Below are 230,686 nucleotides of genomic sequence, written 5' to 3' on the forward strand. Positions count from 1 at the left end.
TGACCGATTCAACTGTGGGTGGCTATAGCGACCCGAACCTCACGCCGCCCTTGGGGGAAGCCATTCCGCTGGGCTTGCAGCATGTGCTGGCGATGTTTGCCTCTAACGTGACGCCGTCAATTATTGTGGCTGGTGCCGCAGGTCTCGCGTTTGGCGGGGCGGAGCAGGTGTACCTGATCCAGATGGCGATGCTTTTTGCCGGAATTGCGACGCTGTTTCAAACAGTCGGTTTCGGTCCGATTGGTGCGCGATTGCCGATTATGCAAGGCACAAGCTTTGCGTTTGTGGGCGTGCTGGCAGGGGTCGCAGCGACCCAAGGATTGAGCGTGGCCCTATCGGCCTGCATCATCGCCGGTATCATCCACTTCGCGTTGGGATCGGTCATTGGTAGCCTGCGCTGGCTGTTCCCGCCGCTGATTACCGGATTGGTCATTCTGGCCATCGGTTTGTACCTGATCCCTGTTGCGATCAAATACGCAGCGGGCGGCGCGGCAAGCTTCCAGATGGAAGCAGAAAGCTTTGGATCACTGATGCACTGGACCGTTGCGCTGTCGGTGGTGATCGTCGCGCTGATCCTCAAGTTTTTCACCAAAGGCACGCTGAGCAATGCGGCAATCCTGATCGGTTTGATCGTCGGTTATCTTGTGGCGCTGGCCTTTGGAATGGTCAACTTTGCACCCGTTGCGAAAGCAAGCTGGATCACCGGCATCGCACCGCTGCCGTATGGCTTCGAGTTCTCGCTGGGCGCTGTGATCGCCGTAACGCTGGTGTCGATTGTTTCCGCAATCGAAACAGTTGGGGACACCTCTGCCACGACCAAAGCAGGTGCCGGACGCGAGGCGACCGACCGTGAAATTGCGGGTGCGACCTATGCGGACGGGCTGGGAACGGCAGTTGCGGGTGTCTTTGGCGGGTTGCCAAACACATCGTTCAGCCAAAATGTTGGCATTGTCGGGATGACCGGCATTATGTCGCGTCACGTCGTAACCATCGGGGCGATCATTCTGATTATCTGTGGCCTGATGCCCAAGATCGGGGCCGTGATCGCTTCCATGCCTCTGCCCGTTTTGGGCGGTGGTGTGATCGTGATGTTCGGAATGGTTGCGGCCGCAGGGCTGAATATGCTGTCCGAGGTCAACATGAACCGCCGCAACATGGTAATCATCGCGGTTTCGCTGGCCGCAGGTCTGGGTCTGAACCTTGTGCCAACTGCCGTGCAGTATCTTCCGGGTGTAATCAAGACGCTGGCCACCTCTGCAGTGGCACCGACTGCGCTGGTCGCGATCTTCCTCAACCTTGTGTTGCCCGAAGAAGTCTGACCTAAGCTGAAACATATCGCGCGGGCAGGGGTCTGCGCGGTACATTTCCCGATATCTAATCTTCCGCCAAAGAAAGCAGACCCATGTACGACCTTGCCGCCATGTCCTCCTGGATCGAATTTGCCGTGCGCTGGGTCCATGTGATTGTTGGCATCGCCTGGATCGGGTCGTCCTTTTATTTCATTGCGCTTGATCTGGGGCTGCACCGCGACCGCAATTTGAAAAGTGGTGCGGATGGCGAAGAATGGCAGGTGCATGGCGGCGGGTTTTACCATGTTCAAAAGTATCTCGTCGCCCCCGCGCAAATGCCAGATGATCTGGTCTGGTTTAAATGGGAAAGTTATTCCACCTGGTTGTCCGGCTTTGCCCTGCTGATCCTCGTTTACTACTTCGGTGCCGAATTCTATCTGGTCGATCCGGCTGTCGCAGATATCGGCATTCCGTTTGCCATACTGATCTCAATGGCGTCGTTGGGGTTTGGATGGGTCGCCTATGATCTGATTTGCAAAAGCCGCTTTGGCGATGACAATACGCGCTTGATGATCGGCCTCTATGTGATCCTTGTCGCCATGGCGTATTTCTACACATCGGTGTTTTCGGGACGGGCGGCGCTGCTGCACCTCGGCGCGTTCACAGCCACGATCATGTCCGGCAATGTGTTCTTTACGATCATGCCCAACCAACGCGTCGTCGTGGCGGACCTGCAAGCAGGGCGCACGCCGGATGCCAAGTACGGCAAGATCGCCAAACAGCGCAGCACACATAACAATTATCTGACGCTGCCGGTGATCTTTCTGATGCTGTCGAACCACTATCCGCTGGCCTTCGCGTCAGAGGCAAACTGGATCATCGCATCGCTGGTGTTTTTGATGGGCGTCACGATCCGGCATTACTTTAATACGATCCACGCCCGCAAAGGCGACCCGATCTGGACGTGGTTGGCCACGGCGCTGCTGTTCATCGTCATTATGTGGCTGTCCACCGCGCCCATGTTCCGCGCGGAAGAGCCGGTCGAGGCGCAGGGGCCGGCGGTGCGATTTGCGCAGGCTGAAGGGTTCGACAAAGTGCAGAACATCGTGACGGGTCGTTGTTCAATGTGCCATGCAGCAGAGCCTGCATGGGAGGGCCTGCATTGGCCACCCAAAGGGGTGCGTCTGGAGACGGAGCACCAGATTGCGATGGCGGCAAAGCAGATTTACTTACAGGCAGGTTTGACCCACGCCATGCCCCCCGCGAACCTGAGCTATATGCAGCAAAACGAACGGGCGCAGATCGTGGCGTGGTACAAGGCCGCGACGCAGGACTGACGCACCCCGTCATGTGGAAATCTTGTTCCCCTATTGTCCCGAATCGGGTTCAGTCTGACGCCGCCCCATGCTAGCTGTAGCGGCATGGCACATCTCAACCCCAACATAAGCGATCTGCAGCCTGTCATCCGGCAGCTGGACGATGCTGCAATCAACCGGATTGCTGCGGGAGAGGTGGTGGAACGACCCGCTTCGGCAGTCAAGGAACTGGTTGAAAATGCAGTAGATGCCGGAGCCAAACGGATCACTGTGGAATATGCGGATGGCGGCAAGACGCTGATCCGTGTCACAGATGACGGTTGTGGTATCGCGCCTGACGATTTGCCACTGGCGCTGTCGCGCCATGCCACGTCCAAAATTGACGGGTCGGACCTTCTGAATATCCATACCTTCGGATTTCGTGGTGAAGCTTTGCCGTCATTGGGGGCGGTGGGTCGGCTGACCATCACAAGCCGTGCGGCCGGACATGAAGGTGCGGCCATTGTCGTGAACGGCGGAGAGTTCGGAGCGGTGAAACCTGCCGCCCTTAACAGTGGCACGGTGGTGACGCTGCGCGATCTGTTTTTTGCCACGCCTGCCCGCCTGAAATTTCTGCGGACCGACCGCGCCGAGGCGCAGGCCATCGGCGATGTGGTCAAACGGCTTGCCATGGCCGATCCCTTTGTCAGTTTCACATTGCGTGATGTGTCGGGCGACGGTGATGGCCGCGATGTGTTTCGTGTCAGCGCAGAGCAGGGTGAGCTGTTCGATGCACTTCACGGTCGTCTGCGCGCGGTGCTGGGGCGTGAGTTTGCCGACAACAGTCTTGCCATTGATGCCGAACGCGAGGGTCTGCACCTGACGGGTTTCGCAGCCCTTCCGACCTATTCACGAGGCTCCTCTGTGGCGCAGTACCTTTTCGTCAACGGGCGGCCTGTGCGTGACAAGCTGTTGGTTGGTGCCCTGCGCGGTGCATACTTTGACTTTCTCAGCCGCGACCGCCATCCGGCGGCGGCGCTGTTTCTGGACTGCGATCCGACGCTGGTAGATGTGAACGTGCATCCCGCAAAGTCAGAAGTGCGGTTTCGTGATCCGGGCCTTGCACGTGGTTTGATTGTATCGGGCTTACGCCATGCGCTGGCCAATGCGGGACACCGCGCCTCGACGACGGTGGCAAACGCGACTTTGGGCGCGATGACGCCGGAACCGTCGGGCGCGCGGGTTTACCAGATGGACCGCCCTTCGATGGGTGCACGCACTGCCGCCTATGAGGCGCAGGCCCCCGGCTTTGCCGAAACCGCAGGTGTCTGGGGGCGGGTCGAGACGCCCACCGAAGAAGTCATGCACCGCGACGATGAGGATTTTCCGCTTGGCACTGCCCGCGGTCAGGTTCACGAAAACTATATCATTGCACAGACGGCCACTGGCATGGTGATCGTCGATCAACACGCAGCGCATGAACGGCTTGTCTATGAAAAGCTCAAGCGCCAGATGGGCGAGAACGGAGTAGCCGCACAGGCGCTGCTGATCCCCGAGATTGTAGAGCTGTCTGCAGGAGACTGTGGGCGATTGCTTGAGATGGTAGATGAGATGTCACGCTTCGGACTTGGCATCGAAGCCTTTGGGGGCAGCGCGATTGCGGTGCGCGAAACCCCTGCGATACTGGGCGAGGTGAATGCCCGCGCTCTGCTGCTGGATATCCTTGATGAGCTGGCCGATCAGAACGACAGCAACCTTTTGCAGGCAAAGATTGAAGCGATCCTGAGCCGGATTGCCTGTCACGGCTCTATCCGGTCAGGCCGCCGGATGCGGGGAGAGGAAATGAATGCACTGCTGCGCGAGATGGAAGCGACGCCTCATTCGGGCCAGTGTAATCACGGACGACCTACTTACGTTGAACTTAAACTGGCCGATATCGAGCGGCTTTTCGGGCGAACATGATCGAAATTGCAGGCCAGACTTACCAGTGGGATGACCCGCTGATCATTGCCGCCCTGATTGCGGTGGCCGTGTTGCTGCTGATTATTCTTCTGTTGATCCTGGCGGTACGTGCGGCGGGACGGTCAGCGCGGATGGCGGCACCTTTGGGACAGCAGATGCAGGCGCTGGGCGGTTTTGTGCAGCAATTGGGGGCCAGTCAGGAACGCTTGCAGGGCAGTTTGCAGGTCGTATCGGATACGCAAGCCACAGCACAAACCCAGATGATCCAGACGATGGAAGCGCGTCTGTCATCCGTTCAACAACAGATGCAGGACCGGCTGGCGGACAATGCCGCAAAATCCGCACGTGCATTGGCTGACATGCAGGAGCGCATGAACGCCACGCTGCATGGTTCTTCCAAGCAAACGACAACCAGCCTGACGCAATTGCAGGAACGTCTGGCTGTGATCGACAAGGCGCAGGACAATATCACGAAACTGAGCGGTGACGTATTAAGCCTGCAGGACATCCTGAGCAACAAGCAGAGGCGCGGGATGTTCGGTGAAATCCAGCTGAACGATATTGTCTCAAAGGCGCTGCCGCCGGACAGTTTTGAGTTGCAGCATACGCTGTCCAACGGCAAACGTGCCGATTGTCTGGTGCATCTGCCCAATCCCCCCGGCCCCATCGTGATCGATGCCAAATTCCCGTTCGAGGCGTTTGAGGCTTTGGCGGCAGCACAGACCAAAGACGATCAGCAGCGTGCCTTGCGCGCTTTTGGTGCGGCGGTTCGGGTGCATATCAAAGCGATTTCCGAGAAATATATCATCGACGGTGAAACCGCAGATGGCGCGTTGATGTTTCTGCCATCAGAAGCGGTCTATGCCGAATTGCACGCGCGATTGCCGGAAGTGGTCCGTGCCGGATTTGAGGCGCGGGTCTGGATTGTGTCGCCCACCACCTGCATGGCAACACTGAACACCATGCGCGCGATCCTGAAAGACGCCCGGATGCGCGAACAGGCCGGTGCCATCCGCAAGGAATTGGGCATGCTGCACGGTGATGTGGAGCGCTTGGTCACCCGTGTCGGCAATCTGGACCGTCATTTCGGGCAGGCCCGCAAGGACGTTGACGAAATCATGATCAGTTCAGAGAAGACCGCCAAACGGGCAGGACGTCTTCACAACTTTGACTTCGAAGAGTTGGGGGATGATGCAAAGCTCAGCCCTGTGGTGCCGCTTGCACCGCGCGACGGCTCAAGCTGACGTGGTCGCCTTTCTGGCATTTTAAAACGGCCTCGTGTGACAAACCGCACAATCGTAAAATTTCTGGCAACTCATTAAGCCCTACTCTCGTGTTTGTTTCGTACTACTTGCACAAAGACGGAAGAATTGATGGGAAGTTCAGCACTTATGGCATTTGACGCGCCGGCACACGCCGCACCGCTCCGACCTTTGCGACGTAACATTGCCGTGATCGGCGCAGGCATCTCTGGCATGGGGGCCGCCCATCGATTGGCCGATGATCATCGTGTCACCCTGTTTGAAGCAGGTCCGCGTCTGGGTGGTCATGCCCGGACTGTTGTGGCGGGTAAGAACGGGGACCAGCCGGTCGATACTGGCTTTATCGTGTTCAACTACGCCAACTATCCCCATCTGGCAGATCTGTTCGAAGAGTTGGACGTGCCAGTGGTCAAATCCAACATGAGCTTTGGTGCCTCCATTGACGGCGGGCGGCTGGAATATGCGTTGACAAGCGTTGATGCGATATTTGCGCAAAAGAGAAACGCAGCGAACCCGAAGTTCCTGCGCATGATACGTGATATTCTCAAGTTCAACAAAAACGCACTGCGCGTGGCGCAGGACAAGAGCCTGACCATCGGCCAGTTTCTGGACGTACTGGGCATGGGGCAGTATTTCCGCGACTATTACCTGCTGCCGCTATCTGGTGCGATTTGGTCAACGCCGACGCAGAAGATCATGGATTTTCCTGCCCATGCGATGATCAGCTTTTTCGAAAACCATGCATTGCTGGATTATTCCGGCCAGCACCAGTGGTACACGGTAAAGGGCGGATCGATTTCTTATGTGTCACGGCTTGAAGCTGCGATGCGACGCAAGGACGTCGATATCCGGTTGAGTGCTGTTGTGATGGGCGTGCGACGCACTCCACTTGGCGCTGAGATCAAGACCGTAGGGGGCGATTGGGAAGCCTTTGACGAAGTGATCTTTGCCACACATTCCGACGACAGCCTTGCGATGCTCACCGATGCAGACGCGGCCGAGCAAAAGGCGCTGGGCGCGGTGAAGTACCAGCCCAACGATATTATCCTGCATAGTGACACCAACATCATGCCGAAGCGCCGCAAAACATGGGCCTCGTGGATTTACTCAGAGGATCACGATGCGAAGTCCGAGCGGATCGATCTGACCTACTGGATGAATTCGCTACAGCCCATTCCGATGGATGATCTGCATTTTGTGACGCTGAATACCAAGCGCACGATCCGGGAGGAATTGATTTATGACCAAGTCACACTGCGCCATCCGGTCTATGATCTGGACGCTCTGGCCGCACAGCAGGAGGTGGCCGCGTTCAATGGCACGCGCGGGACATGGTTCTGCGGTGCATGGATGCGTCACGGGTTTCACGAAGACGGCTTGGCAAGTGCGATGACCGTGGTCGATGCGATCAACCGCGCTGCTGCACTGCCCATCGCGGCAGAGTGATGCGCCGCGTCGATCATGTCGCGGGGCAAACCTTTCACGGGCGTAAGGGTGCCGTGGAAAATTCGTTCCGGTATTCGATCGACTATGTGCTGTGTGATGCCGAGGCACCGCTGGCCACGCCACGCCTTTTCGGGCGCAACAAACCGGCGTTGATGTCCCTGCACGATACCGACCATGGCGGGCCACCCAAAAAGGGCAACGGTGCGGTTTGGGCGCGAGAGGTGCTGGCCGGACATGACATCAGCGGTGTTGCCCGGATCGACCTGTTGGCCCAGCCGCGTGTTTTGGGACACGTGTTCAATCCCGTCAGTTTTTGGTTGTGCCGTGATGCGTCTGACGGGCTGATTGCCGTCATTGCGGAGGTGTCGAATACTTTCGGGGACAGGCATTGCTATTTATGTGCGCACCCCGACCTGCGTTCGATCACCGCTCAGGACAGGTTGCACGCTACCAAGATTTTTCATGTCTCACCCTTTCAACGTGTTGAAGGGGGCTACACCTTTCGCTTTGATATCAACGCGCAGCACGTGGGCATCTGGATCGACTATATGGCGGGCGAAGACGGTGTGCTGGCGACCCTGACGGGTAAATGCAAACCACTAAGCAATTGGGGTATCCTGAAGGCGATGGTGCGCAGACCGTTCGGGGCACGGCGTGTCCTTTTCCTGATCCATTGGCAGGCGGTCAAGCTGTGGTGGAAGGGCGCACCCTTTCGCAGCCGTCCCGAACCACCGGCGGAAGAAGTCACCCGCTAATGTCTGTGTCGGCCCCTCGCTTGCATGCCTATGCACTTTTTGCGGCATTGCTGTCAGCTGCAGGCCTGCCGATCTATATCCACGCACCGAAATTCTACGTCGATGAATACGCTGTATCACTGGGTGCACTGGGCGCAGTCCTGTTTGGATTGCGTCTGCTGGACGTGGTGCAGGACCCACTGCTTGGTCGCCTGTCCGAAAGGTTGCGGCACCATCGAGGACTGGCTGTGGCTCTTGGGGCCGGTGTGATGGCGCTGGCGATGATCGGGCTTTTCGCCGTTACGCCGCCTGTTGCGCCGCTTATCTGGTTCGGGATGATGCTGACGTTGGTGTTCTCCGGCTTCAGCTTTCTGACGATCTGCTTTTACGCGCAAGGGGTGGCCAAGGCCGATAGCCTGCCCGGACAGGGTCACTTGATGCTTGCCCGCTGGCGGGAAACCGGCGCACTGCTGGGTGTATGCGTGGCATCCGTCGCACCTGTTGTTCTGGGGCTGGCCATGGGTGCGCCTTTTGCCGGTTTTGCATTGGGATTTGCTGTATTGGCTATCGCGGCGGTCTGGTCGATGTGGCCAGAATGGCGCGATACAGGTTTGCCGCCTTCTGCCGGATTCGGTGTTGTGCTGTCGGATCCGTTGGCCCGGAAATTATTGTTGATTGCTTTGATCAACGCGGCACCGGTTGCTGTCAGTTCAACCCTGTTCCTGTTCTACGTTGAGATCGCTCTTGATGCGCCGGGATGGGAAGGGCCGCTGTTGCTGTTGTTCTTTTTGTCTGCTGCGGGGGCTGCTCCTTTTTGGGGCATGCTGGCAGAGAAGTTCGGCGGCAGACCTGTTCTGTTGTCCGCGATGGTGCTGGGTATTCTTGCCTTTGGAGGTGCATTGTTTTTAGGGTCCGGTGATGCAGTTCTTTTTGCGGTGGTCTGTGTCGCATCGGGGGCGGTTCTGGGTGCCGACCTTACGCTCTTGCCTGCGATGTTCGCCAAGCGTATGGCTGATATATCGCCTTCCGCCGCCGAAGGTTTTGGCCTGTGGTCATTTGTTTCGAAATTCACATTGGCTTTGGCGGCTGTTGCCCTACTTCCGGTACTGGAGAGCGCGGGATTGAAGACCGCCGGTGAGCAAAACCCAGCCGGAGCGGTTCAACTGCTGATCATCCTGTACGCGGGTGTGCCCTGCGCACTGAAGCTCATCGCGATTGCACTGTTGAGTACCACCAGAGGACTGGAGGACGCATAATGGACGAATTACTTTATACCGCGCTTGGCTTTTTGCTGGCGTTTGCGGCGATCTACGTCAGACGGCGGATGTGGTCGTTTCACGGTCAGACCGCGGAAGACTATGAAGATGGGTTTCCCGCTTTCGACCTGGAGGAGCATCTGAACGGCAAGATGGTTTGTGACGGCGTGATCTTTGGCCCGCTTGGGCGTGTAACCAGTACGTTTAACGCCGAATTCGATATCAAGTGGGATGGGCCGGATGGCGTGATGGACGAGGTTTTTCACTACAACGACGGCTCAACGCAGAACCGTCAGTGGGTTATCAAACGCGGTGATGACGGTGCGTTTACCACGACTGCCGATGACGTGCCGGGTGGCGGCGCAGGGGTCATGAGCGGATCAGCCGTAAGAATGACTTACCGGATCAGAGTGCCCGAAAGCGCGGGCAGTCACGTGCTCGACACGGTGGACTGGATGTATCTGACCGCTGACGGGACAATCGTAAATCGAAGCCAATTCCGCAAATTCGGCGTCAAGGTTGCCGAACTGGTCGCGACAATCAAACCGAAGGGGACATCATGAGAGACTGGCAATCCAAGCGATACTGGCTGGTAGGGGCGAGCGACGGGCTGGGAGCAGCGCTGGCGCACAAGCTGAGCCGTTCTGGTGCCGAGGTAATCGTATCCGCCAGATCAGAGGATAAGCTGGCCAAGTTAGTGCAAGATTTGCCGGGCAAGGCAAGTTTCCAGACTGTTGATGTGTCCGACAATGACAGCGTCATTGCGGCGGCCAAGGCCGTGGGTGAGGTCGATGGTGTTGTGTTTCTGGCGGGTGTCTATTGGCCGTTTGGCGCAAAAGAATGGGATGCGGATCAGGCCAACGCGATGGCCGATATCAATTTCACCGGTCTGATGCGTGTGATGGGGCAGGTTGTGCCGGAAATGGTGAAGCGTGACGCGGGTCACATCGTGATCACCTCAAGCCTGACGGGGTTCCGCGGTCTGCCGGGGTCGATCGGATACACCGCTTCCAAGGCCGCGACAATGTCGCTGGCGGAATGCATGTATGCAGACCTGCGCAAAACCGGCGTTGACGTTCAGGTCATTAACCCGGGCTTTATCAAGACACAGCTGACCGAAAAGAACGATTTCCGCATGCCGTTCCTGATGGAGGTCGAAGAAGCCGCGACCGAAGCATTCGAGCATATGAACACGGACAAATTTAAGAAAAGCTTTCCATGGCTTTTCTCTTTGGTGTTTCGCGGCAGTCAGTTCTTGCCTGATTGGCTTTATTTCCGCATCTTCAGTTAAGCTGGGCCATATGCGCGTCAAAGGTCTGCTTGGCGCGCGCCCACACACCTGTCCGGTCTGCGTCTAAATCCTGAAGTGTAGGTAGCAGTTGGGTTGCGTAATCCTCCGAGCTTTCGAGCGGTAGCATGGAGGGAAGGTTGTCGATGGCCATTACATCCAGAGGCGGATCGTTGTGAACCCGCAAGGCCGGTTCCGCCCATGTGGTTGCCCTGTCATAGACGGGTACCGGATTGAAATCGCTGTCAGGATCGCAAGCAATATCTCCGATCACACTCAGGGTGCGCGTGGCAGTGAGCGCCGATTTCGGCACAAAGACAGGTGTTTGTGGTCCGGCGAGGATGCAGTTGAGAAAGATGTGGTGCTGGAGGATCGCGGGGAACGGGCCGCCGCTGGCAGTCTCGGCCATATCCCAGCCTGTTGTCGGTACATCCAGCGCCTTGCACAGATCAGCCGCTCCTGTGCCCACACGACCCAAAGCACCGATGATCAAGGCCGTGGGTCGCTCTGTGCCGCAACTCTCCACTTCGGCTGTAAGTGCCGCACGCATTTCATCAGCGTTTGCATATGGGGTTACTTCAGCAGCCAAGCCGCCCTTTTGCTGCGCCGCCCAGCATTTGAGCGCCACTGCAGCACCGGCAAAGCCAGCCCAATAGCCAAAAGCCGCAACGCGCCGTCCGGCATCGTTGGTGAGATACTCCAGATCCAGCAGTGTACCGCCGCCCGCACGAAATCTGCGCAATAGAACCTCACCCGAAGCCTGCCCTTTGAAAGCATGGCCAAACATGATGTGGCGGTGCGCCAGGGGGCTGCCGTCCTCAGGCAATTCCTTGAGGCCGAAAACGATGGCATCGCGCGGTGCGTCGGGCCATGAACCTGCAGGCGCTAATGCGCAGCCGGTCTTTGCATAGGCTTGCGTAGGGATCACTCTGCTATCCGATTGCTCTACGGTAACGTCAAATCCGGCTTCGAGTAGCGATGCGACCCCCTGCGGCGTGATGCCTACGCGGGTTTCATTATCGCGTTGCTCTGCACGCACCCAAAGATGCGTCATAGCAGGCCTTTGGCGCGCACGGCCTTCACGCTGTCGCGCTTTTCCATCCGTTCAAGGAAGGCTTCGATCTTGGGATAGTCGCTCACTGTGACACCATCACCCGCCAGCCAGTTACAGACAATGAACAGGTAAGGGTCGGCAATCGTCAGGGTATCACCAGCCACATAGTCACCGCGCAGGCATTCAGCCTCAACATAGGTGGCGCATTCTGCCATGGTTTGAGGTACCTTTGCGGTCATGTCATCAAAGCTTGATTGCTGATCCGCCCAACGCGTGCCGCGCATCTTGTGGGCGTGCGCCACGTGCATGGTTGATGCGAGATAATACATCACCCCCCGCATGTATGCCGCGGTTTCAGGGTCGGCAGGGACCAGTGACTTATCCGGAGCGCATGCAGCAATATAGTCGAGCAAAGCACCGGTTTCTGTCAGGACGTTCCCGTTTTTGGTGACAAGTGCAGGTACACGGCCCTTGGGGTTCAGGCTCAGATACGGTGACTTGGTCTGCTCAGCGGCGGCAAAATCCACCTTCACCGCTTCATAAGCAAGCGCGGCCTCTTCTAAGGCGATGGCAACAGCGATTGAAATTGTACCCTTGGCGTAATGAAGTTTTATCATGTGTCGTTGCTTTCTTAGATGTGGGTTTGCGCGACGCGTCGCTCGGGTGTTTCCAGATGCGGCACCGCGTTGAACAAAACGGGCGACCAGTGACCGCCGATGGGAAAGAGACGGTGCATTGAGGTGTGCATGATCGCCAGCGCCATACGTGCCATGGCGGGAATTTCCAAATGCATTGCCTGGGCCATGGCCATGGAAATCAATCCACCGGAGGTGACCACAAGTGCCGGACCGCTGCCGTCGGCGATCTCGTGCAGGGCGTCATCAACTCGGGTGTGAAACTGTTCCCAGGTTTCGGGCGCACCTTCAAGCTTCCCGTCTTTCCAGTACTGGAAAACAGTCGGCAGATGCTGCGTGAACTGGCCCTGTTCTGTTGGAAAGCCAACGGCATGCTGTTCTTCCATCAGCTGCGCCATGGTAAAATATTCCAGCTCGTTCAGGCGTGCATCGCGCACAGGTTCAAGCTCTGTCGCCATGCCGTCTGCTGTTTCTGCGTGGCGGCGCAACGTGCCGGTATAAAGGCGTGTATGATGCGTCTGCGAATGGCGCAGATAGTCGCCCAGCCACGCGGCCTGTTCATGACCCAGTCCGCTCAGCTTGTCATAGCTCAGTTCGTCCTTGGCGGTTGAATTCGCCTGACCGTGGCGGATGAGAGTAATGTGAGACATGGGCGCTCCTGTTGCTTGGGTCTTTGATAGGTGACGTCGCAGCGCGTGGAAAGAAGGACGCAGGGTATTTTTGAACCGGTCAAGCAACGGGGTGCGTCTATCGGAAACAGACTTGGCGCAAAACTGGGGAAGGGTGTCGGGAATGGGACTCCTTTGAAAGCGGCAAAATCGCTATCACTAGGGACGACGGATGAGGGAGACAGATCATGGCGGACAAAATCAAATTCACGCTGGACGGGGAAACCGTTGAAGCAGACGCCGGACTGACCATCTGGGAAGTGGCCAATGGTCGTGGACTGGTGATCCCGCATCTTTGTCACAAACCGGCCCCTGGTTACCGTCCCGATGGCAACTGCCGCGCCTGCATGGTCGAGATCGAGGGCGAGCGCACGCTGGCGGCCTCCTGTATCCGCGAGCCGTCAGACGGGATGGTGGTGACCACCAACAACGCGCGGGCCGAGAATGCGCGCAAGATGGTCATCGAATTGTTGATGGCAGATCATCCTGAGAAAGACGCGGCGCACGATAAATCCAGCCACATGTGGGATATGGCCGCGATGAACGGGGTCGAGGAAAGCCGCTTTCCCAAGCTGGAAGATGGCCACATTCCGCTGCTTGATGACAGCCATGTGGCGATGTCTGTGAACCTTGATGCTTGTATCCAGTGCGGGCTGTGTGTGCGTGCCTGCCGCGAGGTTCAGGTGAACGATGTAATCGGCATGTCAGGGCGTGGTCACGACAGCTGGCCCACGTTTGATATGGCCGACCCGATGGGCGACAGTACCTGTGTGGCTTGCGGCGAGTGTGTGCAGGCCTGTCCGACGGGTGCGTTGATGCCGTCAACGGTAGTGGACGAAAACCAGATCGGTGACAGCGCGGATTTTGATGAAGAAGTCGAAAGCATCTGTCCGTTCTGCGGTGTGGGCTGCCAGATTTCGCTCAAGGTCAAAGACAACAAGGTTAAATATGTCGAAGGCATAAATGGTCCCGCGAACGAGGGGCGGTTGTGCGTCAAAGGCCGTTTCGGATTTGACTACATCCACCACGATCACCGCCTGACAAAGCCGTTGATCCGGCGCGAGGATGCTCCGGCTAAGGGATTGAACGTTGATCCGGCCAACTGGCAGGAATTCTTTCGCGAAGCGTCGTGGGACGAAGCGCTGGATTTCGCGGCGGACGGTATGAAGGGGCGCGGTACCGAAGTCGCGGGCTTCGGGTCGGCCAAATGCACCAACGAAGAGGCATATCTGTTCCAGAAAATGATCCGTCAGGGGTTCGGCCATAACAACGTCGATCACTGCACGCGGTTGTGTCACGCGTCATCTGTGGCGGCGTTGATGGAGAACGTGGGCTCCGGTGCGGTAACGGCGACATTTAACCAGATCGAGAACGCGGATGTGGCGATTGCGATTGGCTGCAATCCGATTGAAAACCATCCGGTTGCGGCGACCTATTTCAAGCAATTCACCAAACGCGGCGGGAAACTGATTGTGATGGACCCGCGCGGTCAGGCGCTCAAGCGGTTCTCGTCACACATGCTGCAATTCCGGCCCGGGACGGATGTATCGATGCTGAATGCGATCATGCATGTGATCGTCGAGGAAGGCCTGTACGACCAGCAATATATCGAAGCCTACACCGAGAACTGGGAAGCCGAGAAAGAACATCTGAAGGATTTCACGCCCGAGGCGATGGCCAGGGTTTGCGGCATCGATGCCGAAACGCTGCGTGATGTGGCCCGAACATTTGCCGGTGCGAATGCCGCGATGATTTTCTGGGGCATGGGCGTAAGCCAGCACATCCACGGCACGGATAATTCACGTTGCCTGATCTCGCTCGCGCTGATGACAGGTCAGGTGGGCCGCCCCGGTGCGGGTCTGCATCCGTTGCGGGGGCAGAACAACGTGCAGGGTGCGTCGGATGCGGGGCTGATCCCGATGTTCTTACCGGATTATCAGTCGGTGATGAACGATGGTGTGCGTTCGGCCTTTACCGATGTGTGGCAGTCGGACGATTTCTCGTCCGAGAAGGGCCTGACGGTCACCGAGATTATGGATGCCGTGCACGAGGGCAAAATCAAGTCCATGTACGTGCTGGGCGAAAATCCGGCAATGTCGGACCCCGATGTCGAGCACGCGCGGGATGCGCTGGCCAGGCTCGACCATCTGGTGGTGCAGGATATCTTTATCACCGAGACGGCAAACTATGCCGATGTGATTCTGCCTGCCAGCGCCTTTGCGGAGAAGTCCGGCACAGTGACAAACACGAACCGTCAGGTGCAGATGGGCCGCCCCGCTGTGCCGCCCCCCGGAGAGGCAAAAGAAGATTGGTGGATCGAGGTGGAGCTTGCAAAGCGGTTGGGGCTTGGCTGGGATTATGCTTCCCCGGCGGATGTCTTTGCGGAAATGAAGCTGAACATGCGTTCGCTTGATAATATCACGTGGGACCGGCTGGAAACCGAGAACGCAGTCACCTATCCGTCCTTGTCGCCGGAAGACCCCGGTCAGGCGATTGTTTTTGCCGACGGGTTCCCGCGCCCAGATGGCCGTGCGCGGTTCACCCCTGCATCCATTATCGCGCCCGACGATGTGCCGGATAAGGATTATCCGATGATCCTGACAACAGGTCGGCAGCTGGAACATTGGCACACCGGATCGATGACACGGCGCGCCACGGTGCTGGACGGTTTGGAGCCGGAGGCAAACTGTTCCTTGCATCCCTCGACCCTGCGCAAACTGGGTGTGGCACCGGGAGAGCATGTACGCCTGACCACCAAGCGTGGATCAATCGAGATTATGGCCCGCGAAGACCGTGCTGTTTCGCCAGACATGGTATTCCTGCCATTTGCTTACGTGGAAGCGGCGGCGAACATCCTGACCAATCCGGCCGTTGATCCCTATGGCAAGATCCCCGAATTCAAGTTTTCGGCCGTGAAAGTTGAGGCCGCAGGTGTGTCTGTCGCGGCAGAGTAATCTCATTGTGTGCCCATTGCACATGTGATCTTATTTCGGGAGTGAGCGGGCCCACCCGCTAAAACTCTCCCAGAGGTTATGGGCCAAGTTAAGAAGGGGTGTGGCGTGAAGGTTGATCCCGAACGGTTCTTGTCTGACTTGCATCAACTGCGATCCTATGGCGCATCGGGTGTGGGCAAAGGCGTGGTGCGTCCGGCGTATTCCGAAGCTGATCTTGAAGCACGCGGCTGGTTGGCAGAGCGGTTTGAGCAGGCAGGGTTGCGCGTCGAAGTAGATGCGATGGGTAACCTTTTTGGGCTGGCCGAGGGACCGTCGCTGTTGATGGGTTCCCATTCCGACAGCCAGCCCGAAGGCGGATGGCTGGACGGGGCGCTGGGCGTCATCGCTGCACTTGAGGTCGCGCGCGCGGCGAAAGAAGCAGGCGGTCCTGCCATTTCTGTCGTGTCGTTCCAGGATGAGGAGGGGCGGTTCGGTGTGACAACCGGATCAGCAGTCTGGTCAGGTCAACTGAGCCTGAGTGAAGCTGACGGCTTTGCGGATCATGCTGGCGTGACATTAAAGAACGCGCGTCTGGCAATGGTCGACATGGTAACAGGGGATGTCGACGCGGCACAGTTCACCGGATTTATCGAATTGCACATCGAACAGGGTCCGACACTCGACACCAGTGGCGAGCAGATCGGTGTGGTGACGGATATTGTCGGCATTCGCGATATGAAGATCACCTTCGAGGGGCAGCAGAATCACGCCGGCACAACGCCCATGCACCTGCGCCGTGATGCGTTTCAAGCAGTCTCGACCTTCAACGCGTTGATTAACGATCGTTTTCGCAATGTGGTCACGCCCAGTACGGTCTGGACCATCGGGCATGTCAGCCTCCATCCGAATGCGTCTTCGATTGTTCCGGGCAAGGCCGTGTTTTCAATGCAGTGGCGTGATGGGGATGGCGAACGTTTAAAACGTATGGAGACCGTGATCCGTGACGCCGCGCAAGAGGTGGCGGATGATCTGGGGATGACGCTGTCCTTTGGTCCGATGCTTGGCCTTGAACCCGTCGAGATGGATGCGCGACTGCGTGCTGCGCTGGAACAGGGTGCCGAAACGGTAGCGCAGGGGCGCTGGCGTACGATGCCGTCAGGTGCCTTGCACGATGCCACCAACGTCTCGCGCCTGATGCCGGTTGCGATGCTGTTTGTGCCTTCCATCAATGGTATCAGCCATGCATTCGAAGAAGATACGAGCGAGACTGATCTGGTTGCAGGGCTGGAAGTTCTGGCCTGTGCTGTGCAGGCGCTAGGTCAGGCGACCGGTCGCTGAAACACGATTGATGTGGGGCGGTCAAAACCGGGATGGGCTGTGCGTGCCACTTCGGCAAAGCCCATCGCGTAAAAAGCAGCGTGATTGTCAGTGAGCTCTATACGCGATTCCAGCTCCAGCAGCGGAAGGCCGAGGGCCTTCGCACGCTCCGCGCCGTGTTCGACAAGACGTCGGGATAACCCCTTGCCACGCATATCGGCAGCAACAGCGATCTTGCCCAGATAGAGGGCCTGCGGTTTCGGCGTGAAAAACGCGCAGGCAGCAAGCGGCGGTCCAAGAGACCAGACCTCGGCCTTTGCGGCTTGGGAACTGACAGCGGCGGGCGTCAGATGGATCATGGAGGACGGAGGATCAATCACGTTTTCCATATAAGCAAAGGACTGGCGGATCAGCGCAAGGATATCCGCAAGGGCAGGATCGTCGGGCCCAAGCTGCCGTAATATCAGGTCCATGTCACATCGCCCAAAAAGATGTAGCCCGCACCATAGATGGTTTTGATCAGCTGGGGGTTCTTGGGGTCTTCGCGCAGTTTTGTCCGCAGGCGGGATATGCGCACATCCATGGCGCGATCAAAGGATTCCGACGCGGCACCGCCAAGGGATTCCTGCATCTGCGCGCGGCTGATAAGGCGCTTCGGGCTTTCGAGAAAAAGCCGCAGGACTTCACTTTCGGCATGGGAAAACGGCACTTCGGTCCCTTCTGCATCCATCAGGATGTAGCGGTCGAAATGGGCAGTCCATCCGGCGAAAGTGGCCGTGTTGCCATCACCAGTGGCAGGCTTTGGTTTGCGCAGTCGCGCGCGAATGCGTGCGACGACCTCTGCGGGATCGAACGGTTTGATGATGTAGTCATCCGCGCCAAGCTCAAGACCCGTTACGCGATCCTGCACCTGTGCACGGCCAGAGATGATGATGACCACCGCGCCCTGTTCCAGCGCCAGACGATGTACCAATGTCAGCCCGTCTGTATCCGGCAGGCTGAGATCAACAAGGCAGACGTCTGGTGTGCGCGTGGCTAGTGCGGCCTCAAATGCGCGGGCGCGGCCGAAACTCAGTGTCTCAAATCCCGCTTCTTCCAATGCATCGGCCAGAAGCGTTCGGATTTCGGGTTCATCGTCAAGTATCGTGACCAAGGGGCGTGTCATTCGGCGGCTTCCTGTGCTGGCGTGATCAGCGCGATAAGGTCGTCAGGCTGCACCGGTTTGCGCAAGGTTGGTGCGAGTTGCTGTGCGCTTGCGAACAGCGCGTGATCTTGCGGCAAGGAGGTCATGAGAACCACAGGTTTCTGACCCGCTATGCGACGGGCAAGATCGATGCCGGTGGTTTCCCCCAGAAGCTGGATGTCAGACAGCACCAGTGCGATATCCGGCAGGTCGGCCATCAGGGCTGTTGCCTCGTCCGCGCTGGCAGCCTCAATAACGGAGTGGCCCAGCGCCATCAGAATATCACGCACGCCTGCACGGATCTGGTCGTCATCCTCGACCAGCAGCACAAGACCGGAGGTGTCGGGCAGAGCAGCGCGATAGGGCAGGCGCAGGACAACACTGGCGCCGCCATCTTCACCGTTGCGCAGGCGCAGGTCGCCGCCTGCGGATTTCGTGAGATCATACACCATCGACAGCCCCAAGCCGCTGCCTTCGCTGCCCTTGGTGGTAAAGAACGGATCGATGCCATGATCCAGTGCAGAGACTGAAAAGCCCGGTCCGTTGTCTGTCACCTGCCATTCGATCCATGTCTCATGGACCATCCGCTGGATCAGCTCGATTTCTCCGTTTGCACCGCAGGCGTCGCGGGCATTCAGGATCAAATTCAACAGGCTGTCGATCAGGCTGCCGTTGTCGAGCAGGACAGGACCTTCGGGCATCTGGTTTGTAATCGTCAACGTGATCCCTGCGGGCAACGTCGGTCGGGCAAGCGTTGTGAGGTCGGAAAGAAGTTGAGCGGGATCAACAGCAGTCGGGCGAAGTGTGCGCGGCCCCGTGACATCGGCGATCGAGCTGAGCAGCGCGCCGCCCCGACGTGCAGCGGCGAGCGTCCCTTCGATTAGGGTTTGTGCGTCAGCGGAGAGCTCTGATTGACGTGCAAGCCGCGATTGCATCCCCAAAATGATGGTCAGCAGATTTGAAAAGTCGTGGGCCAAGCCGGAAATCATCTGTGCGGCCAGTTCGCGTTTGCGGGTCTGTTGCAGGGCGACGCGGGTCTGGGTTTCTTCGGTGATGTCGGTCGACAGAATATAGACACCCCCGTGCCCGTCAGGGGTGAAGGCCGCGCGAATGCGACGAGCAGAGGTATCATCGGTGAATTCGGTCACTGCAGGTGTGCCCTGATAGGCGCGGCTTAGTGATGGTTCGATCCGGCGATAGGCAAATTCGCCCAATGCATCGCCGATAAAAGTTCCCAATATACTGCTGCGGCGTCCGGGCAGGATATCGGGCAGGCGTTGGTTGGAGAATGTATAGCGTCGCTCTGCATCGACATGCGCGATATGGGCCGGTAGCATTTCAGTGGTCAAACGCGTGCGGGCCTCGCTGATGGTGAGCTGTCGTTTGGTTTCTTCCAGCGTAGTAATCATCGCGGCGAGCTCGCGGTTGGTGGCCGCAAGCCTTTCGGCATGTGAGAGCACTTGGTCGGATAGGGCGTCAGAACGGGCGCGCAGCAGTTCCTCCTGGGTCTTGGTGGCGGTGATATCCGTGTAAACAGTGACCCATCCACCTTGCGGCAGCGGCGATCCTTCGACGCTGATGGTGCGTCCATTGGCGCGGGTCCGCTCCATATAGTGGGGCTCGAACGCGCGTGCCTGTAGGGTGCGTTCACTTGTAAAGGCGTCAACATCGTCGACGGGGCCATATTCGCCGCGTGCTGCAAGGTGCAGGATTGTTTCTTCGAATGTAGCACCGGGGGTGACCAGATTATCGGGCAGATTAAACATTTGCTGGAAGGGGGCGTTCGAGACAACAAGCCTCAGATCGGAATCGTAAATTGTCAGAGCCTGCGCAATCAGGTTGAGACCTGCGCTTGTCATCGCCTTGGCTTGTTCGTCGGTGATTTGCATAGTTCCTCCCGCCGTCTACCGCTAGCATCTGTTGCCTCGCGGGGCAAAGGCCGCAAACTGGTCTCGGGCCGCTGTTACAATTCGTAAGGATTGAGAAAAGTTCAGGAAAAAGTTGACGTTCAGGGTGAAGACAGCATCCTAATGGGATGTGAGAATCGCGATCTACGCGATCGACCCTGTCGCAAAATGACAGGTAAGGGAGGAATGACTTTGGCCACGCCACAGACGCGCGCCGACGGACCGCAATCCGTCCCGGCGCTTTTGCATCGTAATGCAACAAAGTTCGCGAACGCACCCGCGTACCGCGAGAAAGAATACGGCATCTGGCAAAGCTGGACATGGAGCCAGACACGCGACGAGGTTGAGGCGTTGGCGCTGGGCCTGATGGAAATGGACATCAATGAAGGTGACTTTGTTGCCATCATCGGTCGCAACCGTCCGTATCTCTATTGGGCCATGATGGCCGCTGAGATGTGCGGTGCGGTGCCTGTGCCGCTGTACCAAGACGCAAACGCCGAAGAGATGGCCTATGTCATGAACCACTGTGGCGCGCGTTTCGCCATTGTGGGCGATCAGGAACAGGTCGATAAAATCCTTGAGGTGCAGGAGCAACTGCCGGAATTCCAGCAGATGATCTATCTCGATCCGCGTGGTCTGCGTAAATACGACCACGGCGCGATGAAGCAGTATGCGAACGTACAGGAGCTCGGACGTCAACTGCGTGAGAAACACCTTCCCGAACTCGAAGCACGTCAGGCCAAGCTGGATTATGACAGCACGGGTGTGATGCTTTATACGTCCGGCACGACGGGCAAGCCCAAAGGGGTTGTGCTGTCGAACCGCAATATCATCGAGACGGCCAAATCGTCTTCTGAATTTGATGATCTGCGCCAGACCGATGATATCCTAGCGTATCTGCCGATGGCTTGGGTTGGCGATTTTATCTTTTCCGTGGGGCAGGCGCTTTGGACGGGTTTCTGCACCAACTGTCCTGAATCCGCTGATACAATGCACGTCGATCTGCGTGAAATCGGGCCGACCTATTATTTCGCTCCGCCGCGCGTGTTCGAGACGCAGCTCACGAATGTGATGATCCGGATGGAAGACGCCAGCCGGTTCAAGAAACGGCTTTTCGATACGTTCATGGCGCATGCGCGCAAAGTGGGGCCGGATATTCTGGATGGCAAAGAAGTCAGCCAGTGGGACCGGTTCAAGTACAAGCTTGGCGAGGCTTTTGTGTATGGTCCGCTGAAAAACACCCTTGGCTTTAGCCGCGTGCGCGTGGGCTATACAGCGGGTGAGGCAATCGGGCCGGAGATTTTTGATTTCTATCGCTCGCTCGGTATCAACCTAAAGCAGCTTTACGGCCAAACCGAAGCGACTGTTTTCATCACCGCGCAACCCGATGGCGAGGTGCGTAGCGATACAGTTGGCGTGACCTGTCCCGGTGTGGAATTGAAAATCGCTGAGAACGGCGAGGTGTTCTACCGCTCACCGGGTGTTTTTGTGGAGTACTACAAGAATCCCGAAAGCACAGCCGATACCAAGGATGCCGAAGGCTGGGTCGCGACGGGCGATGCGGGGTTCATCGAAGAAGGTTCGGGCCATCTACGCATCATCGACCGAGCAAAGGACGTGGGCCAGATGGCCAACGGATCGCTTTTTGCGCCGAAGTACGTTGAAAACAAACTGAAGTTTTTCCCCAACATTCTGGAGGCTGTGGTCTTTGGCAACGGGCGCGAAGAATGTACGGCGTTTATCAACATCGATCTGACTGCCGTGGGGAACTGGGCCGAACGGAACAACATCGGCTATGCGTCCTATCAGGAATTGGCACGGCATCCGCAGGTGATGGACACGATCCAGAGCCATGTGGAAGAAGTGAACGCCAGCGTCGCGCAGGACGAGATGTTGTCGGGCTGCCAGATCCACCGGTTTGTTGTTTTGCACAAGGAACTGGATGCAGATGACGGCGAGCTGACACGGACACGCAAAGTACGCCGCCGGATCATCGAAGAGAAATACGACGACATCATTACCGCGCTTTATGACGGGACCAAATCGGTCAGCACCGAGACCGAAGTCACCTATGAAGACGGACGCAAGGGCAGCATCAAGGCCACGCTTGAAGTGCGCGATGCTAAGGTGATGCCTGTGGCAGCGCGGATGGCGGCGGAATGATGGTGCGCCGCGTGTCTGCGACGACATCCCGACCAGATCCGCGGAGTGCCACGCGCCAGCGCAACTGGTACGGACATTGTGAAGTCGGTCTTGAGTATATTGGCCAAGTGAAGCTGGGGGTCGCATGAAAGATACTGTGGACAGTTACGTTACCGCAGATGGGCGCACCATCGGTCCGGTGGTGATGGAGATGAAGAACATCACCCTTCGGTTTGGTGGTGTTGAGGCGATCAAGGATATCTCTTTCGATATCCGCGAAGGCGAAATCCGCGCGATCATCGGGCCGAACGGTGCCGGTAAATCCTCGATGTTGAATGTGATATCGGGGTTCTACGTCCCTCAGGAGGGCGAGGTCTGGTACAAGGGCGCGCGCCGTCCGGCGATGAAGCCGTTTCAGGTGGCACAGCAGGGCATTGCACGGACGTTTCAGAACATCGCTTTGTTCGAAGGGATGAGCGTTCTGGACAACGTGATGACGGGCCGTTTGACACACATGAAAACGGGGTTGTTTGCGCAGTCACTTTGGAAAGGTGCCGCCGAGCGGGAAGAGGTTGAAAACCGAGAAGTCGCTGAAAAGATTATCGATTTCCTCGAGATTCAGGCAATTCGCAAGACGCCTGTCGCTCGCCTGCCATATGGTTTGAAAAAGCGGGTGGAGCTGGCCCGCGCCTTGGCAGCGGAACCTTCGATCCTGCTTTTGGATGAGCCGATGGCGGGGATGAACGTCGAGGAAAAAGAGGACATGAGCCGCTTTATTTTGGATGTGAATGACGAATTTGGCACCACGATTGCGCTGATCGAACATGACATGGGCGTGGTCATGGACCTCAGCGACCGTGTTGTCGTGATGGATTACGGCAAGAAAATCGGCGACGGCACGCCAGACGATGTGCGCAATAATCAGGACGTCATCGACGCCTATCTGGGGGTCGCTCATGACTAAGTTTTATCAAGCGTCACATGCCTACCAAAACGCGCCGGGCTCACACCGGCCTTGCACCGCCGCTGCGCAAAACGGGGAAAGGGTTCAGCAATGAATGAACAACTGGCTTTTACCATTGAGGTTTTTGCGAACGGGCTGATGGCGGGGGTGCTTTATGCGCTGGTCGCTTTGGGGTTTGTCTTGATCTACAAGGCGTCCGGCATCTTTAACTATGCGCAGGGGGTCATGGCGCTGTTCGCGGCGATGACGCTGGTCGGCATCCAGAACGGGCAGGTGCCATTTGCCCACTTGATTAACGCAATATTCGGGACGGAAGTGCATCACTTTGGTTGGCACGTGCATTCGTTTATCGCGATCCTGTTTACTGTCGTCGTGATGATCGGCCTTGCGTGGGCTGTGCAGAAGTTTGTTTTCAAGCATCTGGTCGGCCAGGAACCGATTATCCTTTTCATGGCGACTATCGGTTTGGCCTATTTCCTTGAAGGAGTGGCGGACCTGATGTGGGGGTCGGAGTTGAAGGCGCTGAACGTTTGTGCCGCCGATGGCGTTTGCTTGCCGCAGGGAATGAACGTCTGGCTGGAAGGTACGACCTACGAGGCACTGGGATACGGTTTCTTTATCGACAACCTTGATATTGTGGCGTCCATCGTGGCTGCGATCCTTGTGATCGGGTTGGTGATGTTTGCGCAATACACCAAGCAGGGCCGCGCGATGCGCGCCGTGGCGGATGACCATCAGGCGGCTTTGTCGGTTGGGGTTTCGCTGAATTTCATCTGGGTGCTGGTGTGGTCGCTGGCTGGCTTCGTGGCATTGGTTGCGGGGATCATGTGGGGCGCAAAATCAGGCGTGCAGTTCTCGCTGTCGCTGATTGCGCTCAAGGCGTTGCCGGTGCTGATGCTGGGTGGATTTACGTCCATTCCGGGCGCGATCGTGGGTGGTTTGATCATCGGTGTGGGCGAGAAGCTGTTCGAGTTTCTGATCGGTGCGCCATTCCTTGGCGGTGCGACGGAAAATTGGTTTGCTTATATGTTGGCGCTTTTGTTTCTGGTGTTCCGTCCGCAGGGCTTGTTCGGGGAGAAGATCATTGAGCGTGTTTGATTTGATCCGGCGCGTGCGTGGTGCCCACTCTACCATAAAAACTGTCGGCTGGGTGAAACCCGCCACATTGGAGGTCTAGATGTTTTACCGTGAAGCAGGCGATTTCAGCACGACTTACGCCGAAGACCAACAGACCTTTCCGATCAAATTCGATCGCTATCGTTATTACGTGGTTTTGTTCATCGCCATCGTTGTGGTGCCCTTTGTCATCAACGATTACTGGGCCAACAGCCTTCTGCTGCCCTTCCTGATCTACGCAATTGCGGCGATCGGGTTAAATATTCTGGTGGGTTATTGCGGACAGGTATCTTTGGGAACGGGCGGCTTTATGGCTGTGGGTGCATATGCCTGTTACAAGTTCATGACCGGTATTGATATCTGGTGGGGCGGCGAACTGCTGTTCCGGTTGCCCGAGTTCAACATCTTTTTCAGCGTAATCATGGGCGGAGTCATGACTGCGATTGTCGGCGTGTTGTTTGGCTTGCCGTCCTTGCGGATCAAGGGGTTCTATCTGGCCGTGGCAACGCTGGCCGCGCAGTTCTTCCTTGTGTGGCTCTTTAACCGTGTGGCGTGGTTTTATAACTACTCTGCCTCGGGTCAGATCAACGCGCCCGAGCGGGATATTCTCGGGGTGCTGATCACGGGACCAAGCACAGAGCCATGGGCGACCTATCTGTTCTGTCTGTTCTTTACGATCGTTTGTGCGGTGATTGCGCGGAACATGACGCGCGGCGCGTCCGGTCGGAAATGGATGGCAATCCGCGACATGGATATTGCGGCCGAGATCATCGGCGTGAACCCGCTGCGCGCCAAGCTGACGGCCTTTGCGGTGTCGTCCTTTTTCGTGGGCATTTCCGGCGCGCTGTTTTTCTCTGTCTATCTAGGCGCTGTTGAGGTCGGTGAGGCCTTTGGTATCCAGAAATCGTTCCTTGTGCTCTTTATGATTATCATCGGCGGGCTGGGCAGCATCTTTGGCTCCTTTGCTGGCGCGGCGTTTCTTGTGCTGCTGCCTGTGGCGCTCAAGGTTGTAGGCGTCGACTGGCTTGGCTGGCCTACGGATATCGTGGCGCACCTGAACCTTGTGATCGTTGGCGGGCTGATCGTGATCTTCCTGATCGCAGAACCGCACGGAATTGCGCAGCTTTGGCGGGTTGCCAAGGAGAAACTAAGGCTATGGCCCTTCCCGCACTAGCGGGGGCCAATAGAAGAAGGCGGGGCAAACCCGTGAGACCAAATCGGATAAAATCCAAGGGAGGAAACACCGATGAAATATAAACTAGGTACAGCCGCAGTTGCGGCAATGATGGCCGCAAGCCCCGTAATGGCGGATCTTGTGTTCCCGTCGCTCAGCTACCGGACGGGTCCTTATGCGGCGGGTGGTATCCCGTTTGCGGATGGCTATGCGGATTATTTCACCATGCTGAACGCCCGTGACGGCGGCATTGGCGGTGTGATGACCAAGGTTATCGAATGCGAGACAGGCTATAACACCGAGAAGGGTGTTGAGTGTTACGAGTCCACCAAGGGCGAAGGCAGCCTTGTCTATCAACCGCTGTCCACAGGCATCACGTACCAGTTGATCCCCAAAACCACGGCCGATGGCATCCCGATGCACACAATGGGCTATGGCCGGACGTCTGCGGCGAATGGTGATGTGTTCAGCCACACGTTCAACTATCCTGCAAACTACTGGAACGGTGCTTCCGGTGCGATCAACTATTTGCTGGCCGAAAACGGCGGTGATCTGAACGGCAAGAAAATCGCGCTGGTCTATCACAACTCTGCCTACGGCAAGGAGCCTATTCGCACGCTGACAGAGCTGAGCGAAAAGCACGGTTTCGAATTCAAGGAAGTGCCAGTTGACCACCCCGGTCAGGAGCAGAAATCACAGTGGCTGCAAATCCGTCGCGACAAGCCTGACTATGTAATTATGTACGGCTGGGGCGTGATGAACCAGGTTGCGGTACAGGAAGCGGCGAACATCCGGTTCCCGATGGAAAACTTCATCGGTATCTGGTGGTCCGGTTCTGAAAACGATGTTCTTGCAGCGGGTGACGCAGCGAACGGGTACAAGGCGCTGACGTTCCACGGTGTTGGTTCCGACTTCCCTGTTTTTGACGACATCAAAACGCATGTTGTGGACGCAGGCAATGCCGCCGGTGCGGGCGATCAGATCGGAACGGTTTTGTATAACCGTGGTCTCTATGCTGCGATGCTGGCAGCGGAAGCGGTTAAGACAGCACAGGAAATCCACGGTGTCGCAGACATCACACCAGCGCAGATGCGCGACGGGATGGAAGCGCTGTCGATCACGGAAGAGAAGATGGCGGCACTTGGCCTGCCAAACTTCGGTCCGAGCTTTGACGTGTCTTGTTCCAACCACGGTGGCGAAGGTTTCGTTGGTATGACCCAGTGGGATGCATCCGCGAAAACATGGTCGCTTGTCTCTGACTTCGCACCTTCCGACATGGATGTGATCGGCCCGCTGATCGAAGAAGATTCAGGCGCTTACGCTGCTGAGAACAACATCGAAGGCAACTGCTAAGCCGGTTTGCTCTACTTCGGGCGTGGCATCAGCCGCGCCCGGAGATCAAGATATTTTGAAAAGGGTGAAGCCCATGCTGGACGACGCAACACAGGCCCAGACGCAGGTTGAGAACGTGCTGGAGGTCAACAATATCGAGGTGATCTATAATCACGTGATCCTTGTGTTGAAGGGCGTGAGCCTGAACGTTCCCAAGGGCGGGATCACCGCGTTGCTGGGCGGTAACGGCGCGGGCAAAACCACGACGCTGAAGGCTATTTCGGGCCTGCTGGCGTCTGAACGGGGCGAAGTGACCAAAGGGACAATCAAGTACCGTGGCGCTGACATTGCCCAAGCCGATCCGGCGGAGACAGTAAAGAAGGGTGTCGTACAGGTGATGGAAGGCCGTCACTGTTTCGAGCACCTGACGGTTGAAGAAAACCTGATGACCGGTGCTTATACCCGCACTGACGGTTCCGGTGCCATCGCTGCTGATCTTGAGATGGTTTACAATTATTTCCCGCGCCTTCGTGAGCGGCGCAAAAGTCAGGCGGGATACACCTCTGGCGGCGAACAACAGATGTGCGCAGTCGGACGCGCCCTGATGTCCAAGCCCGAAACGATCCTCTTGGATGAGCCGAGCATGGGGCTGGCCCCGCAGTTGGTCGAACAGATTTTCAGCATCGTGAAGACAATCAACGAAAAAGAAGGCGTGACCTTTTTGCTCGCGGAACAGAACACCAACGTGGCCCTGCGGTTTGCGCATTACGGATACATTCTGGAATCGGGTCGCGTTGTGATGGACGGTCCGGCGGCGGATCTGCGCGAAAACCAGGACGTCAAAGAATTCTATCTCGGCATGTCGGACGAAGGGCGCAAATCGTTTCGGGATGTGCGGTCCTATCGCCGGCGCAAGCGCTGGCTGTCCTGAAAAGGGCGGTGGGGTAAGCCCCATCTTACGGATTGTTTTGACCTGAAAAGAGACTTGCCATGCGCGATACCCATTTTGATGATCTGGAAACCCGCAGCGCGGATGCCCGCGAGGCTGCACAACTGGCAGCATTGCGCGATCAATTGAGCCGCGTGGGCGGTGAAGTGAAGCTGGATACGCTGGCCGATCTGGCGAAACTGCCAGTGATGCGCAAATCCGATCTGACCGATCTGCAAAAGGAACAGCCACCGTTTGGCGGGATCGCTGTGCAGAATATCACCCATGTTTTCCAGTCTCCCGGCCCGATCTATGAACCCGGTGGCTCCAGCCATGACTGGTTTCGCATGGGGCGTTTCTTGCATGCAGCGGGGCTGGGTGCAGACGATATCGTGCAGAACTGTTTCGGCTATCACCTGACACCAGCAGGTCATATGTTTGAAAGCGGTGCGCGCGCGGTTGGGGCAAAGGTTTTGCCTGCCGGTGTGGGCCAGACTGAATTACAGGTGACTGCTGCGCGCGATGTGGGCACAACGGCTTATGCTGGCACGCCTGACTATCTGAAGGTCATTCTCGAAAAAGCGGACGAGATGGGCGTGACGCTCGGCATCACCAAAGCCGCTGTCGGCGGCGGTGCGCTGTTCCCGTCCTTGCGCCAATACTATATTGATCGCGGTATTTCGTGCCTGCAATGCTATGCTACGGCGGACGTGGGCAATATCGCCTATGAAAGTGCCGCGATGGAGGGGATGATCCTTGATGAAGGTGTCATCGTCGAAATCGTCACCCCCGGTACAGGTGATCCTGTCGCAGAGGGTGAGGTTGGCGAAGTTGTGGTGACTACGCTGAACCCCGACTACCCGCTGATCCGTTTTGCAACAGGCGATCTATCCGCTATCATGCAGGGTACGTCACCTTGCGGGCGCACCAACCGCCGCATCAAGGGCTGGATGGGGCGCGCCGATCAAACGACCAAGATCAAGGGTATGTTTGTCCGTCCAGAACAAGTCGCCGCTCTTGTTGCGCACCATAACGAAGTCAGTAAGGCCCGTGTTGTCGCCAGCCGTGCAGGTGAACAGGATGTCATGACCGTACACATCGAAAGCGCGGGCGGTGATGCTGATCATTATGCCCAATCGGTTGCGGAGCTGCTAAAGCTCAAGGGTAAGGTGGTAGTTGTTGAGCCCGGTAGCCTTCCCAAAGACGGCTTGGTGATCGAAGACCAACGCACCTACGACTGAGGACTGCTGCATCTTTTTGCGGCAGGGGCATTGGATCGCACCGCGATAACGTGAATTTGCACGATACACGATTGCGGGCGAACGCCTGCATTCTGTAAGGGCTTGCGAAGAGCTGAAAAGCCTGACAGCGACCGTTTCGGCAGAACGGCCATCCGCTGTTCGCAATTCGCATTGTTTCGAAAGGATCCCATGACATTGCTCTCGATTGATATGGTGGCACTGACACGCGAGTTCATCACGCTTTTGGTTGTGATAGATCCTGTGGGCACCATCCCTGTTTATCTTTTTGCGGTGGCAAGCGTTCCGGCGCATTTGCATAAACGCTTTGCCTTGCGGGCTGTCGCCATTGCGACGCTCGTGCTCTTGGCGTTTCTTATCGGCGGGCAGGTCATTCTTGAAACGCTCGGGTTGCGGCTTGGCTCTTTCCAGATCGCGGGCGGGGTCATTTTGTTCTTGTTTGCGCTGTCAATGATCTTTGGGGAGTCGAAACCTCAGACAGAAATCGCGGAAGCCGAGCGCGACCACCTATCAAGCGCTGTCTTTCCGTTGGCGATGCCGTCTATTGCCTCACCGGGGGCGATGCTCGCGATTGTGATCCTGACCGAGAACAGCTCCAACACGCTGGCAGAACAGGCGACGACGGCGGCGCTGCTGGTTCTTGTCCTCGCCCTAACGCTCGCCCTGCTTCTGGTTGCCAACTTTGTGCACCGGTTGATCGGCGATACGGGTGCTTCTGTTATTTCGCGTGTGATGGGGATCATCCTTGCCACGATTGCTGTCGATGCGATTCTCGGCGGTTTTGATACGCTCAATATTCTCGATGTGGCACCGGCAGAAAACCCAAGCCCGCTGAGCGATGTGACCGAATAATCCCTTAGCCAACATGCGCGTGACGTTGCGCCGCAGCGTGCGGATTGCTCTCTGGTAATTCTGACTGATTTGGTCGAAATAGAAGTATGACCACACGGACAGCACCCATAGCACATCGACGGCGCGGCCTGAGCGGGCTGCGGGGGCTGTCAGGCATTGCAATCTTTGCCGCAGCCATTTGTGCCTTGCCGATGATTGCCGTGGTGATCGCTGCCTTGGGAGGCGGGACAGAAACAATCCGCCATTTGATAGATACTGTTCTTGGGGACTACATTCGCGCGACGCTTGCGCTGGTGGCGCTGGTCTCAGTCGGTGCATTTGCAATCGGGGTCGGGGCAGCGTGGTTGGTGACGATGACGCGTTTTCCCGGAGTGCGCTGGTTTGAGATCGCGCTGGTTTTGCCGTTGGCATTTCCGGCGTACGTGCTGGCTTATGCCTATACCTCGCTGCTGGATCATCCTGGCATCGTGCAGACAACGCTGCGCAATATGACCGGTTGGGGGCCGCGCGACTACTGGTTCCCAGAGATCAGATCACTTGGCGGGGCGGCATTGATGCTGACGCTTGTGCTCTATCCGTATGTCTATCTTCTGGCCCGTGCGGCATTCCTCCAGCAAAGTGGTACGACTTTTCTTGCGGCACGCGCCCTGGGTAAAAGCGCGTGGCGTGCATTTTTTCAGGTGAGCCTGCCCTTGGCACGGCCAGCGATTGCTGCGGGCGTTCTGCTAGCGGTGATGGAGACGATTGCCGATTTCGGGACGGTCGCCTACTTCGGGGTGCAGACCTTTGCCAGCGGCATCTATACTGCGTGGTTCTCTATGGTTGACCGCGTTGCGGCTGCGCAGTTGGCCTTGTGTCTGCTAAGTTTTGCCCTGCTGTTGGCAATGCTAGAGAGGCTACAGCGAGGCGAGGCAAAGTACCACGATCCTGCACGGCAGGCGCAGGCAATGCCCCCTATGGAATTGAGCGGATGGCAGGCGGCCTCAGCCGTGGTGGCTTGCGCTATACCAGTGGTCTTTGGAGCCATTTTGCCGATCGTCGCGCTGTTTACTATGGGGATGGGGTCAGAACAGAACCTGCTCAGCCCGCGGTATCTGGGGTTCATCCGCAATTCGCTGACACTGGCGGGATGTGCCGCTTTGGTGACTGTCGCAGCTGCGGTGGCTATCGGTTTTTTCCAGCGTTTGCGGCCCGGCCGGTTGTCATGGAGTGCGGGCTATGTGGCGCGGTTGGGGTATGCGGTGCCGGGTGGCGTGATCGCTGTGGGCCTGATGGTGCCATTTGCGGCCTTTGATAATGCTTTGGATGCATGGATGCGCGAGACATTCGATATCTCGACCGGCCTTCTGATGACCGGGTCAATCTGGCTCTTGGTGATCGCTTATATGGTGCGGTTTCTTGCGGCGGCTTTGGGTGCCTATGAAGGCGGGCAAGCGATGGTGCATGACAACATGGATGCAGCGGCGCGGTCACTGGGGCAGACACCTATCGGGACACTTCGGCGCGTGCATCTGCCTATTCTGGCACCCAGCTTGCTGACCGCATTGTTGATCGTATTCGTCGATGTAATGAAGGAATTGCCTGCGACACTGATCATGCGGCCGTTCAATTTCGATACGCTCGCGGTGCAGGCGCACAGACTTGCCAGTGACGAGCGACTGGAAGGGGCAGCGGTGCCGTCCTTGGTGATTGTAGCGATGGGATTGTTGCCCGTTATTCTGATTTGCCGTCAGGTCGGGCGCGGAAAGTAGCGCGTCAATTCAGGCGTGCGTTTATTGCTTTTTGCCAATCCGCACGGGACAAACACCAGCTTTGCCAGATGCCCTGCTTGCCGCCTAATGTGAGCGGGCCCTCTTCGGTCAGGGTTGCACCCAGCTTGGCTGTCGCGCGCTGTGACCGGATGTTCGTGGGATCTATATGCAGCCAAACGCGGTCTACGTGCTCGAAAGCATGGGCCAGCATCAGCGCTTTCATTTGGTGATTGGTGTCACCGCCCCAATAGGGACGGGTCAGAAAAGTATACCCGATAGAGATACTGTCCGGCGCATTTGGCGCTGTGTAATAGCGCGAACACCCGATCATGCCGCCCGTCCCCTTGTGGGTCACGGAAAGGGTGGATTTGCTGGCCAGCAAGGTATCGAAATAGGGATCAAAGACAGTGCGGATGTGACGGTCTTTCGCGGGATGGCCGGCCCAGATTGCAGGGTCGGAAGCAGCCGAAAAAAGCGGTTCGCGATCCGCTTCCGTCAGGGCGCGCAGGGACAGGGTCGGCCCGTGAAGAGTTGGTTGCGGGTTAAATGCGGAAAGCATGGCGACAGCTCGAAACGATAAAGGCACGCCTGCAGTGAGGCGTGCCCTATCTTTGCGGGGCGGACGCTGCTGCGTCCAGAGATGTATTGTACCCCTACATTAAAGGCCGTTAGCCTTTTTCGGCTTCAATTTTGTCTTGTGTCTTGGTTTCGAAATCCGACGCATCGTGGCGTTCGTGCAATTGCATCGACAGATCATCACCAAAGGCGCGGTTGACCATGCGGCCGCGTGTAACGGCGGGGCGCGCATCAATCGCTTTGGCCCAACGCATCACATTTTTATAGGATGTCACGTCAAGGAATTCGGCCGCGTCATAAAGGCGGCCCAGAACCAGCTGGCCATACCACGCCCAGATCGCCATATCCGCGATGGAATAATCACCGGCGAAGTAGTCGTTGTCGGCCAGATGACGGTCCAGCACGTCAAGCTGGCGTTTGGTTTCCATGGTGAAACGGTTGATGGCGTATTCGTCTTTATGCGGCGCGTAGGCATAGAAGTGGCCAAAGCCGCCACCAAGGTAAGGGGCACTGCCCATTTGCCAGAACAGCCAGCTCATCATTTCGGTGCGCTGTGCCGGATCGGTCGGGATGAAGGCGCCGAACTTCTCCGCCAGATGCAGCATGATGGAGGCAGATTCGAAGATGCGCTGCGGTTTGTCGCCGGAATGATCCATCATCGCAGGGATTTTGGAGTTGGGGTTCGCGCCAACAAAGCCGGAGGTGAACTGATCGCCTTCCATGATGTTGATGATCCATGCGTCATACTCCGCGCCCGTGTGACCGGCGGCCAGCAGCTCTTCGAGCAGGACCGTGACTTTGACGCCATTGGGTGTGGCCAGCGAATAAAGCTGTAGCGGGTGTTTGCCCACGGGCAGCTCTTTTTCCGAGGTCGGGCCGGCGACGGGGCGGTTGATGGAAGCAAAGCGGCCACCGGATTCGGCGTCATGTGTCCAGACTTTGGGGGGAGTGTATTCGGTCATCGTGGCCTCGCTTGAATTATGGTTTCGCGGGCAACTTGCCTTGTTCGGGTGTGAAGGGCCAGAGGGTTTGGGTGGAAGGGGTTCAAGAGTTTGTGTTGGGGAGGTTGGGTTGGTAATCAACTAATGTCAGCTTCGAGCCCAAGTTGAAAGATTTGTGCCTCGCAGCGACAGTCGGCTTTCAGGAGACGGTCAGAAACCTTCAACAAGGCCTTAGTTTCGGAACAGGGTATGTGGCGGCGTCGATCACGGTCCTTTCCGCCTGTTCCCAAAGAGAAGGTTCTTGGAGCGCTTTTTCGAGCCGCTTCTACAGCCCCGATCTTGTTGACGCAGGGCCCGCGATATTTCTATATAAGATATCTGCATTTTAGGGTGGGTATCTTGGGTATCGACGAACTAATAAACCAACTGGTCGAATTACGGGGTCGTGATGCCTTGATGGTTTTGACGGAATTGGAAGAGGCTCTGGCGCTTTCTGGTGAAATCACACCTGAAATCTCTGTGATTGCCGCGTATATTGCAGGCGTTGAGGACGCTTTGACCGGGACCGGAGGCCGACCCGAATATGATCTTCGGATGCGCGATTTTGTTGCCCAAGCCAAGGGAAGCATGTCCGAAACAGGTCGCTCTATAGGAGATGCCGCCATGGATGATTTCATGACGCAAGCAAGAGACGGCGGCTAAACTTCGACGCGGTCCGTGCATCGGCTGTTCAAAAATGATCTTTTGTTGTGCGGTTCACAAGACCGGACATCAATGCACGGACGCCGAAGGCCTGAAAAGTCCCGCATAGCGGCCGTTCCACTCCTGTGTAACCACAGCAAAAAGGCCACCCCGCGAGGGCAGCCTTTTCAAACATTACGTATCAGGCGGTAAGGTTCAGCCCGAAAGGAACGCGGGATCAACCCTGACGGGCTTTGAACCGGCGCTGCGTTTTATTGATCACGTAAACGCGGCCCTTGCGACGCACAACGCGGCAATCACGGTGCCGGTTCTTGAGCGAGCGGAGCGAATTGCGAACTTTCATGTTCTTATCCTTCCATCTGTGGCCCCGCCTTATCATCAGACAAGGACCAGCGCCGGGTTACGGGCGACCTTGGAACCCCAAGGCCAGTGAATTTCATGGTGGGCGATACTGGGATCGAACCAGTGACCCCTTCGATGTCAACGAAGTGCTCTACCGCTGAGCTAATCACCCACTTTTTCAACGCGTTTGCCGTGCCCCAAACAAAAATGGGGCGCGAAAACTCGCGCCGTTGGGGTGCTATAAAAGGAGTCGTGAGAGGGATCAAGGGGCTTTTGGCATTCCCCTGAAGTGCGCTATATATGCCCCAAGGGGGATATGTATGCCCGAGTCAGCCTACGACGTCGTAAATCCGGCGCAAAACCGGTCTTGTGTGGTATTTGCCTCGCCTCATTCGGGGCGGGATTATCCGTGGACATTTTTGCGCACCTCGGTGTTGGACGAACATACGATCCGGTCGTCGGAAGATGCTTTTGTCGACCAGTTGTTCGAATGCGCACCGCATTTCGGGGCGTCTTTCATCAAAGCGGGTGCCCCGAGGGCCTTTGTCGATCTGAACCGCGCCGTAGACGAGCTTGATCCCGCATTGATCGAAGGGGTGCGTCGGCGGGGGCATAATCCGCGCATTGCTTCTGGTCTTGGTGTGATTCCACGCGTGGTGGCGAACGGACGTGCGATCTATCGTGGCAAATTAAGCAGCGAAGAAGCGCAACGCCGTATTGATGATTACTGGAAACCGTACCACCGCAAGCTTCAATCCTTGCTGGATGCAGCGCATCAGCGCCATGGACAGGCCGTGTTGATCGATTGCCACTCGATGCCGCATGAGGCGATGGATGGTGTGGCCCGGTCAGGTATGAAGCGACCCGATATCGTTTTGGGCGACCGGTTTGGTGCTGCCGCCAGCGGTGATGTGGTGGACCGTGTCGAGGCAGCCTTTGCCAGCGCGGGGTTTGTCGTAACACGGAACACGCCCTTCGCCGGAGCCTACATCACGCAAGCATATGGTCGCCCCGCTAGATCGCAGCATGCCGTGCAGGTCGAAATCGACCGGTCGCTTTATATGAACGAGACCTTGATCCGGCCGAATGGCGATTTTGAGCAGGTGCAGGCAGCGCTGCGTCAGGTCGTGGCCGAGGTCGCCTTGATCGGGCAGGGGCGGATCCCGCTGGCGGCAGAATAGTCAGCCAAGCGGTCTAAGGTTCAACATGCCTATCCCGATACACAGTACAGCGACGCCGGTCGCAACGGTGCGGACTTGATTCCATAATTGCCATTTTGGTGAATAGTCATCCCAGATGGCCTGCGCGGCATCTATGTCTTCGGGCACTGCGACCAGCGCGAGCGCTTCGTTCATGGGTACATTGACCGCCATCGTCAGGGCGACACCCAGTAAGGCAACAAGCAGCGTCGCGGCTGTGAACCAGTATGCGCTTGGGTGTTGATCGTCTTTGAACAGAACCATTGTTGTAACCAATAGCGCGATGGAAGTGCCAAAGAACGCAGGCGCAAATACCGCATTTCGCACCGAAGCGTTCATGGCCTGCATTGCCTCAATCGCAACTCGGGGGTCGGCAGCATCAAGGCCCCACATGGTGGAGCAGACCCAAGCATAGAAAAATCCGAATAGGGCGGCGGCCAGCAGAAGGCTGAGCAGCGCCAGGGGCTTAATAAAGCGAATCATATCTATCTCCAGTAGCCGTACATACTTGTACGTCTTTACATATCCGTACTCTTGTGTACGGATGCCTGTCAAGTGGTAAGGATATGCCCATGCGGAATGAAAAACGCGAAGCGCGGATGCGGGAGATAGAGGCCGAGGCCTATGCTCTGTTCGCGGCTGCGGGTTATGATGGCACCTCGATGCTGGCTGTGGCCAAGCGGGCAAAGGCGTCGAACGAAACTTTATATCGTTGGTATGGCGACAAAACCGGTCTGTTCGAAAGCATGGTGCGCGCCAATGCGGAGAAAGTGCAGCAAGCGCTGAGGCATGCAGCGGAGGGTGAGGGTGCTCCTCTGGATGTTCTGGAGCGAGTCGCACCGGTTCTGCTCGAAATGTTGTTGAGCGATCGTGCGATTGCGTTAAACAAGGCAGCGGCTTCTGATGTCTCCGGCACTTTGGGCAAAGCGTTGGCGAAAGGTGGGCGGGAAACCGTTTTGCCTTTGATCGAGGAGCTGATGCGCTCGGCGATTGAGAGCGGGTCGCTGGCAAAGCCGTCACATGGCACTGCCGGGGCGTTGTTCATGAGCCTGCTAGTCGGTGACCGGCAGATCAGGCGGGTCATTGGTGCGCTGTCTGAACCTTCGCGTGATGAAATCGAAACGCAAGCGAGAGTGGCGATTGCCCAATTCCGGCTTTTGTGCGCTAGCGCAACGCCCGCCCTTTAACGATAGCTTTCGCGCCATAGCGTGTGCGGATGGCATCCGTGGCGCGTTCCGCCTTGCTGCGTTGGCCCGCATGCGGATCCAGTAGATCACCCGCAAGATCCGCTTCTGCGGCAGCGCTTAGATCTGAAATGCCGCACCCGATCAATCTGAATGGACCGGTGTCGTCGAGCTGGTCAAAGAGTGCGCGGGCGGTACGGTATATGCGGTCGGCCAGCTGTGTCGGATCACTGAGTGACACGCGGCGGGTCAGTGTTCTAAAATCGCTGCGCTTGATCTTGAGGGTGACAATCCGGCCAGCAAGCTCTTTTGCTTTGGCACGGTCGGCCACCTGCTCGGACAGCCGCCATATGTGCCCGTCCAGAATGTCTACATCGGAAGTATCATCGCTGAACGTTGTCTCCTTGGATATCGACTTTACCGGCTCATGGGCGGAGATGCGTCGGCGGTCCTGCCCGCGCGCCAGATGCCACAACCGCTCTCCCATTCCGCCAAACCGGACGATCAAGTCCTCTTTCTCCCAGCGCAGCAGATCAGAGAACGTGCGAATACCTGCTTTTTCCAGCGCGCCTTGGGTAACGGCCCCGACGCCCCAGATCAGCTTGACCGGTTTGTCTCGCAAGAAATCCTGCGTGCCCGCCTTTCCGATCACCGAAAACCCGTGCGGTTTGTCCAGATCGGAGGCTACCTTTGCCAGAAATTTGTTGTGGCTCAGCCCGATTGAACCGGTCAGCCCGAGTTCGTTCTTCATGCGCCGCACCAGGCGCGCCAACATCACCGCGGGCGGCGCACCATGCAGGCGGGCGGTGCCTGTCATGTCCAGGAATGCCTCATCCAGCGACAGCGGCTCAATCGCGGGTGTGAGTTCCTCCATCATGGCGCGTATGGCGCGGGACGCTTCGACATAGGCGTCCATACGTGGTTTGATGATGACGGCTTCGGGACAGAGCTTGAGTGCTTGGAACATCGGCATAGCGGACCGCACGCCGCGAATGCGAGCGACATAGCAGGCGGTCGACACCACGCCCCGCCGTCCACCACCAATAATGACCGGCTTGCCGTTTAACGCAGGATTGTCGCGTTTTTCGACGGAGGCATAGAAAGCGTCACAATCCATATGTGCGATTGAAAGATCAAAAAGCTCCGGATGCGCCAATACACGCGGACTGCCACAAGCGGGACAGCGACGGTGCTGCGGGATTTCGCTTAGACAGTCACGGCAGAGGGCGGCCATTGGATCACCGGTTTGAGCAGGATTGCCCTTAATCTAAGGGCTTCAAGGCGATTTGCCCATGGGTAAGCTGCGTCAAGATCGGGTAATTGGGGGAGGTTCTCAAAGAAGCCCCCCGCTGCTTTAAGCGGGGGGAAAGGTGACGAACTTCAGGAAGATTGAGTTCGTCGGGGAGTATCACCTAAGGTAAAGCTAGCATCGGAATGTCATAACACATAGTCAGGATTTCCCGACCGAACGGTCAATTTCGGGTTTGTGGCGTTTCGGATACAGTCTGTGGTTGAAAAGTCAGCATTTCATTTCTGCTAGGATGGACTGCGCGGCGGCTTTTGGGTCATCCGCCTGCCAGATCGGACGGCCAACAACGATGTGATCAACGCCGTCGCGTACGGCCTGTTCCGGCGTCGCCACGCGTTTCTGATCGCCAAGAGCGGCGCCCGCAGGCCGGACGCCCGGCGTCACAATCAATTTACCGACAGCTTCTGGCAATCCGCGAATAGCGGCTGCTTCTTGTGGAGATGCGATGACACCATCGGCACCGGCCTCAAACGCGCGGGCAGCGCGGGTCAGCACCAGATCCTTGATGTCACCGGGTTGGATCAGGGAGGCATCTAGGTCAGCACGATCTAGCGACGTAAGGATGGTCACGCCAAGAATTTTCATGTTGCTGCCCGCGGCCCCCTGCTTCGCTGCATTCACCACGTGCGGGTCGCCGTGAACTGTCAGAAAATCCAGATCAAATTGCGCAAGCCCACGCACGGCCGCTTCGACAGTCGCGCCGATGTCAAAAAGCTTCATGTCGAGGAAAATGCGCTTGCCGTGCTCTTGCTTAAGCTCGTTGGCGAGGGCGAGCCCACCGCCGGTCAACATACCCAATCCGATTTTATAGAAAGAAACCGCATCACCCAGTTTGCCCGCGAGGTCGAGACCTGCAACAGCATTTGGGACATCAAGGGCAACGATCAGGCGGTCATCTGACATTTGGGGGCTCCGGTCTGGCACTGGTTCAGGGTGCAGTGCCGCACGGAAGCCTTAAGGTCAAGATAATCAGGCGGCCAAGCTGCCGTTCCCAGAGTGCGGTGCAGTCTTTGCATATTTACGGAACGCACGAAGATCGCTCCGTGCCTCATGTCGCGATTTTGCCTGCTGCGTCAAACGGTGCGCGGCAATCGAAATCGGCACGTTGATGTTTCCATCGAACATGCAGGGATATCTGAAAATGCCATCGTCCGTCTGCAAGCTCACAAGCGCTTCGAACATGCCGCTCCCGGCGTTATAGCGCACATCCAGCGCTGCCACTGTCTTTATCTGCATCGTTCCACCTCCGGTGCCTGACCCTTTTGCGGGTTCTGACCTTAGGATGCAGAATAAAGTACCCCGCGGTTAGGGGAAAAACCGCAGGGTCAAGGCATATTTAGGCAACGCTGTTAAGCCGCTTTTTTGTCTGCAAATTGAAATGCTTCTTCAAGCCAGCGGACAGGGTCAAACTTGCGGTGGGGTTTTGATGTCCGCATGCCCTTCTGGTCAAGTCTGGAAAACAATCCGCCACGGTGCTGGTGGCGACGGACTGCCTGCTTGCTCAGCCCTTTCGCCGCATCCTCAAAGCTAAGCGTCATTGGTGCCGAAAAATCGCAGGCATAGGTACGAACCGTCGCGTTGTCATGAATGGTGACTGCGGCCTCAAAGCTCTGGCTCGCAGCATTGTACCGCACGTCTTTAATTTGAATGGGGCAAGTATACATGTCGAAATCCTCAATAATGGTCTTTGACACTCTTTATGTGGGTGCTCATTTCATAAATTTAACGCTTGAAGGTGCGATTTGGTTTCGAAGAAGCCCCACATTCTGTGGATAACTTACGATATTTGATATTTATCAATGTGTTGAGTTTGTATTCTGCTTTGGTGGATTTCGTGGGAAGACAGTTTTTGCCCCGCAATTCTCTTGAATGCAGCAATGTCGTTCCCAAATATCATCTGAGGCCCAAAAAGACTGCGTGCCGCCAAGCGGGCGCAAAATATTCAGGGCGCTTATAGAAAAGGAGAATGCCATGGACTTGAGCAAGTTCACGGAAAGATCGCGCGGTTTCATACAGGCCGCGCAGACCATCGCAACACGCGACAGTCACCAACGCCTGACGCCAGAGCATATCTTGCAGGCCCTGCTGGATGATGATCAGGGTCTTGCATCCAATCTTATCAATGCATCGGGTGGCGACGCCAAGCGCGTTCGCGACGCATTGACACTTTCCATGTCGAAGATGCCGAAGGTGACCGGCGATGCGGCACAGGTGTATTTGGACAATGCCACGACCAAGGTATTGGCCGAGGCGGAAGCCGTAGCTAAGAAAGCAGGCGACAGTTTTGTACCCGTCGAGCGTATCCTGATGGCGCTGTGCATGATTAAGTCCGGTGCAAAAGAGGCGCTTGAGGCGGGTAAGGTAACGGCTCAAGGTCTGAACGCTGCCATTAATGATGTACGCAAGGGCCGAACCGCCGACACAGCGAGTGCCGAAGACGGCTATGAAGCGCTGAAGAAATACAGCACCGATCTTACCGCGCGGGCCGAGGAAGGCCGTATCGACCCGATTATCGGACGGGACGAGGAAATTCGTCGTGCGATGCAGGTGTTGAGTCGCCGTACCAAGAACAATCCGGTTCTGATCGGTGAACCCGGCGTGGGTAAAACCGCGATCGCCGAAGGCCTCGCCTTGCGGATCGTGAATGGTGACGTGCCGGAATCCTTGCGCAACAAAAAGTTGCTGTCGCTGGACATGGGCGCGTTGATCGCCGGTGCAAAATATCGCGGCGAATTCGAGGAGCGTCTGAAGGCGGTTCTGACCGAGGTAACCGAAGCGGCGGGCGAGATCATTCTGTTCATCGATGAGATGCACACGCTGGTCGGTGCCGGTAAAGCGGATGGTGCGATGGATGCGTCCAACCTGCTGAAACCTGCGCTGGCGCGCGGCGAGCTGCACTGCATTGGCGCAACCACGCTGGATGAGTATCGCAAGCACGTTGAAAAGGACGCGGCTTTGGCGCGGCGGTTCCAGCCTGTGATTGTGCAGGAACCTACGGTCGAAGACACCGTGTCTATCTTGCGCGGCATTAAGGAAAAGTACGAGCTTCACCACGGTGTGCGCATCTCGGATAGTGCCCTGGTCGCAGCTGCCACGTTGAGCCATCGCTATATTACCGACCGCTTTCTGCCGGACAAGGCCATCGACCTGATGGACGAGGCGGCGAGCCGTTTGCGCATGGAAGTGGACAGCAAGCCGGAAGAACTGGATGCGTTGGACCGTTCAATCCTGCAATTGCAGATCGAGGAAGAGGCCCTGAAGGCAGAGGATGATCAAGCGTCGAAAGACCGCCTTGAGACTTTGCAGAAGGACCTTGCCAATTTGCAGGAGCGTTCAGCCGAGATGACTGCCGCATGGCAGGCCGAGCGTGACAAGCTGGCCGGTGCACGTGACATCAAGGAAAAGCTGGACCGCGCGCGGGCTGATCTGGATATCGCCAAACGTGAAGGTAACCTCGCAAAAGCGGGTGAGCTTTCTTACGGCGTGATCCCCCAGTTGGAGAAAGATCTTGAGGCTGCGGAATCCAATGAGGATAGTGTGATGGTCGAAGAGGCCGTGCGCCCTGACCAGATCGCGAGCGTCGTTGAACGCTGGACCGGTATCCCGGCAGGCAAGATGCTGGAAGGTGAGCGCGACAAGCTTCTGCGCATGGAAGACCAGTTGCACGCCAGAGTTATCGGACAGGATTCTGCTGTTAAGGCGGTTGCCAATGCGGTGCGCCGTGCGCGTGCGGGTCTGAATGACGAGAACCGTCCGCTTGGGTCGTTCCTGTTCCTTGGGCCAACCGGCGTGGGTAAAACCGAGCTGACCAAGGCCGTGGCCGAGTTCCTGTTTGACGATGACAATGCGATGGTGCGTATCGACATGTCTGAGTTCATGGAGAAACACGCGGTTGCGCGTCTGATCGGTGCCCCTCCCGGCTATGTCGGTTATGATGAGGGTGGTGTGCTGACCGAAGCTGTACGGCGTCGTCCGTATCAGGTTGTGCTGTTCGACGAGGTCGAAAAAGCGCATCCGGATGTGTTCAACGTGCTGTTGCAGGTGCTGGACGATGGTGTGCTGACCGATGGTCAGGGCCGCACGGTCGATTTCAAGCAGACGCTGATCATTCTGACGTCGAACCTTGGTGCGCAAGCGCTGAGCCAACTGCCCGATGGCGGTGACATGGCACAGGCAAAGCGCGACGTAATGGATGCGGTGCGGGCGCACTTCCGGCCTGAGTTCCTGAACCGTCTGGACGAGACGATCATCTTTGATCGTCTGGCACGCGAAGACATGGCAGGCATCGTGGACATTCAGCTTGCGCGTTTGCTCAAGCGATTGGCGGGGCGCAAGATCGATCTGTCGCTGGATGATGCAGCCAAGAAGTGGCTGGCGGATGACGGCTATGACCCGGTGTTTGGTGCGCGTCCGCTCAAGCGGGTGATCCAGCGGTCGTTGCAGGACCCATTAGCAGAAATGCTTTTGTCGGGCGATGTGCGTGACGGCGATCTTATCAAGGTCACAGCAGGTGCCGATGGCCTGATCATCGGCGACCGTATCGCGGCCAGCAACCGGCCCAAGCCGGATGATGCGACCGTGCATTAAGGCGCACACTATATACTACACGAAAAAAGGCCGGGGATTTCCCCGGCCTTTTGTTTTTCTGTGAAAGGTTTGAGTAGGCTGAATTAGCCCTTCAACATGACCTTGCCCGCGCGGCCCGGTGTCAGCGCCGCTTTCATTGCGTCTGTCACTTGGTCCAGTGGGTAGGTGCCGCCGTCTTCCAGCGTCAATTCACCCGTTGCGGCCAATGTCACCAGTTCGGTGATCAGGCGCTTACGCTCGTCCGGGTCCATATCGCCACTGACGCGCGAGCCCCAGAAGCCTTTGACGGTGATGTGCTTCATGATCAGCGCACCTGAGGAGAGTGGCATGGGCGCACCTGTCGCCGTGCCGAACACAACCAGTTCGCCGTCCAGTCCTAGCAGATCAACCAAATCGCTGCTGAGATCCCCGCCAACGGAGTCGATGGCGGATACCGCACCGGCCTTGCCAGTCAGGGCGCGTGCCTTATCCATCCAGCCGTCCTCAGACGTGGACAGCACGTTGTCGATTCCCATGTCTTCGAGTTCTTTCACCGCTTCGGGGCGGCGCACGAGGTTCACCAGGTTGATACCGCGCGATTTCGCCAGCACGGTCATGATCTTACCAACGGCACCATTGGCCGCAGACTGTACGATCCAATCGCCCTTTTTCGCCTTGAGTGTTTCAAGCAGGGAAATTGCGCTGAACGGCATCGCGATCAGCTGCGCGCCGACCGTGTCGCTGATCACATCGGGCAGGGGCAGGACACCGGTGGCAGGCGCGGTGAAGTATTCAGCCCAGCTTCCGTGGATGCCCGCGATGGTGATGCGCTTGCCGATCATTGCCTCGTCGACACCTTCGCCGACGGCTTCGATCGTGCCGAGCGCTTCTGTCCCGCCGATCGCGCCGGGCAGTTCGGGCGTGTAGCCATAGTTGCCGCGCACGGTCCAAAGGTCGTGATTGTGGATGGGGGACAGCGTCATCTTGACCAGCACTTCGCCCGCTGCGGGGGCAGGTTTGGCCACGTCGGCGGATTTGAGAACGTCAGCAGGTTCCCCGAATGTATCGTGAATTGCAGCTTTCATTGTATTTTCCTTAGGTGTTGTGAGGAGCCAGACGTTGGACGGTTTCGACCAACGCTTGTTCCAAGGGTATTTGTGTGCGGGAAAGTTTCGCGAGAATGGCCGCACCGAGCCATTTCGCATAGAGCATCCGTGCTGTTGCATCGGCATCGTCAAAGGTGCGGACCGAACCATCAGTCGCACCTTCACGCAGCAGATCAGCGATCCGGCTGACCAGTCTGGTCACGCCATCATCCAAGATCACGCGCATATCTTCTGATAGATCCGCTACCTCCGCCCCAAGTTTTACCACCAAACACTGGGTAGCAATCCCTTCGGTCCCGGTATTGGCCAGCCAGGCGGACCAAAACGTAGTGAGTTTTGTGCCCGCCGTGCCTGTGCCCGCAACCAATGCATCAAAACGTGTCAGGTATTCGGCTACATAGTCTTGCAGCAGCGCTTGCCCGAACGAGTCTTTCGACGGGAAGTAATAGTAGAACGACCCCTTGGGGATGTTGCACTCACTCAGCAGTCGGGCAATGCCGACGCCGCCAAAGCCATGCTTGATGACAAGGGCGCGTCCGGTGTCCAGAATATGCTGACGCTTCAGATCGGATTTGGTTTGTTCGCTCATAAACGTGAATTAGATCATAATAGACCGGTCGTCTAGTAGCGCTCACCCATTTGTGACCGGTGGCACACACGGCCCTTAAAGGTATGCCAGCGCACATTCCGGTGTGTTTTGTGTAATGTAGTGCCTTTTAATTTGGTGACGGGACAACCGCGACCTACCTAAATCCCAATAGATATGAGGAGACCGTAGTCATGGCCTATCGCTGGAAGAACACGTTGACGCATAAAGATGTCACGCCGCATGCTGCATTCTTGAACCGTCGGCAGCTTATGGCGGGATTGGCCGCAGGTGTAGGTCTTGCCGGTGTGGCGACAGGTGCGCTGGCACAAGATACGCTGGAGCCCAACGCCTACGAGGATATTACACAATATAACAACTACTATGAGTTCGGGACGGGTAAGGGCGATCCTGCCAAAAACGCGCACTCCCTGACCACGAGCCCTTGGACAGTCAAGATTGACGGTCTGGTCGACAAGCCCGGTGATTACGCCATGGCCGACATTATGGATGCGATGACGATCGAGGAACGTATCTACCGCTTTCGTTGTGTAGAGGCCTGGTCGATGGTGATCCCTTGGAACGGGTTCGAGCTGGCGGACCTGCTGGCGATGGCCGGCGTACAGTACGAAGCAAAATATGTAGCGTTTGAAACCGCCCTGCGTCCTGACGAGATGCCCGGAGTCCGGTTCCCCGCGCTGGACTGGCCTTATGTCGAAGGTCTGCGTCTGGACGAAGCGCTGCATCCGCTGACGATCATGGCGACGGGTATATATGGTAAGGACATCCCGAACCAGAACGGTGCACCGATGCGGTTGGTTGTGCCGTGGAAATACGGGTTCAAATCCATCAAGTCGATTGTGCGCATTACCCTCACGGACAAAGAGCCGCCGACCAGCTGGAACAAAGCGAATGCCCGGGAATACGGCTTCTATAGTAATGTGAACCCCGAGGTTAGCCATCCGCGCTGGTCGCAGGCCTCTGAGCGGATGGTAGGGGGCGGCCTTTTCGCCAAGCGTCAGCCGACACTGATGTTCAATGGATACGAAGAAGAAGTGGCAGGGCTGTATGAAGGCATGGACCTGAAGGCGAACTTCTGAGGTTATCTGTGCGACGATACGATACAGCACGGATGGGGAGCGGACGATGATCGACCGGATAAACGCGGCTGCCCGCCGTGTTCCTACATGGGTTGTCTATCTTATCCTGCTTCTGCCCGCGCCCTACACATTCTATCTGGCGCTCTCGGGCGGACTTGGCCCTGATCCGGTTAAACCGCTCGAACATAAGTATGGCGAAATAGCCCTTCAGCTTCTGATCGCCGGTTTGTGCGTCAGTCCTCTCCGGCAGTACACACATATCAACCTTATCAAATTCCGCCGCACTCTTGGCGTTCTGGCGTTCACCTATGTGGCGCTGCACCTTTTGGTTTGGGCGCTATTGGATGTGCAGACAATAGGACGCGTTATCGAGGACATTATAAAGCGTCCTTACATTACTATAGGGATGGCAGGGTTCGTTCTTCTTCTTCCGCTTGCGCTCACTTCTAACAACTGGTCGGTACGCAGGCTGGGACCACGTTGGCGTAAGCTGCACAAACTCACTTATATAGCCGTAGTGCTAGGCGGCGTGCATTTCATCTGGTTGGTGAAGGGCATTCAGCTTGAACCCCTCATCTATATGGCTGTGATTCTAGCTTTGCTGGCGCTGCGGTATAAAAGACTGCTTCGCTAGCACCCATTTCCCGATGGCCCGACCATAACCGAGTCGGATTTTGGCGATTCACGCTCGAAATGTTGGCGCAAACACACTGAGTCTCATCCAAACTTGGGGATAGCTCTGTGGATAACACAACATGTGCTTTGCCGATGCATTTGCGTGACCCATGGTAAGAGCAATAAAGCTGCGCTGCTGAGCCTGCTTGTGAAATAATCCGGGCATAAACCGTTGTTTTTATATTAAAAATGAAGCTGTCATAAAAAATTCGCATTTCTTGAAAAAAGGGGTTGCGGGTCTCAGCCACTAACCGTAGAACCCCCCTTACCGGACGAGCAGAGACGCTCCAACGGGACGCCGGACGGACCAGACGGAAGCGGAAACGCAGACAGAAAGTCGGGACGGTAAGAAGAGAAATTCAGAGGTAGTGAGGCGGGGCGCGCCGAATGTTTAGGGCGCATCCAGTTTCTTTTGTCTCTACGTTGTTTGAAAATTTGATATCTGAAGAGATATGTGGGCGGTTTGGTTCATTCGATGGATCAACGTCTGTATATCGCGCTAATAGGCTTCGGCCGATGATTTAGTGTCAGCTTCACTGTTTGAGTGGCTTTCGGTTACTTTGGTAACTTTAAGTACATCAAACAGAAAGACGCCATATGATTTCAGTAAGGTCATATGGTCGATGTGCAGAGGTTCGACGTCAAGGATATGATGGTAACATCATTTCAACTTGAGAGTTTGATCCTGGCTCAGAACGAACGCTGGCGGCAGGCCTAACACATGCAAGTCGAGCGCACCCTTCGGGGCGAGCGGCGGACGGGTTAGTAACGCGTGGGAACGTACCCTTGTCTACGGAATAGCCATTGGAAACGATGAGTAATACCGTATACGCCCTTCGGGGGAAAGATTTATCGGACAAGGATCGGCCCGCGTTAGATTAGATAGTTGGTGGGGTAATGGCCTACCAAGTCTACGATCTATAGCTGGTTTTAGAGGATGATCAGCAACACTGGGACTGAGACACGGCCCAGACTCCTACGGGAGGCAGCAGTGGGGAATCTTAGACAATGGGCGCAAGCCTGATCTAGCCATGCCGCGTGTGTGATGAAGGCCTTAGGGTCGTAAAGCACTTTCGCCAGAGATGATAATGACAGTATCTGGTAAAGAAACCCCGGCTAACTCCGTGCCAGCAGCCGCGGTAATACGGAGGGGGTTAGCGTTGTTCGGAATTACTGGGCGTAAAGCGTACGTAGGCGGATCAGAAAGTAGGGGGTGAAATCCCGAGGCTCAACCTCGGAACTGCCTCCTAAACTCCTGGTCTTGAGTTCGAGAGAGGTGAGTGGAATTCCAAGTGTAGAGGTGAAATTCGTAGATATTTGGAGGAACACCAGTGGCGAAGGCGGCTCACTGGCTCGATACTGACGCTGAGGTACGAAAGTGTGGGGAGCAAACAGGATTAGATACCCTGGTAGTCCACACCGTAAACGATGAATGCCAGTCGTCGGGCAGTATACTGTTCGGTGACACACCTAACGGATTAAGCATTCCGCCTGGGGAGTACGGTCGCAAGATTAAAACTCAAAGGAATTGACGGGGGCCCGCACAAGCGGTGGAGCATGTGGTTTAATTCGAAGCAACGCGCAGAACCTTACCAACCCTTGACATCCTGTGCCACTACCAGAGATGGTACGTTCCCTTCGGGGACGCAGTGACAGGTGCTGCATGGCTGTCGTCAGCTCGTGTCGTGAGATGTTCGGTTAAGTCCGGCAACGAGCGCAACCCACATCTTTAGTTGCCATCAGTTCGGCTGGGCACTCTAAAGAAACTGCCCGTGATAAGCGGGAGGAAGGTGTGGATGACGTCAAGTCCTCATGGCCCTTACGGGTTGGGCTACACACGTGCTACAATGGCAGTGACAATGGGTTAATCCCCAAAAGCTGTCTCAGTTCGGATTGGGGTCTGCAACTCGACCCCATGAAGTCGGAATCGCTAGTAATCGTGTAACAGCATGACACGGTGAATACGTTCCCGGGCCTTGTACACACCGCCCGTCACACCATGGGAGTTGGTTCTACCCGACGACGCTGCGCTAACCTTCGGGGGGCAGGCGGCCACGGTAGGATCAGCGACTGGGGTGAAGTCGTAACAAGGTAGCCGTAGGGGAACCTGCGGCTGGATCACCTCCTTTCTAAGGATGTTCCTAGCAGCATGAACTTGTTCATACTCGTGGAACACTTAGCAGGTCAGTAAACAAAACTGACCATATTTAGGGACATCTTCGGATGTCACCTACGGACCGAGCCGTCCTCATATCTCTTCAGCAAGCGTCTCACGCAGTGAGGCGCGTCGCCCTGGCAGTGTCTTTGCGTAGCAAAGATCACGAGAAGGGTTGCAATGGTTACGACCCCGTGGCGCACCTTGCGCATTGCTTCGCAATACGCTGTATGCGCGACGTCGATTTTGCTTAGCAAAATCAACTGGGTCGGTAGCTCAGGTGGTTAGAGCGCACGCCTGATAAGCGTGAGGTCGGAGGTTCAAGTCCTCCTCGACCCACCAAGACATTTTGCCGGAGGCAAAAGTCGTTGGCCAGGCAGTGTCTTCGCGAAGCGGAGATCACGAGATGGCCTCTGGCGCAACTCGCGCATTGCTTCGCAATACGCTGTTTGCGCGACGTCGATTTTGCTTTGCAAAATCAACTGGGGCCTTAGCTCAGCTGGGAGAGCGCCTGATTTGCATTCAGGAGGTCAGGAGTTCGATCCTCCTAGGCTCCACCAAGATTTTCCTTCGGAAAGGCATCGGTGGCAATTGCTACAAAGTAGCGATGAGAACCATTACTTAGTAGAACACATCTTCAAGCATTCGCTGAATGTTTGAACGTCTGTTCTACAGACGAATTGACATCGTAAAGAGAGATACAGTTACTTTGAGAGTAATCTTAAAGTAACAAACAACACTGTTTGATCGCACCGAGTAGGGTGATTGATCTCAGTTGCTGCTTCTTTTGAAGCCGGTGCTTATCGGACTGTTTCCTCGGTCTTTTAGGCATATCGCGACTGAAACGAACGTGTTGTCCAAGTCAAGTACACTAACCAGAGAGATGACGGTGTTTGCCCGCACGGCTGACACCTATCTGCATCTCTCGTTGTCCACTCGAATGAGTGGGCGGGAAAAAGTATGCTTTTGACCAGAATAAGGGCCCCCAGTTTCTTACCAGCTTCTGAGGGTCGCGCATGCCTTCTGTCTTATGCAGCAACGTTGGTTGCGGGTGTAAATAGCCCTCAAGTAGCGAAGCGGTAGGGCGTTAAGGAAGTCTTGCTTTTTCTGGATCAAATCAAGCGCGAAAAGGGCGTTTGGTGAATGCCTTGGCAGTAAGAGGCGATGAAAGACGTGATACTCTGCGATAAGCCATGGGGAGCTGAGAATAAGCTTTGATCCATGGATTTCTGAATGGGGCAACCCACCTGATACTTTGTTATTATTGCTCAGCAATGAGCAGCTAATAATGAGGTAAACCAGGTATTTCTAGACTGAATATATAGGTTTAGAAAAGCAAACCCGGGGAACTGAAACATCTAAGTACCCGGAGGAAAGGAAATCAATTGATACTCCCCTAGTAGCGGCGAGCGAACGGGGACCAGCCGAGCCATGAGTGTGGTTAGAATGCGTTGGAATGCGCAACCAGAGTGGGTGATAGTCCCGTATAAGAAGCATGATTGGACGTATTAAGTAGGGCGGAACACGTGAAATTCTGTCTGAAGATCGGAGGACCACCTTCGAAGGCTAAGTACTCCTTACTGACCGATAGTGAACCAGTACCGTGAGGGAAAGGTGAAAAGCACCCCGACGAGGGGAGTGAAACAGTACCTGAAACCGAACGCCTACAATCAGTTGGAGGGGCTTTACGCCCTGACAGCGTACCTTTTGTATAATGGGTCATCGACTTGGTCTCACGAGCAAGCTTAAGCCGTTAGGTGTAGGCGTAGCGAAAGCGAGTCTTAATAGGGCGTTGAGTTCGTGGGATCAGACCCGAAACCGAGTGATCTAGGCATGGCCAGGTTGAAGGTAAGGTAACACTTACTGGAGGACCGAACCCACATCTGTTGAAAAAGATCGGGATGAGCTGTGCCTAGGGGTGAAAGGCCAATCAAACTCGGAGATAGCTGGTTCTCTGCGAAATCTATTTAGGTAGAGCGTCATCCGAATACCCTCGGGGGTAGAGCACTGGATGGGTAATGGGGCCCCACAGGCTTACTGATCCTAACCAAACTCCGAATACCGAGGAGTACTAGATGGCAGACACACGGCGAATGCTAACGTCCGTCGTGAAGAGGGAAACAACCCTGACCTCCAGCTAAGGCCCCTAATTCATGGCTAAGTGGGAAAGCAGGTGAGACGACCAAAACAACCAGGAGGTTGGCTTAGAAGCAGCCATCCTTTAAAGATAGCGTAACAGCTCACTGGTCTAAATAAGTTGTCTTGCGGCGAAGATGTAACGGGGCTCAAGCCATGAGCCGAAGCTGAGGATGCATTTATTGCATGGTAGCAGAGCGTAGTGTGACATAGTTCCATGTGTCCTTATCTTCCCTCGGGAAGAATTGGACACAAGGAGCTTTCTGTGAAGCCGGCGCGTAAGCGATCCGGTGGAGAGATCACTAGTGAGAATGATGACATGAGTAGCGACAAAGAGTGTGAGAAACACTCTCGCCGAAAGTCCAAGGGTTCCTGCTTAAAGCTAATCTGAGCAGGGTAAGCCGACCCCTAAGGCGAGGCCGAAAGGCGTAGTCGATGGGAACCAGGTTAATATTCCTGGGCCAGATGGAAGTGACGGATCTCGAGGGTAGTTCATCCTTATCGGATTGAATGGGCTGCTTAGAGGTTCCTGGAAATAGCTCCATCGCTAGATCGTACCCTAAACCGACACAGGTGGACTGGTAGAGAATACCAAGGCGCTTGAGAGAACTATGTTGAAGGAACTCGGCAAAATACCTCCGTAAGTTCGCGAGAAGGAGGCCCGGTTCCTAGGCAACTAGGGGCTGGGGGCACAAACCAGGGGGTGGCGACTGTTTATTAAAAACACAGGGCTCTGCGAAGTCGCAAGACGACGTATAGGGTCTGACGCCTGCCCGGTGCCTGAAGGTTAAAAGGAGGGGTGAGAGCTCTGAATTGAAGCCCAGGTAAACGGCGGCCGTAACTATAACGGTCCTAAGGTAGCGAAATTCCTTGTCGGGTAAGTTCCGACCTGCACGAATGGCGTAACGACTTCCCCGCTGTCTCCAACATAGACTCAGCGAAATTGAATTACCTGTCAAGATGCAGGTTTCCCGCGGTTAGACGGAAAGACCCCGTGCACCTTTACTACAGCTTCACACTGGCATTAGGCCGAACATGTGCAGGATAGGTGGTGGGCTTTGAAACCGGAACGCCAGTTTCGGTGGAGCCTCCCTTGAGATACCACCCTTGTTCTGCTTGATGTCTAACCGCGGTCCGTTATCCGGATCCGGGACCCTGTGTGGCGGGTAGTTTGACTGGGGCGGTCGCCTCCTAAATCGTAACGGAGGCGCGCGAAGGTTGGCTCAGAGCGGTCGGAAATCGCTCGTTGAGTGCAATGGCAGAAGCCAGCCTGACTGCGAGACTGACAAGTCGAGCAGAGTCGAAAGACGGCCATAGTGATCCGGTGGTCCCAAGTGGGAGGGCCATCGCTCAACGGATAAAAGGTACGCCGGGGATAACAGGCTGATACTGCCCAAGAGTCCATATCGACGGCAGTGTTTGGCACCTCGATGTCGGCTCATCTCATCCTGGGGCTGGAGCAGGTCCCAAGGGTACGGCTGTTCGCCGTTTAAAGAGGTACGTGAGCTGGGTTTAGAACGTCGTGAGACAGTTCGGTCCCTATCTTCCGTGGGTGTAGGATACTTGAGAGGAGTTGCCCCTAGTACGAGAGGACCGGGGTGAACGATCCACTGGTGGACCAGTTGTTATGCCAATAGCAGTGCTGGGTAGCTATGATCGGACAGGATAACCGCTGAAGGCATCTAAGCGGGAAGCCCCCCTCAAAACAAGGTATCCCTGAGAGCCGAGGTAGACCACCTCGTCGATAGGCCAGAGATGTAAGCGTAGTAATACGTTCAGTTGACTGGTACTAATTGCTCGATAGGCTTGATTTGATCCAGTAGAAGCAAGATTCTACAGACTTATCAAAAAGCATACACAGTACATTAGATGTACATGACTTGGACATTCAGAGAATTTATTCGGTTTGGTGATCATAGCGAGAGCAAAACACCTGGTCCCATCCCGAACCCAGCCGTTAAGTGCCTTAGCGCCGATGGTACTGCGTCTTAAGACGTGGGAGAGTAGGTCATCGCCAAACCTAATAAGTCCTCTGAATACGTATCTCTCTTCGATGTTCAATAGGCCTCCAGTACTACATACCTGAAGGCAAAAAAGACGCAGGACAGAGCAACCCGCGCCTTAAAAACAAACCTCGTCAGGCTCATAACCTGAAATCTCGAGGTCGCTCAGCGCTTTGGCGCGGGATGGAGCAGCCCGGTAGCTCGTCAGGCTCATAACCTGAAGGTCGTAGGTTCAAATCCTACTCCCGCAACCAATTACAAAATCATTAAATGACGAAACACGATCGGTTTGCATATCCGCACGCGACATCGCGTCAAATGGTGTAAGCCAAATCCCATTTGGAGCTGGCCATCGGAGTGGTTAGCCGCTGCAGAGACGTCAAAGCGCGTTGCCGCAGCGGCATACTTCATACGATTGCGAAGGGGTCGTCGATGACGCCAGCCAGTTCGATCAGAAACTCGCCAGTATCCGCATTGAGCGCATCTGTGTGGAGGCGGTCGATCTCTGCAATCGCTGACGTTACACTTGCCGAGCTGCCATCGAACATTTCCATAACAGCGACGGTGTCGTCATACTCTGACAATCCCTTGATGGCGGAGAAATAGACACCAAGATCTGTCTTCGCCTCCAGATAGGCTGCATCCGCAGCACCGCCTGTTACAGCCTTGGCACCATTCAACACAGCCAGAATAAAGGTGGCGGGCGTGATTTCGCTGTTGGGATCGTTTAGTTCATTGATCCAGTAAGGACCCGATGGTTCCCGTCCCAACACATTGGAGAACACTGCGGTCACAAAGGCTGTAGTGTCGATGATATTCCCGTCCTCGTTCAGGAACGACGCATAGGTCCGTTGCGTTTCCGGTTGCACGAAAAAGCTCTCGGCTATTTCCGGAAGCGTCATACCATCCTCAAGTCGCGTGGCCCAATACATCAAGCCCTTGGACGCGGGTGCGCGATCGAAGTAGGCGATATAGAGCTCGGCAATTGCGGCAAAATCTGCGGCTGACAGGTCCGTTGCACCAGAGCGGATACCGATGTCAAAAGCGCTGTCCGCAAATTGCAGGTTCTCGATCCCTACGAGCGCATCCGTTCCATCCTGACCAGCGCGCCGATCAGTGATGGTGGTGCCTGCTTTGCTGAAAGTGAGCGTGTAGTTGCTTTGATTTCCGGTAAAGACCGCGCTGTCGTTGCCCAAGCCACCGCTAAGCGCATCGTCACCAAAACCACCGTTTAGCATGTCATCGCCAAGGCCGCCGAAGAGTTGGTCCGCATCCGAACCGCCAGACAGGCTGTCATTTCCCTCAAGACCAAATAGCAAATCCGCGCCCTCGGCCCCGTCAAAGATGTTGTTCGCCTTTGAGAGATAGAACCAATCCCCGTGCTCTGAACCGTTCACATCCCCGTCCATGCTCACGATGAAGCTTGGGTCGGAATTGCGCGAGCCAAGGATGAAGTTGTTAAACTCGTCGCTCACGCCCGGAAGGATCGAAGTAATGGCTGTAAACAGTTCATTAAATTGCGCTGTTGCGGTCGCTTCGATCTGTGCTGGGTCCGTGCCATCTTGTGACCTGATCTGATTGCCGATGTCCTGCAGCGTACTGAAGGCTTGTGTTGCCGCGGCCTGTGACGCGGCCTGCGCGCTGCCGAAAGTAGCGGATGTGGCTCCCTGATCCAGCAACTGGCCAACGATGCTATCGCTCGATCCGATGAAGGACATGATCGAGTAACTGACCGCCTCGCCCAATTGAGTATAAAATTCGGCGAGGGTGCTACCGCCGTAAGCGTTCTGTCCGGTGGATGTCTGTGCAAACCATGACCCCGTTCCAAGATCGATGGAGAAGGTAGGCGAATTGAAAATGCCGTCCTGATCATTCCAAAGCAGATCGGCGAGTTCTGTCTGTGCCTCTGTAAAGGTGCGCTCCACCTCGGCGGAGGAATTCCCCGTTGGGTCAAGTCCGTCGAATACATCACGCAGGATTGTATCGTCAGAGAAAGATGCAACAGCGGCGCGGGCTTGCTCGATCGGGTCGCGCACGATTGCGAAGTCGCCGTTGGCGAAGTTCTCGATCAGGGCGCGACTTTCCGCGTCGAGCCCTTCCAGCACTTGCGGGTTATTAAGAAAGCCTGCGAACAGATTGCTGTCGAGCGTGGCGAGGGCACTTTCTGCGCTGTTCAGAAGCGCTCTGTAATCTCCGACGGTAAGGTTCAAAATATCATCTGAAGATGTCGGTGGGGTCAAACCACTGTATGATCCGATAGTACCGAATGCTGAAAAGGCGTTACTAAATACGTCTGAAAAATCCATGATGTATGCTCCGTTAAATAATGCCTCTGAGCATATGAAAAAAAGCACGATATTTGAAAGCCAAATCTCAGGGAGTTCGCTGTTTAGGATTGCCTGTCTTCATGCCGGGTCGGGAACAAGCCGCGCTGGCGACCGTCAACGTTCGCCCGTAATCTACAAGGATCGGAGGTTCGTCCAAGGCCAAGCAGTAAAAGGCCCCGCGATTTAATGTGCCAAACCCCAAAAGGCTGGCGCAAAAGCCCTGCGCCCTTGACTTCTTCGCGATCAAAAGGTGTACCTGCGCCAATCAATTCAGCCCGCCGAAAGGGACCTTCATGCACGCTTATCGCAGTCATACTTGCGCCGATCTTAACCTCTCCAACAAGGGCGACAAAGTTCGTTTGTCCGGTTGGGTTCATCGCGTACGCGATCACGGTGGGATCCTGTTTATCGATCTGCGTGACCATTACGGCATGACGCAGGTTCTGTGCGATCCAGACAGCCCCGTCTTCAAAGAGGTCGAAAAGGTGCGCTCCGAATGGTGTATCCGTATCGATGGCGAGGTGAAGGCGCGCGATGCGGACCTGATTAACAGCAAGATCCCGACAGGCGAGATCGAAGTCTTTGTGCGCGACATCGAAGTGCTGGGCAGTGCGGCTGAGCTGCCGCTCATGGTCTTTGGCGAACAGGAATACCCCGAAGAGACTCGCTTGAAGTACCGCTATCTCGACCTGCGCCGCGAGAAGATGCAAAAGAACATGGTTTTGCGGTCGGATGTTGTGAGCTCCATGCGTCAGCGGATGTGGAACCAGGGGTTCAAGGAATTCCAGACACCGATCATTACCGCATCATCGCCTGAAGGCGCACGTGACTTTCTGGTACCAAGCCGTCTGCACCCCGGCAAATTCTATGCGTTGCCGCAGGCCCCTCAGCAGTTCAAGCAACTGTTGATGGTGTCGGGTTTCGACAAATACTTCCAGATCGCGCCCTGTTTCCGCGACGAAGACCCCCGTGCGGACCGGTCGCCCACGGATTTCTACCAGCTCGACCTTGAGATGTCTTTTGTCACTCAACAGGACGTGTTCGACACGATCCAGCCGGTTATTGGTGGCATCTTCGAAGAGTTTGGCGGTGGCCGGAAGGTCGATCAGACGTGGGAACAGATTTCCTACAAGGACGCGGCGCTTTGGTATGGCTCGGACAAGCCTGACCTGCGTAACCCGATCAAGATGCAAGTCGTGTCAGAGCATTTTGCTGGGTCGGGCTTTGCGATCTTTGCTAAGCTTCTGGAGCAGGAAGGCACCCAAATTCGTGCAATCCCCGCACCCACAGGCGGCAGTCGCAAGTTCTGTGACCGCATGAATGCCTTTGCCCAGAAAGAAGGATTGCCCGGAATGGGCTATATCTTCTGGCGTGAAAAGACAGCGGATGCGGTTGCACAGGAATTGGGCATCACTGTGAAAGAAGCGCAGGCCAAGCTGAAATCCGGCGAAGTCGAAGGTGGCATGGAAGCCGCCGGACCATTGGCCAAGAACATCGGGCCTGAGCGGACGGAAGCGATCCGTCAGCAGCTTGGGCTGGATGTCGGTGATGCTGCGTTCTTCCTTGGCGGCAAGCCGAAAGCCTTTGAAGGCGTTGCGGGCCGTGCGCGCACAGTGATCGGTGACGAACTGGGCCTGACGGACAAGAACCGCTTTGCCTTTGCATGGATCGTCGATTTCCCGATCTACGAAAAAGACGAAGAGACCGGCAAGATTGATTTTGAACACAACCCGTTTTCAATGCCGCAGGGTGGCATGGAAGCGCTTGAGGGTGATCCGCTCAAGGTGTTGGGCTATCAATACGATCTGGCCTGTAACGGGTACGAATTGGTGTCAGGTGCCATCCGGAACCACAAGCCGGAAATCATGTTCAAGGCCTTTGAAATTGCCGGCTACGGCGAAGACGAAGTCCGCAAGCGTTTTGGTGGTATGGTCAACGCGTTCCAGTATGGTGCCCCGCCGCACGGCGGCTGTGCAGCAGGCATCGATCGCATCGTCATGCTACTTGCAGACGAGCAGAACATCCGCGAAGTCATCCTGTTCCCGATGAACCAGCGCGCCGAAGATCTGATGATGAACGCCCCAAGCGATCCGACCTCGGATCAGCTCATGGAGCTGGGTCTGCGGGTAATCCCGCAGGAATAAAAAGAAAGGGCCGCAGCGATGCGGCCCTTTTTGCATTTGAGGATCAGTCTTCGAGACTGTCTTCCTTTTTTTCTTCGATCAAGCCGCGCTCTTCCTTCTTGCGCGCTTCGAACTTTGCACCGAAATCGTTGTTCTTTTCAGCGCCGATCACTTCACGGGCACGGGTAAAGACTTCGTCTTCTTCTTCGTCCATGTGATGTTCATAATCATGCTTGAGGGTTTTGAACTTGGTCAGCCAACCCGGCGATGACATGTCCATCTCGTTCAGCTCTTCCATCAGATCATCCAGCTGTTGATGCTCGTGGACGGAGTGGCGTGCAGCGTCCTGTCCCCAGGTCTCGGATATCAGTTTTGAATAGAACGTTTCTTCTTCCGCGGCGGCATGTGACTTCACATCGTGGTAAAAGCTATCCCACGCCTTCTGCCGCTCTTCGCTGTCGCCGCTCGTTTCAGCCAAAGTGTTGAGCAGGGTACGGTGCTCGTCATGGTCTGCTTTGATCGCTTCATAAATGTTGGGCATGTCGTTTCCTCTCGGGTTTGAGCAAAGAACGCGTCTGTGAGGTCAAGAGTTCCCGCGATGTAGGCAAGAATTGACCTGCCCCTCAGATTTATTGTGCGCAAAGCCCGGCAGGTGCCTATATTGTACGATAGAGCACTGATGCACAGGGAATGACGGCGTGACATTCGATCCGTTTCTGGCCGAACACCGCTTCGGTTACGGGCGCAATTCAAGCATTGCCCAGCCCCAGTCCGTTCAAGAAATGCTCGATACCCTGCGAGGGCCGGATGTTGCCGTTGAGAAATATCCCTTTCCACCCTACCGCTACCTGCAGGATGCCCACGTGCTGCGCAGGCGGTTTCGCCAGTTCGGTGCCAAGAATGACACCACCGAAGAAGGCAAAGCCGCCACGGCCAAAGCCAGAAAAATTATTCGCGATTTGTACAAAGAACATGCATCGTGGTTCCAACGCCATCAGATGCGGCGCATCACCGCGCAGCATGGTTTTCGCGAACGATTGGTCGCTTTCTGGGCAGATCATTTTACCGTGGTCGGGGCCAATGCTGTTTTGCGACTGGCAGTCCCCGCCTACGTCGACGAAGCGATCCGCCCGAATGTAACCGGCACGTTTGCGCAGATGTTAATTGATTGTGTCACACACCCTGTGATGCTGAGCTATCTGGATCAGAATGTTTCCACCGGACCAAACAGCCGCCTTGCAAAGCGGTCCAAAAGACCGCGCGGCCTGAATGAAAACCTCGCGCGGGAGGTAATGGAACTTCATACGCTTGGGGTGGACGGGCCGTATAATCAGAACGATGTGCGTGAACTGGCAAAGCTCTTTACCGGATTGTCGCTCACTCGGGATCTGGGTTTCAAATTCCGCCCGGTCATGTCCGAGCCTGGTGCTGAAACACTGTTGGGGCGGACCTACGGGGGCAAGTCCGGCCTCGCGACGGTGAAAGCAGCACTAACCGATCTGGCACTACATCCCGCCACAGCGCGGCATATCGCTACGAAAATCGCGGTCCATTTCGTCTCTGACGCGCCCCCCGAAGGACTGATCGCGCACATTCAGGACAGCTACACGCACACCGATGGCAACCTGATGGCTTGTTATGAAGCGTTGTTGGAGCATGATGCCGCATGGGCGTTGCCCTCTACAAATATGCGCACACCGGACGAATTTATCAGCGCATCATTACGGTCTTTGAACGTCTCAGAAACAACGTTAACGGGATTGAACCGCCAGCAAACCCAGCAGCTGTTTATGGCTCCTTTGCAGAAAATGGGCCAGAAATGGTATCAAGCGGCAGGACCGGATGGTTTTGCCGAAGAAGACACCGCCTGGGTCACCCCGCAAGGCATTGCGGAGCGGATGCAGTGGGCCATGAATACACCTGCGCGTCTGGTCGATGAACTGCCTGATCCGCGTGAGTTTGTACAAACGGCGTTGGGCGATGCAGCCCCGTCAACGGTCGTGTTTGCCGCAAATGCGGCGGCCACACAGGCAGAGGGTATTGGCCTGATCCTTGCTTCACCAGCGTTTCAACGGCGTTAGGAAAAATGATGACAGATCAATTCACGCGGCGTGGATTTCTTGGGAAAGCTGGCCTTCTGGGGTGCTCCCTTGCGGCGAGCCCATTGCTGACGCCAGTGACCCTAGCCAGCGCACCTTGGGACACGCGGTTGATTGTAATTATTTTGCGTGGGGGCATGGACGGGCTAGATGTGGTCCGCCCCACCGGCGACCCTGCTTATGCCGCACTGCGGCCAGGACTTTCCGCATCGGAACGCGGCCCAGATCTGGACGGGTATTTCACCCTGCATCCCGCTTTGGCAACACTTATGCCATTGTGGCGACGGCAGCAGCTTGGTTTTGTTCACGCTGTCTCAACACCTTACCGCAACAAGCGGAGCCACTTCGACGGGCAGGACATGCTCGAAGCGGGGACGGAACGTTTATCAGGCGGTGTGCGTGATGGCTGGTTGAACCGGATGCTTCAAGAGGTGCCGGATATTCGTGCGGATACGGCTTTTGCGATTGGAAACAACGATTTGCGGCTTCTCAACGGGGACGCGCCAGTGGCCAACTGGACGCCCGATGCCAATCTCAAGCTGAGCGCACAGACACAGCGGCTGGCCGAGTTGGTAATGGAAGAAGACCCGGAGATGCACGCGGCGTTGGCCGAAGCGGAAATGCTGTCGGCGGAGGGGCCAAATAAGACCGGCGGCCAGTCGCACATGAAAGTTGCCCGGTTTGTGGCATCCCGGCTTCGCGGATCAGCGCGGGTTGCAGCATTTTCGTTGAACGGTTGGGATACGCACAGATCACAAGAACGGGTTTTGAGCAGATCGCTGGAGCGGCTAGCGCAGACGATTTCAACGTTGAAATCAGATTTGGGTGAGCAGGTCTGGGGCAAGACAGCCTTGATCGCGATGACAGAGTTCGGCCGCACCGCGCGCGAAAACGGAACTGGCGGAACAGATCACGGGACGGGCGGACTGATGCTCATGGCGGGCGGTGCTGTGCGGGGAGGGCAGGTGCATGGCCGTTGGCCGGGCGTCGGTGCGGGAGCGCTTTACCAAGAGCGCGACCTGATGCCGACGCAGGATGTGCGCGCCCCTGCGGCATGGATAATGCGTGGACTGACGGGCCTAGACCGATCTGTATTTGAACGCCGTATATTCCCGGGTCTTGATATGGGAAATGATCCCAATCTGCTGCCCTGAAATACGCAGAAAATTTCAGGATTGGTTTAATACCAAAGGGATACCGTCGATTTTTGGACTAGGCGCGAGGCGACGTTACGCTTAACGTCCCGATTATGTGTTCGGATAGACCCACATCCCGCCCTCTTGGCGCTGAGCTGCCGGATTGGCGGCCTCCTCCCGTGCCTGACGGTGAGGTGCTCCAAGGGCGCTACGCAGAGCTGGAACCACTTTCGGCAGAAAAGCACGCGGCCTTGTTGTTTCGTGCCTTCGCCGGTCACGACTCTCTTTGGGATTATATGCCGAACGGGCCGTTTTCGTCAGCGTCGCAATACCACCGGTGGGTGCGCGACCACGCAGGACAGGCTGATCCGTATTTCTACGCGATCCGGAACAAACAAAGTGATCAATGGGAAGGGCTTGCCAGCTTCCTCAGGATATCCCCCGAGGCAGGTTCAATTGAAGTGGGTTACATCACTTTTTCCCCTGCGCTACAGCGCACACCGGCTGCGACCGATGCGATGTATCTGATGATGAAATGGGCCTTTGATGCCGGATATCGCCGCTATGAATGGAAGTGTAACGCTTTGAATGCGCCGTCACGTCGCGCAGCGCAGCGGTTGGGTTTCAGTTTCGAAGGTGTATTCCGGCAGGCCGCCGTTGTGAAAGGACGCAATCGGGATACCGCGTGGTTCGCCGTGATCGATCGCGAGTGGCCTGCGTTGAAAGAAGCGTTCGAAGCATGGCTCGCACCGGGCAATTTTGACGCAGACGGACAACAGCGTGAGCGGTTGGGAGATCTGACCCAATTGGTACGCGCAGCCGACGATCCGTCGCTTTAATTGCCAGCCTAAAAGACAGGTCGCTTGTTTCGGTCATCCGACCACTGCTAGATCGCGATACGTTCTGCAAGGCGGTGCTGGATCAAGCCCGCTATCCGCGCCGTTTCCGACGCAGCGGTTTTCCCCAGCGCGCGTTTCTCGGCCAGCGCTTTTGCAGCGTCTTCCAATGCGGGGTCGTCGGCAGACCGGGCAACACCGCTTAGAAATTGCGCCACATAATCAAGCGTGTGGCCTGTGATATGATCGTCCAATACATCTGCGATATGGGCCATATCATCCTGAAAGGCCAACCTGTCAGGGGCGACCGTGGTGGTGTCGATGGTGCGGGGTCCCTTGGGGCGTCTTTCAGCGGGCAGCATGGTCAGGATTTTGTCCTGAAATACGCCAAGCGATGTGATGGGCTTTTCCATGAAACTGTCCGCACCGGCAGCCATCGCGGCGGCCTCAAGGTGGGGATCGCCGGATATGGCAAGAATACCATCGACGCGCGGTGAGGCTTCGTTCAGTTCTTCGATGAGGTCGGTACCGTTGCCGTCTGGCAACCCAAGATCAATCACAACAACAGAGGGGCGGTAGACCCTGAAATGCCGCCGTGCGGAGCGCAGGCAATCCGCGCGCCGGATACGCGCACCGGATTTCAGGCACAAAAGGCGCAGCGCCTCACAAGCGAAACGGCTGTCTTCGACAACAAGCACGGTCAGTCCCAACAAAGGGCGTGCTGCGGTGGGCGCGGGGATATTGGCCGCAAAAGGGTCAGTGGTATCCATAATAGCCTCCAGGTTTCTGAAGTCATGGTTACTCAAGGGTGGCTAACAGCTGGTTAACGTGCCGCATTGCTCTTCATCTTTCTTGGGGGCATAAGCGGGCGCAACTTATCATACCGAAGGAACACCAGATGATTGGCCGCCTGAACCATGTCGCCATTGCCGTGCCTGATCTTGAGGCCGCAGCAGACCAATATCGCAACGCGCTTGGCGCAAATGTCGGTCCCGCGCAGGACGAGCCCGACCACGGCGTTACGGTGATCTTTATCGAGCTTCCAAACACCAAAATCGAGCTGCTGTATCCACTTGGTGATGACAGCCCCATTCAGGGCTTCCTTGACAAGAACCCTTCAGGCGGCATTCACCACATTTGCTATGAGGTAGAGGATATCATCGCAGCCCGCGATCACCTCAAGAGCACCGGTGCACGGGTCCTTGGTACCGGAGAGCCCAAGATCGGCGCGCACGGCAAGCCGGTATTGTTCCTTCACCCCAAGGATTTTAACGGCGCACTGGTTGAGCTGGAGCAGGTCTGAGCCATGGGTATCACTTCGGGCCTTGTCCTGTTTGCTGTCATTTGGTCGATGGTATTCCTTATCGCGCTGCCAATCCGCGTTGAGACGCAAGGTGATCTGGACGACGTAGTGCCCGGCACCCACGCCGGCTCACCCGAGCATCATCACCTGAAGAAGAAGGCGATATGGACCACGATCATCGCCTGCATTCTATGGGCGATTATCGCAACAATCATTCTGTCCGAATGGATCAGCGTGGATGACGTTGAGAGCTGGTTCCGTGCGGGCGCGTGGTCAGGCCGTGATATAGATGGGTAAAGGTGGCCGCGCCCAGGATTGGCACGATCAGGTTCAAAAGCGGCACCGATAGTGGCATCGCCATCAAAACGCCGGCGGCCCAGATCGGGCCGATATGGCGTTTGCGCAGTTGCTTGGCCTCAACCCGACCGACCCAGCGTATCGCGACCATGGTGAAGTATTCCCGCCCTAGCAGGAAACCGTTCAGCCCCCAAAAGATGAACAGGGCCGCAGGCGCAAACATTACATAAAGGATGATTGCCAGAATATTGGCACCGAGTAATACACCAAGGAAGTTGATCGTATCGCGAATAGCATCGCCAAGGGGAACAGGCGTGGTGGCTGGCAGGTTCGGATAGTGCTTTAGCTCGACCGCTTCTGCCACTTCATCAAGAAACATCGAGGTGATCGCGGACGCTACCGGTATCATCAGAAAAACCGACAGACCAAGCAGCAAGAACACAGCACCCCAAGACAGCAGGTCGTCAATCCACTGAACCTCGCCCAAAATAGGCACCCAGATCGCATCGGGTGTGATCCAGTCGGTGAACCACGCAAAGGCCGCAGTGAAACCGATTAGCAAAGCCAGCGCCAGCACGATCCCCAGCAGAAAAACACGCCGGAATCGTGGATCAGACAACTGCCCAAGCGCCAACAGGAAAGAACGAAAAATCAGTCCGAGAGCCATGTCGTCATCTCGTTAATATCAGGGCGCGGACGTTCGGGCGGCGCGGATGTTTCGGTGCCGATGTGAATGATGCCTGCAATGCGTTCATTTGGCGCAAGATCAAAAGCTTGCGTCATGAATTCGCGGTCATGCGATGCCCAGCCGCTAAGCCAATTCGCGCCCCAACCCGCAGCAAGCGCGGCATTTAGCAAAGCCAGACAGACGGCACCGGTGCTATAGGTTTGCTCAAGCGGCGGGATCTTGGGGGAGGGCTTTTGCACTTCGACCACGACAACAGCGAGCGCACCTTGGTCAAATTGTCCGCGACCTTTTTTGATCTGCTCCGCATCCAGACCTAAGGCCTCGCCGCGTTGCTGTGCGATGTTTGCCAGCTTTGGCATGGCGGCTTGCTGCACTACGATGAAACGCCACGGCTCCAGCTTGCCGTGATCCGGCGTCCGTGCTGCTGCGGTCAGGAGCGGCAAGAGTGTATCTCTATCGGGCACAGGCAAACCCAACGTTTTGGCGGGGCGTGACCGGCGTGTTTGCAGGAAGTGAAAGGCGTCGTGATTGGGGTCTGGCATTGGTTTAAAGGTCCAGTTCTAGTGCCATTGCGTCAATAGACTGGCGCAGGAAAGCATCAAATTCAGGGGCGGGTTGGCGCTGGTGCAGGACGTCGGCCATCGGGTCAGCCGCGTGGATATCACTTCCGGACAGCGCGGTCATGACTGCATGCCCACAGAACGGCACGTAGACTTCGGAATATCCGCCTTCATGCACCATTACCAACTTGCCGTCACACAGACGTGCAGCGGTGTCTTTGATCTTATGGGTCATCACCGAGAACGTCTCGGCAGTGGCCTGCATGCGCGCGAGCGGGTCGACACTTGCCGCGTCATACCCACAGGCGACAACAATCATGTCGGGTTGATACGCCTCAAGTGCAGGGATCACCACGCGGTCCAGCGCATGAAGATAGGCGGTGTGACCGCTGCCCGCGTGCATGGGCAGGTTAATCGCATAACCTGCGCCGTCGCCGGTGCCGCGCTCTTCGACCATGCCACTGTTCAGCGGATAGTTGCTGTGCTGATGCAATGAAATCGTGAGAACATCAGACCGGTCGTAGAAGATGGATTGTGTCCCGTTGCCATGATGCACATCCCAGTCCAGCACGGCGACACGGTTCACAAGACCTTTGGCGCGCGCCGCTTCGATTGCGATGGCAATATTTGCAAGCAGGCAGAATCCCATAGGCTCGTCAGCTGTGCAATGATGGCCGGGCGGCCTGCTGAGCGCATAGGCGTTGCCCAACGCACCACTGGCAACCGCATCAACGGCGGCGACGGCAAGACCGGCAGACAGCGTTGCTATCTCATATCCCCCTTGGGCAAACGGCGTGTGATGCCCAAGCTCGCCCCCGCCTGCATCGGAAGTCGCTTTGAAAGCGTCCAGATAACTGGCGGGGTGAATGCGTTCCAGCATCTCTCGGGTCGCTTCAGGTGCGGTTCGCATATCAAGTTGTGCTGACAGTCCCGTGACATCCATCAGATTTTTCAGTCTGCGTTTTGTCTCGGGGCTTTCGGGCAACCCGCCTGCCGCAAGGGGTTGGACCAACCCGCCTATTGGCAATGTCGCGGCATAATTGCCACCCCCATGCCAGAAGCAGCGTTCGTCCCAGAAAAAGCCAGTGCTCATTGTGATGCTCCGCTCGTATTCAGTCGGAAAATGACGCAGGGGCGGTGGATTGTCCATGGCCCAACGGTGGCGGATATCCCACCTTACGCCTGCTCTGCCTCGGCTAGCAAAGCCGCAACATCCAGTGGCGCATTGGTCATTTTAAGCCCGCCAGTCTTATCAACCGGCCAGTCCGCCTGTGGTCTGTCACGGTATAGCTCCACGCCGTTCTGATCTGGATCACGCAAATAGACCGCTTCGCTCACCCCGTGATCCGCCGCGCCGTCCAGTGTGATGCCTGCATCCAAAACCCGGCGCAGAACTCGGGCCAGCGACGGCCGGTCAGGGTAGAGGAACGCCGCATGGTAAAGGCCGGTATGTCCGGCAGGTGGCGCCGTCGCCCCTTTACTGTCCCACGTATTCAGCCCGATGTGATGGTGATACCCTCCGGCACCCAGAAACGCAGCGGCATCTGCATAACGGGCGGTCACCGCAAAGCCCAAAAGGTCGCGGTAAAACCCGATTGCGCGGTCGAGGTCGGCGACGCGCAAATGGACATGGCCGACGCTTGGATGGATAGATGACATACAGATCTCCGTTTTGCTTAAAGCAAAGGTGATCTTATCTCTGCGCTTGCACAATTGGCGCAAACGCAGAGGTTCTGTGCGGTGCCGCTTAAGCTGGACCTTCGGGCGGGCGCTGGCTTAACGGACCATCCCGACGATTTCGTAAGTTTTCTGCAGGATTGGTGCTGTGATCTCGCGTGCTTGCATAGCACCACGCGCCAGTATGCGGTCGATCTCCGTCGGGTCAGCCATCAACCGCGCCATCTCGGTCGAGATGGGGGCGAGCTTTGCAACGGCAAGTTCTGCAAGCAGGGGCTTGAACGTCCCGAACTGCTGACCGCCCACTTCGGCGAGAACGTCGTCAACGCTTTGCTCGTTCAGCGCGGCATAGATGTTAACCAGATTGCGTGCTTCCGGCCTTTCTGCCAATCCTGCGGCCTCAGAGGGCAGCGCATCCGGGTCGGTCTTGGCCTTACGGATTTTCTTGGCGATGGTGTCAGCGTCATCAGTCATGTTGATGCGGGATGCGTCAGACGGATCAGACTTTGACATCTTTTTGGACCCGTCACGCAGGGACATCACTCGCGTTGCTGCGCCTTCGATAACCGGCTCCGTGATCGGAAAGAAATCCACCCCGTAGTCATGGTTGAACTTGGCGGCAATGTCGCGCGTCAGTTCAAGGTGCTGTTTCTGGTCCTCGCCCACAGGTACCTGTGTGGCGTGATAAATCAGAATATCCGCCGCCATCAGCGCGGGATAGGCGAACAGGCCCAGCGATGCGGCCTCGGCATTCTTGCCGGCCTTGTCCTTCCACTGGGTCATGCGGCCCATCCATCCCATGCGGGCCACACAGTTAAAGATCCACGCGAGCTGTGCATGCTCGGGCACCTGGCTCTGATTGATCAGTATGGATTTCTCAGGACTGATACCGCTTGCGATAAAGCCTGCGGCAAGTTCCCGCGTGCTGTGCGCCAGATCCTTTGGATCCTGCCAGACCGTAATCGCGTGCATGTCGACCATGCAGTAAACTGTCTCGATGTCCTGCTCCTGCATCCTAACAAAACCTTGGATCGCACCAAGGTAGTTTCCAAGGTGAAGATCGCCTGACGGCTGGATGCCGGAAAAGACGCGGGGGGTGAATTTGGTATCAGACATGAGGCAGACCTCTGGGGCTGGATTGTTGGCTGTCAGCGGCGTAACTCTAGGGCTTGGCATCGTCAAGCAATGACAAGGAATACGGCCCATGCAAGACCCAGACTTTCAGCCACCGGTCAACCCTCTGCCGCCCGTTGTCACGCTGACATTTATCGCCATCGCGGGCGTCGAAGCGGGATTGTCGCTGGGCGAGGCCGGATTGATTGGCGGGCCAGGGGCCGTTGGCTGGCGTTTGGGCCTTATCCGCGATTACGGTTTTTCAGGGCAGATTTTCGACTGGATGATGGGGAACGGCGTTTGGCCATTCACCGAGGTTATCCGCGCCATTACCTATCCCTTTATTCATCTCGGCTTTACGCATGCGCTTTTTGCTATGGTGCTGCTGTTGGCGCTGGGCAAGCTGGTCGCCGAAGCCATGGGACAGCTGACCTTCGCTGCGATCTTTGTCACGGCAAGTGCTGGCGGCGCTGTTTTATATGCGGTGCTTTTGGATGATCCGGCGTGGTTGGTCGGTGCCTACCCCGGTGTCTACGGGTTGATCGGCGGGTATTCTTTTGTGATGTGGCGACAGCTTGCGGGCACAGGCACACAGCAGTACCGCGCCTTTTCGCTAATCGCCTTTTTGATGGGTATCCAATTGATCTGGGGCGTCTTTTTCGAAGTAGGAACCCAGTGGGTTGCCGAGCTTATCGGCTTCTTTCTGGGGTTTGGCCTGTGTTTTCTACTGGCCCCGGGCGAATGGGCCCGCGTGCGCGACAGTCTCAGGCGGCGTTAATGGCGCGTGGGGCTCAACGGCGGCGCAAACTGCCTTTGATTTCCGAAATACTGACGGCACCCAACACCTGTGCCGATCCGAAGAAGCTGACTGCCCCTATTGCGACAAGTGCGATCAATCCCAGCACCCGCCACCATGGCGTATTGAGCAGGATTTCAAGCATCGCGTTTCCGATAACCAATGCGACGCCCATAAGGGCTGCGGCAAATACTATTCGCCAGATGCGCTTGCGGAACCGGTCATCAAAGCGGACAGCCTGCCCGTACTTGCGCGAACCGACAAACAGGCAAAGTACCATGACCCAGCCCGCAACCGTGGCTGCAATCGCGGGCGATATCCATCCGATATAGGGTGCCAGACCCACAGCCAGCACGACGTTCACAATCATCGCGACAATTGCGAAATAGAACGGACGGCGGGTATCTTCGCGGGCGAAATAGATGGGCTGCAAGATTTTCTGAAGCACAAAGGCTGGCAGTCCAAGCGCATAGACCGCCACTGCCGCGGCAATCGCTGCGGTGTCATCCACGCCGGAGGCACCCCTCTCGAATAGGACGGAGACCAAAGTTTGCGGAATCACCATTAGAGCCACGGCGGATGGAATAGTCAGCGCCAGCGAGATTTCCGCAGCACGGCTGAGCGCATTGCGCGCGCCCTGGTCGTCACCCGCCTGGAGCCGGCGCGACAGGTCAGGCAGCAGTACAACACCCACGGCAATGCCGACGACACCCAGTGGCAGTTGATACAGCCTGTCTGCTGCAAAAAGCCACGAGACCGCGTTTTCATACTGGCTCGCCACCAGTTGCCCGACGACAAGGTTGATCTGCATCACGCCGGAGGCCATCGCGGCGGGCAGGGCAATAACAATCATCGCCCGCATGTCGGGTGTCCAGCGGGGGCGGGCAGGACGCAGGACGAAACCGGCCTCGGCCGCAGCACGCCATGTGAGCGCCAATTGTGCCAGCCCCGCGAGCGGGATGGACCAGATCAGCCAGATTATAACCTCACCGCCCAGATAGGTCCCAAGCAGCATCGCGGTCAGAACAAAGACGTTCAGCAACACAGGAGCCGCTGCCGCGACGGCAAAGCGGCCTGTTGCATTCAATATGCCCGAGAACAGAGCCGCCAGAGACATAAACAGGATGTAGGGAAAGACGACCCGCCCGTAGTCGACAGTCAGATCGAACCTTGCATCGCCTGAAAAACCTTCGGCGGTAAGCCAGACGAAGGCAGGCATAAAGACCATGCCAAGGCCGACCAACAGCAGCACAACAAGTGCAAGGCCGCTAAAGGCATCCTGTGCGAACTTTCCAGCACCTTCTTCGCCTTCGAGCTTTTTGGAGAACATCGGGACAAAGGCTGCGTTAAATGCACCTTCGGCGAAGAAACGCCGGAACATGTTTGGCAGGCGGAAGGCGGCGACAAAGGCATCCATGACAGGCCCCGGCCCGATCAGGGATAAAAGCAACATCTCACGCACGAAACCCAGTACCCGGCTCAGCAGGGTCCAGACGCCGACGGTGAAAAAACCGGACATGAGGCGGATAGGTTTCATTCGGGAGACTCGCGCAGGTCAGTTGACTTGCCATAGCCTGCACAGCCCTTGCGTGCAATCTGGATCATCAAACCCTTGCGGGCATTCGCCGTTATCAGGGAATAGCGCGGGGCATCCGCCGGCGAAAATGTTGACCGACCTTATTCCTCAGCCCGCTCCACACCATCTGCAATCGCCTGACGAAGACGCTTCTCCAGCGTCTTTTGCTTGCTTTCGGAGTGGTACTTCAGGCCGAACATATCCTTAACGTAAAATGTATCTACAACCTGAGCACCGTAAGTGGCGATCACGGCATTGGCGATATAGACGTTTGAATCGGCAAGACTGCGCGCCAGATCGTAAAGCAAGCCGGGGCGGTCGCGGGTATCCACTTCGATGATCGTATAGATTTCGGACCCGTCGTTATCAAAGGTGATATGCGTCGGTACCCGAAACGCCTTCTCACGCTTTTTAATTTTATCACGCGATTTCAGTGCGTCGCGGGCCACCACTTCGCCCTTAAGCGTCTTTGCGATCATTTGGCGCAGGCGCGGCAGACGGCTGGCCTCATATGCATTGCCTTCGGCGTCCTGAATCCAGAACGCATCCGTGATAAAGCCGTCTTTGGTGGTGTAGCTGCGCGCGTCGACCACATTCGCCCCAACCAGAGCGAGCGCACCTGCAAGCCGCGAAAAGATGCCCGGATGGTCCGCCATAACAAAACAGGCGCGGGTTGCGTCGCGGTCTTCATCCGGATGCAGGTCAATGCGGATTTCGCCTTCCCCGATATCGCGAAGCAACTCGGCAAATGCGACATGGGCTGTGACGTGCAAACCCTGCCAATACGGATCGTAATGGCGAGCAGTTTCGGTCTGGAGCGCCTTGCGCGGCCAATCGCTCAGCGCTTCGCGGAGCGCTTTTTTCGCCTCTGCTCCGCGGTTGTCACGATTCAGGTCTTCCAACCCTGTTTCAAGCGCACGCTTGGTCTGGCGATACAGCGCACGGATCAGAACTGCCTTCCAGTTGTTCCACGTGTTCGGGCCGACACCGCGAATATCGCAGACGGTCAGCACGCACAGCAGATCGAGCCGTTTGACTGTCTGCACAGCCTTGGCAAAGTCCCGCACCGTGCGCGGATCGGCGATGTCCCGTTTTTGCGCCATGTCGGACATCAGCAGGTGGTACCGTACCAGCCACTCAACCGTGTCGGTGTCTTCCTGCTTCAGCCCCAATCGCGGCGCGATGCTTCGCACCATTTTTGCGCCAAGAATAGAATGATCTTCCGGTCGGCCCTTTGCGATGTCATGCAGCAGCAGCGCTGTGTAGAGTACTTTGCGGTTCACACCCCGTTTCAGGATGGAGGACGCGACGGGCAGCTCTTCTTCAAGCTCGTTCTTCTCGATCATTGCCAGTGTGGCGATGGTCTGGATTGTGTGTTCGTCAACGGTATAGCTGTGATACATGTTGAATTGCATCATCGCGACGATGTTTTCGAATTCGGGTACAAATGCCGACAGGATACCCAGCTCGTTCATGCGGCGCAGCGCACGTTCGGGGTTTCCGTGTTTGAGCAGCAGATCAAAGAAAATCCGTTGCGCTTCGGCATTGGTTCGCATGGCGTCGTCGATCAGATGCAAATTCGCCTTAATCAGGCGCATGGCATCAGGATGGATCAACATGCCGGTCCGCAAAGCTTCTTCGAATATGCGCAAGAGGTTCAGCTTGTCGGAGAGGAAGGCTTCATCGTCTTCGATCGCTATGCGATTATGAACAACGATGTAGCCAGCCTTGATCCTTGGTCGGCGGCGGAAAATCCGCTCCAGCAAAGGCTCCGCCTTCAAGTGGACCGCCTCGAGGTTCGTCAGGAAAATGCGGGTCAGGTCGCCGACAGTCGTCGCATGCAGAAAGAAGGTCTGCATGAATATTTCGACACCGCGACGTCCGCGTATGTCTTCATACCCCATCGCCTGTGCGACCTGCGCCTGCATATCAAATGTAAGCTGTTCGGTCGCGCGGTTCGTCAGAAGATGAAGATGCCCACGCACAGCCCAAAGGAAGTCTTCGGCTTCGGCAAATGTTTCGTACTCTTCGGGACGGAATACACCTTTGTCCACCAGCTCTGCGATGCGGTCGACTTTGTAGATAAACTTGGCGATCCAGAACAACGAATGCAGATCCCGCAGACCGCCTTTGCCCTCTTTAACGTTCGGTTCCACCACATAGCGCTGCCCCTGCTTCTCATGCCGGCGGTCACGTTCTTCTAGCTTGGCCTCGATAAACTCGCGGCCATTGCCCGAGAAAAGATCAGCATCAAGCGCTTTGGTCAGTTCCTGCTCAAGCTCAACTGCACCGCAGATATAACGATGCTCTAGCAGGGCCGTCTGGATGGTATAATCCTCGGCCCCCAGCCGCACGCAGTCTTTGATTGTCCGGGTAGAGTGGCCAACTTTCAGTTTGAGATCCCACAGCATATAAAGCATGCTCTCGATCACACTTTCGGACCACGCGGTCGCTTTGTACGGGATTAAAAATAGCAGATCGACATCTGAGAAAGGTGCCATCTCTCCCCGGCCATACCCACCGACCCCGATCACGCTCAGCCGCTCCCCCTCGGTGGGATTTGGCTTGGGGTGCAGCACTTGAGACGCGAACTGCAAAGTGGAGCGGACAAGATGGTCAGTCAGATAAGTGTAGGCGCGCGTCATCCCGCGGGCATCGAATGGAGCCGCGGCAAAGCTGGTAGCGATCTGGGCCCGCCCGCTTTTTTGTGCTTGTTGCAGAACCGCGACGGCGGCAGCGCGCCTGTCGCCTTCCGCTACATCTTCGCACGCCTTTTCGAGGTCGCGTTCGACAGCATCCTGATCAAAAATCAGCTGTGCCTCACAAATCAGGCGCGGTGTTTCAACCGCGCCTGTGTTTGGCGTTGAATGTGCAAGCTTAGCCAATTCCTAGAATCCGGCTCCGCCAAAGGCCTGCGGTGCGCCTTCGATCACGACAACAGATTTATTGCGGATTGTGGCAACGGCCAGCCCGCGTTCGTTCGTTCCGTCCTTGCGCAGACGGAAGATGCCGCTGGCACCGCGAAAACCTGCGCCTTGGGTCAGGGATGCACCGGTCAATGCATTGGACCTACCGGTTTTGGCCAAAGCACCGATTGCCGCAATGCCGTCAAAGCCGAGACCGGCCAACGGATGCGGATCAGAGCCGTATGCCCCCCGGTATTTCTGTGTGAAGGCCGAAGAAGCACCAGGGTCAGGCAGTGCAAACCATCCGCCCTGCACACCCGGCAGGCTCAGCGTCTGTGCCGGAATGTCCCACCGTGTCAGGCCGATGAACTGCGTTGAGGCCGGATTTACACCCGCGCTGGGCAGCATCTCGGCAAAGAGGGGCAGCGCGCTGGCGGATGAGGTTGTCAGGAATACTGCATTGGCTCCGGCACCATCAACCGCTGCTTTTACACGTGGCACAGCGGCGGTCACTGCTTCCTGGCTCAAGGCATACTCGACATTACCTGCCAGAGTAGCGCCACTTGCAGATATTGCCTGCTGGATCGCGTTGCGGCCCAGCTGTCCGGCGATGTCATTGGCGTGCAGGACGACGATACGGTCTTTGCCCGCCCGCTTTGCGTATCCGACAAGACGGTTGGCGGTGTTGGCAAAAGTTGGCCCCAGAATAAAGACGTTTCCGCCCGCAATCGTGGGATTGTTTGAGAACGCCAGTACGTTAACGCCCGCGCTCGACGCGGCTACGCCCGCAGCGTTCGCAGATTCTCCGTAGACCGGACCCAGAATGATCTTGGCACCCTCGCTTACCGCTTGCGCAGCCATGCTCGATGCGGTGCCTGCATTTCCTGCTGTGCCATACACACGCAGGTCGATTTTAACGCCATTCAGGTCACGCATTGCCAGACGCGCTGCGTTTTCGATGTTCTGGGCGAGCAGGTTATCGCTCGCTGTGCCGCCACGGGGAACAAGAAGAGCCACGGGCACAGGAGCATTTGCGTCAAGTTTGGGGCCGCCGGAATTCGCAAGCCCTCCCAAGGCGGCAGGATCACAGGCCGCCACCATCAACGCAAAAACAGGCAATACCAAAAGCCGCAATTTCTTGCGGCCGGCTTTGAAAAACGCAAACATCTTGTACTCACTCCCCCAGTGGTTCAGACGGTGAACCCACACCGTGTCACTGTTGAGTGATAATAGAGAGTGGGAATGGCGGGTCCAGTATGAATTATCAAATGGTGCCGCTACAGGCGGGATTGTACTTTGTCGGCGTGCCGATTGGCACTGCACGCGACATTACATTGCGGGCTTTGGATGTTCTTGCCAGCGCAGATGTGCTGGTCGCAGAAGACACACGATCCTTGCGAAAGCTGATGGATATTCACGCAGTTCCACTGCGCGACCGGCGGATCATCGCGCTGCACGATCATACGGGCGAGGGCGTGCAAAAACGGCTGGTGGAAGAGGTGCGCGGTGGCAAATCTGTGGTCTATGCCTCTGAAGCGGGCATGCCATTGATAGCGGATCCGGGCTTTGAATTGTCCCGACTTGCGCGGGCCGAGAATATTCCTGTCACCTGTGCGCCGGGGCCGTCCGCGGTGCTGACAGCACTTGTGCTCGCAGGGTTGCCGACTGACGCATTCTTTTTCGCGGGTTTTCTGCCAAATGCAAAAACAGCACGCCGCACCGCTTTGGAACCTCTGGCGGGCGTAACAGGAACGCTGGCTTTTTACGAATCACCTAAACGCCTTGGCGCGATGCTATCTGATGCCAGCGCTGTGCTGGGCGGTGACCGGAAGGCAGCGGTGTGTCGGGAGTTGACCAAAAAGTTCGAGGAGGTTCGCCGGGGGACACTTGCGGAATTGGCCGAGCATTACACAAACACATCGACCAAGGGCGAAATTGTCGTTCTGATCGACCGCGGACATTCAGAATCCCTTAATCAAATTGATCTAGAAGCCGAGTTGCGCCGTGCGCTGCAAGATATGTCAGTGCGCGATGCGGCCGATCTGGTGGCCCGTGCTCACGATCTGCCGCGACGGCAAGTTTACCAAACCGCCTTGGCTTTGGGGAGAAACGACAAATGACAGATCAAGGGTATCATCGTGGACGTGCCTCGTTTCATGCCGGACTTGCTGCTGAACATCGCATTGCACAGGACTACGAGCGCCGTGGATTTACCATTGCACGGCGACGGTGGCGCGGAAAGGGAGGGGAGATCGACCTTATCGTACGCGATGGCGCAACATTAATTTTTGTAGAGGTCAAGCAAAGCAAATCCTTGGCCCGCGCTGCTCAAAGCCTTTCGGCGCGTCAGATTCAACGCATCTGCCATTCTGCCGAAGAATTCATCGGAAACGAACCAATGGGATGCCTGACAGACATGAGAATTGACGTCGCACTGGTTGATGGGATCGGCGACGTGCAGATCATCGAAAACGCTTTTGCGTAAAGCTGACCCATTGCACACGGCATCCTGCTGCGCCATCTAAGAGGCACGCAGCAAGGATAAAGCCATGAAGATTGCCTTTCAGATGGACCCTATCGGGGACGTGAATATCAACGCCGACAGCAGCTTTCGACTGGCGGAAGAAGCACAGGCGCGCGGGCATTCGCTGTTCTTCTATTCCCCAGACAAGCTGGCTTACCAAGAGGGGCGGATCACTGCCAAGGGCCAGCCTTTCACGGTTCAGCGTGTCCAAGGCGATCACGTCCATATGGAGCCGGAGGTCGAAGTTGATCTTGCGGATTTCGATGTTGTCTGGCTGCGGCAGGACCCCCCGTTCGATATGCACTACATCACGTCGACGCATCTGCTCGATAGGTTGGCAGCCACCACTTTGGTCGTGAATGATCCGTTTTGGGTGCGCAACTATCCTGAAAAACTACTGGTTCTGGATTTTCCTAACCTGACGCCCCCGACGACGATCGCTCGCGATTTGGACACGATCAAGGCGTTCAAAGTCAAGCACGGCGATGTCATCCTCAAACCGCTTTACGGGAATGGTGGTGCGGGCGTTTTCCGTCTCGATACCCAAGATCGCAACCTGACATCGCTTCATGAGCTGTTCACCGGTTTTTCCCGCGAGCCTCTTATTGTCCAGAAGTTTTTGCCGGATGTGTCCAAAGGCGACAAACGGGTTATTCTGGTTGACGGCGAACCGGTCGGCGCAATCAACCGTGTGCCAGCCGAAGGGGAGACACGGTCAAACATGCACGTAGGCGGGCGCCCCGAAAAAATCGGCCTGACCGAACGTGATCTTGAGATTTGCGCGAAAATAGGCCCGCTCTTAAAGGAAAAGGGGCAGATTTTTGTCGGGATCGATGTAATCGGTGATTATCTCACGGAAATCAACGTCACATCTCCCACCGGCATTCAGGAACTTGAGCGGTTTGATGATGTGAACATCGCGGCCAAAATTTGGGAAGTTATTGAAGCCCGCCGCACATGAGCGTCAGGGCGCGTTTGTTAAGCGGGTGGTTGCGTCGGATCGAGCGACCAAAGATGGCGCGCGCCAAAAAGCCGGATGATCTGCGGCGGCAGTTCAGTAGAAGCGCAAAGTTCTTGTTTCATGCGCCCCGCGGAACGCAGATGCAATGGCAGGTCCTTGAAGCCGGCCAGCAACGCGTAGATGCGCTTGAGATTGTGCCAGTAGACTTTCGAGACGATGCTGTTCTGCTTTACATTCATGGCGGCGGATTTGTCTTCGGTTCGCCCAAGACGCACGCGGCGATGGTTGCAACGCTGGGGCGTTCATTGGGATTGAGAGCCGTGTTACCCCGTTATCGTCTTGCCCCCGAGACACCGTTCCCGGGTGCGTTTGATGATGTCAGGGCCGCTTGGGATGGATTGTTGCAATCGGGTGTTTCCCCGTCGCGCATCGTTATCGGTGGTGACAGCGCGGGTGGCGCTTTGGTTCTGTCATTGCTGGCGCAATTGTTGGCGGATAAAGCGGCGCTTCCTGCTGGTGTCTTCTGCTTTTCACCTCTGACTGACCTCAGTTATTCAGGTGAGAGCTTCACAAAGAACGCAGCAATTGACGCGGTGCTTCCTGCTGAACGTGCGCATGCGATGGCCGAACTTTACATGTCGGGCCACAGCGCAGCCGATCCAAAGGCCAGCCCGATTGAAGGCCGTTTTGAGGGCGCGCCGCCTGTATGGATCACCGCTGGCGACACAGAAATACTCTGTGATGACAGTCGCCGGATGGTGCAGTTGCTGAAAAATGCAGGCGTAAAGACAACCTTTGTAGAAGAGCGTGATCTTCCGCACGTCTGGCCGATTTTCCACAACATTCTGCCTGAAGCACGTCAAACGCTCGACAGTTTGGCGGTCTGGATCAGGCAAGTACTGGTGCAGGCAAACGAAAGCTGACCGCTTCGGCGATGTGAGGTTTGCGGACCTGTTCGGACGCGTCAAGATCGGCAATGGTACGCGCCACCCGGATCACACGGTGATACCCCCGCGCGGAGAGATGAAAACGCTCTGCCACGCGGGTCAAAAGTGCGCGTGCATCGGCATCCGGTGTGGCAATTTGTTCAAGCATATCCCCTTCGGCGTCCGCGTTGACCCGCATGCCTTTTTGCCCTTCAAATCGCGCCAGCTGGATCGCGCGTGCATCAGCGACGCGGGCAGCGACTTCGGCAGAAGTGGCACCGCTGGCAGGTAAGTCCAGATCGCTGAAAGCAACGGGGGGCACATCCACACGCAGATCGAAGCGATCCATCAACGGGCCGGAAATGCGCCCCATGTAGTCTTCGCCACATTGCGGGACACGCGCGCAGGCCCGTGCAGGGTCGGAAAGGTATCCGCATTTGCACGGGTTCGCTGCGGCGACCAGCATGAACTTACAGGGATACTTCACATGTGCATTCGCGCGGGCGATCATGACCTCTCCGGTTTCAATCGGCTGGCGCAAGGTTTCAAGCACAGTGCGTGGGAATTCTGGAAACTCGTCCATGAATAACACGCCATTATGCGCGAGGCTGACTTCACCCGGTTTGGCTTGCCGCCCGCCCCCGATAATAGCAGCCATTGAGGCAGTGTGGTGAGGTTCGCGGAAGGGGCGGCTACGGGAAATGCCGCCCTCGTCCAGCAATCCGGCAAGGGAGTGGATCATCGAGGTATCAAGTGCTTCGCTCGCCGTGAGGGGGGGCAGGATTGAAGGCAACCGCGCGGCGAGCATACTTTTACCGGACCCTGGTGTGCCTACAAACATCAGATGGTGGCGACCAGCCGCTGCAATTTCAAGCGCACGTTTGGCGCGTTCTTGTCCCCTTACCTCGCGCAGATCACGGGCCTGTGGGTCAAGGGTAACCTCGCCCGGCAGGGCAGGATCAAGCGGAACCTGTCCGGTATAATGTCGCACAACGTCACCGAGCGACGCTGCCCCGATCACTTGCGCATCCCCAACCCACGCAGCTTCGGCACCCGAACCGATTGGACAGAGCAGACTGCGCCCCTGTTCGGCAGCGGCCATCGCGGCGGGCAGGGCACCGACCACCGGAACCAGTGTCCCATCAAGCGACAGTTCTCCCAATGCGACCACCCCTTGCGTGATGTCATCTGGCAGGATGTCGAGGGCCGCGAGCAGGGCGAAGGCGATAGGCAGATCAAAATGACTACCTTCTTTGGGCAGATCTGCCGGGCTGAGATTCACTGTGATCCGCTTGGACGGCAATGCAATCGCCATAGAGGTAAGCGCAGTGCGCACCCGGTCACGGGCTTCGGACACGGCTTTGTCTGCCAATCCTACAATGGAAAAAGCGGGCAAACCGGGTGTCACAGCGCATTGCACCTCAACCATTCGCGCCTCAACGCCTTGGAATGCTACCGTATAGGCGCGTGATACCATACCTGCCTGTCCTTCGAACACTGGTCCGAAGTCAGGCTTAGGTAAGGATTGTTTAGGTTTAGTTAACGAAGATCAGCTGTCACGCCACAGGCCATGGGCGTGTTGGCACGCCGAAATCATAGGGGAAGGGATCGTAGGTTACTTTTTGTCCCTCTGCCCGCCATGCCTTGAATGCGGCATCGTTCAGCGTCGTTTCACAATAAACCTGTGCGCGCTCGTTTACCGGCAGATCATATCCGACAATCCGTGCCGCGACCGGGGCGAAAAACGCATCGGCCAATGAATATGTTCCAAACAACCATGGGCCGTCTTCTGTCCGCATTTCTTGAGCGTGCTGCCAAAGGGTTTGCAGGCGGTCGAGATCTGTTTGCACCTCGGCGCTTACTGCAAAACCGGTATTCACATGTTGCAACTGCATAGGGCAGGAGCCGCGCAAACTGGAGAAACCGGCACACATTTCTGCGCTGATCCAACGCGCAGTTGCGCGCGCTGCGGGATCCGTTGGCCACATCGCGATTTCGGGATGTCTCTCTGCCAATGTCTCGGCCATCGCGATGCTTTCGCCAACCACTGTGCCTTCCGGCGTGCGCATGGCGGGCACAAGCCGCGCAGGTGCAAGCGCGGCCAGTTCCTGCGCCATCGTGCCGCTGTAAAGGCCGACCAGATGGGCGCGGTAAGGCAGGTTGAATTTCTCCATCATCAGCCAGCCCCGCAAGGACCAGCTGGAGAAGGTACGATCGCCGATATAAAGGTCATATGTCATGGCCGTGACGCTATGCGGATTTCCCCAATTCGCGCAAATTGAAATTTGTGCGGGGGTAGATCACGGGAGGTGATTGATGCCGTGCACCTGCCACTTTCCGTTATCATGAGAGAGGGTTGTGACGGAAAAGTTGTCAATTTTATGTGACATCGCCTGATACGCGCCGACCGCCATGGCGCGCTGTACCTGCGTGAGGATCACACCGAAATGGGCGACAGCGATGATATGGGCATCCGCATGTTCTTCGTTCAGTGCGTCAATCACCCGGTTCACCCGCGCTGCCGTCTGGTTCCAGCTTTCACCATCAGGGGCTGCAATGTCCCCTGGTTTCTCCCAAAAGGCGCGGGAAAGTTCCGGATCGCGATCTGCAACATCTTTGAAATGCATACCATCCCATATGCCAAAGTCGATCTCGCGCAGCCCCGGGTCATGGGGCAGGCGGTGATGGTCCGCGCCCATCACTACATCAGCAGTGGTGACGCAGCGGATCAAATCGGAAGAGATGATCTTTGCCTGCGCTGGCAGGTGGGCACGCAAGCGTGAGATTTGTTCTTTGTCAGAAAGATCGGCAGGGACATCGCGCCAACCGACAAAGTTCTTTTCATGGGTTGGCCCATGTCGGACCCAATGCCAAACCGTCATGGCAGCGTACCTTTTAAAACCAATGGCAATCCCGCAATCACTTGTACGGCCAGTGTCGCCTCGGATGCGAGCATGATATTCAGTGCCCCCTGCGCTTCACGAAACTGGCGGGCAAGGGCGTTGTCAGGCACTATCCCTTGTCCGACTTCATTCGAAACAACCACCCACGGCGCGGCGCATCTGCGCAGCGCTTCGCGCAGATCGTTCTGCGCCTGATCAAGTTTGTTTTCCGCCAGCATATGATTGCTCAACCACATCGTAGCACAGTCGACCAGCACAACGTTTTCCGGTGTCAGCCCGTCCAGTACCCCACCAACATCAAGTGGTGCCTCAATCGTTTGCCAACGATGATCGCGTCTTTTTTGGTGATTTTTTATGCGTGCCTGCCCTTCATCATCAAAGGCCTGTCCGGTCGCGAGGTAGATCATTGATAAACCGTAGCTTTCCGTCAGTTGCTCCGCCCAAAGCGATTTGCCGGACGATGCGCCTCCCAATACAAACGAACGCTGCGGTAACATTTTTTCCATCTTTTTTCGGAACCAGAACTGCCCGCTCTGCGTATAGAACCCAAAGGTCAGTCACAAGACAGGCCGGAGGTTCAGGGAAAAACAGAATATGGCTTTGCAGACAGCACGCGAATTTTCACTCACCCGTACCGCGATGAAAGCAGAACTGCTGGATGCGGAAACCGAATTGAAACTGGCCTACGCCTGGCGTGATGAACGTGACGAGGCCGCGCTGCACCGTCTGATCACCGCTTACATGCGTTTGGCTATCTCTATGGCAGGCAAATTCAAGCGGTATGGCGCGCCGATGAATGACCTTATTCAGGAAGCTGGGTTGGGTCTGATGAAGGCGGCTGACAAGTTCGATCCTGATCGCGGAGTTCGGTTCTCGACATATGCTGTCTGGTGGATCAAGGCGAGCATTCAGGACCACGTCATGCGCAACTGGTCGATGGTCCGTACCGGTTCGACCTCTTCTCAAAAATCCCTGTTCTTTAATATGCGTCGCGTACAGGCCCGTCTGGAACGTGAAGCCGCCGCAGTGGGAGAAACGTTGGACAAGCATCAGCTGCGCCAGATGATCTCGACCGAAATCGGTGTTCCGCTGCATGATGTCGAGATGATGGAAGGGCGTCTGTCCGGCTCCGACTATTCCTTGAACGCCACCCAATCGACCGAAGACGAAGGTCGCGAATGGATTGATGCGCTTGTCGATGACAGCGCACAAGCCGCAGAGCGGGTTGAGGAAAGCCATGATACAGAGCAACTTCGTGCGTGGCTTTTGTCCTCCATGCAGGAATTGAATGAACGCGAACAGTTCATCGTACGCGAACGCAAATTGCGCGATCAGCCACGTACGCTGGAAAGCCTCGGTACGGAATTGAAGCTCTCGAAAGAGCGTGTGCGCCAGCTTGAAGCGGCGGCGTTTATCAAGATGCGCAAGTCTCTCGAAGGCCAATCTCGTGAAGTCCTTCATTTCTTAAACTGACCCTGGGCCGCTAGAGGGCTGGCACAAGTCCGCATTGCGTCCTATGCTCTTGCAAAACAAGGGATATGAGGGCGCTATGGGGCTGTCAGGAAAGCATATTTTGCTGATTATCGGCGGAGGGATTGCAGCGTTCAAGTCGCTTGATCTGATCCGGCGTTTGCGCGAACGCGGGGCCACGGTCACACCGGTCTTGACACGCGCGGGCGAAGAATTTGTCACACCTCTTTCGGTTTCCGCCTTGGCCGGCACCAAGGTCTTCCGCGATCTGTTCGATCTCGGGGACGAGGCCGAGATGGGGCATATCCAACTTAGCCGCGTTGCGGATCTGGTTGTTGTAGCCCCTGCGACAGCGGACCTGATGGCGAAGATGGCGCAGGGACATGCAAATGATCTGGCCTCGACCCTGCTGTTGGCCACGGACACGCCGGTGATGATCGTTCCTGCGATGAATGTGCGCATGTGGGATCATGCCGCCACCCAGCGTAACCTCAAGACTTTGAAATCAGACGGTATTACGGTCGTAGGCCCGAATGAAGGCGACATGGCCTGCGGCGAGTTCGGTCCCGGTCGTATGTCAGAACCGCTTGAGATTGCCGCGGCAGTCGAAAAGGCGGTCGCAAATGGACCGCTCACAGGAAAGCGGATCCTTGTGACATCCGGTCCGACCCATGAACCCATCGATCCTGTGCGCTACATCGCCAATCGTTCGTCCGGGGCACAGGGCACGGCAATCGCGCGGGCATTGGCAGCGCTGGGCGCACATGTGGTTTTCGTCACCGGACCGGCTGACGTACCCCCACCTGAAGGCGTTGAAGTTGTGCGGGTGCAGACCGCGCGGGAAATGCTTGACGCCGTCGAAGCGGCTTTGCCCGCGGATGCAGGTGTCTTTGCTGCCGCCGTGGCTGATTGGCGCATGAAAGACGCTCATGAGGAAAAGCTGAAGAAATCCAAAGACGGTTTGCCGGTCCTCAGCTTCGCCGAAAATCCCGACATCCTGAAAACTGTAAGCCACAAAACGGACGGGCGTCCAGCCCTAGTGGTCGGCTTTGCTGCTGAGACAACCGATGTGCTGGCCCATGCGACTGCCAAGCGGGATCGCAAGGGCTGTGACTGGATCGTGGCGAACGATGTTTCTCCTCAAACAGGGATCATGGGTGGTACGGAAAATGCGGTGACTTTGATCACGGACAGTGGCGCAGAGGAGTGGCCGCGTATGGCCAAAGAGGCCGTTGCAGAAAAACTGGCCGACCGCATCGCGCAAGCTTTGGGTGTGGCGTGACCCTGATCCGCTGTCGCTGGGCCGATGGTGCCGATCCTGACGTGGGTTTGCCACATTATGAGACGGCAGGTGCCGCCGGTGCCGACGTGCGTGCAAACTTACCCGACGGTCCGGTCGCGCTGGCCCCTATGGAACGCGCGTTGATTTCGACTGGATTGCAAATGGAGATTCCCGAAGGGTTCGAGGTGCAAATCCGACCGCGCTCCGGCCTTGCGCTGAAGCATGGCATCACCCTTTCAAATGCGCCCGGAACGATTGACAGTGATTACCGCGGTGTTGTCGGTGTGATCGTTCAGAATGCGGGCGACGCCCCGTTCGAGGTGATCCACGGTATGCGCATTGCGCAGATGGTTGTCGCCCCCGTGGTGCAGGCTACGTTCGAGACCAGTGACGATCTGGCCGCCACATCGCGTGCCACAAGCGGATTTGGCTCAACCGGAGTGAAGTGATGTTATTAGTCCTGCTTTTGGTTGCTGCTATCTGGTTCGGGGGCGGCTGGCTTGGCATCCCGCGCGAGGTGCGTGCAACGTTGCTGGCGCTGCTTTTTGTGGCGGTGCTGGGCATTCAGGTGGCTTTTCCTGAAACGCATCCGCTCCGGCTTGCGACGGGCGGGAGTGCTGCGCCTTGGCTGATCCTCGGCGGTTTTGGCGTTCTGGTCGCGGGGTACTTGCAGGTGCTCAAAAGACTGCGCTCACGTGCCGTTGATCCGGTCGCTAATGCAAACCCTGACGCTAAGGCAGAGGCTTTCTCGGAAACCGAGCTGAACCGCTACGCCCGCCACATCGTCCTACGGGAAGTCGGAGGTGCCGGTCAGAAGGCGCTCAAGAATGCCAAGGTTCTGGTGATCGGGGCCGGTGGTCTTGGCAGTCCTGTGTTGCAGTATCTGGCGGCCGCAGGGGTGGGCACCATCGGCGTTATCGATGACGATACCGTTGAGAACGCAAATTTGCAGCGACAGGTCATTCACAAGGATGCTGACATTGGCACGCCCAAGGTTTTCTCGGCCCAAGCGCATATGGAAACGCAGAACCCTTTCGTGACTGTCAAGCCCTATCACCGCCGTCTGACCGATGACATCGCTACCGAATTGGTCGCGGAATATGATCTGGTACTGGATGGTACGGATAACTTCGCCACGCGGTATCTGGTGAACGCGGCCTGTGTTTCGGCTTCTGTGCCGCTGATCTCCGGCGCGTTGAGCCAGTGGGAAGGACAGATGTCTGTGTTTGACCCCGCCAAGGGTGCGCCATGCTATCGTTGTATATTCCCCGAAGCGCCAGCCGATCATCTTGCGCCAAGTTGTGCCGAAGCAGGTGTGGTCGGGCCTTTGCCCGGCGTTGTGGGTGCCATGATGGCCGTTGAGGCGGTCAAGGTGATCACAGGGGCCGGTACAGCCGCTCGCGGTCAAATGCTAATCTATGATGCCCTCTTTGGTGAAAACCGTTCCATACAGATTGCGCGACGCGCCGATTGTGAGACCTGCGGCACCGTTTGAACCGGTTGAATCTCCGGCGCGCGATTGTAACCCGATGCCTGCGCCCATAGCTTGAGCGCAAAGGAGACCTGACATGACAAACCCCCTGCTTTCCGAATGGAACACACCTTTCGGCATCGCGCCCTTCGACGAGATCAGTGATGATGATTTCGCGCCCGCGCTTGATACTGCGCTGGCAGAGCATAACGCTGAAATTGACGCAATCGCGAGCAATTCAGCATCGCCTACTTTTGCCAATACGGTTGAAGCGTTGGAAGCGGCGGGTGACGCGCTCGACAAAGTTTTGGGGCCGTTTTTCGCGATGGCAGGTGCTGACAGCAACCCCAAACGTGAGGATCTGCAACGCAACTTTTCCCCAAAGCTTGCCGCCCACTTCGCTGAAATTTCAGGCAATAAGGCCCTTTTTGAAAGGGTGGCCGCAGTCTGGGACCAGCGCGATACCCTCGATCTGAGCGATGAGCAGGCCCGTGTTCTGATGCTGACCCACCGCGGATTTGTACGTTCCGGCGCGGCGCTGGAGGGCGCGGATGAGACGCGGATGAAGGAAATCAAAGGCCGACTGGCAGTGCTGGGGACCCAGTTCACACAGAATTTGCTGGCGGATGAGCGGTCCTGGTTCATGCCTTTAGAAGAAGCTGATTTGGAAGGCTTGCCTGACTTTGTGGTCGGAGCCGCGCGTGCAGCAGGGGAAGAAAAGGAGGCTGGCGGTCCGGTTGTGACCCTGTCGCGGTCGCTGATTGTGCCATTCCTGCAGTTTTCACCGCGCCGCGATCTGCGTGAAAAAGCGTTCCGCGCTTGGGAAGCTCGAGGAGCCAATGGTGGCGAAACGGACAATCGCGCTATCGCTGCCGAAATTCTGTCGCTGCGCGAGGAACGTGCCAAGTTGTTGGGCTATGCCTGCTTTGCGGACTATAAGCTTGAGACCGAGATGGCCAAAACGCCAGCTGCCGTACGTAAATTGTTGATGGACGTTTGGGAGCCTGCGAAGGCGCAGGCAAAGGCCGATGCCGCCAAGCTGACAGAGATGATGCAGGCTGACGGCGTAAACGGTGATCTGGCACCGTGGGATTGGCGCTACTACGCTGAGAAGCGCCGTGCGGTTGAACATGATCTGGATGAAGCAGCGCTAAAGCCCTACTTCCAGCTGGATCGCATGATCGAGGCATCGTTTGCCTGTGCAACGCGTTTGTTTGGGTTGCAGTTCGAACCGTTGGACGTGCCGCTATACCATCCCGATTGCCGTGCGTGGGACGTGACCCGTGACGGCAAACATGTGGCTGTTTTCATCGGTGACTACTTTGCACGCGGTTCGAAACGGTCCGGCGCTTGGTGCTCTGCCATGCGCTCTCAGGCCAAATTCCCGCAAGTTCAAACCCCGATCGTGATCAATGTCTGCAACTTCGCCAAGGCGGATCCGGCACTGCTATCCTACGACGATGCCCGTACATTATTCCATGAATTTGGCCACGCGCTACACCAGATGTTGTCAAATGTGACCTACGAGAGTGTCTCCGGCACATCCGTCGCGCGTGATTTCGTCGAGCTGCCCAGCCAGCTGTACGAGCACTGGCTTGAAGTTCCCGAAGTGCTGGGCGAGTTTGCCACTCACGCCAAAACAGGCGAACCGATGCCGCGCGAAATGCTGGACAAGGTGCTGGGTGCTGCAACGTTTGATATGGGGTTTCAGACCGTGGAGTACGTTGCCTCAGCACTGGTTGATCTGGCCTTTCACGAAGGGGAGGCGGCAGCTGATCCTATGGCCAAACAGGCTGAAGTGCTTGACGCGCTGGGCATGCCGGATGCCATCCGGATGCGTCATGCCACACCCCAGTTTGCGCATGTTTTTTCCGGTGACGGATATTCCAGCGGCTACTACAGCTACATGTGGTCCGAGGTAATGGATGCGGATGCCTTCGAGGCCTTTGAAGAAGCGGGCAGTGCCTTTGATCCCGAACGCGCGCGTGCGCTGGAGCAGCACATCCTGTCCACTGGCGGCTCACAGGATGCAGCAGAGCTCTATGTCGCATTCAGAGGGCGTCTGCCGGGCGTGGAAGCGCTACTGAAAGGGCGTGGCCTGGCCGCATGAAGAAAAACCGGAGGGGTTTCCCCCTCCGGTCCGCTTACATTTTGGAATTCTGTCGGATCAGTAGCCCAGCTCGCGGTCCACGAGGTAGAGGAATGGCTCCCCCGCTTCACCGCGCCGGATGTTTTCAACAATCACTTCGCTGGCTGTCACTGCCCTTGTCTCTGCCGCGATATGGGGCGTCACCGTTACCTTCGGATCGCTCCAATACGGATGATCGGCGGGCAGCGGTTCCACCCTGAATACATCTAGCGTTGCGTGGGCAATCTGCCCGTCGTCAAGGGCCGCTAAGAGCGCATCGTCGTCAATCAGTGGACCGCGTCCGGGGTTGATGATGAACGCACCTTCCGGCATGAGATTAAGCGTTCGCGCATTTAGTGTGTTCTCTGTCGCGGGCGTGTCCGGCAAAAGCAGTACGGCGATTTCGGCTTTGGCCAATGCAGCGTCCAGACCGTCCTGACCATGCAGGCAAGTCACGCCGGCAATCTCTTTAGGGCTGCGCGACCAACCGGTGACTTGAAAGCCAATTGCCAGAAGGACTTCGCAGACAGCGGTCCCCAGTTCGCCAAGCCCCAGAACCACAACGTTGCGTTCTTGCGCTAGCGGCGGCGTGCGCGGTGCCCAGATCGTATCATTGCGCTGGATATCGGTATCTATTCCCAGATGGTGCCGCAGAACATGTGCGGTGACCCACTCGACCATCGCCCGCGTCAGACCCGGATCAACCATTCGGGCCAAAGGAAGCTTCAGCGTTTCGTTACCGGTAATCGCCTCTACCCCCGCCCAGAGGTTCAAAACGGCCTTGGTGCGGGCATATGGCGTGAAATCCTGAAGCTCGCTATTGGGAGCATAGACAATATAATCGACATCCTCCGGCGGGATATCCATCGACAGGTTCGCGTCGAGCCCGGCTGCAACCAATGCATCACGCAAGGGCTGTTTATATGTGTCCCAACGCTCCGCTTTGGCGGCGAAAAGGATATTCAGTGTCATGGATTACCTCGGTCGGTGAACATGGGCGGATTGTACCAGCCCGAAAGCCAATAGCAGAACCAGCATCGCTGATCCTCCATAACTGACAAGCGGTAGGGGTACACCCACAACAGGGGCCATACCCATGACCATGGACATGTTCACAGCGAAGAACAAAAAGAAGTTCAGTGCGATGCCGAGTGTCAGGAGAGACGAGAACCGGTCTTTATTGCGGATCGCGGTGACCACGCAAAAGACGATGATCAAGGCGTACAGCGCGAGCAGGGATATGGCCCCGACAAATCCGAATTCTTCGGCCAGTGTGGTGAAGATAAAATCGGTATGCTTCTCGGGCAGGAAGTTGAGCCGCGACTGCGTGCCTTGCATAAAGCCCCGTCCGGTCCAGCCCCCGGACCCCAGTGCAATCTTGGATTGGGTAATGTGATATCCTGCGCCCAAGGGATCAGCGGCCGGATCAAGAAACGTATCAATCCGGCGGTACTGGTAATCGTTCAGCAACTGCCAAGCGGTGCCGCGCGACTGGAAAACGGCTGTGACCAACCCGATTCCTGCGGCTATGACGACTGCAAAGTATGCCCAGTGCACACCAGCCAGAAACATGAGGCCCGCACCGGCCGTCAGCAGCAGGATCGAGGTGCCCAGATCAGGCTGTTGCAGAACCAGGGCGGTCGGCAAAAGAATGATCCCGACCGGAAGCAGCACCCAGAAAGGATGCGACACGCGCCGCGCAGGAAGCCAGTCATAATAGGCGGCCAAAAACATCACGAGCGTGATCTTCATCAGCTCGGATGGTTGCAGGTCTATAAAGCCGAGGTCGAGCCAACGCTGTGAGCCTTTGCGCGAGTCGCCTACAAACGCGACGGCCAACAGGAGGACAAGCGACACACCGTAGGCCAGGCCGGACAGGTTGCGCCACAACCAAATAGGCACCAGCGCGACCCCGAGCATGAGGGCGAGACCGAGACCGAAGCGCTTCATCTGCGGTTCAGCCCAAGGGCTGAAAGACCCGCCCGCGACGGAATACAGCATGAGGAAGCCGACACCGCAGACCGAGGCCAGCAACAGCGCCAGTGGCCAGTTGAGGTGCAATATCTTGCGAAAACCCGTCGGGACGGATTTGACCGTATATTCGAGATAACTCATGCTTGATCTTTGCCGTTTATCGCGGCTTGGGGCTGCACATCACGCAGGCGCTTTTGTTGTGTCTTGATGCGTGCGCGGTCGCCTGTCGGATAGGCTTCCAACGGCGGGGGGCCGTCCGCCATGGCCTGCAACATCACATCGCGGGCAATGGGGGCCGCAGCAGTAGATCCGCCACCGCCATGTTCCACCAGCACAGACACCGCATAGCGCGGTTTGTCATAGGGGGCGAACGCCACGAACAGGGCGTGGTCACGACGCTCCCAAGGCAAATCGGAATTTCGGGTTACGCCCCGCGCGCGTTCAGCTGCGGTAATATTGCGCACCTGACTGGTGCCGGTTTTGCCGGCCATGCGCATACCGTCTGCGATGATCCTGCTTCGGTACGCTGTCCCGCGCCGGTCATTGACCACTTCGTACATCGCGCGACGCATCTTTCGCAGGTTGTTCTCGTTCATATCGAGCGGCCCGCCGCCGCCCGATGGTTGCTCGACGCCATCCACCGACTTGATCAGGCGTGGCACCACAGCGCGGCCCGTGGCAATCCGCGCGCTCATCACTGCAAGCTGTAACGGAGAGGCAAGCATGAAGCCTTGCCCGATGGAGGCATTGACCGTGTCACCGATAACCCAGTCCGCACCGCGAGAGGTGCGCTTCCACTCTTTGGTGGGCGTCAGGCCGGAATTCACGGAGGACAACGCCAGATCGTGGCGGATGCCAAGGCCAAAACGCTTGGCCATCGCCGAGATCTTTTCGATCCCGACCTTGAGGGCCAGATCGTAGTAATAAACATCGCAAGATTGCTTGAGTGAGTTTTCGAGATCGACCCACCCGTGACCTGCGCGTTTCCAGCAGTGGAACTTGCGATCAGCCACTTCGAGGTGTCCGGGGCAGTAGACAGTTTCATCAGGCCCCACGATCCCTTCTTCGAGGGCCGCCATCGCTGTAATCATCTTGAAGGTGGAGCCGGGCGGATAGGCACCCTGCACCGTCTTGTTGACGAGAGGCCGATAAGGCGAGTTCAGAAGCGGGTCATAGTCTTTGGATGAAATGCCGCCGATAAAGAGATTGGGATCGTAGCTGGGCGCTGATGCAATCGCGGCCAGATCACCTGTTTCACAATCAATGATGACGACAGCGGCACTTTCGTCGCCGAGACGGGCCTGCACGTACCCTTGCAACTTGCTATCGATTGTCAGCTGCAGGTCGGCCCCCGATTGCCCCTCACGGCGGTCCAGTTCACGCATTACGCGGCCGGTTGCGTTGACCTCGACCTGTTTGGTGCCCGCAGCACCGCGTAGCGCATCCTCGGCGCGGGCCTCTACGTTGATCTTGCCGATCTGGAAGCGCGGAATGCGAAGCACCTGATCGGGGTTTTCCAGCGCATCAAGGTCTTTCTGGCTGACCCGACCGACGCGGCCCACCACATGCGCGAAATCCGATCCGCGCGGATAAACCCGCGTCAGACCGACCTCTGGCGTGACACCGGGCAGGGCAGGGGCATTGACGCTGACTTTGCTGACCTCGTCCCAGCTGACACCTTCCACAATCGTAACAGGCAGGAAGGGCGCAGAGCGTTTAAGCTCCTCCAGCGCGCGCTCGTAGGTTTCGAGATCGATGTTGATGATCTGGCTCAGCCGCGCCATCACGGCGTCCACATCGCCTGCATCTTCGCGCACCATTACAATGCGGTAGCTGGGTACATTTTCAGCCAGACGTACACCGTTGCGGTCAAAGATCTCGCCACGCGCAGGCGGGATCAGACGGATGTTGATGCGGTTCTCCTCGGCCAGAAGGCGAAACTGGTCCGCCTGATCCACTTGCAAATACCGCATGCGGGCGGCAAGCCCCCCCATGAACAACAGCTGCACACCCCCCAAAAGGGCCGCGCGGCGCGTCAGTTTGGCGTGGTTTGCATCGTTTTCAGCGCGGTTGCGTCTCATGATCCGATCTCCCTCACACCCGTTGACCCAAGGCATCCAGATCGCCCGGTGCAGCCTTGCGCACGCCCATGCCGAAATGGGTGATCGCGACGACCACCGGATACATTAGGATCGTCAGACCCAGTTCCGTCAGGATAAGTGCCATGCCGGGCAGATCGATAAGCATGATCATCAGAATGAGCCTGTAGCTGATAACAAGCCCGATCATCATCAGACTGACCGTTACCCACTCTGCCGCGAAATTTGCATCGCGCAGGGACCGGCCCCTCGACTTGAGGTTTTCGCAGACGATCAATGCCAGCATAGCCCAAAGCCCCGGAGGCCGCTGTAAAAGCAGGTCAGCCAACAGAAAGGCGCAGGCCAGCGCCAATGCGGGCACGTATTCAGGACGCCGCAGGCTCCATGCGATGGCAAAGCACAACAACAAATCAGGTCCGGCCCAACGGCGCGGCAGTGTTTCAAGTGGCAGGAGGTGGAAGAACAGGATCACCAGCGTAAGCAAAGCAAAAGACGCTCGCATCAGCCAAAGACGTGTCTGGGAAAGGTCGTTCATTCGCCCACCGCCGTCTCTGTCTCGACCAATGGGCCGTCAGCAGTGATCACGCGTGCCGTGTCCGTCACGTTTTCGGTGCCGTAGTGGCGCAGAACCCGCAAGAACTCTAGTCGTTCGTAATCTGCCGCAAGCCGAACGCGCAGGCGGCCACCCGGATCAGCAGCCACTTGCCCGATCAGCAGACCAGCCGGAAAGACACCGCCGTCACCGGAGCTGATCACGCGGTCACCCGGACGGACCAAATCGGGATTTTCCAGAAAATCGATGGGCGGCGCGATAGAGTTATCACCAGCTACGATGGCACGTTGGCCCGAGGGTTGGATAGTCGCGGGGATACGGCTTGTGGCATCGGTCAACAGGATGACGCGCGCGGTGTTTTCGGCCACGCCAGAAATACGACCGACTAGTCCAATGCCATCCATGGTGGCCCAGCCGTCCACCAAACCGTCGCGCGCGCCTACGTTCAACAACACGGACTGACGGAACGGCGAACCGGAATCGGCTAGAACCACACCGGTAATAAACGTCAGGCGCGGATCAAGGCGCACCTTGTTCAAATCAAGCAATCGCGCGTTTTCCTGCTCGAGCTGGAGCGCAGCTTCTTTCCACGCCTGCATTTGGCGCAGTTCTGAACGCAATTCCTGATTTTGCTCTGCAAGGCGTTGGTAAGACTGGAAATCTCGTAGCAGATTGATGGTGCCTGTGACCGGTGCCATCGCCCAGTCCAGATTTGGCACCAAACGGTCTGTGATTTGGGCGCGAAAACGTTCAACGCGCGGGCTATCGATCCGCCAAAGAAGGAATGTGGTGGCAAGCAGCAGGATCAGGACAGCCAAAAGCAACCGCCGCAGCGGGCCGGTATAATCGCCTGTATTTGAACGGTCGCTTGCCATGTCCCCTGCGCTCCTGCCCGGGCAACCGGGCCTTGGCCCAGTCTAGCAAATATCAGCTGTCATAGTCGATGGCATGGCGCAGCTGTTTTTCGTACTCCAGCGCCTTGCCGGTGCCCAGTGCCACACAGTTCAGGGATTCGTCCGCGATTGAAACGGCAAGGCCGGTCTGCTCGCGCAGTGCCAGATCCAGATCACCCAGCAAAGCGCCACCACCGGTCAGCATCACGCCGCGGTCAACGATGTCGGCGGCCAGATCGGGGGGCGTTGTTTCAAGCGCGGTCATCACGGCCTCGCAGATTTGCTGCACCGGTTCAGCCAAGGCTTCGGCAATCTGCGCCTGCGTGACTTCGATTTCCTTGGGCACGCCGTTCAACAGGTCGCGTCCGCGGATTTGCATGGATGTACCGCGCCCGTCATCGGGCATACGGGCTGTACCGATAGACGTCTTGATCCGCTCAGCCGTGGTTTCACCCACCAACAGGTTCTGCTGACGGCGCAGATAGCTGATGATCGCCTCGTCCATACGGTCACCACCCACACGCACAGAACGCGCATAGACGATATCGCCCAGAGACAGCACCGCAACCTCGGTCGTACCGCCGCCGATATCGACAACCATGTTGCCGGTCGGGTCGGTGATCGGCATGCCGGCACCAATGGCCGCTGCAATCGGTTCGGCAATCAGACCGGCGCGGCGCGCACCTGCTGACAGAACCGACTGGCGGATCGCGCGTTTTTCAACGGGGGTCGCACCATGCGGCACACAGACGATGATCTTGGGCTTTGAGAAAGTAGAGCGTTTGTGGACCTTGCGGATGAAGTGTTTGATCATTTCTTCGGCGGTGTCGAAGTCTGCAATGACACCTTCACGCATGGGGCGGATCGCTTCGATGCTGCCCGGTGTACGGCCCAACATCAGCTTGGCATCCTCGCCCACGGCCAGTACTTTTTTGACACCGTCCTTGATGTGGTAGGCGACAACTGACGGTTCGGACAGCACAATTCCCCGTCCCTTGACGTAGACAAGTGTATTTGCCGTGCCGAGGTCGATCGCCATATCGGAGGAGAACAGCCCGCCGAGGTTTCCAAAGAGGTTCATGCGCCTGAGTACCTTGCTAAAAGTCTGTTTGGCCCGCGACTCTGATGAGGCAGGCTGGAAGCCCTTATAGGCTCGGGAGGGGGCAGGCGAAAGGGGCAGTTTTGCCCTATTGGGCATGTTGCCGCTTGTGGCTAAGATGGAATGTAAACTCACCTTACGGAGCAGACTGACATGAAGAAAATTCAAAGCCTCGGTGTGCATCACATCACGCTAACGGGTGCTGATCGCCAGACCAGCATTGATTTCTGGGAAGGTGTGCTGGGCATGCCGTTCATTTTCGACCAGCCTAATCTGGATGACCCAGACGAAGGCCATCTTTACTTTGACCCCGGTGACGGGCGGTTGATCACGATATTCACAAACGAAAGCCGCAAGCCGGTGCATGACCGGACGCCTATGGACCCTGGTTGCGTCCACCACATCGCATTCGAAGTGGACCGCGCCATGTTCGATCAGGTTCTTGAACGTTTGAAGGAACGGGGCATCGGCAATTCAGGGATCAAGGATCGCGGCTTTATGCATTCGATCTACTTCAAGGACCCTCTGGGCCTGCTGATCGAGTTGGCATGCTATGCCTTCATTCCGCCGCGCGGTTCAAGCCATGCCGAAGTTATGCTGGAAGCCCACAAGCTGCGCGTGGCGAGAGGGGCCAATGCCATCGAGCGAGAGCACTTGGCGGATGCCGCTGTCATGATCGTCGAGCGGTCGCAGACTTCGCTGAGTGATGACAGGGCACCCAAGAACCCGTATCGGTCCTAGGGCCTTCAATCGGCCCAAAAACGCAAATGCCGCGCTTTCATCAAGCGCGGCATTCAATCCGTTTTCGATACGTGCCAGCAGGTCGCCGTGGTTCAAGCGATATCCTTGTAGCTGACCTCGCGCTGATCGGTGCCGCCTTTTTCGCGACGGACCAGCAGACGGTTCAGGGCATGGATATACGCGCGGGTGGAGGATACCACGGTATCAGTATCCGCAGCCTGACCCGTCACAATACGGCCAGCTTCTTCCATGCGCACTGATACCGTAGCTTGCGCGTCGGTGCCCTCGGTCACAGCGTGAACCTGATACAGCTGCAATCTGGCCTCGTGAGGCACAAGCGCTTTCACGCAGTTGAATGCCGCATCAACGGGGCCGTCGCCGGTTTGCTCTGTTTGCAGGTCTTTGCCGTCCACGTTCAGGGTCATACGCGCCTGGTTTGGCCCTTCGGTGCCGCAAACCACGTGCATTGAGACAAGCTTGACCTGCGCTTCTTCAGGATCGGTGGTCGTGCGCATCAAAGCGATCAAATCGTCTTCGTAGATTTCCTTTTTGCGGTCGGCCAGTTCCTTGAACCTGACAAAGACATCCTTGAGCTGGTTGTCACCAAGCTCAAACCCGAGATCCTCAAGCTTTGAACGCAACGCCGCACGGCCGGAATGTTTGCCCATGACGATGTTGGTCTCGGTGAGGCCCACGTCTTCGGGGCGCATGATCTCGAACGTCTCTGCGTTTTTCAGCATGCCGTCCTGATGGATGCCGGATTCGTGCGCGAAGGCGTTCTTACCGACGATGGCCTTATTGGGCTGCACTGGAAAGCCGGAGACAGTCGAGACCCGGCGCGAGATGTTCATGATCTTGGTTGCGTCGATACTGGTTTGGTAGGGCATGATATCGTTGCGCACGCGCAGCGCCATCACGACCTCTTCCAACGCGGTGTTGCCCGCACGTTCGCCCAATCCGTTGATTGTGCATTCGATCTGGCGCGCGCCGGCTTCAACGGCAGCAAGGCTGTTGGCTGTCGCCATGCCAAGGTCGTTGTGGCAGTGGGTGGCGAAAATAATCTCGTCAGCGCCCGGAACGTTTTCGAGCAGTTTGGTGATTAAATCGGCGCTTTCGCGCGGTGCGGTATAACCGACTGTATCTGGAATGTTGATCGTGGTGGCACCCGCTTTGATCGCGATTTCCACAACGCGGTACAGATAGTCGAGTTCGGTGCGCGTGGCGTCCATCGGGGACCACTGCACGTTATCGCACAGGTTACGCGCATGGGTCACCGTTTCGTGGATACGATCTGCCATTTCGTCTTTAGTAAGATTGGGAATGGCGCGGTGCAGCGGCGATGTGCCGATAAAGGTGTGAATGCGGGGCTGGGATGCATGTTTCACAGCCTCCCAACACCGGTCGATGTCCCCGAATTGCGCGCGCGCAAGGCCACAGATCACCGAACTTTTCGCGTTCTTGGCGATCTCAGACACGGCAGCAAAATCGCCTTCGGAGGCTATCGGAAAACCTGCTTCGATGATGTCCACGCCCATCTCGTCGAGCAGGCCTGCAATCTCAAGCTTTTCAGCATGGGTCATGGTTGCACCCGGAGACTGCTCTCCGTCGCGAAGGGTCGTGTCGAAAATCAAGACGCGGTCTTGTTTTGTCTTATCAGTCATTTTGTTAATCTCTCGTTTCTGCTTTGCAATCCATGGCGCGGTGATATGCCCTCTGAGCGGACGCGCCGGGATGGCACGCTCAGAGGCGGATTAGCAGCAGCAGGGAAGCACGCAGCGCGGCAGCCGAAAGCGGCAGCAGGGTGGATTTATCGGCAGCGTGTGTCATGGCGTCATTTATAGGCAAGTGTTCTGAAATGGGAAGAGGGAGTTTGCGCTTTGTCTGCCCAGATGGATCGGGGTCATTTTTCCGTTGAAGCGCGGCAGTGCCCACCTAGGTCAAAGCGCATGGATAATACTTTGATCATAGGTGCTTCCGGTGGCATTGGTGCAGCACTGGCCGAGGCATGCGAAAACCGCGGAGAGCAGGTGACACGCCTTTCGCGGTCAGTTGACGGCTTCGATATCACGAACGCGCAAAGCGTGGCGGAACATCTGGGCCGGCTTGAGGGGACGTTTAACCGCTTGATTGTCGCTACCGGTGCGTTGGAAATCCAGGGTGCCGAGCCCGAGAAAACCATCAAGACGATCGAGCCGCAGGCGATGCTGGACCAGTTTGCGCTGAATGCGGTCGGACCGGCTCTTGTTTTGAGCCATGCACATGACCTGTTGCCGCGTGATAGCCGCTGCGTGATGGCCGTACTATCGGCGCGGGTGGGATCGATTGGCGACAACCGCATTGGCGGCTGGATCAGCTATCGCAGTGCCAAGGCGGCAGTGAACCAGATTGTGCATACCGCCGCGATCGAGCTGGCACGAACCCACAAGGACCTTGCCTGTGTTTCCCTGCACCCCGGTACGGTGGCGACCCCCTTCACCGAGAAATATCTGGGGAGGCATCCGGCAGTTGCGCCGTCCGAAGCCGCAGAGAACCTGATCCGCGTGATGGAGGGGCTGACACCCGCCCAGACCGGTAAATTCTTTGATTGGCAGGGAAAAGAGGTGCCGTGGTGAGCCGCCTTGTTCTGGTGCTGGGAGACCAGCTGTCGCACGATCTGTCCGCGCTCAAGAAAGCAGATAAAGGCAGTGATATTGTCGTTATGGCCGAGGTGTCGGAAGAGGCGGGGTATGTAAAACATCACCCCAAGAAAATCGCCCTGATCTTTGCGGCAATGCGCAAGTTTGCCAAGGCGCTGCAGGATGACGGATGGGAGGTGCGCTATACCCGTCTGGATGACGCGGATAACGCAGGCTCGATTGTCGGTGAACTGCTGCGTCGCGCAGAAGAAACGGAAGCGAGCGGGGTCATCTGTACCGAACCGGGCGAATGGCGGCTGATTGACAAGCTGAAGTACGCACCAGTCAAAACCCATATTATCCGTGATGACCGCTTTATCGCGAGCCACGCTGAGTTCGAGGCATGGGCCGAAGGGCGCAAGGCGTTGCGGATGGAATATTTCTATCGAGAGATGCGGCGCAAGACCGGCTTGCTGATGGAAGGTGATGAGCCCGCCGGGGACAAGTGGAATTACGACCACGACAACCGCAAGGCCGCGCCCGATGATGTAAGTGTTGAGGGACCGTTGTGGTTTGAACCGGATGCCGAAGTCGAAGAAGTGCTAGAGCTGGTCGAGGACCGTTTCGGCGACCACTTTGGTGATCTGCGTCCCTTCGGTTTCGCCACCACCAGAGCACAGGCGTTAGAAGCACTCGCCTATTTCATAGAACATGCCTTGCCGCGGTTCGGGGACTATCAGGATGCCATGCTTGAAGGTCACCAGTTTCTATATCACGCGGTCTTATCGCCCTATATCAATACGGGCCTTCTAGGACCGCTTGAGGTTTGTCAGGCCGCAGAGGAGGCATGGAAAAAGGGTGATGTGCCGATCAACGCTGCCGAAGGCTTCATCCGGCAGATCATCGGCTGGCGCGAATATGTGCGGGGCATCTATTTCCTGGAAGGACCGGATTATCCGACGCGCAATGTGCTCAAGCAGGACCGCGATTTACCCGCCTTTTACTGGGGTGCAGAGACCAAGATGAATTGCGTGTCCCATGCGGTCGCCCAGACCAAAGAGCAGGCCTATGCCCACCACATCCAGCGTTTGATGGTTACAGGCAACTTTGCGCTGCTGGCAGGGATTGATCCGGGGCAGGTGCATGAATGGTATCTGGCGGTCTATGCAGATGCCTTTGAATGGGTCGAAAGCCCCAATACCGTAGGCATGAGCCAGTTTGCGGACGGCGGTGTGATCGCGTCCAAACCGTATGTTTCGTCTGGTGCATACATCAACCGGATGTCGGATTACTGCAAGGGATGCGCCTATAAGGTCAGCATAAAGACCGGCGAAGATGCGTGCCCTTTTAATCTTCTGTACTGGCATTTTCTCGACCGGCACCGCGACCGGTTTTCCAACAACGCCCGCATGGGAAATATGTACCGCACATGGGACCGAATGGATGAGGACCGACGCGAGACCGTGCTGAAAGACGCAGCGCATTGGCTCGCCCGCCTTGATAAAGGCGACACCGTTTGAAACAGGGCTGCCTGCTCACCAATACGGTCAGCTATAAAGGGGGCATGGGAGGTTAGAGGTAGACTGCCGATGCGGCTACATCAGGCCTCGACCAGCCACTCATCCAGCGTTGCCTTTACCTCTTCTGGCCAAGGAACAGAGGTGTGCTTGTCCAGATCAGATGCAGCCAGCACCTGCGTAGAGTTCCAGCGTTTTTCACCTTCACAACTGATGTCATGTTTCAGCGTTACGGATGAGCGCCCCACTTTGACGACGCGCAAATCGAACGTGAGCGTTTGACCGAAGAGGGACGGAATAGAAAAATCGCATGTCAGGTGTACAGTCGGCGTGCCCCAACGGTCTTTCCAGATGATCTCGTGCCAGGGGTAGCCCAGATGCGCCCAAAATTCCTCGTTCACTCCATTCAGGATGTCGAGGTATGCAGGGAAATACGCAGTGCCTGAAATGTCGCAATCGCCAAAGCGCAATTCTCGGGTGGTGGTGAAGACATGGGACATAAACATCGGTCTTTGATTGTGGAATGGTCGGACCTTTCTAGACTGTTTGCATCAGGTAGGACAGGGTATTTCCCTTCGGCCACTGCCCATGCGATACCACAGCACCAATTGCGGTAAGAGACAGACAGCATGTACGATCCCAAAGGCAACGGTAAGGACAAGTCGGTCGATGCCGTTGTTTTTACAGAGACAGAGCCGCCTGCGCATTTGCAGGGCATTGTGCACCGGTATCTGGAGCTAAAAACAAACGTGACATTGGCGGAGGACTACCGCTTTCACGCGCTGCCTGATGCCTGTGCCTATATTGTCTTTGACCAACAGGACGCCACGATCACCGGTGTATCGAAATTGCGCGCCACATCAGAAGAATTCAATCTGGGCCGGTCATTCCATTTCGTGAACATCCGTTTTCTGCCCGGTGTGTGGCGCGATGAGGTCGAGCCTATTGCTTATGGCCAGTTGAATGTGGCCTATGCAGGGAACCTGCCGCTGGTCGAACTGAACCGCGACCTTTCGCAGCAATCTTTTGACGATATGCAGGATGTTTTGTCGGGGTTGGTGGACCGATTGGTGGCGGACGGCCTTGTGGCGCGCAATCCGGTGACGGAGACGATTTTTGCCAACCTAGATGAGATCCACACCGTGGCCGATATGGCCGACCTGAATAACATGTCGCCACGCCAGTTGCAGCGCAAACTCAAAAGCACGACAGGCTTTAGCCCGCATGATCTGCTTAAGGTGTTGCGATTGCAGATGGCGCTGAACGGCGGCGACATCTGGTCATATGCGGATCAGTCACATTTCATCCACTCGTTCCGCAAAGCGACAGGGTACACACCGGGGAAATACGCAAAAAAATATGATGTCTGAAATCTACAATACGAAGCGGTTCCTGTTCTCTAGGAAGGGGGCATAGCAACTTTTACAGACAGGAATGAAACGATGACAAAGATGAACGCAATCGGCTGGTTTGATATTTTTGTGGACGATCTGGACCGGGCCACTGCCTTTTACGAAGCGGTGCTGGACACTAAGTTGGAGCAGATGGGTGACCCGACCGGCGAAACCCAGATGATGAGCTTTGCTGCAGATATGAGTGTCTATGGCGCGGGCGGCGCGCTGAGCAAGTCACCAAACGGACGGCCCGGTGTGGGCGGCACCATCATCTATTTCAACGCACAGGATTGTGCGGTCGAAGAGGGCCGCGTCGCGGATGCGGGCGGTCAGGTGGTGCGGCCCAAGTTTTCTATCGGAGAGTTCGGATTTGTCAGCCTGTGTATGGACACAGAAGGCAACATGTTCGGCGTCGCCTCCATGCAATAACCCATCTCAAGCGCGGGCGGCCCTAACAGGCCGCCCGCGTTTATCCATGTGAGGCACGGCTGTCAGACGGTGCCTCTTTTCGGTCAAACATGCCGTAATCCCGGATCACTTGTGCAATGCGCAGGTGGTAATCAGTAAAGATACCGGCGCGGCCTTTTGCCTGCGCCTTCCGGTGCGCCGCCAGTTTGCGCCAGCGTTGCACGGCATTCTCATCCTCAAAGAACGAGAGCGACAGTAGCTTGTCGGGGTCCGTCAGACTTTGAAACCGTTCTACCGAGACAAATCCCTCAATCTCATCCACTATCGGCCGCATGTCTGCGGCGAGGTCGAGGTATTCTGCCTTGCGGTCGGGATGCGGCATAACTTCAAATATAACGGCGATCATGTGCTGTCTCCTTGAGGGGTGGAGGCCAGTTTCAGAAAGGTCCTGTCCTCGCGCATTAGAAACTTCTCCGATTGTGCGAATTCATAGTTTTCACGACCCAAGGGATCCGCGGCAAGGCGCGTGCGATAAGCCTCATACGCGGCAAGGCTGGGGATATTGTAGATGCCGTAGGCCAGTGTCGAAGACCCTTCGTATGGGGCGTAATAGCCGACAAGATCGGCACCGCAGCGCGGGATCGCCTGACCCCAATTACGGGCGTATTGTTCAAACTGGGCTTTCTTGGTGGGGTCGATTTCATAGCGGATGACGCAAGTGAGCATGGGTTTTCCTTTCGCTGCTGCGCATGGTCTAGCGCATTGATCTGGACATATGCTTCGGTTACGGTCGAAGTATGAAAGAAGGTCCTGACATATCCCGTATCGCAGCACTAATCGGTGACCCGGCGCGGGCAAACATCCTGACGGCGCTGATGGCGGGCAAGGCGCTGACCGCGACCGAACTGGCATTCGAGGCCGGTGTGACGGTGCAAACCGCCAGCGCGCATCTGGCGAAACTCGAAAGTGCTGCCATGATCGCCTGTCGCAAATCGGGGCGGCACAAGTATTTCACGCTTGGCGGTGACGACGTGGGTCATGCGCTTGAGGCGCTGATGGGGCTTGCGTCTGGCGCGGGACATCTGCGTACGCGGACGGGGCCGAGGGACGCGGCGCTCCGCGAGGCGCGGGTGTGCTATAATCATCTGGCAGGCACCAAGGGTATCGCGCTTTATCAAGGGTTGCTGGCGCGGGGTGTCATTGTCGAAGACGGGGCGGATGTGGTGTTGCGTGATGCGACTTTCCTGAGCGACTTTGGTGTGGATATCGACGCGTTAAGCAGATCCAAAACGCCGATGTGCCGGTCCTGTCTCGACTGGTCAGCGCGACAGACGCATCTGGCAGGCAGCGTGGGCCGCGCGCTTTTGGCGCGGATGGAAGCGTTGGGCTGGGCCAGCCGCGTCGAAGGCACGCGGATTATTCACTTCACGCCCAAGGGCGAACAGGCGTTTGCCGAGACGTTCGAGGGTTAAAACCGGCCAGCCTCATGCAATTCCTGTATCCCGTGGCCAAGGTATTCGGTGCGGAAAGAATGTCCGCCGTCGAAAAGGCAGTATTGCAGGATTTCGCCGTCAGGGTTGCTGCGGTTGCGGCAGATCAGTGGCCCGGTCTTGAAATAGTTCGACGCACCGAAATCGCCGAATTTCTCGTACATGCTTAACGTTTCTTCGACTTCGCCCTGTTTGGTCTCGCCGATGGCGCGGCCCTTGAGCGGCACCGTCTTGTCGGTGGTGCCGTGAATATGGACTATGCTGGTGACAGGCGCGGCACAGGTATCGGGCGGTTTTAACCAAAAGGTGCCGGACAGAGGGATGAACCCTGCAAAGGTCTCTGGCCGCGCACAGGCAAGGTTCCAGACCATCATGCCGCCTGCCGAAAACCCCGCAGCGATGATCCGGTCCGGGTCGATGTTCTGATTGGCCGTGACGTCCGCGATGACCGCGTCGAAATAGGCAAATTCCGCCGACCCGTCGCTGTCATAGGTGCGCGGACCATAGGGCAAGTCCCATGTCCCGTTGACCCCTTGTGCCGCGATCAACGCGATTCCCGCATCCGATAACATGCGCCGCATGGAGCTGTTGCGCATCACGCCCGCAGCAGAGCCGCGATAGCCATGCGACCAAATGAGCGCGGGCACCGGCGTGCTGCCATCGTGCCCCTCTGGCAATGCGATTCGGTAAATCCTGTCGCCTACGGGGCAATCGCTGTCTGGACCACAGCCGAGTGCGGGGCTGGCGAGGAACACGAAGAGGGCAATAAAAAAGCGCATGCTTTAAAGGATGCAGCTTGGTGACGTCAGGCTCAAGTCACATCGTTGTGCTTTAGGCGGTTGCGGGGCGGTCCTGCGCCTGGCGTGCCTGATGAAATGCGCGGGCATAAGTGACGACCGTACTTGCGTCGTAGTCTTTGAGCATCAACTGGGGGACCAGAACGTGATAGCCGGAGCGGCGGCGCAACCGGAGTGCGTGCTCATAACTGCGGCGCGGCACCGTGTGGAGCAGAACAGCGGAGTGGGTGAGCCGGAACGCGGCATAGGTGATATCGAAAGGGTTGCGTCTGGTTTCCTGCACATAAACGGCAATGTCGTCGATGTCTTCCCATTTCACCGGCGGGGCATGGTAGCCTGAGATGCCGTCCGCATCCATGCGCAATGCGATGGGGCGAAACAACCCCATTGCCAGCAGGTAGAGCGCAAATCCCGTGAGACAGACGGCAGCGAGGCCGGTGATCAAAGCCTCGGGTATCGGTGTATCATCCGCCTTTGCGTGCAAGGCGCTGATGGCTGCTACGAAGAGGCAAAGTGCGGCGGTGAGCACGGTCTTGGCGCGTGACGTCTTGATGATGATGGGATGTGGGGGTGCGATGCTCATACGGAGGTTGCCGCCGCGTGGAGCGCTTTGGCCCGCGTCGCAAGTGTTTCGGCATCGGTACCGTTGAGCAGCGTTTCGGGCACGGCGATGTGATAGCCAAAGCTGCGCCCGCTGGCGTGGGATTTCAGGCGGCCCCATGCGGTCTGGCGGTCACGCAGCGCAATCGGGTCCTGCACGGCAAAGCCAACAAAGCGGTTTCTGTTGTAATCGTCGAATGTGCCGATGTCGGTGATTTCATCCCATGTCGCGGGATCGGCGTAAAAGCCGGAGATGCCGTGGCTATCCATCCGCAGGGCCACAGGGCGTTTGAGGGCGATCCCCAGAAACCACAGGCCCAGTAGGCCAGAGAGGGGGCCGGGGGCGAAGGCAAGAAACAGGCCAAACGAGAATTCTGCGGTGATCCACAGTGCGGCACCGAACATGACGGACCACAGCAGACCGAAGACACTGAATAGCACGCCCATCCAGAAGGATTTGCGCGTTCTGATGTGGACGATCACGGTGTCGGACATGGAAATAGGCACGCTTTACCTTGGCACGGGTTCAGGTGCCTGAGTGACAGAAGAATGTGCCGAACCTTTGTTCGAAAGCGTTCAGTGTCCTGAAATCTTTACGGCGTTCAGCTTGGATCGCGCCAGCGGTTCACAATCGGATAGCGCCGGTCGAGCCAGAAAGCCCCCTTGGTCAGGCGCGGGCCGGGGGCTGACTGGAAGCGTTTGTATTCAGAGATGTAGATCAGGTGCTCGACCTTTTTCGCAGTGGCGCGGTCGAAGCCTTCGGCGACGCAATCCTCGATGGAGCCGTTTTCATCGACAAGGATTTCCAGCAGGCGGTCGAGGACAGAATAGTCGGGCAGACTGTCGCTGTCTTTTTGATCCTCGCGCAACTCGGCGGTAGGGGGTTTGGTGATGATGGTTTCGGGGATCATGGTGCCTTTTGGTCCCATCATCCAGTCGCGATGGTTCGCATTGCGCCAGCGACAGGTCTCGAACACGCGGGTTTTGTACATGTCCTTGATGGGGTTATAGCCGCCCGACATATCGCCGTAGATGGTGGCATAGCCTACGGCGACCTCGGATTTGTTGCCGGTGGTCAAAAGCATCTCGCCAAACTTGTTGCTGAGCGCCATGAGCAGCAGACCACGCAGTCGGGACTGGATGTTCTCTTCGGTCAGGTCCGCATCGCGACCCTCAAACAGCGGCGCAAGGGTGTTGGTGATCGCCTGTCGGCCCTCCTTGATCGGGACATAGTCATAGCGACATCCGAGCGCTTCTGCCACGGCTTCGGCATCATCCAGAGAAGCTTGGGACGTGTATTCAGACGGCAGCATCACGCAGCGCACGTTATCCGGACCCAGAGCATCGGCAGCGATGGTGGCGACGATGGCGGAGTCGATCCCGCCGGACAAGCCCAGCAGCACTTTTTTGAAGCCCGTTTTGCCCATATAGTCGCGCAAGCCCTGCACCATCACACGGTAGTCGGCTTCATAATTGTCCGGGAAAGTTGCAATCTCTCCTTCGATCACGCGCCAGCCCTCGGCGGTGCGTTCAAGGTCAACATTTGTCGTGATCGCATCAAACGCGGGCAGCTTCATCGCCAGTTTGCCGCCGGGGTTCAGCGCGAAAGAGGCACCGTCGAACACCTGATCGTCCTGCCCCCCCACCATATTGAGGTAAATAAGCGGCAGACCGGTTTCCACGACACGCGCGACCATCATGTTCATGCGAGTGTCCATCTTGCCGCGATAATAAGGCGAACCATTGGGAACCAACAGGAACTCTGCACCGGTTTCTGCCAGCGTTTCGGCCACATCCGGGTGCCACGCGTCTTCGCAGATCGGGCTCCCGATACGAGTGTTGCCGACTGCGTAAGGCCCGCCCAAAGGGCCGCTGTCAAAGATGCGTACCTCGTCAAAGACCGTCTCGTTTGGCAGCTCGTGCTTGAGCGTGCGGCTGGCGATTTTGCCATTCTTAAGGATCAAATAGGCGTTAAACAGCTGCGTGCCTTCTGCCCAAGGCGCACCGATGGCAAGAGCAGGACCATCGGCACAATCAGCGGCAAGCTGCTCGACATGGGTCATCACATCCAGCTGAAAGGCGCGTTTCATCACAAGATCTTGCGCATTGTAGCCTGTGATGAACATCTCTGGCAGCGCCACAAGATCGGCCTGATCGGCCTTGCCCTGTTCCCAAGCCTGGCGCGCCAACGCGGCATTTCCGGCCAAATCGCCAACGGTCGGGTTTAGCTGGCCCAGTGTGATGCGGAAACGGTCTGCCATGAATGCGGCCTTTGCTTAACTGTGTCGCGCAACGATGTAGCAGATCAGGACAGGGGGAAAAGGGGCTATCCCCATTTGTCACAATCCGCTGTCCTTGCATGGGCGAGCCTTTGAGACCACCGTCGCTGCTCTCAAAGGACTTCAGCGCACCCGAACAGCGGTTCAATATCGCCAGCTTTCGCGCCAGTTAATAATCGTTGCCCCCTCCCGCACCATTCCCTAGGTTTGAACAAAACCAACGAACCCATGTCTGGATAACCTGATGTTTTTGCGTACAGCCTTGTTCTGCCTGATGCTCCTTCCGTTGCCTGCCTTTTCGCAGGACGGGGACGTTCAGACAAAACAATATGATGACGGTGGCATCTATGAAGGGACGTTCAAAGGTGGACTGCAAGACGGGCAAGGCACCTATAAGCTGCCGAACGGGTACGAATACACCGGGACCTGGGTCGAGGGCGAAATCAAGGGCGAAGGTGTCGCGCGGTTCCCCAACGGATCGGTCTATGAGGGCAATTTCGATCGCGGTAAGCCTGACGGCTTTGGCAAAATCACCTTTGCAGATGGCGGCACCTATGAGGGCGAATGGCAGGCAGGGGCGATCATGGGGCAGGGTGTGGCACTTTATGCCAACGGTGTGCGCTATGAAGGGCAGTTCAGGAATGCCAAACACCATGGCAAAGGCGTCATGCAAAGCCCTGGCGGGTACGAATACAAAGGTGACTGGATTGATGGCGTCAAAGAAGGCGTTGGCACCATCACCTATCCTGATGGCGCAGTTTACGAAGGCGACATCACAGGAGGCGAGCGCAACGGCACAGGCACGCTGACAATGCCGGACGGGCTGATTTATGTGGGGTCGTGGAAAGCCGGCCAGATCGACGGCACAGGCAAGCTGACCCAGCCGAACGGTGATGTTTACGAAGGCAGTCTGGTTGCGGGCAAACGCGAGGGCAAAGGCAGCGTCACTTACGAAAACGGCGACGTTTACGAGGGCGATTTCAAGGATGACCGCCGTGATGGGCAGGGCACATTCACCGGCACGGATGGCTATGTCTATGCGGGATCATGGGTTGCCGGCCAGATTGAGGGCGAAGGGCGCGTCACCTACCCTGACGGCTCGGTCTATGAGGGGCAGTTCCGCAATGATCTGGCGGACGGAACCGGTAAGATCACCTATCCGGACGGCTCGACCTATGAAGGGGCATGGGCCGCAGGTGTGATTGAGGGCAAAGGCCGTGCCACTTATCCCAACGGGATTATCTACGAGGGCGATTTCGTGAATGCCCGCAATGACGGCCAAGGCGTGATGACATACGCAGACGGGTACCGGTATGAGGGCGGTTGGCAGGATGGCCAGCGCCATGGTGCAGGCACCGCTACATATCCTGATGGCACGGTCTATGAAGGAGAGTTCCTGAACGGCCAGCGCCACGGCAACGGCACCATCACGATGGCCACGGGCTTCAAATACGAAGGCGCATGGGCGGACGGCGAAATCGAAGGACAGGGCACCGCGACCTATGCCAACGGTGACGTTTATGAAGGTACATTCAGCGCAGGTAAACGTCAGGGGGCAGGCACAATGCGTTATGCCACCGGTGAAGAGGCCAGCGGCGATTGGGAAGCCGGTGCCTTGAAAGAAGATGGCTGACGCTGTTTAGAAAGACACCTCTGACCGGACATTCAAGAGCCGCGGGATTTTAGCAAGTCAAGTACGGCCGCGTTAATCGACGGCAAGCTCGATTGCAAAGGTGCCCGTATTGTTTCGGGCTGCGAGAATGCGGTGCAGGCACTGGTTTAATCCAGCAGCAGTTTTTCGCTTTCGACCCAGCGCACGACAGCTTCCGGCAATACTGGCATCTCCAGTTTTTTTCCAAGCGCCTGTAGCGCGGTTTCCGTCTGGACCAAGCCGCTGCGAGAAAGAGCGGCACCTTTGGAATACCCCGACGCACAAAGCGTACCGTCCATCTTGAGGAATTCGAACCGCAAATAGTTCCAGTGCGTGTCACTGCCGACCCAGCGGTACCGCAAACGATACTTTTCACCCAGTTTTAACTGCTTGCGATAGGTTACGGTTGTCCCGCCCAGTACCGGTTTCCACTTGTTTTTGAAGAGTGACCGCAGAAAACCCGTGCGCCCGAAGAACTCTACAATCATCAGGTCGGCAATGGTCAGATAACGGCCGTTGTTCAGGTGCAAGTTGATATCGATATCATTGGGCAGCACGCGAAACGTCCGCTCGAACGGCTCGTCAATGCGGATGGCGGGCAAGCACCACACCCGCAGGAGGGTCCAAATCAGCCGGAAATAAAGGTTCATCGTCGCGGTCCAATAAGGTTCATTTGTGAGCCATATAGTTCATGTTTGAACTTATACAAGTTGTTTTGTATACTTGCCCTATGAACAAATGGAACGCAGACCCAAGTAAAACGCACAGCCTTGCGGATGCCACCGATGCGTGGATTTCCGTGGTTAGGGCATATCAGCAGTGTACTGCAACGCTTGCGCACAAGCTTGAGCCTTACGGTGTTTCGGTGCTCCAGCATGAAGTGCTTATGAATTTACGGCGGACCCCCGGTTTGACGCAGCAGCATCTGTCCGAGCGTTGTTTCTCGGCCAAAAGTGGCATCAGCATGATCGTCGCGAAAATGGTCAAGGACGGGATTGTTGTCCGTGCGCGCTCCGAACGGGATCACCGCGCATGGAACCTCTCGCTAACTGCGCAGGGCGACGCGCTGGCGGCAAAGATACAAGTGGTGCAAGATGAAGTGGTGCAGGCGATGGCCGCGTCCTACTCTGAGCAGGACCTCAAGCTGATGAAGGACCGCATGGATCACTCTGCCGAAGCGTTGCTTGCAATGCGGATCGGGGATGCGGGGCAGATGTGATGCCCCGCACGTTGGTCTAGTAACTGGTTCAGAGTAAAAGCTGATAGCTGTGGGGCACATATTTGAACCCGTCGCCCGCAGTCTCGACATACCCGAACGCGGGCCACGGCATGTGGTAGCCGACAAATGGCGTGCCGTCTGCGGCCATCATATCAAGCAAACGTCGGCGGGTCTTGGCCGCGGCTTCCTTGTCCTGATCGAACTTCACTTCCCAGTCAGGGTGGGCAAGAGACCAGACATAGTGGTTCGCGAAATCAGCGCCAAGCACCAGCTGCTTGCCGTCGCTTTCTATCATGTAAACCATGTGGCCTGGCGTGTGACCAAAGGCACTCATGCCGGTAATGCCGGAGGCTACGCTGCCGCCGTCACCGATAAAGGTCATCTGCTCGGCAAGCGGTTTGACCTTTGTGTCAAAGCCTTCGTTCTCTGCCTTCGCCCAATTGTCGTATTCAACCTGGCCAGTGACATAACGCGCGTTTGAAAAGGTTGGCGCGTCGCCTTGCATCAGACCGCCGATGTGGTCGCCATGCATATGGGTTAGTACCACAATATCGACCTGATCGGCGGAATATCCGGCAGCTTGCAGTGCAGCGAGCGTGCCATCGGCGCTCAGCCCTGTATCAAAAAGCACCAGCTCGGCACCTGTGTTAACCACGGTTGGCGTAAAGAAAAACTGTGCCGCATCGGTCGGAAGGTGGGCCGCTGCCGATACCTCGCCAAAGGTTTCGGCATCGACGTTCATCCCAAAAATTGTCTGTGGGTCGGGCACCGAACGCGATCCCGCAAGGATCGTGGTGACATCAAAGCCGCCCACCGATACCCGTTGAAAAGGTGCGGTCCCAGCGCCCTGCAATGGGGCAGATGCGTGGGTCGAGGTCGCAGTCGCGGCGGCTAGGGGCAAGGCAGCAGCACTCGCAAGTGCGGCGCGCCGTGTAAATGTATGTGGTTTGGACACGAGAAGTTCCTCCGTTGAACAAAAGCGGTGCAGGGTATGGTAGAGGGGAAAGGTGGTCGGGCAAGCACCTGACCGATCATCTTTTCGTGCGCGGGGAATTCGTATGTCAGAAGTCGAGCGTTACCTTACTGCCGTCAGCCCTGCACGCAGGCACCGCGAGGCCGCAATTCTCGACACTTTATTCCGCAGGATTACCGGCTGGACCCCGACCCTTTGGGGTGGATCAATCATGGGTTACGGCAGCTATGCCTATACATACGCCTCAGGACGATCAGGCACCTACCTTGCCACGGGTTTTGCCCCGCGCAAGGCAAAGCTGAGCATCTACATCATGCCCGGCTATTCTGACTTCGATTCCATTCTGACCCGTCTGGGCAAACACAAGAAAGCGAAGTCCTGTCTTTATCTCAACAAGCTTGAAGATGTCGATTTGGATGTCCTTGCCGAATTGATTCGCGCAGGCCTTGATGATCTGCGCCGGCAATGGCCCGTTCGGCCGTCCTAACTGGACAACGCGCCAGACCTGTGAGAAGCCTGCCTTCCGACAGGAGTACACCCATGACCGCACCGATCATTACCCGTTTTGCCCCATCCCCCACCGGATATATTCACGTGGGCAATCTGCGCACGGCGCTGATGAACTACCTCATTGCCCGCAAGGCTGGTGGCACATTCATCCTGCGTATTGACGATACAGACCCGGAGCGGTCCAAGGAAGAATACGTCGACGGCATCAAGGAAGACCTGACATGGCTTGGTCTTCACTGGGACAAGGTCGAACGGCAATCCGAGCGGTTGGACAAATATCACGCGGCAGCAGAAGAGCTACGTGAGAAAGGGCGCTTTTATGAAGCGTTCGAGACACCGACCGAACTGGATCTCAAGCGCAAGAAGCAGCTGAATATGGGCAAGCCACCGGTTTATGACCGCGCAGCGCTGGGCCTTTCGGATGCGCAAAAAGACGAGCTGCGCGCAGAGCGCGGAGACGGCGTGTGGCGTTTCAAGCTGGACCAGCAGCGCATTGAATGGGCCGATGGTATACTTGGTGATATTTCCATTGATGCGGCCAGCGTTTCAGACCCCGTGTTGATCAGAGGTGACGGGCAAATCCTGTATACATTGGCGAGTGTTGTCGATGATACGGAAATGGGCGTGACCCATGTAGTGCGGGGATCGGATCACGTCACAAATACCGCTACGCAAATCCAGATCATGCAGGCGCTTGGTCACGACCATCCGTCATTCGCGCACCATTCTTTGCTGACAGGTCCGCAAGGCGAAGCATTATCCAAACGCCTGGGCACTCTGGCCCTGCGCGATTTGCGTGAGCAGGGGGTTGAACCCTTTGCACTGCTCAGCCTGATGGCGCGCTTGGGGTCATCCGATCCGGTAGAGCTGCGCACCGAGATGGAGACGCTGATCGACGGCTTCGATATCAACCACTTCGGCTCCGCGCCGACGAAGTTCGACGTGCAGGACCTGTTCCCGCTGACAGGTCGTTACCTGCAGACCCTGCCGGTTGAGGACGTGGCCGACACAATTGCGGGACTGGGCGTGCCGGAAAACCAGGCCGCACAGTTTTGGGCGGTGACCCGCGAAAACATCGACACACTGAAAGACCTTGATGGCTGGTGGGCAATGTTCCGCGACGGGGCGGAGCCTGTGATCGAAGACGAAGACAAAGCCTTCGTGGCAGAAGCGATGAGCCTGCTGCCCGACATGCCTTTCGATGACAAGACATGGGGCAGTTGGACGGCTGCGGTAAAGGAGCAAACCGGACGCAAAGGCCGCGGACTTTTCCGGCCGCTACGCCTTGCGCTGACAGGTCAGGAGAGCGGGCCGGAAATGGCCGCCGTGATGCCTTTGCTGCAGGTCGTGAAAGCGCGGGGATGAGCCACAGATCATTTCCGCACCCTTCTGAACGCGGAAGGCATTTAACAAAATCAGAACCGGGGGTGGGACAAGTCCTGCCCCCTTGGTGTTTGTTGGGGCATTGAAACGTGGCCGAAGCTAAGTTCCTGAGTGGCAATCTTTTCCGGCATGTAACAGTGATGTCGCTGACCGCATCGCTGGGACTCATGGCAGTTTTCATTGTCGATTTTGTCGACATGATTTTCATTTCCATGCTGGGAAAAACCGAGCTTGCGGCGGCGATCGGCTATGCAGGGGCAATCCTGTTTTTCACCACCTCCTTTGGGATCGGGCTGGGCATCGCGGCAGGTGCATTGGTCGCGCGGGCGCTGGGCGCAGATGAGCCGCAGCTTGCAAGAGAACGGACCACCCATGCGCTGAGCTACGGTTTTTTCTTCGCAGTCATATTCTCAACGATTGTCTGGCTCTCTCTCGGCTCGCTCGTTTCCCTTCTGGGGGCTGAGGGGGAAACCGCTGCGCTGGCAGTACACTTTTTGCAAATCATTGTGCCCTCCATGCCTTTTCTGATCGTCGGAATGATGGGCAGTGCGGTCTTGCGGGCCCACGGGGATGCGCGCCGAGCGATGATGGCGACGATTGCGGGCGGCGTTGTGAATGCTGTGCTCGACCCCATTCTTATTTTCGGGTTCGGGCTGGAACTGACAGGCGCTGCGATTGCTTCGGTGGCAGCGCGCCTGGTGATTTGTGCGATGGCGCTTTGGCCCTTGATCGTGATCTATCGCGGCATTGCTTGGCCACGCGCCAGCGGCATGATCCGCGATTTGCGGCCGGTCTTGGCTATCGCATTCCCGGCCATTCTGGCGCAGGTTGCAACGCCGGTGGGACAGGCCTTTGTCACCCGCGCAATGGCCGGCTACGGCGAGGAAGCGATTGCTGGGATGGCAATCGTGGGCCGCTTGACCCCTGTGGCCTTCGGTGTCGTGTTCGCCTTGTCCGGTGCGGTAGGTCCTATTATCGGGCAAAACTTCGGTGCGCAGAACATGGCCCGCGTGCGACAGGGGTTCAACGCGGCAATCCTGTTTGTCGCTGTAGTGATCGTGCTCGTCTCAACCGTCTTGTTTCTGGCGCGGGGGGCAATTGCGGACCTGTTTGGCGCGACCGGCCTGACGCGAGATCTAATCTATCTTTTCTGCGGGCCGCTTTCGCTTGCCTTCTTTTTCCCTGGTGTGCTGTTTGTGGCTAATGCCGCGTTTAACAATCTTGGCCATCCCTTCTATTCCACCTTTACGAACTGGGGTCGCAATGCGGTGGCTTTGATCCCTTTTGTGTTTATCGGGTCATGGCTGGGCGGTGCGCAGGGGGTTCTGATCGGGCAATCCGTGGCCGGTATGCTGTTTGGCACGGTGGCATGGGTGCTGGCACTCAGGTTGATCGATCAGGGTGGCGGACCGGATGGGCCGAAACAGGAAATGTTTGGCCGCGAAGGGCGGCTCTTTGCGCTATTCCAGGCGCGCCGATAGACGTTTCAGGTGATGATCGACTAGCTCTGTCTCTTCAGAAGAGAGCATTTGATGACGGGGATATTGGGGTGCTGACCGGTCGTTCAGGATCGGTGTATCCCAGCCATCTGTGGTGTCGAAGAAATGTGTGACACCCTCGGTGCCGAATTCCCGCAAGAACCCCTGCACAACAACGTCCAGATAGCTCAGGATGATTGTATCGCGGGTTGTGGTGCCTTGCTGCTGGACGGGGACCGCATAGTGCGCAATCGGTGGCGCAGGTGCCAATGGATGAACAACGGCATCGCCGGAATGAAGGCGGGCATACCCCGTCTCGCGCGCATCCAGTGCCGCCCAGTCAGCCCCAGGTACTGCCGCGATCAGGCCGGAAATTGTGGTATCGGGATCGGGAATGACGCTCAGGAAAACACGATCAAATGCCTCGGAACGTACCCATGCTCGTCGCCAGCCAACAAGCTGCGCTGCGTGGGCATCCGGATAGTCATGGGTGCTGCGGTTCACGAGGCTGCCATAGCCGAAAAAGTAGGGGGTCATTACGGGATCACCTGACACAGGGTTGCAAAGAGATGGAATGCCACACAAAGTGGCCGGAACCAAGAAAAGAAAATCGGGACAGAATTGACATGATGTACAACCGTGTCGTGCAGGAAAAACGCGCGCGCAAGATGCTCGGCAGGATCGTCACGCCCGAAACCGAAGTCGGCGAGATCTCGGGCAAAATGGCCAAACAGTTGCGGCTAAAGCCCAAGTCTTTCGAGCGGTTTGATTTCCCAGAATTTGATGTTTGTGGTGAGCCGTTTCAGGATGAGGGCGGTGCCGTTCGTCAATTCGATGTGATGATCGCCAACCAAGTTTGGGAACACTTAGACCGGCCCTACAAGGCGACCCAGAACATTCATGCGATGTTGCGAGAGGGCGGGTATTTCTATGTCGCGGTGCCATTCTACGTCCGCTATCACGGGTATCCGGTGGATTGCAGCCGTTGGAGCGCGCGGGGGCTGAAAAACCTGTTGATCGAAGGTGGGTTCGACGAGGACAAGATTGAGGCCGAGCAATGGGGCAATTTGGAATGCGCACAGGCTGAATGCGGATACCGGTTCGCGCGGTATGACGAAGAAAAACACTCCATCAAGAACGATCCGCAATTTCCTGTCGTGTCATGGGCCATCGCGCAAAAGTAGATTGACGCAGTGGTGGCCAGCGGCATACCAAAGGTCAGATCATGGGAGAATCAGCTTAGCTGATGCCGAAGGAGCAACCGCCCCGGAAACTCTCAGGCCCAAGGACCGTGATCTTGTGACACGACACTCTGGAGAGTGATGCGACAGGCATCCGCCGAAGGGATAACGATCTCAGGCGAAAGGACAGAGGGGGCATCGGAAACCGTAATGGGACGGTTTTCTGGTGCCGGTGCGACTTGCATCCGGTTTGGGGAGCGACCGCGATGGATGATCTGTTACAGACACCACTTTATGAATTACACGTTGGGCTCGGGGCCAAAATGGTACCCTTTGCCGGCTACTCCATGCCGGTGCAATATCCGCTCGGCGTGATGAAAGAACATCTTCATTGCCGCGGCCAAGCTGGATTGTTTGACGTAAGCCACATGGGGCAGGTCGTCCTATCGGGACCAAGCTGGGAAGACGTCGCGACGTCCTTTGAAACGCTGGTGCCAATGGATGTTCTTGGGCTGGAAGACGGGCGGCAGCGGTACGGCTTTTTCACCAACGATGCCGGTGGAATCGAGGACGACCTGATGTTTGCGCGACGCGGTGCGGACCTGTTTGTGGTTGTGAATGCGGCCTGCAAGGAAGCTGACGTTGGCCGGATGCGCGCGGGATTGCCCTCCGCGGTGACAGTGACGGAGCTGAAGGACCGTGCGCTTATCGCGCTTCAGGGACCGAAGGCGGCTGACGTCATCTCTGCGCTGGATCCCAAGGCCGAGGCGATTCGCTTTATGGATCTGGCGGATCTTACTTTGAACGGTACCCCCGTCTGGGCATCACGGTCGGGCTACACCGGCGAAGACGGGTTCGAGATTTCTGTGCCGCAGGAAAATGCGGAAAGCCTCGTGAAAGCGCTGCTGGAGCATGAAGCGGTCGAGCCGATTGGATTGGGCGCACGGGATTCGCTTCGTCTGGAAGCGGGGTTGTGCCTTTATGGCCATGACATCGATGCAACCACCAGTCCTGTAGAAGCCGCGTTGAACTGGGCCATTCAGAAGGTACGTCGCACTGGTGGCGAGCGCGAAGGTGGTTTTCCGGGGGCGGATACGATCCTTGGACACCTGAGCGATGGCGTGTCGCGCAAGCGTGTCGGGCTGCGTCCCGAAGGGCGCGCCCCCATGCGCGAGGGCGTGCCCCTTTTTGACGCCGCCACGGGCGGGCGTTGTATCGGGGAAGTCACCTCGGGTGGATTTGGGCCAAGTGTTCAGGCACCTGTGGCCATGGGCTTTGTCCAAACTGACTACGCAGCAACCGGAACCATGATCTGGGGCGAGGTACGGGGAAAAAGGTTGCCTCTGAGCGTTGCCAAGCTCCCGTTCATCGCGGCAAACTTTAAAAGATAAACCAACGGGGAAACACCAAGATGAAATTTACTGAAGAGCACGAATGGCTGCGCGAGGAAGACGGCGAAATGGTTGTGGGCATCACGATCCATGCGGCCGAGCAGCTGGGTGATGTCGTATTCGTGGAATTGCCTGAAGAAGGCACAGTCGTCAGCAAAGATGACGAAGTGGTCGTGATCGAAAGTGTGAAAGCCGCGTCCGATATTCTGGCTCCGGTGGATGGCGAGATCACGGAAGTGAATTCAACGCTGACAGACAATCCAGGCATGGTGAATGATGATCCGCAAGGCGAGGCGTGGTTCTTCAAGATGAAGGTGAGCGATCCGAGCCAGATGGACGAGTTCATGACCGAAGCGGCATACCAGAAATTCATCGGGTAGCCTGCGCGGCAGCTGCGGGATTGACTTTGTCGGCCAAGTGAAGCGGGGCCCGTGCATTCAATGTGCGGGTCGGTTCAAGATGTGATGCGGGGGCCGGTACGTACCGGTGCCAACGAAAAGGATGATGCAATGACCTTCAAACCAACAGAATATTTGCCATACGATTTCGCAAACAGGCGCCACATCGGGCCGTCGCCTTCCGAAATGTCCGATATGCTGGGCGTTGTCGGTGCCAAGTCTCTGGCGGCATTGATTGACGATACCCTGCCCGCGGGCATTCGCATGGAGGGCTCTCTTGATTTCGGCCGCGCGATGAGCGAGCGCGAAGTGCTTGAACACATGCGCAAGACAGCGTCGAAAAACAAGGTTCTGACGTCGTTGATCGGACAGGGGTATCACGGGACGGTTACGCCGCCCGCGATCCAGCGTAATATCCTTGAAAATCCCGCATGGTACACCGCCTACACGCCTTATCAGCCTGAAATTTCGCAAGGACGCCTTGAGGCTCTGCTGAATTTCCAGACGATGATTTCCGATCTGACCGGTCTCGAGGTTGCGAACGCGTCCTTGCTGGATGAAGCGACAGCCTGTGCCGAGGCGATGACCATGGCGCAGCGGGTATCAAAATCGAAGATGATGGCATTCTTTGTGGATCAGGACTGCCATCCGCAGAACATTGCCGTCATGAAAACCCGCGCCGAGCCGCTTGGGATCGAGGTGATTGTCGGCGATCCTAAAGATATGAATGCTGAGGAGGTGTTCGGTGCAATTTTCCAGTATCCCGGCACCTATGGTCATGTCCGTGATTTCACGGATGCCATTGCGGCCCTGCATGCCCACAAAGGGATCGGTATTATATCGGCGGACCCGTTGTCACTGACGTTGTTGAAAGAACCCGGTGAGATGGGCGCGGACATTGCTGTCGGTACTACACAACGCTTTGGTGTGCCCGAAGGATATGGCGGCCCGCATGCGGCATACATGGCGTGCAAGGATGCCTACAAACGCTCGATGCCAGGGCGGATCGTTGGTGTATCTATCGACGCGCATGGCAACCGCGCCTACCGGCTGTCCCTGCAAACCCGCGAACAGCATATCCGGCGCGAGAAGGCGACATCGAACGTCTGTACCGCGCAAGCCCTGTTGGCGGTGATGGCGTCAATGTATGCGGTATTCCACGGTCCCGAAGGGTTGAAAGCGATTGCGCAGCGCATCCACCGCAAGACTGCGCGTCTGGCCGAAGGGCTGAAAATGGCGGGCTTTGAAATCCGCCCTGCTACCTATTTCGATACGATCACCGTCGAGGTCGGGCCGCTGCAATCGGCGGTTCTCAAATCCGCAGTTGATGAGGGGATCAACCTGCGCGCGGTAGGAGAGACCCGGATCGGGATCACGCTGGATGAACGCACCAAGCCCGCGACCATCGAAGCGGTCTGGCGTGCCTTTGGTATCGACAAGGAAGACAAGGATTACACGCCGCACTACCACATGCCGGAAAAGCTGGTGCGGACGACCACATATCTGACTCACCCGATCTTTCACATGAACCGCGCAGAGACGGAAATGATGCGCTATATGCGGCGTCTGGCGGACCGCGATCTGGCGCTGGACCGCGCCATGATCCCGCTTGGATCGTGCACGATGAAGCTGAATTCGGCGGCCGAGATGATGCCGGTCAGCTGGCGCGAGTTTTCCCAGATGCATCCCTTTGTCCCTGCGGATCAGGCATTGGGATACAAGGAACTGATCGATGATTTGTCTTCCAAGCTGTGTGATATTACCGGCTACGATGCGATTTCAATGCAGCCCAACTCCGGCGCGCAGGGCGAATACGCAGGTCTGTTGAGCATTGCGGGGTATCACCGCGCAAATGGCGACGATCAGCGTAAAGTTTGCCTTATTCCGATGAGCGCCCATGGCACCAATCCCGCTAGCGCGCAGATGGTCGGCTGGAAGGTCGTTGTGGTGAAATCTGCCGAAAACGGTGATATCGACCTTGAGGATTTTCGCGCGAAAGCCGAAGCCGCAGGCGATGCATTGGCGGGCTGCATGATCACGTACCCTTCGACGCACGGTGTGTTTGAGGAAACAGTGATCGAAGTCACCAAAATCACCCACGCGCACGGCGGGCAGGTCTATATCGACGGTGCCAACATGAACGCGATGGTCGGGCTGAGCCGCCCCGGCGATCTGGGCGGTGATGTGAGCCACCTGAACCTTCACAAGACGTTCTGCATTCCGCATGGTGGCGGTGGCCCCGGTATGGGGCCAATCGGTGTCAAAGAGCATCTGATCCCGCATTTGCCCGGCGATCCCAATGCTGGTGGTGCAGCGGTCAGCGCGGCTCCGTTCGGCTCGCCGTCCTTGTTGCCGATCTCATGGGCCTATTGCCTGATGATGGGCGGTGAGGGGCTGACGCAGGCCACCCGCGTCGCCATCCTGAACGCGAACTACATCGCCAAGCGGTTGGAGGGGGCGTTTGACGTTCTTTACAAAGGACCGACAGGGCGAATTGCGCATGAGTGCATTCTTGACGTGCGTCCGTTCGAGGAAAGTGCCGGTGTTACGGTGGATGACATCGCAAAGCGGTTGATCGATTGCGGATTTCACGCGCCGACGATGTCTTGGCCCGTGGCGGGCACCTTAATGGTCGAACCTACAGAAAGCGAGACAAAGGCCGAGCTGGACCGGTTCTGTGATGCGATGCTGGCCATCCGTGACGAGATCAGGGAAATCGAGAATGGTGATATGCCGCGCGAGAATAACCCGCTCAAGAATGCGCCGCATACGGTTGAAGATCTGGTTCTGGAATGGGGCGAGCGGCCCTATTCGCGTGAGCAAGGCTGTTTTCCGCCCGGTGCCTACCGGATCGACAAATACTGGCCACCCGTGAACCGTGTGGACAACGTTCACGGGGATCGCAACCTGATCTGCACTTGTCCGCCTCTCAGCGACTACGCGGAAGCGGCAGAATAACACGGCAAAGGGGTGGGCAAGTTGCCCACCTTGTTCGCTTCCACCACTGGATCGTGCGGGCTATTATTCGGACGGGTACTCAAGCAGGAAATCGAACACCTTTTTGAGGCGGTTCCATGTGGTCCGGTCGGGCGCAACCAGCAGATACCCGCTTTGACGTGCTGCGGTGTACGGTCCGCCATCCAGCATTTCCACATGAGCACCTGCGCGTTCGCAGATCAGCGCACCTGCCGCATGGTCCCAAGGATGCAGACTTTCGGTGATCGAGAAGTCCACATAGCCTTGCGCGATCATTCGGTACTGGTGCGCGGAACAGCGCAATGGATGAGTATGCGCAAAGGTCGGCAATGTTGTCGCGAGTTTGGTTTTCGCCTCTCCCTTAAACAGCCCGAGAGGGATATAGCCGTTCAAGGCTTCCAGCGGCTTGCCCATGCTCGCCCTCAAAGGTTTTGAAGTGCCGCCCGCACGCTCAAGCAAAGGGGGGCCTTCATTCGAGCTAATGGCCCAATCATCCGCAACAGGATCATAGATCACGCCGAAAACAGGGCGGCCAAACTGGGTGACCGCAAGGATGACGCCGAAAACTGCCAGATTATGCGCAAAGTTCCATGTGCCGTCGATAGGATCGATGATGAAAGCCAGTGGCGCGTCTGCAATCTTGCCCAGAAGGTCAGGGGCATCGGCCACCGCTTCTTCTCCGACCACCAAGGCATGCGGAAAGGCGATCTGCAATGCGCGGGTCATCATTGCCTCTGCTGCCGAATCCGCCACGGTGACGAGATCATCAGGGCGCGATTTGCTGGCAATGTCTGACGCGGATAATCCGCGAAAGCGTGGCATGATCTCGGCTTTGGCAGCACGACGAATAATATTCACGATATGCTGTTGCTGCGCGTGGCTGACCGGATTTGGCAATGTGGCGGGCAGGTTTTCTGTCATTAGGGCGTTCCTTGCTATTCGCGGGCGCGCAGCACTTGGGCGGGCCGGGCGTTCAGAGACTTAAGCGCAAAACCCAAGCCTGCCAAGACGGTTGCGGCAACGCCACCTGCAATGATCAGAACCGCAGAGCGCCAGATGAGGGTAAAATCGGTTTCCATGACGAATGTGCTGACAGCCCAACCAGCCAAAGCACCGGCAAACAGCGCCACAGTCCCTGCGAACAGGCCAAGCAGTGCCGCGCGGAGGATGAAGCTCAGGGCGATCTGGGCGCGTGATGCGCCGAGTGTCTTGAGAACGGCAGCCTCGAAGGTGCGTGCGTCCGAGCCGGCAGCCGCAGCGCCGATCAGCACAATAAAGCCCGTCAGAAGCGTGGCGAGCGCGCCATAAGATGTTGCGGCAGCAAGACTGGACAGGACAGACGATACGCGGTCGATGGCATCGCGCACGCGGATCGCTGTGATGTTGGGATAGGCGCTTGCCAGATCGCGCAGGATTGCGGCTTCCGCCTCTTCTTGGGCATAGACCGTCGAGATGAAGGTATGCGGCGCGTTCTCAAGCGCGCTGGGGTTCATCGCGAGAATGAAGCCGATGCCCGCGTTCGAAAAGTCCACCTCGCGGAAAGATGTGATGGTGCCTGTAATGTCACGACCCAAAATGTTGACGGTCAATGTATCGCCAAGCATCACACCCATCTCGGCAGCTTCTTCCGCCGCGAAACTGATCAGGGGCGGGCCGGTATAATCCTTAGCCCACCACTCGCCTGCGGTAATATTCGTGGTCTCGTCCGGTTGTGCGGCATAGGTCACGCCCCTATCGCCCTGTAAAACCCAGTGGTCCCCCGCGACCTGCGCTGCGGGTTGACCGTTGATTTGTGTAATAACGCCGCGCAGCATTGGAGCACTGTCAACGCGGCTCACGGCGGGGTCATTTGCAAGCCGTTCGGAATAGCCTTCCATCTGGTCTTTCTGGATGTCGACGAAAAAGTACGAGGGCGCGACGTCGGGCAGGTTGCCAGTTATGGCATTGCGCAGGTTACCGTCAATCTGTCCGACCGCGGCCAGTACCGTCAGGCCCAGACCAAGGGACAGGACAACAGCGCCAGCACCTTCTCCGGTGCCGGATATGGCTGCAAGCGACCAGCGCAGACGGGGGCGTCCCCGAACAATACGGGCGCTACGTCGGGCAATCCACCGCAACAGCAATGCAGCGAGCGAGAGAATAAAAAGTGCACCGGCTATCCCTCCAAGTGTCCAGAGCGTCAGCCACCACGAGCCGTTGAACCAACCTGCAAGTCCGAGCAACGCGATGGTTAGCCCCGCAATGACAATCAGATAGCGCAATGCAGGCAGTTGTCTGGCACCTGACCAAGCATCGCGAAAGAGCGTAGCGGCGCGCACATCTTCGCTGCGGGCCAGTGGCCAAAGTGTAAAGATCAGGGCCGTGAGCAGACCATAAAGTGCGGCTTCGATCAGAGGCATCGGATAGAGAGCGAATGTCGCAGGCACGGGCAAGCGCGCCTCAATAATCGGAGAGAGCAGTAGCGGTATGAACGCGCCAAGAAGCAGACCGATGGCCACGCCGAGTAGAGACAACGCACCGATCTGTAAAAAATACGTCTGAAAAATGGTGGCCCGGTCCGCCCCCAAAGCGCGCAAAGTGGCAATGACCTCGGTCTTTCCATTCAAGTATGCACGCACGGCAGCAGAGACACCGACCCCGCCAACAGCCAGACCCGAAAGGCCGACAAGGATGAGAAATGCCGTTAACCGTTCCACGAAGCGCGAAACGCCGGGCGCGCCGTTTCGTGCATCGGTCCAGCGCATACCAGCGTTCTCGAACGCTTCTTTGGCGTTTGCCTCTAATGCTTCCAGATCCGTAGCGGATGGCAGATCAAGGCGGTACTTGCTGTTGAACAGGGTACCCGGCGCGAGAAGTCCCGAACCGTCTAGCGCATCGGTATAGACCAACGTGCGGGGTCCAAGGGCAAAACCGCTCGCTGCTGAATCCGGCTCGCGCTTCAGAAGCGCCGAAAGCCTGAATGTCTTCTCTCCCAAAATAAAGGTATCGCCCTGCACCAAACCAAGCCTGTCCGAAAGCGCTTGTTCCATTACGGCACCGGGAATGCCGTCCACCGTAGCCAGAGCCTGCGGTAACGGGATATCCGGCGAGAGAACCACAGAGCCAACAAGAGGATAGGCATCGTCGACTCCTTTGATTTGGGTAAGGGCACGGTCATCTCCCACAACGGCCATGGACCGGAATTCAACAATTCCTGACAGGGCATCTGCTTTGGCTGACATCCACTCAAGCTCACGCTCGGTCGCAAATCTGTAGGTGAAATCAAGTTCCGCAGTGCCGCCCAGAAGGGCCGCTCCTTCGCGGCTGAGGCCCGCGTCAATGGCGGAGCGAACAGAGCCAACCGCTGCGATTGCCGCGACACCCAAGGCGAGGCAGGCGAGGAAGAGACGGAAACCACGTAAACCGCCCCGCATCTCTCTGCGCGCGAAACGGCTGGCAAGGCGCAGGCTCATACGACCTGACCGTCTGCGAGCGCGATGGACCTGTCACAACGGGCAGCAAGCGAGGGATCATGGGTGACCAGCACAAGCGTGGAGCCGAATTTGTCCCGTAGATCAAAAAGTAAATCCATAATCGCGGCACCATTGGCACTGTCGAGGTTGCCGGTCGGTTCGTCCGCCAACAGGATCGCAGGGCGCGGGGCACAGGCGCGGGCAAGCGCCACACGCTGCTGTTCGCCACCCGACATCTGGGCGGGATAATGGTTGATCCGGTGGCCAAGCCCGACAGTTTCCAGCGCGTCTTCGGCTTTGGCAAAGGCATCCGCATCACCGGCAAGTTCAAGCGGAGTGGCGACATTTTCAAGCGCTGTCATCGTGGGGATCAAGTGAAAGGACTGGAAAACAATGCCCATGCGCCCTCTGCGAAACCGCGCCAGCGCGTCTTCGTTTAAATTGCTCAAGTTCTCGCCCAGTGCCTCCACCGTGCCGCCGGTCGCCTGCTCTAGTCCGCCCATCACCATCAAGAGCGAGGACTTGCCCGATCCGGAAGGGCCGGTCAGGGCGATCGTCTCGCCTTGTTGGACATCAAAAGAAATGCCACGCAAGATATCGACTGGTCCGGCATTGCCTTTGAGCGAAAGCTGCACATCTGAAAGGTGAAAGACTGGATCGGACATGCAGGGACCTTTTTCTGTGGTTCCTTTGGATATGGAGTGGTGTGCATCATGCGCAAGGCATTGATCGGGATTGTTCTGGCTTTGGCTGGCACCGCGCAAGCGGATGAGGTGGTGATTGCCGCGCTGGGCGACAGCCTGACGCAAGGCTACGGTCTGCCTGCGCAGGAGGGGTTTGTTCCGCAGCTGCAGGCTTGGCTGGACGCACAAGGCGCTGATGTGAAACTTATCAATGCGGGCGTTTCTGGTGATACAACTGCGGGTGGTCTGGCCCGTGTGGACTGGACCTTGACGCCTGATGTGGACGCGATGATCGTGGCGTTGGGCGGCAATGATCTGCTGCGGGGGCTGGACCCTGCGCAGGCGCGTAGCAATATTGAGGGGATATTGCAGGCAGCCGACCGCTCTGATGTCGAAGTTCTGCTTGTTGGCATGCAGGCGCCGGGAAACTTCGGTACAGATTACAAGGCGCAGTTTGATGCCATCTATCCTGAATTGTCGCGATCTTATGGAAGCCTCTATTTAGACAGCTTCTTTGCGGGGTTGAGAGAAGAAAACACCGAACTTGATCCCGTCGCATTGCGTCCCTTTTTCCAGAATGACGGTATCCATCCGAACGCGGACGGTGTCGCCAGGATCGTGAAGGGGATTGGGCCGCATGTGTTGCGTTTGATCGAATTGGCAGAAAAATAGCCCGTCCTAATACCGGATGTTTCAGTCAGCCTGCACGCTGGTTGCCTAAAATTTCACGCTTTTGAAATAATTTTACCAGTTGATAAAAAAATCATTCCGTGAGAGCGTTTCGGCATATCCATTCAGCAACAAGGGTAAGCCAGATGGGATCAGACGTATTTCAAGAGGGAGTTGTCGCGGGCCGGCTGGATGGCGAAAGCTACGACGCGCATTTTTCGGACCTGCATCCGCGGCTTGATCCGCACGAGGCGCTGGTCGCCGCCGATCGCTGCTACTTCTGTCATGACGCGCCCTGTATTACGGCCTGCCCCACAGATATCGATATACCGCTTTTTATCCGCCAGATCGCGACAGGCACTCCAGATGCTGCGGCCAAGACGATCCTGACGCAGAACATCATGGGTGGCATGTGCGCCCGTGTGTGCCCGACTGAAACGCTTTGTGAAGAAGCCTGCGTCCGCGAGGCGGCAGAGGGCAAGCCGGTTCTGATCGGTCAGTTGCAGCGTTACGCAACTGATCATTTGCAGGAACAGGGTATCCATCCGTTCACCCGTGCTGCGGCCACTGGTAAAAAGGTGGTCGTGGTGGGGGCGGGGCCTTCGGGACTTTCGTGTGCGCACCGGCTCGCGATGCTGGGGCACGAGGTTGTTGTGATGGACGGGGCGAAAAAGCCCGGTGGATTGAACGAATATGGCATCGCGACTTACAAAACGACCGGTGGCTATGCGCAGGAAGAGGTGGACTGGCTGCTCAAGATCGGCGGGATCACCATGCAATATGAGACGGTACTCGGTGGTGATCTGACGCTGGAAAAGCTGCGCGCCGACTATGACGCTGTGTTTCTGGGTTTGGGCCTTGGGGGCGTCAATGCGCTGGGCACGGCAGGTGAGGATAAGGCCGGCGTGCTGGATGCGGTCGATTTTATCGCGGATCTGCGACAGGCTTCTGATGTGGCCAACGTGCCGATCGGGCGCGATGTGGTTGTGATCGGTGGCGGCATGACGGCGGTGGATGCGGCGGTGCAGGCAAAACTGCTGGGCGCACTGAATGTTACACTGGTCTACCGGCGCGGACGTGACCGCATGAATGCAAGCGTTTTTGAGCAGGATCTGGCCGCCAGCAAGGGTGTAAGGATCGTAACACATGCCGTGCCCGTAACAGTTCACGGAAACGGTTCTGTTCGCGAGATCGAATTTGAATATGTCGATGATGCGATGAAAGGCACAGGCCAAACACTGCGGCTGGCGGCGGATCAGGTATTCAAGGCTATCGGTCAGACGCTTGAAGGAGAGGGGCTGCCAGAGCTTGACGGGCGCAAGATCAAGGTATCGTCGGCAGGCCGCACTTCTTTTGAAGGCGTTTGGGCGGGCGGTGATTGTGCCAGTGGCGGTGATGATCTGACGGTGACTGCTGTGGCCGAAGGGCGCGATGCCGCGATGGATATTCATGGTGTTTTGATGGGGGCGGCGGGGTGAACCTCGTCCTGCGGGAGATAAAAAATGGCTGATCTGACAACCGATTTTCTGGGTATCACATCCCCAAACCCTTTCTGGCTGGCCTCTGCCCCGCCAACGGACAAAGAGTACAACGTGCGCCGCGCTTTCGAAGCCGGTTGGGGTGGCGTGGTCTGGAAGACGCTCGGCTCTGAAGGGCCGCCGGTGGTGAACGTGAACGGCCCGCGTTACGGCGCGATCTATGGTGCGGACAGGCGTCTGCTGGGTCTTAACAATATCGAACTGATTACCGATCGCGACCTTTATACCAACCTTGAAGAGATCAAGCGCGTGAAGGCGGATTACCCGGACCGCGCGATTATCGTCTCCATCATGGTGCCTTGTGAGGAAGAAGCGTGGAAAGCGATCCTGCCCTTGGTGGAAGACACCGGTGCTGACGGAATCGAGCTGAATTTTGGCTGTCCCCACGGGATGTCGGAGCGTGGTATGGGCGCGGCTGTCGGGCAGGTGCCCGAATATATCGAAATGGTCACGCGCTGGTGCAAGCAGTACTATTCAAAACCGGTGATCGTAAAGTTAACGCCAAACATCACGGATATCCGCAAGCCCGCAGGGGCGGCAAAACGTGGCGGTGCGGATGCGGTGAGCCTGATAAATACCATCAACTCCATCACGTCCGTGAACCTAGATACAATGTCGCCTGAGCCGTCGATCGATGGCAAGGGGTCGCATGGTGGCTACTGTGGTCCGGCGGTCAAACCGATTGCAATGTCGATGGTATCCGAGATCGCGCGCGATTCTGAAACGCGGGGGATGCCGATCTCTGGCATTGGTGGGGTCACAACCTGGCGCGATGCGGCCGAATACATCACGTTGGGCTGCGGCAATGTGCAGGTATGTACTGCCGCGATGACCTATGGCTTTAAGATCGTGCAGGAAATGATCTCTGGCTTGTCTGACTGGATGGACCAGAAGGGGCACACCAGCATTGAGGATTTCCGCGGCGCGGCGGTTCCGAATGTCACGGACTGGAACCAGTTGAACCTGAATTACGTGGCCAAAGCGGTCATCAATCAGGATCTGTGTATTTCTTGTGGCCGCTGTTTTGCGGCTTGCGAGGACACGTCGCATCAGGCGATTGCAATGTCCGGGGACAGAACATTCTCGGTGATCGATGAGGAATGTGTGGCGTGTAATCTGTGTGTGAACGTCTGCCCTGTTGAGGATTGCATCACGATGGAGGCAATGACCCCTGGGACTACTGATCCGCGCACGGAAAAGGTTGTCCAGCCGGAGTATGCCAACTGGACAACGCATCCCAACAATCCGTCTGCCACAGCGGCAGAATAAGATCAGGCCACGTCTTCACGGCCTTTCAGAAACGGAGATGTCGGGAGCGGGTCCGGCATCTCGACCTCTGGCAGGTTTGATCCGGGCAGGTCTGTTCTCAACTCGCCTTCTTCATTGGTGTCGTACTGCGGCTCCGAGGGATCAGAGCTTTGTGCGTTGACCACGGAACTTCCTGTCGCGTTCGGTGGTCTGCTCCACTTTCCAGTATCATTCGCCTTTATAAGTGCGACGGTATCCGCTTGATTGCTTCCGCCTGCGCCCGATCCGCTGTTTGACGCGGAGCCATCTGATTTGTTCGACGTCTGCGCAGTCTGCACAGGTGCCAGATCCAATGCGGCGCCAGGATCAATGTGAGGTTGTCCCGTTGGCATCTGGGGTGCCGGGAACGGGTTTGCCAATAATATAGAACTCATGTTTGCTCCGATCATCATGTCAGGAGCCCACCACCCGAGAAGAAAGATGCGGCCCGAAAGTGAATGAAACGTAAAGAGCTTCAGTTTTGTCTGTTCAATCTGATGAAGATGTTTCGAAAGTCAGAAGCCGCGTGAACATCAGGCGCAGGTGCGCTGAGGCGGTTTGATAAGTGTCTCCCGCATCTTCGGTCAAAAGGCTCACCTGCGTTTCAAAGTCTGCATAGTGCTGCGTACTGGCCCAGATGGAAAAGATCAGATGTCGCGGGTCCAGGGGCGGCAACCGCCCTTCTGTCACCCAGTTCGATATGAGCGCACATTTCTCGTCGAAAAGCGGTTTTAGATGCCCTTCGAGCTCCGGCCGCATGCGCGGCGCGCCTTGCAAGATCTCACCCGCAAACAAACGGCTTTCGCGGGGCAACTCTTGTGCCATATCAAGTTTGCGCTGCACGTAAGCGAGGATTTCGCTCACCGGATCCCCTTGCGGGTTCAACTCGACCAACGGATCAAGCCAGCTTTCCATCAACTTGCTCAAAAGCGTGATATGAATGTCTTCCTTGCCCTCAAAGTAATAGAGGATGTTTGGCTTGCTGAGGCCCGCCTCCTGCGCAATTTGGTCAAGGGTAGCCCCGCGATAACCATAGCGCGAAAACACATCGAGTGCGGCTTCAAGAATGAGGCCACGGTTACGCTTTTGTATGCGGCTGGGCTTCTTTGTCGGTGCGTCAGACAAGGGGTACTCCGATGTTGTGCCTGTTTTGAAGGCAGAGGGCCGTGCCCCAGGTCCACTCATAAAACCAGTTCTTGACAGAGACCAGCGTAACCGCAATCGTGGCTTTACCAAATGGTAAAAATTCCCAGACTGCCTAAGGAGCCAGCTTATGCCCGCACCCGGAGAGAACCTTAAGATCAACCCGGATCGCCTTTGGGATAGTCTGATGGAGATGGCCAAGATCGGTCCCGGGGTTGCAGGTGGTAACAACCGCCAGACGCTGACTGATGAAGACGGCGAAGGACGTGCGTTGTTCCAGAAATGGTGCGAAGATGCGGGTTGCTCCATGGGGCTAGACCAGATGGGCAACATGTTCGCGCAACGCGAGGGGGCAGACCCTGACGCATTGCCCGTCTATGTCGGCTCACACCTTGATACCCAACCGACGGGTGGCAAGTACGACGGGGTGCTTGGCGTCTTGAGCGGTCTGGAAATCATCCGCACGATGAACGATCTGGGGATCAAGACCAAACACCCTATTGTCGTGACCAACTTCACCAACGAAGAAGGCACGCGATACGCCCCTGCGATGCTGTCGTCTGGTGTGTTTGCGGGTATCCATACGCAGGACTGGGCCTACGGGCGTGTCGATGCGGAGGGAAAGAGCTTTGGTGATGAGCTCAAGCGTATTGGCTGGCGTGGCGAAGAAGAAGTCGGTGCGCGCAAGATGCATGCATTCTTTGAACTGCACATTGAACAAGGCCCGATCTTGGAAGCTGAAGGCAAAGACATCGGTGTGGTCACACACGGGCAGGGACTGAGCTGGACACAGGTGACTGTGACCGGCAAGGACAGCCATACAGGCTCCACCCCGATGCCCATGCGCAAGAATGCCGGTTTGGGTATGGCGCGTATTCTGGACAAGGTGGACGAGATCGCGTGGAGCCATGCGCCGCACGCGGTCGGTGCCGCGGGGCATATCGACGTTTTCCCGAATTCGCGCAATGTGATCCCCGGCAAGGTAGTCTTTACGGTGGACTTCCGGTCGCCCGATTTGAGCGTGATAGAGGATATGGAAGCGCGATTGCGCGTCGAGGGACAAAAGATCGCCGATGACATGGGGCTCGGTATCGAGTTTGAGAAAGTCGGTGGCTTTGATCCGGTGGCTTTCGACGAGGGCTGTGTAACTGCGGTCCGCTCTGCCGCGGAGCGGTTGGGGTATTCCCATATGAACCTGATCTCCGGCGCGGGGCATGATGCTTGCTGGATCAACCGCGTGGCCCCGACTGCAATGGTAATGTGCCCTTGTGTTGACGGCTTAAGCCACAACGAGGCGGAAGAGATTACAAAAGACTGGGCGATGGCGGGCACGGATGTGCTGCTGCATGCGGTGGTGGAAACAGCGGAGGTCGTGGGGTGAGCGGGCACCATTTTCTTTCAAAGAAAATGGCCGGAAACTCTGAAAGTTTCCGGGTGGTGCGTGATTGATCCGGAGCTTTCTGTGGGCGAGCGGATTGACGCGTTGCTGGATGCGGAAGTCGCGGAGGCGCGGGCCTCGGGCGATCAGGTGACCCAGCTCACCGCTGAAGCGTTTGAGATGAAACGGCGTCCCCCGCGCGAAGTAGAAGTGCAATTTTCCGGTGGTATAACGCAGCGATGCTGGTCCGTATCACGTGGGGATGGCACTTACCGGGTGGTGTATCTGCCGACGGCTGGCTACTTTTCACTTTGTGTGGAGAGCGACTTTGGGCCTTTGGACATTGGTGTGCACGGGCCGGCATTGGGGTGTTTCGGATCGGTTTGAGATGTCTGTAACTGGAACAGGGCCAGCATTGGGCGGCGGAATTTAAAGACCAAGTGAAATTGGGAGATAGACGATGAGCAAGGTGATTAAGGGTGGGCAGGTCTGCACGGCAGACCGGACGTGGAAAGCGGATGTGCTGATCGAGGGCGAAAAAATCGTGTCGATCGGTGAGGATCTGAAAGGGGATGAATATATCGACGCCGAAGGGGCCTATGTGATCCCCGGAGGGATTGACCCCCATACACATCTTGAGATGCCTTTCATGGGCACAACCGCTGCCGAAACCTTCGAGACCGGCACATGGGCTGCTGCCTGTGGCGGCACAACGATGTTGGTGGATTTCTGCCTGCCGGGTGAGGATGGATCGATCAAGAATGCGATCACTGAATGGCACCGCAAATCCGCGCCGCAAATCTGCTCTGACATCGGCTATCATATGGCGATCACCGGCTGGAACGAGAACGTCTTTAACGAGATGAAAGACGCGGTTGATATGGGCGTGAACTCTTTCAAGCATTTCATGGCATACAAAGGCGCTTTGATGATCGAGGACGACGAGATGTTTGCCTCTTTCAAGCGCTGTGCGGAGCTCGGTGCGCTACCGATGGTGCATGCGGAAAACGGTGATCTGGTTGCTGAAATGCAGCAGAAATACTTCGATCAGGGCATCACCGGCCCCGAGGGGCACGCCTATTCGCGCCCACCGGAGTTTGAAGGCGAAGCAGCGAACCGTGCGATTACAATTGCAGATGCCGCCGGTGTCCCGCTGTATATTGTCCATGTGTCTTGCGAACAGGCACACGAAGCCATCCGGCGCGCGCGCCAGAAAGGAATGCGCGTTTATGGCGAGCCTCTGATACAGTTCCTGACGTTGGACGAGACCGAATATTTCAACAAGGATTGGGACCACGCCGCACGCCGCGTCATGTCCCCTCCCTTCCGGTCGAAAGATCACCAGAATTCGCTTTGGGCAGGTTTGCAGGCCGGTTCTTTGCAGGTTGTAGCGACCGATCACTGTGCATTCAGCACTGAACAAAAGCGGCGCGGTCGCGACGACTTCCGCATCATTCCGAACGGGTCGAATGGTCTGGAGGAACGTTTGCCGGTACTCTGGACCGAGGGGGTCGAGACAGGCCGCCTGACACCGAACGAATTTGTCGCCATGACCTCTACCAATATTGCGAAAATCCTGAACATCTATCCGCGCAAGGGCGCGATTGTTGAAGGGGCAGACGCAGACATTGTCGTATGGGATCCGAAGATCACCAAGACGATCAGCCCTTCGAGCCATCATTCAATCCTCGACTACAACGTATTTGAAGGGTTCGAAGTAAAGGCCAATGCGCGCTATACGCTGAGCCGTGGTGATGTGATCTGGTCGTGGGGCCAGAATTCCCAGCCGCAGCCGGGCCGGGGCAAGTTTGTGCCGCGCCCCGCGTTCCCCTCAGCGCATGAAGCGCTGAGCAAGTGGAAAGCGCTGACCAGCCCGAAGATGATCAAGCGTGATCCATTGAATATTCCAGCCGGGATTTGAACCCGCCCGAAAAGGAAAAATCCGTGAACAACGAAAAGAGCGTGATCAGCGCCCGAAACCTCGATTTGACGTTCCAGACCAACGACGGCCCCGTGCATGCCCTCAAGGATGTGAACCTCGAGATCAATGCGGGTGACTTTGTCAGCTTCATCGGCCCGTCGGGCTGCGGCAAGACGACATTCCTGCGGGTGATGGCGGATCTGGAGCAGCCGACAGGTGGGACCGTAACGGTCAATGGTGTGTCACCCGAAGAGGCGCGGAAATCGCGGGCCTACGGGTATGTCTTTCAGGCGGCGGGCCTTTATCCTTGGCGAACAATCGGCGGGAATATCCGGCTGCCGTTGGAGATCATGGGAATTTCCAAAGCCGAGCAGACCAAACGTGTCGAGCGTGTCTTAGAGCTGGTCGATCTGGCGGGGTTCGAGCGTAAGTTCCCTTGGCAATTGTCGGGCGGGATGCAGCAGCGTGCATCTATTGCGCGGGCGCTGAGTTTCGATGCGGATATATTGTTGATGGACGAGCCGTTCGGCGCGCTGGATGAGATTGTGCGCGACCACCTGAACGAGCAGCTCTTGAAGCTCTGGGCCCGTACGGAAAAGACGATTGCTTTTGTGACCCACTCGATCCCCGAGGCGGTTTATCTGAGCACAAAAATTGTGGTGATGAGCCCACGTCCCGGCAGAATTACAGATGTAATCGAAAGCCCGCTGCCCAAAGATCGCCCCTTAGACATTCGAGACACCCCCGCCTTTCTGGAGATTGCGCACAGGGTGCGGGAAGGTCTTCGGGCGGGGCATTCCGATGACTGAACGGCGCGCCTGCGGTAGATATGGCGATGCGTGTGGACGCCAAGGGAAGACGGAGGTGTCCGCGTGAAGTCTGTTTTGCCTGTGCTGACCGTTGTTGCGGCAATTGTTCTGTTCTGGCTGGCGGCCGTTGTGCCAATGAACATGCATCTGGTTGCCGATCAGGCGCAGCGCGACGGATTGAATGTATCGCCCGAAACTCCGGTAGAGCGTCAAGAGGTGAGTGGCATCGGGCTAAGCCTGCGCAACACCCATCTGATCCCGTTGACCTATGATTTTGTGCGTCCGCGCCTGCCCGCGCCGCAACAGGTCGCTGGTGAAATGTATGCCACCATCATCGACAAGAAGATCACATCCAAACGCTCGCTTGTGTATCATGGGTGGGTGACGCTTGCGCCGACATTGCTGGGTTTTTTCATCGGCACCGGACTTGGTATTTTGTTGGCGGTGGGGATTGTCTACTCTCGCGTAATGGATCGCAGCGTGATGCCGTGGGCAATCGTCAGCCAGACGATACCCATTCTGGCGCTGGCTCCAATGGTGATTGTCGTGCTGGGATCGATGGGGATACAGGGGCTGTTTCCGAAATCATTGATTGCCGCGTATCTGTCGTTCTTTCCGGTCGTTGTCGGCATGGTGAAGGGGCTGCGTGCGCCGGATGCGATGCAGCTTGACCTGCTCCGCACCTATAATGCGTCGAAATCACAGGGGTTCTGGTCGCTGCGGTTACCTGCTTCGATGCCCTATCTGTTCGCGTCGCTCAAGATTGGCATTGCTGCATCGCTTATCGGAACAATCGTTGCGGAACTGCCGACGGGGGCCAAAGCGGGTTTCGGTGCTCGAATGCTGGTGGGCGATCAATACGGGCAACCTTTGGTTAGTTGGGCCGCACTTTTTGCAGCGGCTTTGACGGCGGCGGCGCTGGTGGGGCTATTCAGCCTGATTGAGCGGATCACGCTGAAGCGGATGGGGATGCAGGCGGCATGATGTTGGTTGTAATCGCAATCGTAGTTTGGGCCGTTGGATGGTGGGTCAACGTGAGACTGGCGAATGGTCCAGCGTCGGATCATACCGGTGTGAAGGTTCTTATCCCGCTGATTTTTGGTTTGACGATTGTCATCGTCTGGGAATTGCTGGTCCGTGGATTTGAAGTAAATCCCGTAATCCTTCCTGCGCCTTCGGCCATCATCGAGCGCCTGTTTTCCGAAGGGCCGCGTTTGTGGGCCGATTTTCAGCAGACTATAATTAAAGGGGCAATGACCGGTTATGTCATTGGTGGCCTGGCGGCTTTTGGCACCGCGATCCTTGCCGACCGGTCCGATTTTCTGACGCGGGGCATTCTGCCGGTGGGCAGTTTCATGGCAGCCCTGCCCATCGTGGGCATCGCGCCGATTTTTGTGAAGTGGTTAGGGAGTGATTGGGAGAGCAAAGCAGCGGTAGTTGCTGTAATGGTTTTCTTTCCGATCCTCGTGAACACGGTCGCCGGTCTGCGCGATACCGGACCCATGCAGCGGGACCTGATGCGGACCTATGGTGCAGGCTACTGGCCAACGCTGCTGAAACTGCGCCTGCCCGCGGCGATGCCTTTCATCTTTAACGGATTGAAGATCGCGACCACGCTCGCGTTGATTGGCGCGATTGTTGCTGAATTTTTCGGCTCTCCCACCGTCGGGATGGGATTTCGCATCTCAACCAGCTTTGGCCAGCTTGCGCTTGATATGGTCTGGGCAGAGATTGTGATTGCAGCGATTGCTGGCAGTGCGTTCTATGGGCTGATGACACTGATCGAAAAGCGGGTAACCTTCTGGCACCCGTCGCAACGGTAACAATAACCAAGACCCCGAAGCGGGGCAAAATGATAACCAACCTGGAGGGTATTCCTATGATGAAGAAAATGATGATGGCAGCGGCACTTGCCACTGGTCTGGGCGGCGCGCCCGCGTTTGCCGATGGCCATGCCAACACGGTTACGCTGCAACTGCAGTGGGTCACGCAGGCGCAGTTTGCGGGTTACTACGTGGCGAAAGACAAAGGGTTTTACGAGGAAGAGGGGCTTGATGTTACCATCCTCGCTGGTGGTCCTGACATTGCGCCCCCGCAGGTGCTTGCTGGCGGTGGTGCGGATGCGATGCTGAACTGGATGCCCTCGGCGCTGGCGGCACGCGAGAAGGGTCTGCCGGTCGTCAACATCGCGCAGCCGTTCAAGACGTCTGGCCTTATGCTGACCTGCTGGAAGGATACAGGCATTACCGGACCGCAGGATTTCAAAGGTAAGACAATCGGCGTTTGGTTCTTTGGCAACGAATACCCGTTCCTGTCATGGATGTCGCAGGAAGGCATCTCAACTGACGGCGGTGATGATGGCGTGACGGTGCTCAAGCAGGGTTTCAACGTCGATCCACTGCTCCAGCGCGAGGCTGACTGCATCTCGACCATGACTTACAACGAATATGGTCAGGTTCTGGATGCGGGCGTGAACCCCGACGAGCTGGTGACGTTCAAGTACGAAGAACAGGGCGTCGCGACCCTTGAGGATGGCATCTATGTGCTGGAAGAGAACCTGTCTGACCCGGTGTTTGAGGACAAGATGGTGCGCTTTGTTCGCGCATCTATGAAGGGTTGGAAGTATGCGGAAGAGAATGCAGAAGAAGCGGCGGGTATCGTGCTCGACAACGACGAGACGGGTGCGCAGACCGAAGCCGCACAGGTGCGCATGATGGGCGAGATCGCCAAGCTGACGGCAGGTTCAGACGGTTCTTTGGAAGAAGCAGATTTCCAACGGACAGTTGATACCCTGTTGGCAGGTGGTTCCGATCCGGTGATCTCCAAGCAGCCAGAGGGTGCATGGACATCCGCAATTACGGACAAAGCACTGAACTAATCATCGTCTGATGATTGAAGAAGGGGGCGGTGTTTTCATCGCCCCCTTTGCATGAGCGCGATCCTGATGACAGCATGTGTCAGCTAAAACATCGGAATAGCATAGGCGCGGGACTTTACGGCTTGCAGCTCACATTTAACCGGTGTCGTGTGAGCGCATGAAGATCACCGGCCCGTTCCTGTTTATCCTAGCCACCTTGATGATTGACGCTATTGGCATCGGCATCGTCTTTCCGATCATGCCTGATCTGATGGCGCGCGTAGGTGCAGGCAGCACCGCGGAAGGCGCACTTTGGGGTGGGATCATGATGTCTGCCTATGCGGCGGCGATGTTCCTGTGCGGTCCCGTAATCGGTAGTTTGTCAGATGCCTATGGACGCAGGCCGATCCTGATCGCAGCACTTGTCACGTTGACGGTGGATTACGTGATCATGGCAATGGCAGAGACCTATTGGGTGTTGCTGGTAGGGCGCGTGATCGCGGGGATGGCGGGGGCCACCTATATTACCGCAACCGCCTATATCTCAGATATCGCCAAGCCCGAAGAACGTGGTGCCGCATTTGGAATGATCGGGGCGGCGTTCGGGATCGGGTTTGTCTTTGGTCCCGCGCTGGGCGGGTTGGCTTCGGGTTGGCACATCACAGCGCCTTTCTGGATCGCGGCACTCTTGTCAGCGGTGAACGTGGCATTCGGCATCTTCGCATTGCCGGAATCATTGAAACCTGCAAACCGCAGACCCTTTGGACGGCGCGACCTAAACCCGTTTGGATCAATCATTCGCGCTTTTTCAGTGGCCGGAATGGCTGTGCCGCTGATCTGTATCTTTGTTTTTGAGCTCGCCAATATGGTTTATGCGACCCTATGGGCGTTCTGGGGGCGCGAGGTGTTCGGGTGGGACGGGTTCACGATCGGGCTAAGCCTGTCTGCCTATGGTATTCTGATCGCAGTCGTGCAGGCAGGAATTCTGCCGCAACTGACAAGACGGCTGGGCGACTACCGGACGCTTTGGATCGCGATGGTCGCGGCACTGATCGGGTTCGCGGGCTTCGGGTTTGCCGGATCGGTTTGGGTGGTGGCGGTTGTGCTACCGATTGCATCTCTGGCGGATATGGCACCGCCACTGCTGACGGCATTCGCGGCCAACCGTGTAGGAGAAGACCAGCAGGGGCTTGTGCAAGGGGTAATCGCCTCGCTTGCTTCCGTCGCAGCGGTGGTGGCACCTTTGTTCCTGACCAGCGTGTTTGAGAGATTCTCGGATCCCGAAGGGCTCTATCTTCCGGGGGCACCGTTCTTGGCAGCGGGCCTTTTGACGGCATCGATCCTGCCGCTTGTCCTTTTGCTGAGACCTAAAAAACCATGAGCGCTAACAAGAAAGGCCACCTCGAAAGGCGGCCTTCTGAATAACAAGTTGTCGCGATTATCAGAGAACCGTCACGACTGTTCCGACAGGCACACGGTTGTACAGATCAATTACGTGATCGTTGATCATGCGGATACAGCCGTTCGAAACAGAGCGCCCGATCGTGCTGGGGGATGTGGTGCCGTGGATGCGGAAATAGGTGTCTTTGCCGTTCTGGAAAAGATACAGCGCACGTGCGCCCAATGGGTTGCCGGGGCCACCTTCTTGCGCGTCAGTATTGCCGATGAAGCGCTTGTAGGCTTCGGGATCACGCTCGATCATTTCGTTTGTCGGGCGCCACGTGGGCCACTCTTTTTTGACAGAGATCGTCGCCGTACCGGTAAATTCCAGACCCGCTTTGCCAACGCCAACGCCGTAGCGCATGGCAGTGCCGGGCGCAGTCACGAAGTACAGATAGTGGCTGCGCGGCAGAACCAGAAGCTGACCGGGCTTAAACGAGGACTTGATCGAGACTTCCTGTGGGGTCGGATCGTATGCGGCAGTGGTTGCAGACAGCACCTGTGGCAGGGCGGCAGTCGCAAGAGTGCTGGCAAGAAATGTGCGGCGGTGCATGGGCGTGCTCCATGTTAAGTAAGTGTGCAGATGGGCTATTGTCCTAAGGGAAGCCTATTTATCAACCCCCGGACAATAAAAAACCGACCCACCGTTGCGGATGGGTCGGTCAATTTGTCGTGACTGGGTCGCAAATCTGCGACCCGTCTAAGGCTTACGCCAGTGCGATGTTTGTCGCGGATTCGCGACCGTCGCGGCCAGCTTCGATGTCGAAGGTGACTTTCTGGTTGTCGGCCAGACCTGTGAGGCCTGCGCGCTCAACAGCGGAGATGTGAACGAATACGTCCTTGCTGCCGCCGTCTGGTGCGATAAAGCCGAAGCCTTTAGTTGTGTTGAACCATTTGACTGTACCTGTGGCCATGTCAATTCTCCTAAGTAGTGCCATCCGCGTCGTGCGATGGCTTGGCGTGGTCGGTCTAGAGTCGTCCGTGGCGCCGTATTAGGGAGACAGTGGGTCGAGGTAGAATAACGTCTGCAAGAGTGGATATAGGCGGGGCCGGAGATTCGCGCAAGGGGTGTGTGTTAAGTGGGCGGATGGTTGCTTGTTGGCGAAACCCATCATTATTGAGCCTCTGTGTGGAGGGAGGGGCGGGGTAAACCCCGCCCTATGGGTTACCGCACAAACTTCTTATGCTTCAGCCGCTTCGGCTCCAGCGCATCGGCACCCAAACGGCGCTTCTTGTCCTCTTCGTAGTCCTCGAAGTTCCCCTCGAACCACTCCACATGCGCCTCGCCCTCAAACGCGAGGATATGCGTACAAATCCGGTCGAGGAAGAAGCGGTCGTGTGAGATGACCACAGCGCAGCCTGCGAAATCGACCAGAGCATCTTCCAAGGCGCGCAAGGTTTCGACGTCCAGATCGTTCGTCGGTTCATCGAGCAGCAGCACGTTGCCGCCTTCTTTCAACAAACGTGCCATGTGGACGCGGTTGCGTTCACCACCTGACAGATTGCCAACCTTTTTCTGCTGGTCGCCGCCCTTAAAGTTGAAGGAGGAGCAATAAGCGCGGGAGTTGACCTCGGCATCGCCAAGTTTGATCAGTTCCGCACCGCCTGTGATGGCCTGCCAGACAGTATCATCATCGCCCAGATCATCACGCGACTGGTCAACATAGGACAGATCAACGGTATCGCCGTATTCAATCGTGCCGGCATCGGGTTTTTCCTGACCGGTCAGCATCTTGAACAACGTGGATTTACCAGCGCCGTTGGGGCCGATCACGCCAACGATACCACCGGGGGGTAGATCAAACGTCAGCCCTTCGACCAGCAGCTTGTCGCCCATCGCTTTTTTGAGGCCCTCAACTTCGATCACCTTGTTCCCAAGGCGGGGACCGTTCGGGATAACGATCTGCGCACGGGTTAGTTTTTCCCGCTCGGAGGATTCGGCCAGTTCGTTATAGGCGTTGATCCGGGCCTTCGATTTCGCCTGACGGGCCTTGGCCCCCTGGCGCATCCATTCAAGTTCCCGCTCAAGCGTTTTCTGCTTGGATTTGTCTTCGCGGGCTTCCTGCGCCAGACGTTTGGCTTTCTGCTCCAGCCAGTCAGAGTAGTTGCCCTCGTAAGGGACACCCTTGCCGCGATCGAGTTCCAGAATCCAGCTTGTGATGTCGTCAAGGAAGTAGCGGTCGTGGGTGACGATCAGGATGGTGCCTTTGTAGTCCATCAGGTGCTGTTGCAGCCATGCGATGGTTTCGGCGTCAAGGTGGTTGGTCGGCTCGTCGAGCAGCAGCATGTCAGGCGCTTCGAGCAGCAGTTTGCACAGCGCAACACGGCGCGCTTCACCGCCAGACAGGGATTTAACATCAGCATCGTCGGGCGGGCAGCGCAGGGCCTCCATGGAGACGTCGATCTGGCTGTCCAGATCCCAGAGGTTCTGTGCGTCAATGTCGTCTTGCAGCTTTGCCATCTCGTCGGCTGTTTCGTCCGAGTAGTTCATGGCAAGTTCGTTGTAGCGGTCGAGGATCGCCTTTTTGTCCGCCACGCCCAGCATCACGTTTTCACGCACCGTCAGCTCCGGGTCGAGCTTGGGTTCCTGTGGCAAATAGCCGACTTTCGCACCCTCGGCGGCCCAGGCCTCACCTGTAAAGTCCTTGTCTAGTCCGGCCATAATCTTGAGCAGGGTGGATTTACCCGCGCCGTTCACGCCGACCACACCGATTTTCACACCGGGTAGGAAGTTCAGGTGGATGTTTTCGAAAGTCTTTTTGCCGCCCGGATATGTCTTGGAAACGCCGGACATGTGGTACACGAATTGATAAGCAGCCATGGGTGATCCCCTAGATTTGTTTGGGCCTGAATAGACGTCTTGGCAGCAAGGGGCAATGCATGCAAGCGCCGGGGATTTGCAAACGGTTCGTTAACGGATTCAGCGTACTCACGCCGTATTCATTGGAGAGCCAGATGTTTGATACGCCCGTAGCGCAGCATGACAATGCGATGTTCCACACGATGCTGGAGGGGATGATCGATGCGGTGGTCATCATCGGCGCGGCATCAGACATTCAGTTTTTTAACGCCGCCGCCGAACGCCTTTGGGGATACCGGCGCGAGGACGTGGTGGGCCAGAATGTGAGAATTCTGCTGCCGCGTGATTTGCGGACCGATCGTGACAGCTGGCTGAATGCGGCACAGTCTGGAGGTCCGGCGCTTCGCGAGGTGCAGATAGAGCGCAAGGACGGATCCACCGGTTGGGCGGAGATTGGGTTGTCAGCGTTTTCAAACGACCAAAGGCCGACCAATTACCTCGCTGTTCTGCGCGATGCCTCCCAGCAGCGCGGTAACCGTGAAGTATTGGCAGGTCTGCGATCAGAGAGCGCTGATGCTATCGTTGAAGTGAGTGACAATGATCTGGTGACCGGTTTCAACACTGCGGCAGAGCATTTGTGGGGATTTCGACGTGCAGAAGTTATCGGGCAACATGTCACGATGCTGGTGCCTGCACGAAAATACGGTGACTTCGACGGTTTCATCGACAGGGCGGGAAAGGGGGGCGCCGCACGAACGAAGGTAAACCGACAGGTCCCTGTCGTGAGAAAAGACGGCACTCTGGGGCATGCGAGGCTTTCGGTAAGGTTCAGTGATGCGGAAGGACGGGCGGGCAAATATGCAGCCGTCCTGACGGATGTATCCGGTCAACAGGCCATGACGGAAGAGACCCTCGAACTGATCCGTGAATTGCTGAACCAGATCGGACAGATGACAAATTCGATCAATACCATCGCGCAACAGACGAACCTATTGTCTGTCAACGCGTCTATCGAAGCAGCAAGGGCGGGTGATATGGGGCGTGGATTTGGCGTTGTCGCGATGGAAATCAGAGCCCTTTCCAATCAGGCACGCCAGATCACGCAGGAGATCGAAGGTGTGGTTGAGGCTGGCCATCAGTCGGTCGCGGAACTGGCGCTTCGGCGAGATGATGACGGTACGTATAAGAAAGATATATCCGAATAGGAGCACGCAGAGTGAAGTCGTGCGTCTCGTCTCTGTTTTGTTCTCAGGGGGGTTATGGCGATCTATCGCTAATATGGTGGCAAATAGAGATATTGGGTTCGGGTGCCATTCCTGAGTTTTCAGGCAAAGGTATGGAACATCACATGTGTGCCGCTAGCTCTTGCTTGCATCAGAGAAAGACTCAAGTCTTGGCGAATATCGGTTTTTGCAGATAGCTCGCATCCTTATCTTTTTCGCTTCAATATCATGCAGAAACGGTGAATTGGACTGCCCTTGGGTCAAAAAAGGGTAAAGTGAATTTGGTTAATCTGTTAACCTTTATCCAACCTGCGGTGGAGAAATACGCATTTTCCGCACACAGGGATGCACACTGCGATGCGTTTTTTCGGCATTAGCGAAATGTACCGCATCGCAGAAAACAGGGATAAGTTCATGTCTAAAACCACCATCGTTGTGGGTCTCGACGGGTCGGAGGCTGGTGCGCGTGCGCTGGACTTTGCAAAACGTCAGGCCAAAGTTATCGGAGAGTGCTCAATCGCGATTTGCTACGTGATTGAATGGTCGCCTTATTCATTCCAGACAAAAGAAGAGAATGAGCAGCGCCATAAGCGTCGCGAAGAGGAGCTAGCGCTTGCACACGAGCGGGTTATGGACCCGGCGGTCTCGCAGGCGAAAGAAGAAGGTTTCGATGTCGTGGCTATCGTGCGTCACGGCGATGCGGCCGATATTCTCGATTCAGTTGCCAAGAAACACGATGCCGCCCAGATTGTCGTGGGGCGTGTTGGTGTGCGCGGTCTGAAAGAGCGTGTATTCGGCGGTGTGACCGGTCGGTTGGCAGCAGCTGCCAGCGTTCCCGTCACAATCATTCCGTAGATCTGGGGGTTATTATGAGAAAGCTATTCACAGGCGGTTGGACCGCTATGGCAATCGGTTTGCCGTCACTTGCGCACGCTCAGGAAGCCGTCAGTTTTGACCAGCGGGTGAACGATATTTTTGCAGGCTCGACCGGATGGTTCGTCAATCTGATCTTTATGAACCTGCCCGGCACAAACTTTCCTTGGATTGTGCTTTGGCTGGTTGTCGCCGCGTCGATCTTTACGATTTACTTCGGTTTTATCCAGATCAAGGCCTTTGGTCATGCCATCAGCCTTGTAAAAGGGGACTATTCCGATCCTGAAGATGCAGGCGAAGTGAGCCACTTCCAAGCTCTGACAACAGCGCTTTCGGGGACCGTGGGCCTTGGTAATATCGCGGGTGTTGCGGTGGCCGTAGGCATCGGTGGTCCGGGGGCGACGTTCTGGATGATCGTCGCGGGCCTTTTGGGCATGGCGTCAAAGTTCACCGAATGTACGCTGGGTGTGAAGTATCGCAACGAATACCCCGATGGTACGGTCTCCGGTGGTCCGATGTATTATATGACCAAAGGGTTCAAGGAGCGTAGCCTGCCAGGTGGTCGTGTCCTGGCCATTATCTTTGCGATCTTCACCATCGGTGGAGCGCTGGGTGGCGGCAACATGTTCCAGGCCAATCAGGCGCATGCGCAAATCACGCAGATTACCGGTGACTTTTCTGGTCTGATTACGGGCGTCGTTTTCGCCGTGGTGGTTTTCGCAGTAATCGTTGGCGGTATTAAATCCATCGCGAGTGTGACTGAAAAGGTCGTGCCTTTCATGGGTATCCTTTATGTGCTGGCCGCATTGATTATTCTGATCGTCAACGCGGACCAGATCGGTTGGGCCTTTGGTCAAATCTTTGCAGGTGCCTTCACCGGTCTTGGCGTTGCGGGCGGTTTTGTCGGTGCTTTGATCCAAGGCTTCAAGCGTGCGGCATTCTCAAACGAGGCTGGTGTCGGCTCGGCTGCGATTGCGCACGCTGCGGTGAAAACCAAAGAACCGGTGACAGAGGGCGTCGTCTCCTTGCTTGAGCCGTTCATTGATACGGTTGTGATCTGTACGATGACCGCTCTTGTGATCACTATTTCAGGTGTTCTGGTTATGGATCCGGCGACAGGTCAATTTGTCCTGAATGAAGCCGGCACAGCGATCAAAACTGTTGACGGCTCCAGCGGTGTTGCGCTCACATCGGCAGCTTTCGCGACCGGTTTTAGCTGGTTCCCGTACCTGCTGGCGATTGCGGTCATCCTGTTTGCATTCTCCACCATGATTTCATGGTCCTACTATGGCCTGAAGGCGTGGACCTATCTCTTTGGTGAAGGCAAAACGACGGAGCTGGTGTTCAAACTGATCTTCTGCTTCTTCATCATCGTTGGTGCTGCGGCACAGCTTGGCGCGGTTATCGACTTCTCCGACGCGATGATTTTTGCCATGGCGGTTGTGAACATCACGGCGTTGTACTTCCTGATGCCGATCGTGAAGCGCGAGATGAACAGCTATTTCGCACGCCTCAAGTCAGGTGAAATCATCAAGCACAACCACTGATCTAATTGACAAAGGGAGGCTTAGCCCCTCCATTCGGCCCCTGAAGCAATTCGGGGGCCGTTTCTTTTGCGTTATCAGTTTCCATATGCAGGGCGCGGTCAGGTTATCGGCTTGTTGGGGGGATCGTTTGATCCCGCGCACGAAGGCCATGCGCACATCACCCGCGAAGCGCTGAAGCGTTTCGGATTGGACCGTGTCTGGTGGCTGGTCAGTCCCGGAAACCCGCTTAAATCTCGTGGTCCTGCGCCGTTGGAGGACCGCCTGGAGCGCGCAGCCGCTGTGATGCGGCACCCGAAGGTGGATATCACGGACATCGAAGCCCATCTTGGCACCCGCTACACCGCGCAGACGCTGCAAAAGCTGCGCCGGATGTACCCTGATGTTCGTTTCGTTTGGCTGATGGGTGCCGACAACATGGCTCAATTCCATCTGTGGCAAGACTGGCGGCAGATTATGGAGACGGTGCCTATTGGCGTTCTTGCCCGTCCGGGGCAAAGAATTTCGGCAAGGATGAGCCGCGCTGCCGCGCTCTATGCGCCCTACCGTATTCCCGGTCGGTTCGGGCAGTTGCTGGGGCACGCAACCGCGCCAGCTTGGTCTTTCGTGAATGTGCCGATGAACGAGACATCCTCTACCGCGATCAGGGCAAGTGGCGCTTGGTCAACGCAATCGGGTTGATGCAATTCCGCTGATTAGAATGACGGCAAGGCCAGCCCACGTATAGCCGTCGGGCAGGTCGCCGAAGATGCTCCATCCCAGACCCACGGCGGCGATGAGTTGGAAGTAGACCAACGGAGCGAGGCGCGTGGCGTTGGCGATGCGGTATGCATAAAGCAGCAATAGATTGCCCATCATCGAGCAAAACGCGGATGCTACTGTCAAAGCCACGACCGGTGCGGTGAAGGCGGGCATTTGTGATGCGCCCCAAGGCAGTAGGAAAAGCGCACTGATGGCGAGTTGGCTGAACGTCAACGCGAGCGGTGTACCAACACCCGTCAGCCAGCGTGACATGGTTAGAAAAGCGCCGTAACACAGACCGGCAGTCACGGCCCAGAGGACGCCAGGCTCTGTTTCTATGCCCGGGCGCACGACCAGAAGCACGCCGCCAAAGCCGGCGATGATGAGGACCGAGCGTAAGAGAGTGACGGGTTCGCGCAGGAACATTACCGCAAGCACATAAGAGAACAGCGGCCCGACAAAAAAAGCGGCAAAGACAGTCGCAACATCAGCGGTTTGCAGGGCAGTCTGGATTGATGTGATGCCACAGGCAAGGATGAGCGCGCGCAGCCAGATCCGCCAGTCGCGGAAAAGGCGCAGTGTGCCGGGGGACAAAAACGGCAGCACCATCACTGTTCCGAGCGCAAAACGCGACCATGCGACGAAGACAGGAGCCACGCTCATGCCGCCGGTCATAAGCTTGCCAGCGCTGTCGCCCGCAGGGATCAGTGACATGGCGACAAACATAATCAGAACGGCACGTTGCATTCCGTTTGCGTAGCATGCGCTGTCGTGGATGCAAATGTGATTGCAAGGCGCTTGAAGAGCACCGCAGGGTGCGGTTTAAGAAAATCCATGAAACACCGGATTTCCAGACGCAGTTTTCTAGGCACGGTTGCGGCAATCAGCGCGGTCGGACAAGCGGCTATGGCGGCACCGCCTGCGGCATCTTTGCGTCCGGTGCTTCGCGGAGATGACTTTTTCAAGAAAACGATTCCGGAAGTTTCCGAGATCATTCGCGATCAGAATTTATCGGGACGGGTGGCATTTGCCTTGGCCGATGTTGCATCCGGAAAGTGGCTGGAGTGCGAAAACGAGCATATCGGGACGCCCCCAGCCAGCGTGACCAAAGCGATAACAGCGCTTTATGCTTTGGCGGCGCTGGGTCCGGAGCATCGTTTCGAGACGCAGATCGCTGTTACAGGCGGCATTCAGGATGGAGAGGTGCAGGGGGATATTTTGTTGATCGGGGGCGGTGATCCGACCCTTGATACAGATAAGGTTGCGCAGCTTGCGGCTGACCTGAAGGCTCGTGGTATCACTTCTGTCAAAGGTGGGCTGAAGGTGTACGAGGGCAGCTTGCCATTTGTTGCCCGCATCGATCCCGCGCAGCCCGATCATGTGGGATATAATCCGGCGGTCAGCGGTATCGCGATGAACTTTAACCGTGTGCATTTCGAATGGCGGCGGGCCAGCGGCAAATATTCAGTCACTATGGATGGGCGTTCCAAGAAGCATCGGCCTGACGTCAGATTTGCCGACATGCGCATCGAAGACCGGAACGCGCCTATATACACCTATCGTGATCAGGCGGGACGGGACCAATGGACAGTTGCCAAAGGTGCTTTGGGAGGCGGCGGGGCGCGTTGGTTGCCTGTGCGTAAACCGGCGCTTTATGCAGGTGAGATATTCGCGATCATGGCGGGATCGCATGGGATACGTCTAGGCTCGCCAGAGGTGATCGAAAGCTTGCCGGAGCACGAAGTTGTCTTGCGACAGCAAAGTGACGATCTGCGCAAGGTTCTGCGCGACATGCTGCGTTTTTCTACAAACCTTACGGCGGAGATGGTGGGACTGGCCGCTAGCCGAAAACGCTTGGGAAGTGTGGATGATCTGGCCGGATCGGCGGCAGAAATGAACCGTTGGGCAAGAGGCGCACTGGGTATGCAGGCACCGTCATTGGTAGATCATTCAGGGCTTGGAGATAATTCCACACTGACTGCGGCGGATATGACCCGCGCTTTGCTTGCAGTTAAGGATGCCGATTTCAGATCAATTCTGAAGTCTTTCGGGTTCAGGGATGCCAAAGGCAAACCGATCAAGGATCAGGCTGTTGCAGTAGATGCAAAGACTGGCACGCTGAATTTTGTGTCCTCATTGGCGGGGTATATTACCGCGCAAGACGGTCGGGAGATGGCCTTTGCTATTTTCGCTGCCGACGCAAATGCGCGGGCGAAGATCAGCCGGGCCGAGCGCGAAGGCCCGCCGGGTGCCCGCACATGGAATAAGCGGGCAAAGCGGGTCCAGCAGGGATTGATCGAGCGTTGGGATGCGCTGTACGGGCGTGTTAAGACCTGACGCCTGATCTTAGCTTAAGTGGCGTGCGCGCGCTCCGCGTTCAATTGCGGCAGCATGCAAGCGGTCGATTTCCAACTCATAGCGTATTTCTTCGAGCAGGCGGAGCTCGGCCTCTTCGAGAGTGCCATCTGCCGCTGCGACGTCGCAGGCGAGCGCATATGCTGTCTCGTAGAGCCTTTCCGGCAGACCTTCGCGGATCAGACCAAAAAGCGCATCCAGACCGTCTTCCTGCTCGAACAGATCAAAGACTGTTTTGCTGATCGTGCTGAGCCGGTCATTGTCATAATCAACGAAGATCGGAAGCATATTTACAGCTGACTGTATTTTAATCAACTCAGCGGTGCGGATGTCTTCGTCTGAGGCCGACACCGCGACCATAAGGGCAACAAGGCAATCCTGGGCGCTAAGCGCGAGCGAAGAAGCGTCTGACATGGCATGTCCTTTGGGAGGTCAATGAAGGGCGCAGATTATTGACGCCCAAGAGGGGACGCAATAGGAAGACGTTCGGCTGGCGCGCATGGGGCGCGGAATCGGCGAAAAATGGATGATGCAAATGTCTGAGATGCGGGATGCAGCGATGAGCAGCAAGGCGTGGCCCTTTGAAGAAGCGCGCGCGGTGCTCAAACGCTATGCGAAAGCCCCGCCGGAAAAGGGATTTGTTTTGTTCGAAACGGGCTATGGTCCGTCCGGCCTGCCGCATATCGGGACGTTTGGCGAGGTTTTGCGGACGACGATGATTCAGCGGGCCTTTGAAGAGATCAGCGATATCCCCACAAAACTCATTTGCTTTTCCGACGATCTGGACGGAATGCGCAAGGTTCCCGGCAACGTGCCTCAACAGGAAATGTTGGCGGAGCATATGCATAAACCGCTGACGTCTGTGCCGGATCCGTTTGGCGAATTCGAGAGCTTCGGACATCACAACAATGCGATGTTGCGGCGTTTCCTTGATACGTTCGGATTTGAATACGAGTTCTATTCCGCACGCGAGTTCTATCGTGCAGGTCATTTTGACGAGATTTTGAAGCTCGCCTGCGAACGCTACGATCAGGTAATGGCTGTGATGCTGAAGTCTTTGCGCGAAGAGCGCCAGCAGACGTATTCGATTTTCCTGCCAATCCATCCCGAAACGGGGCGTGTATTGTACGTGCCGATGAAAAACGTAGATGCGGTGAACCATACCGTTACGTTTGATGATGAAGACGGCAAGGAATGGACGCTTCCTGTAACGGGCGGCAATGTGAAATTGCAGTGGAAGCCCGATTTCGGCGCGCGCTGGGCTGCGCTGGATGTTGATTTCGAAATGTACGGCAAGGAACACGCGACGAATACGGCGATCTATGACCGCATCTGCGAGATTTTGGGCGGTAAGAAACCGAACCACTTCAGCTATGAGTTGTTCTTGGACGAGAACGGCCAGAAGATTTCAAAGTCTTCCGGCAACGGCATTTCAATTGACCAATGGCTGACCTATGCCAGCACCGAGAGCCTGTCGTACTTTATGTATCTCAAACCAAAGACTGCCAAGCGGATGCATTTTGATGTAATCCCGAAGGCGGTCGACGAGTATCATCAACAGTTGCGCGCTTACGTGGATCAGGATGCAAAGGGGCGACTGAATAACCCAGTATGGCACATTCACGGTGGTGATGTGCCGGTGAGTGATATGGTTGTGCCTTTCTCGATGTTGCTGAACCTTGCATCTGTGTCGAGCGCCGAGGACAAGTCGAAGCTGTGGGGGTTCATTCAGCGGTATGCACCCGAAGCATCGGCGGAGAAAAATCCCGGTATGGATGCCGCTGCCGGTCATGCGGTGCGGTATTACAATGACTTTGTTAAACCTCATAAAGTGTTCCGTGCCCCAACTGATCTGGAGCGGGAGGCGCTGGAAGAGTTGCGCGAAAACCTGAAGTCGTGGGATGGCGGGCTGGACGCAGAAGCCTTGCAGACAATGGTGTTCGCCGTCGGCAAAGAGCGTTTTGACCCGCTGCGCGATTGGTTTACTGCGCTGTACGAAGTCTTGTTGGGTGCAAGCCAGGGTCCGCGTTTCGGTGGCTTTATCGCCCTTTACGGTGTGGATGAGACAGTTGAACTGATCGACGACGCGTTGGCGGGTAAACTTCTGGCGGCGTGAAACTCTTGCCCTGCTGCTGTCGTGATTTACCATAGGTCAACGCAGCAGGGGAGTTTTGTCATGTGGAAGAGGTTTATGAGCGTGCTGGGCGGGGCGGTTCTGACCGTTCTTGTGGCATTTGGTGCCGCAGGGCAACAATCCGAGATCGAAGGCACGATCAACAGCCAGCTTGAAGCATTTAAGGCAGATGATTTTGAGCGGGCGTTCACTTACGCGACGCCGACATTGCAGCAACTGTTCCAGTCGCCGCAGAACTTTGAGCGGATGGTGACCGGCGGATATCCTATGGTCTGGCGACCTGCGGAAGTTCGGTATCTTGAACTGAAAGAGCATCAAGGTTCGATGTGGCAGAAGGTGCAGATTACGGACCAGAAAGGTTTTATGCATGTTCTGCTGTACCGGATGCAGGAGACCGAAGCCGGATGGCGTATCGGTGGAGTGCAAATTCTGGATGCACCGGGCGTGAATGCCTAGACCTACAGATCTAAGCTGAGAAGTCCGGCTGCTCCTGCTGGGATAATCGGATAAGTGAAACTCGTGGTGTTGCGACGGGTTGCGCACGGTCGTCTTAGCCAAGCTTAACGGATGATTGATATTTCCCTGTCTCTGAACCGGCATGCGTCGGGATCACAGGCAATCAAACGCAAATCGGTGACCGCATGTCGCCGTGCTTGCGCAGAAAGGGATTATCAATGAACAAGGCAATTACCGACGGCTTGGTGCTGATGCCAACACCTTTTGCGAATGGTCTGGATGTCTGGTCAAGCGGGGATGGCACGCCGGGTTCAGACACCTATGAAAATGCAACCAATGCGCTTTTTGTAGCAGCGGATCAGGATTTTGCCGGATCGTTGGAGTTGCTTAAGACGCAAAATACCCAGAAGCTCCGGTATATGGGTCAAACGCCCTTGCTGCCCGGATGTTATCTGCGTGTTTCGGTGCGGGTGAAGGCGATCAGTGGCAACTTGCCTTCGGTACGGATCGGGGGTTATCCCGCGCGAGGGAACGGAACACGTGTGGGTGGCCTGAACGAATTCTCGACTTTCACAACCTTGCAAAGCTACGGCGACGTTGTCGAGATCAGCGCGATCATCGGGACGGGAGGTCGTGGTGGTGTAGATATGGTTTGGGGGACCGAGCCTGTCTATGGTCATTTCGGTATCGATCTGGTCGGTCCGAACGGCGGTATCATTCGGGTGGATGATATCCAGATCGAGGACATCACATCAGTTTTTTTGCGAGATATGATTTCGATTGTGGATGTCACTGATTATGGTGCCATCGGCAATGGGAACACCGACAACTCTGCAGCCTTTGAGGCGGCGAATGCAGCTGCGAATGGGCGGACAGTTTTTGTACCCGCTGGCAACTTCCGCCTTGCCAATGACGTTACCATCGACACACCCGTAAAGTTTGAAGGGCGCGTCAGCATGCCGGATAATGCGGTTCTGCTGTTGCGGCGCAATTTCGACCTTCCGACTTATATCGAGGCGTTCGAAAACGAGGAGGTCGCTTTCAAGAAGGCATTTCAGGCGCTGTTGAACAACGCCGATCACGACTCCCTCGATATGGGCGGGCGCAAAATCAACATCACTGAGCCGTTGGATATGCAATCAGCAGTTCCTGGAACGGTGTCTTATGCCACGCGCCGCGTGATCCGGAATGGTCAGTTGGAGGCCGCCGCGAGTGCGGCATGGAACACGGATGTATATTCCTCTGCCGCTACTTATTCTGCCAGCGATTCACGTACCCTGACATCGGTAAACAACATCGCGAGTATCCCGATCGGGGCGTTGGTAGAGGGTACGGGTGTCGGGCGTGAGGTCTATGTCCGTGACAAGGATCTGGCCCGTCAGGAGATTACGCTTAGCCGGCCGCTTTATGATGCAGAAGGACGGCAGAATTTCACTTTCCGCAAGTTCAAATACCTGATTGATTTCAGTGGCTTCAATGCCCTGAGCAAGTTTGTGCTGGCCGATATCGAGTTGCAGTGCAACGACCGTTGTTCTGGCGTCTTGCTTGCACGTGGCGGGATTACGTTCCACCTTCGCGATTGCTTTATCAGCCGACCTGCCGACCGCGGTGTTTCGTCGGTTGGGACCGGGTGTCAGGGCATGCTGATTGACCGTTGCCAGTTCCTTTCAGCGGAGGATTCCCTTGATGTTCCAGCACGTCGTTCAATCGGGTTTAACTCGAATACGAATGATCTGAAGGTCAGGGACAATCGCGCGACCCGCTTCCGCCATTTCTGTGTATTAGGTGGATCCAACAACCAGTTTACCAACAACCACTTCTTTCAAGGGGATGGCGTTGTGAATGGTGTCCGGTCTGCGGGCATTGTACTGGCGAGCCAGAGTGTCGGTACAGTGATTTCAAACAACTACATCGATAACTGTTCAATTGAATGGACGAACGAACATGACCCAAGTCCGGGCTTCACCTCCGGGTTTTCGTTCTCGGCATTGAGCATCACGGACAATATGTTCTTGTCCGGTGATGTGGCACCCTGGTTCAGCTACTTCATTGTGAAGCCGCACGGATCAGGCCATTTCCTGAATGGGGTGTCTGTCACTGGTAACCGCTTTCGTAGTCTGAACGGATTCATTGACCGGGTTGAGCGGGTGGATACCAGTTTTGCAGACCTTGATATGTCTCGGTGTCGTAATGTGACCTTTGAAGGTAATTCCTATTTGGGGGTTTCGATACAGGTCTCAAATCCAGCACAGATCAACTATACGCAGTCGACAGTATCTGACGCATGGACGATCAGCGCAGCAGATGTGCTGCCGTTTCAGGGCGAAGCGGTCACTGTGGATTCAGTTTTGGCGCTTGGCCCAATTCGGAACGATAACAACGTCCGCCAGTACGATATGCCATACGTCGACACTGCGCGAGGCGGTAACCGTAACCAGATACAGGTGGTCTGGCCGACCGATGTGAAAGGTAAGGTGCAGACCTCGATCCGGATGGACAACCGCTAGCGGCTGGGGAGCAGAAGCGGGCCGGATGGAAAGCATCTGGCCCGAAGTTGTTTGGATCAGAAGTTATGCCAAATCCCCAGCTTGAGCGCTGTTTTCTTCTGTTCCTCAAAGGGGATCTGCGCGCCGACTTTGATTTGGAAGAGGCTTTTTGCAGGTTTGAAGAGCACGGATGGCTCGAAGGCTCCGTAAAGTTCTTCATTCTGGTGGGATATGTTCACTTCGAACAAGCCGGTCGTGAGCTGCGAGAAGCCGATACCCAGTGTGCCGTCGAGCTTTGTAATGTGTTCGCCCAAAGTGGGCTCATAAACGAACGCGCCATCAATATTCACCCAGCCGTTGCGGTCCTTCACCTGAAAGCCACGACCCCATGAAAGCCCTGATTTTAGGGTGGGGCGTTGCATTTCGTTGCCCCATAAACCGCCGATGCCAATTTCATATGAAAACTTGGAGGGTTTATCAGACGGTCCTAATGCGCGGCGCAGGAAGAGATTTCCGAAGCCGTTTCTGACATTTTGGCTATTGGTAAACGTGCTGATATCAAGCCCAACCGTCGTTTTTGGCGACACGCCATATTCGAGGTAAAGGCCGTTTGTTGTTTCGGAAAACTGCGTGGCACCGAAGCTGAGAGAAACGAAGCCTGTTGCCTCTTCGCGCAACCATGCTCCTGCCGATGCAGTAGATACCGACATCATCCAGACCGCCAAAATTAACACCCAACCAAAACGCATGGCACCTCCACGAGATTTATTACCATAGGGTGTTGCGAAATTCAAAATGCAACCTAAGGGTAATTCAGGGCTGTGATAGAAGTGCCGCACAAAAAAGGGTCCGGCAAACAATTGCCGGACCCAGAAATTTAGTTTCGGATTGCGGTTATACGCGCACGGTGCCGCCACGTGGGCCAGCGATCAACCATGCAATCAGGCCAAGTACGGGCAGTACGAGGATCGCTACGGTCCAGATGATCTTTGCCAGACCGGATGCGCCTGAGGTGATTACCTGATAGATCGCATAGATGTTGGCGATCAGGATGATGAGGCCGAGAATACCATATTCCATTGTGTGTCTCCTTCATGTGTTGCTTGTGAAGTTAACTACGGGTGCGACAAAAAGTTCCCTGACCCCGGTTTTTCCGAAAATAGTATATCAACTTCGTGCCAGCGAAATCCTATCGCCCCTTCTTCCGCTTCACACCGCCACGCATGCCGCCTCGTCCCATGGTGGACCGGCCTGACGCCTTTTTGGCATTGTCCACGGCTTTGTCGACAGCATACTGACGCGCCATCGGATCGTCCGCGATGGCGAGGTCCACTGCTTCCAGCCGTTTAACCTCATCTCGAAGTCGGGCAGCTTCTTCGAATTCAAGGTTCTCTGCGGCCTTGCGCATGTCGGTGCGCAGTCCGTCCAGAACAGCCTGCATGTTGCTGCCCGCCATTTTGCTGTCGATCTGGGTCGTAACGCGGTTCATGTCCACATCGCCCTTGTAGAGACCGGCAAGAATGTCCTCGACGTTTTTCTTGACCGTTTCGGGCGTAATGCCGTGTTCTTCGTTATAGGCCATCTGCTTGGCACGGCGACGTTCCGTCTCTCCCATCGCCCGCTCCATCGAGCCGGTCACGCGGTCCGCGTACATGATCACACGGCCTTCTGAATTTCGGGCCGCACGTCCGATTGTCTGGATCAAGGATGTCTCCGAGCGCAAGAAACCTTCCTTGTCGGCATCCAGAATGGCGACCAACCCACATTCGGGAATGTCCAGTCCTTCTCGCAAGAGGTTGATCCCGATCAGCACGTCGAAGGCACCAAGGCGCAGATCGCGCAGGATTTCGATCCGTTCAATCGTGTCGATGTCCGAGTGCATGTAGCGCACGCGGATACCCTGTTCGTGCATATATTCAGTCAGGTCTTCGGCCATCCGCTTGGTCAGGGTAGTACAGAGCGTCCGGTAACCATCGGCGGCCACGCGTCGCACCTCATCAAGCAGGTCGTCTACCTGCATCTCAACAGGACGGATTTCGATCTTGGGGTCCAAAAGACCGGTCGGGCGGATCACCTGTTCGGTAAACACGCCACCCGTTTGTTCGATCTCCCAGTCTGCCGGGGTCGCCGATACAAAGATCGACTGTGGGCGCATTGCATCCCATTCCTCGAACTTGAGCGGGCGATTGTCCATACAAGAGGGCAAGCGGAACCCGTGTTCGGCCAGCGTAAACTTGCGTCTGTAGTCCCCCTTATACATCCCACCGATCTGGGGGACGGAAACGTGGCTTTCGTCAGCGAAAACAATCGCGTTATCAGGGATAAATTCGAACAGGGTGGGGGGCGGCTCACCCGGAGCGCGGCCTGTCAGGTACCGGGAATAGTTCTCGATCCCGTTGCACACGCCGGTCGCTTCCAGCATTTCCAGATCAAAATTCGTACGCTGCTCAAGGCGCTGCGCTTCCAGCAGCTTGCCATCTGCCACCAACTGATCCAGCCGCATCCGCAGCTCTTTCTTGATCCCGATAATCGCCTGGGACATCGTCGGCTTTGGCGTCACATAGTGGCTGTTGGCGTAAACCCTGATTTGATCAAAGGTGTCCGTCTTCTCGCCAGTCAGTGGATCAAATTCAGTGATGCTCTCCAGTTCTTCACCGAAGAACGACAAACGCCATGCGCGGTCATCAAGGTGCGCTGGGAAAATCTCAAGTGAATCGCCCCGAACACGAAATGACCCACGCTGGAACGCCGCATCGTTGCGCCGGTACTGCTGTGCCACCAGATCGGCGATCACTTGACGTTGGTCATAGATTGAGCCGGCCTTGAGGTCTTGCGTCATCGCGCCATAGGTCTCGACAGAGCCGATGCCGTAGATACAAGATACCGATGCGACGATGATTACATCATCACGCTCCAACAGTGCCCGCGTGGCGGAGTGGCGCATGCGGTCGATCTGCTCGTTAATCTGGCTTTCTTTCTCAATGAACGTATCAGACCGCGCGACATATGCCTCGGGTTGATAGTAGTCGTAGTAGCTCACGAAGTACTCGACAGCATTGTCGGGAAAGAACCCTTTGAACTCTCCGTACAACTGTGCAGCCAGCGTTTTGTTCGGCGCAAGGATGATTGCGGGCCGCTGGGTTTCTTCAATCACTTTGGCCATGGTAAAGGTTTTGCCGGTACCGGTGGCCCCCAACAGCACCTGATTGCGGTCCCCGTCTGCAACACCTGCCGTCAGCTCCTTGATCGCGGTCGGTTGGTCGCCTGCCGGTTCAAATTCCGTCTTGAGCTTGAAGGTTTTGCCGCCCTCAAGCTTGGGGCGTGCACGCACGTCAGGCGCGGGATTGGCCATCACTGGCGGGATAGTAGAGCTGTCTGTCTGTGCATAGGGCATCGGATCATCCTCGGGCTGTCGACCAAAGGTGTGCCTTTTGCAGCGTTGTGCAAGGTCGGGATGGCGTATCGCTGACAAAAACTGTCAGCAGGATCGCCTATTTCGACAATCGCTTGCGGTTGGATCTGACTCGTTTGCTGACAGGTGTGATTGCGGCGCTCATGATCTGCTCCGGGCGCTTGCCCTCCATCATCGCTTGCGTCGCGGCCGCAAATGCTTTGGTCATAGCAGGCCCTTTTTCCGAAACCATGCGCGTGTTCTCACCGGGATGGGAGGGAATCACACCGCCCATGGCAAGCAGGCGCAGGCTCATCACGGCCTGTGTCTCAATAAAAAGCGTGCCTAATCTGAGCTGTAAGGCAAAAAGATCGGTGGGGGTCATCGTTACTCTCCTGAACAACTCAAGATATAATGCTGCAATGCAGCAATTCAAAGGACAAACTGTGCTTATATCCGGATTGCCTTGCCCTGCTGGCGCGAATGTCCGATAAGTCCGCCAACATCTGAGATAGGAGTTGAGTCATGCGCGCCCGTATTTTCCAGCCTGCCCGAACGGCCATGTCCTCCGGCACCGCAAAAACCCACCACTGGTTCCTGGAGTTTGTGCCGACACAGGCGCGTGAGGTCGATCCGCTGATGGGGTGGACGTCTTCGTCAGATACACAGGCGCAGGTCCGTCTTCAGTTCGAGACAAAAGAAATGGCGGTCGAGTATGCGCGCGAAAATGGTATCGACGCCGTGATCCAGCAACCTCAAAAGCGCAAACCGAACATCCGTGCAGGCGGTTACGGAGAGAATTTCGCCACGGGTCGCCGTGGTGCCTGGACCCACTAGGGTAGCGCGTTCGAATAGGAATAGATGTGCTGGCCGTGTGAGGTGAATTGTGCTGAATGCGGATCAGAGCATTGCACTGCAAATCCACTGAGGTTATCACGCACCTAAGGTCCCGTAGCTCAACTGGATAGAGCACCTGACTTCTAATCAGGGGGTTGGGGGTTCGAGTCCTCCCGGGATCGCCATTTCAGTTTTCCTAAGTGTTGAGCAAAACGATTGTGTTCATCACCCATGATTTCGACGAGGCCATGAGTCTGGCGGACCGGATTGCGATCATGAAAGACGGCGCGGTTGAGCAATGCGATACGCCCGATCAAATTGTGTGCCATCCGGCGACCGACTAGGTGCGAAAGTTCACCGAAGACATCGACAAGGCCCGCGTCGTTCATGCCGGAGTTCCTGCGCGACACGATGCCGTCGGCGAAGGCACACCACAGGACGGCCAGGTCACAGTCGCCTTTGTAGCCGCAGCATTCATTATAAACGTGATTAAATACTCAGGATTGTTGCCCGCTTGGTTGCACCGCGTGCCAGAAACGCTCGCTCCGGACTTCGCCGGCGTGCTGGATACGATTTTCAACTTTGTGAAAGACGACCTGGTCTGCCCGCCGTGATCTTCTTAAAGGTTGGCCCGACAGCGGGCGCGGTTGCCACAATAATCTATGCCATTCCTCCGATGATCCTAATGACAACATTAGGGCTGCAGAAAGTGCCGCTTGAAGTGGTTGAAGCCGGAAAGATGAGCGGCTGCACCAAGTCGCAGATGTTGCGGCATGTCTACATTCCACCGGCGCGGACCGAGATTCTGATAGGGGTGAACTAGCTTATTATGCTGTGTCTTGCGATGGTCGTTCTGACTGCCTTCATCGGCATGCAGGGCCTAGGGGCCAAGCTGTTGGCGATGGTGCCTCTGACCCGCTACACAACCGAGGGGCTGCGCAGCCTGCCCGAAGAGATGACGGAAGCCGCCGATATGTCCGGCGCGACTCGCATGTAAATGCTGTGGAGCGTGCAACTGCTGCTTGCCCTGCCGACCATGGCTGTCGGCTTTAACCAAGCGATCATGTTCGCGCTCACTATGGTCATCATCGCGGCATTTATCGGGACACAGGATCTCGGACAAGAGCTTCAGCACACGCTCGCCGGTACAGATTTGGGCAAGAATTTTGCATTGGGCATATGTGTCTCGCTGACGGCGTTAACGTTTGATCTTAACGATTATGAAGTGGGCGGCGGACAAAAAGCGGATGCTTGGGCTGGAGTAGGTTTCGGCTAGAGAACTCGAAGCATCTCTTCAATTTTGGCTCAATCACTCTGTGCTCGCACCCGTTATGACCTTTGATCTCCAGATGTCATGAATTAGGATAAACAAGCTGAACTGGCGGGGCACCGGTTCCAAACGCTTGCAAAGGTGTGTCTACAGGCTCGCCATAGAATATAGAATGTAATGGCCATGCGCGAACCAGATCAGCTGCCATCCACGCTGAATGAATATTATCAGCGCGCCCGTACCGGCATGAGTGAGGAAAACCGTGCATATTTTCTTTCAGGGGCCGGAAACGAAGAAACCCTGATCGGCAATGAACAGGCTTTCGGCCATGCAAAGATAACACCAAGGCCACTGCGCGGGATGGGCGGGGGATCGACAGAAACGTCGCTGCTTGGTCAAACGTTTTCTTCGCCTTTGTTAATTGCACCTTTTGCCTACCACCGGTTGCTGCATCCTTCGGGTGAAGTCGCCACGGCACACGGTGCCGAGGCGCAGAACACAAAAATGGTTCTAAGCGCTCAAAGCAGTGCTGAGATTAAGCAAGTCCGTGCAGCAGGGAATGTTTGCGATTGGTTCCAATTGTACTGGATGGGCAGCAGGGAGGTTACGCTTGAGCTTGCTGAGATGGCATTGGCCGCCGGGTTCAGCACACTGGTGCTGACAATTGATGCGCCAGTGCAGGGTGTACGCGACCGCGAGATCGAAGCAGGTTTCCGACTGCCGCCCGAGGTGAGTGCCGTCAACCTATCAGGTTTCGCGCCGCCGCAATTCCCGGCGCTTACCGAAGACCAGTCAGTCGTTTTTGATGGTATCGCGCCAACCCTGCCGGATTGGGATGATGTCGCTTGGCTTATCCAATCGGTGCAGGTGCCAGTCCTATTGAAGGGTATTCTTCACCCCGACGATGCGGCCAAATCGCTATCAATCGGGGCCGCCGGAGTGATTGTGTCGAACCATGGTGGGCGTGTTCTGGATAAAGCGCCTGCGACTTTGGATGTGCTACCGGCAATTGTCGCAAAGGTTGGGCCGAAGTATCCCGTATTGATGGATGGCGGCATCCGGCGCGGCGTTGATATTTTCGTGGCGCTCGCATTGGGGGCAAAGGCCGTGCTGGTCGGGCGGCCAATCGTTTGTGGCCTCGCCGTTGCGGGCGAGCTGGGCGTCAGCCATGTACTTCGGTTGCTGCGAGACGAGCTAGAGGTCGCGATGTTGCTGTCAGGCTGTGCCACCTTAGATGACACCACACGGGATATGGTTCACCTGAAGCTATAGCGCAGCGGGATCAGCAGGGTGAATGTATCGCCGGTCAGGTAGTTCGGTGGCGTTGGCATCTTTTGCGCGCCTTCCACTGTTTGCAGTGCTGCGGCGTCAAGGATCATGGACCCCGAAGATTTTGCCACCTCAGCCGAAACGAGCGCTCCGTAACGGTCGAGGGTAAAGCGGATTTGTACCTCACCTTCGATGCCAGCGCTGCGGGCCTTTGCGGGATAGGTCTTGGCGCTGCTGATCAGCAGGACGATGCTCTTTTGCCAGTCGCGAATTTCTTCTGTCTGTTCGGCAGTCAGCCCTTCGCTTGCTGCTTCTGCGGTCTCGGCTTCGGTCTTTGCCTCTACCCCTGCAACTGACTGTTCTGCCGCTTGACGGTCCTCCGCCCCGACCTGACTTTCGGCGTCCACCTGTTCGGGGTCGCGTTCGGTAGCAATCTCTTCGGCAACCTCTTCGGTTTCTGCTTCCGGCTCGGGCGCTGCTACACCGAATTTCAGGCTCTCATCCTCCACATCATAGGGGATCTGGCTGAGGATCGGCTGCTCTGCGGCCTGCGCGGTTTCGACGTGTTCGGGACTTTCCGTCACCGTTGGCGCTTCTTGTGCTTCCTCTTGTGCCACGCTGTCATCTTCCAGCGCTGACGGTGCTGCGATGATGTCTGACAGATCAAACATTATCGCACCTGTGATCCCGTCCGGCTGGCGCTCAACTGGTTCAGGCATTGCGGGATGGCTTAGGATTTGCGTGGGCAAACCCACATGCAACGCAGCGCTTAAGGCAATGGCGACACACCAGAAGACGGGCATGGCGCTACGCGAGGTGTAGGTCAGGCTCATGGGTCGCTCTGCGGATCAGGGGCTGGGGCGTCAGCCACGTTTTCGTCGAGACCAACCAGACCGACTTTAAGAAACCCGTCCGCCCGCAAGATGTTCATCACGCGGATAAACTCACCATAGGGGACAGATTTGTCCGCGCGGATAAAGATCCGCGTGTCGCGCTTTTGCCGCGTGGCGATGCCAACATCGATAAAAAGCCTGTCATGTGTTGTGCTTGTTTCGCCCACGGACAGATCAAGCTCTTCGGTAATCGTGATGAAAACCGGATCACTTGGGCGATCAGGTGCCTCCGCCACGGCCACTGGCAACTCCACAGGGATATCGACAGTGGAAAGGGGGGCGGCGATCATAAAGATAATCAGCAGAACCAACATGACGTCGATGAAGGGGGTGACGTTGATCTCGCTGTTTTCGCTAAGATCACCATCGTCGTCACCACGAAGTCGAGCTCCCATGCCGTCTACTCCGCTGCCGGGGCTGAGAATGATCCCAACTGGATGACAGGGCGTTTGTGTCCGGTGTCCTTGCAGTCCAGATCAAGATCACGCGAAAGGGTGCGTTCGACCAAGGCACCCGCATCGGCCAGCATAACCTTGTAGCCGCCCATACCGCGCGCAAGCACATTGTAGAAAATCACCGCCGGAATGGCCGCAACAAGACCGATTGCCGTTGCCAGCAGGGCCTCTGCGATGCCGGGTGCGACGATGGCGAGATTGGTAGTGTTGCTTTCGGAAATCGAAATGAAGCTGTTCATGATGCCCCAGACCGTGCCGAACAGGCCGACAAATGGCGCGGTCGAACCCACATTCGCAAGAACACCTGCACCAAGGCTCATCCGTCTGGCAGCACCCGCCTCAATCCGTGCAATTTCAGAGCCCGCTCGCTCCTTAATGCCTGACTTGAGCTCCGCGTCGTTGCCTGTCGCGGCACGTTCACGCAAGGCTGCACGCACCATTTGACCCACTACGCCTTTTCTTTTGGCAAACAGATCTTTGGCGTCATGCAGCGACCCTGCCTTGTCCAATGAACGGTAACGTCTGCGCAGAACACCGCGCTCCCACCGGAGGATCATGATTTTCGCCAGAAAGATCACCCAGACCAATGCTGACGCGAAAAGCAGCGAAAGCATCACGCCTTTGACCACCCAATCCGCCGCCATAAACATGCCCAGCGGTGACATCTCGTCATGCTCTGCCTGCTCCAGAAGCAGCGTGAGGGTCTCAAGATCAAGTGCTGCAGCAGGAACTGCTGCTGTCATCGCGAGAAGGGCTGTGAGGGTGATTGATGTAGCTTTCATTGATCAAGTCTCCGCCCATGTACGGATCAGGTTGTGATAGATGCCGGTCAGGCGAACTGTTTCGGGGTCGTTCGCGCCAATCAGCGCAGAAAGGGCTTGAATTGACTGGTCCAGATCGAACAGGGTTCTGCGGTTGGCCTCAGAGCGGATCATGCTTTGAAGCCAGAAAAAGGAGGACACCCGCACGCCACGTGTGACCGGTGTCACTTCATGCAGGCTGGTTGCGGGATAAAGGATCATATCGCCAGCAGGGAGTTTTACCGTCTGGCTGCCATAGTGATCTTCGATCAAAAGCTCGCCACCATCATAGTCTTCCGGCTCACTCAGGAACAATGTCATGGAGAGGTCTGTGCGCAGACGCTCTTGCGTCAGCGGGTTCACTCGAATGGCGTTATCTATGTGAGAGCCGAATGTCTCGGCTTCTTCGTATTTGTTGAACATGGGCGGCAGAATGCGGGAAGGCAGCGCGGCTGACAGAAAAAGCGGGTCCTCGGTCAGTTTTTGGAGGATGAATTTGCCAAGCGTTTGGGCGGCTTCCGACATGGGGGGCAATTGCTGATTGCGCTTTACCTCGGCGGACTGCGGACCAGCGGTTGTTGATCCGTCTTCCCAGTTGGCGGCATCCAGATGCGCACGCACCTGTTTGACGTCATCTTTGGTCAGGATGGAGGGGATGGTGATCAGCATGATTTGTCCTCAGAAGTGTACGGGCAGCCAGAAAGGCTGCCCGAAGATTTAAAGATTGGGTCAGAACTTCATTTCCAGTGACACGGAAATCTCGCGGCCCGGTGCGACGTAGGTGAATGGCGTGCCCGAACGGTAGGCTGCGTCATAGACGGTTTTGTCTGCGACATTGGTGATGCCCATCTTCAGCTTGGCGTTGTCGGCCACGGCGTATTCGCCCAGAAGATCAAAGGTCAACGCATCCGAAATGGACCTGCCGTTTGCTGCGACGCTGCCCAGATCGATGGAGCCTTGATAGTTGACACGCCCCCCGATCATCAGCCTGTCGGTCACCTGATAAGTCGCCAGAATGTTGAGCTGTTCATGGGCCACGTTTGCAACCGACAGTCCGACATTCTCGCTGTCTGCACTTTCCAAGATCTTGCTGTTCATGAAGTTCGCACCCCCGAACAGGCTCAACCGTTCTGTCACCTTACCGGCGACGCCGAGTTCCAGACCCTGAATGCGGTACTTCAGGGTATCCGATGTCACAGAGGCACCGCGCGGCCCGACGTCTTCGCGTGCCTGATCCTTGGTCGTTTGGTAAAGCGCGGCAGTCAGCAGAAGGTCTGGTGTAAAGCTGAACTTTGCCCCAACCTCGAGCGATGTGTTCTCTTCCGGTGCCAGACCTGAACCGTTCGTATCAAGACCGCCATAGAAGCCGCCCCCGGCTTCCAGCTCCTGTCCTGCCGGATTGGTCGAGGTCGCCGCTGCCGCATAGACATTCAGGCGATCTGTGACCGCATAGGTCGTGCCAAGGTTCCAGTTGAACATGACGTCATCGCGCGACAGCGAATATGCCTCTCCGCCGCTGACGCCGGTCCGCTCGATGTCATACATATCGATACGAAGTCCGCCGTTGACCTTCCATCTGTCCGACAAGGTGACTGTGTCGAGCGCATAAAGGGACGTTGTCTTGACCGTGGTCGCCGTGACATCGGTGCCAAGTTGGGGTTGTTCGCCTGACCAGCAGCCTTCTGCGATAGGGTTGGGGTTGATGGCGCTGACCGTGCAACCGCGCTGACCATCTGGCGGCAGATAGTCTTCACTGCTCAGATTGGAGTAGCTGAGTTTTTCGATTTCTTCGCGCGATGTCGCAAACCCGACAACGTATTCGTGCGTGGCACCGGCAAAGCGGCCTTCACCGCTCAATTCAAGCACATTGGCAAGGACTTCCGTCTCTTGATACCAACTCTTGAAACTCAGCCCGACCTGCCAGTCTTCGGGGTTGGTTGAGTCGTTGTCGCGTAGGCTGCTTGGTGCTGTCAGAACATAGTCGTTCAAGGATCGCGAGGCACGGAACGTGTTGGTCAGCTTCATGCCATTGTCAAAATCGTACTGTGCTTTTGCTGTGGCAACCGTTTCCTCGTAAACTTGGAAGTCCCGCCCCGGCACACCATAGAACGTACTGCGGTCAATGCCGAATTCTGTAACCGGACCAACCAGACCCAGTTCCTCATTGTTCACGTAAGGCACGCCCCAGTCCGGCGTCTGCTCAATCTTTGTATAACTCAGGTTGCCTTCGAAGGTGAGCGCGTCTGTCGCCTGAAACGTCATCGCCAGCGCGGCACCCTTGCGGTTATCGGCGGCATTGTCCCGACCGGCCACGTTGCCATCTTGGAGCATTCCGTTGAACCGCAGTTGAAGGCGGTCGTTGATGACCTTGTTGGTGTCGATCGTCTGGCGAACGGTTGAGGCATCCGTCAAAGTCGTCACGGTGCGGGTAAAATCAATGTCCTGAGTCTTCTTGGAGATTACATCGATTGCGCCGCCTGTGGTGCCGCGCCCGCCGACAGTGCCAGCGGGGCCTTTGACGACCTCGACCTGTTCTGTGTTGAAGGTTTCAGCCACACCGGTGCCCGGGCTGCGAACGCCGTCGGTATAGGTATCGTTGTTGGCTTTGAACCCGCGAATATAGATGTTGTCACCAAACGAATTACCGCCTTCGCCGAAGCCAAGCGAGATGCCCGGCGTGGAGCGCGCCAACTCGCGCACGCTGGTGGTGCCAGTGGTTTCAAGCACCTCCTGTGTGATTGCGGTGACTGTCCGCGGGTTATCCTCAAGCGGTCCGGGCATACGGCTGTTGGCGAGCGTGTTTGCTTTGAACGGTGCGTCAGGATCGGCATAGCTGCTGCCGCCAGCGGCTTCTTTCGCTTCGGCCAGTGCCTGTGCTTTTGCTAGCTGTTGTGCTTCCCGCTCTGCGGCTTCTTCGGCGGCACACACAGGGGTTCCGGCCAGAGCTGGCGTGCAAACCGTAGGTGTCGCGGCGCGTGGCTTTGCGGCGCGGCGGGGTGCCGGCTTCGCCTTGACCGGCGCGCGTGCAGTCTTGCGTGGTGGAGTTGGCTCTTCTGTAGTCTCTACCTCGACTGTGGGCAGAACGATCAGGTCAGTGTCCTGCGCCGAGCCGCTGGTGGCCATACAAGCCATTGCCAGAGAGGCACCAAAGCCCCCGACAACAAGTGAAGATTTTCTGTGGTGTTTGCCCGCGTTCGCGGTGCGTTCAGGTGTACGATACATTTGTCCCTCGCGATGAATGTTCAACTATTACGCTGGCTACTCAGGCTGAGGTTTGCTCGCTTTATTCGGGAACGCTTAATCTGACTATTTTAGTAAGTAAATATTAAATGCTATGATTTTCATAAGTAATCGAGGCCCAAGCGTGTGCACGGGTAAATATCCATTGCGGGTTACTCGAACTTGGTACGGTATATAAAATAAGGGTTTGGGCATAACCGCATGTCTGTCAGGTGCGAACCATCTAGCGTGGAGAACAACCCATCCGACTTTGTTTAAAGAGCTTTTTTGCGCATTCGCATTTGAGCAAGCGACGCACTAGGTCTGACGGGACCCGCGAATAAAAAGAATCGCTCTGCCACGGCCAACATGCGAGATCAGTATCTCTTCGAGCGTTATTACCACAGTGGGCAGGGACGGAACGCGACAAAGCGCGCTATGATAGAAAGAGAATCGCACATGTAACTGCATGGATGCTGCCCAGATGGACGTGGTATTGCAGCCACAGTGAGTTTTTCTTGAGCCCAAAGTGTCCTTCACTTGGCTTACAGGTCTTTGAAGTTAACCAAAAACCCTTGCATGCTGTGTCCCGTCACGATTAGCCTGTGATCGAATTTGTAGTATTATCAGTCGAATTAGTAATTATTTTTTCCGACTGCCTGATTTGAATGTTTGGAGGGTGCCATATGGTAACCGGAAACTCGCGCCGTAAATCTGTTGCCGCAAGGCTGATTTCCGCAGCGTTGTTTGTTATTGCTGCGGGGCTTGGCGCACCACAAATCGGGTACGCGCAAGACACCACGACCGCCAGCTCGGTTACTCCTGAAAACTTCGCGCCACCTTTGCAAAAGCTGAATGGCGCTATTGTGTTCTCTGGTGCGACGGGAAGTCAGGCTCCCGCTGGCGCGGAGAAGATCGGGATCACACTGTCAGACGTCAACCTGCAAGGTGGTCTGCCTCAGATGGCCGAAGCCAATGCGCGGTTGTCCGAAAAGCTGACTAACGGACGGGTTGCGGTCTCTGACCTGTTTAACGAAGTGGCAGCGCTTGAAGAAGCCTACGCAAATGCGGGTTATGTTTTGGCGCGTATCGTGTTGCCACAACAAAGCCTGCGTGATGGCGGTGTTTTGCGCGTCGCAGTTGTTGACGGTTTTGTTGAAACTGTCGATACCACTGCCGCGCCACCGGAAATTCAAAAGCGGATCGACCGCCTGACGGCCCCTCTGGTCAACCGCAAGGGGATCACACTACGCCAGCTTGAGCGGCAATTGTTGCTGGCTGGCGATACGGCCGGTGTTGCACTTGGTTCTGCGCTGGGTCAGGGCAACCTTCCGGGCGGCACGGTTCTGACGCTGGAGCCGGAGTATAAGAAGATCACAGGCTTTGTCGGGTTTGATAACAACATCACGGACTCACTCGGTAATTTCAATCTGAGTGCCGGTGTCGAGTTCAACAGCCCCTTCGGCTTTGGGGAGACCTTTTACGCCCGCGCCTCAGGAAGTCCTTCCGACTATTTTGGCAGCGATCCGCAATACCGCGTGCTGGCTGGTGGTTTTATTCTGCCCATCGGCGGCGACGGTCTGGCGCTTAATGGTGAAATCACATCCAGCGATACAACACCGGATGACGTGCTGTCGCCTACGCGCTCCAACTTCGACCGTCAGTCGCTGCGCCTGATCTATCCGTTTGTGCGCTCACGGCAGGTCAACGTGACCACCCAGTTTTCCATCGACCGCCAGCACGACAGTCAGGACCTGATCGCCGGTGGCGGTACGACACCCATTTACGACGACAAGATTACTGCGCTGCGCTTGAGTGGCAGTCTCAGCTATATTCACGATGATGGTGCCTTCAGTGACGTAGGCGCTGTTTTGTCACGCGGTGTGGATGCGCTGGGCGCGCGCACGCTGGATGATGTCGGTGCCGGCACACCGCTGTCGCGGCAAGGCGCGGATGCAAAGTTCACCAAGCTTAGCCTTTCGGGATATCATCAGCGGTCATTGTCGGACAGCATTGTGCTGTCGATAACGGGCCGCGCACAGATGTCATTTGGCGATCCGCTTTTGACATCTGAACAGTTCGGCTTGTCAGGTGCGCGCGAGCTGTCGGGTTTTGAACCCGGTGAGTTGCGCGGCGACAGTGGTTGGCTGATCCGTGCAGAGGTCGCACATAATACAAAGACGACATTCGGTGAGACGCCGGTACTGCTAAGCCCTTATGCCTTTGTGGCTGTGGGTGGCGTTTCAATCGAACAGCCCACAGTCGTGGAGCGGGACAATGAAGGCGCCCACTCCTTCGGCGTCGGGCTGGATTTATTTTCACAGACAGAATCAAGATTTAGAGCAAGTAGTTTGAGGGTCGAAGTGGCCAGAGGAGAACGGGACAATGGTTCGGACAACACGCGTTTCAGCATTTCGGGCAATTTCCGCTTCTGATCGCTGGGGCAGCACCAGACTGGCACCGCTAACCCTTGTTGTATTGGGTTTGCTGCTGCCAAATGGTGCGTTTGCGCAGGATACCCTGCCGCAAAACGGAACTGTCGTGCAGGGCAGCGTCGATATTACGACGCCCACACCGGGGCAGATGATCCTCAATCAGGGCAGTGACCGTGCTGTGCTGAACTGGGGTTCTTTCTCCATCGGTAAGAACAACACCGTCGATATCCGGCAGCCTGATACATCCAGTGCGATCCTGAACAGGGTCACAGGGGGCACCACCAGCCAGATCCACGGACAACTGAAAGCCAATGGTCAGGTCTTTGTGGTGAACCCGAACGGGTTGTTCATTGGCAAGGATGGTCAGGTCAGCGCGGGCGGCGGCTTTGTCGGCTCGACACTTGATACCAACGACGACGATTTCATGGCGGGCAGGTTGCGGTTTGAGGGGAATGGCAACTCTGCCGAAGTATCCAACGCGGGTCGTGTTGTGATCGGACGCGGCGGTTTTGCCGCACTGCTGGGGGGGCGTGTGTCGAACTCCGGTGTTGTGATGGTTCCCATGGGCCGCATCGGCTTTGGTGCGGGCGAACGCGCCACATTGGATTTCTCGGGCGACCAGTTCTTGCAAATCGAGGTTCCCTCAGAGGGAAATGATGACGAGACGCGCGCGCTGATTGAACATTCAGGCACAGTTTCCGCTGAAGGCGGTTCGATTGAAATGCGCGCGGCTACTGCACGCCATGCAGCACGCCATGCGATCAATCTGTCAGGTGTGGCCGAAGCCAGCTCGGTTTCCGTGCGCGGTGGTACGATCATTCTGGGCGGCGGTGCAGGCGGTCGCGTAACCGTTTCCGGCAAGGTGAGGACCAAGGCCAAAAAGCCAGCGCGCCCGGCAGTTGTTGTGGCGCAATCCCCTCGGCCGAAGCCCAAGCGCGGCGGTGGCGACATCACCATTCTGGGCCGCGATATTGAGCTGACCGGAGCAGAGATCGACGCAAGCGGCGGTGACGGAGCAGGGGTCATCCACATCGGCGGCGCTTTCAAAGGCGGTGACAGTTTGCCTTCCGCGCTGTACCTGAGTGTTGATGCGGCAACTTCTATCAACGCGGATGCGATCAGCACCGGTGACGGTGGCCGCGTGGTCCTCTGGTCGGATATCCATACCGATTTTGACGGCAATATCACGGCGCGTGGCGGTGAGCTGGGCGGTGACGGCGGCTTTGTCGAAGTCTCGGGTAAAGAAACGCTCGCATTTGGCGGTATGGTAGACACCAGCGCGGTCAAAGGTGCATTCGGCACGCTGCTGCTCGATCCTTATAACGTTTTTATTGAAGATGTGCCGGGCAATACCAATGGTGCATTCAGCGGTACAGGCACGGTTACCTTTGATCCATCCGGAGACGATTCTGTTGTTTCCGTGACGCAACTCGAAACCTTCCTTGGTCTTAACAACGTCACGATCGAAACCAACACCGGCGGTGCCCAGAACGGCGACATTACCGTGAACGCTGACGTCGACTGGGCGTCCGGCACCATCCTGAGGTTTAATGCGGTTGGCGATGTCGTATTGAACGCAGCCGTAAATGGCAGCGGCAGTACTTTTGAGATCAACGCCGGTGGTGTCGTGACGACGGGCGCGGGCGGCGTGGTTAACGTAGGCCGCTTTGATCTGGAAAACGGCGATTGGTTCCAGAACGCTGCGCTTCTGCCCGGCTTTGCTGCAGATGATTTCTTTTTGGACGGCGGCACCAGCTTCCTGCGTGCCACGGGCGGTAGCGGAACCGCCCTTGATCCTTACCAACTTATCGACATCTATGGCTTTCAGGGCATGGGGTCACAGGCGTTCAATACAACTGGCTTTGCTCTGGCCGGACCCATCGACGCATCTGTCACAGCAACATGGAACGGCGGCAACGGCTTCCAGAAGATCGAGGGTATTTTCCCGGGCTTTCGCGGATCATTGGATGGTCAGGGCAATACCGTTTCAAACCTTACGTCTGCTGGCACAGAGGCAGGCGTATTCGGTCTTACAACCGGTGCCGACATTTCCAACCTCAGCTTCACGGGAATTTCCATCACAGGTACCGATAACATCGGTGGGGTGATCAATACCACGCGACTCGGTACACAGGTAACGAACGTCACTGTCAGCGGGAACATCAACGTCGTTGACGGTGCGAATGTCGGCGGCATTGTTGGATCACTCGAAGGTGGATCAACTCTCGATAATGGTAATTTCGCAGGCAACATAATTTCTACAGATACGGACGATGTGGACCTGAATCTTGGCGGTGTCGTAGGATCGAACTCGACGAGTACGATCTCAGACAGCAGCTTTACCGGAACGATCATCGAGGGCGGTATCACGTCCGGTGTGACGCGTCGGGTTGGCGGTGTAGTCGGTGACAACCGTGGGACGGTGGATACTGTCGCAGCCGCAGGATCGCTGACCACTGGCGGTACGGGCGGTGAATTGTTTGCAGGCGGCATCGCTGGCGAAAACCAATCTATCGAAGGCATTGTGGACAGCGGCGCAAGCGTGAACGTCGCCGCTACTGTGAGCCAGTCGTTCGGCGCGACAATCGGGGGTCTTGCGGGCAACAACATCGGTACCATCACGGATTCTTCGGCGACCGGCTCTGTCACCGTCGATGCAGTCGGTGGTGCACTGCAGGTCGGTGGATTGATCGGCAACAATGCAAACACTGCGGTGCGTCCTGTAGATGATGTGACGGCAAGCGGAAGCGTCGATGTCACGATCAATGCCGCAACAGAGAGTTTCGCGGTTGCGGATATCGGCGGCCTTGTGGGGACGAATACCGGACCAATCAACAGAGCGGCCTCATTGGGCAGCGATGTAATTGTATCCGCAACGGCACATGCACCAACTGTCGGCGGTTTCGCCGGTACAAATTCGGGCTCGGTCACGGATGGCCTTGCGTTATCGGATGTAACAGTCACGCTGCCAGCCTCAGTGAATGATACACTCAACGCGGGTGCTGACGTCGGCGGGTTTACCGGGGGCAACTTCGGTAACTTGGTACGGACCGGCGCGCGCGGCGATGTGGATATCACGAACGATACACGCAATATCCGCGCAGGCGGTCATACCGGTGTCATGGGGTCCGGTTTGCTTCAGGATGGTTACGCTCAGGGGGACGTCACTGCGACAGGCGGAGGGGGCAAAACCATAGGCGGCCTTTTGGGTGCTGTCGACACAGGTAACATCGTGAATACGTTTGCGAGCGGTACGCCGTCTGGCACCGGTGCCCCGGGTCCCAACGTTGTCGGTGGTCTGATCGGGGCGGCCGGTACAAGTGCGACCGTAACAGCGTCCTATTGGGATGTGGACACCTCTGGCATTCCCGATGCGGCCAACCCGGCCGAGGGTGTCGGTCTGACGACACTGGAACTGCAAGATACCGGTGGCTTCTTTACGTTCGCGGATGGTCAGGGATGGGATTTCGACAACGTCTGGGCACCCGGTACGACCGGCAGATATCCGTCGATCTATACCATTGATCTGGTTGTCTTTGCGCAGCCCGATCCCGTCACATTGACCTATGGCGGTACCACAGGTGCGACGACCACTGGCTCGGTGACCGGTGGTCCAGCACTTTATGTTTTTGATGATGCCGCGGACACGCTGGATACCGCGCCGATCTTCCAGACGTTGACCTTCCCGGATGAAAGCACTGCTGGAACAAGCTTTACGGTAGATACCACGCCCCTGAACAGCACGCTGGGCCAAACCTATACGGTTGTGGCGCTCGACGGTGCTGCGACGATCAATCAGGCACCGCTTGAGCTTACGCCTGATGACCAGACCAAGACATATGGCAGTGAATTTGTCTTTGTGGGGACCGAGTTCACTGTGACAGGCGGAAGCCTGTTCTTCTCTGACACTGTCGATGATATCGCGTTGTCCTCTCTGGGTGCGCCTGAAACGGCCACCGTCGCAGGCGGGCCTTATGCGATTACCGCCAGCGGTCCGGTGAACGGTACGAACACAACCAACTACAATATCACATTCGGTACGGGCGCTACGATGACCGTCGCTCCTGCGCCGCTCGAAGTAACGCCGGATGACCAGACCAAGGTTTATGGTCAGACATTCGCCTTTAACGGAACCGAATTTACGATCACCGCCGGTTCGCTTTTCAACGCTGACACGCTGGATGAGGTAACACTGTCATCGCCTGGTGCTTTGGAAGCTGCAAACGTGGTTGACGGGCCATTCGCAATCATAGGCAGTGCGCCGGTGAACGGGATTGGAACCGACAACTATGCCATCACGTTCGCGCCTGTTGCGCAGATGACGGTGACACCTGTTCCGCTTGAGATCACACCACTTGACCAGACCAAGACTGAAGGGTCCGAGTTTGTCTTTAACGGGACAGAGTTCACCACAACAGGTCTGCTCCTGAGCGATACTGTGGATAGCCTGACACTGACCAGTGATGGTGCTCCGGCAAGTGCCGAAGCAGGTAATTTCGACATCAACGGGTCGGCCCCACAAGGTAACAATCTGGGGAACTATACCGTTGATATCGCAACAGGTACGATGACCGTAAACGCGCAAGGTGCACCGGTCGATCCTCCTGTCGAACCACCCGTTGAACCACCGGTCGAACCGCCAGTGGAGCCTCCGGTCGAACCCCCTGTTGAACCGCCGGTCGAGCCGCCAGTTGAACCACCGGTCGAACCTCCTGTTGAGCCACCGGTGGAGCCGCCAGTGGAACCGCCGGTCGAGCCACCTGTGGAGCCTCCGGTCGAACCTGATCCGGAGCCTGTACGTTCGCTGTTCCTGCCGCAGACAAATCCAACGATTGTTCTGCCTAACCCACGCGACCCAGGGCTTGATTTCGCCGCTCTTGCGGATGCAGGCCGCGCTGTGATCACAGGTGGCAGCACATCACCGGCAAGTGCTGCGATTTCCGAAGCGCGTTCGACCCTTGAGGCTGTCGAAGAGATCTCCACCACGCTTGAGACCTCGACGAATAGCTGTAGTGGCGGGCTGGCCGATGTGGACCGCTATCTCGACTGTCTTTCGGACGCGCTGAACGACTTTGCCGGAGAGCTGGACGAAATCTCGACGGATTTGCCGCCGGGTATGGAGAGCGTGGCGGAGATTGTGCGTGATGCAAGCCGGAGCGTGAACATTGCGCAGAACCGCGCGCGTTCCCGTCTTGCCGGTGCGACGACAGATGCCCAGCGTCAGCAAATCCGCCGTGAAGCGGTTGGTGAAGCGCAGGCCGCTCTTAGCACGGCAGCCACCGAAATTCGCAAGTCGATCAACCTGCTGCGTGCAGATGATCCGGATCTTGTGGCGGTTCAGCGGGCGACCGTGACCACAGTCGCTGCTGCGGTGGATAATGTAGGCATCTCGCTCAGCCGCGCTGCGGAACTCTGATCGCGGATCATGACAATCCAAAGGCCCGACAGGATTTAGACATCCCTTCGGGCCTTTTTTGCTGGCGGTCGTCGAGTTGTATCAGTAGCGCTGAAAGCCCAGTATGAGTTGTCGCAACCCAAGCGCGGCACCGGCCATTATGCAAAGCAGTGTCACGGGGGCGCTAAACGCAAGGAGCGAGAAAGCCGACAGACCCTGTCCGACGCTACACCCTGCCGCAACCACTGCACCGGTCCCCATCAATGCGCCTCCCAACAACTGGCGGCGCAGCTCCCGCGGATCATCGCAGGCCTCCCAGCGGAAGTGACCTTTGTAGAGACTGCCCAGTAACGCTCCGATCAGGACACCCACGACAGATCCGACGCCAAAGCTCACCGTGTCGCCCGACGATGTCATCAGATAAAGCATTGTCTCGCCTAGCGGTGCAGAGAAGGTGTGGCTGACAACTGGCAAACCGTCGAACCCCTGCGATGAAACCCATGAAGTGCCGGCCCAGCCGGAAACGATGGCGATGCCCACAATGAGCCCCCAAAAGATGAAGTCTTTTGCCTGCCGCAAAGGCTTGCTGGTCAGGGTCAGTCCGACAATGGCGATGCCCAGAACACATCCGGCGATGTTTAACGGCACTCCGCTGGCCTGTGCGAATGCGCCCGCGAGGGTCGGTAGTTCCAATGACGGTTCAGGCACGCCAAAGAGCCAGACGCGCAAACCGGCGAGAGGGCCGTTGAGCGTGATGTATGAAAAAATGCCCATCACGAGAACAATCAGAAGTGATCGCAGATCACCGCCACCCACCCGGGCCAAGGCACCGTATCCGCAGTTTCCGGCCAGAGCCATACCGTAGCCAAAGATTAGCCCGCCTACGATGCTCTCGAAGGGGTTCCATCTGCGCGACAGGTATAAAGTGTCGCCAAGATCAAGCAAGCCCAGCCCTGAAAGGCCAAACGTACCGATGACGGCGACGCCGATGGCAATGCCCCACATCTGGAGGCGCAGCGGGCTTTCGCCGTAATAGAGGTCTTCTATGGCGCCCAAGGTGCAGAAGCGCCCGATCCGCGCTGCCAAACCCAATAGTATGCCGCCTGCCATGCCAATCAGTGCCACCCAGACAGGTTCGGGGAGGGCATCAATCATTTCGCTGGCGGTCTGTCATTCGGCGCATGAACTGCCTAGCTGTCGCGACAAAAGAGGTCGTAGACAACTTCCATGATCTGTTTTGGGCGATTGTCGGACAGGCTGTAGTAAATTGTCTTGCCTTCCCGACGGGGAGTTACAAGTCCTTCAAGACGTAGGCGCGAAAGCTGTTGGGACACAGCCGCCTGCCGCGCTGACAACAGCTCTTCGAGTTCGGTCACAGATTTTTCACCGGACGCAAGATGGCAAAGGATCATCAAACGTCCTTCATGGCTGATAGCCTTGAGGAAATTGGCAGCGGCCATGGCATTGGTTGCCATCTTGTCCATATCCTCGGCACACATATCAACGTCGAAAACCGGTAGACCCATAACGTCCTCATTTGCGTCACTCCGCGCGCAGGCAGAGCCAAAAATTATTCAGACCGAACCATCAAGATCCGGTGGTTTCTATAGCGGCATCCGCCAGCATCTTTTCAAGCAATCCCCAAAAGAAGTCCTCTCCCGGGTATCCTTCAAGCCGCGACACTTCTTGACCGTCTACAACCAGCACAAAGGTGGGTGTAAAATGCAGGGAACGTGCAAAGTCCACATCATCGGGCCGGGGCGCATGGATGTCTATGCGGCGCAACGGAGCGGCCTTGCCTTCGGACGTTTTGGGATAGATCGGCGCAATCTCTTCGTTCCAGCGGGCGCACCAGATGCAGCCCTTTTCCTCAACCATGACAAGCTGCGTCTCTGCTGCCGCGACGACAGCAGACCCGATAGCCAGCAGTCCGGCGAAAAAATACGTTCTCAGCGACATGCGAAATTGACCTTTGCTTGTCATAAAACATAATATGAATATGTGAATTAGACAAGAGCGGGGACGGCAGATGCTTGAGATCACCTTTGCAGGCGCCGCATTTGCGGGCATTCTTTCCTTTCTGTCGCCCTGCATCCTTCCGATTGTTCCCTTCTACCTCAGTTATCTTGCGGGGGTGGGCATGAACCAGATCACGGCGGATGCGCAAATTGGCCCTGATGTGCGCCGGCGCGCTGTCTTGTCAGCGTGCTTTTTCGCGGCTGGTGTTATCACCATCTTCATGGGGCTGGGCGCGGCAGCGACGCTCTTTGGTCAGGTCGTGCGGGACTATTTCGATGTGCTGCGCTGGATCGCAGCGGCCATCATTATTGCAATGGGCCTGCATTTCCTGGGGGTGGTCCGCATCGGTGTACTGTACCGCCAGCTGCGTGCGGACGCGGGGGCCACAACAAACGTCAGTTTGATCGGCGCTTATGTGATCGGCCTTGCCTTTGCCTTTGGCTGGACCCCGTGTGTCGGCCCCGTTCTTGCGGCGATCCTGTTCACGGCGGCCGGGGCTGATACGGCATCAACCGGCGCATGGCTCTTGTTTGTCTACGGCCTCGGAATGACGGCCCCGTTCGTGCTTGCTGCGTTCTTTATCGGGCCCTTCATGCGCTGGATGACGCGCTTCCGACGGCACTTGGGCCTCATTGAAAAGATCATGGGCGCGATGTTGATTGTCTTTGGTTTGCTGATTGCCACAAACTCAATGAACTATATCGCGCAGTGGATGCTGGAAGTCGGGCCGGATATCGGCGTGCTCAGATAACAGAGAGGATATGGGATGAAACAGATACTAACAGCAGCGGTGCTTACGTGCGCGATGGCTTTTGGTGCGTTTGCCAGTGAACTGGGCGATGACGGTCTGCACAAAACCGCATGGATGCGTGACACCTTCAAGGACCTAAGTGAGGATCTGGAAGAAGCAAACGCCGAAGGCAAACGCCTGATGGTGATGATCGAACAGCGGGGCTGTATCTACTGCAAGAAGATGCATGAAGAGGTGTTCCCGATCCCCGAAGTCGCGGACTACATCGAGGAAAACTTCTTTGTCGTGCAGATCAATATGTTCGGCGATGTTGAGTTCACGGACTTTGACGGCACGGCCTTGCCTGAGAAAGATATGGTCAAAAAGTGGGGTGCCTTGTTCACGCCGATGATTCTGTTTTTTCCAGAAGAAGTCGGGCCCGACCAGACCGCCACGCAGGCGGCTGTGGCGACAATGCCCGGTGCGTTTGGCCGCTATACCACATTCAATATGCTGAACTGGGTTGTCGAAAAAGGGTATGACACCGACGAAAGTTTCCAAAAGTATCATGCCCGTAAGTTCGCCGAGCAGAGCAACTGAGCAAATCGTGTTCTGCCAGACCGTGGGGAATAGATACTATAATTCAGTTTTGTGAATTTGTTCTTGCGTGCTCACGTTTCCGTGCGCTACGGTATGCCAACAAATACGTTTGGGAGGACGCATGAAGAGTTTTGTCATTTCAGTCGCAGCGGTCGGGTGCATCGCGACAGCGGCCTTCGCGGCAGACATTGAGCCAACAGCTGTAAGCTATGAAGACGGGGCTGTTTCGCAGTCCTTGTCGGGTCAGCCGGGTGATGCGGCCAATGGCCGTTTGATCGTCGGCGACAAGGGGCAGGGCAACTGCGTTGCTTGCCATCAGGTCAGCGATCTGGCCGATGTGCCTTTCCAGGGGGAAATCGGGCCAATGCTCGATGGTGCGGGTGACCGCTGGACCGAAGCAGAGCTGCGCGGGATCGTGTCCAACGCCAAAATCATGTTCGAAGACAGCATGATGCCAGCGTTCTACAAGACCGAAGGTTTTATCCGTCCCGGCAACGCCTACACCGGCAAAGCCGCTGATGATACATTTGGCCCGCTGCTCAGCGCGCAACAAATCGAAGATGTCGTGGCTTATCTGACCACGCTCAAGGACTAATAGAACCCTTCGGGGCGAGGAATATGATGCCTTGCCTGCGAGCGGTTGAAGGAGCAAGAGTTATGGAACTTACAAGACGTAATGCGATTTTGCTGGGCGGTGCTGCACTGCTTATGGCAGGTCTGCCTTTCCGCGCAAACGCGGCCACCGAAGACGCAATCGCGGCTTTTACCGGCGGTGCAGAAGTGGGCGAAGGCGACATCAAACTGACAGCGCCCGAGATTGCTGAAAACGGCAATACAGTGCCAATCGAAGTGTCCTCAGACACAGCGGTTGAGATTCTGGTGCTGGCCACCGGCAACCCCACACCCGGCGTTGCAAACTTTAAATTCGGCAAGCTGGCGGCGGCGCGCGCGGCCTCTACCCGTATCCGGCTCGCCGGAACGCAGGATGTCGTGGCGATTGCAAAGCTGGAGGATGGTTCGTTCGTTCAGGCCACAAGCGCCGTCAAAGTGACAATCGGCGGCTGCGGCGGCTAAACAGGTTTAGAGGAGTATTAACATGGCATCTGGTGTAAAACCTCGCGTCAAAGTCCCCAAGAAAGCGTCCGCTGGCGAAGCGGTTACCATCAAGACACTGATCAGCCACAAGATGGAATCCGGTCAGCGTAAAGACAAAGAAGGTAACACGATACCGCGCTCGATCATCAACCGCTTCACCTGCGATTTTAACGGTGAGAACGTTGTTGACGTGACGATGGAGCCGGCGATCTCGACCAATCCATATTTCGAGTTTCAGGCCACTGTGCCCGAAGCCGGTGAATTCAAGTTCACATGGTATGACGATGACGGCTCGGTCTACGAAGAAACCAAATCAATCGCCGTCGGCTGAATCATACGTCTTGGGAGGGACACCATGAAAAAATACGCAGGCGCCATTCTGGCAACCTTGCTGACCACGACATTCGCTGCCGCCGATCCGGTTGACGACACGCTGGTCCTTAACGAAGAAACAACCATGGTGACCCGCACCGCGGCACCGGCGCATGTCTCTGATGCGCTGGACGAAGTGATGTCTGGTTGGCTGTTTCGTGGCACGGAGACCCGTGCAATGCAGGCAGACGACTTTGACAATCCCGGCATGATCTTTGTTGAGCAGGCTCAGGAAGTCTGGGAAACCGCTGATGGTTCCGAAGGCAAGTCATGCTCGTCCTGCCATAACGACATGGACAGCATGGCTGGTGTCAAAGCGACATACCCCAAGTGGAACGAAGCGGCTGGTGAGGTCCGGACCCTGCAAATGCAGGTCAACGATTGCCGGACCAACCGTATGGGTGCCGAGGCGTGGAAATACGACAGTGGCACCGCGATCAACATGGAAGCAGCATTGTCTTCTGTATCGCGCGGCATGCCGGTCAACGTCGCCATCGATGGTCCTGCACAGTCAACGTGGGAAATGGGCAAAGAGCTTTATTACACCCGCACGGGCCAGCTAGAATTGTCTTGCGCCAATTGCCACGAAGACAGCTATGGCATGATGATCCGTGCGGATCATCTCAGCCAGGGCCAGATCAACGGCTTTCCGGTCTACCGTTTGAAGAACACCAAGCTGAACGGCGCGCATTCACGCTTCAAGGGCTGCGTCCGCGACACACGCGCGGAAACATACAGCCCCGGCAGCCCTGAGTTCGTCGCACTGGAGCTTTACGTCGCTTCACGCGGTAACGGTCTGAGCGTCGAAGGACCGTCGATCCGTAACTAACTGAAAAGCCCCGTCCGAGCTTTCGGTGCGGGGCTTTTTTGTCACCTTAAAAATTCAATAATGCGCATATGTATGCACATTGGGAGCCTCCAGATGATTTCTCGCCGTGATTTCCTGCAAACCAGTATGGCCGCTGCCGCTCTCTATGGTGGCTCCGGCTTTGGCAATTGGGCGAAGCTGGCCGCACAGCAGGCGCTGACGCAGGATAAGCTGCTTGAGTTTGATACATTCGGCAATGTTTCCCTGATTCACGTCACCGACATTCACGCACAGCTCAAACCGATCTATTTCCGCGAGCCTTCGGTCAACATCGGTGTTGGTGACAACAAGGGGGCCGTGCCGCACGTGACCGGTGCCGACTTCCGCAAGCTTTACGGCATCGACGATGGCAGTCCCTCTGCCTATGCGCTGACCTACAACGACTTTGCGTCTCTGGCGCAAGGGTACGGCCGCGTGGGCGGGCTAGACCGTGTCTCTACCGTTATCAACTCGATCAGAGCGGACCGTCCGGACGCGTTGCTGCTGGATGGCGGCGACACATGGCACGGCAGCTACACCTGCTATCACACACAAGGCCAGGACATGGTCAACGTGATGAACGCGCTGAAACCTGACGCCATGACGTTCCACTGGGAATTCACGCTAGGCTCCGACCGCGTGGCAGAGATTGTGGAAGGTTTGCCTTTCGCGGCGCTGGGGCAGAATATCTTCGACGCTGAGTGGGACGAACCCGCAGAGCTGTTCCCGCCCTACAAATTCTACGAGACCGGCGGTGTCAAAGTCGCCGTTATCGGACAGGCTTTCCCCTATATGCCCATCGCCAACCCCGGCTGGATGTTCCCTGAATACTCATTCGGTATCCGCGACGAGCGGATGCAGGAAATGGTGGATGAAGTCCGCGCCGAAGGGGCCGAACTGGTCGTTTGCCTGTCGCACAACGGCTTTGACGTGGACAAACAGATGGCAGGCAACGTCACAGGTATTGACGTGATCCTGTCGGGCCATACACATGATGCGCTGCCCGAGCCTGTTCTGGTAGGCGAGACTATTATCGTGGCCTCCGGTTCCAACGGCAAATTTGTCAGCCGCGTCGATCTGGATGTGCAAGACGGTCGCATGATGGGCTTCCGTCACAAGCTGATCCCGATTTTCTCAGACGTCATCACGCCGGATGCTGAAATTACCAAGCTGATCGATGAACAGCGCGCGCCCTACCTTGACCAACTGACCGAAGTCATCGGCAGAACGGGCGACGACCAAACACTGTATCGCCGCGGCAATTTTAACGGCACATGGGACGATCTGATTTGTGATGCGCTGATATCCGAGCGTGAAGCGGATATTGCCCTGTCGCCCGGCGTACGCTGGGGGCCGTCGGTACTGCCCGGTCAGGACATCACGCGTGAAGACATCTGGAACGTGACCTCCATGACATACGGACAAGCGTATCGCACTGAAATGACCGGTGAATTCCTGCACGTGGTGCTTGAAGACGTGGCCGATAACCTCTTCAATCCCGACCCCTACTACCAGCAGGGTGGCGACATGGTGCGCACTGGCGGTCTTGGCTACCGCATTGACGTAACCAAACCACAAGGCAGCCGCATCACCGAGATGACCCTGCTGAAAACCGGAGAGGCGATTGACCCCGCTAAGACTTACCAGATCGCCGGTTGGGCATCCGTGAACGAGGATACCGAAGGCCCGCAAATCTGGGATGTGGTCGAGGCGCATATCGCCAAGCAAGGGACAATTTCCCTCGATCCGAACAACAGCGTGAAAGTGGCCGGTATCTGAACCGGAGCAATCGACGGAGGAGACTGGAAATGAAGAAGTTCTTTGGCGCAGCCCTAATCGCCGCATCGCTGGCAACGGGTGCTTTGGCAGAAGGTGTCACACACCGTGTAGCCATTCACGTGGATGAGAATGATCCCAAAGTGATGAATATGGCGCTGAACAATGTGGCAAACCTGACCAAGCATTACGAAAGCCAAGGCGACACCGTCATGGTCGAAGTCGTGGCTTATGGTCCGGGGCTGAACATGTTCGTCGCCGGCAAAAGCCCGGTCGAGGACCGAATTTCCACGATGTCGCTTGAGATTGAAAACCTGACCTTTGCCGCCTGCGGGAACACCCACCGCAACATGAGCAAAAAGGCGGGCAAAGAAATTACGCTGATTGACGAAGCCGGATTGGTGCCTTCCGGCGTCGTCCGTCTGATCGAGCTACAGGAAAATGATTATTCCTACATCCGGCCCTAGGGCCATGACGCTGAAAGACTGAAAACGGAGCGACCCCATGTCGAACGATACATCTCGCAGGAGCTTTCTTACCAAAGGGCTTGCCGCAGGTGCCGCCGCCACTGTTGCGACCGCGGCAAAAGCCGCGACACCAGACCCTTTGATAACTGAAGTACAGCCTTGGGCACAATCCTTTGGCGACGGTGTGGACGCCACGCCTTACGGTCTCCCGACCGCGCACGAAGGCGATGTGATCCGCCGCAATGTTGAATGGCTGACGGCAGATACGGTCAGCTCGATCAATTTCACGCCGATCCACGCGCTTGACGGTACAATCACACCTCAGGGCTGCGCGTTCGAGCGTCACCATTCGGGCGCGATTGATCTGAAGAAAGAAGACTACCGTCTGATGATCAACGGCTTGGTGGATAACCCGCTGGTGTTCTCTTATGCTGATCTTGAGCGTTTCCCGCGTCAGAACCACGTCTATTTCTGCGAATGCGCGGCAAATACTGGCATGGAATGGGCTGGCGCACAGTTGAACGGGGCACAGTTCACCCACGGCATGATCCACAATATGGAATACACCGGCGTACCACTGCGCACGTTGCTTGAGGAAGCGGGCCTCGACACCGCTGGTGATCTCAAGGACAAATGGGTTTTTGTCGAAGGGGCCGATGCGTCCTCGAACGGGCGTTCCATTCCGATGGCAAAGGCGCTGGATGATTGCCTGATCGCCTTCAAGGCGAACGGTGAAGCGCTGCGTAAGGAACACGGATACCCTGTGCGTCTTGTTGTGCCCGGTTGGGAAGGCAACATGTGGGTCAAATGGATCCGCCGGATCGAGGTGATGGACGGTCCCGTCGAAAGCCGCGAGGAAACCTCTAAATATACCGACACGCTCGAGGACGGCACCAGCCGCAAGTGGACATGGGAGATGGATGCGAAATCTGTCGTTACCAGCCCTAGCCCGCAGTCACCGATCACCCATGGCAAAGGCCCGCTGGTGGTCTCTGGCCTTGCATGGTCCGGGCGCGGTGCAATCACCCGCGTTGATGTGTCCAAGGATGGCGGCATGACATGGGAAACCGCACGGCTGGCCAAGCCAGGTGAAAAGATGGCGCTAACGCGGTTCTATCTGGATACCGAATGGGACGGTTCGGAAATGATGCTGCAAAGTCGTGCCATGGACGAAACCGGATATGTGCAGCCGACCAAAGCGCAGTTGCGCGAAGTGCGCGGGCTGAATTCAATTTACCACAACAACTGTATCCAGACATGGCTGGTGCGCGCCAACGGGGAGGCGGAAAATGTCGAAGTTTCTTAAATCAACGGCCATCGCGGCGTCCCTTCTGATGATCGCTGTGCCTGCCATGGCCGGCAAGCTGGGCTTGGGCCGGACCGCACTGCCAGAAGAGATTGCCGCATGGGACGGCGATATCAGCCCCGATGGCACAGGCCTGCCTGTAGGCTCCGGTGACGCGATGGACGGCGAAGAGATTTTTGCCGACCAATGTGCCGCCTGCCACGGCGATTTCGCCGAAGGGATCGACAACTGGCCCAAACTCGCAGGCGGTGCCGATACGCTTGATCACGAAGATCCGCTGAAGACGGTCGGTTCCTACTGGCCCCATCTGAGCACGGCGTATGACTACATCAAACGTTCTATGCCCTACGGCAATGCAGGCACGCTGAGCGATGATGAAGTCTATGCGATCGTCGCTTATATCCTCTATTCCAACGACCTGATCGATGACGACTTCGTTCTGTCGAACGAAACGTTTTTTGATGTCGAGATGCCCAACGCTGACGGCTTTATCATCGATGATCGCGCAGAGACGGAATACGCCCAGTGGTCTGGTGAGCCTTGCATGGAGAATTGCAAGGAAGGCGAAGTCAAAGTCACGATGCGCGCGATGGTGCTGGACGTGACACCCGAAGAAGAGGGCGCATCAGAGGCAATTGAGGAAGCGGCAGAAGTGATGGAAGTCACCGCCGCTGCCGAAGAACCGGCAGCAGAAGAAGTCGCCGTCGTTACGGAAGCAGCGTTTGATCCTGATCTGGCTAAGGCGGGTGAGAAGGTGTTCCGTAAATGTAAATCCTGCCACCAGATCGGTGAAGGCGCAAAGAACCGCTCTGGCCCTATCCTTACCGGCATAGTTGACGGACCAGCAGGCGCTGTTGACGGCTTTAAATATTCCAAACCGATGAAAGCCGCGGCAGAAGGCGGCCTGATCTGGACCGAGGATGAACTGGCGGCATTCCTTGCCAAGCCCAAAGGCTATATGAAAGGCACCAAGATGTCCTTTGCCGGTCTCAAGAAAGAAGACGACCAGAAAGCGGTGATCGAATACCTGAAGTCGGTCGGGAACTGACTTGTGATCCCACGCTTGCACATCCTATCGGCCCTCGCTGCATCCTTGCTCGCGGGGGCTGCTTCTGCAAATGAATTTGGCGATCCCGAAAAGGGTGCCGACATCTTTAAGCAGTGCAAATCATGCCACCAGATCGGCGAGGGGGCCAAACACCGTGTCGGGCCGCACCTCAACGGTATTTTTGGACGCGCCGCGGGGTCCATGGAAGATGCCAAATACTCCAAAAGCATGCTAAGGGCTGGCGACGATGGTCTGATCTGGACCGAAGAAACGCTGGACGCCTACATAGAAAACCCCAAAGCGCTGGTGTCAAAAACACGGATGAGCTTTCGCGGGATCAAGGACCGCGAAGAACGGTCTCACCTGCTGGCCTATCTTCGCGCCTATTCCGATAATCCGGCGGATATTCCAGAGGCGGAGCCGACAGCGACTGGTACGGATCATGACCTGGATCCCGCGATTCTGGCCATTCAGGGCGATCCCGAATACGGTGACTACCTGTCTAGCGAATGCAAGACCTGTCACCAGACCAGCGGTGCAAACGATGGCATCCCCGGTATTACCGGTTGGCCGACCGAAGATTTCGTGGTGGCCATGCACGCGTATAAAAGAAAGCTCAGACCCCACCCCGTCATGCAAATGATGGCAGGCCGGCTGTCTGACGAAGAGATCGCGGCCATTGCCGCGTATTTCAAGGACCTCGAATAAGAGGCCATTTTAGGGAGGAGATAATTATGAAACTCAACAGACGTGTCTTTATCGGCACCGGTGCTGCGGCTGCGGCTGCATTGAGCGCACCGTCAGTATTTGCGGACGGCCATGGCAAACCCCGCGTTGTTGTCGTGGGTGGCGGGGCCGGTGGTGCAACTGCCGCGCGCTATATTGCCAAGGACAGCAAGGGCGAGATCGCCGTAACGCTGATCGAACCTACGCGCATGTATTATACGTGCTTCTTTTCGAACCTCTATTTAGGGGGCTTCAAAGAGATGGACGATCTGGGTCATAGCTATGGCACACTTGCGGCAAACGGCGTGAATGTCGTGCATGACTGGGCCGTTGGTGTGGACCGCGACGCAAAAACCGTTTCGCTCGCCTCGGGTGGCTCTGTCCCATACGACAAGCTGATCCTCAGCCCCGGCATCGACTTTGTTGATGGTGCTGTCGAAGGCTGGGATGTCTCTGCACAAAATGCCATGCCACATGCCTATAAAGGCGGATCACAAACCGAGCTTCTCAAGGCGCAGCTGATGGCTATGCCAGAAGGTGGCACCTTTGCCATGGTGGCACCGCCAAATCCGTACCGCTGTCCCCCCGGCCCATACGAGCGGGTGTCGATGGTCGCGCATTACCTCAAGGCCAACAATCCGACAGCCAAGATCATCGTTGCAGACCCCAAGCCAAAGTTCTCCAAGCAGGGTTTGTTCCAGGAAGGGTGGGCGAACCACTACGAGGGGATGATCGACTGGATCGGCGAGGACTTCGGTGGCGGCAACGTCTCAGTCGATCCTGCCGCCATGACCGTCACCATCGACGGCGAGGTCACAAATGTGGATGTCTGCAATGTCATCCCGGCCATGAAGGCGGGCCACATCGCTGAGGTTGCAGGCGTCACAGACGGCAACTGGGCACCGGTCAATGCCGCAGATATGTCCAGCAAGGCTGATGCCGACATCTATGTGCTGGGCGATGCGTCGCAGCAGGGCGATATGCCAAAATCAGGCTACTCCGCCAATTCGCAGGCCAAGGTGTGTGCCAACGCGGTGCGCGGTGCTCTCACGGGGTCCAAAGTGTTCCCGGCCAAATTCTCCAATACATGCTGGTCGCTTATCGACACAAACGATGGTGTGAAAGTGGGTGCCACCTATGAGGCGACGGATGAAAAGATCGCCAAAGTAGACGGCTTTATCTCCGCAACAGGAGAGCCAGCCGATCTGCGCAAGGCAACGTACGAGGAATCCGAAGGCTGGTATGCCGGGATCACCTCCGACATGTTCGGCTAGAAACTACGGCGCTGTTTTGACACAGGTCAAGGAAGCGCATTCCGAATCCGGTCAAAGTGACCCGCAAACAGGAGGACAATATGACCAGATCATTCTTGATGGCGACTGTACTGGGCGGCCTAATGGGCGTTGCAGGTGCTGCAATTGCCGAAGACACCTCAACGGTCTACGAGTTCGACGGCAGCTTTGAGGACGCGACCTTTAGCGTCGAAAGCGCCATTGTGGGTCAAGGGCTGGTCATTGACTACGTGAGCCACACGGGCGAAATGCTCAACCGGACTGCTGGCGACGTTGGCAGCTCTGTGAAGCTGTTTGAAGCAGCCGACATCTTTGTCTTCTGCTCTGCGGTTCTGTCCCGCAAGGTGATGGAAGCCGACCCGATGAATATCGCCCACTGTCCCTACGGGATTTTCGTGGCGGAACGTGAAGACAAGGTCATGGTGGGATACCGCAACTACCCGCAAGGCCCGATGCAAGAAGTACAGGCGCTGCTCGATACCATCGTGCAAGAGGCCGTGGGGGACTGATGAACTACCAGAATTTCTTTACCGGCGCGCTGGATGATCTGCGCGATCAGGGAAACTATCGCGTTTTTGCCGATCTCGAGCGTCACTGTGGCTCTTTCCCCAAAGCAACCGCACGCGGCGCTGATGTGGCGAACGTCACCATCTGGTGCTCGAACGACTATCTGGGCATGGGACAGCATCCGTCGGTTCTGGGCGCGATGCATGACGCGCTCGACCGTTGTGGGGCGGGTGCAGGTGGCACACGCAACATTTCTGGCACAACCCACGATCACGTCCTGCTAGAGGCCGAACTGGCCGATCTGCACGGCAAAGAAGCTGCACTTCTTTTCACGTCCGGCTACGTCTCGAACTGGGCGGCCCTTGGCACGCTTGCGGGCCGCATCCCCGATTGTGTGGTGCTGTCTGATGCGCTCAATCACGCCTCCATGATTGAAGGCATCCGCCATTCCAAAGCGGAGCGCATGATCTGGAAGCATAATGATCTGGAAGACCTGGAGGCCAAACTGGCCGCACTGCCTCTGGACCGCCCCAAGCTTATCGCGTTCGAGAGCGTGTATTCCATGGACGGCGATATCGCCCCGATCCGCGAAATCTGCGATCTGGCCGATAAATACAACGCCATGACATACCTCGACGAAGTACACGCCGTTGGACTTTACGGGCCGCGCGGTGGCGGGATTGCAGAACGCGAAGGGCTGATGGACCGCCTGACCGTCATCGAAGGCACACTTGGGAAGGCGTTTGGTGTTATGGGGGGCTATATCGCGGCCTCGGCAGCGCTTTGCGATTTTATCCGCAGCTTCGCGAGCGGCTTTATCTTTACCACGGCATTACCACCTGCAGTGGCCGCGGGCGCGGCCGCCTCGATCCGGCACCTCAAAGCAAGCCGCGCAGAGCGTGATTTGCAAAAGGCCAAGGTGACCGAAGTCCGCGCGCGGCTTGAGGCACTGGGCATCCCCCATGTCGATAACCCAAGCCACATCATTCCCGTGATGGTCGGCGATCCGGTCAAATGCAAATACATCTCTGATGTACTGCTTAAGGAATACGGCATCTACATCCAGCCGATCAATTATCCCACGGTGCCCAAAGGAACCGAACGATTGCGCATCACACCGTCGCCGGTTCATACGGCGGAAGACATTGACCATCTGGTAGGGGCCTTGGGACAGCTTTGGGAATATTGCCAACTGGCCCGCATGCCACTCGCCGCACAGTAAATCAAAACAACGCCCAGCGTTATCTGCGACCCGTCTGATCCGATCAGGCGGGTCGCGGTGTTTTGGGCGTCGCGTTGCCCGCCTGTACGATCCACTGCGTGGCAACCGCGCCGACCCACATGGACAGCAGTGCAAGCCAGGCCGTCAGCGCAAAGATCGCGCCGCCCGACATGCCCGCACCTACGGCACAGCCGCCTGCCAGCATGCTGCCAAACCCCATCATCACACCGCCTACCAGATACCGCTCCATCGGGGTCTCAGCTTCAAACCGTTGCAGCTTGGCTTCCTTGTTCCAGACCGCCATGACGAAAGCACCAAAGAACACTCCCGGCACCAGCCCGGACCCGAAGCTGATCGGCAGATACCGTTCGTTGACAAAACCCATCAGCGTATCGGCGGATGGTCCGGTAAAGGTGATGGAAGAGATCGCGATGACTTCGAAAGAGGCCTGAGCGATGGCATAGGTCACGATCCACCCCAAAGACACGGCAACGCCCACCAGAACGGCCGCTATAATTTTACCCGCACTGTTTCGATGGTGATGCGCGAACCAGATAGCCAAGCCAAGCCCAAGGACGGCACAAAACGCCACAATGGTCGATGGCACACCCGAAAGTGACAGCAGGCTGCGCGAAGGGCCACCTTGAATGGTCCAGAGCGCGCTAAGGTTTTCGCGTAGAGGTGACAGCACACCGCGCAATGCGGCCTGTGCGGTGAGCGTCAGGACCAATCCGGTGACAATCGCCCGCAAATTGCCCGTGGCGGACAAGACCAAAAGCCTGCTTGCACAGCCCCGCGCCAATATCATGCCGGACCCGAACAGCAATCCACCCAGAATTGCGCCTGACAGGCTCCCTTGGGTTGCCAAAGGACGTGCGGCGGAGACGTCAAGCACACCGAATGATATCGCCGATTGCACACCCAGGACTGCCGCGCAAAAGGCAACGAACCAGATGGCGATCCGCGGGCCCCACATGTTTTGCGAAAACTCGATGGTCGCGGCCCGCAGGCAAAACCGGGAATGTTGTGCCGCAGCTCCGAACAGGCAACCGATCAACAAAGCAGAGACGAAAAGGACTGGCCCTTCGCCAAAGGTCTCAAGCAGGTTTTCCATCATACATCGCCCATAGCCGCGTTTCGCTGAACCTAGGCGGTTCGGCACCCAATTTCTTTGACGTGGATCAAGGGGTGATGAGGCGTGAAAACTCTACTCGAATTCCATCTGTTCATAGACGCGGCCCGCATTCTTGGTGGCCAATTCTTCGTAGGTATCCAGATGCGCATATGGCGTCTGATCGACATAGTAAGCCTCTGACAGATCGCCGCCATTCTCCAGATGCTCGCCAATCTTTCCGCGCAAATAGACCAGATAATCGAGCGTATAGCGGCGCACCTGATCCATATTGGTGGGGTGACCGTGGCCGGGTATGACGTAGGTCGCACCCAGCGGCTCGAACGCGTTCTCCCACGTTTCGATCCAGTCGGCTGTATAGGTGTGATCAAAGATCGGCAACATTCGTTCGTGAAACGCCACATCGCCCGAGATGACAAGGCTTTGCTGCGGCAACCAGACAACGATATCACCCGGACTATGCGCTGGCCCCAGATAGCGTGCCTCGATCTTGATATCACCCAGAGACGCGTCAAAGCTGTCCTCAAAGGTTTCTGTCGGGGCCACAACTTCGGTCCCTTCGGCGCGGTCCTTCAACCGCCCCTGTGCGCCGCTCAATGATTGCGGTCCGTATTCTGCAAACTCCGCCGCGGCATCCGAATGGGCCACGATCTTGACGCCTTGCTCCGCCCAATAGCCGTTGCCAAGCATTGCATGACCCTGACCGTTCTCGGTCAGCACCAGCTTGACGGGCTCATCCGTTACGACCTTGATTTCGTCATGCAGTGCCTTGGCTAGCAGGTAGGACCCGCCGCTGTTTACCACCACGACACCATCGCCTGTCACGATAAAGCTCAGATTATTGTTGTGACCTGCATTGTCATAAGTCGAAGGGGCCGTAGCACCGATCGCAGAGAACACATGCGGGATTACCTCAACAGGTTTGGAGTAGAGCAGGGAGGCCGGATATTGGTCCGGAATATCCTCACTGGCGAGCGCGGGCGCTGCGATGAGGGTGCAAATCAGTGCAATAAAGCGCATCTTTATGCCTCCGCCACAAATGAATAACCGTCTGCGGTCTTGTCCACATATCCGATGCCGTTACCCATCAGGTGAAAGCCGATGACGCGGGTTTTATTATGGGCCAACTGGTCCATCAGAGACATACGTGTGGCCGCTGCGGTTTCCGGATCCTGATCCGAGCCGGACAGCCACTGAGGCCGTGCAAACGCCACGTGATCATTGCCGATACTGTCGCCCAGGATCATCACGCTATCGGATCCCTGACTGATTTCCAGCGCCATATGTCCCGGTGTGTGTCCAAAGGTCGCCCGCGCCGCAACACCCGGTAGTACCTCGTCCCCATCGTTAAAGAAACTCATCCGTTCCTTAATCATATCAAGTCTGCGTTGCGCCCCGACCGCGAAAGAGACGCGGGCTTCCTCGATCTCGTCGACAGTATTGGGGTTCATCCAATAGTCCCACTCCGCCTGACCCATCAGGTAATTGGCTTGCGTGAAAAGCGGGTCATCAAAGTCGTCCAATAGCCCCCAAAGGTGGTCGGGGTGGGCGTGCGTAAAGACAACATCGGTCACGTCTTCGGGTGCCACACCAAGCGCGGCGAGACTGTCGAGCACGATGCCGGAGTTCGGAGAGAAATCAGGCCCCGATCCCACATCAAAGAGCACCACCTTGTCGCCCTGCCGCATGAGCGTCACGTTGCATGGTGGTGTCAGAACCTCGGGTGACTGGCCCAGCTTTTCCAGCAAAGGCATCAATTCGTCCTGCGGCATCGGATCAAAGATAAACCCGCCCGGCAGGGTCAGGGATCCGTCGCTCACCACATCGATCTGGATATCGCCAAAGCCCAATTGAGCATGTGCCGTTGAGGGCAAAAGACCGGTTGCGTGGGTTGCCAGCAGCCCGCCTGCGCCCGCCATGAACTTACGCCGTGTGACCATCTGCTTTCCCCTTCATTTATTCCGTTGTTTGAATATGAACCAATGTACCGCACGGGGCAAGCGTGATGATGATCGTAACGAAACTGGCGCTAATGTGACGGTTCGGTGAGTATCTTTCATTTGCCATGCCGACATTTGCGCGTCACATCACAGTTATGGAATTTGTATTCGCATATCTCGCCGGTTTGCTCACGCTGATTAACCCCTGCGTTCTTCCGGTTTTGCCGATCGTACTTGTCTCGGCGTTGAACGCGACCCGTTGGGGCCCTGTTGCCCTTGCCGCGGGGATGAGCGTGTCCTTTGTCACTTTTGGCGTGCTCGTCACCGCATTCGGCTCCACCATTGGTCTGACCCAAGACCGTCTGGCGCAGATCGGTGCCGTACTGATGATCCTCTTCGGGCTGATCCTTGTCGTGCCGATGTTCTCGCGCCGCTTCGAGATGGCGACAGCTGGCGTCGCATCGGGCGCTGACATGCAAATGAACCAGATGGACGCTTCGGGCCTCAAGGGTCAGTTCACAGGTGGCCTGCTTCTGGGGGCTGTCTGGTCTCCTTGCATTGGCCCAACGCTGGGCGGTGCCATAGCACTTGCCTCTCAGGGGGATAATCTGGGCTATGTCACTCTTATAATGGTGTTCTTTGCCATGGGGGTTTCGACGCTCATCCTCGGCCTTGGTCTTGGTGCACGTGAGGCGATCCGCACCCGCGCCCAGATGCTGCGCACACTGGCTGAAAAATCCAAACCGATCCTCGGCGTGACCTTCATCGCTGTGGGTCTGATGCTCTATTTCCAACTGCACCACATCATCGAAAGCTGGGCGCTGGATGTCATGCCGATCTGGCTGCAAGACCTCTCGGTCGCCCTCTAATCCTCAAGGAGACACCTTATGAACCGTCGTACCTTTATCGTTACTGCCGCTGCGGCTGCCTCTGCTGCGATGTTGCCACGCTTTGCCTTCGCCGCTGACTATGTCGAGTATACACCCGGCGTGATCGAGGCCGCTTTGGCTGAAGGAAAAACCGTCTTTGTTGACTACTCCGCCACATGGTGCGGCACCTGCAAGCGTCAGGAACGCGTGATCGAATCCTTGCGCTCTGCTGACCCCGCCTATGACAAGGCGATGACATTCGTGAAGGTGGATTGGGACACCTACAAAAATGCCGATGTCACCGTATTCCGCGAAATCCCCCGCCGCTCTACCCTGATCGTACTGCGGGGCGAGGATGAGCTGGGGCGCATCGTGGCAGGCACCTCTGAGAAGGATATCAAAGGACTGCTTGATACCGGCCTTTGATCTCAACGCACGAGTTGTCGGGCGCGCCACTTGCGCCTGACAGTTTTGCCTGCTTTCCTGCGGTCTGAGATGTGCAACCAAGCAGGGAAGACAACAAATGAAGATGATCAAGCTTGGTCCTGACGGCCCCCAAGTCTCTCAGTTCGGCATTGGTGCGATGTCTTTTGCAGGCATCTACGGGAACGCGTCAGAGAACGACAGCCATGCCGTGCTCGACGCGTGCCGGGCTACCGAAGTCAGCCATATCGACACATCTAACGTCTATGGGAATGGCCGGTCGGAGGAGATCATCGGCAGTTGGTTCGCCGCCAATCGCGGTGCGCGCAACGAAATGGTGCTGGCGACCAAGGCAGGGATCACAGGCGAAGCGGAGAGGCGTTTCAAAAACGATGCGGATTATCTCGAGGCGTGCCTCGATGAGAGCCTCAAGCGGTTGGGCGTCGATCATGTTGATCTGTTCTACATCCACCGCTTTGATCGCGCCCACAGCATCGAAGACGTGGCAGGTACGCTCAAGCGCCTGATCGACGCGGGCAAAACGCGCAGCGTTGGCTTGTCCGAGGTTGCGCCAACCACCCTACGCCGTGCCTTTACCGAGTGTCCCATCGCTGCCGTTCAATCGGAATATTCCCTATCCACCCGCGCGCCGGAATTGGGGCTTACGCAGGCCTGTGCCGAAATGGGGACCACGCTTGTCGCATTCTCACCGGTGGGTCGCGCCTTCCTGACAGATGCGCCGTTTACCTATGAACACGGGCAGTCGATGGCTTTCACGAAATCCAATCCGCGCTTCATGCAGCCGAATTATGACGCGAATATCGAAGCGACAGACAGATTTCGCGCCCTTGCCGCCGATATGGGTGAACCTGCTGCCGCACTCGCCATCGCGTGGCTGATCGCCAAAGGGGACCATGTGCTGCCGATCCCGGGGACCAAAAACCTTGATCACCTGTCAGAGCTGGTGCGTGGCACCCAGATTGAATTGAGCGGAGAAGACTTGGCCCGCATCGAACAGGCACTGCCTGTGGGCTGGGCGCATGGCGACCGCTATACAGCCGCACAATGGGAAGGGCCGGAGCGGTACTGCTAGGGAACCGCTCCAACGCGTTAGAGAATTTGCATCAACAAAGCTCGGGTGTTTTCCTCGGTCATTTTGACCGGATTGCCACCTGTGCTTGGGTCTTTCAACGCATCCGCGACCAGACGGTCAACATCGGCATTTTCAACACCCAGTTCCGAAAGCCTGGTCGGAATACCCATTGACGCGTTCAGGTCATCGACGAAGGTGCAGAACCCGTCGAAGCCGCCCGAAATCCCGAGGTAGGCGGCAGCCTGATCCATGCGGGTTTCAATCTCGGGCTTGTTGAACTGCAACACTGCGGGCATGCAGACTGCATTCGTGGTGCCGTGGTGGGTGTGATAGATGGCCCCAATGGGGTGCGAAAGCGCATGAATGGCCCCCAGACCCTTTTGGAAGGCTGTTGCCCCCATGATTGCGGCCGACATCATATGCGCACGCGCCTCAATGTCTGTGCCGTCTGCATAGGCGCGGGGCAGGTACTCCTTGACCAAACGCATGCCTTCAAGCGCCATGCCTTGGCTCATCGGGTGATAATGCGGCGAGCAATAAGCCTCCACACAATGCGCGAACGCATCCAGCCCAGTGCCTGCCGTGATGAATCCGGGCATGCCAACCGTCAGCTCGGGATCGCAAATCACAACCGTCGGCAGGAATTTCGGGTGAAAGATGATCTTCTTTTCTTGAGTCTCGGAATTCGTAATCACGGATGCACGGCCCACTTCGGAGCCGGTGCCAGCAGTTGTTGGAACGGCGACGATGGGCGCGATCGCGTCCGCATCCGCACGGGTCCACCAGTCGCCGATATCCTCAAAATCCCACATCGGCCGCGTCTGGCCCGCCTGAAACGCCACCAGCTTTCCAAGGTCCAGACCGGAGCCGCCACCAAAGGCCACAACACCGTCATGCCCGCCATCGCGGTAGGCTTTCACACCGGCTTCGGCATTCTTTTCATTCGGGTTCGGGTCGACGTCCGAAAACATCGCACGGCCAAGACCGGCAGCTTCCAACAGATCGAGCGTGCGGGTGGTGATCTCCATTCCCGCCAAACCGCGATCTGTGACCAGCAGCGGCCTTTTGATGCCGGCAACAGCACAGGCATCCGCGATTTCAGAGATACGGCCCGCGCCAAAACGGATCGCGGTAGGATAGGACCAGTTTGCAGTGAGGTTCATGAGATCAGGCTTTCTTGAGGTGATATGATTTCGGGCGGGTCAGGTTGTGATACCCGATGACAGACAATCCGCCCCCGCGCCCAGTGTCCTTGCATCCGGTCCAGCACAGACCGGGATCAAGGTAATCCGCACGGTTCTGGAACACTGTCCCTGTCTCGATCTGGTCCCCAATCGCTTCGGCACGTTTGCTGTCTGAGGTCCAGACAGAGGCGGTCAGCCCGTAATCGCTGTCGTTCATCAGCGCGATGGCCTCTGCATCATCCTTGACGGGCATGATGCCGACAACAGGACCAAAGCTTTCCTCGCGCATCACATCCATATCGTGCGTCACACCTGTAAGGATCTGCGGCATAAGGTATGCTCCCCCGTCTTGCGGAAAGAGCGCCGGATCGATGTGGGCCGTGGCACCTGCTGCGATTGCATCAGCGGTTTGTTTGCGCACCGCATCCGCAAAACGCACCTGCGCCATTGGGCCCAGTGTCGTTTCTTCCTCCAGCGGATTGCCCAGCTTGTAAGCGCTGACAATCGCGACTGCTTTTTCGACAAAGGCGTCGAAATGCTGCTCTGCCACATAAATCCGTTCGATCCCGCAGCAGCACTGACCGGAGTTGAACATCGCACCGTCGATCAATGTATCGACCGCGGCATCAATATCAGCGTCGTCGCAGACATAGCCGGGGTCTTTGCCGCCGAGCTCAAGCCCAAGACCCGTAAAGGTGCCTGCTGCCGCTGCCTCAATGACTTTGCCGCCGCTCACCGAACCGGTGAAGTTTACAAAGCCAAACGATTTTGCCGCGATCAGATCAGAGGTGGTCTGGTGATCCAGAAACACGTTTTGGAATACGTCCTCCGGCACGCCCGCCTCATAAAACGCCTGCGCCATTCGCTCGCCCACAAGCGGCGTCTGGCTTGCGTGCTTCAGCATCACGGTATTGCCCGCAATCAGGGCGGGGGCGACAGTATTGATTGCCGTCATGTAAGGGTAGTTCCACGGGGCCACGACAAGCACTACACCATGGGGCACCCGCTTGATCACACGGCGAAAATTGCCGCTATCTTCGATGACCAGATCGGCCAGCGCGTCCTGCGCGATTTGCGCCATGTACGTGGCACGCTCGTTAAACCCGCCAAATTCACCGCCATAGCGGACGGGGCGGCCCATCTGGTGTGCGATCTCTGGCACGATTTCATCGTTCATTTTGCCAACATTAGCGACACCGGCCATCACCAGCTCCGCCCGCTCTGCTACGGTCAAACCAGCCCAGGCTGGCTGCGCAGTACGGGCCGTATCGACTGCGGCGCGGGCCTCAGCACCACTTAATGGTGTGCGTTCGGCATAGACGGACCCGTCAATGGGAGAGACACATCTGATCATTTGTTCAAGCCCTTTCAAAGCCGCGTGCGATTTCCCAATCGGTTACAACGCGGTCAAATTCTTCCTGCTCCCACTCAGCACAGCGCGTGTAGTGGGTGATAACTTCCTCGCCGAATGCGTCGCGCAAGAACGCGGAATTCCGCAAGGTTTCGGTCGCTGCACGCAAAGTCTGCGGAATATCCGCTGCTTTCGCGTCTTCATAGACATCACCGGTTGTCGCCGGTGCCAGCGTCATCTTGTCTTCGATTCCCTTGATACCTGCGGCAAGCATCGCGGCCTGCGCCAGATAGGGGTTCAGGTCGGACCCGCCGATACGGCACTCGACGCGGACGCCTTTGGTGCCGTCGCCACAAAGGCGGAAGCCAGCGGTACGGTTATCCACGGACCAGACGGTTTTTGTCGGTGCAAAGGTGCCTTTGGCAAACCGCTTGTAGCTGTTGATATAGGGCGCGAGAAAGAAGGTGTAATCAGGCGCATAGGCGATCAGACCCGCCATATAGTGTTCCATCAGCTTGGACATGCCCAGCTTGGCACTCTTGTCATAGAACGCAGGCTGGCCGTCTTTCCAAAGCGACTGGTGCACGTGAGAGGAACTGCCAACACGGTCCTTGTGCCACTTGGGCAGGAACGACGCGGCATGGCCTTGCTGCCATGCGATTTCCTTGATCGCGTGCTTTGCGATTGTGTGATGGTCAGCGCAGTCCAACGCATCTGCGTAGCGGATGTTCAGCTCTTCCTGCCCCGCCTCCGCTTCGCCTTTGGTATTCTCGATGGGCAGACCGGCCGCGAACAAATGATTGCGGATTGGCCGCATCACGTGCTCTTCCTTGGAAGTCTGCAGAATGTGATAATCCTCGTTATAGCCACTGATTGGCGTGAGGTCCTGAAAGCCGCCTTTGCGGATTTCCTCAAAGCTTTTCTCGAACAGAAAAAACTCCAGCTCCGTTGCCATCATCGCGTCAAAGCCGAGCGCTTTGAGCCGTTTGACCTGCTTTTTCAACATGGCGCGTGGATCGTGCGGCACAGGCGCGTGCGTGTGGTGGTCCAGTATGTCGCAAAGCACCATCGCAGTGCCTTCCAGCCACGGCATAGGGCGGATCGTGCTCAGATCGGGGGCCATGATGTAATCGCCGTAACCCGTCTCCCACGATGTGGATGCATAGCCATCAGGCGTTGCCATCTCCAGATCGGTTGCCAGCAGATAGTTGCAGCAGTGCGTTTCCTTGAACGATGTCTCTACGAAATTCACGGCATGAAACCGCTTGCCCATCAGGCGGCCCTGCATGTCCACAAAGCAGGCCAGAACGGTGTCGATCTCGCCGGATTTCACAGCTTCTTTCAAAGCATCAAAAGTCATATTCGCGGTCATCGGAGGCATCCTTTGTGTTGGCAAGGCGCCCCTGAACAAAGGGACGCCTCAAGATTGTCTTCGCGCAATTTACTCGAAGTTGTAAGGGGCACCGGCTTGGTTGATTACGCCGTTGTACTCTTTGAAGATGTTGACGATCTTCTGGTGTACTTCACCTTCCTGCGCCACTTCTTCCCAGAACTCCTTGGCCGCGTTTTCGACTTCGGCCCATTCGCCGGCAGGGACAGAGCGTAGTTGCAGTTTGTCACCGTTTGCACGCAGTGCGGCTTCACCGCCCCAATACCACTGGTTACGATAGGTGTGGCCAGCCTCGGTGCCCGCCATAACGATCGCTTTGAGGTGCTCTGGCAGGTCTGCCCAACGCTCTTCGTTGACGAACCATGATCCGATCCATGCGCCCGAGATGTTGTTGGTCAGGAAGTAATCGGTCACATCGGCCCAGCCCACGGTGTAGTCTTCGGTGATGCCCGACCACGCCATACCGTCAAGCTCGCCCGTCTGCACAGCAACTTCGGCATCCTCGTAAGGGATGTTCACCGGCACGACACCGAACTTCGACAAAAAGCGACCGGCGGTGGGGAAGGTATAGAGTTTCAGACCATCCAGATCGGCAACCGAAGTGATCTCCTTTGTGGTGTTGAAGTTGCAAGGGTCCTGACCCGCCGCGGACAGCCATTTAACGCCGACCTTCGCGTATTCTTCTTCCCAGATTTGTTTCAAACCGTACTGGTTGAACAACACAGGCACGTCGAGGATGTGCTTGGTCGCGAACGGGAAATACCCGCCGAACTGCTGCAACGGCGTGGGTGATGCCATGGAATCGTCGTCGGAATGCACGCCGTCAATGGTGCCGCGCTGCAATGCCTGAAACAACTCGCCTGTTGGCACGATCTGGTCTGCATAAAACAGCTCGATCTCCAACTCGCCGTTTGCCGCGGTGTTGATGTAGTCGATGACCGGCTTTGTTACATGCTCACCCAAAGCTGAACCGGCATAGGTCTGGAAACGCCATTTGATGGCTTCCTGTGCACGTGCGATTGAGGGCGCGGCAAGCGTCGCGGCACCGGCAAGACCCGCATTGCGGATGAAGTTACGTCTGGTTGTCATGTCGTTCTCCTTGTTGAAATTGAGCTCCGTTAACGGAGTTCTTATGGTTAATTCCCGTAAATAAGTGTCGGCAGCCAAAGTGCGATCTGCGGAAAGACCATGACTGTGATCAGGGCAAATACCATCACGGCGACAAACGGTCCGATTGAGCGGTAGATGTCCTGAATCGAGATTTCCGGCGGGGCCATCGCCCGCATGAGGAACAGGTTATAGCCGAAGGGCGGCGTCATATAAGCAATCTGACAGGTGATCGTGTAAAGGATGCCGTACCAGATGAGGTCAAACCCCAACGCTCCGACCAGTGGCACATACAAAGGTGCGACGATGACCAGCATCGCTGTATCATCCAGAAAGGTGCCCATGATGATAAATGAAAGCTGCATCAAGATCAGGATCACCCAAGGGTTCAGGTTCAGCCGCTCTGTGAACAGGTTTTCAATCGCCTTGACCGCACCCAGACCGTCAAACACCGCGCCGAAAGCGAGGGCGGCAAGAATGATCCACATGAACATACAGGTGATGCCCAGCGTATTGCGCACGGAATTTTCGAATACTTCGCGGGTCATCCGGCCCTTGAGCACAGCAGCAAGGAATGCCGCAATCGCACCAATGGCAGAGCTTTCGACCAGCGATGTCCAGCCATTCACAAACGGCACCATCATCACCGCAAAAATACCCAGCGGCAGCACACCTGCCCACAGCAACCGCAGTTTTTCGGCACGCGGGATGTCGCGGTCTTCGGGTGGTAATACAGGCCCCAAGGACGGGTTCAGCCGACACCGGATGGCGATATAAGCGATGAACATTGCGGCCATCATCAGACCCGGCACCACACCTGCGAGCCACAACTGTCCCACCGGCTGACGTGCGATCATCGCGTAAAGAACAAGGACGACCGAAGGCGGCACAAGGATGCCAAGCGATGATCCCGCCTGGATGACCCCCGTCACCATCCGCTTGTCATACCCGCGCTTCAACAGCTCCGGCAGCGCGATGGTCGCACCAATCGCCATACCTGCCACGCTTAGGCCGTTCATTGCGGAAATCAGCACCATCAGGCCAATCGTCCCGATGGCCAGTCCACCGCGCAGGCCACCCATCCAGACGTGGAACATCTTGTAAAGATCATCCGCGATTTTGGATTCCGACAGCACGTAGCCCATGAAAATGAACATGGGCAGCGTAAGCAGCGGATACCACTTCATCAGCTTCATCGCGGCGGCAAACCCGATGTCAAAGCCACCCCGGTCCCCCCAAAGTAGCAACGCTGCAACAACAGCGACAAAGCCGATTGCACCAAATACCCGCTGGCCCGTGAGCAGCATCAGCATCATCGTCGAGAACATCAGTGTAGCGATTAATTCATAGGGCATCAGACAGGTTCACCCTTCAATCGCAACACGTCTTTAAACAACTCCGATACGCATTGCAGCAGCATCAGGAAAAAACCGAGGATCATCACAACCTTGATGGGCCAAAGATAGGGCCGCCAAGCGGAGTTTGACCGTTCCATCGTGCCGATCTCTTCCGATCCCGTGATAACCCCGAACAGGAAGGAAAATGGCTCGGACTTCCAATAGCCTAATGAATAGGCGGTAGAACTCACCGCGCCGTAAAGCAGCACGCACAGATAGAAGATCAAGAAGCATACGGTCAGCAAATCGAACCACGCTTTGCGCTCAATCGACCAGTCGCCATAGAGCAAGTCCATGCGCACGTTCGACCCCAGCTGGATCGAATACGGCCCGCCAAGAACATAGTAGCCGACCATCACAAACTGCGCCATTTCCAGCGTCCACAGCGTCGGGACAAAGAATGTCTTGCTGATCGAGGACCACAAAAGCACCCCCATCAGCGCAAAAATGCCGTACATCGCGATGCGCCCCACACGGCGGTTCACCGCGTCCACGCCGTTGATATACCCGCGCATCAATCCGAGCATGATGTCGCCTTCTCAAGCTGTGCCACCGCAGCGGCCACCCAGCCCGAAAGCTCCAGCGCGATCTGTTGTTGTGATTGCTGATCCAGCAGCAGATCATTGCGCACTTCGATCATCACATTGGGGCGCATGTTACGTAGACCATGTTCTTTCAATGTATGGGTAACACCATCTTCCGGTCCGTAGGGCGCGTTGCGCTGCACGTTATGCACACTGTGCTCCGCTGCACTTTCCAGCATTGCATCCGCCAACCTTGTGTCGCTGTCATGCAAGATGCCAATTTCAACATCCCGCCGCTTGCCATGGTAGACAGGCGTAAAGCTGTGGATCGTTACTAGGGTCCCATCAGGCCGCGCTGATATCGCCTTGGCTACTGCTGCACGGAAAGGCTTATAGTAAGACGCGGTACGGTCGGTCCGCTCGGCCAAAGACACATCCGCATTGCCCGGAATGGCGAAAATCTCGCTCTGTGCAGGCATCGCACCTGCGGCTTCCGGTGGGCGGTTGCAGTCATAAACCAGTCTGGACACACGCGAAGCCACAAGTACCGCATCCAGTTCTGTCGCCATGATCCGAGCCACCGCAAGTGCACCCGGATCCCACGCCGCGTGACTGTTCAGCGCGTCAGCGTCCAGCCCGAGGTTGTTGAATTCCGGTGGGATAAACGGGCTTGCGTGCTCACAAACCAGCACGACAGAGCCAGCGCCGCCGGGGTTTATCACCTCGACCACTTCGTCTGATGTTTGCTGGTTTAACTGATTCATATCGGCCCCTTGTGCACAAAGGTCTTGCCATAGGGGGCAACTGTCAACAGAATTGTGAAATATTTATCACACCTCGCGCGACCTTGATAAATTTATAAGCAAATGGCGGAGGCATCAGATGTCTGAAGAAATGCTCACCATCTCGGACCGGATCCAGCACAAGCTGGATGACCTGACCCGCGCCGAGCGACAGTTGGCCCTTTCGATCCTTGAGAATTATCCGGCATCGGGTCTTGGGCCACTGACAGCCCTTGCAAAAGACGCGGATGTTTCCGTGCCAACAGTCGCGCGCATGGTGCAAAAACTTGGCTATAAAGGGTATCCGGAATTTCAGGCAGAGCTGCGCGAGGAGTTGCGCGCCAAAGCCAAAAATCCAATCGCCAAACACGACACATGGGCAGAGGCGGCACCGTCGGGCCATATGCTTAATCGCTTTACCGAGGCGGTAATCGACAATATCCGGCACACGCTGGGTCAAATTGATCCGATAGCATTCGACGCCTCTTGCGATCTGGCAGGCGACACGGACCGGCATCTCTATATCGTTGGCGGGCGGATTACCCACACGCTGGCCGAGTATCTCTTTTTGCACATGCAGGTGATCCGTCCCAACCTGACCCATGTACAATCAACATCCAACTCATGGCCGCATTACCTGCTGAACGCGCAAGAGGGCGACGTCTTTATCATCTTCGATGTGCGACGATACGAGAACAACACGCTTAAACTGGCTGAAATGGCGCACGCACGCGGGGCAAAGATCATTCTGTTTACTGACCAATGGCGCAGCCCGGTGCACCAACTCGCGACCCACAGTTTTTCCAGCCGGATCGTTGTTCCATCGGCATGGGACAGCGCCGCAACCACCATGCTGTTGGTCGAAACAATGATCGCGGCCGTGCAGAATTTGCATTGGGAGGAAACCAAAGAGCGGATGGAAGAGCTGGAAGATATGTTCGACCAGACCCGCTTGTTCCGCAAATTCACCTGATTGCCTCCGCTGCCCGGCGCACAACTCTTGCAAGAATGATGTTTTGAGAGCAGGCTGCGCCGACAAAAAAGATAAACAACCAACGGGAGAAACCACATGCTGCACAAACTGAAATCAACCGCTCTCGCGGTTTTGTTGGCGACGGGGCTTGCCTCCGCGCCCTCTGCCCAAGAGCTGACGTTCTTTACCATCGGCACAGGCGGTACGTCGTTTACTTATTATCCGGTGGGCGGTGTAATCGCGAACGCGATTTCGAAACCGCCGGGTTCTCGCGAATGCGGGCAGGGCGGCAGCTGTGGTGTGGACGGTTTGATTGCCTCTGCTGTGTCGTCGCGCGGATCGGTCGATAATATCAACGCCATCATGTCCGGCTTGCGCAACTCAGGCTTTGCGCAGTCTGACGTTGCCTATTGGGCCTACACCGGTACCGGGACGCAAGAGGGCCAGCCAGCGGCCACCGACCTGCGAACCATTGCTGCGTTGTTTCAGGAACATATCCACCTCGTCGCGCTTGAAGGTTCGGGCATCAACGGTGTTGCGGATCTTGCGGGCAAACGTGTGTCTGTCGATGAGCCCGGTTCCGGCACCTATGTTGATGCACAACTGATCCTCGGTGCCTTTGGTCTGGGTCTGGATGACATCACGGAAGAGAACCTCAAAGGCAGCGATGCCACGGATGCGCTGCGCAACGGTCAGGTTGACGCGCTCTTTATCGTGGCGGGCTATCCAACCGGTGCGTTGGTTGAGCTTGCCTCTGCTGCGGATATGAAACTGGTCCCGATTGAGGGCGAAGGCGTGGATAAACTCACGTCTGAATACGGTTTCTTCGCATCCTCCGAGGTTCCTGAAGGGGCTTATGAAGGTGTTGCGGCAGCCGCCACTGTCGCCGTGGGCGCGCAGTGGTACACCAATGCGTCCGAGGACGAAGAGCTGATTTACAATATCACCAAAGCGCTCTGGAATGACGAAACACGCACGCTTTTGGATGTGGGTCATGCAAAAGGCGCATCGATTACCAAGGAATCCGCTTTGGCGGGTGTCGGTGTTCCGTTGCATCCGGGAGCAGAGCGTTTCTACAAAGAAGCGGGCCTTCTGGACTAAATCTAACTTAAGCATCGGGCCGCCTTTCAAAGGTGGCCCTTTTTGCGACTAAAAGGCGGACCCATGACCGATCAGAGCACTCTCAGCCAAGCCGAACTTGAAGCGATAGAGCGCAAGTATGACCCCGAACTGGCGTTTCGCACGGCGGGTCCGATCATGGCTGTGGTCATTTCCATCCCGCTGGTCGCGCTTGCGTTCTACCAATATTATGCGTCCGGTTTTGGACTTATCCGCGAACTGTTGCACCGTGGTATTTTTCTGGCCTTCATGCTGGGCCTTATTTTCCTTCTGTTCTCATGGCGCAGGTCGCTGACGCCAGAGGTCGCACCGAAGGCTTGGTGGCGCTTTGATGGTGTGCCGATCTTCGACATCGTTCTGGCCGCGCTCGGTGTCACCGCTGCGCTTTACCTGCCGCTGCTGCCGCCACAGATCACAGCACAACGCGTGGGGAACCCCGCGCCTTTCGACGTCTTCATGGGCACCGCCTTGTTGCTTCTCGTGCTTGAGGCCACCCGCCGGTCCGTCGGTTGGACACTCCCTTTCATCGCCTGCCTGTTCATCGGTTTCGCCCTTTTTGGCCCGATCATGCCTGGCGCTTTAAAACATGGCGGCGCAAGCTGGACCGGGCTTATCAATCATCTTTATATGACTAATCAGGGCATCTATGGCATCGCGCTGGGCGTCATGGCGAAATACGTGTTTCTCTTCGTGCTTTTTGGTGTGCTCGCCATGCGCATCGGGTTGGGTCAGCTCTTCATCGATCTCGCGATGGCAATGGCGGGGCGCTATGCCGGAGGCCCCGCGAAGGTCGCGATTTTCTCTTCTGCTTTCATGGGCACGATCTCGGGTTCCTCTATTGCCAACACCGTCACAACCGGTTCGTTGACTATTCCAGCGATGAAACGCATCGGCTATCCGCCCCACTTCGCAGGCGCGGTCGAAGCCACTGCGTCAACAGGTGGCCAGATCACTCCGCCTATCCTTGGCGCTGCTGCCTTCATCATGGTCGAATATCTTGAAATTCCCTTGCGCGATGTCCTTGCCGCCGCGCTCTTTCCCGCCTTGCTGCACTACTTCGGTGTTCTGACGATGGTGCATCTTGAGGCCAAAAAGCTTGGACTGCGTGGTCTGTCCCGCGCTGAGTTGCCGCAAGTTCTGCAAGTCCTGCGGGCGCATTGGGCGGCGATCGTGCCGCTGGCCGTGCTGGTCTATCTGATCCTGTCAGGGCGCACGCCGGATTACGCGGCAGTCTGGGGCATCACGGCCTGTGTGGTCGTCGGTTTTCTTAACCCCAACCCTGATTACCGTTTGAACCTGCGTAGCTTCTGGAACGCCCTTGCGGACGGTTCCCGTTCGACCCTCGCAGTCGGGGCGGCAGCGGCAACAGTCGGTGTGGTTGTCGGGGTTGTGACACTTACAGGGGTGGGTTTCCGCCTTGGCTATGTTGTCGTGCAAACGGCCAACGACATCGGCACCTTTTTTGGTGGCATCTGGCCCTTCAGCTTCTTCTCCGTGGCGCAATGGGCCTTGTTCTTTTCGTTGCTGCTGATCGCCATTGCATGCATCCTGATGGGTGCGGGCATTCCGACCACGGCCACTTATATCATCCTTGTGGCGGTTGCCGCACCCGCGCTGGCACAGCTTCAGGTGCAGCCGCTCGTTTCGCACTTTTTCGTTTTCTACTACGGTGTTCTCGCAGACATCACGCCGCCCGTTGCCCTTGCGGCCTATGCCGCGGCGGGCATCGCAGGGTCCAATCCGTTCAAGACCGGTAACACGGCCTTTCGCCTCGGCATTGCCAAAGCGCTGGTGCCTTTCATTTTTGTCTACTCACCCTCGCTTTTGCTGGTGGCCGACGGCTTCACCTGGTCCGCTTTTGTCATCACGCTGACGGGTGCTGTGATCGGCATTGGCCTCTTGGGGGCAGCATTTTCAGGCTACCTGCTCACCCACCTCAAAGGCTGGCAGCGTTGGTATATCGGTTTGGTGTCACTGCTTTTCGTGGCACCGGGGCTTTTAACGATGACGCTCGGATTGTTGCTGATCGTGCCGCTTGTGCTCTTGCAACTGCGTGACAGACGGGCGGCGGCTCAGGCCGCCTGAGCCATCATCGACGCGACCTCTGCCAGATGCCCGCGCACCGCATCCGTCTGCGCAGCACCAACCGCCTTGTCGGGTGGGCGCAACAAAGCAGACGGATGCAGTGTGACATAGACAGGCACGCCATCAAGGCCTTGTTCAATTGTGCCGGCGCGCTTCAAAATTCCTTTGCCATTTCCGGTAAGCGCGCGCGCGGCCGTAGCGCCCAAGGCCACGATCATCTTGGGCTGTACGAGCGCAATCTCTTTGCTTAGCCACCAGCGACAATGGCTGATCTCGTCACTCGACGGACTTGCGTGAATACGCCGCTTGCCCCGCACCTGAAATTTAAAGTGCTTCACCGCGTTGGTCACATAAGCGGCTTGCCGATCCAGCCCTGCCTCTTGCGCAAGCCGGTCAAACATCTGCCCTGCCGGTCCCACAAACGGACGCCCTTCGAGGTCTTCCCGATCGCCCGGCTGCTCTCCGACGATCATCAAATCGGCCTGTTCGGGCCCTTCGCCAGGAACCACCTGTGTGGCCGGCCCGGCCAGCGGACATCGTGCACAGCCCTTCAAGGCGTGCCGCATTTCGTCGAATGTACCTTTGGCTATCTGTGGCACCGCCATTTGCAACCGGTCCAGCACACGTTGCGCCCGAACGGGTGGTAGCGTCGGCGCAGTCGCCTGCATGACGCGCACCTTTGCTTCTGCCTCAGCAATTAACCCGGGGATCAGCGCGGCCTCCGGCAGGTTCTTCCAGTACTTCTTGGGCATCTCCGACTGCATCGCTTTCACTTTCAACCGCGCCGGATTGAAGATGTTTGCGTAATAGGTCTTCCACAGCTCTTCCGTCTCATCGCTCAGATCAAGCCGGTCGCGTGCGATCGCCTGCTGGGTAAGTTCACCATTCTCGAATTGTGTTGTCACCTCGGGCGTTACGATTACCCAATCCATGTCACCGAAGCGGCGTGTGAAGAAACCCGCGATCAGCTCCTCGATACGGTGATCGGGTTCAAACCACGAAATGAATTTGCGGCGGTTCGACCCTTCCGGCGTGGCCTCGCGAAAGCGGACAAACGCTTTCATCTTGTGCATATCCCTGCGGATGTTCTTGGCCAATCCCTCGGCGCGGTCCACCTCCGCATCCGCGCGGTTGGTCAGTAGGTGTGGTGTGTCGTTTACTCTCAACAGCAACCGGTACGCCAGATCAAAGCTTCCCGCCGCGCGACTGGCGCAAAGCTGTTTCGCCAAAGCGGGAAACGCCTTTGGCACTGTCACATTGCGCGGATACCCGTCGGGCAAGGGATCATCAGCGCTGAACAACGATACCTCGGCGTCTTCCATCTGCCATTCAATGCGGTCGGGCGGCACATCATGCGCCGCCAGCCTGCGCGCCGCGTCACGCCAGACGTCAAATGTTCCCAAACGGGGTAGATCAACGCGGTACATCAGATGAGCTGTAGCTGTTCCGCAGGCGGCGCAAATCGCGCGCGCAGGTTCGCCGCATCAGTAAGCGATCCGGGCTGCCAGTCACGCGCCACGATGAAGGGTTTCGCCTTGCGAACCGATGCCCCGATGCGCCGCAGATCGTCATATCCCAAAGCGCCGTTCCTACGCGCGGACAGGATACGGCCCACGGATTTCGTCCCGAACCCCGGTACACGCAGCAGCATGTCGCGTGGGGCACGGTTTACATCAACCGGAAAAGCGTGGCGGTTTGCCAAAGCCCAAGCGAGTTTTGGATCAACTTCCAGATCAAGCATCCCAGTGCCGAAATCAGGTGCGATCTCTTCTGCTTCAAATCCGTAGAACCGCAGTAGCCAATCCGCCTGATAAAGGCGGTGCTCACGGATCAACGGCGGCTTGATAAGCGGCAGTTTCGCGGTGCTGTCGGGGATGGGCGAAAACGCGGAATAATACACCCGCTTGAGCTTGTAGGACGAGTAAAGCCGCGTAGAGCTTTGTAAAATTGTGCGGTCATTTGCGCCGTCGGCACCTACGATTAACTGCGTGGATTGACCGGCAGGCGCAAATTTCGGGGCCTTTCGGCCTGTGTGCGTGGGCTTCTTCAGTTCTTCCTTGCGCAGGCGCACATTGCCCATCGCGCGTCTGATCTCGTCCGGGTTTTTTTCTGGCGCATAGGTCTTGATGCCCGCGTCAGTTGGCAGTTCGATGTTCATCGACAAACGGTCCGCCAGCATGCCTGCTTCCTCAATCAGCGCAGGCGACGCATCGGGAATTGTTTTGAGGTGGATGTATCCGCGAAAGTTATGTTCATGCCGCAAGGTACGGGCAATGCGCACCATATCGGCCATGGTATCATCCGGCGATTTAATGATCCCCGAAGACAGGAACAGACCCTCAATATAATTGCGGCGGTAAAACTCCGTCGTCAGGTGAACGACTTCTTCCACCGTGAACCGCGCGCGCTCTACATTGGATGACACACGGTTGATGCAATAGGCGCAATCGTAGATGCAAAAGTTGGTCATCAGGATTTTTAACAGCGAGATACAGCGCCCGTCAGGCGCGTAGGCATGACAGATGCCCGACCCTTCCGTGCTGCCCAACCCCTTGCCATCCGCGCTGCTTCGCTTGGATGTGCCAGAGGATGCGCAGGAGGCGTCGTATTTTGCGGCATCACTGAGCAACGCCAGCTTTTCTTGGAGATTCATTTTACCCATGTGTTCATGATATGTTCCGTATGCATCAGCTGCAAGTGGCCTCTGTAAGAATGGACAATTTGGCGCAACTTAGCTGGAACCAATCGCGTCATTGCGCGTTTGCCAACATGAATATTTTTCCAAAGCACCTTGGTGCCGCTTTAACCTTTTGCTTTCTCACACCATCTTTCGCTGTGTCGGACACGGTCGGCAACGTCGATGTGGACTGGCTTGGCAATGACATTGTGATCGAAGCGGTGCAGGACCCGGAAGTGGAGGGCGTGACTTGCCATCTGGCCTATTTCGAACGGGGTCTGATTGATCGCTTGCAAAAGGGCAATTGGTTTGAAGATCCGTCGAATTCGTCAATCTCTTGCCGGCAGACCGGTCCAATTTCGGTTGGCGACATTGACCGGAGCGACGAGGGAGAAAACGTATTCAGCGAAAGACGTTCGATCATTTTCAAAACCCTGCGGGTTAAGCGAATATTCGATGAGGCCAACAATACGCTGATCTACATCAGCCATGCGCGGGATGTGCAGAACGGATCAGCCAAAATGTCGATGTCCACGGTTCCGCTCTACTCTGCTGCTGACTGATATCGATCACTCGTCCGGACATATTGGTGCCAGAAATCCGCCGATGGCACTTGAACCATTGAAAGCCCGCTTTGCGCGGGCTTTTTCATGGGCTAGTGTTTGACAAAAAAGGATCAGAGCAGATGAACCTCACACGAAGAACGACCCTTCTCGGGCTGGGCGCTTTCGGTCTTGCCGCCTGTGGTGGCACCGGTGGTGCACTGGGCCCGCGCTCGAACGCAGCAAGCGGAGGCTTGCCCGCCGATCTACGGCCTATCCCTAATGCGGCGTATGATCGATGGGTTGCAGCATTCCGAAGCAGGGCGGCCGCGCAAGGCATTTCAAATGCCACACTGGACGCCGGATTTCGCGGTGCAGGGTTCCTGCCCGGCGTCGTCAAACGCGACCGCAACCAGACCGAGTTTTCCCGCACGCTCGAAGATTACCTCGCCATCGCGGCCTCGGATGAACGCGTATCAAAGGGGCGCGCTGCATTCGCACGGCACCGCAGCACCCTTGCCGCGGTCGAGGCGCGATATGGTGTTGCCGCTGAGGTTGTTACAGCCGTTTGGGGGTTAGAGAGCTTTTATGGCGAGCGGCGCGGAAATGTGCCTGTCGTTTCCGCGACCTCAACGCTGGCCTTTGATGGGCGGCGCGGTGCCTTCTTCGAAAAACAACTGATCGCGGCGCTCAAGATTTTGCAGTCCGGTGATATTTCTGCTTCCGGCCTTAAAGGATCGTGGGCGGGCGCTATGGGTCATACCCAGTTCATCCCGACCTCTTACCAAGCCTTTGCGGTTGATTTTAACGGGGACGGGCGCCGTGACATCTGGTCTGACGATCCCGCAGACTCGCTGGCCTCAACAGCGGCCTATCTGTCACGGAACGGTTGGACGCGCGGTCGGAAATGGGGCGGCGAAGTCGGCAACGGCGCGCCACAGGGCCGCACGATCCAGCCCCAACCGGGCGGGCCGCGCTTCTCCGTCACGTCGAATTTCAACGTGATCAAACGCTATAACAACTCGGACAGCTACGCGATTGGCGTGGGCCACCTGTCTGACCGCATCGCCGGCGGGGGCCCGATCCGCGCCAGCTTTCCGCCTGACAAATACGGGCTGACCAAGGATGACCGCGTCCGCTTGCAAGAGCGCCTTACGGCGCGGGGTTTCGACACAGGCGGTACAGATGGCGTTGTCGGTCCAAACAGCCGTGCGGCAATCAGCGCATATCAGTCAAGCATTGGCCAGTCGCCCACCGGCGATCCGTCACAGGCGTTGTTGCGGTCACTTGGTTAAGGGCAGGGGGGGGCGTAGGTTAAGAGCAAATCTGTCGCTTCCTAAATTGCCTTATCAATACCTGTGACGTGAGCGTAACAATTTCTACGAAAGACGCGGGCTTGATGGCGCGCCTCTTTCGCTATTGGTCAAAGTCGTCCAGTCTACGTTCGGGGGATGTCTGCTTTTGATTGAAGGCAAAGCAGATGTACGTAACTGAAACAAAGAACATCTTCGCGCGGCGCGCACCATGTTGACAGTCGGAGCGATTTTGCGCGAACCGTTGGTCGACACTCTTCGCTTTGTCGACTGGTATCAGGAACAGGGCGCAGATCAGGTCATCCTGTGCTTTGATGATACTGATGACCCTGCAATCGAAGCGCTCGCTCATCGCGAAGGGGTGCGTTGCATTCCGTGTACGCACAAGTTCTGGCGGCAAATCGGGATCAACCCCGGAGCACGTTTCACGAAACGTCAGAACGCAGCCATGCAGTTCGTCTATGATAGATCGCCTGTCGGCTGGTTCCTGAACGTTGACGGAGATGAATTTGTGCATCTCGAAGGGAGAAACCTGAAAGAGGAAGTTTCGCGACAGCCAAAGGACGTCAATGCTTTCATCATCCGTCCTGTGGAACGTATCCGATGCCCGCATTCCCCGGACTATCTGCAATTTCGCATGCCCATGCCGCGCTGGCGTTGCAAAGCGATTTACGGCGACTTCAGCCAAGCGATGCGAAAAAGACAAGGGCTGGCTGGTCACTGGTACGGCAAGTCAGTGACCCGTACCGGATTGATCAAACACACGATGCGTCAGCATTTTATGCAAACTCCCGAAGGGGACCATTTGACCGATGTCACATTGGGGCCAGAGCAAGGGGCCTACCTTCTTCATTTCGTCGACCAGGGGTTCGAAGCTTGGCGCTCCAAACTGGAGTGGCGCCTGTCATCCAGAGGGTTTCGCCCCGAGATGGCTGCGTTCATCAATGCTGCATTGGTTTCGGCAGAGCCGGAAAAAGCGTTGCGCGCAATTCATGATGCCTTGTTTGTTTTTGATGCCCCAAGGATTTCGAAACTAGAGGAGGCCGGAGCCAGTTTTCGTGTCGATTTACGGGAAAACGAGAAATTCAGAGGATATTTTTCGGGCGAACTAGTTTATGCCTAGACCTCAGCAGTCTCTCACTCCCGAAGGACCTGCTCAGCCCGCAGACCTGTGAGCCGACCCAATCCAGTTACAGGCGATGAGCCCTGTCGCCTATGCCAAAGAGGGCACAAGCATTGTTGGAACGGAGCACTTCGTCGCGCAGGAACGGCCCCGCTTCTCAGGCGGATGCCGTTTGCTAGTGTAAGGCAGTGGCTGGTTGCCAGAACCTTTCTATTCGATTTTCAGCGCCCGTTCGGCAATCGAGACGCGGTCTGCGCCAACGAAATACTTCACCGTATAGTCACCCGGTGTATCCGGAAGCTTGATTGCGAGGACTGGGCCGTTGGCGGTCTCCCCGTAAGCCTTCCATTGGCTCGATCCACTCCCTCCCGTCTGACCGATACCGACATAGTCGCCATCGTAATTGGGGCCGGTCCAAGCTACTTCTATGGATGATCCTGCTGCTGCAACTTCAGGCGCGCTCAACGTTGCGGGGGGTGTCGTAACGGATACCGGAACAGTCAAAGCAGGCGTATTGCGCTGATCGAGGAAGTATTTCACCTCATAGTCACCGCCCGCAGTCGGGATGCGCAGCTTGGCCGGTGATCCGTCAGCGGTAGGGACATAAGAACGCCACTGGCTTGATCCGCTGGTACCAGCCAGTCCGATCCCTATGAAATCGCCCGAATGGTTCGGGCCGGTCCACGGGATATCCACGATTGTGCCACCAACCATAACGGCAGGCACGTCCATTGTGACGGTTGTTGGCGTCACGCTGATGGGGGTTTCGACAAGGGGCGTGTTGCCCTGATCGAGGAAGTATTTGATGACATAATCACCCGGTTCGGCGGGGACCATCAGCTGCAATGGGCTGCCCTCGGACGTGCTCGTGTAGTTGCGCCATTGCCCTGAACCGCTCTGACCCACACGCCCGATGCCGATAAAATCACCAGGCGTGTCTGGTCCGGTCCAGGCGACTTCGATCATCCGGCTGACTTCGGCGCTGGCCGGTGCATTTAGCGAAACTTCAGGCGCACGCAGCGTGATGGGGATCTCGAACAACGGCGTGTTGCCCTGATCCAGAAAATACTTGATCACATAGTCGCCGGGTTCCGGCGGCGTCATGAGCTGTAGCGGGCTCCCTTCGGCAGTGGGCGTAAAATTGCGCCATTGGCCTGATCCACTTTGTCCAACGCGCCCGATACCGATGAAGTCACCGGGTGTGTTGGGACCGGTCCAAGCAACTTCGATCATCTGGCTCACGTCCGCTTCATCCGGTGCCGTCAGACTGATCTTCGCCTCTTTAACGACGATGGGCACCTCGAACGCGGCCCAGTTCTCTTGATCGAAAAAGTACTTGATCAGATAGTCACCGGGCAAGGAGGGCGCGAGCAAGCGGAGTGGATTGCCATCCGCGGTGGGTGCGAAATTCTGCCATTGGCCCGAGCCACTGTTGCCGGTCATGCCGATACCCAGAAAGTCACCCGCATAATCAGGTCCGGTCCATGACACCTCAAAGGTCTCGGAGACACTTACTTCTGCCGGAGCGTTGATAGTGATATCGGCGGCCATGACCTCAATCGTGGCAGAGCCAAGCACTGTTTGGGTGGCATCATCGAAATAGGCAATTGTATGCGGACCGGGTTCCGGCGGCACCAGAAGCTGCAGGGGAGAACCTTCGGATACGCGCGTATAATTCCGCCATCGCGCGGACCCACCTGCACCAACTTTGCCGATACCGACATAGTCATCCACATTTGCTGGCCCGTTCCATGTAACTTCGATTGTCGATCCGACGATCGCCGACGAGGGCGCTCCGACTGATGCTGTGATTGCAGGCGGTTCGAACACAACAATAATTTCGCGCGGGTCCGCAGTGACAATGAATTGACGCGGGCGGGATGCTGTTTCCTGCGCGGCCCAATAGGCGGTGACAGTGTGCGATCCCTGCTCAAGCAACAAGGGCAGGGGGTTTGCAGGCTCTTCATCGGCGATTGTGCCTTCAGCCTCGGAGGTGATGGTCCAGAAAACAGGCGTGTCTATAACCTCGCCGTTTTCTGTCCCGATTACCGCACGAAAGCTCACTTCGGTTGGATCAGGTTGTGGCTCGGGGAAAATCACTTCGATCCGTTGGCCCTGATCGCTCTCTGATGTGGCGACTTCAAAGCCCAGACGGGCTTCGGCACTGTCACTCTCGCGAATGCCGACAACATCATAATTGCCGCCGGGCAGATCAGTGGCGAAACCGGGGCCCATGCCGTCAATGTTCGCGCCAGCCGCAGGCAGGATATTCCAGCGGATCGGCTCGGCGATTTCGGGGCCACCAGACGTCAGCACGCCAACAATCTGAACGCTTTGCGGGACATAAACCGGTTCAGCCACCACGGTGGTCAGCGCGGTTTCCAATTCGCTTGCGTTCGCGGCTGTCAAAAACTGGCCACCGGTTTCATTGGCAAGACATTGCATCTGGGCCAGTGCCTGCGGGTCCGTAACGTCAAAACCCACGACATGCGCTGTGAAGTCTATGCCGGCCTCTTCCAACGCGCGTGCAGCTGCGCATGGATCGGGGTTGCAGGTCTCAATCCCGTCCGAAACGAGGATCACTGTCGCGCGTTCTTCTGTATAGCGCAGCGCTTTCGCGGCAGCGATGATCGCATCTGTCATCGGCGTTTTGCCACGCGGGTTGATGCCGTTCACGGCGTCCCGGATTTGCCCTTTGGTGTCCAGACCGGGAGCCACAACTGTCTCGATGTCCGCGCAATTGCCGCGTTCACGGTGCCCATAAACAGTCAGGCCAAGGTTCTGGTCGCTGGGAAAGGTGTCAAGCAAGTCACCAACCACGTCTCGTGCGATGACGATTTTGTTGACGCCTTCAATCTGGCCCCACATGGACCCCGATCCATCCATCACGAGGATCGTATTGGCATTGTTTTGCGCGGGCGCAGCCGAGGCGCAGGCGATGAAAAAGGCTGTAATCAGCAGACGGAGCATAAGAACCTCCAAGAAATAAATGTGTAATTGAATAGGCAGAGCTTAGACTGAGTCGGACCTGACCGCCTAGCCCCCTTTTCGCGTAAATTGCGAAGTAGACGCCATGATGAACGATGGCAGAACTTGCCTTACCTTTTATTGTCTTACGGCGGTAGATCTTGAGCCCCTGTGATCGGTGCTTGGACATTGAGGAAGCAACGCGCCTTCACGGTCGCAACACTCAGCGTGAGGTGGAAAACTATGGGGAAAGCAGTTCGATATTCGAGTGCGCCTGATGAGCGGTCGGGTCACTAGAGGTGGCGAATTTTTTACCTCCGATGCTCATGATTGCTGCTCATGACCCGATCAGAGCGGCTGTTTTATCAAACATCATACAGCGTACGGGTTGGTCTAACTCAAAACCATTTTCTGTGCGCCGGCAACGCCGCTCGAATTCATCTTGCATACGGTTCCGGTTCTCCGGCAAGGCAGCTTTCTCGCGGCGCGCAGGATCAACGGCGATCAAATGAGCGAACAGGACGTCAAATGACGGGTAGTGCCGTGTAAGCGTGTAACCAGCCAAATCGGTGCGGCGCAAACCATGCTGTTGCGGCAGGGTAGAGAGAGAATTCAACGCCGCCGTTCTTACTGCGGTCTCGTCGTCAATCGCCGCAACAATCCTTGTCATATCCCCATCGATCTCAGGTTCTGCCACGAACACCCGACCATCAGGGCGCAACACGCGTGCTGCTTCGGCAAAAGCCGCATTATGGAACTCTTCAGGGATGTGGTGAAAAGAGAAGATGTAGGTGAGCAGATCAAAACGTGCCGGTTCAAAGGGCAGGCTTTGCGCAGTACCGAGACATATATCGCAGCCCGATACCTCTTTTGCGCGCGCAACGGCTTCTTCGTCGACCTCGATGCCCGTTGCCCGTGCGCCTTCGCAGGCAAGGGCGCGAACAAAGGCCCCTTGGCCTGCTCCTACGTCAAGGACGTCAAAGCCGCTGGGGTCAATATCACGCTTCAGAGCATCGAGATGCGACATGCAGGTTAATGTCCGCAGCAGTTGCCGCCAAGAACAGGTGCTTCAACGCCGCTGTGATTGCAGCAGCCGCCCTTCCACCAGTCCGCGCCCGCGCCATGGCAATACTTGTCGTCCGCTCCGACCATTTTCATGAACATCGGATGATAGTTGCGGCAAATCTCAAGCTCTGATTTCACCCAGTGCAACGGGTCACGCGCGTAATGATCCCAATAGTTGCCGTCCATATTGATACCGGGCACGGCCGGGTTCCACGACTCGTCCAGCCACATGTCAGGATCGCCATATTTGGCCGCGATTTTGCGGATTGCCGGATCATCTAGCGCACCAAGGCGACCGTTCTCGATGATTGTCTCGTTGTCTCCGGCCATCTCGGCCTCGTAGGTCGGAAAGTAGAGATGAAGATGCCAGTGGCCCACAAGGTGACCCATACGCGCGGCCTCACGTTCCGCCATCGACGAAATGATGGTACCGAACCCCATGTGGATCACGCCGGAGCGCACACGTTCGTAAAGGCAATTCACGAAGCCCGATGGAAAATCCTTGCGGGGGCGGTGAATGTGCGGATTGGTCCCGATTGACGCTTCCCACCAGTGCATAATGCCTTTGTCGGGGAAGGTCGGATATTGAATCTCCTTCGTCCGCTCCATCACATCGCGCAGCTTGTCGCCAAATTCCCCGCCTTCGCGGATTTCGGTGATTTTGGACCGTTCCACAATCAATTGGGTCCAGTCCACGGCGGCGATATGGTTCGTGGTGCCTGCGATGACACCTTCGCCATCCTCTTTGGTCGGGTGGAACATCCAGGGGCGCCCCGTGACGTGGCCCGGCAGATAGGTTTTGCCGAAATGCTCGTTGCCTGTCCAGGTCGCCGCAGTCAGGTCGGGATCGTAGAATTTACGCTCGCTGTCCCAATACTCATCGTGGTTGGTAAAGCTGAGGTCTGTCCCCTCGGGGTCCGTGATCCGGCATCGTTTGGCCGCGCGAATGCGCTCCCACGTCCACATGTCCATCGCATTCAGGACTTCAATCGGCATGGTATGTGCGGGCGAGGCAAGGATTTCAGGTGTGATGAACGGCATCCGTTGGATTTTGATCAGCCGTTCGGCCAGAACCGGACCGCCGTAGCCCATCAGGATCTTGTCGTAGGCCTGCTTCTTTTCCTCTTCCTCCCACATGTCCATCCATTCAGCCAATTCCTTGGTGCGGAACAGATAGTATTCGACTTCATCCGCGCCGACCCATTGGGGGATCGGGCCACGGTCGATGTACTTGATGTCGTATTTGACCTGATACTTTTCGAGAATCTTCTTGCAGGCTTCGATGGTCAGCTCGGAATGCCAGTTATCAACGCGCAACATCACACGTTCACCCGGCTGCAAGTCCCAACAGGCATTCAGGCCATGGTTGTAGGGGCGTTGCGCGACGTGTTCGAGATAGGGGAGCAATTGGTCGCTGTTGGTGATCTCGACAAATGGCGGACAGCGCGGTGGCCGCGAAGACTGGAGTGGCGGCGCGGTGAAGTTCGGCAAACCCTGCGGGCGGATCAGTCCGCTGCGGTCACGCTCAGGCGTGGTCGACATGTTATTGGGCGCACGTTCCGCCGCGATGCGGGTAAAATCCTCTGGCATGATCTTTCCTTCTCAACTTTTGAGGTCGGTCAGCATGAATTGCAGCTGCTGTTGCTCGATGTCTTCGAACCCGATGAACGTTTTGAAATCGGCCATGCTCATCACCGGATGTGGCAGGTTGGCCGTTCCTTTGTCGGAAAGAAGTTTTGCATAATTGTCCTGCATTGCCTGCGCGGCCGACATCAACCCGACGAGTGGATAGCAGGCCACTCCGGCGACTTGCGCCATCTGCTGCTGTGTCAGGTCTTTCTCCAACCAACCAAGGATTTGCAGTGACAGGGGCACACCCACAGCCTCGCGCATCCGCTTCAGACCGTCGAAGTCGGTGAATGTCCGGCTGATCGGCTGGATCAGGTCGGCACCGGCCTCGGCATACATCTTGGCACGGTCAATCGCTTCGTCCTGCGTCATTGCATCTGTGCGGGCAATGATGAGTGTATCTGGATCGCGCCGGGCCTGCACAGCCGCGCGAATTTTGCTCGCGTGCTCGTAAGCGGGGATGATCTCCAACTGCTTGGCCGCGGCGGCACACCGTTTCGGCGCGACCTGATCCTCAAAGATCATGGCGCAAACGCCTGCCTGTTCAAACTCGCGCACGGTGCGCATCACGTTCATCGCATTGCCGTATCCGGTATCCGTATCGGCGACTACCGGCACATCTACGGCGTTCGCGATGTTGCGCACGACGTTAAGGTTCTCGGTCATCGTATAAAGCTCGACGTCAGGAAAGCCGAGGTGGCTCGCCGAGACGGCGAAACCTGATGTCATAACCGCCTGCGCGCCACCCTTGACTGCCAGCATCGCTGACATCGCATCAAAACAACCCGGTGCGATTTGCATCTCACCGGCCCGCAGCGCTGCGGCAAAATCCTTCTTTTGTTGCTGGCTGATCATCCGACAGTCTCCTCTTTGTCGCGCGCGTGTAGGTATCCTACCAACCCTCCCGCTTCGAGCATCAGGCGGTCGCCATCGCTGAGCGGTTCAATAGGAAGGGACACGCCGGTTGTATGGTTGTGAAAAGTGCTGCTTGCCCAGTCGATCTCGATCTCGTCCCAGCGGTTCACTGCCGCAAGGACACCGGGGCAGGCCACCTGTGGAAACCCCATCGCGATCTCTCCACGCCAGTACCCGGGCGAAAAGCTCTCTGCGATGACGCCACCAATGCCCAATTGACGCATCCCGATCATAGGCGGGTAATGCGGGTGGCCATAACCGAAATTGTGGTTTCCGATGAGCAAATCACCGGGCCGCACCTTTGCGGCGAACTCGGGGTCTTCCGCGCTCATCGCAAGCTTGCCCAGCTCCACGGGGTCTTTGATCTTGATATTCTTGACCCCGACGATCTGATCGACATCGAAGTCCTCGTCTTCAAATACCCAAGCCACCCGACCTTTGAGATTGTCCAAAGCCATGATGCTATCCCTTCAGGTAAGGGCGGGGATCGGCGATGCGCCCTTCAATGGCCGCAGCAGCAACTGCAGCAGCATTTACGATGTAGATTTCGCTGTCCGGCGACCCCATCCGCCCGCGAACATTCAGCGTACCGGTTGAAACGGCCTTTTGGCCGGCGCGCATCACGCCCATCCTCCCAAAGCAATAGTCACAACTGGACGAACTGATGAAAGCACCCGCATTGATCAGTCGGCTGATAATGCCACGCTCGGCAGCGACCTCCATGATCTCTTTACTGGTTGGAATGACATTGAGCTGGAAACCATCCTTAACCTTGTGGCCTTCCAAGACATCTGCTGCGATCTCGAGGTCTTCAACACGACCGGACGCGCAGGAGCCCAGATAACCAACCTGAACCTCGGTTCCTGCAAATTCACTCAGGTTTCGTGTGTCAGCAGGGCTGGGCGGCACAACGATGATCGGCTCCAGTGCGCTCACATCTATCTCGTGCCGCGCGGCATAGGTGGCGTCGGGGTCCGAGAACAGCGGGTCGATGTCCAGCCGCGCCCGCTCTTTCATATACGTAAGTGCTTTTTCATCGGGGTTCATAAGCGCGGTTATCGCACCGGTGAACATCGCCAGACAGTTGATCGACTGACGGCCCTCAAGGCTCATGTTGTCGATGGTGTCACCGCCCAATTCCATCACATGCCCGCGACAACCCCGTGGGCCAAGAACGCGCACGATATGATGGAACACGTCCCGCGCTGTCACGCCGGGTTGCAGTGTACCTGTCAGATCAATGCGCGTCGTCTCAGGCACCTTGAACTTGATGCGCTCTTTTACAAAGGCCTCAAGCAGATGCCGGCGAACACCAATGGCAAGCGTACCAAAGGTACCAAGTTGAGAGATATGCCCGTCGAAGTGCACGACAAATGCACCGGGGGTCGCATATCCCAGCTCGGCGGCGACCTGATGGCCGATCCCCTTGCGTTCGTAGACAGGCACCTTGTTCTTGGCGCCCCAGTCACGCGTCAGTTGGTGGAGCTCTTCTTCCTGAGTTGTAGCAGCAGGCACCATATGGTCGATGAACAGCGCATAGCGGTCCGGTTCGGCAACCTTGTCGATGCCAAAGTCTTCTTCCATCTGTTTGAAGATCACATCGGTGTAGCCGGGGAAGTCATATGCAATGACAAAGTCAGGCTTCGCCAGAACTTCGTCCCCTGCGCGCACTGCGCCGTTCTCGGAAACGCGCGCCAAAATCTTTTCGGCAATTGTATAGCCCACTGTCGTCCTCCCAACGCAATAGATCACACAAGCATTCGCCGAATCGAGATATTAGTCAACTGGTAACTATAATTTCATTAAGTGAAATCAGACGCTGTAACCCCTGAGTTTTTCACCCATGTCTGCGGCTGCTTTTGTCATCAGGTTCTCCATCTCGCTCCGGTCCGCGCCCTTGTATCTTGGGCTTAATCCTCCGGTCGAAATCGCAGCGAGGATCATGCCGTTCTGATCTAGCAGGGGCACCGCCATCGCTGACAGTCCCGTGGCGATCTCGTCATGCTTCACGATGACGCCAGTTGCGCGGATGTCGTCCAGTTCGTTCCTCAGTTCCGTTATCTGGTCAGCTTCCAATGCAAGAGTGTTTTTCATAACGACCTCGCGCCGTTCCTCCGGCTGATAGGCCAGAAGCACGCGCGGGCCGGTCCCTTTGTTAAAGGCGCGTTCCTCGCCCACAGCCCACCAGCGCACTTCGATTGCGCGGCCGCCGTTATGCCTCGCGGTGCACACAACCGCATCGCCGCTCACGACCGACAAATAGACTGTTGTCTGCGTTTCTTCTGCCAACTGCTTGATCTGCTCTTCGACAAGCGCCGTGAGGGAGAGCGATTCAGGCACTGCGCGGCTCAATTCCAGAAGCCCGATGGAGGCGCTATAAAGCCCGCTTGCCGGATCCTGACGCACCAGACCTTCGTCGCGCAACGTCACCAGAAGGCGCCTTGTTGTGCCTGCGTCTAATCCTGTCATTTTGACGATTTCACCTAGTGCCAGATTGGGCCTTCCCGGGGTGAATGTGCGCAGGATCGATACTGCTCTTGTGACTGCTCTGACGCGGGGCAGGCTGCTGCCATCCCGTGCTGCTGGTTTTGTTTCCAAGGTATCTGCCCTTCTTATTTCATCTGTTGAAACATAAATTACTTGTTGACATAAAGCAAAGAAATTGTGCGATAATTGGGTTCTGGACGTCGATCCAGACTAGGGAGGATTACGAATGAACAAGCTCATTAAAGGACTATTGTTGCCTGCGCTCATGACGGCGGGCATCCTGACTTTCACAGCACCCACAAGCGCTGAAGCGCAGATGCGTGAGCTGCGATTTGCTGAATTTGGACCCAATCGCGGCACCCGTGCAGGGGCGCTTGAGTGGCTCGATGAACAATTGCGCGAACGTTCCGGCGGCGCGCTGGGGCTTGATATCACGTGGGGCGGTGCCCTTCTGGGTGCTAAGACCGCTGCCCAAGGCCTGTCTGACGGTGTGGCCGACATGGCCTCGATCGTGCCTGTCTATGCGCCGGGCCAATTGGTTGCCTACGAAGTCACGGACACAATTCAGTTCGGCGATGAATGGGTCGGCATGATGGCCACCTACGACTTCATGACAACAAACGAAGCTGCTTTGGCCGAACAGAAAAAAGCCAACATCAAGTATTTCGGGAACTACACCACGGGTCCTACCCAGTTGCTGACCAAAGAAAAGCCGGTGACGACAGCGGCCGACCTTGACGGGCTGACCCTTCGCGCGACCGGTGCTTTTGTTCCCGCGCTTGAAGCCAAAGGTGCGTCCACAGTTTCAGTGTCACAACCGCAAGTGTACGAGTCGCTATCCAACGGGTCCGTCGACGGCTCAACAACATACTACTACGTGGTGAAGGCGTACAAACAGTATGAGGTTGCCAACTACATTACCGAGCTCAACATGGGCCAAACGCTCGCATTCGGTATCGGCATGAACATGAACACCTACATGAGCCTGACGCCTGACCAGCAAGAACTTGTTGATGATCTGGGTCTTGAATTCACTCAATACGTTGCCGAAAAGATGTATGCATCGCGGACTGAAGTAAAAGCAGAGCTTGAAGCGGGCATCGACGGCCACAAAATCGAAGTGGTTCAGCCAACGGAAGAACTCCGCACATCTCTTGTCCAGATCGCGAACGAAGATGTCGCTTCGTGGAAGTCCAAAGCAGCTGACAAAGGCATCGACCCTGATGGCGTCTACGGTGATTTCGAAGCGCTGGTTGGAAAATATACAGCCGAGCGTGACGACAAGGGATATCCTTGGGATCGCTGATTTGCCAAAGTCCTGACCTGCGCCCCTGACCGGCGCAGGTTCTTCACCTGACAGAATATCGAGGCAAGTCGATGATGCGATTGATTACCTATATCGAAAACGTGGCCCTGTGGATTGGCTGCGCGGCACTCCTTACCATGGGACTGATCGTGACGGGTTCTGTGGTGGGCCGTGGTCTTTTCAACAAACCTGTTCCTGACGATCTGTTGCTTATCGGTCTGCTGATGGTCTGCGTGATTATCCTGCCTTTGGGATATGTAGAACGTCAAAAAGGCCATATCGCCGTCACAGTCATCGCCAATCTATTGCCGTTGCGCATGCAGGCCGTTCTGACCGCTTTCGGTAATCTGCTATTCGGGTTGTTCCTTGGCACCATGGGTTTCGTCGTGGCCAAGAAGGTGCCTTCCGAAATTGCACAGAACCTCTACTACGATGGCCGCCTCGACGTGCCCACATGGCCGATGAAATGCATCTTTGCCTTCGGCATCGCCGCCTTTTTGCTGCGCCTGACTGTGGACACATACAAAAACCTGCGCGAAGCCTTCCGCAATGCCAAGCAGGACGTCTAGGACATGGATCCGCTTACAGTAGGTATCATCGGACTTGTCTCAACACTTGTCCTTCTCGCGCTGCGCGTGCCGATCGCGGCATCGCTGGGGGTCGTCTCCTCCGTCGGCATATTTATCATCTTCGCATGGCGGCCAGGTGCAGAGTTTGCCGCGCAATGGGCGTGGCAACCGACGTTCTCGCTCATGGCGAACAACCCTTATGCGTTCATCACCAGCTCTACGCTGTCGACGATCCCGCTGTTCATCTTTATGGGCCATCTCGCCTTCGAATCCGGTTTCACGACAGACATCTACCGCGCCGCACGACTTTGGTTGGCAAAGCTTCCGGGCGGTGTTGCGATGGCTTCTGTCATGGGGTGCGGTGGCTTTGCGGCAATCACCGGCTCGTCCGTGGCCTGTGCGGCGGCCATGGGCCGGATCGCCATCCCGGAGATGCTGCGCTTTGGTTACTCCAAATCCCTCGCGTCCGGTTCTGTCGCGATTGGTGGCACGCTCGGCTCTTTGATCCCGCCAAGCGTCCTGTTCATTCTCTATGGCATCTTCGCTGAGCAATCGATTGCAAAGCTTTTCATTGCCGCGGTCATTCCCGGATTGTTGTCGCTTCTGGCCTACCTGTTGGTGATCTACATCTGGGTGCGTCTGCGACCACAGGATGCACCTGTGCCTGACGAAGAAATCACCCGCTCCGCACGTATGAAAGCGCTGGGTGACTGCTGGGCCATCGTTGTAATTTTCATCGTCGTGGTCGGCGGCATCTACATCGGCCTCTTCACCCCGACAGAGGCTGCAGGCATCGGCGCAGCCGCAACGCTCGTCCTTGGCGCGGTTCTTGGACGCCTCGACTTGGCCCGTATCTACGCCGCTCTCAAAGAAAGCGTGTTCCAGTCTTCGATGATCTTTGTGATCGCCATTGGCGGCAAACTTTTCGTCAACTTCATTGCCCTGACTGGCATGGCAGCCGACATCACAAACTGGATCGAAACCTCGGGGGTGTCGGTCATCGCGGTCATAGCCCTCATCGTCCTGCTATATATCTTTCTCGGCATGTTTCTTGATTCAATCGGGATCATCCTGCTGACCCTCCCCCTGACCATCCCGATCGTTGAAAGCTTCGGTTTCTCCCTGATCTGGTTCGGTGTCGTGGTCATCAAGCTGCTCGAGATCGGGTTGGTAACGCCCCCGATTGGGTTGAACGTCTTTGTGATCAAATCAATCGTAGGAGAGCGCATATCGCTCGAGGCCATCTTTGGCGGGGTCGCCTGGTTCTTCCTCGCAGAGGTATTCGTGTTGGCCGCGATCCTGTTCATCCCGGCGCTGTCGCTGTTCCTGACGACATTTGTCTAGGCGGCGCGAAGACGCGCGCACTTGGGTCAGGGACAGATCGCGTATAGGTTGCGGTCCTGCAGGAGAATTCTATGCCTTAGCCGCGTCATCAAACTTTCAGTGATATGTCTTCGAAAAGCCCATTTTTCCGTGATTTAATAAGATAGTCGCTGCACAGCTCCGGTGGGTTGCTGGTTGGGAAGGCTTGCGACGTTTTTCTAGGATCGGAACAAATGAAAAGTCTCATCTCAGCACTTCTTGCGATTTTCATCTCTTTACTTGCATCAGTTGTAGTAGCGCAAACCGCAGAGCACCCGAATTTCCCGGTTGTTGTCTTGGATCGGGATGACGGTACGATTGCAATTGCAGGCAAGATTGATTTCCGGACGCCGCTGGCATTTGAGAACACGTTGGCTGAAGTTCCTAACGCATCTGTCTTGATCCTGGACAGCCCAGGAGGCGGAGTTCACAGCGCCCTTTCAATTGCGAGTCGGGTTAGGAGATTGGGTTTAACCACGGTTATCTTGAACGACAGCCAGTGCTTGTCTGCCTGTGCATTCATTTTTCTCGCTGGAATGGAGCGGCTGGCCTGGGGTGACTTGGGGGTGCACCAGATAAGTGCGTCTGAGGGAGAAGGGAATCTAGTAGGCGGGCAGTTTGCGCTGGCCGACATAATGGACGCACTGGACGAATACGACACGCCCTCGGAACTGGTTGGAATGATGCTGAGAACTCCACCTGAAGATATGTACACACTCTCCTCAGAGGAGAAGCAACAGTTTGGCTTCCTTCAACAACGAAGAGAACCATCCAACGTACCGCAACCGCCGCTGTCACGCGTTGATCTTGCGAACCCCGAAACGTGGCGGGGTAAAGTGGTAACAGGCGAACTGGTGTCTAGCGGAAAAAGATGGTTCGCTTCATTGAACGTTAACGGCACAACAGTTTTCGAATTCGCTAGCGGGAAGCGTTCCTTTGGCCACTATATCGTTTCTGACGGCGCAGTTTGTTTTCGGCTCGATGATAACCCTCAGTTTGCATGTCGCAGACCTGTGGCTAGTCAAACAGGTATCCGATGGTATGACGAGAAGGGAAATTTCCAATCAGTCATTGTGGGTGTCGAAGACAACAAGATTGGAGCAGTCCGCATGGGCGCAACGTTGGTGCCGGCCGTGTCAGAGTACATCCATCCCGGTGAATGCGCGCTGATAGTTGCTTCTAGACCTACTGTAATCGACGCTCGAAACTACGTCCTGCAGAATATTTCGGATCGTCGCTTCCTTAAGACCTTCCGTAGTAAAAATGGATGGATTGCGATTTCAATTGGCACGCTGAAGTTTGATCAAGTGGATGCTGTCCTAACAGAATGGAAACAGTCTGGTCGGATACCCTGGGACAGCTACTGCTCCACCGGGAAGAGTTATCAACAAGTTATCAATCTTGGTTTGAACTGAAAGTCGACAGGTATTGGCGTTGCGATGCGATTTCGCCAAAATGAGACTTAGTAAACAAACGAAGGTCATGCTGGCGAACTTCTGTGGAGTCTTTCCTGACGATCTGATCTTTGAACAATCGTTCAATTTGGCGGCGAATGTTCTGATAATACCGATAAGATTTCAATCTCTGGTTGAATAATTCGGGGCGTTCTAAAAAAATGTTTATGTATTGCAATCTGTTGATTAATTGTGGCGATATAGTGTTGTTAATCTCTATCGCGATAAGTTAATATTTAAAGAATAGAGAGATGATTGTATTTATCCAGTAATTTTTGTTCATAGACGCCCATTTTAGGATGTTGATATGAAAAGTTGTGCATTTTTCACTGCATTTTTGCTAACAACTATGGCTACCCCGTCGATTTCACAGGATCTGAGTTTTCAGTTCGTGAGCCCAACTTTTGGTGGAAGTTCGTTTAATTCCGGACACTTGCTGGCTCTTGCCGATATTCAGAATCAGCACACCGAAGATGGGAGTACCCAATCGAGTACGGGAAGCTCACAGTCCGATCTATTCGTTCGTCAACTTCAGAGCCGACTTCTTTCTTCTTTGTCCTCGGGGCTTTCCGAAGTCATTACCGGAGCTGAGCCTGGAGACACGGATACTATTGTTATCGGGGACCAGCAGATATTCTATGAACGGTCTCTCGAAGATATCAGAGTTCAAATTACAAACCTTTTGGATGGCTCGAGTACCGAGATCCTTCTTCCTGTTGTAGACGGCAGCCAATTGGCGAATTAATTAAGGCGATTATGCAAGTGATTATCCGAAAAGATACGCCGCGTCGAAAGTTGACGAATAGGGCCCGGTTTCTTTTGCTTGGAGCTTTTATTGCGCTGGGTGCGGGATGTTCCGAGTTTCCGGAGCTCACTGCCGAAGAATTGCAGCCAACCGTGACTGCAACGCGCAGTCTTTTGCATGATATGCCTGCCCCTAGCCGCAGGCTTGATGTCGCGGTGTACGAATTTGAAGACCTGACCGGTCAGTTCAAGCCGTCGGAAGGGTTTCAGACCTTGTCCAAGGCGGTGTCTCAGGGTGGTGGCTCTGTCCTGATCAAAGCCCTGCGCGACACAGGCGAGGGCAAGTGGTTCCGGGTCGTGGAGCGGAGCAATCTGAACAACCTTCTACAGGAGAGAAGAGTAATTCAGGAGATGCGGCAGCTCTACCTTGGAGAACAGAAAGTAAATCCCGAAGCGTTGCCACCGATGCTGTTTGCAGGCGTTATCATCGAAGGCGGTGTGATCGGGTATGACTCTAATACGGAGACAGGCGGTGCCGGTGCGGCGCTGCTTGGTATCGGCGCGCGTGCGCAGTATCGACAGGATACGATGAGCGTGAATTTGCGTGCCGTAAGCGTAAAAACCGGTGAAGTTCTTTCATCGGTCGTTGTTCAGAAATCAATAATTTCAACCAGTATTAGCGCGAATGTTTTCCGCTATGTTGATTCTGACAAACTCCTGGAGGTTGAAGCAGGAGTTAGCACCAACGAGCCAAGCTTTGTTGCGCTAACGCGTACCATAGAAAAGGCAGTATTCTCCCTGATTATGGAGATGGCTCAAAGAGACCTCTGGCAGTTCAAAGATCGCAAGAAAGGTAAGGCGCTGCTGCGTCATTATCTCGAAAACGACGGTCGTAGAAACGAGGCAAACAATACACACAATCTTGGCGAGGAGAAATTTTTGCCATCTGGAATGCTAGACGCATCACCACCAACGGTGCAGCTTGCTAGCGATTTCAGAAACAGAGTTCGCCCAACTATTGGGTGAGTAAAGAAGGACGCGGTGTTCATTCGGCTGGACACCTCAAACACCGCGCCCTGATCAGAGGCCGCATTCCTGCGGCCGCCAACCGGCACCAAAGGTACCTTTGGTGCTTATAGAGGAGCTTTGTCTCATGAAAAAGTACCTATTTGCCACAGCCTCAGTCTTTGCGCTGACATTGGCCACCACAGCCCAAGCCAACGACAGTACGATTTCGCAGATCGGCGCGACACAAACAGCGACGGTTGACCAGACCGGCGGTAGTGAAGGTGTTTCATCGATCAATCAGATCGGTGCAAATCACACAGCAAGCGTTACGCAAGCGGACGACCCCAATAACGGAACGCCTGCTTTCAATACGGCGTCCAATACTTCGTCAATTAGTCAGGAAGGCGATGGCGCAATTGCGACGGTAAATCAGACAGGTGATCCCTCCGGAGCCCCCGGCAACATTTCGGAAGTCACTCAGTTCAATGATGGCCCTCCAAGTGCGATTGCTGATGTTCTGCAAGACGGCACCAATAACTTCTCAAGTGTCGAGCAAGGTCGTGATGTTGATCCTGTTGATCGTCGCGGACAGAACGCATTGATCAGCCAAACTGGCTCGGACCATATCTCTACGGTCCTTCAGCGGGGCAACCTGAACGATGCGACTGTCACTCAATCCGGTTTGGGCAACACGTCCGATGTGACGCAAGGCGGCTTGGACAACCTTGCTGGTGTCACGCAATCGGGTGACGGAAACCTCAGCACAGTAAGCCAAAGCGCGAACTTTGGTGAGGCACAGATCGAACAGTCGGGTAACAGCAACGAAAGCGACGTCGTACAAGACGGTCGCGCGAATTCGTCTGTTGCTGCGCTGATCTTGCAAGACGGTAACAACAACACCAGCACCGTTTTGCAGACATCGCTCGTCGCGGGCCCAGGAAGCGGGAACCAGTTTGCAGAAGTCACTCAGTCTACGGATTGGAACTCGTCGGTCATCACACAAGATGGCGGTGATCCTGTGGTGGATACGGTGAATACCGGAAACTCTGCTTCGGTTTTCCAGACGGTCACAAGCGGCAACATGTCGAACATCGCCCAGTCCGGTGCCGGCAACAGCGCGACCGTAAACCAATAAAAACGTCCGAATTTTCCGTTCGAGACTGCCAATCCCTGATCATGGGGATTGGCGCAATTAACCTACAAATTTGAAGGACGAATAAGATGAAAAATCTCTTAATCACAAGTGTGTCCGCGCTCGCTCTTGGCATCACTGCGTCAGCAGTTATGGCGAATGACAGTGTTATTGGCCAAATTGGTGCATTGAACACCGCATCCGTCGATCAGACCGGTGGCAACGAAGGTGTGTCGAACATCAACCAGGATGGATCGAACAACCTCGCGGAAGTAACGCAGTCCGAGGATCCGGATGGTATCTCCAGCTTCAACACGGCTGCGAATGATGCAACGATTGACCAGATCGGCGGAAATTCCCGCGCGCGTATCGAACAAGATAGCGACAATCCTGGCGGGGCGTCGAACACCGCTTCCATTTCTCAGAACTCCAATGGAACACCGCAAGCGGGGGGTGGCGTGCCGTCCGGCTACAGCATGAATGGCCGCATCATTCAGAGCGGTTCTGCCAACGCGTCTTCGATCACACAATCGGGCAACCCCAACCAACCGCCAGCTGACGGTCTGGGGTCAGGGGTAACCGCACGCAACGATCAGACAGGTGACGGAAACCAGTCATCCATTCTTCAGGATGTCTTTGCGCAGGATGCCAATCCGTATACCGATGCGAATATCTTCCAGACGGGAGATGGCAACATGTCGGATGTCCGGCAGCGCGGCTCCGAGGCGTTGGCAAACGTCACCCAGACCGGCGTGAACAACATGTCTGATGTTTCACAAGGTGCGAACCGTGGCATGACGGCCGAAGTGACACAGACTGGCAGTGACAACGAAAGTCTGGTCGATCAAGTCGCCAGAGATGTTCTCGCTACGGTCACTCAATCCGGAACAAGCCAGTATTCCCTGATCAATCAGGGACCTCAAAGCCGGGAAGCGACTGCGACTGTCACACAGAGCAATGACAACAACTCAAGTATCATTAACCAGACCAACGTCAGCTCTGATGCCGACGTCATCCAGTCTGGTGTTGATGGCCTGAGCACCATTACCCAATCCAACGGTAACAACGTCTATGCATCCTTGATGCAGTCTGGTTTCGGCAATGAAAGTATCATGTCTCAATCGGGGGATGATCACTCTGCCTATGTGACCCAAAGCACTGATCTGAACTTCAGCGAGATCACTCAGTCCGGCACGACACCTGGTGGCAACACTGCAAGCGTCATGCAGACAGTGACCAGCAGCAACAGCTCGATCATCAACCAGAGTGGCTCAGGCAACATGGCGACGGTGATGCAATAAGTCCTGCGGGACGCAGCCCGGTGCGGGATATCCGCGCCGGGCTTCAGCATTCAAATCAAAGGATTGAGACATGAAAAATCTACTTATCACGACGGCCTTGAGCGTCGGTTTTGCATCTGCCGCATTTGCAAACGACAGCGACATTGACCAGATCGGCTTGGGCAATAACGCGGTTGTAACCCAGTCAGGTGGTACGGGCAGCAGCTCTACCGTATTGCAGAACGGTGACAATGATCTTGCGACAGTTTTGCAGTCTGACGGCGCGGGTACCGATACCAACATCTCCTCCATTCAGCAGCTAGGTGGTTCCGGCACTCAAACGGCGAACGTCAAACAGAACAATGCCGCCAATGGTCCCACCAACAATGCACAGGTGATCCAGGACTCCACCCAGGGTGGTAACTTCGCTGGCATCGATCAGGATGGTGATGGAAACTCGGCATTGGCTCAGCAAGGTCCGGGCGACGCAGTCAATTGCGGCCTGTTCGGTTGTTCGTCGACATCACCACTCGATATTACAAACAGCGTCGCGTCGCTTCAGCAAGTCGGAACTGGCAACACGGCGACCACACTGCAAGTGGTCGGATCGAACGGCGGCGATAACAACGTCGCTGGTACAATGCAGGATGGTATCGGAAACACCGCGTCGATCAGGCAGGGTACAGGTGCGGTCAATTCGGTATGGTTTGTTCCGAATCCTGCGTCGAATGACAATGACAACCTTGCGCAGATCGACCAGACCGGTGACGGCAACACATCTGCTATCGAACAGGGTGGGGAATCCGGTACTGCAAACAACATGCAAGTTGGGATGGACAACGATTCAACCATCGTACAATCAGGTGGTCTGCCCGGCCTCGGCAACAACGCTCTGGTCACGCAGAACGGGGACCGTAACACCAGCTTGGTTGCGCAAACCTCTGCGAACGGCGATCTGCCTGCCCTACCTTCCGGCACACGTGCAGTTGTCACCCAGAACGCGGATGATAGCGAAAGCACCATCATCCAGAAGCCGTTGGGTGGTCACCTTGCTGTCCTGACGCAAAATGGTGCTGATCACTACAGCATGATCGAACAGGACGGGTTGTTGAACACGGCTGAGGTGACCCAGTCTCTGACAGGTCAAGAAAGCACGATCTTCCAGACCGGACCATCGGTTGTCGGGCCAGTCGGAAACGTTGCGCTGGTCACCCAGACAATGACCAGCGGGAATGGTTCACTGATCACGCAAAGCGGTATCGGTAACCTCTCGACAGTCATGCAATAGGCTGAGTACCTGAAAACTGCTATAGTCATCGTCAGGACGTTCGTTCTGACGATGACGCAATTTAGGACAACAATGATGATGCGCTATCTGATTTCTTTTGCGGTCTATGCGATTGCAGCGACACCGGTTTTGGCTCAGTCGAACATCTCTGAGATAAGTCAGGTCTCGGTCGGGAACAGCAGCCTGATTGACCAAACCCGTGCGGTGAGCAGCGAAGTGTCCATCGACCAGATTGGTCGGGACAATGTTGCAGATGTCGCAGACCAAGGCACGAATAGCTTTCTCATCATCGAGCAATCAGGGACCAGACAAAGCGCCCTGGTCCAACTGGATGGGTCCGGCAACCAAGGTGATGTGATACAGGATGGCGCAGGTAATACTGCAGACATCTCTGTCGTCGGTACGCTGAACAATTTCCGGCTGAGTCAAAGCGCAGCCGAACTTTTGATCGGGAGCCGGGGCAACACAGCCGCCTTGGAACAGGCTGGTACGGGGAATACAGCGTTCCAAACGCAACTGGGTGCAGACAATGCCATGTTGCTCAGCCAGAACGGCGCTGACAACTATGCCGACCTGCTCCAGAACGGTGATAGAAACTCGATGCAGCTTGAACAATCGGGGGATAACAATTCGGCTGAACTCAAACAATTCGGGTCCGAGGCTACCCCCATCGTCGTGACACAAATTGGCGGAATGTCCGTTCAGATAACGCAGACGGGAGAGTAATCTCCGTGCTGTTCTTGATGAGAGTAGCCTTGGGAGTCATGGGAAGTTTTCTTTTCGCAACATCCCTGATTGCGCAATCAAATCTCGAAGCAAGTTCAGGAAACTCATCCGAGGTCCAGCAGATAGAAATTCAATCTGATGAGGATGGGCAGGATGATTTGCAAGGGGACAGCGCGGAGGAAACCGCGGAAGCGCAGCCCGTTGCAGAAGGCCCTGAAGCGGAAGCTTCAATTGAAGGCGACTGCGAGCCAAACCTGCAGCTCACGTCTTCGTCCCAAAACACAGGGGACTGTGCCGGACAAATTAGCCAGACTATTGCTGATCCGGTTCAGGACGAAACCGAAGAAATCCTGCTCCGCGAGGACGGCGCTTATATAAAAGTCCCGGGCAGCCATTCCGTTGATCAGCAGGGCTTAAAGACAACAGACCCGAATTCCGATGTTCCAGTGCAATAAAGGACGACAAAATGAAACTAATTTCAGCAGTTTTTTCCTTAGTGTTCCCGATTGCGCTTTCCGCAAGCGCTGACGAGGCCGACAAAGCGTGGCTTGAACTGAAAAACGAAAATGGCTCGGTTCAGGTTCAGGCTTTCGCTGAAATAGCAGTCCCCGAAAACGGTTCGTATGAACTTGTCGCGACGAAGAAGGGAAAGAGCGGAAGCTCGGTCAGCAAGCAAGCCGGCACTATCTCTGGCGCTTCGGACCAACCTCTCTCGGTCTCTAGATTCTCGGTTGAGGAAGGCGCGATGCTTGAAGTCATCTTGAAAGTGACAAACGCCGCAGGCGAGGTGTTTGAGGCAAAGGAACTTTTTGTCGGAGAGTAGGGTTTACAAGGGAGTAGGCACCGGACCTTGGGCCTGCGTATCGTCGCAATCAATCTCTTCCCGTTTGACCTGAATGTCGTTCGGGCTTTCCAGGAAAAACGCGATCCTGAAAACCCAGATTTTGCCAAACCCGCGCTAACGGGCGAAAAACAAGCACGAAACCGATGCCGGCAGTCCCGATGTGCCGCCTGACCTTTCTGCGCAGCTAACGTTTTTGGGTTATAAATCGGAGCTATCCAATTGCCGCAACTTTCGCTTTCATTTGCAGATAGAACCAGTGACTTGCGCGCATCTTCCTGAGGTCCACCGAAATTGGTTTCGCGTCTGAAAAAGAAGAAAAGATGAACTGAGCAAGGCCGCCGCGGCTGGATCGATATGATTGGAATACAGAGGCTTCGTGGTGCTGCTGGAGAGAATCGAACTCTCGACCTCTCCCTTACCAAGGGAGTGCTCTACCTCTGAGCTACAGCAGCGCCGACGTGGGCGGTGATTAGCGGCAAACTAAAAACACTGCAACCCAAATCTGGACGTCGCCACAGGGCTGGGTTAGACACCCCGCATGGCACAGGACAAGACGCCCCCCGCACCTAAAACAAAGGCCCAAGCCCGCGAAGAACGGCTTAAGGCCGCGCTCAAGGCGAATATGGGTCGGCGAAAGGCGCAGGCCCGCGGCAGAGCCGCAGAAAACAACGGCCCGAAAGCGGCAAACGAGGAAAGCAGTTAATATGGATTCAATTCTGGTCAAAGGCGGCAAGGAGCTGCACGGCGAAATCCCGATTGCAGGGGCCAAGAACGCCTGTCTTGCTCTTATGCCAGCGACGCTGCTGAGCGAAGAGCCTTTGACGCTGACCAATGCGCCGCGCCTCAGTGACATCCGCACCATGACAGAATTGCTCGGCTCTCTGGGCACCGAAGTAACCTCGTTGCAGGATGGCAAGGTGCTGGCGATGTCGAGCCAGGGACCGATAAACACCCACGCGGACTATGATATCGTGCGCAAGATGCGCGCTTCGAACCTTGTGCTTGGCCCGCTTCTGGCGCGCGAAGGTCAGGCAGAGGTTTCTTTGCCCGGCGGTTGTGCCATCGGGGCGCGGCCAATGGACATCCATACCGACGGTCTGGCGCTTATGGGGGCAGAAATCGAACTGCGTGACGGCTACCTTCATGCCAAGGCGCAGGGCGGCAAGCTTAAAGGCGCAGTGATCGATTTTCCTTTCGCTTCTGTCGGGGCCACTGAGAACATCATGATGGCTGCGACCCTCGCCAAGGGGACCACCGTCATCAACAACGCCGCGCGCGAGCCCGAGATCGTCGACCTTGCGACCTGCCTGCGGGCGATGGGCGCGCAGATCGAGGGGGACGGCACGCCGTCCATTACCATTCAGGGCGTCGATAGCCTGCATGGGGCCACGCACAAAGTGGTCACAGACCGCATCGAGCTTGGCACCTACATGCTTGCCCCCGCTATTTGCGGCGGCGAGGTAGAGCTTTTAGGCGGCCGTATCGAACTGCTGTCTGCATTCTGTGAAAAGCTGGACGCCGCAGGCATCAGCGTGTCGGAGACGGAAAAAGGCCTCACCGTGGCGCGAAAGAATGGCCGTATCCACGCGGTTGACGTCACGACCGAACCTTTCCCCGGCTTTCCAACAGACCTGCAAGCCCAGATGATGGCGCTTTTGTGCACGGCAGACGGCACCTCTGTGCTTGAAGAAAAAATCTTCGAGAACCGCTTTATGCACGCCCCCGAGCTTGAGCGTATGGGCGCGGACATTGAAGTGCATGGCGGTACGGCGACCGTCAAAGGGGTTGAGAAACTGAAAGGCGCGCCTGTCATGGCGACCGATCTGCGGGCCTCCGTTTCGCTGATCCTCGCGGGTCTCGCGGCAGAGGGCGAAACCAAGGTTTCCCGCGTCTATCACCTTGATCGCGGTTACGAGCATGTTGTGGCGAAATTCCGCGGTGTTGGTGCCGATATTGAACGGATCAAAGACCAATGACCCAAGACGCACGGTTCGAGGACGGACGCGAAGCACCGCTGAACCTTGGTGCCATGGATGCTGATGACTTGAATGTCATTTCGTCACTTGTGCAGGATGCGGTATTCCCTGCGTCCGAAATGCGCTGGGATAGATCCAAAAAACGCTTTGCGCTGCTGCTCAACCGCGTACGTTGGGAAGACACGGGCAAGACGCGCCACGCGCCAGAGCGCGTTCAATCGGTGCTGATGTTCCACACGGTTCAGGCTGTCGCCAGTCAGGATGTTCCGAAAGGCGATGCCGACACCATTCTGTCTGTCTTGAGCTTGACGTTTGAAGAAACAGATGCGCCGTCGGGTCACGTCACGCTGACGCTTGCAGGCGACGGTGCCATCCGCCTGACAGTTGAAGCGGTTGAGGTGACGCTAAAAGATGTGACGAAACCTTATGTCGCGCCGTCCAAGAAGCTGCCAAGGCATGATATTTGAGATCCGCCGCCTGACCGGTGATGACGCCGCACTTTGGCGCACGCTCAGGCTTGAGGCCCTAAAACTGCATCCGGAAAACTTCCTGACAACCTACGCCGAAGAGGTTGAGCGCACCGATGCTGAGCGCGCCGCAATGCTGGACGGGCGGATGGTGTTCGCGATTTTTGGAGAAGGCGAGCCGCTTGGTACCGCAGCACTTGATCCCGAAATCAACCCAGCCGAAGCCCATCGCGCCAGTCTGAATGCGGTCTATATCCGCAAGGCCGCACGCGGGCAGGGGGCGGCGCAGGCTCTGATGGATCACGTGATTGCAACAGCACGCACGCTCAATATCGTGCAACTCGAACTTTGCGTTGCACAGGAAAACGCGCCGGCCATTGCCTTTTATCAGCGGAATTATTTTGTGCAGTGGGGGTGTCTGCCCCGCGCCGTCAAACTACCTGACCGTCACCAGACCGATCTGTTCTTTTACCGCCCTTTGGATGATGCCGCGCTCCCTTGAGCCTTGCGCGTGATCCCGTTATCCGACGTCCACCTCTTTGCCTCGATTGGAGCGCCCTATGCCCGTAACCCTCGATACGTCAGCGCCCGACTTTGAAACCGCCTTCACCACCTTGCTGAACGCAAAGCGGGAGGACAGCCCCGATGTGGATGCGACAGTCGCAAAGATCATCGCAGACGTGCGGTCGCGTGGCGATGCGGCCGTTATCGACCTGACGGCCAAGTTTGACCGGATTACCCTAACGCCGGACACGCTGCGCATCACGGCGCAGGAAATCGCAGATGCCGAAGCGCAGGTCAGCCCCGAGGATGCGCAAGCGCTGCACCTTGCTGCCGAACGCATCCGCGCCTACCACGAACGCCAGCTGCCCGAAGACGCGGAATGGACCGATGAAGCGGGTGCTACGCTGGGGTGGCGCTGGACAGCCATCTCAGCCGCTGGCCTCTATGTGCCAGGCGGCCTTGCGAGCTATCCCAGTTCTGTCTTGATGAATGCGATCCCCGCCAAGGTTGCCGGTGTCGAGCGTCTTGCCATGGTCGTACCCACGCCTGACGGTATCCTGAACCCGCTGGTCTTGTTGGCGGCCAAAATATCAGGTGTGGACGAGATATACCGCATTGGCGGTGCCCAGGCCGTCGCGGCACTGGCCTATGGCACGGACACCATCGCGCCTGTCGACAAAATCACTGGCCCCGGAAACGCTTTCGTCGCTGCGGCCAAACGCCGTGTTTTTGGCAAGGTCGGCATCGATATGATTGCGGGCCCCTCCGAAATCCTCGTGATCGCGGATGCCGACAATGATCCCGACTGGATAGCGCTCGATCTGTTGTCCCAAGCCGAACACGATGAAAGCGCCCAATCCATCCTGATCACCACTGATGCCGACTTTGGGAAAGCTGTTGGCCGCGCGGTGATCAAGCGGCTCGAAACACTCGAGCGCCGCGCGATTGCCGGACCCAGCTGGCGCGACTTCGGCGCGATCATCACCGTGCCCGATTTGGCCACTGCTGCCGCATTGTCCAACCGCATTGCGCCTGAACACCTCGAACTCTGCGTGGCAGAGCCTGATGCCCTGAGCGCGCAGATCACCCACGCAGGTGCCATCTTTCTAGGTCAATGGACGCCAGAAGCCA

The 230,686-nt window shown here is 56.6% G+C and carries 209 protein-coding genes, 6 tRNA genes, 3 rRNA genes, 2 pseudogenes and 2 riboswitches (2 of these 222 running past the window's edge); of the genes and pseudogenes, 129 read left to right on the forward strand and 91 right to left on the reverse strand.

Translation table 11 applies throughout. The features are described 5' to 3' along the window. From Z946_RS0110105 to Z946_RS0110145, 9 genes are all read left to right on the forward strand, one after another. A protein-coding gene (locus Z946_RS0110105) for a uracil-xanthine permease family protein (RefSeq protein ID WP_025055621.1) crosses the window boundary here: on the forward strand, positions 1-1,319 show its 3' portion. Its footprint begins 1 nt before the window's first position; only the last 1,319 of its 1,320 coding nucleotides appear in the window; only part of the start codon is in view: it crosses the left edge, with 2 bases visible at positions 1-2; the stop codon is at positions 1,317-1,319. An 83-nt stretch (positions 1,320-1,402) separates the two neighbouring features. Further along, a complete protein-coding gene (locus Z946_RS0110110) occupies positions 1,403-2,626 on the forward strand; it encodes a urate hydroxylase PuuD (RefSeq protein ID WP_025055622.1) in 1,224 nt (407 codons plus the stop codon). Between the two features lie 84 nt (positions 2,627-2,710). Continuing rightward, entirely contained in the window at positions 2,711-4,546 is a 1,836-nt protein-coding gene (gene mutL / locus Z946_RS0110115) for a DNA mismatch repair endonuclease MutL (RefSeq protein ID WP_025055623.1), read from the forward strand. Beyond that, positions 4,543-5,790: a DNA recombination protein RmuC gene (locus Z946_RS0110120; RefSeq protein WP_025055624.1), complete on the forward strand. Its 1,248-nt coding sequence runs from the start codon at positions 4,543-4,545 to the stop codon at positions 5,788-5,790. The genes mutL and Z946_RS0110120 overlap by 4 nt, the downstream gene beginning before the upstream one ends. A 147-nt stretch (positions 5,791-5,937) precedes the next feature. Further along, the gene (locus Z946_RS0110125; RefSeq protein WP_025055625.1) at positions 5,938-7,254 is read left to right on the forward strand and encodes an NAD(P)/FAD-dependent oxidoreductase; all 1,317 of its coding nucleotides are present in this window, start codon (positions 5,938-5,940) and stop codon (positions 7,252-7,254) included. After that, the gene (locus Z946_RS0110130) at positions 7,251-8,009 is read left to right on the forward strand and encodes a DUF1365 domain-containing protein (RefSeq protein WP_152540570.1); all 759 of its coding nucleotides are present in this window, start codon (positions 7,251-7,253) and stop codon (positions 8,007-8,009) included. Before Z946_RS0110125 ends, Z946_RS0110130 begins: the two co-directional genes overlap by 4 nt. Next, on the forward strand, positions 8,009-9,244 hold the full coding sequence (locus Z946_RS0110135; protein WP_025055627.1) for an MFS transporter: 1,236 nt from the start codon (positions 8,009-8,011) through the stop codon (positions 9,242-9,244). Before Z946_RS0110130 ends, Z946_RS0110135 begins: the two co-directional genes overlap by 1 nt. Continuing rightward, positions 9,244-9,807 (forward strand): DUF3833 family protein, encoded by a 564-nt coding sequence (locus Z946_RS0110140; RefSeq protein WP_025055628.1) that lies wholly within the window; start codon positions 9,244-9,246, stop codon positions 9,805-9,807. Before Z946_RS0110135 ends, Z946_RS0110140 begins: the two co-directional genes overlap by 1 nt. Next, complete coding sequence (locus tag Z946_RS0110145; protein WP_025055629.1) at positions 9,804-10,535, forward strand: SDR family NAD(P)-dependent oxidoreductase; 732 nt, start codon at positions 9,804-9,806, stop codon at positions 10,533-10,535. The genes Z946_RS0110140 and Z946_RS0110145 overlap by 4 nt, the downstream gene beginning before the upstream one ends. Here Z946_RS0110145 and Z946_RS0110150 read toward each other — a convergent pair. Genes Z946_RS0110150 through Z946_RS0110160 form a run of 3 tightly spaced genes read right to left on the reverse strand, consistent with a single transcriptional unit; the run spans position 10,528 to position 12,871 of the window. Further along, positions 10,528-11,586 carry a saccharopine dehydrogenase gene (locus Z946_RS0110150; protein ID WP_025055630.1) on the reverse strand — a complete coding sequence of 353 codons (1,059 nt, stop codon included), beginning with the start codon at positions 11,584-11,586 and terminating at the stop codon, positions 10,528-10,530. The genes Z946_RS0110145 and Z946_RS0110150 overlap by 8 nt on opposite strands. Then, on the reverse strand, positions 11,583-12,203 hold the full coding sequence (locus tag Z946_RS0110155; RefSeq protein ID WP_037969162.1) for a glutathione S-transferase family protein: 621 nt from the start codon (positions 12,201-12,203) through the stop codon (positions 11,583-11,585). The genes Z946_RS0110150 and Z946_RS0110155 overlap by 4 nt, the downstream gene beginning before the upstream one ends. A 14-nt stretch (positions 12,204-12,217) precedes the next feature. Continuing rightward, positions 12,218-12,871, reverse strand: coding sequence for a histidine phosphatase family protein (locus Z946_RS0110160; RefSeq protein ID WP_025055632.1), 654 nt, complete (start codon positions 12,869-12,871; stop codon positions 12,218-12,220). 206 nt (positions 12,872-13,077) lie between these two features. Between Z946_RS0110160 and fdhF the strand changes: the two genes are divergently transcribed. Then, a complete protein-coding gene (gene fdhF / locus Z946_RS0110165; RefSeq protein ID WP_025055633.1) occupies positions 13,078-15,843 on the forward strand; it encodes a formate dehydrogenase subunit alpha in 2,766 nt (921 codons plus the stop codon). A gap of 105 nt (positions 15,844-15,948) precedes the next feature. Beyond that, positions 15,949-17,160, forward strand: a complete 1,212-nt coding sequence (locus tag Z946_RS0110170) for a Zn-dependent hydrolase (protein ID WP_025055634.1) — start codon at positions 15,949-15,951, stop codon at positions 17,158-17,160. Here Z946_RS0110170 and Z946_RS0110175 read toward each other — a convergent pair. Genes Z946_RS0110175 through Z946_RS0110185 form a run of 3 tightly spaced genes read right to left on the reverse strand, consistent with a single transcriptional unit; the run spans position 17,142 to position 20,211 of the window. Beyond that, complete coding sequence (locus Z946_RS0110175; RefSeq protein WP_025055635.1) at positions 17,142-17,612, reverse strand: GNAT family N-acetyltransferase; 471 nt, start codon at positions 17,610-17,612, stop codon at positions 17,142-17,144. The two genes, Z946_RS0110170 and Z946_RS0110175, sit on opposite strands and share 19 nt — an antisense overlap. Then, positions 17,603-18,304, reverse strand: a complete 702-nt coding sequence (locus Z946_RS0110180; RefSeq protein WP_025055636.1) for a response regulator transcription factor — start codon at positions 18,302-18,304, stop codon at positions 17,603-17,605. The genes Z946_RS0110175 and Z946_RS0110180 overlap by 10 nt, the downstream gene beginning before the upstream one ends. After that, entirely contained in the window at positions 18,301-20,211 is a 1,911-nt protein-coding gene (locus Z946_RS0110185; protein WP_025055637.1) for a PAS-domain containing protein, read from the reverse strand. Before Z946_RS0110185 ends, Z946_RS0110180 begins: the two co-directional genes overlap by 4 nt. Before the next feature lie 204 nt (positions 20,212-20,415). Here Z946_RS0110185 and Z946_RS0110190 point away from each other — a divergent pair, with 204 nt between their 5' ends. The 9 genes from Z946_RS0110190 (at position 20,416) to Z946_RS0110230 (ending at position 31,747) form a co-directional block, all read left to right on the forward strand. Next, positions 20,416-22,392: an AMP-binding protein gene (locus tag Z946_RS0110190; RefSeq protein ID WP_081780810.1), complete on the forward strand. Its 1,977-nt coding sequence runs from the start codon at positions 20,416-20,418 to the stop codon at positions 22,390-22,392. Between the two features lie 124 nt (positions 22,393-22,516). Continuing rightward, positions 22,517-23,335: an ABC transporter ATP-binding protein gene (locus tag Z946_RS0110195; protein WP_025055639.1), complete on the forward strand. Its 819-nt coding sequence runs from the start codon at positions 22,517-22,519 to the stop codon at positions 23,333-23,335. A gap of 90 nt (positions 23,336-23,425) precedes the next feature. Further along, complete coding sequence (locus tag Z946_RS0110200; RefSeq protein ID WP_025055640.1) at positions 23,426-24,433, forward strand: branched-chain amino acid ABC transporter permease; 1,008 nt, start codon at positions 23,426-23,428, stop codon at positions 24,431-24,433. Between the two features lie 79 nt (positions 24,434-24,512). Continuing rightward, positions 24,513-25,625: a branched-chain amino acid ABC transporter permease gene (locus Z946_RS0110205; RefSeq protein ID WP_025055641.1), complete on the forward strand. Its 1,113-nt coding sequence runs from the start codon at positions 24,513-24,515 to the stop codon at positions 25,623-25,625. Between the two features lie 72 nt (positions 25,626-25,697). Then, positions 25,698-26,978: an ABC transporter substrate-binding protein gene (locus Z946_RS0110210; protein WP_025055642.1), complete on the forward strand. Its 1,281-nt coding sequence runs from the start codon at positions 25,698-25,700 to the stop codon at positions 26,976-26,978. Positions 26,979-27,051: 73 nt separating this feature from the next. Beyond that, positions 27,052-27,888: an ABC transporter ATP-binding protein gene (locus tag Z946_RS0110215; RefSeq protein ID WP_025055643.1), complete on the forward strand. Its 837-nt coding sequence runs from the start codon at positions 27,052-27,054 to the stop codon at positions 27,886-27,888. A 59-nt stretch (positions 27,889-27,947) separates the two neighbouring features. Beyond that, a complete protein-coding gene (locus Z946_RS0110220) occupies positions 27,948-29,126 on the forward strand; it encodes a phenylacetate--CoA ligase family protein (RefSeq protein ID WP_025055644.1) in 1,179 nt (392 codons plus the stop codon). Between the two features lie 189 nt (positions 29,127-29,315). Next, complete coding sequence (locus tag Z946_RS0110225; protein WP_037969166.1) at positions 29,316-29,996, forward strand: MarC family protein; 681 nt, start codon at positions 29,316-29,318, stop codon at positions 29,994-29,996. Between the two features lie 86 nt (positions 29,997-30,082). Further along, complete coding sequence (locus tag Z946_RS0110230; protein ID WP_025055646.1) at positions 30,083-31,747, forward strand: ABC transporter permease; 1,665 nt, start codon at positions 30,083-30,085, stop codon at positions 31,745-31,747. A gap of 4 nt (positions 31,748-31,751) precedes the next feature. Here Z946_RS0110230 and Z946_RS0110235 read toward each other — a convergent pair whose 3' ends face one another. Both Z946_RS0110235 and yghU read right to left on the reverse strand, forming a co-directional pair. Next, complete coding sequence (locus Z946_RS0110235; protein ID WP_025055647.1) at positions 31,752-32,306, reverse strand: GNAT family N-acetyltransferase; 555 nt, start codon at positions 32,304-32,306, stop codon at positions 31,752-31,754. A 109-nt stretch (positions 32,307-32,415) separates the two neighbouring features. Then, positions 32,416-33,285, reverse strand: coding sequence for a glutathione-dependent disulfide-bond oxidoreductase (gene yghU, locus Z946_RS0110240; RefSeq protein WP_025055648.1), 870 nt, complete (start codon positions 33,283-33,285; stop codon positions 32,416-32,418). 378 nt (positions 33,286-33,663) lie between these two features. On the opposite strand from yghU, the gene Z946_RS0110245 reads away from it, so the two are divergent. Next, complete coding sequence (locus Z946_RS0110245) at positions 33,664-33,966, forward strand: hypothetical protein (RefSeq protein WP_152540571.1); 303 nt, start codon at positions 33,664-33,666, stop codon at positions 33,964-33,966. 217 nt (positions 33,967-34,183) lie between these two features. Here the strand turns inward: Z946_RS0110245 and ykgO are convergent, their stop codons facing one another. Beyond that, positions 34,184-34,309, reverse strand: coding sequence for a type B 50S ribosomal protein L36 (gene ykgO, locus Z946_RS0110250; protein ID WP_005850168.1), 126 nt, complete (start codon positions 34,307-34,309; stop codon positions 34,184-34,186). A 96-nt stretch (positions 34,310-34,405) separates the two neighbouring features. After that, positions 34,406-34,480 (reverse strand) — tRNA-Val (locus Z946_RS0110255). Between the two features lie 148 nt (positions 34,481-34,628). On the opposite strand from Z946_RS0110255, the gene Z946_RS0110260 reads away from it, so the two are divergent. Then, positions 34,629-35,489 carry an N-formylglutamate amidohydrolase gene (locus Z946_RS0110260; RefSeq protein ID WP_025055650.1) on the forward strand — a complete coding sequence of 287 codons (861 nt, stop codon included), beginning with the start codon at positions 34,629-34,631 and terminating at the stop codon, positions 35,487-35,489. Here Z946_RS0110260 and Z946_RS0110265 read toward each other — a convergent pair whose 3' ends face one another. Beyond that, complete coding sequence (locus Z946_RS0110265; protein WP_025055651.1) at positions 35,490-35,990, reverse strand: anthrone oxygenase family protein; 501 nt, start codon at positions 35,988-35,990, stop codon at positions 35,490-35,492. 89 nt (positions 35,991-36,079) lie between these two features. Here Z946_RS0110265 and Z946_RS0110270 point away from each other — a divergent pair, with 89 nt between their 5' ends. Beyond that, positions 36,080-36,694, forward strand: coding sequence for a TetR/AcrR family transcriptional regulator (locus Z946_RS0110270; protein WP_025055652.1), 615 nt, complete (start codon positions 36,080-36,082; stop codon positions 36,692-36,694). Here Z946_RS0110270 and Z946_RS0110275 read toward each other — a convergent pair. The 4 genes from Z946_RS0110275 to Z946_RS0110290 all read right to left on the reverse strand — a co-directional run bounded on the left by Z946_RS0110275 (position 36,672) and on the right by Z946_RS0110290 (position 39,694). After that, a complete protein-coding gene (locus Z946_RS0110275) occupies positions 36,672-37,925 on the reverse strand; it encodes a DNA polymerase IV (protein ID WP_025055653.1) in 1,254 nt (417 codons plus the stop codon). The two genes, Z946_RS0110270 and Z946_RS0110275, sit on opposite strands and share 23 nt — an antisense overlap. Before the next feature lie 285 nt (positions 37,926-38,210). Continuing rightward, on the reverse strand, positions 38,211-38,903 hold the full coding sequence (gene pyrF / locus Z946_RS0110280; RefSeq protein ID WP_025055654.1) for an orotidine-5'-phosphate decarboxylase: 693 nt from the start codon (positions 38,901-38,903) through the stop codon (positions 38,211-38,213). Positions 38,904-38,969: 66 nt separating this feature from the next. Then, entirely contained in the window at positions 38,970-39,236 is a 267-nt protein-coding gene (locus Z946_RS0110285) for a hypothetical protein (protein ID WP_025055655.1), read from the reverse strand. A 113-nt stretch (positions 39,237-39,349) separates the two neighbouring features. Further along, positions 39,350-39,694, reverse strand: a complete 345-nt coding sequence (locus tag Z946_RS0110290) for an orotidine 5-phosphate decarboxylase (protein ID WP_241461322.1) — start codon at positions 39,692-39,694, stop codon at positions 39,350-39,352. Positions 39,695-39,971: 277 nt separating this feature from the next. Here Z946_RS0110290 and clpB point away from each other — a divergent pair, with 277 nt between their 5' ends. After that, positions 39,972-42,587, forward strand: a complete 2,616-nt coding sequence (gene clpB, locus Z946_RS0110295; RefSeq protein WP_025055657.1) for an ATP-dependent chaperone ClpB — start codon at positions 39,972-39,974, stop codon at positions 42,585-42,587. A gap of 83 nt (positions 42,588-42,670) precedes the next feature. Here clpB and Z946_RS0110300 read toward each other — a convergent pair whose 3' ends face one another. Both Z946_RS0110300 and Z946_RS0110305 read right to left on the reverse strand, forming a co-directional pair. Further along, positions 42,671-43,651 carry a zinc-binding dehydrogenase gene (locus Z946_RS0110300; protein WP_025055658.1) on the reverse strand — a complete coding sequence of 327 codons (981 nt, stop codon included), beginning with the start codon at positions 43,649-43,651 and terminating at the stop codon, positions 42,671-42,673. A gap of 10 nt (positions 43,652-43,661) precedes the next feature. Continuing rightward, a complete protein-coding gene (locus Z946_RS0110305) occupies positions 43,662-44,261 on the reverse strand; it encodes a TetR/AcrR family transcriptional regulator (protein WP_025055659.1) in 600 nt (199 codons plus the stop codon). Positions 44,262-44,452: 191 nt separating this feature from the next. Between Z946_RS0110305 and msrP the strand changes: the two genes are divergently transcribed. From msrP to Z946_RS0110345, 8 genes are all read left to right on the forward strand, one after another. Further along, positions 44,453-45,358 (forward strand): protein-methionine-sulfoxide reductase catalytic subunit MsrP, encoded by a 906-nt coding sequence (gene msrP / locus Z946_RS0110310; protein ID WP_025055660.1) that lies wholly within the window; start codon positions 44,453-44,455, stop codon positions 45,356-45,358. Between the two features lie 46 nt (positions 45,359-45,404). Then, the gene (msrQ, locus tag Z946_RS0110315; protein ID WP_025055661.1) at positions 45,405-45,992 is read left to right on the forward strand and encodes a protein-methionine-sulfoxide reductase heme-binding subunit MsrQ; all 588 of its coding nucleotides are present in this window, start codon (positions 45,405-45,407) and stop codon (positions 45,990-45,992) included. Between the two features lie 708 nt (positions 45,993-46,700). Continuing rightward, positions 46,701-48,162 (forward strand): 16S ribosomal RNA (locus Z946_RS0110320). Positions 48,163-48,453: 291 nt separating this feature from the next. Next, positions 48,454-48,530 (forward strand) — tRNA-Ile (locus Z946_RS0110325). Between the two features lie 142 nt (positions 48,531-48,672). Further along, positions 48,673-48,748 (forward strand) — tRNA-Ala (locus Z946_RS0110330). 555 nt (positions 48,749-49,303) lie between these two features. Next, positions 49,304-52,138, forward strand: a 23S ribosomal RNA gene (locus Z946_RS0110335). Positions 52,139-52,229: 91 nt separating this feature from the next. After that, positions 52,230-52,344, forward strand: a 5S ribosomal RNA gene (rrf, locus tag Z946_RS0110340). The 16S, 23S and 5S rRNA genes sit together here with 3 tRNA genes alongside, the layout of an rRNA operon. A 160-nt stretch (positions 52,345-52,504) precedes the next feature. Then, positions 52,505-52,581, forward strand: a tRNA-Met gene (locus tag Z946_RS0110345). 153 nt (positions 52,582-52,734) lie between these two features. On the opposite strand, the gene Z946_RS0110350 is transcribed toward Z946_RS0110345, so the two are convergent. Beyond that, positions 52,735-54,633 carry a calcium-binding protein gene (locus Z946_RS0110350; protein ID WP_025055662.1) on the reverse strand — a complete coding sequence of 633 codons (1,899 nt, stop codon included), beginning with the start codon at positions 54,631-54,633 and terminating at the stop codon, positions 52,735-52,737. Positions 54,634-54,947: 314 nt separating this feature from the next. Between Z946_RS0110350 and aspS the strand changes: the two genes are divergently transcribed. Next, a complete protein-coding gene (gene aspS, locus Z946_RS0110355; RefSeq protein WP_025055663.1) occupies positions 54,948-56,798 on the forward strand; it encodes an aspartate--tRNA ligase in 1,851 nt (616 codons plus the stop codon). Positions 56,799-56,841: 43 nt separating this feature from the next. Here aspS and Z946_RS0110360 read toward each other — a convergent pair whose 3' ends face one another. Further along, on the reverse strand, positions 56,842-57,318 hold the full coding sequence (locus tag Z946_RS0110360) for a hemerythrin domain-containing protein (RefSeq protein WP_025055664.1): 477 nt from the start codon (positions 57,316-57,318) through the stop codon (positions 56,842-56,844). A 157-nt stretch (positions 57,319-57,475) separates the two neighbouring features. Between Z946_RS0110360 and Z946_RS0110365 the strand changes: the two genes are divergently transcribed. From Z946_RS0110365 to Z946_RS0110375, 3 genes are all read left to right on the forward strand, one after another. Next, positions 57,476-58,858 (forward strand): DUF1800 domain-containing protein, encoded by a 1,383-nt coding sequence (locus Z946_RS0110365; RefSeq protein ID WP_025055665.1) that lies wholly within the window; start codon positions 57,476-57,478, stop codon positions 58,856-58,858. Between the two features lie 8 nt (positions 58,859-58,866). Next, positions 58,867-60,030 carry a DUF1501 domain-containing protein gene (locus tag Z946_RS0110370; RefSeq protein ID WP_025055666.1) on the forward strand — a complete coding sequence of 388 codons (1,164 nt, stop codon included), beginning with the start codon at positions 58,867-58,869 and terminating at the stop codon, positions 60,028-60,030. A gap of 95 nt (positions 60,031-60,125) precedes the next feature. Next, positions 60,126-60,851, forward strand: a complete 726-nt coding sequence (locus Z946_RS0110375; protein ID WP_025055667.1) for a GNAT family N-acetyltransferase — start codon at positions 60,126-60,128, stop codon at positions 60,849-60,851. Between the two features lie 47 nt (positions 60,852-60,898). Here the strand turns inward: Z946_RS0110375 and Z946_RS0110380 are convergent, their stop codons facing one another. Continuing rightward, positions 60,899-61,618 (reverse strand): response regulator, encoded by a 720-nt coding sequence (locus tag Z946_RS0110380; RefSeq protein ID WP_025055668.1) that lies wholly within the window; start codon positions 61,616-61,618, stop codon positions 60,899-60,901. Positions 61,619-61,746: 128 nt separating this feature from the next. Here Z946_RS0110380 and mce point away from each other — a divergent pair, with 128 nt between their 5' ends. Both mce and Z946_RS0110390 read left to right on the forward strand, forming a co-directional pair. After that, on the forward strand, positions 61,747-62,151 hold the full coding sequence (mce, locus tag Z946_RS0110385) for a methylmalonyl-CoA epimerase (protein ID WP_025055669.1): 405 nt from the start codon (positions 61,747-61,749) through the stop codon (positions 62,149-62,151). A 3-nt stretch (positions 62,152-62,154) separates the two neighbouring features. Continuing rightward, positions 62,155-62,448 (forward strand): DUF1467 family protein, encoded by a 294-nt coding sequence (locus Z946_RS0110390; RefSeq protein ID WP_025055670.1) that lies wholly within the window; start codon positions 62,155-62,157, stop codon positions 62,446-62,448. Here Z946_RS0110390 and Z946_RS0110395 read toward each other — a convergent pair. The 5 genes from Z946_RS0110395 to trpS all read right to left on the reverse strand — a co-directional run bounded on the left by Z946_RS0110395 (position 62,381) and on the right by trpS (position 66,489). Further along, a complete protein-coding gene (locus Z946_RS0110395; RefSeq protein WP_037969171.1) occupies positions 62,381-63,115 on the reverse strand; it encodes an EI24 domain-containing protein in 735 nt (244 codons plus the stop codon). The genes Z946_RS0110390 and Z946_RS0110395 overlap by 68 nt on opposite strands. After that, on the reverse strand, positions 63,100-63,678 hold the full coding sequence (locus tag Z946_RS0110400; protein ID WP_025055672.1) for a nitroreductase family protein: 579 nt from the start codon (positions 63,676-63,678) through the stop codon (positions 63,100-63,102). The genes Z946_RS0110395 and Z946_RS0110400 overlap by 16 nt, the downstream gene beginning before the upstream one ends. 4 nt (positions 63,679-63,682) lie before the next feature. Further along, a complete protein-coding gene (locus Z946_RS0110405) occupies positions 63,683-64,789 on the reverse strand; it encodes a class II histone deacetylase (protein WP_025055673.1) in 1,107 nt (368 codons plus the stop codon). A gap of 83 nt (positions 64,790-64,872) precedes the next feature. Further along, positions 64,873-65,355 carry a VOC family protein gene (locus tag Z946_RS0110410; RefSeq protein WP_025055674.1) on the reverse strand — a complete coding sequence of 161 codons (483 nt, stop codon included), beginning with the start codon at positions 65,353-65,355 and terminating at the stop codon, positions 64,873-64,875. A 117-nt stretch (positions 65,356-65,472) separates the two neighbouring features. Next, positions 65,473-66,489, reverse strand: coding sequence for a tryptophan--tRNA ligase (trpS, locus tag Z946_RS0110415; RefSeq protein ID WP_025055675.1), 1,017 nt, complete (start codon positions 66,487-66,489; stop codon positions 65,473-65,475). Positions 66,490-66,577: 88 nt separating this feature from the next. On the opposite strand from trpS, the gene Z946_RS0110420 reads away from it, so the two are divergent. After that, complete coding sequence (locus tag Z946_RS0110420; RefSeq protein WP_025055676.1) at positions 66,578-67,264, forward strand: rhomboid family intramembrane serine protease; 687 nt, start codon at positions 66,578-66,580, stop codon at positions 67,262-67,264. A gap of 13 nt (positions 67,265-67,277) precedes the next feature. On the opposite strand, the gene murJ is transcribed toward Z946_RS0110420, so the two are convergent. From murJ to Z946_RS0110435, 3 genes are all read right to left on the reverse strand, one after another. After that, positions 67,278-68,819, reverse strand: coding sequence for a murein biosynthesis integral membrane protein MurJ (murJ, locus tag Z946_RS0110425; RefSeq protein WP_025055677.1), 1,542 nt, complete (start codon positions 68,817-68,819; stop codon positions 67,278-67,280). A 140-nt stretch (positions 68,820-68,959) separates the two neighbouring features. Continuing rightward, complete coding sequence (locus Z946_RS0110430) at positions 68,960-71,689, reverse strand: [protein-PII] uridylyltransferase (protein ID WP_037969610.1); 2,730 nt, start codon at positions 71,687-71,689, stop codon at positions 68,960-68,962. Between the two features lie 57 nt (positions 71,690-71,746). Further along, complete coding sequence (locus Z946_RS0110435; protein ID WP_025055679.1) at positions 71,747-72,931, reverse strand: penicillin-binding protein activator; 1,185 nt, start codon at positions 72,929-72,931, stop codon at positions 71,747-71,749. A gap of 89 nt (positions 72,932-73,020) precedes the next feature. Between Z946_RS0110435 and rsmI the strand changes: the two genes are divergently transcribed. The 4 genes from rsmI (at position 73,021) to Z946_RS0110455 (ending at position 76,172) form a co-directional block, all read left to right on the forward strand. Further along, a complete protein-coding gene (gene rsmI, locus Z946_RS0110440) occupies positions 73,021-73,884 on the forward strand; it encodes a 16S rRNA (cytidine(1402)-2'-O)-methyltransferase (protein WP_025055680.1) in 864 nt (287 codons plus the stop codon). Beyond that, positions 73,881-74,249 carry a YraN family protein gene (locus tag Z946_RS0110445; RefSeq protein WP_025055681.1) on the forward strand — a complete coding sequence of 123 codons (369 nt, stop codon included), beginning with the start codon at positions 73,881-73,883 and terminating at the stop codon, positions 74,247-74,249. The genes rsmI and Z946_RS0110445 overlap by 4 nt, the downstream gene beginning before the upstream one ends. 64 nt (positions 74,250-74,313) lie before the next feature. After that, positions 74,314-75,249: a glutathione synthase gene (gene gshB / locus Z946_RS0110450; protein WP_025055682.1), complete on the forward strand. Its 936-nt coding sequence runs from the start codon at positions 74,314-74,316 to the stop codon at positions 75,247-75,249. A 53-nt stretch (positions 75,250-75,302) separates the two neighbouring features. Further along, positions 75,303-76,172 carry an alpha/beta hydrolase gene (locus Z946_RS0110455; protein WP_241461323.1) on the forward strand — a complete coding sequence of 290 codons (870 nt, stop codon included), beginning with the start codon at positions 75,303-75,305 and terminating at the stop codon, positions 76,170-76,172. On the opposite strand, the gene Z946_RS0110460 is transcribed toward Z946_RS0110455, so the two are convergent. From Z946_RS0110460 to cobU, 4 genes are all read right to left on the reverse strand, one after another. Continuing rightward, the gene (locus Z946_RS0110460; RefSeq protein ID WP_025055684.1) at positions 76,138-77,652 is read right to left on the reverse strand and encodes a YifB family Mg chelatase-like AAA ATPase; all 1,515 of its coding nucleotides are present in this window, start codon (positions 77,650-77,652) and stop codon (positions 76,138-76,140) included. The two genes, Z946_RS0110455 and Z946_RS0110460, sit on opposite strands and share 35 nt — an antisense overlap. A gap of 79 nt (positions 77,653-77,731) precedes the next feature. Continuing rightward, positions 77,732-78,415 (reverse strand): glutathione S-transferase, encoded by a 684-nt coding sequence (locus Z946_RS0110465; protein WP_025055685.1) that lies wholly within the window; start codon positions 78,413-78,415, stop codon positions 77,732-77,734. 60 nt (positions 78,416-78,475) lie between these two features. Next, on the reverse strand, positions 78,476-79,057 hold the full coding sequence (locus Z946_RS0110470; RefSeq protein WP_025055686.1) for a histidine phosphatase family protein: 582 nt from the start codon (positions 79,055-79,057) through the stop codon (positions 78,476-78,478). Then, positions 79,054-79,584: a bifunctional adenosylcobinamide kinase/adenosylcobinamide-phosphate guanylyltransferase gene (cobU, locus tag Z946_RS0110475; RefSeq protein WP_311733214.1), complete on the reverse strand. Its 531-nt coding sequence runs from the start codon at positions 79,582-79,584 to the stop codon at positions 79,054-79,056. Before cobU ends, Z946_RS0110470 begins: the two co-directional genes overlap by 4 nt. A gap of 88 nt (positions 79,585-79,672) precedes the next feature. On the opposite strand from cobU, the gene Z946_RS0110480 reads away from it, so the two are divergent. From Z946_RS0110480 to Z946_RS0110500, 5 genes are all read left to right on the forward strand, one after another. Then, the gene (locus tag Z946_RS0110480; RefSeq protein WP_025055688.1) at positions 79,673-80,551 is read left to right on the forward strand and encodes an RNA polymerase factor sigma-32; all 879 of its coding nucleotides are present in this window, start codon (positions 79,673-79,675) and stop codon (positions 80,549-80,551) included. A 43-nt stretch (positions 80,552-80,594) separates the two neighbouring features. After that, positions 80,595-81,830 (forward strand): bifunctional phosphopantothenoylcysteine decarboxylase/phosphopantothenate--cysteine ligase CoaBC, encoded by a 1,236-nt coding sequence (gene coaBC / locus Z946_RS0110485; protein WP_241461324.1) that lies wholly within the window; start codon positions 80,595-80,597, stop codon positions 81,828-81,830. Continuing rightward, on the forward strand, positions 81,827-82,279 hold the full coding sequence (gene dut, locus Z946_RS0110490) for a dUTP diphosphatase (RefSeq protein WP_025055690.1): 453 nt from the start codon (positions 81,827-81,829) through the stop codon (positions 82,277-82,279). Before coaBC ends, dut begins: the two co-directional genes overlap by 4 nt. Continuing rightward, entirely contained in the window at positions 82,279-83,325 is a 1,047-nt protein-coding gene (locus Z946_RS0110495; protein WP_025055691.1) for a HesA/MoeB/ThiF family protein, read from the forward strand. Before dut ends, Z946_RS0110495 begins: the two co-directional genes overlap by 1 nt. Before the next feature lie 73 nt (positions 83,326-83,398). Beyond that, complete coding sequence (locus Z946_RS0110500) at positions 83,399-85,411, forward strand: M3 family metallopeptidase (protein WP_025055692.1); 2,013 nt, start codon at positions 83,399-83,401, stop codon at positions 85,409-85,411. A 57-nt stretch (positions 85,412-85,468) separates the two neighbouring features. Here the strand turns inward: Z946_RS0110500 and Z946_RS0110505 are convergent, their stop codons facing one another. Genes Z946_RS0110505 through Z946_RS0110530 form a run of 6 tightly spaced genes read right to left on the reverse strand, consistent with a single transcriptional unit; the run spans position 85,469 to position 92,029 of the window. Further along, complete coding sequence (locus Z946_RS0110505; protein WP_025055693.1) at positions 85,469-86,401, reverse strand: 2-hydroxyacid dehydrogenase; 933 nt, start codon at positions 86,399-86,401, stop codon at positions 85,469-85,471. A gap of 3 nt (positions 86,402-86,404) precedes the next feature. Continuing rightward, the gene (gene rodA / locus Z946_RS0110510) at positions 86,405-87,544 is read right to left on the reverse strand and encodes a rod shape-determining protein RodA (RefSeq protein ID WP_025055694.1); all 1,140 of its coding nucleotides are present in this window, start codon (positions 87,542-87,544) and stop codon (positions 86,405-86,407) included. Then, on the reverse strand, positions 87,541-89,484 hold the full coding sequence (mrdA, locus tag Z946_RS0110515; protein ID WP_025055695.1) for a penicillin-binding protein 2: 1,944 nt from the start codon (positions 89,482-89,484) through the stop codon (positions 87,541-87,543). Before mrdA ends, rodA begins: the two co-directional genes overlap by 4 nt. A 13-nt stretch (positions 89,485-89,497) precedes the next feature. Continuing rightward, positions 89,498-90,037 carry a hypothetical protein gene (locus tag Z946_RS0110520; protein ID WP_025055696.1) on the reverse strand — a complete coding sequence of 180 codons (540 nt, stop codon included), beginning with the start codon at positions 90,035-90,037 and terminating at the stop codon, positions 89,498-89,500. Beyond that, a complete protein-coding gene (gene mreC / locus Z946_RS0110525; protein WP_025055697.1) occupies positions 90,034-90,930 on the reverse strand; it encodes a rod shape-determining protein MreC in 897 nt (298 codons plus the stop codon). Before mreC ends, Z946_RS0110520 begins: the two co-directional genes overlap by 4 nt. A gap of 52 nt (positions 90,931-90,982) precedes the next feature. After that, positions 90,983-92,029: a rod shape-determining protein gene (locus tag Z946_RS0110530; RefSeq protein ID WP_025055698.1), complete on the reverse strand. Its 1,047-nt coding sequence runs from the start codon at positions 92,027-92,029 to the stop codon at positions 90,983-90,985. Between the two features lie 171 nt (positions 92,030-92,200). Between Z946_RS0110530 and Z946_RS0110535 the strand changes: the two genes are divergently transcribed. After that, the gene (locus Z946_RS0110535) at positions 92,201-92,788 is read left to right on the forward strand and encodes a VOC family protein (RefSeq protein ID WP_025055699.1); all 588 of its coding nucleotides are present in this window, start codon (positions 92,201-92,203) and stop codon (positions 92,786-92,788) included. A 92-nt stretch (positions 92,789-92,880) separates the two neighbouring features. On the opposite strand, the gene Z946_RS0110540 is transcribed toward Z946_RS0110535, so the two are convergent. Then, complete coding sequence (locus Z946_RS0110540) at positions 92,881-94,449, reverse strand: 2-isopropylmalate synthase (protein ID WP_025055700.1); 1,569 nt, start codon at positions 94,447-94,449, stop codon at positions 92,881-92,883. Positions 94,450-94,734: 285 nt separating this feature from the next. On the opposite strand from Z946_RS0110540, the gene Z946_RS0110550 reads away from it, so the two are divergent. Continuing rightward, on the forward strand, positions 94,735-95,400 hold the full coding sequence (locus Z946_RS0110550; protein WP_025055701.1) for an SDR family NAD(P)-dependent oxidoreductase: 666 nt from the start codon (positions 94,735-94,737) through the stop codon (positions 95,398-95,400). Continuing rightward, positions 95,397-96,923, forward strand: coding sequence for a cryptochrome/photolyase family protein (locus tag Z946_RS0110555; protein WP_025055702.1), 1,527 nt, complete (start codon positions 95,397-95,399; stop codon positions 96,921-96,923). The genes Z946_RS0110550 and Z946_RS0110555 overlap by 4 nt, the downstream gene beginning before the upstream one ends. 80 nt (positions 96,924-97,003) lie before the next feature. On the opposite strand, the gene Z946_RS0110560 is transcribed toward Z946_RS0110555, so the two are convergent. Further along, positions 97,004-97,420, reverse strand: coding sequence for an acyl-CoA thioesterase (locus Z946_RS0110560; RefSeq protein WP_025055703.1), 417 nt, complete (start codon positions 97,418-97,420; stop codon positions 97,004-97,006). Between the two features lie 129 nt (positions 97,421-97,549). Here Z946_RS0110560 and Z946_RS0110565 point away from each other — a divergent pair, with 129 nt between their 5' ends. Further along, positions 97,550-98,290 (forward strand): helix-turn-helix domain-containing protein, encoded by a 741-nt coding sequence (locus tag Z946_RS0110565; protein WP_025055704.1) that lies wholly within the window; start codon positions 97,550-97,552, stop codon positions 98,288-98,290. Between the two features lie 72 nt (positions 98,291-98,362). Then, positions 98,363-98,743, forward strand: a complete 381-nt coding sequence (locus Z946_RS0110570; protein WP_025055705.1) for a VOC family protein — start codon at positions 98,363-98,365, stop codon at positions 98,741-98,743. 40 nt (positions 98,744-98,783) lie between these two features. Here Z946_RS0110570 and Z946_RS0110575 read toward each other — a convergent pair whose 3' ends face one another. Then, positions 98,784-99,128 carry an antibiotic biosynthesis monooxygenase family protein gene (locus tag Z946_RS0110575; RefSeq protein ID WP_025055706.1) on the reverse strand — a complete coding sequence of 115 codons (345 nt, stop codon included), beginning with the start codon at positions 99,126-99,128 and terminating at the stop codon, positions 98,784-98,786. Continuing rightward, the gene (locus Z946_RS0110580) at positions 99,125-99,448 is read right to left on the reverse strand and encodes an NIPSNAP family protein (RefSeq protein ID WP_025055707.1); all 324 of its coding nucleotides are present in this window, start codon (positions 99,446-99,448) and stop codon (positions 99,125-99,127) included. Before Z946_RS0110580 ends, Z946_RS0110575 begins: the two co-directional genes overlap by 4 nt. A 71-nt stretch (positions 99,449-99,519) precedes the next feature. Here Z946_RS0110580 and Z946_RS0110585 point away from each other — a divergent pair, with 71 nt between their 5' ends. Then, complete coding sequence (locus tag Z946_RS0110585; protein WP_025055708.1) at positions 99,520-100,194, forward strand: ArsR/SmtB family transcription factor; 675 nt, start codon at positions 99,520-99,522, stop codon at positions 100,192-100,194. Here the strand turns inward: Z946_RS0110585 and Z946_RS0110590 are convergent. The 4 genes from Z946_RS0110590 to Z946_RS0110605 form a co-directional block, all read right to left on the reverse strand. Continuing rightward, positions 100,191-100,991 (reverse strand): CE1 family esterase, encoded by an 801-nt coding sequence (locus Z946_RS0110590; protein ID WP_025055709.1) that lies wholly within the window; start codon positions 100,989-100,991, stop codon positions 100,191-100,193. The genes Z946_RS0110585 and Z946_RS0110590 overlap by 4 nt on opposite strands. A gap of 52 nt (positions 100,992-101,043) precedes the next feature. Then, the gene (locus Z946_RS0110595) at positions 101,044-101,592 is read right to left on the reverse strand and encodes a hypothetical protein (protein ID WP_025055710.1); all 549 of its coding nucleotides are present in this window, start codon (positions 101,590-101,592) and stop codon (positions 101,044-101,046) included. Further along, positions 101,589-102,104 (reverse strand): hypothetical protein, encoded by a 516-nt coding sequence (locus Z946_RS0110600; protein WP_025055711.1) that lies wholly within the window; start codon positions 102,102-102,104, stop codon positions 101,589-101,591. The genes Z946_RS0110595 and Z946_RS0110600 overlap by 4 nt, the downstream gene beginning before the upstream one ends. A gap of 107 nt (positions 102,105-102,211) precedes the next feature. Beyond that, positions 102,212-103,870 carry an NAD+ synthase gene (locus tag Z946_RS0110605; RefSeq protein WP_025055712.1) on the reverse strand — a complete coding sequence of 553 codons (1,659 nt, stop codon included), beginning with the start codon at positions 103,868-103,870 and terminating at the stop codon, positions 102,212-102,214. A gap of 262 nt (positions 103,871-104,132) precedes the next feature. Here Z946_RS0110605 and Z946_RS0110610 point away from each other — a divergent pair, with 262 nt between their 5' ends. Then, on the forward strand, positions 104,133-105,521 hold the full coding sequence (locus tag Z946_RS0110610; RefSeq protein ID WP_025055713.1) for an MORN repeat-containing protein: 1,389 nt from the start codon (positions 104,133-104,135) through the stop codon (positions 105,519-105,521). Positions 105,522-105,667: 146 nt separating this feature from the next. Here the strand turns inward: Z946_RS0110610 and Z946_RS0110615 are convergent, their stop codons facing one another. After that, positions 105,668-106,189 (reverse strand): thioesterase family protein, encoded by a 522-nt coding sequence (locus Z946_RS0110615; protein WP_025055714.1) that lies wholly within the window; start codon positions 106,187-106,189, stop codon positions 105,668-105,670. Positions 106,190-106,269: 80 nt separating this feature from the next. Here Z946_RS0110615 and Z946_RS0110620 point away from each other — a divergent pair, with 80 nt between their 5' ends. Continuing rightward, a complete protein-coding gene (locus Z946_RS0110620; protein WP_025055715.1) occupies positions 106,270-106,758 on the forward strand; it encodes a MarR family winged helix-turn-helix transcriptional regulator in 489 nt (162 codons plus the stop codon). Between the two features lie 28 nt (positions 106,759-106,786). On the opposite strand, the gene Z946_RS0110625 is transcribed toward Z946_RS0110620, so the two are convergent. Further along, complete coding sequence (locus tag Z946_RS0110625) at positions 106,787-107,713, reverse strand: MBL fold metallo-hydrolase (protein ID WP_025055716.1); 927 nt, start codon at positions 107,711-107,713, stop codon at positions 106,787-106,789. Between the two features lie 103 nt (positions 107,714-107,816). Here Z946_RS0110625 and Z946_RS0110630 point away from each other — a divergent pair, with 103 nt between their 5' ends. The 3 genes from Z946_RS0110630 to Z946_RS0110640 all read left to right on the forward strand — a co-directional run bounded on the left by Z946_RS0110630 (position 107,817) and on the right by Z946_RS0110640 (position 111,105). Beyond that, entirely contained in the window at positions 107,817-108,218 is a 402-nt protein-coding gene (locus Z946_RS0110630; protein ID WP_025055717.1) for a DUF1801 domain-containing protein, read from the forward strand. A 53-nt stretch (positions 108,219-108,271) separates the two neighbouring features. Then, positions 108,272-109,606, forward strand: coding sequence for a glutamate--tRNA ligase (gene gltX, locus Z946_RS0110635; RefSeq protein ID WP_025055718.1), 1,335 nt, complete (start codon positions 108,272-108,274; stop codon positions 109,604-109,606). Positions 109,607-109,764: 158 nt separating this feature from the next. Continuing rightward, positions 109,765-111,105 carry an MATE family efflux transporter gene (locus tag Z946_RS0110640; protein ID WP_081780812.1) on the forward strand — a complete coding sequence of 447 codons (1,341 nt, stop codon included), beginning with the start codon at positions 109,765-109,767 and terminating at the stop codon, positions 111,103-111,105. Here the strand turns inward: Z946_RS0110640 and Z946_RS0110645 are convergent. After that, positions 111,085-111,639, reverse strand: a complete 555-nt coding sequence (locus Z946_RS0110645) for a gamma-glutamylcyclotransferase family protein (RefSeq protein WP_025055720.1) — start codon at positions 111,637-111,639, stop codon at positions 111,085-111,087. The genes Z946_RS0110640 and Z946_RS0110645 overlap by 21 nt on opposite strands. Before the next feature lie 89 nt (positions 111,640-111,728). Here Z946_RS0110645 and Z946_RS0110650 point away from each other — a divergent pair, with 89 nt between their 5' ends. The 4 genes from Z946_RS0110650 to gcvP all read left to right on the forward strand — a co-directional run bounded on the left by Z946_RS0110650 (position 111,729) and on the right by gcvP (position 117,030). After that, positions 111,729-112,286, forward strand: a complete 558-nt coding sequence (locus Z946_RS0110650) for a class I SAM-dependent methyltransferase (RefSeq protein WP_025055721.1) — start codon at positions 111,729-111,731, stop codon at positions 112,284-112,286. Positions 112,287-112,318: 32 nt separating this feature from the next. After that, positions 112,319-112,404: riboswitch (glycine riboswitch) on the forward strand. Further along, positions 112,405-112,483: riboswitch (glycine riboswitch) on the forward strand. It begins immediately after the preceding riboswitch. 66 nt (positions 112,484-112,549) lie between these two features. Next, positions 112,550-113,674: a glycine cleavage system aminomethyltransferase GcvT gene (gene gcvT / locus Z946_RS0110655; RefSeq protein WP_025055722.1), complete on the forward strand. Its 1,125-nt coding sequence runs from the start codon at positions 112,550-112,552 to the stop codon at positions 113,672-113,674. A 20-nt stretch (positions 113,675-113,694) separates the two neighbouring features. Continuing rightward, a complete protein-coding gene (gene gcvH / locus Z946_RS0110660; protein WP_025055723.1) occupies positions 113,695-114,054 on the forward strand; it encodes a glycine cleavage system protein GcvH in 360 nt (119 codons plus the stop codon). Positions 114,055-114,183: 129 nt separating this feature from the next. After that, complete coding sequence (gene gcvP / locus Z946_RS0110665) at positions 114,184-117,030, forward strand: aminomethyl-transferring glycine dehydrogenase (RefSeq protein WP_025055724.1); 2,847 nt, start codon at positions 114,184-114,186, stop codon at positions 117,028-117,030. 63 nt (positions 117,031-117,093) lie between these two features. On the opposite strand, the gene Z946_RS0110670 is transcribed toward gcvP, so the two are convergent. The 3 genes from Z946_RS0110670 to Z946_RS0110680 are packed head-to-tail and all read right to left on the reverse strand — an operon-like array spanning position 117,094 to position 121,165. Then, the gene (locus Z946_RS0110670) at positions 117,094-117,969 is read right to left on the reverse strand and encodes an inositol monophosphatase family protein (protein ID WP_025055725.1); all 876 of its coding nucleotides are present in this window, start codon (positions 117,967-117,969) and stop codon (positions 117,094-117,096) included. A gap of 14 nt (positions 117,970-117,983) precedes the next feature. After that, positions 117,984-120,500: an ABC transporter permease gene (locus tag Z946_RS0110675; protein ID WP_025055726.1), complete on the reverse strand. Its 2,517-nt coding sequence runs from the start codon at positions 120,498-120,500 to the stop codon at positions 117,984-117,986. Further along, a complete protein-coding gene (locus Z946_RS0110680; RefSeq protein WP_025055727.1) occupies positions 120,497-121,165 on the reverse strand; it encodes an ABC transporter ATP-binding protein in 669 nt (222 codons plus the stop codon). Before Z946_RS0110680 ends, Z946_RS0110675 begins: the two co-directional genes overlap by 4 nt. Positions 121,166-121,213: 48 nt before the next feature. Between Z946_RS0110680 and Z946_RS0110685 the strand changes: the two genes are divergently transcribed. From Z946_RS0110685 to preA, 3 genes are all read left to right on the forward strand, one after another. Beyond that, positions 121,214-121,855 carry an arylesterase gene (locus Z946_RS0110685; RefSeq protein ID WP_025055728.1) on the forward strand — a complete coding sequence of 214 codons (642 nt, stop codon included), beginning with the start codon at positions 121,214-121,216 and terminating at the stop codon, positions 121,853-121,855. A 143-nt stretch (positions 121,856-121,998) separates the two neighbouring features. Then, positions 121,999-123,330 (forward strand): NAD(P)-dependent oxidoreductase, encoded by a 1,332-nt coding sequence (locus Z946_RS0110690; protein ID WP_025055729.1) that lies wholly within the window; start codon positions 121,999-122,001, stop codon positions 123,328-123,330. A 24-nt stretch (positions 123,331-123,354) separates the two neighbouring features. Further along, positions 123,355-124,659, forward strand: a complete 1,305-nt coding sequence (gene preA, locus Z946_RS0110695) for an NAD-dependent dihydropyrimidine dehydrogenase subunit PreA (protein WP_025055730.1) — start codon at positions 123,355-123,357, stop codon at positions 124,657-124,659. A gap of 2 nt (positions 124,660-124,661) precedes the next feature. Here preA and Z946_RS0110700 read toward each other — a convergent pair whose 3' ends face one another. Together Z946_RS0110700 and Z946_RS0110705 are read right to left on the reverse strand one after the other, a co-directional pair. After that, positions 124,662-125,072, reverse strand: coding sequence for a hypothetical protein (locus Z946_RS0110700; protein WP_152540572.1), 411 nt, complete (start codon positions 125,070-125,072; stop codon positions 124,662-124,664). A gap of 94 nt (positions 125,073-125,166) precedes the next feature. Further along, positions 125,167-125,862 (reverse strand): TetR family transcriptional regulator C-terminal domain-containing protein, encoded by a 696-nt coding sequence (locus Z946_RS0110705; RefSeq protein ID WP_081780813.1) that lies wholly within the window; start codon positions 125,860-125,862, stop codon positions 125,167-125,169. 88 nt (positions 125,863-125,950) lie between these two features. On the opposite strand from Z946_RS0110705, the gene Z946_RS0110710 reads away from it, so the two are divergent. The 8 genes from Z946_RS0110710 (at position 125,951) to Z946_RS0110745 (ending at position 134,166) form a co-directional block, all read left to right on the forward strand. Beyond that, on the forward strand, positions 125,951-127,201 hold the full coding sequence (locus Z946_RS0110710) for a Zn-dependent hydrolase (protein ID WP_025055733.1): 1,251 nt from the start codon (positions 125,951-125,953) through the stop codon (positions 127,199-127,201). Between the two features lie 60 nt (positions 127,202-127,261). Then, positions 127,262-127,585, forward strand: coding sequence for a hypothetical protein (locus Z946_RS0110715; protein ID WP_025055734.1), 324 nt, complete (start codon positions 127,262-127,264; stop codon positions 127,583-127,585). Positions 127,586-127,658: 73 nt separating this feature from the next. Then, positions 127,659-129,119 carry a dihydropyrimidinase gene (hydA, locus tag Z946_RS0110720; RefSeq protein ID WP_025055735.1) on the forward strand — a complete coding sequence of 487 codons (1,461 nt, stop codon included), beginning with the start codon at positions 127,659-127,661 and terminating at the stop codon, positions 129,117-129,119. Positions 129,120-129,142: 23 nt separating this feature from the next. Beyond that, entirely contained in the window at positions 129,143-129,928 is a 786-nt protein-coding gene (locus tag Z946_RS0110725) for an ABC transporter ATP-binding protein (RefSeq protein WP_025055736.1), read from the forward strand. 63 nt (positions 129,929-129,991) lie between these two features. Further along, the gene (locus tag Z946_RS0110730; protein ID WP_025055737.1) at positions 129,992-130,912 is read left to right on the forward strand and encodes an ABC transporter permease; all 921 of its coding nucleotides are present in this window, start codon (positions 129,992-129,994) and stop codon (positions 130,910-130,912) included. After that, entirely contained in the window at positions 130,909-131,751 is an 843-nt protein-coding gene (locus Z946_RS0110735) for an ABC transporter permease (RefSeq protein WP_025055738.1), read from the forward strand. The genes Z946_RS0110730 and Z946_RS0110735 overlap by 4 nt, the downstream gene beginning before the upstream one ends. A gap of 59 nt (positions 131,752-131,810) precedes the next feature. Continuing rightward, entirely contained in the window at positions 131,811-132,806 is a 996-nt protein-coding gene (locus tag Z946_RS0110740) for an ABC transporter substrate-binding protein (RefSeq protein WP_025055739.1), read from the forward strand. A 157-nt stretch (positions 132,807-132,963) separates the two neighbouring features. Then, entirely contained in the window at positions 132,964-134,166 is a 1,203-nt protein-coding gene (locus Z946_RS0110745) for a tetracycline resistance MFS efflux pump (RefSeq protein WP_025055740.1), read from the forward strand. 60 nt (positions 134,167-134,226) lie between these two features. Here Z946_RS0110745 and Z946_RS0110750 read toward each other — a convergent pair whose 3' ends face one another. The 3 genes from Z946_RS0110750 to ettA form a co-directional block, all read right to left on the reverse strand. Further along, positions 134,227-134,778 carry a L,D-transpeptidase gene (locus Z946_RS0110750; RefSeq protein WP_025055741.1) on the reverse strand — a complete coding sequence of 184 codons (552 nt, stop codon included), beginning with the start codon at positions 134,776-134,778 and terminating at the stop codon, positions 134,227-134,229. Positions 134,779-134,932: 154 nt separating this feature from the next. Beyond that, a complete protein-coding gene (locus tag Z946_RS0110755) occupies positions 134,933-135,139 on the reverse strand; it encodes a cold-shock protein (RefSeq protein WP_007117950.1) in 207 nt (68 codons plus the stop codon). Between the two features lie 251 nt (positions 135,140-135,390). After that, positions 135,391-137,046: an energy-dependent translational throttle protein EttA gene (ettA, locus tag Z946_RS0110760; protein WP_025055742.1), complete on the reverse strand. Its 1,656-nt coding sequence runs from the start codon at positions 137,044-137,046 to the stop codon at positions 135,391-135,393. Between the two features lie 134 nt (positions 137,047-137,180). Between ettA and Z946_RS0110765 the strand changes: the two genes are divergently transcribed. The 4 genes from Z946_RS0110765 (at position 137,181) to Z946_RS0110780 (ending at position 141,346) form a co-directional block, all read left to right on the forward strand. Next, the gene (locus tag Z946_RS0110765) at positions 137,181-138,230 is read left to right on the forward strand and encodes a PAS domain-containing protein (protein ID WP_241461325.1); all 1,050 of its coding nucleotides are present in this window, start codon (positions 137,181-137,183) and stop codon (positions 138,228-138,230) included. A 432-nt stretch (positions 138,231-138,662) separates the two neighbouring features. Continuing rightward, positions 138,663-139,103 carry a universal stress protein gene (locus Z946_RS0110770; protein WP_025055744.1) on the forward strand — a complete coding sequence of 147 codons (441 nt, stop codon included), beginning with the start codon at positions 138,663-138,665 and terminating at the stop codon, positions 139,101-139,103. 47 nt (positions 139,104-139,150) lie between these two features. Beyond that, positions 139,151-140,668, forward strand: a complete 1,518-nt coding sequence (locus tag Z946_RS0110775; RefSeq protein ID WP_241461366.1) for an alanine/glycine:cation symporter family protein — start codon at positions 139,151-139,153, stop codon at positions 140,666-140,668. Positions 140,669-140,734: 66 nt separating this feature from the next. Then, positions 140,735-141,346: a nicotinate-nucleotide adenylyltransferase gene (locus Z946_RS0110780; RefSeq protein ID WP_025055746.1), complete on the forward strand. Its 612-nt coding sequence runs from the start codon at positions 140,735-140,737 to the stop codon at positions 141,344-141,346. On the opposite strand, the gene Z946_RS0110785 is transcribed toward Z946_RS0110780, so the two are convergent. Further along, positions 141,329-142,153, reverse strand: a complete 825-nt coding sequence (locus tag Z946_RS0110785) for a DMT family transporter (protein WP_025055747.1) — start codon at positions 142,151-142,153, stop codon at positions 141,329-141,331. The genes Z946_RS0110780 and Z946_RS0110785 overlap by 18 nt on opposite strands. Before the next feature lie 87 nt (positions 142,154-142,240). Between Z946_RS0110785 and dacB the strand changes: the two genes are divergently transcribed. Beyond that, positions 142,241-143,743: a D-alanyl-D-alanine carboxypeptidase/D-alanyl-D-alanine endopeptidase gene (dacB, locus tag Z946_RS0110790; protein ID WP_025055748.1), complete on the forward strand. Its 1,503-nt coding sequence runs from the start codon at positions 142,241-142,243 to the stop codon at positions 143,741-143,743. Between the two features lie 9 nt (positions 143,744-143,752). Here the strand turns inward: dacB and Z946_RS0110795 are convergent, their stop codons facing one another. Continuing rightward, positions 143,753-144,175 carry a tellurite resistance TerB family protein gene (locus tag Z946_RS0110795; RefSeq protein ID WP_025055749.1) on the reverse strand — a complete coding sequence of 141 codons (423 nt, stop codon included), beginning with the start codon at positions 144,173-144,175 and terminating at the stop codon, positions 143,753-143,755. Positions 144,176-144,296: 121 nt separating this feature from the next. On the opposite strand from Z946_RS0110795, the gene Z946_RS0110800 reads away from it, so the two are divergent. The 3 genes from Z946_RS0110800 to Z946_RS0110810 all read left to right on the forward strand — a co-directional run bounded on the left by Z946_RS0110800 (position 144,297) and on the right by Z946_RS0110810 (position 148,858). Next, positions 144,297-145,877 (forward strand): lysine--tRNA ligase, encoded by a 1,581-nt coding sequence (locus tag Z946_RS0110800; protein ID WP_025055750.1) that lies wholly within the window; start codon positions 144,297-144,299, stop codon positions 145,875-145,877. Positions 145,878-145,937: 60 nt separating this feature from the next. Further along, complete coding sequence (locus Z946_RS0110805; RefSeq protein ID WP_025055751.1) at positions 145,938-146,351, forward strand: DUF4864 domain-containing protein; 414 nt, start codon at positions 145,938-145,940, stop codon at positions 146,349-146,351. A 218-nt stretch (positions 146,352-146,569) separates the two neighbouring features. Continuing rightward, positions 146,570-148,858, forward strand: coding sequence for a glycosyl hydrolase family 28-related protein (locus Z946_RS0110810; RefSeq protein ID WP_025055752.1), 2,289 nt, complete (start codon positions 146,570-146,572; stop codon positions 148,856-148,858). A gap of 56 nt (positions 148,859-148,914) precedes the next feature. Here Z946_RS0110810 and Z946_RS0110815 read toward each other — a convergent pair whose 3' ends face one another. The 4 genes from Z946_RS0110815 to Z946_RS0110830 form a co-directional block, all read right to left on the reverse strand. After that, the gene (locus Z946_RS0110815; protein ID WP_025055753.1) at positions 148,915-149,586 is read right to left on the reverse strand and encodes a hypothetical protein; all 672 of its coding nucleotides are present in this window, start codon (positions 149,584-149,586) and stop codon (positions 148,915-148,917) included. Positions 149,587-149,731: 145 nt separating this feature from the next. Continuing rightward, positions 149,732-149,917 carry a PLDc N-terminal domain-containing protein gene (locus Z946_RS0110820; protein WP_025055754.1) on the reverse strand — a complete coding sequence of 62 codons (186 nt, stop codon included), beginning with the start codon at positions 149,915-149,917 and terminating at the stop codon, positions 149,732-149,734. 109 nt (positions 149,918-150,026) lie between these two features. Next, positions 150,027-152,231 (reverse strand): excinuclease ABC subunit UvrB, encoded by a 2,205-nt coding sequence (uvrB, locus tag Z946_RS0110825; protein ID WP_025055755.1) that lies wholly within the window; start codon positions 152,229-152,231, stop codon positions 150,027-150,029. A 97-nt stretch (positions 152,232-152,328) separates the two neighbouring features. Next, positions 152,329-152,613 (reverse strand): hypothetical protein, encoded by a 285-nt coding sequence (locus Z946_RS0110830; RefSeq protein ID WP_025055756.1) that lies wholly within the window; start codon positions 152,611-152,613, stop codon positions 152,329-152,331. Positions 152,614-152,753: 140 nt separating this feature from the next. Here Z946_RS0110830 and Z946_RS0110835 point away from each other — a divergent pair, with 140 nt between their 5' ends. The 5 genes and pseudogenes from Z946_RS0110835 (at position 152,754) to Z946_RS0110870 (ending at position 155,607) form a co-directional block, all read left to right on the forward strand. After that, the gene (locus tag Z946_RS0110835) at positions 152,754-153,065 is read left to right on the forward strand and encodes an ETC complex I subunit (RefSeq protein ID WP_025055757.1); all 312 of its coding nucleotides are present in this window, start codon (positions 152,754-152,756) and stop codon (positions 153,063-153,065) included. Positions 153,066-153,173: 108 nt separating this feature from the next. After that, positions 153,174-153,250 (forward strand) — tRNA-Arg (locus tag Z946_RS0110840). Positions 153,251-153,265: 15 nt separating this feature from the next. Then, positions 153,266-153,544, forward strand: a pseudogene (locus tag Z946_RS21955) (ABC transporter ATP-binding protein); the annotation flags it as partial. Positions 153,545-153,666: 122 nt separating this feature from the next. Beyond that, positions 153,667-154,330: pseudogene (locus tag Z946_RS21390) on the forward strand (ABC transporter permease subunit); the annotation flags it as partial. A 188-nt stretch (positions 154,331-154,518) separates the two neighbouring features. Continuing rightward, a complete protein-coding gene (locus tag Z946_RS0110870; protein ID WP_241461326.1) occupies positions 154,519-155,607 on the forward strand; it encodes an alpha-hydroxy acid oxidase in 1,089 nt (362 codons plus the stop codon). Here the strand turns inward: Z946_RS0110870 and Z946_RS0110875 are convergent. From Z946_RS0110875 to Z946_RS0110895, 5 genes are read right to left on the reverse strand one after another with little or no spacing between them, the layout of a single operon-like run. Then, positions 155,592-156,437, reverse strand: a complete 846-nt coding sequence (locus Z946_RS0110875) for an energy transducer TonB (RefSeq protein WP_025055762.1) — start codon at positions 156,435-156,437, stop codon at positions 155,592-155,594. The two genes, Z946_RS0110870 and Z946_RS0110875, sit on opposite strands and share 16 nt — an antisense overlap. Further along, positions 156,434-156,892: a TonB system transport protein ExbD gene (exbD, locus tag Z946_RS0110880; protein WP_025055763.1), complete on the reverse strand. Its 459-nt coding sequence runs from the start codon at positions 156,890-156,892 to the stop codon at positions 156,434-156,436. The genes Z946_RS0110875 and exbD overlap by 4 nt, the downstream gene beginning before the upstream one ends. Positions 156,893-156,897: 5 nt before the next feature. Next, positions 156,898-157,734 (reverse strand): tonB-system energizer ExbB, encoded by an 837-nt coding sequence (gene exbB / locus Z946_RS20630; RefSeq protein ID WP_025055764.1) that lies wholly within the window; start codon positions 157,732-157,734, stop codon positions 156,898-156,900. A gap of 3 nt (positions 157,735-157,737) precedes the next feature. Beyond that, entirely contained in the window at positions 157,738-158,421 is a 684-nt protein-coding gene (locus Z946_RS0110890; RefSeq protein WP_025055765.1) for a Fe2+-dependent dioxygenase, read from the reverse strand. 60 nt (positions 158,422-158,481) lie between these two features. Further along, a complete protein-coding gene (locus Z946_RS0110895) occupies positions 158,482-160,974 on the reverse strand; it encodes a TonB-dependent siderophore receptor (protein WP_025055766.1) in 2,493 nt (830 codons plus the stop codon). 683 nt (positions 160,975-161,657) lie between these two features. Here Z946_RS0110895 and Z946_RS0110900 point away from each other — a divergent pair. Then, positions 161,658-163,406, forward strand: a complete 1,749-nt coding sequence (locus tag Z946_RS0110900; protein WP_025055767.1) for a ShlB/FhaC/HecB family hemolysin secretion/activation protein — start codon at positions 161,658-161,660, stop codon at positions 163,404-163,406. Next, positions 163,357-168,822, forward strand: a complete 5,466-nt coding sequence (locus Z946_RS0110905; protein WP_025055768.1) for a beta strand repeat-containing protein — start codon at positions 163,357-163,359, stop codon at positions 168,820-168,822. Before Z946_RS0110900 ends, Z946_RS0110905 begins: the two co-directional genes overlap by 50 nt. Positions 168,823-168,903: 81 nt before the next feature. Here Z946_RS0110905 and Z946_RS0110910 read toward each other — a convergent pair whose 3' ends face one another. From Z946_RS0110910 to Z946_RS0110920, 3 genes are all read right to left on the reverse strand, one after another. Further along, the gene (locus tag Z946_RS0110910; RefSeq protein WP_025055769.1) at positions 168,904-169,956 is read right to left on the reverse strand and encodes a YeeE/YedE family protein; all 1,053 of its coding nucleotides are present in this window, start codon (positions 169,954-169,956) and stop codon (positions 168,904-168,906) included. A 35-nt stretch (positions 169,957-169,991) separates the two neighbouring features. Then, entirely contained in the window at positions 169,992-170,327 is a 336-nt protein-coding gene (locus Z946_RS0110915; RefSeq protein ID WP_025055770.1) for an ArsR/SmtB family transcription factor, read from the reverse strand. A gap of 61 nt (positions 170,328-170,388) precedes the next feature. Then, positions 170,389-170,760: a thioredoxin domain-containing protein gene (locus Z946_RS0110920; RefSeq protein WP_025055771.1), complete on the reverse strand. Its 372-nt coding sequence runs from the start codon at positions 170,758-170,760 to the stop codon at positions 170,389-170,391. Between the two features lie 70 nt (positions 170,761-170,830). On the opposite strand from Z946_RS0110920, the gene Z946_RS0110925 reads away from it, so the two are divergent. From Z946_RS0110925 to hemA, 14 genes are all read left to right on the forward strand, one after another. Then, a complete protein-coding gene (locus Z946_RS0110925) occupies positions 170,831-171,571 on the forward strand; it encodes a cytochrome c biogenesis CcdA family protein (RefSeq protein WP_025055772.1) in 741 nt (246 codons plus the stop codon). A gap of 15 nt (positions 171,572-171,586) precedes the next feature. Then, a complete protein-coding gene (locus tag Z946_RS0110930) occupies positions 171,587-172,150 on the forward strand; it encodes a thioredoxin family protein (protein WP_025055773.1) in 564 nt (187 codons plus the stop codon). Positions 172,151-172,271: 121 nt separating this feature from the next. Further along, complete coding sequence (gene soxX, locus Z946_RS0110935; RefSeq protein ID WP_025055774.1) at positions 172,272-172,745, forward strand: sulfur oxidation c-type cytochrome SoxX; 474 nt, start codon at positions 172,272-172,274, stop codon at positions 172,743-172,745. 62 nt (positions 172,746-172,807) lie between these two features. Continuing rightward, the gene (gene soxY / locus Z946_RS0110940; protein WP_025055775.1) at positions 172,808-173,224 is read left to right on the forward strand and encodes a thiosulfate oxidation carrier protein SoxY; all 417 of its coding nucleotides are present in this window, start codon (positions 172,808-172,810) and stop codon (positions 173,222-173,224) included. Between the two features lie 22 nt (positions 173,225-173,246). After that, entirely contained in the window at positions 173,247-173,576 is a 330-nt protein-coding gene (gene soxZ, locus Z946_RS0110945) for a thiosulfate oxidation carrier complex protein SoxZ (RefSeq protein ID WP_025055776.1), read from the forward strand. A 24-nt stretch (positions 173,577-173,600) separates the two neighbouring features. Next, positions 173,601-174,446 carry a sulfur oxidation c-type cytochrome SoxA gene (soxA, locus tag Z946_RS0110950; protein WP_025055777.1) on the forward strand — a complete coding sequence of 282 codons (846 nt, stop codon included), beginning with the start codon at positions 173,601-173,603 and terminating at the stop codon, positions 174,444-174,446. A 93-nt stretch (positions 174,447-174,539) separates the two neighbouring features. Further along, the gene (gene soxB / locus Z946_RS0110955; RefSeq protein WP_025055778.1) at positions 174,540-176,243 is read left to right on the forward strand and encodes a thiosulfohydrolase SoxB; all 1,704 of its coding nucleotides are present in this window, start codon (positions 174,540-174,542) and stop codon (positions 176,241-176,243) included. 29 nt (positions 176,244-176,272) lie between these two features. Next, a complete protein-coding gene (locus tag Z946_RS0110960; RefSeq protein WP_025055779.1) occupies positions 176,273-176,707 on the forward strand; it encodes a DsrE family protein in 435 nt (144 codons plus the stop codon). 37 nt (positions 176,708-176,744) lie between these two features. Beyond that, positions 176,745-178,013, forward strand: coding sequence for a sulfite dehydrogenase (gene soxC / locus Z946_RS0110965; protein WP_025055780.1), 1,269 nt, complete (start codon positions 176,745-176,747; stop codon positions 178,011-178,013). Continuing rightward, positions 177,997-179,061 (forward strand): c-type cytochrome, encoded by a 1,065-nt coding sequence (locus tag Z946_RS0110970; RefSeq protein WP_025055781.1) that lies wholly within the window; start codon positions 177,997-177,999, stop codon positions 179,059-179,061. The genes soxC and Z946_RS0110970 overlap by 17 nt, the downstream gene beginning before the upstream one ends. A gap of 6 nt (positions 179,062-179,067) precedes the next feature. Then, positions 179,068-179,769, forward strand: a complete 702-nt coding sequence (locus Z946_RS0110975) for a c-type cytochrome (protein WP_446459036.1) — start codon at positions 179,068-179,070, stop codon at positions 179,767-179,769. Between the two features lie 26 nt (positions 179,770-179,795). After that, positions 179,796-181,061, forward strand: a complete 1,266-nt coding sequence (locus Z946_RS0110980) for an NAD(P)/FAD-dependent oxidoreductase (protein WP_025055783.1) — start codon at positions 179,796-179,798, stop codon at positions 181,059-181,061. Positions 181,062-181,183: 122 nt separating this feature from the next. Continuing rightward, positions 181,184-181,588: a DUF302 domain-containing protein gene (locus Z946_RS0110985; protein ID WP_037969632.1), complete on the forward strand. Its 405-nt coding sequence runs from the start codon at positions 181,184-181,186 to the stop codon at positions 181,586-181,588. After that, the gene (gene hemA / locus Z946_RS0110990) at positions 181,588-182,808 is read left to right on the forward strand and encodes a 5-aminolevulinate synthase (RefSeq protein ID WP_025055785.1); all 1,221 of its coding nucleotides are present in this window, start codon (positions 181,588-181,590) and stop codon (positions 182,806-182,808) included. The genes Z946_RS0110985 and hemA overlap by 1 nt, the downstream gene beginning before the upstream one ends. Before the next feature lie 43 nt (positions 182,809-182,851). On the opposite strand, the gene Z946_RS0110995 is transcribed toward hemA, so the two are convergent. The 3 genes from Z946_RS0110995 to Z946_RS0111005 all read right to left on the reverse strand — a co-directional run bounded on the left by Z946_RS0110995 (position 182,852) and on the right by Z946_RS0111005 (position 185,880). Next, on the reverse strand, positions 182,852-183,922 hold the full coding sequence (locus tag Z946_RS0110995; RefSeq protein ID WP_311733213.1) for a YeeE/YedE family protein: 1,071 nt from the start codon (positions 183,920-183,922) through the stop codon (positions 182,852-182,854). Between the two features lie 93 nt (positions 183,923-184,015). Further along, on the reverse strand, positions 184,016-184,960 hold the full coding sequence (locus Z946_RS0111000) for an MBL fold metallo-hydrolase (RefSeq protein WP_025055787.1): 945 nt from the start codon (positions 184,958-184,960) through the stop codon (positions 184,016-184,018). Between the two features lie 2 nt (positions 184,961-184,962). After that, entirely contained in the window at positions 184,963-185,880 is a 918-nt protein-coding gene (locus tag Z946_RS0111005; RefSeq protein WP_025055788.1) for an MBL fold metallo-hydrolase, read from the reverse strand. Positions 185,881-186,035: 155 nt separating this feature from the next. Here Z946_RS0111005 and Z946_RS0111010 point away from each other — a divergent pair, with 155 nt between their 5' ends. The 3 genes from Z946_RS0111010 (at position 186,036) to Z946_RS0111020 (ending at position 188,265) form a co-directional block, all read left to right on the forward strand. After that, positions 186,036-186,749, forward strand: a complete 714-nt coding sequence (locus tag Z946_RS0111010) for a cytochrome c biogenesis CcdA family protein (protein WP_025055789.1) — start codon at positions 186,036-186,038, stop codon at positions 186,747-186,749. Positions 186,750-186,767: 18 nt separating this feature from the next. Further along, positions 186,768-187,175, forward strand: coding sequence for a thioredoxin family protein (locus Z946_RS0111015; RefSeq protein WP_025055790.1), 408 nt, complete (start codon positions 186,768-186,770; stop codon positions 187,173-187,175). 97 nt (positions 187,176-187,272) lie between these two features. Beyond that, a complete protein-coding gene (locus tag Z946_RS0111020; protein ID WP_025055791.1) occupies positions 187,273-188,265 on the forward strand; it encodes an aldo/keto reductase in 993 nt (330 codons plus the stop codon). Between the two features lie 17 nt (positions 188,266-188,282). Here Z946_RS0111020 and Z946_RS0111025 read toward each other — a convergent pair whose 3' ends face one another. From Z946_RS0111025 to Z946_RS0111055, 7 genes are all read right to left on the reverse strand, one after another. Continuing rightward, entirely contained in the window at positions 188,283-189,428 is a 1,146-nt protein-coding gene (locus Z946_RS0111025) for an iron-containing alcohol dehydrogenase (RefSeq protein ID WP_025055792.1), read from the reverse strand. Between the two features lie 4 nt (positions 189,429-189,432). Then, positions 189,433-190,803: an aldehyde dehydrogenase family protein gene (locus Z946_RS0111030; protein ID WP_025055793.1), complete on the reverse strand. Its 1,371-nt coding sequence runs from the start codon at positions 190,801-190,803 to the stop codon at positions 189,433-189,435. A 4-nt stretch (positions 190,804-190,807) separates the two neighbouring features. After that, positions 190,808-192,172: a glutamine synthetase family protein gene (locus Z946_RS0111035; protein WP_025055794.1), complete on the reverse strand. Its 1,365-nt coding sequence runs from the start codon at positions 192,170-192,172 to the stop codon at positions 190,808-190,810. Between the two features lie 69 nt (positions 192,173-192,241). Further along, the gene (locus tag Z946_RS0111040; RefSeq protein WP_025055795.1) at positions 192,242-193,279 is read right to left on the reverse strand and encodes a TRAP transporter substrate-binding protein; all 1,038 of its coding nucleotides are present in this window, start codon (positions 193,277-193,279) and stop codon (positions 192,242-192,244) included. 47 nt (positions 193,280-193,326) lie between these two features. Then, positions 193,327-194,652 carry a TRAP transporter large permease gene (locus Z946_RS0111045; RefSeq protein ID WP_025055796.1) on the reverse strand — a complete coding sequence of 442 codons (1,326 nt, stop codon included), beginning with the start codon at positions 194,650-194,652 and terminating at the stop codon, positions 193,327-193,329. Continuing rightward, complete coding sequence (locus Z946_RS0111050; protein WP_025055797.1) at positions 194,652-195,221, reverse strand: TRAP transporter small permease subunit; 570 nt, start codon at positions 195,219-195,221, stop codon at positions 194,652-194,654. Before Z946_RS0111050 ends, Z946_RS0111045 begins: the two co-directional genes overlap by 1 nt. Continuing rightward, positions 195,209-195,982, reverse strand: a complete 774-nt coding sequence (locus tag Z946_RS0111055; protein WP_025055798.1) for an N-formylglutamate amidohydrolase — start codon at positions 195,980-195,982, stop codon at positions 195,209-195,211. Before Z946_RS0111055 ends, Z946_RS0111050 begins: the two co-directional genes overlap by 13 nt. Before the next feature lie 118 nt (positions 195,983-196,100). On the opposite strand from Z946_RS0111055, the gene Z946_RS0111060 reads away from it, so the two are divergent. The 3 genes from Z946_RS0111060 to Z946_RS0111070 all read left to right on the forward strand — a co-directional run bounded on the left by Z946_RS0111060 (position 196,101) and on the right by Z946_RS0111070 (position 200,177). After that, positions 196,101-196,973: a MurR/RpiR family transcriptional regulator gene (locus Z946_RS0111060; protein ID WP_025055799.1), complete on the forward strand. Its 873-nt coding sequence runs from the start codon at positions 196,101-196,103 to the stop codon at positions 196,971-196,973. 96 nt (positions 196,974-197,069) lie between these two features. Then, positions 197,070-198,074, forward strand: a complete 1,005-nt coding sequence (locus tag Z946_RS0111065; protein ID WP_025055800.1) for a TAXI family TRAP transporter solute-binding subunit — start codon at positions 197,070-197,072, stop codon at positions 198,072-198,074. Between the two features lie 63 nt (positions 198,075-198,137). Continuing rightward, positions 198,138-200,177: a TRAP transporter permease gene (locus tag Z946_RS0111070; RefSeq protein WP_025055801.1), complete on the forward strand. Its 2,040-nt coding sequence runs from the start codon at positions 198,138-198,140 to the stop codon at positions 200,175-200,177. On the opposite strand, the gene Z946_RS0111075 is transcribed toward Z946_RS0111070, so the two are convergent. Beyond that, the gene (locus Z946_RS0111075) at positions 200,165-201,604 is read right to left on the reverse strand and encodes a UdgX family uracil-DNA binding protein (protein ID WP_025055802.1); all 1,440 of its coding nucleotides are present in this window, start codon (positions 201,602-201,604) and stop codon (positions 200,165-200,167) included. The genes Z946_RS0111070 and Z946_RS0111075 overlap by 13 nt on opposite strands. Continuing rightward, on the reverse strand, positions 201,604-202,839 hold the full coding sequence (locus tag Z946_RS0111080; protein WP_025055803.1) for a putative DNA modification/repair radical SAM protein: 1,236 nt from the start codon (positions 202,837-202,839) through the stop codon (positions 201,604-201,606). Before Z946_RS0111080 ends, Z946_RS0111075 begins: the two co-directional genes overlap by 1 nt. Positions 202,840-202,946: 107 nt before the next feature. Between Z946_RS0111080 and Z946_RS0111085 the strand changes: the two genes are divergently transcribed. The 3 genes from Z946_RS0111085 to Z946_RS0111095 all read left to right on the forward strand — a co-directional run bounded on the left by Z946_RS0111085 (position 202,947) and on the right by Z946_RS0111095 (position 205,832). Then, entirely contained in the window at positions 202,947-203,417 is a 471-nt protein-coding gene (locus Z946_RS0111085; RefSeq protein WP_025055804.1) for a CreA family protein, read from the forward strand. 122 nt (positions 203,418-203,539) lie between these two features. Further along, positions 203,540-204,691: a lytic murein transglycosylase gene (locus Z946_RS0111090; protein WP_025055805.1), complete on the forward strand. Its 1,152-nt coding sequence runs from the start codon at positions 203,540-203,542 to the stop codon at positions 204,689-204,691. 229 nt (positions 204,692-204,920) lie between these two features. After that, positions 204,921-205,832, forward strand: a complete 912-nt coding sequence (locus Z946_RS0111095) for a glycosyltransferase family 2 protein (protein ID WP_025055806.1) — start codon at positions 204,921-204,923, stop codon at positions 205,830-205,832. Positions 205,833-206,042: 210 nt separating this feature from the next. Here Z946_RS0111095 and Z946_RS21090 read toward each other — a convergent pair whose 3' ends face one another. The 7 genes from Z946_RS21090 to Z946_RS0111130 all read right to left on the reverse strand — a co-directional run bounded on the left by Z946_RS21090 (position 206,043) and on the right by Z946_RS0111130 (position 215,006). Then, positions 206,043-208,802 (reverse strand): vWA domain-containing protein, encoded by a 2,760-nt coding sequence (locus tag Z946_RS21090; RefSeq protein ID WP_025055807.1) that lies wholly within the window; start codon positions 208,800-208,802, stop codon positions 206,043-206,045. A 334-nt stretch (positions 208,803-209,136) separates the two neighbouring features. Then, on the reverse strand, positions 209,137-209,826 hold the full coding sequence (locus Z946_RS21095) for a class I SAM-dependent methyltransferase (RefSeq protein WP_025055808.1): 690 nt from the start codon (positions 209,824-209,826) through the stop codon (positions 209,137-209,139). Between the two features lie 5 nt (positions 209,827-209,831). After that, positions 209,832-211,454, reverse strand: coding sequence for a hypothetical protein (locus Z946_RS0111110; protein ID WP_025055809.1), 1,623 nt, complete (start codon positions 211,452-211,454; stop codon positions 209,832-209,834). Positions 211,455-211,466: 12 nt separating this feature from the next. After that, complete coding sequence (locus tag Z946_RS0111115; RefSeq protein WP_081780815.1) at positions 211,467-212,348, reverse strand: isocitrate lyase/PEP mutase family protein; 882 nt, start codon at positions 212,346-212,348, stop codon at positions 211,467-211,469. Beyond that, on the reverse strand, positions 212,345-212,866 hold the full coding sequence (locus tag Z946_RS0111120; protein WP_025055811.1) for a 3-isopropylmalate dehydratase small subunit: 522 nt from the start codon (positions 212,864-212,866) through the stop codon (positions 212,345-212,347). The genes Z946_RS0111115 and Z946_RS0111120 overlap by 4 nt, the downstream gene beginning before the upstream one ends. Before the next feature lie 4 nt (positions 212,867-212,870). Next, a complete protein-coding gene (locus Z946_RS0111125; RefSeq protein WP_025055812.1) occupies positions 212,871-214,133 on the reverse strand; it encodes a 3-isopropylmalate dehydratase large subunit in 1,263 nt (420 codons plus the stop codon). 87 nt (positions 214,134-214,220) lie between these two features. Next, positions 214,221-215,006 carry an IclR family transcriptional regulator gene (locus tag Z946_RS0111130; RefSeq protein WP_025055813.1) on the reverse strand — a complete coding sequence of 262 codons (786 nt, stop codon included), beginning with the start codon at positions 215,004-215,006 and terminating at the stop codon, positions 214,221-214,223. Positions 215,007-215,121: 115 nt separating this feature from the next. Between Z946_RS0111130 and dctP the strand changes: the two genes are divergently transcribed. From dctP to csgH, 12 genes are all read left to right on the forward strand, one after another. Continuing rightward, on the forward strand, positions 215,122-216,201 hold the full coding sequence (dctP, locus tag Z946_RS0111135; RefSeq protein ID WP_025055814.1) for a TRAP transporter substrate-binding protein DctP: 1,080 nt from the start codon (positions 215,122-215,124) through the stop codon (positions 216,199-216,201). A gap of 71 nt (positions 216,202-216,272) precedes the next feature. After that, positions 216,273-216,770 (forward strand): TRAP transporter small permease, encoded by a 498-nt coding sequence (locus Z946_RS0111140; RefSeq protein WP_025055815.1) that lies wholly within the window; start codon positions 216,273-216,275, stop codon positions 216,768-216,770. 3 nt (positions 216,771-216,773) lie between these two features. Further along, positions 216,774-218,114, forward strand: a complete 1,341-nt coding sequence (locus Z946_RS0111145; protein WP_025055816.1) for a TRAP transporter large permease — start codon at positions 216,774-216,776, stop codon at positions 218,112-218,114. Between the two features lie 212 nt (positions 218,115-218,326). Beyond that, positions 218,327-219,547, forward strand: a complete 1,221-nt coding sequence (locus Z946_RS21100; RefSeq protein WP_025055817.1) for a COG3904 family protein — start codon at positions 218,327-218,329, stop codon at positions 219,545-219,547. A gap of 346 nt (positions 219,548-219,893) precedes the next feature. Then, on the forward strand, positions 219,894-220,331 hold the full coding sequence (locus Z946_RS0111160) for a curli assembly protein CsgF (RefSeq protein ID WP_025055818.1): 438 nt from the start codon (positions 219,894-219,896) through the stop codon (positions 220,329-220,331). An 11-nt stretch (positions 220,332-220,342) separates the two neighbouring features. Beyond that, positions 220,343-221,356, forward strand: coding sequence for a CsgG/HfaB family protein (locus tag Z946_RS0111165; protein ID WP_052836092.1), 1,014 nt, complete (start codon positions 220,343-220,345; stop codon positions 221,354-221,356). 127 nt (positions 221,357-221,483) lie between these two features. Next, positions 221,484-222,473, forward strand: coding sequence for a hypothetical protein (locus Z946_RS0111170; protein WP_025055820.1), 990 nt, complete (start codon positions 221,484-221,486; stop codon positions 222,471-222,473). A gap of 86 nt (positions 222,474-222,559) precedes the next feature. Next, positions 222,560-223,771 (forward strand): hypothetical protein, encoded by a 1,212-nt coding sequence (locus Z946_RS0111175; RefSeq protein ID WP_025055821.1) that lies wholly within the window; start codon positions 222,560-222,562, stop codon positions 223,769-223,771. Positions 223,772-223,841: 70 nt separating this feature from the next. Beyond that, entirely contained in the window at positions 223,842-225,038 is a 1,197-nt protein-coding gene (locus Z946_RS0111180; RefSeq protein WP_025055822.1) for a hypothetical protein, read from the forward strand. 75 nt (positions 225,039-225,113) lie between these two features. After that, positions 225,114-225,764 (forward strand): hypothetical protein, encoded by a 651-nt coding sequence (locus Z946_RS0111185; protein WP_160170277.1) that lies wholly within the window; start codon positions 225,114-225,116, stop codon positions 225,762-225,764. Positions 225,765-225,802: 38 nt separating this feature from the next. Beyond that, on the forward strand, positions 225,803-226,219 hold the full coding sequence (locus Z946_RS0111190) for a hypothetical protein (protein ID WP_025055824.1): 417 nt from the start codon (positions 225,803-225,805) through the stop codon (positions 226,217-226,219). Positions 226,220-226,230: 11 nt separating this feature from the next. Then, positions 226,231-226,587 carry a curli-like amyloid fiber formation chaperone CsgH gene (csgH, locus tag Z946_RS0111195; RefSeq protein ID WP_025055825.1) on the forward strand — a complete coding sequence of 119 codons (357 nt, stop codon included), beginning with the start codon at positions 226,231-226,233 and terminating at the stop codon, positions 226,585-226,587. A 398-nt stretch (positions 226,588-226,985) separates the two neighbouring features. Here the strand turns inward: csgH and Z946_RS0111200 are convergent. Then, positions 226,986-227,060: transfer RNA gene (locus Z946_RS0111200), tRNA-Thr, on the reverse strand. A gap of 86 nt (positions 227,061-227,146) precedes the next feature. Here Z946_RS0111200 and Z946_RS21670 point away from each other — a divergent pair. The 5 genes in view from Z946_RS21670 to hisD are tightly spaced (at most 58 nt apart) and all read left to right on the forward strand, a layout consistent with a single transcriptional unit that may run on beyond the window. Next, positions 227,147-227,311, forward strand: a complete 165-nt coding sequence (locus tag Z946_RS21670; RefSeq protein ID WP_169736907.1) for a hypothetical protein — start codon at positions 227,147-227,149, stop codon at positions 227,309-227,311. 1 nt (position 227,312) lies between these two features. Then, positions 227,313-228,584, forward strand: a complete 1,272-nt coding sequence (gene murA, locus Z946_RS0111210; protein ID WP_025055826.1) for a UDP-N-acetylglucosamine 1-carboxyvinyltransferase — start codon at positions 227,313-227,315, stop codon at positions 228,582-228,584. Next, positions 228,581-229,051, forward strand: a complete 471-nt coding sequence (locus Z946_RS0111215; protein WP_025055827.1) for a DUF2948 family protein — start codon at positions 228,581-228,583, stop codon at positions 229,049-229,051. Before murA ends, Z946_RS0111215 begins: the two co-directional genes overlap by 4 nt. Next, positions 229,041-229,553 (forward strand): GNAT family N-acetyltransferase, encoded by a 513-nt coding sequence (locus Z946_RS0111220; RefSeq protein ID WP_025055828.1) that lies wholly within the window; start codon positions 229,041-229,043, stop codon positions 229,551-229,553. The genes Z946_RS0111215 and Z946_RS0111220 overlap by 11 nt, the downstream gene beginning before the upstream one ends. Positions 229,554-229,611: 58 nt before the next feature. Further along, positions 229,612-230,686, forward strand: partial view of a histidinol dehydrogenase gene (gene hisD / locus Z946_RS0111225; protein WP_025055829.1) — the 5' portion only. 227 nt of this gene lie beyond the right edge of the window; 1,075 of the gene's 1,302 nt are visible here — the first part of the coding sequence; the start codon lies at positions 229,612-229,614; the stop codon falls past the right edge of the window.

Source organism: Sulfitobacter noctilucicola (assembly GCF_000622385.1).
GTDB classification, from domain to species: domain Bacteria; phylum Pseudomonadota; class Alphaproteobacteria; order Rhodobacterales; family Rhodobacteraceae; genus Sulfitobacter; species Sulfitobacter noctilucicola.

Bases quoted from the DNA above. Each gene is read 5' to 3' on its own strand.
- Z946_RS0110770 (WP_025055744.1), top strand. From the start codon at position 138,663: ATGTCTAAAACCACCATCGTTGTGGGTCTCGACGGGTCGGAGGCTGGT.
- Z946_RS0110495 (WP_025055691.1), top strand. From the start codon at position 82,279: ATGTTATTAGTCCTGCTTTTGGTTGCTGCTATCTGGTTCGGGGGCGGC.
- Z946_RS0110205 (WP_025055641.1), top strand. From the start codon at position 24,513: ATGTTTTACCGTGAAGCAGGCGATTTCAGCACGACTTACGCCGAAGAC.
- Z946_RS0110985 (WP_037969632.1), top strand. From the start codon at position 181,184: ATGGGCGTTGCAGGTGCTGCAATTGCCGAAGACACCTCAACGGTCTAC.
- Z946_RS0110535 (WP_025055699.1), top strand. From the start codon at position 92,201: ATGAAGAAAATTCAAAGCCTCGGTGTGCATCACATCACGCTAACGGGT.
- yghU (WP_025055648.1), bottom strand. From the start codon at position 33,285: ATGACCGAATACACTCCCCCCAAAGTCTGGACACATGACGCCGAATCC.
- Z946_RS0110395 (WP_037969171.1), bottom strand. From the start codon at position 63,115: ATGGCTCTCGGACTGATTTTTCGTTCTTTCCTGTTGGCGCTTGGGCAG.
- Z946_RS0110400 (WP_025055672.1), bottom strand. From the start codon at position 63,678: ATGCCAGACCCCAATCACGACGCCTTTCACTTCCTGCAAACACGCCGG.
- Z946_RS0110220 (WP_025055644.1), top strand. From the start codon at position 27,948: ATGCGCGATACCCATTTTGATGATCTGGAAACCCGCAGCGCGGATGCC.
- Z946_RS0110690 (WP_025055729.1), top strand. From the start codon at position 121,999: ATGGGATCAGACGTATTTCAAGAGGGAGTTGTCGCGGGCCGGCTGGAT.
- Z946_RS0110900 (WP_025055767.1), top strand. From the start codon at position 161,658: ATGGTAACCGGAAACTCGCGCCGTAAATCTGTTGCCGCAAGGCTGATT.
- Z946_RS0110735 (WP_025055738.1), top strand. From the start codon at position 130,909: ATGATGTTGGTTGTAATCGCAATCGTAGTTTGGGCCGTTGGATGGTGG.
- gltX (WP_025055718.1), top strand. From the start codon at position 108,272: ATGACCGCACCGATCATTACCCGTTTTGCCCCATCCCCCACCGGATAT.
- Z946_RS0110995 (WP_311733213.1), bottom strand. From the start codon at position 183,922: ATGGAAAACCTGCTTGAGACCTTTGGCGAAGGGCCAGTCCTTTTCGTC.
- Z946_RS0110600 (WP_025055711.1), bottom strand. From the start codon at position 102,104: ATGTCCGACACCGTGATCGTCCACATCAGAACGCGCAAATCCTTCTGG.
- murJ (WP_025055677.1), bottom strand. From the start codon at position 68,819: ATGAAACCTATCCGCCTCATGTCCGGTTTTTTCACCGTCGGCGTCTGG.
- Z946_RS0110120 (WP_025055624.1), top strand. From the start codon at position 4,543: ATGATCGAAATTGCAGGCCAGACTTACCAGTGGGATGACCCGCTGATC.
- Z946_RS0110765 (WP_241461325.1), top strand. From the start codon at position 137,181: ATGTTTGATACGCCCGTAGCGCAGCATGACAATGCGATGTTCCACACG.
- Z946_RS0110190 (WP_081780810.1), top strand. From the start codon at position 20,416: ATGACTTTGGCCACGCCACAGACGCGCGCCGACGGACCGCAATCCGTC.
- gcvT (WP_025055722.1), top strand. From the start codon at position 112,550: ATGGATGATCTGTTACAGACACCACTTTATGAATTACACGTTGGGCTC.
- Z946_RS0110910 (WP_025055769.1), bottom strand. From the start codon at position 169,956: ATGATTGATGCCCTCCCCGAACCTGTCTGGGTGGCACTGATTGGCATG.
- Z946_RS0110480 (WP_025055688.1), top strand. From the start codon at position 79,673: ATGGCTTTGCAGACAGCACGCGAATTTTCACTCACCCGTACCGCGATG.
- Z946_RS0110550 (WP_025055701.1), top strand. From the start codon at position 94,735: ATGGATAATACTTTGATCATAGGTGCTTCCGGTGGCATTGGTGCAGCA.
- Z946_RS0110560 (WP_025055703.1), bottom strand. From the start codon at position 97,420: ATGTCCCATGTCTTCACCACCACCCGAGAATTGCGCTTTGGCGATTGC.
- Z946_RS0110445 (WP_025055681.1), top strand. From the start codon at position 73,881: ATGACAGATCAAGGGTATCATCGTGGACGTGCCTCGTTTCATGCCGGA.
- soxB (WP_025055778.1), top strand. From the start codon at position 174,540: ATGATTTCTCGCCGTGATTTCCTGCAAACCAGTATGGCCGCTGCCGCT.
- Z946_RS0110300 (WP_025055658.1), bottom strand. From the start codon at position 43,651: ATGAAAGCTGCAATTCACGATACATTCGGGGAACCTGCTGACGTTCTC.
- rodA (WP_025055694.1), bottom strand. From the start codon at position 87,544: ATGAGTTATCTCGAATATACGGTCAAATCCGTCCCGACGGGTTTTCGC.
- Z946_RS0110265 (WP_025055651.1), bottom strand. From the start codon at position 35,990: ATGATTCGCTTTATTAAGCCCCTGGCGCTGCTCAGCCTTCTGCTGGCC.
- Z946_RS0111090 (WP_025055805.1), top strand. From the start codon at position 203,540: ATGAACCTCACACGAAGAACGACCCTTCTCGGGCTGGGCGCTTTCGGT.
- mreC (WP_025055697.1), bottom strand. From the start codon at position 90,930: ATGGCAAGCGACCGTTCAAATACAGGCGATTATACCGGCCCGCTGCGG.
- Z946_RS0111050 (WP_025055797.1), bottom strand. From the start codon at position 195,221: ATGCTCGGATTGATGCGCGGGTATATCAACGGCGTGGACGCGGTGAAC.
- exbD (WP_025055763.1), bottom strand. From the start codon at position 156,892: ATGGGAGCTCGACTTCGTGGTGACGACGATGGTGATCTTAGCGAAAAC.
- Z946_RS0111020 (WP_025055791.1), top strand. From the start codon at position 187,273: ATGAAGATGATCAAGCTTGGTCCTGACGGCCCCCAAGTCTCTCAGTTC.
- Z946_RS0110380 (WP_025055668.1), bottom strand. From the start codon at position 61,618: ATGGATACCACTGACCCTTTTGCGGCCAATATCCCCGCGCCCACCGCA.
- Z946_RS0110620 (WP_025055715.1), top strand. From the start codon at position 106,270: ATGAACAAATGGAACGCAGACCCAAGTAAAACGCACAGCCTTGCGGAT.
- Z946_RS0110125 (WP_025055625.1), top strand. From the start codon at position 5,938: ATGGCATTTGACGCGCCGGCACACGCCGCACCGCTCCGACCTTTGCGA.
- Z946_RS0110410 (WP_025055674.1), bottom strand. From the start codon at position 65,355: ATGTCATCTATCCATCCAAGCGTCGGCCATGTCCATTTGCGCGTCGCC.
- Z946_RS0110270 (WP_025055652.1), top strand. From the start codon at position 36,080: ATGCGGAATGAAAAACGCGAAGCGCGGATGCGGGAGATAGAGGCCGAG.
- Z946_RS0111120 (WP_025055811.1), bottom strand. From the start codon at position 212,866: ATGGCTTTGGACAATCTCAAAGGTCGGGTGGCTTGGGTATTTGAAGAC.
- Z946_RS0110615 (WP_025055714.1), bottom strand. From the start codon at position 106,189: ATGAACCTTTATTTCCGGCTGATTTGGACCCTCCTGCGGGTGTGGTGC.
- Z946_RS0110200 (WP_025055640.1), top strand. From the start codon at position 23,426: ATGAATGAACAACTGGCTTTTACCATTGAGGTTTTTGCGAACGGGCTG.
- Z946_RS0110745 (WP_025055740.1), top strand. From the start codon at position 132,964: ATGAAGATCACCGGCCCGTTCCTGTTTATCCTAGCCACCTTGATGATT.
- soxX (WP_025055774.1), top strand. From the start codon at position 172,272: ATGAAGAGTTTTGTCATTTCAGTCGCAGCGGTCGGGTGCATCGCGACA.
- clpB (WP_025055657.1), top strand. From the start codon at position 39,972: ATGGACTTGAGCAAGTTCACGGAAAGATCGCGCGGTTTCATACAGGCC.
- Z946_RS0111060 (WP_025055799.1), top strand. From the start codon at position 196,101: ATGTCTGAAGAAATGCTCACCATCTCGGACCGGATCCAGCACAAGCTG.
- Z946_RS0110710 (WP_025055733.1), top strand. From the start codon at position 125,951: ATGCCCGCACCCGGAGAGAACCTTAAGATCAACCCGGATCGCCTTTGG.
- Z946_RS0110795 (WP_025055749.1), bottom strand. From the start codon at position 144,175: ATGTCAGACGCTTCTTCGCTCGCGCTTAGCGCCCAGGATTGCCTTGTT.
- Z946_RS0110870 (WP_241461326.1), top strand. From the start codon at position 154,519: ATGCGCGAACCAGATCAGCTGCCATCCACGCTGAATGAATATTATCAG.
- Z946_RS0110565 (WP_025055704.1), top strand. From the start codon at position 97,550: ATGTACGATCCCAAAGGCAACGGTAAGGACAAGTCGGTCGATGCCGTT.
- Z946_RS0110530 (WP_025055698.1), bottom strand. From the start codon at position 92,029: ATGAACCTCTTTGGAAACCTCGGCGGGCTGTTCTCCTCCGATATGGCG.
- Z946_RS0110175 (WP_025055635.1), bottom strand. From the start codon at position 17,612: ATGGACCTGATATTACGGCAGCTTGGGCCCGACGATCCTGCCCTTGCG.
- Z946_RS0111075 (WP_025055802.1), bottom strand. From the start codon at position 201,604: ATGTACCGCGTTGATCTACCCCGTTTGGGAACATTTGACGTCTGGCGT.
- Z946_RS0110705 (WP_081780813.1), bottom strand. From the start codon at position 125,862: ATGAGTGGACCTGGGGCACGGCCCTCTGCCTTCAAAACAGGCACAACA.
- soxA (WP_025055777.1), top strand. From the start codon at position 173,601: ATGAAAAAATACGCAGGCGCCATTCTGGCAACCTTGCTGACCACGACA.
- Z946_RS0110755 (WP_007117950.1), bottom strand. From the start codon at position 135,139: ATGGCCACAGGTACAGTCAAATGGTTCAACACAACTAAAGGCTTCGGC.
- Z946_RS0110520 (WP_025055696.1), bottom strand. From the start codon at position 90,037: ATGAACGACCTTTCCCAGACACGTCTTTGGCTGATGCGAGCGTCTTTT.
- trpS (WP_025055675.1), bottom strand. From the start codon at position 66,489: ATGTCTGATACCAAATTCACCCCCCGCGTCTTTTCCGGCATCCAGCCG.
- Z946_RS0110260 (WP_025055650.1), top strand. From the start codon at position 34,629: ATGCCCGAGTCAGCCTACGACGTCGTAAATCCGGCGCAAAACCGGTCT.
- Z946_RS0110110 (WP_025055622.1), top strand. From the start codon at position 1,403: ATGTACGACCTTGCCGCCATGTCCTCCTGGATCGAATTTGCCGTGCGC.
- Z946_RS0110185 (WP_025055637.1), bottom strand. From the start codon at position 20,211: ATGCAAATCACCGACGAACAAGCCAAGGCGATGACAAGCGCAGGTCTC.
- Z946_RS0111025 (WP_025055792.1), bottom strand. From the start codon at position 189,428: ATGAACCTCACTGCAAACTGGTCCTATCCTACCGCGATCCGTTTTGGC.
- Z946_RS0111000 (WP_025055787.1), bottom strand. From the start codon at position 184,960: ATGCGCTTTATTGCACTGATTTGCACCCTCATCGCAGCGCCCGCGCTC.
- soxZ (WP_025055776.1), top strand. From the start codon at position 173,247: ATGGCATCTGGTGTAAAACCTCGCGTCAAAGTCCCCAAGAAAGCGTCC.
- msrP (WP_025055660.1), top strand. From the start codon at position 44,453: ATGGCCTATCGCTGGAAGAACACGTTGACGCATAAAGATGTCACGCCG.
- Z946_RS0110225 (WP_037969166.1), top strand. From the start codon at position 29,316: ATGACATTGCTCTCGATTGATATGGTGGCACTGACACGCGAGTTCATC.
- Z946_RS0110915 (WP_025055770.1), bottom strand. From the start codon at position 170,327: ATGGGTCTACCGGTTTTCGACGTTGATATGTGTGCCGAGGATATGGAC.
- Z946_RS0110350 (WP_025055662.1), bottom strand. From the start codon at position 54,633: ATGGATTTTTCAGACGTATTTAGTAACGCCTTTTCAGCATTCGGTACT.
- Z946_RS0110360 (WP_025055664.1), bottom strand. From the start codon at position 57,318: ATGCCCAACATTTATGAAGCGATCAAAGCAGACCATGACGAGCACCGT.
- gcvH (WP_025055723.1), top strand. From the start codon at position 113,695: ATGAAATTTACTGAAGAGCACGAATGGCTGCGCGAGGAAGACGGCGAA.
- Z946_RS0110140 (WP_025055628.1), top strand. From the start codon at position 9,244: ATGGACGAATTACTTTATACCGCGCTTGGCTTTTTGCTGGCGTTTGCG.
- Z946_RS0111085 (WP_025055804.1), top strand. From the start codon at position 202,947: ATGAATATTTTTCCAAAGCACCTTGGTGCCGCTTTAACCTTTTGCTTT.
- Z946_RS0110630 (WP_025055717.1), top strand. From the start codon at position 107,817: ATGTCAGAAGTCGAGCGTTACCTTACTGCCGTCAGCCCTGCACGCAGG.
- Z946_RS0110215 (WP_025055643.1), top strand. From the start codon at position 27,052: ATGCTGGACGACGCAACACAGGCCCAGACGCAGGTTGAGAACGTGCTG.
- Z946_RS0110685 (WP_025055728.1), top strand. From the start codon at position 121,214: ATGCGCAAGGCATTGATCGGGATTGTTCTGGCTTTGGCTGGCACCGCG.
- soxY (WP_025055775.1), top strand. From the start codon at position 172,808: ATGGAACTTACAAGACGTAATGCGATTTTGCTGGGCGGTGCTGCACTG.
- Z946_RS0111175 (WP_025055821.1), top strand. From the start codon at position 222,560: ATGAAAAATCTCTTAATCACAAGTGTGTCCGCGCTCGCTCTTGGCATC.
- Z946_RS0111170 (WP_025055820.1), top strand. From the start codon at position 221,484: ATGAAAAAGTACCTATTTGCCACAGCCTCAGTCTTTGCGCTGACATTG.
- Z946_RS0110930 (WP_025055773.1), top strand. From the start codon at position 171,587: ATGAAACAGATACTAACAGCAGCGGTGCTTACGTGCGCGATGGCTTTT.
- Z946_RS0110285 (WP_025055655.1), bottom strand. From the start codon at position 39,236: ATGCAGATAAAGACAGTGGCAGCGCTGGATGTGCGCTATAACGCCGGG.
- Z946_RS0110135 (WP_025055627.1), top strand. From the start codon at position 8,009: ATGTCTGTGTCGGCCCCTCGCTTGCATGCCTATGCACTTTTTGCGGCA.
- Z946_RS0110150 (WP_025055630.1), bottom strand. From the start codon at position 11,586: ATGACGCATCTTTGGGTGCGTGCAGAGCAACGCGATAATGAAACCCGC.
- uvrB (WP_025055755.1), bottom strand. From the start codon at position 152,231: ATGCCCTATGCACAGACAGACAGCTCTACTATCCCGCCAGTGATGGCC.
- Z946_RS0110590 (WP_025055709.1), bottom strand. From the start codon at position 100,991: ATGCGCTTTTTTATTGCCCTCTTCGTGTTCCTCGCCAGCCCCGCACTC.
- pyrF (WP_025055654.1), bottom strand. From the start codon at position 38,903: ATGTCAGATGACCGCCTGATCGTTGCCCTTGATGTCCCAAATGCTGTT.
- gshB (WP_025055682.1), top strand. From the start codon at position 74,314: ATGAAGATTGCCTTTCAGATGGACCCTATCGGGGACGTGAATATCAAC.
- preA (WP_025055730.1), top strand. From the start codon at position 123,355: ATGGCTGATCTGACAACCGATTTTCTGGGTATCACATCCCCAAACCCT.
- Z946_RS0111005 (WP_025055788.1), bottom strand. From the start codon at position 185,880: ATGGTCACACGGCGTAAGTTCATGGCGGGCGCAGGCGGGCTGCTGGCA.
- Z946_RS0110890 (WP_025055765.1), bottom strand. From the start codon at position 158,421: ATGCTGATCACCATCCCCTCCATCCTGACCAAAGATGACGTCAAACAG.
- Z946_RS0111010 (WP_025055789.1), top strand. From the start codon at position 186,036: ATGGAATTTGTATTCGCATATCTCGCCGGTTTGCTCACGCTGATTAAC.
- soxC (WP_025055780.1), top strand. From the start codon at position 176,745: ATGTCGAACGATACATCTCGCAGGAGCTTTCTTACCAAAGGGCTTGCC.
- Z946_RS21095 (WP_025055808.1), bottom strand. From the start codon at position 209,826: ATGTCGCATCTCGATGCTCTGAAGCGTGATATTGACCCCAGCGGCTTT.
- Z946_RS0110960 (WP_025055779.1), top strand. From the start codon at position 176,273: ATGAAGAAGTTCTTTGGCGCAGCCCTAATCGCCGCATCGCTGGCAACG.
- ettA (WP_025055742.1), bottom strand. From the start codon at position 137,046: ATGGCTGCTTATCAATTCGTGTACCACATGTCCGGCGTTTCCAAGACA.
- coaBC (WP_241461324.1), top strand. From the start codon at position 80,595: ATGCTCTTGCAAAACAAGGGATATGAGGGCGCTATGGGGCTGTCAGGA.
- Z946_RS0110920 (WP_025055771.1), bottom strand. From the start codon at position 170,760: ATGTCGCTGAGAACGTATTTTTTCGCCGGACTGCTGGCTATCGGGTCT.
- Z946_RS21090 (WP_025055807.1), bottom strand. From the start codon at position 208,802: ATGCTCCGTCTGCTGATTACAGCCTTTTTCATCGCCTGCGCCTCGGCT.
- Z946_RS0110305 (WP_025055659.1), bottom strand. From the start codon at position 44,261: ATGAGCGAACAAACCAAATCCGATCTGAAGCGTCAGCATATTCTGGAC.
- Z946_RS0110595 (WP_025055710.1), bottom strand. From the start codon at position 101,592: ATGAGCATCGCACCCCCACATCCCATCATCATCAAGACGTCACGCGCC.
- Z946_RS0110580 (WP_025055707.1), bottom strand. From the start codon at position 99,448: ATGCTCACTTGCGTCATCCGCTATGAAATCGACCCCACCAAGAAAGCC.
- Z946_RS0111030 (WP_025055793.1), bottom strand. From the start codon at position 190,803: ATGATCAGATGTGTCTCTCCCATTGACGGGTCCGTCTATGCCGAACGC.
- Z946_RS0110810 (WP_025055752.1), top strand. From the start codon at position 146,570: ATGAACAAGGCAATTACCGACGGCTTGGTGCTGATGCCAACACCTTTT.
- Z946_RS0111065 (WP_025055800.1), top strand. From the start codon at position 197,070: ATGCTGCACAAACTGAAATCAACCGCTCTCGCGGTTTTGTTGGCGACG.
- hydA (WP_025055735.1), top strand. From the start codon at position 127,659: ATGAGCAAGGTGATTAAGGGTGGGCAGGTCTGCACGGCAGACCGGACG.
- Z946_RS0110210 (WP_025055642.1), top strand. From the start codon at position 25,698: ATGAAATATAAACTAGGTACAGCCGCAGTTGCGGCAATGATGGCCGCA.
- Z946_RS0110645 (WP_025055720.1), bottom strand. From the start codon at position 111,639: ATGACCCCCTACTTTTTCGGCTATGGCAGCCTCGTGAACCGCAGCACC.
- cobU (WP_311733214.1), bottom strand. From the start codon at position 79,584: ATGGAAAAAATGTTACCGCAGCGTTCGTTTGTATTGGGAGGCGCATCG.
- Z946_RS0110680 (WP_025055727.1), bottom strand. From the start codon at position 121,165: ATGTCCGATCCAGTCTTTCACCTTTCAGATGTGCAGCTTTCGCTCAAA.
- Z946_RS0110570 (WP_025055705.1), top strand. From the start codon at position 98,363: ATGACAAAGATGAACGCAATCGGCTGGTTTGATATTTTTGTGGACGAT.
- Z946_RS0110465 (WP_025055685.1), bottom strand. From the start codon at position 78,415: ATGACATATGACCTTTATATCGGCGATCGTACCTTCTCCAGCTGGTCC.
- murA (WP_025055826.1), top strand. From the start codon at position 227,313: ATGGATTCAATTCTGGTCAAAGGCGGCAAGGAGCTGCACGGCGAAATC.
- Z946_RS0110800 (WP_025055750.1), top strand. From the start codon at position 144,297: ATGTCTGAGATGCGGGATGCAGCGATGAGCAGCAAGGCGTGGCCCTTT.
- Z946_RS0111080 (WP_025055803.1), bottom strand. From the start codon at position 202,839: ATGGGTAAAATGAATCTCCAAGAAAAGCTGGCGTTGCTCAGTGATGCC.
- Z946_RS0111070 (WP_025055801.1), top strand. From the start codon at position 198,138: ATGACCGATCAGAGCACTCTCAGCCAAGCCGAACTTGAAGCGATAGAG.
- Z946_RS0110585 (WP_025055708.1), top strand. From the start codon at position 99,520: ATGAAAGAAGGTCCTGACATATCCCGTATCGCAGCACTAATCGGTGAC.
- csgH (WP_025055825.1), top strand. From the start codon at position 226,231: ATGAAACTAATTTCAGCAGTTTTTTCCTTAGTGTTCCCGATTGCGCTT.
- fdhF (WP_025055633.1), top strand. From the start codon at position 13,078: ATGGCGGACAAAATCAAATTCACGCTGGACGGGGAAACCGTTGAAGCA.
- ykgO (WP_005850168.1), bottom strand. From the start codon at position 34,309: ATGAAAGTTCGCAATTCGCTCCGCTCGCTCAAGAACCGGCACCGTGAT.
- Z946_RS0111040 (WP_025055795.1), bottom strand. From the start codon at position 193,279: ATGACAACCAGACGTAACTTCATCCGCAATGCGGGTCTTGCCGGTGCC.
- Z946_RS0110230 (WP_025055646.1), top strand. From the start codon at position 30,083: ATGACCACACGGACAGCACCCATAGCACATCGACGGCGCGGCCTGAGC.
- Z946_RS0111095 (WP_025055806.1), top strand. From the start codon at position 204,921: ATGTTGACAGTCGGAGCGATTTTGCGCGAACCGTTGGTCGACACTCTT.
- Z946_RS0110405 (WP_025055673.1), bottom strand. From the start codon at position 64,789: ATGAGCACTGGCTTTTTCTGGGACGAACGCTGCTTCTGGCATGGGGGT.
- Z946_RS0110275 (WP_025055653.1), bottom strand. From the start codon at position 37,925: ATGGCCGCCCTCTGCCGTGACTGTCTAAGCGAAATCCCGCAGCACCGT.
- Z946_RS0111215 (WP_025055827.1), top strand. From the start codon at position 228,581: ATGACCCAAGACGCACGGTTCGAGGACGGACGCGAAGCACCGCTGAAC.
- Z946_RS0110785 (WP_025055747.1), bottom strand. From the start codon at position 142,153: ATGCAACGTGCCGTTCTGATTATGTTTGTCGCCATGTCACTGATCCCT.
- Z946_RS0110895 (WP_025055766.1), bottom strand. From the start codon at position 160,974: ATGTATCGTACACCTGAACGCACCGCGAACGCGGGCAAACACCACAGA.
- Z946_RS0110605 (WP_025055712.1), bottom strand. From the start codon at position 103,870: ATGGCAGACCGTTTCCGCATCACACTGGGCCAGCTAAACCCGACCGTT.
- Z946_RS21100 (WP_025055817.1), top strand. From the start codon at position 218,327: ATGAAAAGTCTCATCTCAGCACTTCTTGCGATTTTCATCTCTTTACTT.
- Z946_RS0111160 (WP_025055818.1), top strand. From the start codon at position 219,894: ATGAAAAGTTGTGCATTTTTCACTGCATTTTTGCTAACAACTATGGCT.
- Z946_RS0111055 (WP_025055798.1), bottom strand. From the start codon at position 195,982: ATGAATCAGTTAAACCAGCAAACATCAGACGAAGTGGTCGAGGTGATA.
- mrdA (WP_025055695.1), bottom strand. From the start codon at position 89,484: ATGAGACGCAACCGCGCTGAAAACGATGCAAACCACGCCAAACTGACG.
- Z946_RS0111015 (WP_025055790.1), top strand. From the start codon at position 186,768: ATGAACCGTCGTACCTTTATCGTTACTGCCGCTGCGGCTGCCTCTGCT.
- Z946_RS0110675 (WP_025055726.1), bottom strand. From the start codon at position 120,500: ATGAGCCTGCGCCTTGCCAGCCGTTTCGCGCGCAGAGAGATGCGGGGC.
- Z946_RS0110805 (WP_025055751.1), top strand. From the start codon at position 145,938: ATGTGGAAGAGGTTTATGAGCGTGCTGGGCGGGGCGGTTCTGACCGTT.
- Z946_RS0110180 (WP_025055636.1), bottom strand. From the start codon at position 18,304: ATGACACGCCCCTTGGTCACGATACTTGACGATGAACCCGAAATCCGA.
- Z946_RS0110390 (WP_025055670.1), top strand. From the start codon at position 62,155: ATGGGTATCACTTCGGGCCTTGTCCTGTTTGCTGTCATTTGGTCGATG.
- Z946_RS0110670 (WP_025055725.1), bottom strand. From the start codon at position 117,969: ATGACAGAAAACCTGCCCGCCACATTGCCAAATCCGGTCAGCCACGCG.
- Z946_RS0110650 (WP_025055721.1), top strand. From the start codon at position 111,729: ATGATGTACAACCGTGTCGTGCAGGAAAAACGCGCGCGCAAGATGCTC.
- dacB (WP_025055748.1), top strand. From the start codon at position 142,241: ATGAAACACCGGATTTCCAGACGCAGTTTTCTAGGCACGGTTGCGGCA.
- Z946_RS0110750 (WP_025055741.1), bottom strand. From the start codon at position 134,778: ATGCACCGCCGCACATTTCTTGCCAGCACTCTTGCGACTGCCGCCCTG.
- Z946_RS0110815 (WP_025055753.1), bottom strand. From the start codon at position 149,586: ATGCGTTTTGGTTGGGTGTTAATTTTGGCGGTCTGGATGATGTCGGTA.
- dctP (WP_025055814.1), top strand. From the start codon at position 215,122: ATGAACAAGCTCATTAAAGGACTATTGTTGCCTGCGCTCATGACGGCG.
- Z946_RS0110820 (WP_025055754.1), bottom strand. From the start codon at position 149,917: ATGGAATATGGTATTCTCGGCCTCATCATCCTGATCGCCAACATCTAT.
- Z946_RS0110145 (WP_025055629.1), top strand. From the start codon at position 9,804: ATGAGAGACTGGCAATCCAAGCGATACTGGCTGGTAGGGGCGAGCGAC.
- Z946_RS0111035 (WP_025055794.1), bottom strand. From the start codon at position 192,172: ATGACCGCGAATATGACTTTTGATGCTTTGAAAGAAGCTGTGAAATCC.
- Z946_RS0111140 (WP_025055815.1), top strand. From the start codon at position 216,273: ATGATGCGATTGATTACCTATATCGAAAACGTGGCCCTGTGGATTGGC.
- Z946_RS0110370 (WP_025055666.1), top strand. From the start codon at position 58,867: ATGACAGATCAATTCACGCGGCGTGGATTTCTTGGGAAAGCTGGCCTT.
- Z946_RS0110235 (WP_025055647.1), bottom strand. From the start codon at position 32,306: ATGCTTTCCGCATTTAACCCGCAACCAACTCTTCACGGGCCGACCCTG.
- Z946_RS0111190 (WP_025055824.1), top strand. From the start codon at position 225,803: ATGGGAAGTTTTCTTTTCGCAACATCCCTGATTGCGCAATCAAATCTC.
- Z946_RS0111165 (WP_052836092.1), top strand. From the start codon at position 220,343: ATGCAAGTGATTATCCGAAAAGATACGCCGCGTCGAAAGTTGACGAAT.
- aspS (WP_025055663.1), top strand. From the start codon at position 54,948: ATGCACGCTTATCGCAGTCATACTTGCGCCGATCTTAACCTCTCCAAC.
- Z946_RS0110700 (WP_152540572.1), bottom strand. From the start codon at position 125,072: ATGAGTTCTATATTATTGGCAAACCCGTTCCCGGCACCCCAGATGCCA.
- Z946_RS0110610 (WP_025055713.1), top strand. From the start codon at position 104,133: ATGTTTTTGCGTACAGCCTTGTTCTGCCTGATGCTCCTTCCGTTGCCT.
- Z946_RS0110835 (WP_025055757.1), top strand. From the start codon at position 152,754: ATGCGCGCCCGTATTTTCCAGCCTGCCCGAACGGCCATGTCCTCCGGC.
- Z946_RS0110875 (WP_025055762.1), bottom strand. From the start codon at position 156,437: ATGAGCCTGACCTACACCTCGCGTAGCGCCATGCCCGTCTTCTGGTGT.
- Z946_RS0111185 (WP_160170277.1), top strand. From the start codon at position 225,114: ATGATGCGCTATCTGATTTCTTTTGCGGTCTATGCGATTGCAGCGACA.
- Z946_RS0110435 (WP_025055679.1), bottom strand. From the start codon at position 72,931: ATGTTTGCGTTTTTCAAAGCCGGCCGCAAGAAATTGCGGCTTTTGGTA.
- Z946_RS0110980 (WP_025055783.1), top strand. From the start codon at position 179,796: ATGAAACTCAACAGACGTGTCTTTATCGGCACCGGTGCTGCGGCTGCG.
- hemA (WP_025055785.1), top strand. From the start codon at position 181,588: ATGAACTACCAGAATTTCTTTACCGGCGCGCTGGATGATCTGCGCGAT.
- Z946_RS0111045 (WP_025055796.1), bottom strand. From the start codon at position 194,652: ATGCCCTATGAATTAATCGCTACACTGATGTTCTCGACGATGATGCTG.
- Z946_RS0110925 (WP_025055772.1), top strand. From the start codon at position 170,831: ATGCTTGAGATCACCTTTGCAGGCGCCGCATTTGCGGGCATTCTTTCC.
- Z946_RS0110830 (WP_025055756.1), bottom strand. From the start codon at position 152,613: ATGACCCCCACCGATCTTTTTGCCTTACAGCTCAGATTAGGCACGCTT.
- gcvP (WP_025055724.1), top strand. From the start codon at position 114,184: ATGACCTTCAAACCAACAGAATATTTGCCATACGATTTCGCAAACAGG.
- Z946_RS0111110 (WP_025055809.1), bottom strand. From the start codon at position 211,454: ATGCCAGAGGATTTTACCCGCATCGCGGCGGAACGTGCGCCCAATAAC.
- Z946_RS0110905 (WP_025055768.1), top strand. From the start codon at position 163,357: ATGGTTCGGACAACACGCGTTTCAGCATTTCGGGCAATTTCCGCTTCT.
- Z946_RS0110155 (WP_037969162.1), bottom strand. From the start codon at position 12,203: ATGATAAAACTTCATTACGCCAAGGGTACAATTTCAATCGCTGTTGCC.
- Z946_RS0110500 (WP_025055692.1), top strand. From the start codon at position 83,399: ATGACAAACCCCCTGCTTTCCGAATGGAACACACCTTTCGGCATCGCG.
- msrQ (WP_025055661.1), top strand. From the start codon at position 45,405: ATGATCGACCGGATAAACGCGGCTGCCCGCCGTGTTCCTACATGGGTT.
- rsmI (WP_025055680.1), top strand. From the start codon at position 73,021: ATGAATTATCAAATGGTGCCGCTACAGGCGGGATTGTACTTTGTCGGC.
- Z946_RS0110160 (WP_025055632.1), bottom strand. From the start codon at position 12,871: ATGTCTCACATTACTCTCATCCGCCACGGTCAGGCGAATTCAACCGCC.
- Z946_RS0110540 (WP_025055700.1), bottom strand. From the start codon at position 94,449: ATGACTGATAAGACAAAACAAGACCGCGTCTTGATTTTCGACACGACC.
- Z946_RS0111145 (WP_025055816.1), top strand. From the start codon at position 216,774: ATGGATCCGCTTACAGTAGGTATCATCGGACTTGTCTCAACACTTGTC.
- Z946_RS21670 (WP_169736907.1), top strand. From the start codon at position 227,147: ATGGCACAGGACAAGACGCCCCCCGCACCTAAAACAAAGGCCCAAGCC.
- Z946_RS0111180 (WP_025055822.1), top strand. From the start codon at position 223,842: ATGAAAAATCTACTTATCACGACGGCCTTGAGCGTCGGTTTTGCATCT.
- Z946_RS0110470 (WP_025055686.1), bottom strand. From the start codon at position 79,057: ATGACGGTTTGGCATTGGGTCCGACATGGGCCAACCCATGAAAAGAAC.
- Z946_RS0110375 (WP_025055667.1), top strand. From the start codon at position 60,126: ATGTGTTCGGATAGACCCACATCCCGCCCTCTTGGCGCTGAGCTGCCG.
- Z946_RS0110505 (WP_025055693.1), bottom strand. From the start codon at position 86,401: ATGACACTGAATATCCTTTTCGCCGCCAAAGCGGAGCGTTGGGACACA.
- Z946_RS0110970 (WP_025055781.1), top strand. From the start codon at position 177,997: ATGTCGAAGTTTCTTAAATCAACGGCCATCGCGGCGTCCCTTCTGATG.
- Z946_RS0110460 (WP_025055684.1), bottom strand. From the start codon at position 77,652: ATGGTATCACGCGCCTATACGGTAGCATTCCAAGGCGTTGAGGCGCGA.
- Z946_RS0110195 (WP_025055639.1), top strand. From the start codon at position 22,517: ATGAAAGATACTGTGGACAGTTACGTTACCGCAGATGGGCGCACCATC.
- Z946_RS0111220 (WP_025055828.1), top strand. From the start codon at position 229,041: ATGATATTTGAGATCCGCCGCCTGACCGGTGATGACGCCGCACTTTGG.
- Z946_RS0110740 (WP_025055739.1), top strand. From the start codon at position 131,811: ATGAAGAAAATGATGATGGCAGCGGCACTTGCCACTGGTCTGGGCGGC.
- mutL (WP_025055623.1), top strand. From the start codon at position 2,711: ATGGCACATCTCAACCCCAACATAAGCGATCTGCAGCCTGTCATCCGG.
- mce (WP_025055669.1), top strand. From the start codon at position 61,747: ATGATTGGCCGCCTGAACCATGTCGCCATTGCCGTGCCTGATCTTGAG.
- Z946_RS0111115 (WP_081780815.1), bottom strand. From the start codon at position 212,348: ATGATCAGCCAGCAACAAAAGAAGGATTTTGCCGCAGCGCTGCGGGCC.
- exbB (WP_025055764.1), bottom strand. From the start codon at position 157,734: ATGAAAGCTACATCAATCACCCTCACAGCCCTTCTCGCGATGACAGCA.
- Z946_RS0110420 (WP_025055676.1), top strand. From the start codon at position 66,578: ATGCAAGACCCAGACTTTCAGCCACCGGTCAACCCTCTGCCGCCCGTT.
- Z946_RS0110575 (WP_025055706.1), bottom strand. From the start codon at position 99,128: ATGATCGCCGTTATATTTGAAGTTATGCCGCATCCCGACCGCAAGGCA.
- Z946_RS0110775 (WP_241461366.1), top strand. From the start codon at position 139,151: ATGGCAATCGGTTTGCCGTCACTTGCGCACGCTCAGGAAGCCGTCAGT.
- Z946_RS0110640 (WP_081780812.1), top strand. From the start codon at position 109,765: ATGTCGCTGACCGCATCGCTGGGACTCATGGCAGTTTTCATTGTCGAT.
- Z946_RS0110455 (WP_241461323.1), top strand. From the start codon at position 75,303: ATGGCGCGCGCCAAAAAGCCGGATGATCTGCGGCGGCAGTTCAGTAGA.